Annotated in this window: 203 protein-coding genes and 3 pseudogenes (1 of these 206 only partly in view); 100 read left to right on the top strand and 106 right to left on the bottom strand. The window is 62.0% G+C overall.

All coding sequences use genetic code 11. The annotated features are described in order from the left end of the window. Positions 1-2,883, bottom strand: the 5' portion of a protein-coding gene (gene recC, locus J7302_RS15050; RefSeq protein ID WP_215376251.1) for an exodeoxyribonuclease V subunit gamma. Its footprint begins 363 nt before the window's first position; only the first 2,883 of its 3,246 coding nucleotides appear in the window; it begins with the start codon at positions 2,881-2,883; its stop codon lies off the left edge, out of view. A gap of 83 nt (positions 2,884-2,966) precedes the next feature. Then, positions 2,967-4,169 carry an argininosuccinate synthase gene (locus tag J7302_RS15045; RefSeq protein WP_215376138.1) on the bottom strand — a complete coding sequence of 401 codons (1,203 nt, stop codon included), beginning with the start codon at positions 4,167-4,169 and terminating at the stop codon, positions 2,967-2,969. A gap of 68 nt (positions 4,170-4,237) precedes the next feature. Here J7302_RS15045 and J7302_RS15040 point away from each other — a divergent pair, with 68 nt between their 5' ends. From J7302_RS15040 to J7302_RS15000, 9 genes are all read left to right on the top strand, one after another. Next, positions 4,238-5,482: a diaminopimelate decarboxylase family protein gene (locus tag J7302_RS15040; RefSeq protein ID WP_215376135.1), complete on the top strand. Its 1,245-nt coding sequence runs from the start codon at positions 4,238-4,240 to the stop codon at positions 5,480-5,482. A 60-nt stretch (positions 5,483-5,542) separates the two neighbouring features. After that, positions 5,543-6,478: a methionyl-tRNA formyltransferase gene (locus tag J7302_RS15035; protein WP_215376132.1), complete on the top strand. Its 936-nt coding sequence runs from the start codon at positions 5,543-5,545 to the stop codon at positions 6,476-6,478. A 70-nt stretch (positions 6,479-6,548) separates the two neighbouring features. After that, the gene (gene lodA / locus J7302_RS15030; RefSeq protein ID WP_215376129.1) at positions 6,549-8,555 is read left to right on the top strand and encodes a CTQ-dependent lysine 6-oxidase LodA; all 2,007 of its coding nucleotides are present in this window, start codon (positions 6,549-6,551) and stop codon (positions 8,553-8,555) included. Next, positions 8,545-9,666, top strand: a complete 1,122-nt coding sequence (locus J7302_RS15025; protein WP_215376126.1) for a tryptophan 7-halogenase — start codon at positions 8,545-8,547, stop codon at positions 9,664-9,666. The genes lodA and J7302_RS15025 overlap by 11 nt, the downstream gene beginning before the upstream one ends. A gap of 493 nt (positions 9,667-10,159) precedes the next feature. Further along, entirely contained in the window at positions 10,160-11,848 is a 1,689-nt protein-coding gene (locus tag J7302_RS15020) for a Na/Pi cotransporter family protein (RefSeq protein WP_215376122.1), read from the top strand. 310 nt (positions 11,849-12,158) lie between these two features. Further along, positions 12,159-12,458: a hypothetical protein gene (locus J7302_RS15015; RefSeq protein WP_349814450.1), complete on the top strand. Its 300-nt coding sequence runs from the start codon at positions 12,159-12,161 to the stop codon at positions 12,456-12,458. Between the two features lie 160 nt (positions 12,459-12,618). Beyond that, positions 12,619-14,877 carry a putative bifunctional diguanylate cyclase/phosphodiesterase gene (locus tag J7302_RS15010; protein WP_215376116.1) on the top strand — a complete coding sequence of 753 codons (2,259 nt, stop codon included), beginning with the start codon at positions 12,619-12,621 and terminating at the stop codon, positions 14,875-14,877. Beyond that, the gene (locus J7302_RS15005) at positions 14,874-16,466 is read left to right on the top strand and encodes a methyl-accepting chemotaxis protein (RefSeq protein ID WP_215376113.1); all 1,593 of its coding nucleotides are present in this window, start codon (positions 14,874-14,876) and stop codon (positions 16,464-16,466) included. Before J7302_RS15010 ends, J7302_RS15005 begins: the two co-directional genes overlap by 4 nt. 117 nt (positions 16,467-16,583) lie before the next feature. Beyond that, on the top strand, positions 16,584-17,627 hold the full coding sequence (locus tag J7302_RS15000) for a DUF5924 family protein (RefSeq protein ID WP_215376110.1): 1,044 nt from the start codon (positions 16,584-16,586) through the stop codon (positions 17,625-17,627). 47 nt (positions 17,628-17,674) lie between these two features. Here the strand turns inward: J7302_RS15000 and J7302_RS14995 are convergent, their stop codons facing one another. Beyond that, entirely contained in the window at positions 17,675-18,901 is a 1,227-nt protein-coding gene (locus J7302_RS14995; RefSeq protein WP_215376105.1) for a nucleoside recognition domain-containing protein, read from the bottom strand. 333 nt (positions 18,902-19,234) lie between these two features. On the opposite strand from J7302_RS14995, the pseudogene J7302_RS26540 reads away from it, so the two are divergent. Next, positions 19,235-19,363: pseudogene (locus tag J7302_RS26540) on the top strand (NAD(P)H:quinone oxidoreductase); the annotation flags it as partial. Positions 19,364-19,541: 178 nt separating this feature from the next. On the opposite strand, the gene J7302_RS14990 reads toward J7302_RS26540, so the two are convergent. Next, positions 19,542-19,703, bottom strand: a complete 162-nt coding sequence (locus tag J7302_RS14990) for a DUF1328 domain-containing protein (RefSeq protein ID WP_215376101.1) — start codon at positions 19,701-19,703, stop codon at positions 19,542-19,544. 327 nt (positions 19,704-20,030) lie between these two features. Here J7302_RS14990 and algB point away from each other — a divergent pair, with 327 nt between their 5' ends. Together algB and J7302_RS14980 are read left to right on the top strand one after the other, a co-directional pair. Beyond that, the gene (gene algB, locus J7302_RS14985) at positions 20,031-21,377 is read left to right on the top strand and encodes a sigma-54-dependent response regulator transcription factor AlgB (protein ID WP_215376098.1); all 1,347 of its coding nucleotides are present in this window, start codon (positions 20,031-20,033) and stop codon (positions 21,375-21,377) included. Between the two features lie 8 nt (positions 21,378-21,385). Next, complete coding sequence (locus J7302_RS14980) at positions 21,386-23,161, top strand: KinB sensor domain-containing domain (protein WP_215376095.1); 1,776 nt, start codon at positions 21,386-21,388, stop codon at positions 23,159-23,161. Positions 23,162-23,302: 141 nt separating this feature from the next. On the opposite strand, the gene J7302_RS14975 is transcribed toward J7302_RS14980, so the two are convergent. Together J7302_RS14975 and J7302_RS14970 are read right to left on the bottom strand one after the other, a co-directional pair. Further along, on the bottom strand, positions 23,303-24,082 hold the full coding sequence (locus J7302_RS14975) for an N-acetylmuramoyl-L-alanine amidase (RefSeq protein WP_215376092.1): 780 nt from the start codon (positions 24,080-24,082) through the stop codon (positions 23,303-23,305). Further along, positions 24,079-24,672 carry a MarC family protein gene (locus J7302_RS14970; protein WP_215376089.1) on the bottom strand — a complete coding sequence of 198 codons (594 nt, stop codon included), beginning with the start codon at positions 24,670-24,672 and terminating at the stop codon, positions 24,079-24,081. The genes J7302_RS14975 and J7302_RS14970 overlap by 4 nt, the downstream gene beginning before the upstream one ends. A gap of 288 nt (positions 24,673-24,960) precedes the next feature. Here J7302_RS14970 and J7302_RS14965 point away from each other — a divergent pair, with 288 nt between their 5' ends. Next, positions 24,961-26,382, top strand: a complete 1,422-nt coding sequence (locus J7302_RS14965; protein ID WP_215376086.1) for a DASH family cryptochrome — start codon at positions 24,961-24,963, stop codon at positions 26,380-26,382. Between the two features lie 5 nt (positions 26,383-26,387). Here J7302_RS14965 and J7302_RS14960 read toward each other — a convergent pair whose 3' ends face one another. The 5 genes from J7302_RS14960 to J7302_RS14940 form a co-directional block, all read right to left on the bottom strand. Further along, the gene (locus tag J7302_RS14960; protein WP_215376083.1) at positions 26,388-28,262 is read right to left on the bottom strand and encodes a GGDEF domain-containing protein; all 1,875 of its coding nucleotides are present in this window, start codon (positions 28,260-28,262) and stop codon (positions 26,388-26,390) included. A gap of 20 nt (positions 28,263-28,282) precedes the next feature. Then, positions 28,283-29,137 (bottom strand): endonuclease/exonuclease/phosphatase family protein, encoded by an 855-nt coding sequence (locus tag J7302_RS14955; RefSeq protein ID WP_215376079.1) that lies wholly within the window; start codon positions 29,135-29,137, stop codon positions 28,283-28,285. 15 nt (positions 29,138-29,152) lie between these two features. After that, positions 29,153-29,782 (bottom strand): thiol:disulfide interchange protein DsbA/DsbL, encoded by a 630-nt coding sequence (locus J7302_RS14950; RefSeq protein WP_215376076.1) that lies wholly within the window; start codon positions 29,780-29,782, stop codon positions 29,153-29,155. 143 nt (positions 29,783-29,925) lie between these two features. Then, positions 29,926-30,531, bottom strand: a complete 606-nt coding sequence (locus J7302_RS14945; RefSeq protein WP_215376071.1) for a c-type cytochrome — start codon at positions 30,529-30,531, stop codon at positions 29,926-29,928. A gap of 51 nt (positions 30,532-30,582) precedes the next feature. Next, positions 30,583-30,873 carry a c-type cytochrome gene (locus J7302_RS14940; RefSeq protein ID WP_215376068.1) on the bottom strand — a complete coding sequence of 97 codons (291 nt, stop codon included), beginning with the start codon at positions 30,871-30,873 and terminating at the stop codon, positions 30,583-30,585. Positions 30,874-31,048: 175 nt separating this feature from the next. Here J7302_RS14940 and yihA point away from each other — a divergent pair, with 175 nt between their 5' ends. Continuing rightward, entirely contained in the window at positions 31,049-31,696 is a 648-nt protein-coding gene (gene yihA, locus J7302_RS14935; protein ID WP_215376065.1) for a ribosome biogenesis GTP-binding protein YihA/YsxC, read from the top strand. 251 nt (positions 31,697-31,947) lie between these two features. Here the strand turns inward: yihA and polA are convergent, their stop codons facing one another. Then, positions 31,948-34,695, bottom strand: a complete 2,748-nt coding sequence (polA, locus tag J7302_RS14930) for a DNA polymerase I (protein ID WP_215376061.1) — start codon at positions 34,693-34,695, stop codon at positions 31,948-31,950. Positions 34,696-34,769: 74 nt separating this feature from the next. Between polA and J7302_RS14925 the strand changes: the two genes are divergently transcribed. Then, positions 34,770-35,051 (top strand): DUF2782 domain-containing protein, encoded by a 282-nt coding sequence (locus tag J7302_RS14925; protein WP_215376058.1) that lies wholly within the window; start codon positions 34,770-34,772, stop codon positions 35,049-35,051. 32 nt (positions 35,052-35,083) lie between these two features. Further along, positions 35,084-36,034, top strand: a complete 951-nt coding sequence (locus J7302_RS14920; RefSeq protein ID WP_215376055.1) for a homoserine kinase — start codon at positions 35,084-35,086, stop codon at positions 36,032-36,034. Between the two features lie 296 nt (positions 36,035-36,330). On the opposite strand, the gene J7302_RS14915 is transcribed toward J7302_RS14920, so the two are convergent. From J7302_RS14915 to J7302_RS14905, 3 genes are all read right to left on the bottom strand, one after another. Continuing rightward, entirely contained in the window at positions 36,331-37,017 is a 687-nt protein-coding gene (locus J7302_RS14915) for a TSCPD domain-containing protein (RefSeq protein WP_215376052.1), read from the bottom strand. Between the two features lie 16 nt (positions 37,018-37,033). Beyond that, positions 37,034-39,181: an adenosylcobalamin-dependent ribonucleoside-diphosphate reductase gene (locus J7302_RS14910; RefSeq protein WP_215376049.1), complete on the bottom strand. Its 2,148-nt coding sequence runs from the start codon at positions 39,179-39,181 to the stop codon at positions 37,034-37,036. 200 nt (positions 39,182-39,381) lie between these two features. Continuing rightward, on the bottom strand, positions 39,382-40,296 hold the full coding sequence (locus J7302_RS14905) for a zinc ABC transporter substrate-binding protein (protein ID WP_215376046.1): 915 nt from the start codon (positions 40,294-40,296) through the stop codon (positions 39,382-39,384). Positions 40,297-40,360: 64 nt separating this feature from the next. Here J7302_RS14905 and J7302_RS14900 point away from each other — a divergent pair, with 64 nt between their 5' ends. Genes J7302_RS14900 through znuB form a run of 3 tightly spaced genes read left to right on the top strand, consistent with a single transcriptional unit; the run spans position 40,361 to position 42,445 of the window. Then, positions 40,361-40,861 carry a Fur family transcriptional regulator gene (locus tag J7302_RS14900; RefSeq protein ID WP_215376043.1) on the top strand — a complete coding sequence of 167 codons (501 nt, stop codon included), beginning with the start codon at positions 40,361-40,363 and terminating at the stop codon, positions 40,859-40,861. Then, positions 40,858-41,667 (top strand): zinc ABC transporter ATP-binding protein ZnuC, encoded by an 810-nt coding sequence (znuC, locus tag J7302_RS14895; RefSeq protein ID WP_215376040.1) that lies wholly within the window; start codon positions 40,858-40,860, stop codon positions 41,665-41,667. Before J7302_RS14900 ends, znuC begins: the two co-directional genes overlap by 4 nt. Continuing rightward, positions 41,660-42,445 carry a zinc ABC transporter permease subunit ZnuB gene (gene znuB, locus J7302_RS14890; protein ID WP_215376037.1) on the top strand — a complete coding sequence of 262 codons (786 nt, stop codon included), beginning with the start codon at positions 41,660-41,662 and terminating at the stop codon, positions 42,443-42,445. The genes znuC and znuB overlap by 8 nt, the downstream gene beginning before the upstream one ends. Positions 42,446-42,457: 12 nt before the next feature. Here the strand turns inward: znuB and J7302_RS14885 are convergent, their stop codons facing one another. Next, a complete protein-coding gene (locus tag J7302_RS14885; RefSeq protein ID WP_215376032.1) occupies positions 42,458-44,074 on the bottom strand; it encodes a GMC family oxidoreductase in 1,617 nt (538 codons plus the stop codon). Between the two features lie 227 nt (positions 44,075-44,301). Here J7302_RS14885 and J7302_RS14880 point away from each other — a divergent pair, with 227 nt between their 5' ends. The 8 genes from J7302_RS14880 to J7302_RS14845 all read left to right on the top strand — a co-directional run bounded on the left by J7302_RS14880 (position 44,302) and on the right by J7302_RS14845 (position 51,566). Then, a complete protein-coding gene (locus tag J7302_RS14880; RefSeq protein ID WP_215376028.1) occupies positions 44,302-44,730 on the top strand; it encodes a hypothetical protein in 429 nt (142 codons plus the stop codon). A gap of 165 nt (positions 44,731-44,895) precedes the next feature. Further along, the gene (locus J7302_RS14875; protein ID WP_215376025.1) at positions 44,896-45,903 is read left to right on the top strand and encodes a methionine ABC transporter ATP-binding protein; all 1,008 of its coding nucleotides are present in this window, start codon (positions 44,896-44,898) and stop codon (positions 45,901-45,903) included. Beyond that, entirely contained in the window at positions 45,903-46,568 is a 666-nt protein-coding gene (locus J7302_RS14870) for a methionine ABC transporter permease (RefSeq protein ID WP_215376022.1), read from the top strand. Before J7302_RS14875 ends, J7302_RS14870 begins: the two co-directional genes overlap by 1 nt. 52 nt (positions 46,569-46,620) lie before the next feature. Then, a complete protein-coding gene (locus J7302_RS14865; protein WP_215376019.1) occupies positions 46,621-47,397 on the top strand; it encodes a MetQ/NlpA family ABC transporter substrate-binding protein in 777 nt (258 codons plus the stop codon). 115 nt (positions 47,398-47,512) lie between these two features. Continuing rightward, positions 47,513-48,556: an IS110 family RNA-guided transposase gene (locus J7302_RS14860; RefSeq protein WP_215376016.1), complete on the top strand. Its 1,044-nt coding sequence runs from the start codon at positions 47,513-47,515 to the stop codon at positions 48,554-48,556. An 850-nt stretch (positions 48,557-49,406) separates the two neighbouring features. Beyond that, positions 49,407-50,039 carry a CDP-alcohol phosphatidyltransferase family protein gene (locus J7302_RS14855; RefSeq protein WP_215376248.1) on the top strand — a complete coding sequence of 211 codons (633 nt, stop codon included), beginning with the start codon at positions 49,407-49,409 and terminating at the stop codon, positions 50,037-50,039. Then, a complete protein-coding gene (locus J7302_RS14850; protein ID WP_215376014.1) occupies positions 50,026-50,625 on the top strand; it encodes a lysophospholipid acyltransferase family protein in 600 nt (199 codons plus the stop codon). Before J7302_RS14855 ends, J7302_RS14850 begins: the two co-directional genes overlap by 14 nt. Continuing rightward, positions 50,622-51,566 (top strand): phosphatidate cytidylyltransferase, encoded by a 945-nt coding sequence (locus J7302_RS14845; RefSeq protein ID WP_215376009.1) that lies wholly within the window; start codon positions 50,622-50,624, stop codon positions 51,564-51,566. Before J7302_RS14850 ends, J7302_RS14845 begins: the two co-directional genes overlap by 4 nt. A 78-nt stretch (positions 51,567-51,644) precedes the next feature. Here J7302_RS14845 and J7302_RS14840 read toward each other — a convergent pair whose 3' ends face one another. The 5 genes from J7302_RS14840 to J7302_RS14820 are packed head-to-tail and all read right to left on the bottom strand — an operon-like array spanning position 51,645 to position 55,614. Next, positions 51,645-52,280: an SCO family protein gene (locus J7302_RS14840; RefSeq protein ID WP_215376006.1), complete on the bottom strand. Its 636-nt coding sequence runs from the start codon at positions 52,278-52,280 to the stop codon at positions 51,645-51,647. Continuing rightward, a complete protein-coding gene (cyoE, locus tag J7302_RS14835; RefSeq protein ID WP_215376003.1) occupies positions 52,277-53,182 on the bottom strand; it encodes a heme o synthase in 906 nt (301 codons plus the stop codon). Before cyoE ends, J7302_RS14840 begins: the two co-directional genes overlap by 4 nt. Before the next feature lie 24 nt (positions 53,183-53,206). Next, a complete protein-coding gene (locus J7302_RS14830; RefSeq protein ID WP_215376000.1) occupies positions 53,207-54,292 on the bottom strand; it encodes a COX15/CtaA family protein in 1,086 nt (361 codons plus the stop codon). A 37-nt stretch (positions 54,293-54,329) separates the two neighbouring features. After that, the gene (locus J7302_RS14825; RefSeq protein WP_215375997.1) at positions 54,330-54,911 is read right to left on the bottom strand and encodes a hypothetical protein; all 582 of its coding nucleotides are present in this window, start codon (positions 54,909-54,911) and stop codon (positions 54,330-54,332) included. After that, complete coding sequence (locus J7302_RS14820) at positions 54,886-55,614, bottom strand: SURF1 family protein (RefSeq protein ID WP_215375994.1); 729 nt, start codon at positions 55,612-55,614, stop codon at positions 54,886-54,888. The genes J7302_RS14825 and J7302_RS14820 overlap by 26 nt, the downstream gene beginning before the upstream one ends. 69 nt (positions 55,615-55,683) lie before the next feature. Between J7302_RS14820 and J7302_RS14815 the strand changes: the two genes are divergently transcribed. Then, positions 55,684-55,887, top strand: coding sequence for a twin transmembrane helix small protein (locus J7302_RS14815; protein WP_215375991.1), 204 nt, complete (start codon positions 55,684-55,686; stop codon positions 55,885-55,887). Between the two features lie 51 nt (positions 55,888-55,938). On the opposite strand, the gene J7302_RS14810 is transcribed toward J7302_RS14815, so the two are convergent. Genes J7302_RS14810 through coxB form a run of 4 tightly spaced genes read right to left on the bottom strand, consistent with a single transcriptional unit; the run spans position 55,939 to position 60,151 of the window. After that, complete coding sequence (locus J7302_RS14810; RefSeq protein WP_215375986.1) at positions 55,939-56,826, bottom strand: cytochrome c oxidase subunit 3; 888 nt, start codon at positions 56,824-56,826, stop codon at positions 55,939-55,941. Positions 56,827-56,851: 25 nt separating this feature from the next. Further along, the gene (locus tag J7302_RS14805; RefSeq protein WP_215375981.1) at positions 56,852-57,403 is read right to left on the bottom strand and encodes a cytochrome c oxidase assembly protein; all 552 of its coding nucleotides are present in this window, start codon (positions 57,401-57,403) and stop codon (positions 56,852-56,854) included. Position 57,404: 1 nt separating this feature from the next. Then, entirely contained in the window at positions 57,405-58,994 is a 1,590-nt protein-coding gene (gene ctaD / locus J7302_RS14800; RefSeq protein WP_215375977.1) for a cytochrome c oxidase subunit I, read from the bottom strand. Between the two features lie 29 nt (positions 58,995-59,023). Beyond that, positions 59,024-60,151, bottom strand: coding sequence for a cytochrome c oxidase subunit II (gene coxB / locus J7302_RS14795; RefSeq protein WP_215375973.1), 1,128 nt, complete (start codon positions 60,149-60,151; stop codon positions 59,024-59,026). 374 nt (positions 60,152-60,525) lie between these two features. On the opposite strand from coxB, the gene J7302_RS14790 reads away from it, so the two are divergent. Then, positions 60,526-61,185 carry a hypothetical protein gene (locus tag J7302_RS14790; RefSeq protein ID WP_215375969.1) on the top strand — a complete coding sequence of 220 codons (660 nt, stop codon included), beginning with the start codon at positions 60,526-60,528 and terminating at the stop codon, positions 61,183-61,185. A 280-nt stretch (positions 61,186-61,465) separates the two neighbouring features. On the opposite strand, the gene J7302_RS14785 is transcribed toward J7302_RS14790, so the two are convergent. The 5 genes from J7302_RS14785 to prlC all read right to left on the bottom strand — a co-directional run bounded on the left by J7302_RS14785 (position 61,466) and on the right by prlC (position 66,605). Next, positions 61,466-62,179, bottom strand: a complete 714-nt coding sequence (locus tag J7302_RS14785; RefSeq protein ID WP_215375965.1) for a carbonic anhydrase — start codon at positions 62,177-62,179, stop codon at positions 61,466-61,468. Positions 62,180-62,290: 111 nt separating this feature from the next. Further along, positions 62,291-63,349, bottom strand: a complete 1,059-nt coding sequence (locus J7302_RS14780; protein ID WP_215375962.1) for a PA0069 family radical SAM protein — start codon at positions 63,347-63,349, stop codon at positions 62,291-62,293. Between the two features lie 150 nt (positions 63,350-63,499). Continuing rightward, positions 63,500-64,273, bottom strand: coding sequence for a DUF1835 domain-containing protein (locus tag J7302_RS14775; protein WP_215375959.1), 774 nt, complete (start codon positions 64,271-64,273; stop codon positions 63,500-63,502). Between the two features lie 20 nt (positions 64,274-64,293). Continuing rightward, positions 64,294-64,560, bottom strand: a complete 267-nt coding sequence (locus J7302_RS14770) for a YheV family putative zinc ribbon protein (protein WP_215375955.1) — start codon at positions 64,558-64,560, stop codon at positions 64,294-64,296. Beyond that, positions 64,557-66,605, bottom strand: a complete 2,049-nt coding sequence (gene prlC, locus J7302_RS14765; protein ID WP_215375952.1) for an oligopeptidase A — start codon at positions 66,603-66,605, stop codon at positions 64,557-64,559. The genes J7302_RS14770 and prlC overlap by 4 nt, the downstream gene beginning before the upstream one ends. A gap of 113 nt (positions 66,606-66,718) precedes the next feature. Between prlC and J7302_RS14760 the strand changes: the two genes are divergently transcribed. Together J7302_RS14760 and J7302_RS14755 are read left to right on the top strand one after the other, a co-directional pair. Continuing rightward, positions 66,719-67,273, top strand: a complete 555-nt coding sequence (locus J7302_RS14760; RefSeq protein WP_215375949.1) for a gamma carbonic anhydrase family protein — start codon at positions 66,719-66,721, stop codon at positions 67,271-67,273. Between the two features lie 5 nt (positions 67,274-67,278). Next, positions 67,279-67,923, top strand: a complete 645-nt coding sequence (locus J7302_RS14755) for an HAD family hydrolase (RefSeq protein WP_215376245.1) — start codon at positions 67,279-67,281, stop codon at positions 67,921-67,923. A gap of 300 nt (positions 67,924-68,223) precedes the next feature. On the opposite strand, the gene J7302_RS14750 is transcribed toward J7302_RS14755, so the two are convergent. Both J7302_RS14750 and J7302_RS14745 read right to left on the bottom strand, forming a co-directional pair. Continuing rightward, the gene (locus J7302_RS14750) at positions 68,224-68,457 is read right to left on the bottom strand and encodes a DUF1161 domain-containing protein (RefSeq protein ID WP_215375946.1); all 234 of its coding nucleotides are present in this window, start codon (positions 68,455-68,457) and stop codon (positions 68,224-68,226) included. Positions 68,458-68,515: 58 nt separating this feature from the next. Next, a complete protein-coding gene (locus J7302_RS14745; RefSeq protein WP_215375941.1) occupies positions 68,516-69,592 on the bottom strand; it encodes an aminopeptidase in 1,077 nt (358 codons plus the stop codon). A 51-nt stretch (positions 69,593-69,643) separates the two neighbouring features. Between J7302_RS14745 and J7302_RS14740 the strand changes: the two genes are divergently transcribed. After that, positions 69,644-70,060, top strand: coding sequence for a PA0061/PA0062 family lipoprotein (locus J7302_RS14740; RefSeq protein WP_215375938.1), 417 nt, complete (start codon positions 69,644-69,646; stop codon positions 70,058-70,060). A 52-nt stretch (positions 70,061-70,112) separates the two neighbouring features. Next, positions 70,113-70,535, top strand: coding sequence for a PA0061/PA0062 family lipoprotein (locus tag J7302_RS14735; RefSeq protein WP_215375936.1), 423 nt, complete (start codon positions 70,113-70,115; stop codon positions 70,533-70,535). Positions 70,536-70,537: 2 nt separating this feature from the next. Here the strand turns inward: J7302_RS14735 and J7302_RS14730 are convergent, their stop codons facing one another. The 3 genes from J7302_RS14730 to J7302_RS14720 form a co-directional block, all read right to left on the bottom strand. Next, positions 70,538-71,536, bottom strand: coding sequence for an LLM class flavin-dependent oxidoreductase (locus J7302_RS14730; RefSeq protein ID WP_215375932.1), 999 nt, complete (start codon positions 71,534-71,536; stop codon positions 70,538-70,540). Positions 71,537-71,787: 251 nt separating this feature from the next. Next, positions 71,788-72,003, bottom strand: coding sequence for a dodecin (locus J7302_RS14725; RefSeq protein WP_215375926.1), 216 nt, complete (start codon positions 72,001-72,003; stop codon positions 71,788-71,790). A 216-nt stretch (positions 72,004-72,219) separates the two neighbouring features. Next, positions 72,220-73,110 (bottom strand): LysR family transcriptional regulator, encoded by an 891-nt coding sequence (locus tag J7302_RS14720; RefSeq protein ID WP_215375921.1) that lies wholly within the window; start codon positions 73,108-73,110, stop codon positions 72,220-72,222. Between the two features lie 145 nt (positions 73,111-73,255). Between J7302_RS14720 and trpB the strand changes: the two genes are divergently transcribed. Then, positions 73,256-74,464 (top strand): tryptophan synthase subunit beta, encoded by a 1,209-nt coding sequence (trpB, locus tag J7302_RS14715; protein ID WP_215375916.1) that lies wholly within the window; start codon positions 73,256-73,258, stop codon positions 74,462-74,464. Further along, entirely contained in the window at positions 74,461-75,270 is an 810-nt protein-coding gene (trpA, locus tag J7302_RS14710) for a tryptophan synthase subunit alpha (RefSeq protein WP_215375913.1), read from the top strand. The genes trpB and trpA overlap by 4 nt, the downstream gene beginning before the upstream one ends. 89 nt (positions 75,271-75,359) lie before the next feature. Here trpA and J7302_RS14705 read toward each other — a convergent pair whose 3' ends face one another. Continuing rightward, on the bottom strand, positions 75,360-75,728 hold the full coding sequence (locus tag J7302_RS14705) for a DOPA 4,5-dioxygenase family protein (protein WP_215375909.1): 369 nt from the start codon (positions 75,726-75,728) through the stop codon (positions 75,360-75,362). Further along, entirely contained in the window at positions 75,725-76,678 is a 954-nt protein-coding gene (locus J7302_RS14700) for a choline sulfate utilization transcriptional regulator (RefSeq protein WP_215375905.1), read from the bottom strand. Before J7302_RS14700 ends, J7302_RS14705 begins: the two co-directional genes overlap by 4 nt. 111 nt (positions 76,679-76,789) lie before the next feature. Between J7302_RS14700 and betC the strand changes: the two genes are divergently transcribed. From betC to J7302_RS14685, 3 genes are all read left to right on the top strand, one after another. Beyond that, positions 76,790-78,295 carry a choline-sulfatase gene (gene betC, locus J7302_RS14695; RefSeq protein ID WP_215375900.1) on the top strand — a complete coding sequence of 502 codons (1,506 nt, stop codon included), beginning with the start codon at positions 76,790-76,792 and terminating at the stop codon, positions 78,293-78,295. 114 nt (positions 78,296-78,409) lie between these two features. Further along, on the top strand, positions 78,410-79,336 hold the full coding sequence (gene choX, locus J7302_RS14690; RefSeq protein WP_215375893.1) for a choline ABC transporter substrate-binding protein: 927 nt from the start codon (positions 78,410-78,412) through the stop codon (positions 79,334-79,336). Positions 79,337-79,489: 153 nt separating this feature from the next. Then, positions 79,490-81,049, top strand: a complete 1,560-nt coding sequence (locus J7302_RS14685) for a SulP family inorganic anion transporter (protein WP_215375890.1) — start codon at positions 79,490-79,492, stop codon at positions 81,047-81,049. A 100-nt stretch (positions 81,050-81,149) separates the two neighbouring features. On the opposite strand, the gene aroE is transcribed toward J7302_RS14685, so the two are convergent. Together aroE and hemF are read right to left on the bottom strand one after the other, a co-directional pair. Continuing rightward, positions 81,150-81,974, bottom strand: coding sequence for a shikimate dehydrogenase (gene aroE / locus J7302_RS14680; RefSeq protein WP_215375885.1), 825 nt, complete (start codon positions 81,972-81,974; stop codon positions 81,150-81,152). Then, positions 81,974-82,894: an oxygen-dependent coproporphyrinogen oxidase gene (hemF, locus tag J7302_RS14675; RefSeq protein ID WP_215375882.1), complete on the bottom strand. Its 921-nt coding sequence runs from the start codon at positions 82,892-82,894 to the stop codon at positions 81,974-81,976. The genes aroE and hemF overlap by 1 nt, the downstream gene beginning before the upstream one ends. 133 nt (positions 82,895-83,027) lie before the next feature. On the opposite strand from hemF, the gene J7302_RS14670 reads away from it, so the two are divergent. Next, positions 83,028-84,005: an NADPH:quinone reductase gene (locus J7302_RS14670; RefSeq protein WP_215375879.1), complete on the top strand. Its 978-nt coding sequence runs from the start codon at positions 83,028-83,030 to the stop codon at positions 84,003-84,005. Positions 84,006-84,015: 10 nt separating this feature from the next. Here J7302_RS14670 and J7302_RS14665 read toward each other — a convergent pair whose 3' ends face one another. The 3 genes from J7302_RS14665 to J7302_RS14655 form a co-directional block, all read right to left on the bottom strand. Next, the gene (locus tag J7302_RS14665) at positions 84,016-84,573 is read right to left on the bottom strand and encodes an L-threonylcarbamoyladenylate synthase (protein WP_215375876.1); all 558 of its coding nucleotides are present in this window, start codon (positions 84,571-84,573) and stop codon (positions 84,016-84,018) included. A 40-nt stretch (positions 84,574-84,613) separates the two neighbouring features. Next, positions 84,614-85,708: a DNA-processing protein DprA gene (gene dprA / locus J7302_RS14660; protein WP_215375871.1), complete on the bottom strand. Its 1,095-nt coding sequence runs from the start codon at positions 85,706-85,708 to the stop codon at positions 84,614-84,616. A gap of 85 nt (positions 85,709-85,793) precedes the next feature. Further along, positions 85,794-86,819, bottom strand: a complete 1,026-nt coding sequence (locus J7302_RS14655) for a LysM peptidoglycan-binding domain-containing protein (RefSeq protein ID WP_215375868.1) — start codon at positions 86,817-86,819, stop codon at positions 85,794-85,796. Positions 86,820-86,961: 142 nt separating this feature from the next. On the opposite strand from J7302_RS14655, the gene def reads away from it, so the two are divergent. From def to J7302_RS14630, 5 genes are read left to right on the top strand one after another with little or no spacing between them, the layout of a single operon-like run. Further along, on the top strand, positions 86,962-87,468 hold the full coding sequence (gene def / locus J7302_RS14650) for a peptide deformylase (RefSeq protein ID WP_215375865.1): 507 nt from the start codon (positions 86,962-86,964) through the stop codon (positions 87,466-87,468). Positions 87,469-87,523: 55 nt separating this feature from the next. After that, the gene (fmt, locus tag J7302_RS14645; protein WP_215375862.1) at positions 87,524-88,474 is read left to right on the top strand and encodes a methionyl-tRNA formyltransferase; all 951 of its coding nucleotides are present in this window, start codon (positions 87,524-87,526) and stop codon (positions 88,472-88,474) included. Next, positions 88,471-89,784: a 16S rRNA (cytosine(967)-C(5))-methyltransferase RsmB gene (gene rsmB, locus J7302_RS14640; RefSeq protein ID WP_215375858.1), complete on the top strand. Its 1,314-nt coding sequence runs from the start codon at positions 88,471-88,473 to the stop codon at positions 89,782-89,784. The genes fmt and rsmB overlap by 4 nt, the downstream gene beginning before the upstream one ends. Positions 89,785-89,795: 11 nt before the next feature. Next, positions 89,796-91,169: a Trk system potassium transporter TrkA gene (gene trkA, locus J7302_RS14635; RefSeq protein ID WP_215375855.1), complete on the top strand. Its 1,374-nt coding sequence runs from the start codon at positions 89,796-89,798 to the stop codon at positions 91,167-91,169. 10 nt (positions 91,170-91,179) lie between these two features. Further along, positions 91,180-91,494 carry a tetratricopeptide repeat protein gene (locus J7302_RS14630; protein ID WP_215375852.1) on the top strand — a complete coding sequence of 105 codons (315 nt, stop codon included), beginning with the start codon at positions 91,180-91,182 and terminating at the stop codon, positions 91,492-91,494. A 118-nt stretch (positions 91,495-91,612) separates the two neighbouring features. Here the strand turns inward: J7302_RS14630 and J7302_RS14625 are convergent, their stop codons facing one another. From J7302_RS14625 to J7302_RS14615, 3 genes are all read right to left on the bottom strand, one after another. Further along, positions 91,613-91,882: a PilZ domain-containing protein gene (locus J7302_RS14625; protein ID WP_215375849.1), complete on the bottom strand. Its 270-nt coding sequence runs from the start codon at positions 91,880-91,882 to the stop codon at positions 91,613-91,615. Between the two features lie 231 nt (positions 91,883-92,113). Then, the gene (locus J7302_RS14620) at positions 92,114-93,001 is read right to left on the bottom strand and encodes a lysophospholipid acyltransferase (protein ID WP_215375845.1); all 888 of its coding nucleotides are present in this window, start codon (positions 92,999-93,001) and stop codon (positions 92,114-92,116) included. Between the two features lie 60 nt (positions 93,002-93,061). Then, a complete protein-coding gene (locus J7302_RS14615) occupies positions 93,062-93,613 on the bottom strand; it encodes a DNA-3-methyladenine glycosylase I (RefSeq protein WP_215375841.1) in 552 nt (183 codons plus the stop codon). An 81-nt stretch (positions 93,614-93,694) separates the two neighbouring features. Between J7302_RS14615 and glyQ the strand changes: the two genes are divergently transcribed. From glyQ to J7302_RS14595, 4 genes are all read left to right on the top strand, one after another. Continuing rightward, on the top strand, positions 93,695-94,642 hold the full coding sequence (glyQ, locus tag J7302_RS14610) for a glycine--tRNA ligase subunit alpha (RefSeq protein ID WP_215375837.1): 948 nt from the start codon (positions 93,695-93,697) through the stop codon (positions 94,640-94,642). Further along, positions 94,639-96,684, top strand: a complete 2,046-nt coding sequence (glyS, locus tag J7302_RS14605) for a glycine--tRNA ligase subunit beta (RefSeq protein ID WP_215375833.1) — start codon at positions 94,639-94,641, stop codon at positions 96,682-96,684. Before glyQ ends, glyS begins: the two co-directional genes overlap by 4 nt. 81 nt (positions 96,685-96,765) lie before the next feature. Further along, positions 96,766-97,296, top strand: a complete 531-nt coding sequence (gene gmhB / locus J7302_RS14600; protein WP_394359091.1) for a D-glycero-beta-D-manno-heptose 1,7-bisphosphate 7-phosphatase — start codon at positions 96,766-96,768, stop codon at positions 97,294-97,296. Positions 97,297-97,311: 15 nt separating this feature from the next. Further along, the gene (locus tag J7302_RS14595; RefSeq protein WP_215375830.1) at positions 97,312-98,103 is read left to right on the top strand and encodes a lysophospholipid acyltransferase family protein; all 792 of its coding nucleotides are present in this window, start codon (positions 97,312-97,314) and stop codon (positions 98,101-98,103) included. 116 nt (positions 98,104-98,219) lie between these two features. Here the strand turns inward: J7302_RS14595 and J7302_RS14590 are convergent, their stop codons facing one another. The 5 genes and pseudogenes from J7302_RS14590 to J7302_RS14570 all read right to left on the bottom strand — a co-directional run bounded on the left by J7302_RS14590 (position 98,220) and on the right by J7302_RS14570 (position 105,213). Next, complete coding sequence (locus J7302_RS14590; RefSeq protein ID WP_215375826.1) at positions 98,220-98,411, bottom strand: hypothetical protein; 192 nt, start codon at positions 98,409-98,411, stop codon at positions 98,220-98,222. A gap of 1,352 nt (positions 98,412-99,763) precedes the next feature. After that, positions 99,764-99,973 (bottom strand): annotated as a pseudogene (locus J7302_RS26975) (hypothetical protein); the annotation flags it as partial. 725 nt (positions 99,974-100,698) lie between these two features. After that, on the bottom strand, positions 100,699-101,892 hold the full coding sequence (locus tag J7302_RS14580) for a phospholipase D family protein (protein WP_215375823.1): 1,194 nt from the start codon (positions 101,890-101,892) through the stop codon (positions 100,699-100,701). A 334-nt stretch (positions 101,893-102,226) separates the two neighbouring features. Then, positions 102,227-104,614, bottom strand: a complete 2,388-nt coding sequence (locus tag J7302_RS14575; protein WP_215375819.1) for a TOTE conflict system archaeo-eukaryotic primase domain-containing protein — start codon at positions 104,612-104,614, stop codon at positions 102,227-102,229. Positions 104,615-104,748: 134 nt separating this feature from the next. Next, on the bottom strand, positions 104,749-105,213 hold the full coding sequence (locus J7302_RS14570) for a hypothetical protein (RefSeq protein ID WP_251702078.1): 465 nt from the start codon (positions 105,211-105,213) through the stop codon (positions 104,749-104,751). 210 nt (positions 105,214-105,423) lie between these two features. Between J7302_RS14570 and J7302_RS14565 the strand changes: the two genes are divergently transcribed. The 3 genes from J7302_RS14565 (at position 105,424) to J7302_RS14555 (ending at position 107,388) form a co-directional block, all read left to right on the top strand. Next, a complete protein-coding gene (locus J7302_RS14565; protein ID WP_251702077.1) occupies positions 105,424-106,089 on the top strand; it encodes a hypothetical protein in 666 nt (221 codons plus the stop codon). A gap of 119 nt (positions 106,090-106,208) precedes the next feature. Next, entirely contained in the window at positions 106,209-106,820 is a 612-nt protein-coding gene (locus J7302_RS14560; RefSeq protein ID WP_215375815.1) for a hypothetical protein, read from the top strand. Between the two features lie 115 nt (positions 106,821-106,935). Next, positions 106,936-107,388: a hypothetical protein gene (locus tag J7302_RS14555; protein WP_215375813.1), complete on the top strand. Its 453-nt coding sequence runs from the start codon at positions 106,936-106,938 to the stop codon at positions 107,386-107,388. A gap of 270 nt (positions 107,389-107,658) precedes the next feature. Here J7302_RS14555 and parS read toward each other — a convergent pair whose 3' ends face one another. From parS to J7302_RS14520, 7 genes are all read right to left on the bottom strand, one after another. Further along, a complete protein-coding gene (parS, locus tag J7302_RS14550; protein ID WP_215375810.1) occupies positions 107,659-108,267 on the bottom strand; it encodes a type II RES/Xre toxin-antitoxin system antitoxin in 609 nt (202 codons plus the stop codon). A gap of 506 nt (positions 108,268-108,773) precedes the next feature. Then, complete coding sequence (locus tag J7302_RS14545) at positions 108,774-109,511, bottom strand: metallophosphoesterase (protein WP_215376230.1); 738 nt, start codon at positions 109,509-109,511, stop codon at positions 108,774-108,776. 70 nt (positions 109,512-109,581) lie between these two features. Continuing rightward, positions 109,582-109,980, bottom strand: coding sequence for a DUF6957 family protein (locus tag J7302_RS14540; RefSeq protein ID WP_251702076.1), 399 nt, complete (start codon positions 109,978-109,980; stop codon positions 109,582-109,584). Positions 109,981-110,097: 117 nt separating this feature from the next. Continuing rightward, positions 110,098-111,978, bottom strand: coding sequence for a TniQ family protein (locus tag J7302_RS14535; protein ID WP_215375807.1), 1,881 nt, complete (start codon positions 111,976-111,978; stop codon positions 110,098-110,100). After that, complete coding sequence (locus J7302_RS14530) at positions 111,978-112,970, bottom strand: TniB family NTP-binding protein (protein ID WP_215375804.1); 993 nt, start codon at positions 112,968-112,970, stop codon at positions 111,978-111,980. The genes J7302_RS14535 and J7302_RS14530 overlap by 1 nt, the downstream gene beginning before the upstream one ends. Before the next feature lie 10 nt (positions 112,971-112,980). Beyond that, positions 112,981-114,891, bottom strand: coding sequence for a Mu transposase C-terminal domain-containing protein (locus tag J7302_RS14525; RefSeq protein WP_215375801.1), 1,911 nt, complete (start codon positions 114,889-114,891; stop codon positions 112,981-112,983). Further along, a complete protein-coding gene (locus tag J7302_RS14520; RefSeq protein ID WP_215375798.1) occupies positions 114,888-115,604 on the bottom strand; it encodes a TnsA endonuclease N-terminal domain-containing protein in 717 nt (238 codons plus the stop codon). Before J7302_RS14520 ends, J7302_RS14525 begins: the two co-directional genes overlap by 4 nt. A 123-nt stretch (positions 115,605-115,727) precedes the next feature. Between J7302_RS14520 and J7302_RS14515 the strand changes: the two genes are divergently transcribed. Then, positions 115,728-116,777 (top strand): hypothetical protein, encoded by a 1,050-nt coding sequence (locus J7302_RS14515; protein WP_215375795.1) that lies wholly within the window; start codon positions 115,728-115,730, stop codon positions 116,775-116,777. A gap of 228 nt (positions 116,778-117,005) precedes the next feature. On the opposite strand, the gene J7302_RS14510 is transcribed toward J7302_RS14515, so the two are convergent. The 7 genes from J7302_RS14510 to J7302_RS14480 all read right to left on the bottom strand — a co-directional run bounded on the left by J7302_RS14510 (position 117,006) and on the right by J7302_RS14480 (position 123,596). Then, entirely contained in the window at positions 117,006-118,961 is a 1,956-nt protein-coding gene (locus tag J7302_RS14510) for a tetratricopeptide repeat protein (RefSeq protein ID WP_215375789.1), read from the bottom strand. Positions 118,962-119,039: 78 nt separating this feature from the next. Then, positions 119,040-119,183, bottom strand: a complete 144-nt coding sequence (locus J7302_RS14505) for a hypothetical protein (RefSeq protein WP_215375786.1) — start codon at positions 119,181-119,183, stop codon at positions 119,040-119,042. A gap of 333 nt (positions 119,184-119,516) precedes the next feature. After that, positions 119,517-120,203 carry a hypothetical protein gene (locus tag J7302_RS14500; protein WP_215375782.1) on the bottom strand — a complete coding sequence of 229 codons (687 nt, stop codon included), beginning with the start codon at positions 120,201-120,203 and terminating at the stop codon, positions 119,517-119,519. Between the two features lie 359 nt (positions 120,204-120,562). Then, positions 120,563-120,892: a hypothetical protein gene (locus J7302_RS14495; protein ID WP_215375780.1), complete on the bottom strand. Its 330-nt coding sequence runs from the start codon at positions 120,890-120,892 to the stop codon at positions 120,563-120,565. A gap of 54 nt (positions 120,893-120,946) precedes the next feature. Next, positions 120,947-121,477, bottom strand: coding sequence for a DUF5384 family protein (locus tag J7302_RS14490; protein WP_215375777.1), 531 nt, complete (start codon positions 121,475-121,477; stop codon positions 120,947-120,949). A gap of 11 nt (positions 121,478-121,488) precedes the next feature. After that, the gene (locus J7302_RS14485; RefSeq protein WP_215375774.1) at positions 121,489-121,998 is read right to left on the bottom strand and encodes a hypothetical protein; all 510 of its coding nucleotides are present in this window, start codon (positions 121,996-121,998) and stop codon (positions 121,489-121,491) included. Positions 121,999-122,432: 434 nt separating this feature from the next. Beyond that, positions 122,433-123,596 (bottom strand): hypothetical protein, encoded by a 1,164-nt coding sequence (locus tag J7302_RS14480; RefSeq protein WP_215375771.1) that lies wholly within the window; start codon positions 123,594-123,596, stop codon positions 122,433-122,435. An 880-nt stretch (positions 123,597-124,476) separates the two neighbouring features. Between J7302_RS14480 and J7302_RS14475 the strand changes: the two genes are divergently transcribed. Together J7302_RS14475 and J7302_RS14470 are read left to right on the top strand one after the other, a co-directional pair. After that, entirely contained in the window at positions 124,477-125,520 is a 1,044-nt protein-coding gene (locus J7302_RS14475; protein ID WP_251702075.1) for an HNH endonuclease, read from the top strand. A 241-nt stretch (positions 125,521-125,761) separates the two neighbouring features. Continuing rightward, on the top strand, positions 125,762-125,992 hold the full coding sequence (locus tag J7302_RS14470; RefSeq protein WP_215375768.1) for a hypothetical protein: 231 nt from the start codon (positions 125,762-125,764) through the stop codon (positions 125,990-125,992). 135 nt (positions 125,993-126,127) lie between these two features. On the opposite strand, the gene J7302_RS14465 is transcribed toward J7302_RS14470, so the two are convergent. The 11 genes from J7302_RS14465 to dnaA all read right to left on the bottom strand — a co-directional run bounded on the left by J7302_RS14465 (position 126,128) and on the right by dnaA (position 142,503). Further along, positions 126,128-126,727 (bottom strand): hypothetical protein, encoded by a 600-nt coding sequence (locus J7302_RS14465; RefSeq protein ID WP_215375765.1) that lies wholly within the window; start codon positions 126,725-126,727, stop codon positions 126,128-126,130. Further along, positions 126,724-127,845: an XRE family transcriptional regulator gene (locus J7302_RS14460; protein ID WP_215375762.1), complete on the bottom strand. Its 1,122-nt coding sequence runs from the start codon at positions 127,843-127,845 to the stop codon at positions 126,724-126,726. Before J7302_RS14460 ends, J7302_RS14465 begins: the two co-directional genes overlap by 4 nt. A gap of 69 nt (positions 127,846-127,914) precedes the next feature. Next, positions 127,915-128,625 (bottom strand): YgjP family zinc-dependent metalloprotease, encoded by a 711-nt coding sequence (locus J7302_RS14455; protein WP_215375758.1) that lies wholly within the window; start codon positions 128,623-128,625, stop codon positions 127,915-127,917. 13 nt (positions 128,626-128,638) lie between these two features. Beyond that, positions 128,639-131,920 (bottom strand): type I restriction endonuclease subunit R, encoded by a 3,282-nt coding sequence (locus J7302_RS14450; protein WP_215375755.1) that lies wholly within the window; start codon positions 131,918-131,920, stop codon positions 128,639-128,641. Between the two features lie 3 nt (positions 131,921-131,923). Beyond that, a complete protein-coding gene (locus tag J7302_RS14445; RefSeq protein WP_215375752.1) occupies positions 131,924-132,814 on the bottom strand; it encodes an OST-HTH/LOTUS domain-containing protein in 891 nt (296 codons plus the stop codon). 10 nt (positions 132,815-132,824) lie between these two features. Further along, positions 132,825-134,057 (bottom strand): restriction endonuclease subunit S, encoded by a 1,233-nt coding sequence (locus J7302_RS14440; RefSeq protein WP_215375749.1) that lies wholly within the window; start codon positions 134,055-134,057, stop codon positions 132,825-132,827. Then, positions 134,054-135,664: a type I restriction-modification system subunit M gene (locus J7302_RS14435; RefSeq protein WP_215375746.1), complete on the bottom strand. Its 1,611-nt coding sequence runs from the start codon at positions 135,662-135,664 to the stop codon at positions 134,054-134,056. The genes J7302_RS14440 and J7302_RS14435 overlap by 4 nt, the downstream gene beginning before the upstream one ends. 695 nt (positions 135,665-136,359) lie before the next feature. After that, complete coding sequence (gyrB, locus tag J7302_RS14430) at positions 136,360-138,780, bottom strand: DNA topoisomerase (ATP-hydrolyzing) subunit B (protein ID WP_215375743.1); 2,421 nt, start codon at positions 138,778-138,780, stop codon at positions 136,360-136,362. A 3-nt stretch (positions 138,781-138,783) separates the two neighbouring features. Then, a complete protein-coding gene (gene recF, locus J7302_RS14425; RefSeq protein ID WP_215375740.1) occupies positions 138,784-139,887 on the bottom strand; it encodes a DNA replication/repair protein RecF in 1,104 nt (367 codons plus the stop codon). Positions 139,888-139,894: 7 nt separating this feature from the next. Beyond that, a complete protein-coding gene (gene dnaN / locus J7302_RS14420; protein WP_215375737.1) occupies positions 139,895-140,998 on the bottom strand; it encodes a DNA polymerase III subunit beta in 1,104 nt (367 codons plus the stop codon). Between the two features lie 29 nt (positions 140,999-141,027). Beyond that, a complete protein-coding gene (dnaA, locus tag J7302_RS14415) occupies positions 141,028-142,503 on the bottom strand; it encodes a chromosomal replication initiator protein DnaA (RefSeq protein ID WP_215375733.1) in 1,476 nt (491 codons plus the stop codon). A gap of 527 nt (positions 142,504-143,030) precedes the next feature. On the opposite strand from dnaA, the gene rpmH reads away from it, so the two are divergent. The 21 genes from rpmH to glmS all read left to right on the top strand — a co-directional run bounded on the left by rpmH (position 143,031) and on the right by glmS (position 163,213). Continuing rightward, entirely contained in the window at positions 143,031-143,165 is a 135-nt protein-coding gene (gene rpmH / locus J7302_RS14410; protein WP_003458028.1) for a 50S ribosomal protein L34, read from the top strand. Positions 143,166-143,179: 14 nt separating this feature from the next. Next, positions 143,180-143,584, top strand: coding sequence for a ribonuclease P protein component (gene rnpA, locus J7302_RS14405; protein ID WP_215375728.1), 405 nt, complete (start codon positions 143,180-143,182; stop codon positions 143,582-143,584). Beyond that, on the top strand, positions 143,577-143,822 hold the full coding sequence (gene yidD, locus J7302_RS14400) for a membrane protein insertion efficiency factor YidD (RefSeq protein WP_215375724.1): 246 nt from the start codon (positions 143,577-143,579) through the stop codon (positions 143,820-143,822). The genes rnpA and yidD overlap by 8 nt, the downstream gene beginning before the upstream one ends. A 2-nt stretch (positions 143,823-143,824) precedes the next feature. Further along, complete coding sequence (gene yidC, locus J7302_RS14395; RefSeq protein WP_215375722.1) at positions 143,825-145,501, top strand: membrane protein insertase YidC; 1,677 nt, start codon at positions 143,825-143,827, stop codon at positions 145,499-145,501. An 85-nt stretch (positions 145,502-145,586) separates the two neighbouring features. Then, entirely contained in the window at positions 145,587-146,954 is a 1,368-nt protein-coding gene (gene mnmE, locus J7302_RS14390; RefSeq protein ID WP_215375719.1) for a tRNA uridine-5-carboxymethylaminomethyl(34) synthesis GTPase MnmE, read from the top strand. 522 nt (positions 146,955-147,476) lie between these two features. Continuing rightward, a complete protein-coding gene (gene mnmG / locus J7302_RS14385) occupies positions 147,477-149,369 on the top strand; it encodes a tRNA uridine-5-carboxymethylaminomethyl(34) synthesis enzyme MnmG (protein WP_215375716.1) in 1,893 nt (630 codons plus the stop codon). Continuing rightward, entirely contained in the window at positions 149,369-150,016 is a 648-nt protein-coding gene (rsmG, locus tag J7302_RS14380) for a 16S rRNA (guanine(527)-N(7))-methyltransferase RsmG (protein ID WP_215375712.1), read from the top strand. Before mnmG ends, rsmG begins: the two co-directional genes overlap by 1 nt. A 15-nt stretch (positions 150,017-150,031) precedes the next feature. Then, positions 150,032-150,820: a ParA family protein gene (locus tag J7302_RS14375; protein ID WP_215375709.1), complete on the top strand. Its 789-nt coding sequence runs from the start codon at positions 150,032-150,034 to the stop codon at positions 150,818-150,820. Positions 150,821-150,829: 9 nt separating this feature from the next. Next, positions 150,830-151,702 carry a ParB/RepB/Spo0J family partition protein gene (locus J7302_RS14370; RefSeq protein WP_215375705.1) on the top strand — a complete coding sequence of 291 codons (873 nt, stop codon included), beginning with the start codon at positions 150,830-150,832 and terminating at the stop codon, positions 151,700-151,702. 147 nt (positions 151,703-151,849) lie between these two features. After that, a complete protein-coding gene (locus J7302_RS14365) occupies positions 151,850-152,257 on the top strand; it encodes a F0F1 ATP synthase subunit I (protein ID WP_215375702.1) in 408 nt (135 codons plus the stop codon). A gap of 16 nt (positions 152,258-152,273) precedes the next feature. After that, positions 152,274-153,143 carry a F0F1 ATP synthase subunit A gene (gene atpB, locus J7302_RS14360; RefSeq protein WP_215375697.1) on the top strand — a complete coding sequence of 290 codons (870 nt, stop codon included), beginning with the start codon at positions 152,274-152,276 and terminating at the stop codon, positions 153,141-153,143. A 194-nt stretch (positions 153,144-153,337) separates the two neighbouring features. Further along, positions 153,338-153,595, top strand: a complete 258-nt coding sequence (atpE, locus tag J7302_RS14355) for a F0F1 ATP synthase subunit C (protein ID WP_003457994.1) — start codon at positions 153,338-153,340, stop codon at positions 153,593-153,595. Between the two features lie 49 nt (positions 153,596-153,644). Continuing rightward, complete coding sequence (locus tag J7302_RS14350; RefSeq protein ID WP_215375692.1) at positions 153,645-154,115, top strand: F0F1 ATP synthase subunit B; 471 nt, start codon at positions 153,645-153,647, stop codon at positions 154,113-154,115. Between the two features lie 12 nt (positions 154,116-154,127). Then, a complete protein-coding gene (locus J7302_RS14345; protein ID WP_215375689.1) occupies positions 154,128-154,664 on the top strand; it encodes a F0F1 ATP synthase subunit delta in 537 nt (178 codons plus the stop codon). Between the two features lie 21 nt (positions 154,665-154,685). Next, complete coding sequence (gene atpA / locus J7302_RS14340) at positions 154,686-156,230, top strand: F0F1 ATP synthase subunit alpha (protein ID WP_215375686.1); 1,545 nt, start codon at positions 154,686-154,688, stop codon at positions 156,228-156,230. 50 nt (positions 156,231-156,280) lie between these two features. After that, a complete protein-coding gene (gene atpG, locus J7302_RS14335; RefSeq protein WP_215375683.1) occupies positions 156,281-157,141 on the top strand; it encodes a F0F1 ATP synthase subunit gamma in 861 nt (286 codons plus the stop codon). A 30-nt stretch (positions 157,142-157,171) separates the two neighbouring features. After that, positions 157,172-158,548, top strand: coding sequence for a F0F1 ATP synthase subunit beta (atpD, locus tag J7302_RS14330; RefSeq protein ID WP_215375680.1), 1,377 nt, complete (start codon positions 157,172-157,174; stop codon positions 158,546-158,548). Between the two features lie 43 nt (positions 158,549-158,591). After that, a complete protein-coding gene (locus J7302_RS14325) occupies positions 158,592-159,017 on the top strand; it encodes a F0F1 ATP synthase subunit epsilon (RefSeq protein ID WP_215375676.1) in 426 nt (141 codons plus the stop codon). A gap of 97 nt (positions 159,018-159,114) precedes the next feature. Further along, the gene (gene glmU, locus J7302_RS14320) at positions 159,115-160,479 is read left to right on the top strand and encodes a bifunctional UDP-N-acetylglucosamine diphosphorylase/glucosamine-1-phosphate N-acetyltransferase GlmU (RefSeq protein WP_215375673.1); all 1,365 of its coding nucleotides are present in this window, start codon (positions 159,115-159,117) and stop codon (positions 160,477-160,479) included. Positions 160,480-160,593: 114 nt separating this feature from the next. After that, positions 160,594-161,361: a DeoR/GlpR family DNA-binding transcription regulator gene (locus J7302_RS14315; protein ID WP_215375670.1), complete on the top strand. Its 768-nt coding sequence runs from the start codon at positions 160,594-160,596 to the stop codon at positions 161,359-161,361. A 16-nt stretch (positions 161,362-161,377) separates the two neighbouring features. Further along, entirely contained in the window at positions 161,378-163,213 is a 1,836-nt protein-coding gene (gene glmS / locus J7302_RS14310; RefSeq protein ID WP_215375667.1) for a glutamine--fructose-6-phosphate transaminase (isomerizing), read from the top strand. Between the two features lie 135 nt (positions 163,214-163,348). Here glmS and J7302_RS14305 read toward each other — a convergent pair whose 3' ends face one another. From J7302_RS14305 to J7302_RS14295, 3 genes are all read right to left on the bottom strand, one after another. Then, entirely contained in the window at positions 163,349-164,671 is a 1,323-nt protein-coding gene (locus J7302_RS14305; RefSeq protein ID WP_215375663.1) for an aspartate aminotransferase family protein, read from the bottom strand. After that, positions 164,668-165,735, bottom strand: coding sequence for a phosphotransferase (locus J7302_RS14300; RefSeq protein WP_215375660.1), 1,068 nt, complete (start codon positions 165,733-165,735; stop codon positions 164,668-164,670). The genes J7302_RS14305 and J7302_RS14300 overlap by 4 nt, the downstream gene beginning before the upstream one ends. A 64-nt stretch (positions 165,736-165,799) precedes the next feature. Next, positions 165,800-166,831 (bottom strand): ABC transporter substrate-binding protein, encoded by a 1,032-nt coding sequence (locus J7302_RS14295; RefSeq protein WP_215375657.1) that lies wholly within the window; start codon positions 166,829-166,831, stop codon positions 165,800-165,802. A 312-nt stretch (positions 166,832-167,143) separates the two neighbouring features. Between J7302_RS14295 and J7302_RS14290 the strand changes: the two genes are divergently transcribed. Beyond that, the gene (locus J7302_RS14290) at positions 167,144-167,878 is read left to right on the top strand and encodes an SDR family NAD(P)-dependent oxidoreductase (RefSeq protein ID WP_215375654.1); all 735 of its coding nucleotides are present in this window, start codon (positions 167,144-167,146) and stop codon (positions 167,876-167,878) included. Positions 167,879-167,964: 86 nt separating this feature from the next. Next, positions 167,965-168,642: a GntR family transcriptional regulator gene (locus J7302_RS14285; protein ID WP_215375651.1), complete on the top strand. Its 678-nt coding sequence runs from the start codon at positions 167,965-167,967 to the stop codon at positions 168,640-168,642. A 119-nt stretch (positions 168,643-168,761) separates the two neighbouring features. Here J7302_RS14285 and J7302_RS14280 read toward each other — a convergent pair whose 3' ends face one another. Both J7302_RS14280 and J7302_RS14275 read right to left on the bottom strand, forming a co-directional pair. After that, positions 168,762-169,403 (bottom strand): SCO family protein, encoded by a 642-nt coding sequence (locus tag J7302_RS14280; protein ID WP_215375648.1) that lies wholly within the window; start codon positions 169,401-169,403, stop codon positions 168,762-168,764. Continuing rightward, on the bottom strand, positions 169,400-171,034 hold the full coding sequence (locus J7302_RS14275; protein ID WP_349814449.1) for a multicopper oxidase family protein: 1,635 nt from the start codon (positions 171,032-171,034) through the stop codon (positions 169,400-169,402). Before J7302_RS14275 ends, J7302_RS14280 begins: the two co-directional genes overlap by 4 nt. A 567-nt stretch (positions 171,035-171,601) precedes the next feature. On the opposite strand from J7302_RS14275, the gene cfaB reads away from it, so the two are divergent. Further along, positions 171,602-172,789 carry a C17 cyclopropane fatty acid synthase CfaB gene (cfaB, locus tag J7302_RS14270; protein WP_215375641.1) on the top strand — a complete coding sequence of 396 codons (1,188 nt, stop codon included), beginning with the start codon at positions 171,602-171,604 and terminating at the stop codon, positions 172,787-172,789. Here cfaB and folE2 read toward each other — a convergent pair. Next, on the bottom strand, positions 172,780-173,670 hold the full coding sequence (gene folE2 / locus J7302_RS14265) for a GTP cyclohydrolase FolE2 (protein ID WP_215375638.1): 891 nt from the start codon (positions 173,668-173,670) through the stop codon (positions 172,780-172,782). The two genes, cfaB and folE2, sit on opposite strands and share 10 nt — an antisense overlap. A 70-nt stretch (positions 173,671-173,740) precedes the next feature. Between folE2 and dksA the strand changes: the two genes are divergently transcribed. From dksA to J7302_RS14250, 3 genes are read left to right on the top strand one after another with little or no spacing between them, the layout of a single operon-like run. Beyond that, positions 173,741-174,160 carry an RNA polymerase-binding protein DksA gene (gene dksA / locus J7302_RS14260; protein ID WP_215375635.1) on the top strand — a complete coding sequence of 140 codons (420 nt, stop codon included), beginning with the start codon at positions 173,741-173,743 and terminating at the stop codon, positions 174,158-174,160. Between the two features lie 10 nt (positions 174,161-174,170). Next, entirely contained in the window at positions 174,171-175,376 is a 1,206-nt protein-coding gene (gene zigA / locus J7302_RS14255) for a zinc metallochaperone GTPase ZigA (protein WP_215375632.1), read from the top strand. Then, positions 175,376-176,020: a DUF1826 domain-containing protein gene (locus J7302_RS14250; RefSeq protein ID WP_215375629.1), complete on the top strand. Its 645-nt coding sequence runs from the start codon at positions 175,376-175,378 to the stop codon at positions 176,018-176,020. The genes zigA and J7302_RS14250 overlap by 1 nt, the downstream gene beginning before the upstream one ends. 127 nt (positions 176,021-176,147) lie before the next feature. Here J7302_RS14250 and J7302_RS14245 read toward each other — a convergent pair whose 3' ends face one another. Continuing rightward, complete coding sequence (locus J7302_RS14245; protein ID WP_215375626.1) at positions 176,148-176,492, bottom strand: NADH:ubiquinone oxidoreductase; 345 nt, start codon at positions 176,490-176,492, stop codon at positions 176,148-176,150. A gap of 79 nt (positions 176,493-176,571) precedes the next feature. Here J7302_RS14245 and J7302_RS14240 point away from each other — a divergent pair, with 79 nt between their 5' ends. After that, complete coding sequence (locus J7302_RS14240; RefSeq protein WP_215375623.1) at positions 176,572-177,537, top strand: CobW family GTP-binding protein; 966 nt, start codon at positions 176,572-176,574, stop codon at positions 177,535-177,537. A 202-nt stretch (positions 177,538-177,739) separates the two neighbouring features. On the opposite strand, the gene J7302_RS14235 is transcribed toward J7302_RS14240, so the two are convergent. From J7302_RS14235 to J7302_RS14225, 3 genes are all read right to left on the bottom strand, one after another. Continuing rightward, the gene (locus tag J7302_RS14235; protein WP_215375620.1) at positions 177,740-179,047 is read right to left on the bottom strand and encodes an MFS transporter; all 1,308 of its coding nucleotides are present in this window, start codon (positions 179,045-179,047) and stop codon (positions 177,740-177,742) included. A gap of 399 nt (positions 179,048-179,446) precedes the next feature. Continuing rightward, positions 179,447-180,787 carry a sigma-54-dependent transcriptional regulator gene (locus J7302_RS14230; protein WP_215375617.1) on the bottom strand — a complete coding sequence of 447 codons (1,341 nt, stop codon included), beginning with the start codon at positions 180,785-180,787 and terminating at the stop codon, positions 179,447-179,449. Next, positions 180,772-182,598: a sensor histidine kinase gene (locus J7302_RS14225; RefSeq protein ID WP_215375614.1), complete on the bottom strand. Its 1,827-nt coding sequence runs from the start codon at positions 182,596-182,598 to the stop codon at positions 180,772-180,774. Before J7302_RS14225 ends, J7302_RS14230 begins: the two co-directional genes overlap by 16 nt. A gap of 57 nt (positions 182,599-182,655) precedes the next feature. Here J7302_RS14225 and J7302_RS14220 point away from each other — a divergent pair, with 57 nt between their 5' ends. Then, positions 182,656-183,534, top strand: coding sequence for an alpha/beta fold hydrolase (locus tag J7302_RS14220; protein WP_215375611.1), 879 nt, complete (start codon positions 182,656-182,658; stop codon positions 183,532-183,534). 32 nt (positions 183,535-183,566) lie between these two features. Next, positions 183,567-184,352, top strand: a complete 786-nt coding sequence (gene blaOXA / locus J7302_RS14215; protein ID WP_215375608.1) for a class D beta-lactamase — start codon at positions 183,567-183,569, stop codon at positions 184,350-184,352. Here blaOXA and J7302_RS14210 read toward each other — a convergent pair. Both J7302_RS14210 and J7302_RS26970 read right to left on the bottom strand, forming a co-directional pair. Further along, positions 184,349-184,753: a DUF3301 domain-containing protein gene (locus tag J7302_RS14210; RefSeq protein WP_215375605.1), complete on the bottom strand. Its 405-nt coding sequence runs from the start codon at positions 184,751-184,753 to the stop codon at positions 184,349-184,351. The genes blaOXA and J7302_RS14210 overlap by 4 nt on opposite strands. A gap of 46 nt (positions 184,754-184,799) precedes the next feature. Further along, positions 184,800-186,335 (bottom strand): diguanylate cyclase, encoded by a 1,536-nt coding sequence (locus J7302_RS26970; RefSeq protein WP_215375602.1) that lies wholly within the window; start codon positions 186,333-186,335, stop codon positions 184,800-184,802. Positions 186,336-186,548: 213 nt separating this feature from the next. On the opposite strand from J7302_RS26970, the gene J7302_RS14200 reads away from it, so the two are divergent. From J7302_RS14200 to J7302_RS14190, 3 genes are all read left to right on the top strand, one after another. Continuing rightward, on the top strand, positions 186,549-186,932 hold the full coding sequence (locus tag J7302_RS14200) for a DUF2946 domain-containing protein (RefSeq protein WP_215375599.1): 384 nt from the start codon (positions 186,549-186,551) through the stop codon (positions 186,930-186,932). Between the two features lie 133 nt (positions 186,933-187,065). Continuing rightward, positions 187,066-188,439 carry a PepSY-associated TM helix domain-containing protein gene (locus J7302_RS14195; protein ID WP_215375596.1) on the top strand — a complete coding sequence of 458 codons (1,374 nt, stop codon included), beginning with the start codon at positions 187,066-187,068 and terminating at the stop codon, positions 188,437-188,439. Between the two features lie 69 nt (positions 188,440-188,508). Next, positions 188,509-188,979, top strand: coding sequence for a copper chaperone PCu(A)C (locus J7302_RS14190; RefSeq protein WP_215375592.1), 471 nt, complete (start codon positions 188,509-188,511; stop codon positions 188,977-188,979). A 2,065-nt stretch (positions 188,980-191,044) separates the two neighbouring features. Here the strand turns inward: J7302_RS14190 and J7302_RS14185 are convergent. From J7302_RS14185 to J7302_RS14170, 4 genes are all read right to left on the bottom strand, one after another. Further along, the gene (locus J7302_RS14185; protein ID WP_215375589.1) at positions 191,045-191,527 is read right to left on the bottom strand and encodes an acyl-CoA thioesterase; all 483 of its coding nucleotides are present in this window, start codon (positions 191,525-191,527) and stop codon (positions 191,045-191,047) included. A gap of 130 nt (positions 191,528-191,657) precedes the next feature. Beyond that, complete coding sequence (locus J7302_RS14180; RefSeq protein WP_215375586.1) at positions 191,658-192,458, bottom strand: substrate-binding periplasmic protein; 801 nt, start codon at positions 192,456-192,458, stop codon at positions 191,658-191,660. Between the two features lie 50 nt (positions 192,459-192,508). Continuing rightward, positions 192,509-193,876, bottom strand: coding sequence for a glutamine synthetase family protein (locus J7302_RS14175; RefSeq protein ID WP_215375583.1), 1,368 nt, complete (start codon positions 193,874-193,876; stop codon positions 192,509-192,511). Between the two features lie 109 nt (positions 193,877-193,985). Further along, positions 193,986-195,377 carry an aspartate aminotransferase family protein gene (locus J7302_RS14170; protein WP_215375580.1) on the bottom strand — a complete coding sequence of 464 codons (1,392 nt, stop codon included), beginning with the start codon at positions 195,375-195,377 and terminating at the stop codon, positions 193,986-193,988. Between the two features lie 122 nt (positions 195,378-195,499). On the opposite strand from J7302_RS14170, the gene J7302_RS14165 reads away from it, so the two are divergent. The 3 genes from J7302_RS14165 (at position 195,500) to J7302_RS14155 (ending at position 198,941) form a co-directional block, all read left to right on the top strand. Then, the gene (locus tag J7302_RS14165; RefSeq protein ID WP_215375577.1) at positions 195,500-196,279 is read left to right on the top strand and encodes an SDR family NAD(P)-dependent oxidoreductase; all 780 of its coding nucleotides are present in this window, start codon (positions 195,500-195,502) and stop codon (positions 196,277-196,279) included. A 68-nt stretch (positions 196,280-196,347) separates the two neighbouring features. Further along, positions 196,348-197,013, top strand: coding sequence for a GntR family transcriptional regulator (locus tag J7302_RS14160; RefSeq protein WP_215375574.1), 666 nt, complete (start codon positions 196,348-196,350; stop codon positions 197,011-197,013). A gap of 164 nt (positions 197,014-197,177) precedes the next feature. Then, positions 197,178-198,941, top strand: coding sequence for a cation:proton antiporter (locus J7302_RS14155; RefSeq protein WP_215375571.1), 1,764 nt, complete (start codon positions 197,178-197,180; stop codon positions 198,939-198,941). 18 nt (positions 198,942-198,959) lie between these two features. Here the strand turns inward: J7302_RS14155 and J7302_RS14150 are convergent, their stop codons facing one another. After that, positions 198,960-199,367 (bottom strand): SMI1/KNR4 family protein, encoded by a 408-nt coding sequence (locus J7302_RS14150; RefSeq protein ID WP_215375568.1) that lies wholly within the window; start codon positions 199,365-199,367, stop codon positions 198,960-198,962. Between the two features lie 222 nt (positions 199,368-199,589). On the opposite strand from J7302_RS14150, the gene J7302_RS14145 reads away from it, so the two are divergent. Then, on the top strand, positions 199,590-200,054 hold the full coding sequence (locus J7302_RS14145) for an aminoacyl-tRNA deacylase (protein WP_215375565.1): 465 nt from the start codon (positions 199,590-199,592) through the stop codon (positions 200,052-200,054). 502 nt (positions 200,055-200,556) lie between these two features. Here the strand turns inward: J7302_RS14145 and J7302_RS14140 are convergent. The 3 genes from J7302_RS14140 to uvrD all read right to left on the bottom strand — a co-directional run bounded on the left by J7302_RS14140 (position 200,557) and on the right by uvrD (position 204,467). Then, entirely contained in the window at positions 200,557-201,408 is an 852-nt protein-coding gene (locus J7302_RS14140; protein ID WP_215375562.1) for a Tim44 domain-containing protein, read from the bottom strand. A gap of 112 nt (positions 201,409-201,520) precedes the next feature. After that, positions 201,521-202,096, bottom strand: coding sequence for a TetR/AcrR family transcriptional regulator (locus tag J7302_RS14135; protein ID WP_215375559.1), 576 nt, complete (start codon positions 202,094-202,096; stop codon positions 201,521-201,523). A gap of 190 nt (positions 202,097-202,286) precedes the next feature. Then, positions 202,287-204,467 (bottom strand): DNA helicase II, encoded by a 2,181-nt coding sequence (gene uvrD, locus J7302_RS14130; RefSeq protein ID WP_215375556.1) that lies wholly within the window; start codon positions 204,465-204,467, stop codon positions 202,287-202,289. A 212-nt stretch (positions 204,468-204,679) separates the two neighbouring features. On the opposite strand from uvrD, the gene J7302_RS14125 reads away from it, so the two are divergent. Further along, positions 204,680-207,556: a GGDEF domain-containing phosphodiesterase gene (locus tag J7302_RS14125; RefSeq protein ID WP_251702083.1), complete on the top strand. Its 2,877-nt coding sequence runs from the start codon at positions 204,680-204,682 to the stop codon at positions 207,554-207,556. Positions 207,557-207,661: 105 nt separating this feature from the next. On the opposite strand, the gene trhP is transcribed toward J7302_RS14125, so the two are convergent. Next, positions 207,662-209,011 (bottom strand): prephenate-dependent tRNA uridine(34) hydroxylase TrhP, encoded by a 1,350-nt coding sequence (trhP, locus tag J7302_RS14120; RefSeq protein ID WP_215375550.1) that lies wholly within the window; start codon positions 209,009-209,011, stop codon positions 207,662-207,664. A gap of 324 nt (positions 209,012-209,335) precedes the next feature. Beyond that, the gene (gene zwf / locus J7302_RS14115) at positions 209,336-210,760 is read right to left on the bottom strand and encodes a glucose-6-phosphate dehydrogenase (protein ID WP_251702082.1); all 1,425 of its coding nucleotides are present in this window, start codon (positions 210,758-210,760) and stop codon (positions 209,336-209,338) included. A gap of 175 nt (positions 210,761-210,935) precedes the next feature. Here zwf and hexR point away from each other — a divergent pair, with 175 nt between their 5' ends. Further along, positions 210,936-211,802: a transcriptional regulator HexR gene (hexR, locus tag J7302_RS14110; protein ID WP_215375544.1), complete on the top strand. Its 867-nt coding sequence runs from the start codon at positions 210,936-210,938 to the stop codon at positions 211,800-211,802. A gap of 157 nt (positions 211,803-211,959) precedes the next feature. Next, positions 211,960-212,175: a PA3496 family putative envelope integrity protein gene (locus J7302_RS14105; RefSeq protein ID WP_215375541.1), complete on the top strand. Its 216-nt coding sequence runs from the start codon at positions 211,960-211,962 to the stop codon at positions 212,173-212,175. Here J7302_RS14105 and J7302_RS14100 read toward each other — a convergent pair. Beyond that, positions 212,117-213,079 carry a LysR family transcriptional regulator gene (locus tag J7302_RS14100; RefSeq protein ID WP_394359090.1) on the bottom strand — a complete coding sequence of 321 codons (963 nt, stop codon included), beginning with the start codon at positions 213,077-213,079 and terminating at the stop codon, positions 212,117-212,119. The two genes, J7302_RS14105 and J7302_RS14100, sit on opposite strands and share 59 nt — an antisense overlap. 193 nt (positions 213,080-213,272) lie before the next feature. Here J7302_RS14100 and J7302_RS14095 point away from each other — a divergent pair, with 193 nt between their 5' ends. The 3 genes and pseudogenes from J7302_RS14095 to J7302_RS27125 all read left to right on the top strand — a co-directional run. Continuing rightward, positions 213,273-214,688, top strand: a complete 1,416-nt coding sequence (locus J7302_RS14095) for an acetyl-CoA carboxylase biotin carboxylase subunit (protein ID WP_215375538.1) — start codon at positions 213,273-213,275, stop codon at positions 214,686-214,688. 16 nt (positions 214,689-214,704) lie between these two features. Then, entirely contained in the window at positions 214,705-216,510 is a 1,806-nt protein-coding gene (gene oadA / locus J7302_RS14090; RefSeq protein WP_215375535.1) for a sodium-extruding oxaloacetate decarboxylase subunit alpha, read from the top strand. A gap of 149 nt (positions 216,511-216,659) precedes the next feature. After that, positions 216,660-216,961, top strand: a pseudogene (locus tag J7302_RS27125) (ISL3 family transposase); the annotation flags it as partial. Between the two features lie 404 nt (positions 216,962-217,365). Here the strand turns inward: J7302_RS27125 and J7302_RS14085 are convergent. Both J7302_RS14085 and J7302_RS14080 read right to left on the bottom strand, forming a co-directional pair. Beyond that, positions 217,366-218,349: an asparaginase gene (locus J7302_RS14085; RefSeq protein ID WP_215375531.1), complete on the bottom strand. Its 984-nt coding sequence runs from the start codon at positions 218,347-218,349 to the stop codon at positions 217,366-217,368. Between the two features lie 96 nt (positions 218,350-218,445). After that, complete coding sequence (locus tag J7302_RS14080; protein ID WP_215375528.1) at positions 218,446-219,891, bottom strand: alanine/glycine:cation symporter family protein; 1,446 nt, start codon at positions 219,889-219,891, stop codon at positions 218,446-218,448. Between the two features lie 191 nt (positions 219,892-220,082). On the opposite strand from J7302_RS14080, the gene J7302_RS14075 reads away from it, so the two are divergent. Next, positions 220,083-220,901: a helix-turn-helix domain-containing protein gene (locus J7302_RS14075; protein ID WP_215375523.1), complete on the top strand. Its 819-nt coding sequence runs from the start codon at positions 220,083-220,085 to the stop codon at positions 220,899-220,901. 160 nt (positions 220,902-221,061) lie between these two features. Here the strand turns inward: J7302_RS14075 and J7302_RS14070 are convergent, their stop codons facing one another. From J7302_RS14070 to J7302_RS14060, 3 genes are read right to left on the bottom strand one after another with little or no spacing between them, the layout of a single operon-like run. Further along, entirely contained in the window at positions 221,062-221,736 is a 675-nt protein-coding gene (locus tag J7302_RS14070; protein ID WP_215375520.1) for a GNAT family N-acetyltransferase, read from the bottom strand. A 14-nt stretch (positions 221,737-221,750) separates the two neighbouring features. Continuing rightward, positions 221,751-222,203 carry a GNAT family N-acetyltransferase gene (locus J7302_RS14065; protein WP_215375517.1) on the bottom strand — a complete coding sequence of 151 codons (453 nt, stop codon included), beginning with the start codon at positions 222,201-222,203 and terminating at the stop codon, positions 221,751-221,753. 20 nt (positions 222,204-222,223) lie between these two features. After that, positions 222,224-222,859 carry an FMN-binding negative transcriptional regulator gene (locus tag J7302_RS14060; protein WP_215375514.1) on the bottom strand — a complete coding sequence of 212 codons (636 nt, stop codon included), beginning with the start codon at positions 222,857-222,859 and terminating at the stop codon, positions 222,224-222,226. 99 nt (positions 222,860-222,958) lie between these two features. Between J7302_RS14060 and pdxR the strand changes: the two genes are divergently transcribed. After that, positions 222,959-224,425, top strand: coding sequence for a MocR-like pyridoxine biosynthesis transcription factor PdxR (pdxR, locus tag J7302_RS14055; protein WP_215375510.1), 1,467 nt, complete (start codon positions 222,959-222,961; stop codon positions 224,423-224,425). Positions 224,426-224,579: 154 nt separating this feature from the next. Here the strand turns inward: pdxR and aspA are convergent, their stop codons facing one another. After that, on the bottom strand, positions 224,580-226,004 hold the full coding sequence (gene aspA / locus J7302_RS14050) for an aspartate ammonia-lyase (protein WP_215375506.1): 1,425 nt from the start codon (positions 226,002-226,004) through the stop codon (positions 224,580-224,582). Between the two features lie 178 nt (positions 226,005-226,182). Between aspA and J7302_RS14045 the strand changes: the two genes are divergently transcribed. Beyond that, the gene (locus J7302_RS14045; protein WP_215375503.1) at positions 226,183-227,091 is read left to right on the top strand and encodes a LysR substrate-binding domain-containing protein; all 909 of its coding nucleotides are present in this window, start codon (positions 226,183-226,185) and stop codon (positions 227,089-227,091) included. Position 227,092: 1 nt separating this feature from the next. Here the strand turns inward: J7302_RS14045 and J7302_RS14040 are convergent, their stop codons facing one another. Continuing rightward, positions 227,093-228,076 carry a fimbrial protein gene (locus J7302_RS14040; RefSeq protein ID WP_215375500.1) on the bottom strand — a complete coding sequence of 328 codons (984 nt, stop codon included), beginning with the start codon at positions 228,074-228,076 and terminating at the stop codon, positions 227,093-227,095. A 21-nt stretch (positions 228,077-228,097) separates the two neighbouring features. Continuing rightward, positions 228,098-228,600, bottom strand: a 503-nt coding sequence (locus tag J7302_RS14035; RefSeq protein ID WP_215375496.1) for a fimbrial biogenesis chaperone, incomplete at its 5' end; no start/stop codon positions are given.

The following is a 228,600-nucleotide window of genomic DNA, read 5'->3' as shown; positions in this document are numbered from 1 at the left end:
GAGGCGGCTGTCGCGGGCAATGCCTGGCGTGGCAGCGAGGTTGAGCAACAGGTGGCGCAGCCAGAAGGGCGCCAGCTCCCATTCGCCCAGGCGATTCAGGCGCCAGCCGAACAACCCCTGCGAAGTGACACCATCCAGCCAGCCATGGATGCGCACACCGGCCAGTTCGATATCCACCAGCAGCGGCTGCGGGACTTCCTCGGGCCGTGCCTCGGACAAGCGCGGTGCAAAGGCGCGCACCGGTCCACGCAACTGCCCCCAGAGCGCATAGCCCAGCTCGCCAGTGGGCAGCCAGCCGGCGGCACGGGCGATGCGTCGCTCGTCTGCCTCCGACCAGCCACGCTCGACAGCATCCAGCGCCAACTGGCGCAGGCCGCGCCAGGCCGGGCCTTCAAGGGCGAAGGGCTCGTCGCTGGCCAAGGCCTCCTCAGCTTCGGCCAGACGCAGGCCCAACCGTTGTTCCAGCAGGAAGCGCGCCGGATGGCGGAAGCACTGGATGAGTTGCGAAGGTTCCAGGGTCAGCCAGTCGGCATCCGGCTCCGGCAGTGGCAGGGCGAACGGCGCGGCGGACGCTTGCGGCGGCTCGGCCAGGCGCTGGGCGGCGCGGAACCAGGGGGCGGCGAACCCGGCGTGAGCGGCGCCGGCGAAGTTGCCCGAGGCGAAGGGTTGCAGCGGGTGGGCCAGCAGGATGCGCTCGCTGGCCTTGCCCTCGTCGGCGGTCGCCGTGAGGTCGATGGTTTCCAGCAGTTCGCTGACCAGCACCGAGGGCGGCAGGTGGGCATTGTCGCGCGGGTCACGGCCGACGAAGCTGAGGTAGAGGCCGTCGCGCGCCGACTGCAGGGTTTCCAGCAACAGGTAACGGTCGTCCAGGCGGCGGGCGCGGTCGCCCCGGCGTGGCTTGCGGGCGATCAGGTCGAAGCCGGCAGCCGGTGTACGGCGGGGGAAGGCGCCATCGTCCAGGCCCAGCAGGCAGACGTGACGGAACGGCAGGCTGCGCATGGGCACCATGGTGCAGAAGGTCACCGCGCCGGTGAGGAAGCCCGAGGCACCGCTGCCCGAATCCAGCGCCGCCACCAGATGCTGGCGCACCAGCGCCAGCTCCAGCGGGCGCTCGATGCCGGCGGCTTCGGCCTGCTCACGCAGGGCGCCGCAGGCCTGGGATAGCAGCAGCAGGGTATCGCCGGCCTCGCGCTCGTCGATCAGCTGGTCGAGCAGCCCCTGCAGGGTGTCGGCCCATTCCACTAGCGGCCGTGGCCGCGCCATGTCGTCGGCCAGGCTACCGAGGCGCTGCACGAACCCGGCCAGGCGCCCGAGCAGTTGCGCCCGCGCGCCTTCCAACGCGTCCAACGGCCAGTTATCCCCAAGCAGGGGCGGCGCCTCGCCGGCCAGTTGCGGTGGCGCAGCGAAGCCGAGCAGCAGTCGATCGAGGCCTTGGCGCCAGCTGAAGGCACCTTCCTCCGGCAACCCCAGGCGGGCACGGTGGGCGCCATCTCGGCCCCAGCGCACGCCGGCGTCACGCAGCCAGTCGCGCAGCAACGGCAGGTCTTCCGACTCGATGCCCGCCCGAGCCGCCAGGGCCGGCTGCTCCAGCCAGGCAAGCAGTTCCTCGGCGGCAAAGCGGCTCTGCGGCAGCTCCAGCATGGCGAGAAAGGTTTCCACCAGCGGCAGCTCGGCGCGCAGGCTCCGGTCGGCGAGACTGAAGGGGATGCGCGGCACGCCCTCGCGCGGGGCGAATACGGCTTCGATGTACGGCGCATAGCGTTCGATATCCGGCGTCAGCACCACCACCTGGTCGGGGCTGAGGCTGGGGTCGGCCTTGAATCGGGCGAGCAGTTGGTCGTGCAGCACTTCCACCTCGCGCAGCGGCGAGTGGCAGAGGTGCACCTCCAGCGAGCGATCATCCTCGCGCAGGGCCAGGCGTTCCTCGGAGCGGCGGGTGCGCAGACGCAGGATGTCGTTCTGCACGGCGCGCAGCAGGCTGCTGTCCTGGAGGTCTTCGTCCTCGGCGTAGACGCCAACTTCCTGGCCACCCAGGGTGAACAGCGCATCGAAGAAGTCGCGCCCCTGCTTGCCAAGGCTGGCCAGCAGCGGGTGACCGACGTCCAGGTACCAGTCGTCGATTCCCGGCTCCGGCAGCTTGGCCAATTCGCGGATGTCGCGGATGTCGCCCCAGGCCTCGCGGCAGGGGTTGAGGGCAAAGAGGATGACCTCGCAATGCTGCGCCAGCCCGTCCAGCACGCGCATGTGGTGCGGCGGCAGGCTGCTGATGCCGAATACCACCAGGCGCTCGGGCAGGCAGGCAATGGGTTCGCCGCTGTGCAGCCGGGCCAGCAGATCGCCAAGCAGGCGTGCGCGGTGCGGGTGGCCGTCGGCGGTCAGTTCGCGCCAGAGCAGCGCCTGCCATTCTTCGTCCGGGCCGAGGCCGCAGCTTTCACCGCGCTCCCAGGCATCCAGCCAGTCGTCGCGGTAGAGCAGGTATTGGTCGAAAACGTCAGCGATGCGCGCGGCCAGGGTCAGGCGTCGGCGCTCGTCGCCACCGTCGAGGTATTGCGCCAGGCGCGACGCACGCGCAAGGTTCTCCGGCTCGCACAGCCAGTCGTATAGGCGCCAGCCGAGAGTGACCGGGTTGAAGGCCGACTGCGGCGGCAGCTCGCCCAGCACCCGCCGGGTGACGTCCCAGACGAAGCGTGCCGGCAACTGGATGTCCAGGTGCATGGCAATGCCCTGCTTGCGTGCCAGCTGCAGTGTCAGCCAGCGCCCCATGCCTTGGCTCGGCACCACTACCTGGGCGGGTGCCAGGGGGTCTTGCAGGGGTTGCGCGAGCAGCATGCAGGCTAGCTCGCCGAGGCTTTCCAGGTCGTTGGCGTGGTAGAGATTGAGCATCGGGGACATCGCATCCGGAAGGTCGTCACAGGTTAGCAGCCGCCCCCCCCAGCGGTCGCCCCCGATGCAAGGGCTCGCCCGCTTCAGAGCTCCGAAGCCGGCCCACGGAGCTTGGCACGTATCCGCTGGGGCAGGGACCAGACATACGCGAAACCGATACCCGCCGGATGGTCGAATCGGTCGGCGCCGTCATGGGCCGTCAGGCCATAGTCGAACAGCGCGTCAGCGGTCTCGCGGCCCTCGACCACGATCCCGCCTTTGTACAGGCGCAGTGCGATGCTGCCGTTGACATGCGCCTGGCTGGCTTCCACGAAAGCGTCGAGGGCCTTGCGTAGCGGCGACCACCATTGCCCGCGGTAGACCAGTTCGGAGTATTTCAGCGCCAGCTCGGCCTTGCAGTGCAGGGTGTCGCAGTCGATGGTGAGATCCTCCAGTTCGCGATGGGCGAAGTGCAGGATGGCCCCGGCGGGGCTTTCGTAGAGGGCACGGTTCTTGATGCCCATCAGGCTGTTTTCCACCATGTCGACGCGGCCGACGCCATGCCGGCCGCCCAGATCGGTGAGACGCCGGACCAGTTCCATGGGCGCCAGGCGCTGGCCGTCCAGACTCACCGGCACACCGCGCTCGAAACCGATCGCGACATGCGCAGGCGTGTCGGGCGCTTCTTGCGGGTCAGTGGTCAACTGGTAGGCAGTTCGCGGCAGCCTGGCGCGAAAGTCGTCGATTACTCCACATTCCGTGCTGGTACCCCAGAGGCTGCCATCCATGCTGAACGGGCTGTCGGCGGTGGCGCTTACCGGGATGCCGAAGCGCTGTGCATAAGCCAGCTCCTCGTCGCGGGATTTCAGCTCCCATTCAGCACAGGGCGCCAGCACCCGCAGGGCCGGATCATGGGCGACCACACCGGCATAGAAACGCACCTGGTCGTTGCCCTTGCCCGTGGAGCCGTGCGCCACCGCTTCGGCGCCTTCGGCATGGGCAATGCGCACCAGGTGCCGGGCGATCAATGGGCGTCCCAGGGGGGCGGCCATGGTGTAGCGCCGCTCGTACAGCGCGCCGGCCCGCAATGCTGGGAAGACGTAGTCGCGCAGGTATTCCTCGCGCAGATCCTCGATGATCACCTTGCAGGCACCACTGGCCAGCGCCTTTTCGCGGATCGCCTGGAAGTCCTCGGGCTGGCCGAGATTGGCGCAGAAGGCGATCACCTCCGCGTCATGATTTTCCTTCAGCCAGCGCAGGGCCACCGAAGTGTCGAGACCGCCGGAATACGCCAGAACGATTTTCATGGGTTGCTCCTTCCCTGGATACCGGACTGCCTTCTGCTAAAAACAGTGAAAGCTCATGGACGAACCTCATGCTAGACCATCCCACCGACGCCACCCTGACTGCGGTCGCCGAACGCTTCGGCACCCCGTTGTTCACCTACGATCTGGCGCGCATCCGCCACCAGGCCACCAATTTGCTCAACGCGCTGCCGCCTGGCGCGACGCTGCATTACGCCTTCAAGGCCAACCCCTCGCTGGGCATCTGCCGACTCCTGCGGGAAGCGGGCCTGGGCGCCGACATCAGCTCCGAGGGCGAACTGGTGACTGCCCTGGCGGCCGGTTTCACGCCAGATCAGTTGCTGTTCACCGGCCCCGCCAAGCACCCGGCACTGCTCGAACGCCTCTGCGCGCACCGCCCGGGCCTGATCGTGCTGGAGTCCCTGATCGAGGCGCGTCGGCTCGATGCCATCGCGCTGCACCTGGGCTATTGCCAGGACGTGCTGCTGCGGGTGCATCCGCCAGCCGCCCTGCTGGAGGAGGCAGCGCGCGACGGTATCCAGGTCGCACAGGCGAGCAGCAAGTTCGGCATTGACGACGCGCACTTGGCCGAGGCGTTGCCCAGCCTGCAAGCCATGCCCGGACTGCGCTTGCGTGGCCTGCAATGCTACGTCGCCAGCAATGTGCTGGACCCGACCCAGCTGCTGCGACCGGCCAGCTGGCTGCTGGGACGCCTGGAAACATTGCGCCGCGCCGGCCACCGGGACCTGGACAGCCTGGATATCGGCGGCGGTCTTGGAGTGCCTTATGCGCAAGACGAGCCCGCCCTGGACCTGAAGCGCTTCACCGAAGGTCTGCACCAGCTGCAGGCCAGCGCCGGAATAACACTGCGGCTGGTGCTGGAAGTCGGCCGTTACCTGGTGGCCGAAAGCGGCTGCTACCTCACCCGCGTGCTGGATGTGCGCGAATCCCGTGGGCGAACCTGGGTGATCGTCGACGGCGGCATCCACAACCTGCTCCGGGGTTACAACGGCAAGGCCAACCGGCTGTTACGGCTGGTTGGCGCTACAGGCCGACGCGAACACCAGGTGTGCGTCGCCGGTTGCCTGCCAACACCGCAGGACGTGCTGGTGGAGGACCTAGCACTGCCCATGCCCGAACCGGGCGACCTGTTGGCACTGCCCAATTGCGGCGCCTACGCCTATCACCACAGCCTGCTGAGCTTCGGCCTCCACCCTGCACCGGCAGAGGTGGCGCTGGAGGCCGGCGATGCCTGGCTTCTACGCCAGCGCGGGCATTCAGAGGCGGTGCTGGCCGGCCAGGCACCTTGCCGATGAACGTCATTTGACTTCTGCCTTCGCGAGTCTAGTGTCCACTTCACCAGGGAAGAGCCATGGATGGGCGAATGGATGCGCATCGTATTCTTCGGTTTTCAGCGTTGGGGGACCGAAACCCTCAGAGCCCTGCTCGCCAGCGGTCATGACGTGCCTCTGGTGGTGACCCACCCGCCTAGCCGCAACCCCGCGGACAACCTCTGGTCAGATTCGGTCACCGACCTGGCCACTACCGCGGGCATTCCCGTAGTCGAATGCCGCTATGCCAACGCCCCGGAACTTGCCGAGCTGCTGAAGGCGCAGGACGCCGAGCTGCTGGTGCTTTCCAACTGGCGAACCTGGCTGTCGCCGCAAATCTGCGCACTAGCCCGCCACGGTGGCATCAACCTGCACGACGCGCTGTTGCCGCGTTATGGCGGATTCGCCCCGATCAACTGGGCTATTGCCAACGGCGAAACCCTGACCGGGGTCACCGTGCACCGGGTCGAGGACGAGCTGGACCTGGGCGATATCCTCCTGCAGGAGATCGTCCCCATCCACCCTCAGGAGACCGCCACCGATATCTTTCACCGCACCCTGCCACTGTTTGCCAGCCTGGCGCTGGCCGCGGTGGATGCGCTTGAGCGTGGGACCGCGAGTTTCACCGCTCAGGACAGCCGCCAGGCGACCTTCTTTCACAAGCGCGACGAACGCGACATGCGCATCGACTGGTACCGGCCAGCGCGGGACATCCACAACCTGATCCGCGCCCAGTCGCCGCCCTATCCCGGAGCCTTCAGCCATTTCCGCGGCCAGCGCATCGAGCTGCTCATGGCTGCGCCAGCACCTCGGGACTACCGCGGCACACCCGGCCGTCTGCTCCTCACGGCCGATGGCGCGGTGGTCCTCTGCGGTCCGCCCGGCCCACAGGGGCTGCTGATCGAGACCGTGGCGCCGGAGCAGCGCCCCGCCATGCCCGCCAGCCAGTTCTTCGCCGGCAGCTCCGGCTATTTCGACTAGTCGTACGAGCCCCGCGGCGGGCCCGGCCCGTTGCGGAAATGGAAGACCGCGATACAGAGGAGGAAAGGAGATGGACCAATTCGTCATAGGCCCGAGCATCGGCATCGCGAGGGTCGGCAACAGCCCCGACGCCTTCTACCTGGCGCCGGAGACCATCGGCGGCCGACCGATTGCCTGCGATGCCCAGGGTCAGCAACTGTTCGACCATGGCCAGCCCATCTATGTCGACCAGTACAAGGACCCCGAGGGCCGCATCAAGCGCCAGGCCGCACGCTTCTGCGTGTTCGCGGTGGCCGCCGACGGCTCGACCCGCGAAGTCACCCTCGACGACCCGCAGGTGGCCAGCCTGCAATGGACGGTGCACCTCGCGAACAAGAAGGCCGCCTGGTACAACTTCCAGGAGCTGCAGGGCAACCTGCTGCTAGGCCCGGACAATAGTTACGAGAAAGTCGGCGTGCCGCTGCGCAATGCGAGCGTGACCAACGAACAGCAGCGTCAGCAGCTGATCATCGACCCGGGCCCGCGCACCCTCGATGGCCGAGGCGGCGTCACCGAATTCTCCAAGGACAGCATCCCGCCGGACTACCGCTACGGCTCCTTTCCGCCGGCACCGTCACAAGGCCTGCCGGTGAACACCCTGGGCGAAATGCGCACTGACCAGCAGGGCCGCCTACTGGTGCTCGGCGGCTACGGCCATGCCGGCGGCAACCAGCCGATCACCAGCTTCGCCGGCGCCGACGGCTGGCATGACGACATCTCCGACGGCCCGGTCAGCTGCACCCTGACGTTCAAAAACGGCCAGGTGCTCAACCTCACCGCCTGGTGCATCGTCGGCTCACCCAAGTTCGCTCCGGAACTGGAGAACATCGTCACCCTCGACGACCTGATCTTCGACGTCTCGGTGCGCGATCTCGGCCTGCTGCCGACGCTCTATCAGAACGGTCGCTACAACCCCGACTACGTGGCCAACTACCGCCGCGACATCGAGCCCATCCTCAAACGCCCCGGGGGTTACCGCTGGGTGGCCTCGGTGCCGGCACTCAGCAGCTTCTCGCCGCCACCCTTCGACGCCACCGACGCCAGCCCGCAAGCCGCCGAGTACCGCCAGGCCTACTTCCGCCTGTTCCGCGACCCGGGTGAGAACGGCTTCACCGACGGCCAGCAGGGCCAGCTCTTCGACAGCGACTCGGGCATCCCCCTCATGCCGCTGAACTCGGGCTCCAACTCGGTCAGCAACGCGGTGCTGGCGAAGTTCCTCACGCTTACCCGGACCCAATACTTCCTGCTGGGCCAATGGGCCGCCGGCAAGTTCACCCTGGACCCGCCGGCGCCGCTGCCGAGCGTCACCGCACTGGACCGCGCCAGCGTCGGTAACTGCGTCGGCGGCCCACTCTGCCCGGGCATAGAGGTGACCTGGAGTCTCTATAGCCCCGAGCTCTACGAATCGCCTTTCCGCATCCGCCACCGACATGACGAGGCTTACTACTTCCACTACGGCCTGGACCCACAGGAGAATGAAACCGCACCAAACCCAAGCGTCCAGGGCTGCGAACCAGGTGACCTGACCAAGCGTATGGCCATTCCCTGGCAGGCGGACTTCTTCCAGTGCACGGTGCAGTACGTCAACTTCACTGACCCGGAAGTGAACAAGCAGGACGGCGTGCCCAAGGCGCCGACTTACTATGCCTACTGGTGGCCGCCGCAAAGCCCGTGGAACGTGTTGCCTGGCGACCTCACCGAACAGTCGCAGAACCAGTCGGGCATTCCCTCGGCCCTTCAGTCGATCTACAGCCGTGGGATCAACAGCTTCTCGGAGATGATCCAGGCCTGGCATTACCTGGGCTTCATCACCAACCAGGCGACCGGCCCCTACCGCGACCTGTTCCCCTACTTCGTGGAGACCGAACGCAACAATGAGCGCTTCGTCGCCGCCAGCGTGGCAGTCGCGGGAGCCGGTAACGCGGTGACCGGTGCGGACGCCAACTTCTTCAATACCTGGTACCTGGCGCCCGACCCGCAACGACCGCAGGTCGATACCCGCCGGGCCGTCCCGCTGCGGGGGCACCTTGTACGCTGAGCGCCCGGGAGCCGTAGACGTAGTGATCGCAGGGGGAGGGCCGGCCGCATGCGCGGTCGCCCTCACCCTGCGCCGCTACACCGGCCTCTCGGTGATGCTGGTCGAACAATCGGGCTATGAGCACAGCAAGGTCGGCGAAACACTGTCTCCCGGCGTACTGCCCTTGCTGGACTACCTCGGCGTGGGGGAGGCCTTCCGCGATGCCGGTTTCAGCCCGTCCTATGCCTTCACCGCGGCCTGGGGCGACGACCAGGTGCGTGCGCGCGATTTTCTCTTCACCGGTCGCGGCCATGGCTGGCACCTGGACCGACGTCGCTTCGACGCCGGACTGGCCAACGCAGCCCGATCCTTCGGCGCCCAGTTGCTGCTGAAGGCACGACTCCGGGACATCTGCCGCGAGCAGGAGGGCTGGTGCCTCACGGCCAGCCTGGAGGACGGCGAATTGCCGCTGCGCTGCGGCTACCTGATCGACGCGACCGGACGCAGCGCCTGGCTGGCACGGGCGGTCGGCGCGAAGAAGCTGCGGCATGACCGACTGGTGGGCGTCGCCACCTATCACGCGGCGTCGACGGTGCCGGTGGAGGCCTGCTCGCTGGTCGAATCAGTTCCCCAGGGCTGGTGGTACAGCGCGCCGGTACCGGACGGAAGGGTGGTGTCGGTGCTGATGACCGACTCCGACCTGCTGCAGGAAAACCACGCCAGCCGCTTCGCTTTCTGGCAGGCCGCGCTGGACCGTGCACCGCAGACACGAGCGCGCATCGGCGGGCGCGAAGCGGAAGAACCGCTGCGGATCTGGCCGGCCCACTCGCAATCGCTGGTGCCATGCTGCGGCCCGGGCTGGGCAGCGGCAGGAGATGCGGCAGCGGCCTTCGACCCGTTGTCGTCCATGGGCATTGGCTACGCCCTGAGCACTGGCATCCAGGCCGCCCGCCTGGCCGCTGCGCACTTCGCCGATGGCTCAGGGGAGGCGCTCCAACGCCAAGCCTATGGCGACGACATAGGACGGCACATCGACGAATACCTCACCCTGAAGCGCGGCTACTACCAGGCGGAAGGGCGCTTTGCCGAGGAGCAGTTCTGGGCACGAAGACGAGCAGGCGAAGAATCCTGAAGCGCGGATTCATTGGCTCTGTCCCAGTTAAGTGTTGTCACTGGCTGGCTCCCTTGTAGGAGCCAGCTTGCTGGCGAACGGGCGCATTTCGCGAGCAAGAACTCGGCGTCCCCCTCGCTCCTACAGGGCTCTCAGCCCGACCGTCGATGGCTAGCAACAGCTAACGCCGACAGAGCCGATGCATTCGCGAAACGGCACAGGGTCCAGCGGGTCGACAGGCGATTTCATGGCTGAATTCGCTCCATGAGCATACTGCGAGGGCCACTTGCGGAAACCACCTCAACTTATTTCGCCAACTCCTTGATGAATAACGAGCAGAATCCTCCATTGCGCGCTTTACTTGTCAGCAAGTGCCGTAAAAGTCAGGGACCCGTGGAAATCCTCAGGTCCCCTGAAGGTCAATTAATGACAAACGCGCTACTACTCGCCTGACTGCCGCCGCTGTACTCCGCGGTTGGATACAGCGGCTCTCGAGTTCGCCAGGAGGGCCACCATGCTGACGCTGCTCAATTTGCTTTCCGCCGTCGCGCTGCTCATCTGGGGCACGCACATCGTGCGGAGCGGTATCCTCCGCGTCTACGGCGCCAACCTGCGACGCCTGCTCAGCATCAGCGTGCGCCGCCGACCACTGGCCTTCGCCGCCGGCATCGGCGTCACCGCGCTGGTCCAGAGCAGCAATGCCACCGCGCTGCTGGTCAGTTCCTTCGTCGCCCAGGGCCTGATGCTGCTGGCCCCGGCCCTGGCCATCATGCTTGGCGCCGATGTCGGCACGGCGCTGATGGCGCGGGTGCTGACCCTGGACCTGTCCTGGCTGTCGCCGCTGCTGATCTTCTTCGGCGTCATCCTGTTCCTCTCACGCAAGCAGACGCGCCTGGGCCAGCTCGGCCGGGTCGGCATCGGGCTCGGACTGATCATCCTCGCCCTGCAGCTGATCGTCGCCGCAGCCGAGCCCATCACCACGGCCAAGGGCGTGAAGGTGCTGTTCTCCTCGCTCACCGGCGATGTATTGCTGGATGCGCTGACCGGCGCACTGTTCGCCATGGTGTCCTACTCAAGCCTCGCCGCCGTCCTGCTCACGGCGACGCTGGCCGCGTCCAACGTCATTTCGCTGAAGGTGGCGCTGTGCCTGGTGATTGGCGCCAACCTTGGCAGCGGTGTGCTTGCCCTGCTCAGCAGTAGCCTGCAGAACCCCGCCGGCCGGCGCGTGGCCCTGGGCAGCCTGCTCTTCAAACTGGCCGGCTGCGTGCTGGTGCTGCCGCTGGTGGGCCCACTGGCGAACTGGATGGATAGCTGGCCAATCTCCAACGCCGAGCTGGTGATCGCCTTCCACGTGCTCTACAACAGCGTGCGCTGTGGTCTCTGCCTCCTGTTAATCGTGCCAATGGCGCGCTTCTGCAATTGGCTGCTGCCGGATCGTCCGCAGCCGGACGATGTGGCCAAACCCCGGCACCTCGACGCCACTGCCCTCGAAACCCCCAGCCTGGCACTGGCCAACGCAGTGCGCGAAACCCTGCGCATGGGCGACATCGTCGAGCAGATGCTGAACAACCTGCTACACCTGCTGCGCGGCGGCGACCCGTTGTTGGGCAAGGATATCCACCGGCTCGACGACGACATCGACGCCCTCTACACCGCGATCAAGCTGTACCTGGCACGCATGCCCCGGGAGGATCTGGGCGAGCGCGACAGTCGGCGCTGGGCGGAAATCATCGAGCTGACCATCAACCTCGAGCAGGCCGGCGACATCATCGAGCGCATGCTCGACGACGTGCGCAGCAAGAAGGACGGCCAGCGCCTGGCCTTCTCCGCAGAGGGCCTGGCGGAAATCATCAGCCTGTACGACCAGCTTGTGGATAACCTGCACCTGAGCTTGTCGGTGTTCCTCAATGGCGATCAGGAGAACGCCAAGCGCCTGCGCCGGGCCAAGCGTCGCTTCCGCATGCTCGAGCGGCGCTACGCTCATGCCCATGTCGCGCGACTGCACCAACAGGTGGTGCAGAGCATCGAGACCAGCGCCCTGCACCTGGGGCTGATGGGCGATATGAAACGCCTCAACTCGCTGTTCTGTGCCATCGCCTATGCGGTACTGGATAACCCCGACGCGCCAGATGCCGCCGAAGAGGAGCGAGAAGAATTGGTCGCGCGCCGGTACTTCGAGCCGGAGATCAGCTCACATCGCTGACCAGCTCCCCGGCAGGGTGGCGCAGGATACGCCGGACGCTCCAGAAACAGCCGCAGAGGGGGCGCAGTGCTGGTAACGGGCGGTTTTACCTTCGCCCGAGTCACTGTCGCGCCCCAGGGGGCCAGAAACGCCAAGGGGCAACAATGCGATGTTCTTCGACAGAGCCTCTCTAGAATGGACATTCCAGTCCAGATCGACTGTCCGTAGGCAAGCGCAGAAATTTGACCTGGATCAATATTCATGACCGAGCAGCCACCTAAAGTCGTAGCCCTTTGCCATCAGCCAACGCACTAAAAAAATGAAACATCGCGTGCCCCTTCTCGTGCTGGCCAGCGACGACCAGACGCTCGCTATCCAAGCCGGCTCCCTGGTCGAACGCAGCGAGTTGACCTGTACCCTCCTTACCCGCAGTAGCGACTGCCTACAGATGCCCCTCTGCCGATGGCTCAAGGATGCACCTCTCAACCATGCCGGGCGCATTCAGGCGCTGCTGGGCGAGACCATCGAGACCCTGGAAAGCACCCGTCACGCCTTCAAGTCCCGAGAGCTGGGGCGATTACGCAAGCGCCTGCAGCAGGCTCTGAAGGAGTTGTCGGACCCCTCCAACTGATGTAAAAACTGCCCGGGCAAGGTTCCGCAAAAGCGGAAGCCGGCTTTGCCGGGCAGGACACAGGGGCCTGCAAGACAGAGCGCCGTGATCGTGAGCTTCTTCCGAGGCTTCCGATCACGGCGCTTTTTTTATTCCCGGGAAAACCTCCCGAGGAGGATGCATGGGCTTAGAACAACAATTACAAGCAATGCTCGGACGAATCGGCCTGACGCATGCGGAGGTCCTCCAGCGCTGCCAGTACCTCGACTGGCAGGACACGGATGCCGCACGCCTGGGCCAACACGCTGCGGGCCTGGACAATTGCCACCAGGCCTTCGTCGAGCGTCTGTACGAACACCTTGGACAATACGAGCCGATCGCCGGAATCCTCGATGAACCGGCCACCCTGGCGCGGCTCAAGCACAGCCAGCTGGGTTATTACCAGCAGCTCTGGCGCGGCCCCTACGACCAGAGCTACGTGTTGCACCGGCTGCGCGTGGGGTTGGTGCACCAGCACGTAGGCGTCGAACTCAAATGGTATCTGGGTGCCTACCGCCTCTACCTGGACCACATGCTCACCGAATTGCTGGGCGAGCACGAAGCCAGTGCCACCTATGCGAGCCTGTTGAAGGCAGTGTTCTTCGACATGGCGCTGGCCATCGACACTTACAGCGCCGCCCAGCGGCAGGCCCTGGAGGACAGCGAAGCACGCTTCGCCCGAGCCTTGCGTGGGGCCAACGATGGCCTGTGGGACTGGGACCTGGAGCACGACCGGCTTTACCTCTCCGAGCGCTGGGCGAGCATGCTCGGACTGACCCGTGACAGCCTCGGCGAAGGCAGTGCCAGCTGGTTCGGTCGGGTCCACACCGACGACCTGCCCAGCCTGCGCCAGGCCGTGGATGCGCACCTGCGCGGCGATACGCCCTCGCTGCACCATGAGTACCGTATTCGCCAACGTGACGGTGGCTATCTCTGGGTGCTGGCACGCGGCGTCGCCGAGGGCGGCCGCATGGCCGGTTCGCAAACCGACATCAGCCAGCGCAAGGCCACCGAACAGCAACTCAAGCATGCCGCACGCCACGACCCGCTGACCGGCCTGGCCAACCGCCTGCGGCTCGATGAGCTGATGCAGCAGGCCCTGCAGCGCCGGCAAAAGCCTGGTGCGCGGGAAGCAGCCCTGCTGTTCATCGACCTGGACCGCTTCAAGCTGATCAACGACAGCCTCGGCCATGCCACCGGGGACCGGGTGCTGGTGGAGGTGGCCCAGCGGCTGTCGCGCTGCCTGCGTCCAGGCGACCATCTGTCGCGTTTCGGTGGCGATGAGTTCGTCGTGCTGCTCGACGACCTGGCCTGTCTGGAGGACGCCGAGCAGGTTGCGCGCCGTATGCTCGAAAGCCTGCACAAGCCGCTTCCCCTGGAGGACCGCACGCTATCCGTCAGCGCCAGCATCGGCATCGCCGGGCTGCTTGGCGCAGACCAGGCCGTGGATGCCCTGCAAGCCGCCGATCTAGCCCTGTATCGCGCCAAGGAAGCTGGTAAGGCGCAATTCGCCCGCTACAGCGCCGAGCTGCAGGAAACAGCCCGGCAACGCCTGGACCTGCACAACGCACTGGCCCAGGCGCTGGCTCGCAAAGAGTTCGAACTGCACTACCAGCCCATCTGCCGGATTGACGGCGAGCGGCCCGTGGTCACCGCGGTGGAAGCCCTGCTGCGCTGGCGCCAGGATGGCCAACCGGTATCGCCGCTGCAGTTCATCCCGGCGCTGGAAGAATCCGGCGAAATCATCCCGGTGGGGGAATGGGTGCTACGCGAGGCTTGTCGCCAGACGCGCTGCTGGCAACTGGCGGGGCAATCGTCGCTGAGCTGCTCGGTCAACCTGTCCAGCCGCCAGCTGCTGCAGCCGGGGTTCGCCAGCCAGCTCTCAGGAATCCTGCGGGAAACCGGCCTGGACGCCAGCAGCCTGGTGCTGGAAATCACCGAAAGCCTGTTGATGCAGGACGGCGCAGACACCCTGGCCTGTCTGCGTGAGCTGTCCAGTCTCGGCGTGCGCCTGGCGCTGGACGACTTCGGTACCGGCTACTCCTCGCTCGGCTACCTCAAGCGCTTTCCGCTGCACCTGCTCAAGGTCGACCGCAGCTTCATCGGCGGTGCCCCGCACGACCCGGAGCTGCGCGCCATCTGTCGCGCCATCATCGGGCTGGGCCGGAGCCTGGGCCTGGAAGTGGTGGCCGAAGGGGTGGAGCACCCCGAACACGTGGACTTCCTGCTCAACGAGGACTGCCGCTACGCCCAGGGCTTCTGGTTCAGTCGGCCACAACCCCCGCAGGTATTGGAGCGTCTGTTCAACGGCGAGGGGTATTTCGAGGGGCATGGCTGTCTGCTCGGAGAGACCGGGCCGTTCAACCTGCGCGATGCACTCAACCAAGGAACCAGTCGATGAAGCTCAACCTGCCGGTGACCGGCCGGGCGGTCAAGTTCGACGCCAGCGCCAACATTCTCTCCACGACCGATCTGAAAGGCGTGATCACCCACGTGAACCCGGACTTCCTGAGCATCAGCGGTTTCAATCGCGAGGAGTTGTTCGGCCGCAGCCACAACATCGTGCGGCATCCGGACATGCCCGCCGCCGCTTTCGCCCACCTGTGGGCCACCCTGAAATCCGGGCGCAGCTGGATGGGCCTGGTGAAGAACCGCTGCAAGAACGGCGACCATTACTGGGTCAGCGCCTACGTCACGCCCGTACTGCGCGACGGACAAGTCGTGGAGTACCAGTCGGTACGCACCTGCCCCGAGGCAGGGCAGGCCGATGCCGCCGAACGCCTCTACGCCGAGCTGCGGGCCGGGCGCCAGCCACGCGCATTGCGCCGCCCCCGCCTGGGGCTGCACGGGCGCCTGCTCGCCGGCTGTGGCCTGGCCATTGCCAGCGGCATTGGCCTGGCCAGCCAGTTCGAGGACCTTCTGCCGTTTGCCAGTATTCCAACCATCCTGGCCAGCCTGGGGCTCTGCGGCGCCTGGCTGCACTGGCAGCTACGACCGCTCCAGACCCTGCTGGGCAAGGCCCGAAGCATTGCCAGCAACCCGCTCAGCCAGCATCTCTACTGCGGCCGCAATGACGAGTTCGGCGAGCTGTCCTTCGCCCTGCGCATGCTGGAAATGGAGGCGGGCGCGGTGGTTGGGCGTATCGCCGAATCATCTCGGCAATTGGCCGAGCATGCCGAGCACCTGGCCACATCGGTGACCAGCACCAGCGACGCGACTCGCCAGCAGCAGGCAGAAACCGACCAGGTCGCCAGTGCTGTCGAAGAAATGGCCTACAGCGTTCAGGAAGTCGCGCGCAACGCGCAGCAAAGCGCCACAGCCGCGGACCAGACCGATGCGGCCGCCAATCTCGGCCGCCAGGAGGTGGAAGCAACCCGCCTGCGCATTACCGAACTGGAGGAAGAGGTGCGCTTGGCGACAGGAGTGGTGCAGGACGTGCGCAAGCACAGCGATGCGATCAGTCAGGTGCTGGAAGTGATCCAGGGCGTTGCCGAACAGACCAACCTGCTGGCCCTCAACGCGGCTATCGAGGCGGCACGGGCAGGGGAGGCAGGCCGCGGCTTCGCCGTGGTCGCCGATGAAGTGCGTGCCCTGGCGTCGCGCACGCAAAGCTCCACCGCGCAGATCCACCGCATCATCGACAGCCTGCAGCAGGGCGCCGGACAGGCGGTGACCGCCATGCAGCACAGCAGCGAACGGGCCACCGACAGCCTGCAGCAGGCCCAACGTGCCAGCAGCTCGCTGGAATCGGTGAATCTTCAGATCAACGCCATCAGCAGCATGAGCCTGCAGATTGCCAGCGCAGTCGAGCAGCAAAGTGCTGCCAGCGAGGAAATTCAGCGCAGCCTGACGAACATCCGCATGGCCGCCGACAGCAATACCCTGAGCAGCATCAAGAGCCAGCAGAGCGCGCAAGAGGTCGCCGATCTCGCCGGCGGCCTGCGCTTGCTGGCCCAGCAATTCTGGAGCAGCAGGCGCGGACCGGGTTGACCAGTCCTCGACATCCACGAGCAGCTGCGCCCATCAGGGCGCAGGCCATGCGACTTCTCAGTAGCGCCGGGCGGCAGTATCCTGCGCCACTTAGCAATCACCGCCTGCCCTCGACTGATGCCGCTGTCGACCTACAAGCCCCACGTACTCAAGCTGATCGCATTGATTCAGCGCCATCCCCGGCTGATCGCGCTCTATGGCTTCTGCTCGGGCGTGGCGAGCTTCCTGCTGGTGGATCGCGGGGCGCGGGTGGCCAAGGTGATCGCCATCCTGATGCTGGTGAGCTGGGTCTGGCTGGTGTTGGAGCACTTGTTCCGGCGCAGCATCGAGCGGCTGTTCGGCATCGAGATGCCGCCGCCGCTGATGCGCTTCCTGACCCAGTTGATCCACCAGGAAAGCCTGTTCTTCGTGCTGCCGTTCTTCCTCATCACGACCAGTTGGAACAGCGGCCAAGCGCTGTTTACCGGGCTGCTGGCCGTAGCAGCGCTCTGTTCCATCACCGATCCGGTGTACAACAAGTTCCTCGCGCCACGGCGCTGGTTGTTCCTCGCCTATCACACGCTGACGCTGTTTGCGGTGTTGCTGGCCGCGCTGCCACTGATCCTCCAGCTGACCACCGCGCAAAGCTACCGCTGGGCCCTGGGCAGTGCCGTGGCGCTGTCGTTCGCCAGTCTGTTCGGTGCTATCCGTGTCCAGCGCTGGTGGCGAGGCCTGGCCATGGTCGGGCTGACCCTGGCGATGGGCGGGGTCGGCTGGATGACCCGCACCTGGGTGCCGCCAGCAACACTATGGCTCACCGAAGTGGCCGTGACACCCGAACTGGACAACCACCGCCGCACGCCGGGCGAAGGGGTGAAGGAAGTCACCTCCAGCGAGCTGCGCAGAAAGGGGCTTTACGCCTACACCGCGATCAACGCACCGCGTGGGCTGAACGAGCGGATCTATCACGTCTGGCGCTTCCGCGGCCAGGTCGTGGACCGCATCGCCCTCGACATCAACGGCGGGCGTGAAGCCGGCTACCGCGCCTGGACCCACAAGCAGAACTTCCCGTCCGATCCGGTGGGCCGCTGGCAGGTGCAGGTGATTACCGAAGCCGGGCAGATGATCGGCACCCTGCGCTTTCGCGTAACACCGTCGGAGCTGCCGCCCAAGCCGCGTTAAGGAGGCAGCCCCTTGCCCGGGGCTACTTGGCGAATGAACCGCCGGCCTTAGCCGAAGAACCAGTAGCAGACGCCGATGGAGGCCAGGACCCCGGCCAGGTCCGCGGTCAGAGCACAACCCACGGCATGCCGCGCACGCTGGATGCCCACTGAACCGAAGTACACGGCCAGCACGTAGAAGGTGGTTTCCGTACTGCCTTGCACCGTCGCCGCCACTAGGGCGGGGAAGCTGTCGACGCCCTGGGTCTGCATGGTCTCGATCAGCATGGCGCGGGCCGCACTGCCGGAGAATGGCTTCACCAGCGCTGTGGGCAAGGCATCGACGAAGCGGGTGTCCCAGCCGAACCACTCGACCATCGCGCGAATGCCATCGAGGCCAAAGTCCAGCGCGCCGGAGGCGCGCAGCACGCCTACGGCGCAGAGCATGGCTACCAGGTACGGCAACAGCGTCTTGGCCACGTCGAAGCCCTCTTTCGCCCCTTCGACGAAGCACTCGTACACCGGCACCCGCTTCAGCGCGCCAAGCAGCAGGAACAGCAGGATCAGGCCGAACAGTGTGAGGTTGCCGAGCAAAGAAGACAGCGCCGCCAGCGCCGTGGCGGAGAGCCCGGCAAGCAGCGCCATGAAGCCGCCCAGCAACAGCGCGCCGGGTACCAGGTAGGCGAGCACCACCGGGTCCCAGAGGCGCAGGCGCTGCACCAGTGCCACCGACAGCAGGCCAACCAGGGTAGAGCAGCTGGTTGCGAGGAGAATGGGCAGGAACACCAGGGTCGGATCGTCCGCGCCCTGCTGCGCGCGGTACATGAAGATCGATACCGGCAGCAGGGTCAGCGACGAGGCGTTGAGCACCAGGAAAAGGATCTGCGCATTACTGGCCGTGGTGCTGCTGGGGTTCAGCTCCTGCAGGGCGCGCATGGCTCTGAGGCCGATCGGGGTCGCAGCGTTGTCCAGGCCCAAGCCGTTGGCGGCGAAGTTGAGGGTGATCAGGCCGAGCGCCGGATGCCCCGGCGGGACCTCGGGCATAAGCCGGTGGAACAGCGGCGCCAGGATACGCCCCAGCCACTCCACCAGGCCGGCCTTCTCGGCGATCCGCAGAAAGCCCATCCACAGCGTCAGGGTGCCGAACAGCAGGATCATCACCTCGACCGACAGCTTGGCCATGGCGAACAGGCTTTCCACCATCGCCGCCCATACCGCCGGGTCACCACCGATCCAGCGCCCGAACGCGGCCACCGCCGCTACCACGAAAAAGCCCAGCCACAGGCCGTTCAACATTTGCAGTTCCCCCAATCAGTGACGCGGATGATAGCGGGACGGAAATGGAGGGGCGAATTCATTCGCGAAAGAGGGCGAAGGCTTGCGGCGGAAAAGTTCACGGGTACCCGCTAGTGTCCTGTTGGCTAAGTTCGTTGACTTTAATCCGAGCGAGCAAGCGCTGGTCGCCCCTCTCCCGGAGGGAAAGGGGCGACCAGCGTTCGGGTGAAGGAAGTGCAACCAGCCTACAAAGACCGCGATAGATAACGCATTAACCAGACAGGCCACTAGCCTGGAACTCCGGCCGCTTGTGGTCGCTAGCTTGTGGGTAAGGGGAGAACGGCGATATTGCGGGGCAGCTCACCCTATGGCGCAACTACCGTGGCCGATGGTGATGGCTCGCGCTCATCCACCGAGAAGGAACTGGCCCTGGCCCGATTCCAGGGCGAGCACATCGCCAAGCTGGCCAGCCGTCTGCGGTAGGTGACACATGTGCCGTCCGGGCGCTGGTCTTTGACCAGTACCCGGTTTCGGCCTTTTCCGACCCAGCCCGCCGTGCGGAGGTAACCCCTCTACCCCTAGGTCGCGCCGCCCATAAAACGCGGAGCAACCCGGCCCCATGGTCCATCCCTCGATCCATCGAATCTTGCGATCCCCTCCATCAGCCTCGTCGGCGCCCCATGATGAGAGACACCACGAACAGCACCAGAAAGATCACGAAGAGAATCTTCGCAATACCTGCAGCAGTACCGGCAATGCCTCCAAACCCCAGGGCGGCAGCAATGATGGCAATTACCAGAAATGTCAGAGCCCAGCTCAACATGAGTCTTCTCCTTCCACTTTCGGGTGGTCGTCGATGGGCTCGAGGCCCGTTCAAAACGGCCGCAACCTCCCTGTTCGCGGCGTAACCCGGCGTGTCTGGAAAACGATCCCAAGAGGTTGAAAGACCGCTCCACCAGGCTGGGTAACAAGACTTCGGCAAGGCTTGTGCCAGCCTGAAAGAAAGGATTTTCATCTTTTCAATCAGACACTTAGATCAACCAACGACAACCCGTGCAATTGCAAGCTGCAAGGCTTGTCTGAAAGTGAAGTGCAACTTGCACGATATTTCTCGGACTAAACGTTATGACTCGGACAAGTGGAGCAATGCATGGGACCAGTTACCGAGAACCAAGGACGCATCCTTCTGGTGGATGACGAAGCAGCCATCTTGCGGACCTTCCGCTACTGCCTTGAGGACACGGGCTACAGTGTCGCCACCGCCAATAGCAGCGGCCAGGCAGAAGCTGCGCTGGCGCGTCAGGTCTTCGACCTGTGCTTCCTCGACTTGCGCCTGGGCGACGAGAATGGCCTCGACCTGCTGGCCTATATGCGGGCCAACGCCCCCTGGATGCGTGTCGTGATAGTGACCGCCCACTCGGCGGTCGATACCGCCGTAGACGCCATCCAGGCAGGTGCCGCCGATTACCTGGTCAAACCCTGCAGCCCTGATCAGTTGCGCATGGCAGCGGCCAAGCAACTGGAGGTCGGTCAGCTGACCGCGCGCCTGGAAGTGCTCGAAGGCGAGCGCCAGCGCGCCGGCGACAACCTCGACTCCCAGAGCCCGGCGATGATGGCGGTGCTGGAAACCGCACGCCAGGTCGCGGCCACCGACGCCAACATCCTGATCCTCGGCGAGTCCGGCACGGGCAAGGGCGAACTGGCTCGTGCCATCCACGGCTGGAGCAAGCGGGCGAAGCAGGCCTGCGTGACCATCAGTTGCCCGTCGCTGTCCGCCGACCTGATGGAAAGCGAGCTGTTCGGCCACAACCGCGGCGCCTTCACCGGGGCCAATGAGAGCACGCTGGGCCGGGTCAGCCAGGCCGACGGCGGCACGCTGTTCCTCGATGAGATCGGCGACTTTCCGCTGCCCCTGCAACCCAAGCTACTGCGCTTCATCCAGGACAAGGAATACGAGCGGGTTGGCGACCCAGTGACGCGCCGCGCCGATGTGCGCATCCTGGCCGCCACCAACCTGGTGCTGGAGGAGATGGTGCGCGAGGGGCGCTTTCGCGAAGACCTGCTCTATCGCCTGAACGTCATCACCCTCAACCTGCCACCGCTGCGCGAACGTCATGACGACATCCTTGGGCTGGCCGAACGCTTCCTCGCACGCTTTGTTACCGACTACGGCCGGCCGGCCCGAGGCTTCAGCCAGGAAGCGCTGGAGGCACTGAAGGGCTACCGCTGGCCGGGCAATGTGCGCGAGCTGCGCAACGTGATCGAGCGCGCCAGCATCATCTGCAATCAGGAACTAGTGGATGTGAGCCACTTGGGACTCGGCGAATCGCCGGCGGCCAATACACCTCGGGTTGGCGACCCGATGAGCCTGGAAGAGCTGGAACGCGCGCACATCGCCGGCGTACTGGCCGTCAGTGGGACCCTGGACCAGGCGGCCCGCACGCTTGGCATCGACTCCTCGACCCTCTACCGCAAGCGCAAGCTCTATGGCTTGTGAGCCTGACCATGAAGCTGCGGACGCAACTGTTCCTGAGCATCTCGGCGCTGATCACGGTCGCCTTGCTCGGTCTGTTGCTCGGCCTGATCGGTGTGATGCAGATGTCCCGCTCCCAGGAACAGCTGATCAACGATAACTTCACCACCCTGAACATCAGCCAGCGCCTGTACCAGCACCTGGGCGATCAGATGGTCAACCTGATGGGCGAGCCGATTGATCTGCCAGCCCTGGAGCAATCGCAGCAACAGTTCCTCACCGCCCTCGAAGAAGGTTCGCGCTCCGCCCAGGATGCGCAGGCGCGCGCGGGCTTCGAACGCATCGCCGCAGCCTATCGGGACTTCCTCGAGGTGGTGGCGCAGCCGGCGAGCATGCGCTGGACGCTGCTGGACGACAACGACTTCAGCCAGGCCTTCAACCAGGTGCGCCAGCACATGATGGCGCTGCAGACCCAGGCTCTGGGCAAGGTCCACCAGGCGGAAGGCGCTGCCCGGGAACGCGCGTTGCTGATTGCCGGCCTGCTGGGCCTGCTCGGTGTTTCGGTGTTGCTGATCGGCTACGTGACCGCCCACGGCATTGCCCGGCGGTTCGGCGAGCCGATGGATGCCCTGGCCAAGGCCGCCGACCAGATCGGCCAGGGCGACTTTCAGGTCACCCTGCCGCTCTCCCCGGTCAACGAGATCGCCGCCCTGAGTCGCCGTTTCGGCCTCATGGCCGAAGCCCTGCGCGTGCTCAAGGCAACCAACATCGAAAAGCTGATGGCCGGGCAACAACGTCTCAAGGCCGTCCTTGACAGCATCGACGACGGATTGCTGATCCTGGACCGTCAAGGGTGCATCGAGCACGCCAATCCGGTCGCGCAACGCCAACTGGGATGCGGCGAAAAGCAACGGGGCCAGCCCCTGGGACGGGCGCTGGGGCTACCCGAACTGGACGAGCCGGCCCAGCGTGTGCTGCGCGGCGAATCCCTGGACGAAGTGCCACCCGACCTGAGCGTCCAGGCCAGCGGCGAACTGCGCCTGCTGAGCTGGAGCCTGGCTCCGGTGACGCTGGAGGACGAGCGGATCGTCGCCGGGGTGATGGTGCTGCGTGATGTCACCGAGGACCGCGCCTTCGAGCGCGTGCGCAACGAGTTCGTTCTTCGCGCCTCCCACGAATTGCGCACCCCCGTCACCGGCATGCAAATGGCATTCGGCCTGCTGCATGAACGCATGCATTTCCTCCCCGGGACCCGCGAAGCTGAGCTGGCCTGCACCTTCGATGAAGAAATGCAGCGGCTGGTTCGGCTGATCAACGACCTGCTGGACTTCTCCCGCTACCAGAGCGGCACCCAGACCCTGGAGCGCGAACCCTGTGACCTCGAAGAGCTGCTCGGCGCCCTGCGCCAGCGTTTCAGCGCCCAGGCCAGCGAGCACTCGATCAGCATCGAATTGGAACTGCACCCACCGCTTCCCCGGGTCAAGCTCGATCCCCTGCGCATGGAACAGGTGCTGGACAACCTGATGGGCAACGCCATTCGCCACAGCCCGGACGGCGGGCAGATCCGCTTGCAGGCCAGGCGGCATGGTGAGCAGGTCATTCTCAGCGTCACTGACGAAGGCGAAGGCGTGCCCTACAGTCAGCAGGAGCGCATCTTCGAGCCCTTCATCCAGGTGGGTACACGCAAAGGCGGTGCGGGCTTGGGCCTGGCGCTGTGCAAGGAGATCGTGCAACTCCACGGCGGCCGTATCGGGCTGTATTCACGGCCGGGGCAGGGGGCGCGGTTCTACCTGGCACTGCCGGTGTGAAGTGGGGCAGCTCTGCCGTTCCTACATCAGCAGATGCCCGTGCGGCGGTCCGCGCGCGAGCCGTGCGTCTCTTGTAGGGACGAATTCATTCGCCCCTGCAGAAACGCAGGCCCTGTAACGGGAAGGTGGGTACCCCGCCCTTCAGCGCAGCATCCCGTTGAGGACCAGCAGCAGGGCGGCGGTCTCCGCGTCGGGCTGGCCGTCATAGAGGCGCTGCCGGTATTTCATCTGGAATGCGCTGATGACATTGCGCGTCGCCTCATCCAGCACTCCGGTCTGCGGCGTCGTGTAACCCTGTCGTGCCAGTTGCTGCTGGAACCACGCCACCGTCGGCAGGCTGTAGGCGAAGCGTGCCTGCGCGCGGGCAACCGCGCCGGCTTCCGGCCAGGCCACCAGACCGGCATCGGCCAGGCGTTTCCACGGAAACAGCGGTCCCGGATCGACCTTGCGCTGGGGCGCGATGTCGCTGTGGCCAATGATGCTGCCCAGGGGCAGGCTGTGGCGCGCGACGATGTCCTTGAGCAGCAGGATCAGCGCATCGATCTGCTCATCACTGTAGGGCCGGTAGACCCGGCCGTTCGGCGTGTCCACATAGCCATCGTTGACCAACTCGATGCCCAGGGTGCTGGCGTTCAGCCAGGTGCGACCCTGCCAGTCGCTCTCGCCGGCATGCCAGGCCCGACGACTTTCATCCACCAGCCGGTAGATGGTCGCGGGGTGGTCGCCGATCAGGTAGTGGCTGCTCACGCCATCGCGGGTCAACACACGCAAGGAGGTGGGCAAGTCGGCCGAGGTGTAATGCAGCACGACGTACTGCACCCGGCTGCTCTGGCTGACCGAGGTGTGGCTGGTATCGATGCGCAGACCGCCGGCACAGCCGCCAAGCAGAGCGAGCGCAAGGCTCAGGAAGAGGATTCTCATGGGTTCAGATGAAGGACGCTTTGCAGGTTATCGAGCAGCATGTCGACGCTGAGCATGATCAGCAACATACCGGTCAGGCGTTCCACCGCCATCAGGCCACGCTCGCCGAGGAATCGTTGCAGGAACGCCGCCTGGAGCAGGATCATCGCGGTGGCACTCCAGGCCAGGACGACAGCGGCATAAAGCTCCCAGAGCTCGCCCTGATGGGTGTTGCGCAGGGTCATCAGCACCGCCAGCGCCGAAGGTCCGGCCACGGCTGGCGTCGCCAGGGGCACCAGCATCGGTTCGCCGCCAGGCAGGTCGCCCAGCACGCCCTCTGGCTTCGGGAAGATCAGGCGTAGCGCAATGATGAACAGGATGATGCCGCCGGCGATCGCAATGGCCTCGCGGGACAGGCCAAGGCCGCTAAGGATCTTGTCGCCGAAGGTCAGAAACACCAGTAGCAAACCCAGCGCGAAGAGCAGCTCGCGCAGGGCCACGCGCAAGCGCCGCTCGGGCGCGACCGTCTTCAGGGCAGCGATGAAGATGGCGATATTGCCGAATGGGTCGGTGACCAGAAAGATCAGGACGGCGATGCCTAGGATTTCCATGGAGGGCGCTCCTCAACCAATGGGCAAAGTTTAATGGCCTGCAGCAGCTGCGTCTTTGCGTAAACACGTCGGACCGTTACGCCGTGTCTCGACAGCCTTGGTGCACACGCCCGACGGCAGCCGTACTGCCAAGACCCAGCCGAAAAGGGCGCGGATTATACGCAGCCGATCTCACAGGGCCAGCATTCCGACCGGACACGGGGGCAGACGACGAGGATGAACGGTCGGCTGTTTTCAACCGCGAAGATTAATGTTGAGAGGAGGGATTCGCACCCCGAGGAAGCCATGATGAGCCGTGCGCTGCTGTGGTTGAAACAAGATCTGCGACTTGATGACCACCCGGCGCTACAGGCAGCACTCCTGGCCGAGCGGGTCCTTCCGCTATTTGTTTTCGATCCTGCGCTGCTGCTGCCCTCGCCGCTGGGACCTCGGCGCCTGGGTGTGCACCGCGCACGCTTCCTGCTGGAAAGCCTCACGGCGCTCGACGCCGGCCTTCGCCAGCACGGCTCGCGCCTTTTGGTGCTGCAAGGGCACTCTGACGCGGTCATTCCGGCGCTGGTGACGCAGCTGAAGCTGGATGAAGTGCTGACGCTGGAGGAAGTCGCCCCCTTCGAGCGTACGGAGCTGCAGCGGGTGCGCAAGGCTTTGGGCAGGTGCCCGCTGCGTGAACTGCCGGGCAATGGCTTGCTCAGTGAAGACCAACTGCCGTGCCTGATCGAGGAGCTGCCGTCGGTCTTCAGTCAATTCCGCGCCATGATCGAAGCACGTGCCAATGTGTTCCAGCCACGCTTCGTCCCGAATCTGCTGCCCTCGCTACCGACGGAAGCCCTGCCGCTACTGGAGCCACTGCCGACGCTTTCCCACCTGGGCCTGGGCGATCCGCTGTCGGTTCCAGCCACGGCGTTCCCCTTTGCCGGCGGCGAGCCCGCTGCGCTGGCCCGGCTACGCGATTACCTGTGGGAATCCCAGGGCGTGCGCCAATACCAGGACACCCGCAACGAGATGATCGGCAGCGAGTATTCCTCGAAGCTCTCGCCATGGCTGGCCAACGGCAGCCTGTCGCCCCGCCGCGTCGCCGCCGAACTGCATCGCCATGAAGCGCAGCACGGACGCAACGAGTCGACCCAGCGGCTATGGACCGAGCTGCTCTGGCGCGAGTTTTTCCGCTGGACCTTGCTGCGCCACGGTGGAGCCATGTTCCGCGTCGACGGCCTGAAGGCCACCGCCAGGGCTCCGCGGAATCTCGATGAGCGTTTCCTGCGCTGGTGCCAGGGGCGCACCGGTATGCCGCTGGTGGATGCGAACATGCGCGAACTGGCGATGACTGGCTGGATGTCCAACCGCGGACGGCAAGTGGTGGCCAGCTACCTGGTCAATGACCTGCAGCAGCAGTGGTGCTCAGGCGCCGCCTGGTTCGAGGAACACCTGCTGGACTACGACCCGGCGAGCAACTGGGGCAACTGGGCCTACCTCGCCGGTGCGGCAAGCGATCCTCGCCACAGCAGGGCGTTCAACGCCCTGCGCCAGGCCCACCGCTATGACCCTGAGGCCAGCTACGTCAGCCTCTGGCTACCGGAATTGAGATCGCTGCCCGTGCGGCATCGGCATACGCCATTTCTCCTCAGCGCCGTGCAGTTGGCGGCGCTGGACTACCCGAGGCTCGAGACCATCCCGGAACACTGGAAGCCCTGGTTGCCCAGCGCCGCCTGAGCTGGTCACTCCGCCAGCAGCGCTCCGGAGGCGTCGGGCGCTGGCGCTATTGAGTCAGGCTCGTGGATTTCGACCCGATTCCGGCCGCATTGCTTGGCGCGGTAGAGGGCTCGGTCGGCGCGCTGGAACGTCTCATCGCTGCGTTCGCCGGCAATCTGGGCGGTCAATCCAGCGGAGAAGGTGATCGCAACCCGCTCGCCCTTGAAGTGGAACGGACAAGCTTCTACGGCTGTTCGCAGGTTTTCCAGCAGTTGTTGGCCGCCCTCCAACGGTGTCCCCGGCAGGAGAAGGACGAACTCTTCACCGCCGAAGCGGGCGATGAAGTCGGTCTTGCGCAGGCGCCTGGCCAGCTCTGCGGCGATGAGTTTGAGAACCTTGTCACCGGCCAGATGGCCGAAGCTGTCATTGATCCGCTTGAAGTGGTCGATGTCGATCACTGCCAGCAACAGATCGCCGCCGTAACGTTGCTGGCGAGCCACCTCCAGGTCAAGGCGCTCGTTCCAGGCTGCCCGGTTTGGCAGCCCGGTGAGCGGGTCGCGCAACGCCCTCTGGCGCTGTGCTTCGAGGTTGTCGCGAAAGCCCTGGGCCTCGGCCTCCATGCTGCTCACGTGCGCCATCAAGGCCTGCAGGCGTTCGCCCAATGCCTGCTCATGCGCGGCACGTTGCTGCTGATGATGATCCAGGGTGTCGAGCAGGCCGCCGAGGCGCTGCTCCAGGCTCTGTTTCAGGTGTTCCAGGTCAGCAGCACCCTGCACGCTGGTCTGCAACCCGCTGACCTGCTCGCGCAGCTGGTCATCCAGTGCACGCGCACTGCGCTCCGACTCGGCATGCCCATCCTGGGCAACGCTCAGGTTGTCGAGAAACTGCGCCAGGCGTTGGTTGAGCTGTTTGAGGTAGCCGGCGAATTCGCGCTGGCCATTGTCCGTCACCGCCAGCACCAGCACGCCGAGGTCATCGAGTACCGGGACCAACTCGTACCAGTTGAGCCCGCCCTGCAGACGCTGACGCAAGGCTTCGGCCTGGGGCTGGTGGTATTCGGGCAATTCCAACTCGTCCAACAGCGAGCGAAGGCTGTCGGCGACATGCTGCGCCACAGCGCTGTAGCCGGGCTCGGGCAAGCTGGGCAAGGCGTAGGCGGAGTCGCCTTCGCCGGTCAAGAGCGTGGCGGGCAAAGGCAGGCTGTCGAGGCCTGCAGTGAGGGCCGCCGCAGGCCTGGGCGCGACAGTTACGCCAGGTGCAACGGGAGCTTCGCCACGGTACGGCTGGATAACCCCGCCGGCGACAGGCTCAGAAGCTGCTGGAGGCACCGGTTCCTTCCGGGCATTTTCCGGCGCCTGTTCGCAGGCCGGCGCATCGTCACGGCCGCCGAACAGGCGCTGCAGCAGTCCTGGCCGATCCAGCGCTGGATCCGTCTGCGAGGCCAGCAGAGCCTGGCCCTGGAGCATGCTGAGCTCCGCCAGCAGGGCGGGCATTTCTCGCGGATGGCGGGCGCTTTCATTGATGCGCTTGGCGAATTGCTTGAGGTCCTTGCGCAACTCGCGAGGCAGGTCCAGCTCGAGCAACCGGTTCGCCAGGCTACCCAGGGCAGCAACGCTCTGCTCAATGCCACGCTGGCGGCGGTGCTCGGAATCCAGCACGGTCCTTTCCAGACGCGGGATCAAGGCGGAAAGCCCGGCATCCATCTGGTCACCGCGGACGATCTCGCGCAGCTCCCGCATGCACTGATCCACCGCCTTGTCGCTGCCCTCGGCAGCCAGCGAGCTGCGCACCAGGCCACGACGTAACAGGTCGAGGCGGAAGTCCCAGCGCTTCTCCAGCTTCTCCTGCTGCTCGAGGCTCTGCAGGTACTTGGCCTTCCAGCGTTGGGCGTCATCACTCATGCAGGGGAATCCGCGAAGGGTCAGGCCAGCGCGAGCGGCAGGTCCGCACACAGTTCGTCAGGCAGGCGGATATCCACTGCCACCGGCAGGTGGTCGGAGATCGACTCGCTGAGTACCGACACCCGCTCCAGGGTAAGGCTGGAGCTGAGCAGGATGTGGTCGAGGCAGCGCTGCGGCCGCCAGCTAGGGAAGGTTGCTTCGACCTGAGGCGCCAGCAGTCCGAGGTCGCGCAGAGGCGAGTGCTCGAGCAGGTCATTGGCATGGGTATTCATGTCGCCCATCAGCACCAGATGGCGGAAGCCGGCGACGCGCTCGCGAATATAGGCCAGCTGCCGGGTGCGGGTCCGGGCGCCCAGGGAAAGGTGCATCATCACGACGGCGAGGGCGTTACGTCCCTCGCCGAAACGCATCAGGATCGCCCCGCGTCCCGGTGGGCCGGGAAGGGGATGGTCTTCGATAAGGCTGGGCTGCAGCCGGCTGAGCACGCCATTGCTGTGCTGGGCTAGTCGACCGAGGTTGCGGTTGAGCTGCTGGTACCAGTAGGGGAAGTCACCCAACTGGGCAAGGCGCTCGACCTGGTTGACATAGCCAGTCCGGAGACTACCACCATCGACCTCCTGCAAGGCGACCAGGTCATAGTCGCGTAGCAGGTCGCCAATGCGTTGCAGGTTGGTGGCGCGACCGGTGTGCGGCAGCAGGTGCTGCCAGCCACGAGTCAGGTAATGGTGATAGCGCTCGGTGTTGATGCCGACCTGGATGTTGAAGCTCAGCAGGCGCAGGCGACCGTCGGCCGGCAGCCTGCCCTTATCGCAATTGGGGTTGACCCGTGCATCGCACAGGCTTGCGGTCCGCTCACCCACCCAGCGACGCAGCATCGGGGAATGCGCCGCTTACTTGGCGGCGCGCTCCTTATCGATCAGGTGCTCGGCGACCTTGAGGGTCTGCTCCGGGCCACCCGAGGAACTGATGTCGAAGCGGTACTTGCCGTTCACCACCAGAGTCGGTACGCCAGTGATCTGGTAGGCCATGGCCAGTTTCTTGGCTTTTTCCATCTGGCTCTTCACGCCAAAGGAGTTGTAGGCCTTGAGGAAGGCGTCCTTGTCCACGCCCTGGGTGGCGAGGAACTCGGCCATTTCTTCGGGGGTCGCCAGCTTCTTGCCGTCCTTGTGGATGGCCTCGAACACGGCTTTGTGCACCTGCTGCTCGACCTTCATGCTTTCCAGGGCGATGAACAGCTGGCCATGGACGTTCCACAGGCCGCCGAACATGGCGGGAATACGCACGAAGTTGACATCCTCCGGCAGCTTCTCGGTCCAGGGATTGAGGGTCGGCTCGAACTGGTAGCAGTGCGGGCAACCGTACCAGAACAGCTCCACCACCTCGATCTTGCCAGGCACGGCCACGGGGACGGGGCTGCTCAGCTCGACATACTGCTTGCCGGCCTCGATGTCCTCGGCCTGGGCGCCCAGGCCCAGCAGGCTGGCGCCGGCAAAGACGGCGGAAAGGATCAGGTTACGCATGCTTCACTCCTTGAGATTTAGAGGGCGCCGCGAAGGCCCAGATTTGACCGGTGGCGTTGCGGCTGGTTCCGGCCATTGTAGCGAGCCTGAGAACGAAAAAGGGTGGCCTAGGCCACCCTTGTTCAAGTTCCAGACAACATGCCTCAGTGGAGACCCTGGATGTAACTGGAAACGGCTTCGATGTCCTTGTTGCTCAGCTTGGCAGCAACGGCGCGCATCATCTGGGCATCGCCATCGTTGGTGCGGTTGCCTTCGCGGAAATCGGTCAGCTGCTTGGCCACGTACTGGGCATGCTGGCCGCCCAGGTGCGGGAAGCCGGCAGCGGCGTTGCCGGAGCCATCAGGCGAGTGGCAACCGGTGCAGGCAGGCATGCCCTGGTCGAGCTTGCCGCCGCGGAACAAGGCTTCGCCACGTGCGACCAGCTTCGGATCGGCGGCGCCGACGCTGCCCTTCTGGCTAGAGAAGTAGGCAGCGATGTCGGCCAGGTCCTGGTCGCTCATGTTGTTCAGCAGGCCAGTCATTTCCAGCACCTGGCGGTTGCCGGCCTTGATGTCATTGAGTTGCTTGAGCAGGTAACGCTCGCCCTGGCCAGCCAGTTTCGGGAAGTTCGGGGCAACGCTGTTGCCATCGGGACCATGGCAGGCACCGCACACTGCGGCTTTCGCCTGGCCGGCCTTGGCGTCGCCAGCGGCGTGGGCCAGACCGGTGATGCCCAGGGTCAACAGCAGACTCACGATTACTTTGTTCATCAGCTAATCCAACTACGGCTAAAGGGTAAAGGAGTTAAGCGCCGGGGCAGTTTATTGGCTCATCCACTGGATGACCGCTTTGTAGTCCTCGGCACTGCAGTCCATGCACAGGCCTTTCGGTGGCATGGCGTTGAAACCGTTGGTGACGCTCTGCACCAGAGTATCCATCCCCTTGGCCAGGCGAGGCTCCCACGCAGCCTTGTCGCCTTTTTTCGGCGCCATAGGCAGCTGACCACTGTGACAGGCACCACAGGCGCGGTTGAACACCGCTTCCGGATCCTGAGCTGCTTGCGCGCTGAAAGACAGCGCCGCAAGGCTTGCGACGAGCAGCATTTTCTTCATGATCTGACCTCATTAGAGGGGTTCGCTGGGCATTCTTTCGTGCACCAGTCGGTCCCGTGGACACTAGACCCTGGGGGATAAAGCGCACACTAAATCTGCGGCATTATATACTCACGTCGCCTAAACGGAAACGAAACCGCCTCCTGCGACACCGCGTCGCACCCTTGGACACCGCATGTCATTCAAGAATCCGATCATTGGCCTGTGCCAACAGGCCCGCTTCCTCATCAGTGCCGCCAAGGTCGACCAGTGCCCGCCCGACGAGGGCCTGGAAGTGGCCTTTGCCGGGCGTTCCAACGCTGGCAAGTCGAGCGCGCTGAATACCCTCACCCACGCCAGCCTGGCCCGGACCTCGAAGACACCGGGGCGGACGCAGCTGCTCAACTTCTTCTCCCTCGATGAGCACCGACGCCTGGTGGACCTGCCCGGCTATGGCTACGCCAAGGTGCCCATTCCGCTGAAGCAGCACTGGCAGCATCACCTGGAGGCCTACCTGAGCAGCCGTGAAAGCCTGGCCGGCCTGGTGCTGATGATGGACATCCGCCATCCGCTCACCGACTTCGACCGCCTGATGCTGGACTGGTCAAGTGCAAGCCACATGCCGCTGCACATCCTGCTGACCAAGGCCGACAAGCTGGCCTTTGGCGCGGCGAAGAATGCATTGCTCAAGGTGCGCCAGGACATCCGCAAGGGTTGGGGCGAGGGCGTGACAATCCAGCTGTTCTCGGCACCCAAGCGGCAAGGCATCGAAGAAGCACAAGCTGTATTGGCGCGCTGGCTGCAGTTGGAAGACGAAGCCTCGGGCGAAGACGGCAACGCCTGAATCCCAGGCAAAAAAAACCCCGGACTTCGTATGGGGAGGGGGAAGTTCGGGGTTTAAGTCTGAACCGCTAGGGCGGGGTTCAGATATCTGCCAACACTAAACACAGCAAAAGGAGCTTTGAAGGCTTCACCTGCCGTTCAGCTTTTGTGACTGTCATCCCGCCGCAAAAGTTCAGCCTTTCTCTAAAACGACTTCGTTATCAGTTACTGGCCATTTATGTCCAGATAGCCTAAGCGAGGCGAGGCGGGCGCTTAGTGCGCCTCGTCCCAGTTGTCGCCAACCCCCACTTCCACCACGAGCGGCACATCGAGCTCAGCGGCGCCCCCCATCAGCGGACGGATCTGCTTGCGCACTTGCTCCACCAGGTCCTCACGGACTTCCAGAACCAGTTCGTCGTGCACCTGGAGGATGACCTTGGCGTCCAGCCTGCTTTCCTGCAGCCAATTGTCCACGGCAACCATGGCGCGTTTCATGATGTCTGCGGCCGTGCCCTGCATCGGCGCGTTGATCGCGGTGCGCTCAGCGGCTTTGCGCATGGCCTGGTTCTTCGAATGGATCTCTGGCAGATACAGGCGACGGCCGAACAGGGTTTCCACGAAGCCTTGCTGCGCCGCCTGTTCGCGGGTGCGCTCCATATAGGCGAGCACGCCGGGGTAACGGGCGAAGTAGCGGTCGATGTATGCCTGGGCTTCCTTGCGCTCGACGCCGATCTGCTTGGCCAGGCCGAACGCACTCATGCCATAGATGAGACCAAAGTTGATCGCCTTGGCGCTGCGACGCTGGTCGCTGCTCACGTCTTCCAGCGGCACGCCGAAGACTTCAGCCGCGGTGGCGCGGTGCACGTCGCGGTCATGGCGGAAGGCATCCAGCAGGCCTTCGTCCTTGGCCAGGTGAGCCATGATGCGTAGCTCGATCTGCGAGTAGTCCGCCGCCAGCAATTTGTAGCCCTTGGGCGCGATGAAGGCCTGGCGAATGCGCCGGCCCTCGGCAGTGCGAATCGGGATGTTCTGCAGGTTCGGGTCGGATGACGACAGGCGCCCGGTGGCCGCCACCGCCTGGTGGTAGGAGGTGTGGATGCGCCCGGTGCGTGGGTTGATCTGCTCCGGCAGGCGGTCGGTATAGGTGCTCTTGAGCTTGCTCAGGGAGCGGTACTGCATGATCACCCTGGGCAGCTCGTAATCCTGTTCGGCGAGGTCGGCAAGAACGTTTTCCGCCGTGGAGGGCTGTCCGGTGGCAGTCTTGGCCAGCACTGGCAGGCCGAGCTTCTCGTAGAGGATGGCGCCGAGCTGCTTGGGCGAGCCGAGGTTGAATTCCTGGCCGGCGTGCTCAAAGGCCTGGCGCTCCAGGGCGACCATCTTCTCGCCCAGCTCAAGGCTCTGCTGGCCCAGCAGCCTGGCATCGACATAGGCGCCATTGCGCTCGATGCGGGCGAGCACCGGCACCAGCGGCATCTCGATCTCGCGCAGGACCTTGGCCAGGGAGGGGATGGCCTCCAGCTTCTGCCACAGCGCCTGGTGCAGGCGCAGGGTCACGTCGGCGTCTTCGGCGGCATAGGGGCCAGCCTGTTCCAAGGCGATCTGGTCGAAGGTCAGCTGCTTGGCGCCCTTGCCGGCGATGTCCTCGAATCGGATGGTGCTGTGGCCGAGGTACTTGAGAGCCAGGCTATCCATGTCGTGGCGGGTGGCAGTGGAGTCCAGTACATAGGATTCGAGCATGGTGTCGAAGGCGATACCCTGCACGGCGATGGGGGTGGAAGCATTGGCCAGGACATTCATGTCGTACTTGGCGTGCTGGCCGACCTTGGCTTTGTTCGGATCTTCCAGCAATGGCTTGAGGGCCGTCAGGACGGCATCACGGTCCAGCTGGGCGGGCACGCCCATATAGCTGTGGGCCAGCGGCACGTAGGCGGCATCGAAGGCCTGCACGGCGAACGACACGCCGACCACCTGCGCCTGCTGCGCGTCGAGACTGGTAGTTTCGGTGTCGAAGGCAAACAGCGGCGCATCGTTGAGCTTCTTCAGCCAGGCGTCGAACCGGGCCTGATCCAGGACGGTTTCATAACGGGCCTCCGTTGTCGCCGCCGACTGCTCCGGGGCGGCAAGCTCCTCGCCAGCGGACTTGGCCTGGCGCTGCAGGTCGTCGAGCCAGCTCTTGAATTCCAGGATGCGATAGAGCTCGGCCAGGGCCTCGCGGTCCGGTTCGCCCGGGTGCAGGGCATCGATTTCCACATTCAGCGGCACATCGCACTTGATGGTGGCCAGTTTGTAGGAGAGGTAGGCCATATCCCGGTGCTCTTCGAGCTTGGCCGGCAGGCTTTTGGCACCACGGATCGGCAACTCCGGCACTTTGTCGAGGCTGGCGTAGAGCATATCCAGGCCGCCACCGATGCCCACCAACAACCCGAGGGCGGTCTTCTCGCCCACACCGGGAACCCCGGGGATGTTGTCGACCTTGTCACCCATCAGCGCCAGGTAGTCGATGATGAGTTCAGGACCGACACCGAATTTCTCCTTCACGCCATCCACGTCTAGCGTGCTACCAGTCATGGTATTGACCAGCGTAATGTGCCCGTCGACCAGCTGCGCCATATCCTTGTCGCCGGTGGAAATCACCACCGGACGACCGACCGCAGCGCTTTGCCGGGCCAGGGTGCCGATCACGTCGTCGGCCTCCACCCCCTCCACGCAAAGCAACGGCAAGCCCAAGGCCCGCACGCTGGCGTGCAACGGTTCGACCTGGACCCGCAACTCGTCCGGCATCGATGGCCGGTTGGCCTTGTACTCGGCGAACATCTCGTCGCGGAAGGTACCGCCCTTGGCATCGAAGACCACCGCGAAGGGACTGTCCGGGTACTGCCGGCGCAAGCTCTTGAGCATGTTCAGCACACCCTTCACCGCGCCCGTGGGCAGGCCGGCTGAAGTGGTCAGCGGCGGCAGGGCATGGAAGGCGCGATACAGGTAGGAAGATCCGTCCACCAGGACGAGAGGGGCTTGGCTCATGCGTGAAATCAACCTTTATTCACCGGACCCGAAGTAGAATGGACCGATCATTGACGAGAAGGGACAAGGTTACCATGCGCGCACTGAACCGCCTGTTGCTGGCCAGCTTGCTGGCATTCGCCCCGGTCGCCACGTTCGCCGCCGACGAGCCATCTGCGGAGCCGGACATCACCATCCGCCAGGAAGGCGACAAGACCATCCAGGAATACCGGGTCAACGGGTTCCTCTACGCTATCAAGGTCACCCCGAAGAACGGCAAGCCGTATTTCCTGGTGCGTGCCGATGGCGACAGTAACTACATCCGCTCCGATAACCCCGACATGCTGATCCCAGCCTGGGAAATCTTCAGCTGGTAGTGCAAACCGAATCACCGTAGCAAGGTAGTCCTATGTCCGTATTCACTCCACTCGAACGCCCGGAACTGGAAGCCTTCCTCGCCCCTTACGGGCTAGGACGGCTGAAGGATTTCCAAGGCATTGCCGAAGGCTCCGAGAACAGCAACTTCTTCGTCAGCCTCGAGCAGGGTGAATACGTGTTGACCCTGGTGGAGCGCGGCCCTAGCCATGACCTGCCGTACTTCATCGAGCTGCTCGACGTGCTCCACGAGGCCGGCCTGCCGGTGCCCTATGCCCTGCGCACGGAAAGCGGCGAGGCCCTGCGCGAGCTGGCCGAAAAGCCGGCGCTGCTGCAGCCGCGCCTGCCGGGTAAGCACGTGCGCGAGCCCAATGCGCACCACTGCGCCGAAGTCGGCGCGCTGCTGGCGCACCTGCACCTGGCGACTCGCGATCATGTACTGGAGCGCAAAAGCGACCGTGGACTGGACTGGATGCTTACCGAAGGCCCTTCGCTGGCGCTGCAACTGGATGAACAGGCGCTGCCGTTGATGCGCAATGCACTGAAGGAGATCGCCGAGACCAAGGCGCGCTTCCTCGCCTTACCGCGCGCCAACCTGCACGCGGACCTGTTCCGCGACAACGTGCTGTTCGACGGCACCCATCTGGCCGGCGTGATCGACTTCTACAACGCCTGCTCGGGCCCCATGCTCTATGACCTGGCCATCTGCCTGAACGATTGGTGCTCGGATGAGGAAGGCCGCCTGGACGTGCACCTCGCCCGCGCCCTGCTAGGCGCCTATGCAGCGTTGCGCCCCTTCACCGCCGCCGAGGCCGAGCTCTGGCCGACGGCACTGCGCATCGCCTGCGTGCGTTTCTGGCTATCGCGCCTGATCGCCGCCAATACCTTTGCCGGGCAGGACGTGCTGATCCACGATCCGGGAGTGTTCGAGATCAGGCTGGCGCAGCGGCAACAGGTGGCTGTGGCGCTACCATTTGCCCTCTAGGCCCGACCACTACGCTCCTGCGGGAGCGAATTCATTCGCGAATGGGCTGCGAAGCCGCCCCTCTCAGTATCTGGGGCAGGCCTTCGGCCTGCTTGGTGAATGAATTCGCTCTGTCTGCGTTAGCTGTTGCTAACAATCAACGGCCGGGCTGAGAGCCTCGTAGGAGCGGGGGCACGCCTAGTCCTTAATCGCGAAGCGGCCCCTTTCGCGAGCAAGCTCGCTCCTACAAGGAATGCCGCCACTTGCAACACTTAACGCAGACAGAGCCAATCAATTCACCCCCACATCGTCCGGGCTCACCCACACTTCGAGTGACCGCAGTTGAGGCAGGTGGCGCAGCCGTCCATCTGTACGACGGCCTGGGTGCTGCACTTGCCGCAGAGTTGCGCGCCAGCGGGGAACCCTTCGCCGGGCTCTGCCTTGGAGGTACCCAGGCTGGCCTCGTAGGCAGCGCGCTTTTCCGCCAGGTAGAGTTTGTGCTCCTCGTCGAGCTGCTGGCCTTCCATCAGGCCAATCGCCACCAGGTGACGCTCCAGTACAGCGCCGATTTCGGCCACCAGTGAAGGCATGTAGACGCCGCCGCGCTTGAGGTAGCCGCCGCGCGGATCGAACACGGCCTTCAGTTCCTCCACGAGGAAAGTGCAGTCACCGCCCTTGCGAAACACCGCCGACATGATGCGCGTGAGCGCGACGATCCACTGGAAGTGTTCCATGCCCTTGGAGTTGATGAATATCTCGAAGGGCCGCCGCTGCTCGAAGGCGGTGCCGGCATTGAGCACGATGTCGTTGATGGTCACGTACAGCGCGTGCTCGAACAGCGGCGACTTGATCTTGTAGGTGGCGCCCACCAGGGTTTCCGGACGCTGCAGCGTTTCGTCCATCTGCACAACGGACGCAGCTTCCTCGGCGGCCTTGCGAGCCTTTTCCTGGTCCAGGTCGACCAGGCTGAAGCCCTTGATCTTTTTCTCGATCTTCACGCTCATGGGCGTCTCCCACGGCTCAGTATTTGCCGTAATAACCTTCCTTCAAGGCATCGAACAGGTTGGCGGCGGTGTGCACTTCGCCGTCGTACTCCACTTCCTCATTACCACGCAGCTCGACCACGCTGCCGTCCTCCAGCTCGAAGCGGTAGACGGTCTTTTCCAGGTCCGCGTCCTTGACCAGCACGCCCTGGAAAGCTGCCGGATTGAAGCGGAAAGTCGTGCAGCCCTTGAGGCCCTGGCGCCAGGCGTAGAGGTAGATGTCCTTGAAGGCCTCGAAGGGGAAGTCGGTGGGCACGTTGGCCGTCTTGGAAATCGACGAGTCGATCCACTTCTGCGCGGCCGCCTGCATGTCCACATGCTCGGCGGGGGTGATGTCGTCGGCGCTGACAAAGTAGTCCGGCAGGCGCTGCGCGGGGTGATCGGCCTCAGGCCGTGCCTGGCTGTTGACCAGCGCACGATAGGCCAGCAGCTCGTAGCTGCACACCTCGATCTTCTCCTTGGTTTTGCGGCCAGGGCGGATCAGGTTGCGCGAATACTGATGGGCGTAGCTCGGCTCGATGCCATTGGAGGCGTTGTTGGCCAGACTCAGGCTGATGGTTCCGGTCGGCGCGATGGAGCTGTGGTGGGTGAATCGGGCGCCGACTTCGGCCAGCTCGGCCACCAGTTCCGGCGCATGCTCGGCGATGCGCTGCATGTAACGCGAATAGCGAGCGTGGAGAATGCGTCCAGGAACACGGTCGCCCACCTTGTAACCGTCGTCGAGCATCTCCGGGCGCTTGCGCAGCATGGCAGCCGTCACCTCGAAGTCCTGGGTCAGGAGCGGCGCGGGGCCTTTCTCGCGGGCCAACTCCAGCGCCATCTGCCAACCTGCCAGAGCCATTTCCCGCGCCACCTCTTCGGTGAATACGCACGCCTCCGAGCTGCCGTAACGCATCCCGAGCAGGGCCAGAGCCGAACCCAAGCCAAGGAAGCCCATGCCATGCCGGCGCTTGCCGAGAATCTCGTCACGCTGGCGCGGCAATGGCAGGCCATTGATCTCCACCACATTGTCGAGCATGCGGGTGAACACCCGCACCACGGCGCGGAAGCGCTCCCAGTCGAAGTGCGCGTCGGCGCTGAACGGAGACTCGACGAAGGCGGTCAGGTTGATCGAACCGAGCAAGCAGGAACCATAAGGCGGCAAAGGCTGTTCGCCGCACGGGTTGGTCGCACGGATGGTTTCGCACCACCAGTTGTTGTTCAGCTCGTTGACCCGGTCGATGAGGATGAATCCCGGCTCGGCGAAGTCGTAGGTGGAGACCATGATCATGTCCCACAGGTGCCGAGCCTTGACCCAGCCGTAGACCCGGCAGGCCACCAGGCCGTCCTCGCGCACGGTGTAGCCCTCGTGGATCGGCCAATCGCGCCAAAGCACCTGGGTCGGATCATGGAAGTCGAGTTCGTCGAGCTCCTTGGCGTGCGCCGGGAACAGCAGCGGCCACTCGGTATCGTTCTCCACCGCGTGCATGAAGGCGTCACTGACCAGCAGGCTCAGGTTGAACTGACGCAGCCGGCCGTCTTCGCGCTTGGCGCGGATGAACTCGCGCACGTCTGGATGGCAGACATCGAAGGTGCCCATCTGCGCGCCACGCCGCCCGCCGGCGGAGCTGACGGTGAAGCACATCTTGTCGTAGACGTCCATGAACGACAGCGGCCCGCTGGTTTGCGCACCCGCCCCGGAGACGAAGGCGCCGCGAGGGCGCAGGGTACTGAATTCATAACCAATGCCGCAGCCGGCCTTGAGCGTCAGTCCCGCCTCGTGGAGTTTGCCGAGAATGTCGTCCATGGAGTCCAGGATGGTGCCGGACACGGTGCAATTGATGGTGGAGGTGGCCGGCTTGAGATCCTGGGCACCAGCGTTGGAGAGGATCCTGCCGGCGGGGATGGCACCATTGCGCAATGCCCAGAGGAAGCGTTCGTACCAATGCTCGCGGGTTGAGGTGTCGGACTCGACATCGGCCAGTGCGCGCGCAATGCGCTGCCAGGTCCCGTCGGGGGTGAGGTCAACAGGCGTCCCGTCCTTGAGCTTGAGACGGTACTTGCTGTCCCAGATATCTTCGGACGCCGCCTGCAGGGCAATCCCGTGATGGCCCTGGACCTGTGCCGAAACGCCTGTCTTGGCCATCCTCCACCCTCCGTCGATGAAGAGTCCAGACTAGTCTGACCTTGGAGGCCGGCCGCTGATTCACATCAACACGGCCCTCGCTCCCTCTTTCACCTTAGCAGGCGCCTCTTTCCCCCGGCCCCCCGCCCCGCGCGTCGGCGCCTGCTCAACGCTGAAGGAGCGGATTCATTCGCGAATGGGGCAGCAACGCAACCCCGGGGTCAGAGAGTTTCCAGGCATCCGGCCAGGTCGCTGGCCAGCTTTTCGATCAGTTTCTCGTAGCCACCGGCATCGACAGCCTGGTCAACGCCAAGTGCGTCAAGCTCGGCCAAGCGCACCGGCAGGCCGGCGCTCAGGGTCTCGGCAAGGCGCGGACGCAGCGGTGGCTCGCTGAACACACAACTCGGCCCGGCCTTCTGCAAGCGCTCCCGCATCGCCGCCACATGGCGCGCGCCGGGCTGCACTTCGCTGCCGGCACTGAACACGCCTGCATGGCGCAAACCATAGGCTGCCTCGAAATAGTCGAAGGCCTCATGGAAGACGAAGAAAGGTTTGCTGGCCACACCCGCCAGGCGTGCCTTGATGCGCGTGTCGAGCTGGTCAAGGCGCCCTTCGAAAGCCCTGAGGTTGGCCTGGTAACGCGCAGCATTGGCCGGATCGGCTGCTACAAGGTCAGTCACCATGCGCCTGGCGATCACCCGCGCGTTGGCCGGCAGCAGCCAGAGATGGGCGTCCAGCGAACCAGGGCGGTGTGCGTGGTCGTGCTCGTCGACGTCGCCGTCTTCTTCATGCTCGTCGTGGGCGGTCGCGAAGTGGCGCAGCTGCAGGCCGGGAAGGTCCTGGAGGGCCAGGCTCGGCTTGTCGCGTCCTTCCAGCACCCGAGGCAGAAAACCTTCCAGGTCGGGACCGACCCAGTAGAAGAGGTCTGCTTCACGCACCCGCCGCACGTCGGACGGGCGCAGCGCGTACTGGTGCGGCGAGGCGCCGGGGGGTAGCAGGACATCCGGCTGGCCATGGCCGTCCTGCACGGCAGCGGCGATCAGTTGCAGCGGCTTGATGCTGGTCAGCAGGCGGACTTCGGCCTGCGCCGAGAGCGCACAGGCGCTCAGGAGGAGGGTAGCGAGTAGACGGAACACGGCGAAGACTCTACGAGAAAAGAGTTATAGAATAACGTCTCTTTAATCGGACGTCGCCGCTGCCATGCTCAAGCCACTTTCCGCCAAGGCCCCCCTGGCCTGCCGACCTCACGACCACTCCCATTGCGTGGCCAATGCCCTGGCCGAAGCCGATGCCTTGTGCAGCCGCGATGGGCTGCGCCTGACGGTCCTGAGAAAGCGCGTGCTGGAGCTGGTCTGGCAGAGCCATAAGCCCCTGGGTGCCTACGACATCCTCGGCGTGCTCACTGAAGAAGACGGCCGCCGCGCGGCACCACCGACTGTCTATCGCGCCCTCGACTTCCTGCTGGAGAACGGACTGGTCCATCGCATCGCCTCGCTCAATGCCTTCGTCGGCTGCAACCATCCGGGCGTCGTGCACCAGGGCCAGTTCCTCATCTGCCGCAATTGCCAGACCGCCATCGAACTGGAGCAGCAGGCCATCAGCCAGGCCATCGTCGAAAGCGCCAGGGCCGTCGGCTTCAGTGTGGAAGGGCAAACAGTGGAGATCGTCGGCCTGTGCGCCAGCTGCCAGGTGGCCGCATGAGCGATGCACTGATCCGCCTTGAAGGCGTAGGCGTTACCTTCGCCGGCCAGCCGGTGCTGCAGGACGTCCAGCTGACGGTGAAGCCCGGCGAAATCGTCACGCTGATCGGCCCCAATGGTGCGGGCAAGACCACACTCGTGCGCACCGTGCTCGGCCTGCTCAAGCCTCACCGGGGCACCGTATGGCGCAAGCCGCGCCTGTGCATCGGCTACATGCCGCAGAAGCTCCAGGTGGATGCGACCTTGCCGCTGAACGTGGTGCGTTTCCTGCGCCTGGTGCCCGGTGTGGACCGCACGACAGCGCTTTCCGCCCTCGATGAGGTGGGCGCAACACACGTGATCGACAGCCCGCTGCAGACCATCTCCGGCGGCGAGTTGCAGCGTGTCCTGCTCGCCCGCGCCCTGCTGCGCGAGCCCGAGTTGCTTGTTCTGGATGAGCCGGTGCAAGGCGTCGACGTCGCCGGGCAGGCCGAGCTCTACCGGCTGATCACCCGCCTGCGCGACCGCCACGGTTGCGGCGTGCTGATGGTGTCCCACGACCTTCACCTGGTGATGAGTACTACCGACCAGGTCGTTTGCCTGAACCGGCATGTCTGCTGCTCCGGGCACCCGGAGCAAGTCAGCGGCGATCCTGCCTTCGTCGAGCTGTTCGGCCAGGACGCCAAGAGCCTGGCTGTCTACCACCACCATCATGATCATGCCCACGACCTGCATGGCGAGGTGGTGAAGGATTCACAAGGCTCCTTCCCCAGCGGAACCCGTTTCACTCCCGTCCACAAGCACGGCCCCGACTGCAACCATGGCTGATTTCCTACTCAACGCTCTGCTCGCCGGCCTCGCCCTGGCGCTGGTCGCTGGCCCGCTCGGCTCCTTCGTGGTATGGCGGCGCATGGCCTATTTCGGCGACACCCTGTCCCACGCGGCGCTGCTCGGCGTCGCCCTCGGGCTGATGCTGGACGTCAGCCCGACCCTGGCGGTAACCGTCGGCTGCGTGCTGCTCGCGGTGCTGCTGGTGACCTTGCAACAGCGCCAGCCGCTGGCCTCGGACACACTGCTCGGCATCCTCGCCCACAGCACGCTGTCCCTTGGGCTTGTCGTGCTGAGCTTCATGAGCGAGGTGCGCATCGACCTGATGGGCTACCTGTTCGGCGACCTGCTCGCCGTCAGCGGCACGGACCTGGCCTGGATCCTTGGCGGCAGCGCGCTGGTGCTGCTGGCGCTGATACTGATGTGGCGCCCCTTGCTGGCGATCACCGTGCATGAGGAGCTGGCGCGCGTCGAAGGTCTGCCGGTTGCCGCCATCCGCCTTGGCCTGATGCTGCTGATTGCGGTGGTGATCGCCGTGGCGATGAAGATCGTCGGCGTACTGCTGATCACTTCCCTGCTGATCATCCCGGCGGCAGCAGCCCAGCGCCACGCCCGTAGTCCGGAGCAGATGGCTCTGGGCGCCAGCTTGCTCGGGCTGCTGGCGGTCTGCGCCGGACTCTCGCTGTCCTGGCTCAAGGACACCCCGGCCGGCCCCTCGATCGTGGTCTCTGCGGCCACGTTGTTCCTCTTCAGCTTCGCCCTGCCACGCCGCGCCTGAATGGCGCGGCTGTCACACAGGACGCCCCAGGCCGTCGAGGATCAGGTCGGCGGCCTTCTCCGCAATCATCAGCGTCGGTGAGCAGGTATTGCCGGAAACGATCTCCGGCATGACCGAGGCATCGGCGATCCGCAGCCCCGGAACCCCGTGCACACGCAGCTCGGCATCCACCACCGCCGCCGCGCCCTGGCCCATGCGGCAGGTGCCGACCGGGTGGAAGATGGTGGTGCCGATCCTTCCGGCCGCCTCCTGCAGTTCGTCTTCAGACTGCAGCGCCGAACCGGGCAAATGCTCTGCTGGCCGATACCGCGCAAGGGCCGGCGCGGCGGCGATGCGTCGGGTCAGGCGGATTGCGTCGACGGCCACCCTCAGGTCTTCGGCATGGCTCAAGTAGTTGGGCTGGATCAGCGGCGGAGCGGCCGTGTCGACGGAACGGATCTCAACCCGCCCACGACTCAGCGGCCGCAGGTTGCACACGGACGCGGTGAACGCCGGGAACGAATGCAGGGGCTCGCCGAAACGCTCCAGCGACAGCGGCTGCACGTGGTATTCCAGATTCGCCCGCGCCTGCTCGGGCCCCGAACGGACGAAAGCGCCCAGTTGACTTGGTGCCATGGCCAGCGGGCCGCTGCGATTGACGAGATAGCGCAGGCCCATGCCCAGGCGGCCCCGGAGGCTACCGGCCAGCTGGTTCAGGGTCTTCACGCCGCTGACCTTGTAGACCAGGCGTAGCTGCAGGTGGTCCTGCAGGTTGCCGCCTACGCCGGGCAGTTCATGGCGAACACCAATCCCAAGGCGCTCGAGCAATGCACGCGGGCCTATCCCTGAGCGCTGCAGCAGCATCGGCGAACCCACCGCGCCGGCGCAGAGGATGACCTCGCGCCGCGCACGAAACTCGTGCTGCAAGCCCTGCCAACGCCCCGTCAGGCCAACCGCACGACCGTTCTCCAACAGCAGCCGGTGCACCTCGACGCCGGTGCGTAACGTCAGATTGGGCCGCTGCAAGGCTGGACGGAGAAATGCCTTGGACGCGTTCCAGCGCACTCCGGAACGCTGGTTGACCTGGAAGTAGCCGCAGCCCTGGTTATCACCGGTGTTGAAGTCCTCCACCGGGGCGATTCCGCATTCGCCAGCCGCCGCCCGGAAGGCATCGAGGATTTCCCAGGACAGGCGCTGTCGCTCTACCCGCCATTCGCCTCGGCCGCCATGGAAGCTGGATTCACCGGCAAAGTGGTTTTCGCTGCGCAGGAACAGCGGCAGCACCTCTTTCCAGCTCCAGCCCGGATTGCCCAGCTCGACCCAGCGGTCATAGTCGGCCGCCTGACCGCGCATGTAGATCATCCCGTTGATCGAGGAGCTGCCACCCAGGACCTTGCCTCGGGGGTAGCTCAGGCTGCGCCCGTGCAGGCCTGGCTCCGCCTCGGTACGAAAGCACCAGTCAGTGCGCGGGTTGCCGATGCAATATAGGTAGCCGACGGGGATGTGGATCCAGGGATAGCTGTCCTGCCCGCCGGCCTCCAGAAGCAGGACGCGCAGTCGCGGGTTGGCCGAGAGCCGGTTGGCCAGCAGGCAGCCGGCAGGCCCTGCGCCGACGATGACATAGTCGAAATCCTGAATGTCTGGATACATGGCTTCACCTGCCTTTTCTTCTTGTTGTCAGGCGCCTTCCCGGGCGCATCCACCGCCTACCACTCTAACGAAGCACTTGGCAGGAAACAGCCTGGAAGCGCCAATGATCACTTCGAAACAAGATGACAGAATCGCCAATCCAACGGCCGGAATGCCCCTACTTTTTGTCCTGACCGGTTCAGCCATGTACAATCGCGCGTTTTTTGAGCAATCAGAGGCCTGTCGGAATGAAGTTGTTCGCCACTCGTTGCCTGCCCGTTGTCGCGTTTTCCCTGTTGCTGGCCGCCTGCCAGACAGCACAGCAGGAAGCCGCCTCGCCAACGGACGAACTGCGCAGCAGCTTCCGGCAGCTCGACCAGACTCTCGCCGCCGGCCAACTGGCTGACGCCGAAAACCAGCTCAACGCTCTGGAAGGCCGCGCCGCTGCCGATGCCCGCTTCGGACAGTACCAGCGGCAGTTGGCCGACGCCTGGCTGAAGCGCAGCCAGGTTGCCCTCCAGCAGGGCGACCTGAATGGCGCTGCCACAGCCCTCAGCCATGCTCGCAGCCTGATGCCCAAGGCGCCAGCCCTGACCCGAGGCTTGGGGGGTGCTATCGATAAGGCCCGCCAGACCGACAGCGAAACACCTCTCCCGGAACCGGCCCCACAGTCCTGAAGCCCGTTCCCGGCGGGCAGCTAGACTGGTCAGAGTCCATCTGTCGCTTATTCCATGACGCTATAGCCATAGGTCCAGAAAGATTTTCTGCGCCTATGCGGCAGCAGGTAAAATTGCCGGTTTTTAGCCGATCCGGCTGAACGACGAACCCACAAGGTTTCTGCAGTGATCGAATTCCATAACGTCCACAAGGCGTACCGTGTCGCGGGCCGGGAGATCCCGGCCTTGCAGCCGACTGACCTCGCCATCCAGAGCGGCGAAGTCTTTGGCCTGATCGGCCACTCGGGGGCCGGCAAGAGCACCCTGCTGCGACTGATCAACCGCCTCGAGGAGCCCACCGGCGGGCGCATCGTCATCGAAGGCGAGGACGTCACCGCCCTTGACAGCGAAGGCCTGCGCCGCTTCCGCCAGCGCGTCGGGATGATCTTCCAGCACTTCAACTTGCTGTCGTCCAAGACCGTCGCCGACAACGTCGCCCTGCCGCTGAAGCTGGCCGGCGAACTGTCGCGCAGTGAGATCGACCGCCGTGTCGCTGAACTGCTGGCCCGCGTCGGCCTCAGTGACCATACCAGGAAGTACCCGGCGCAACTCTCCGGCGGCCAGAAGCAGCGCGTCGGAATCGCCCGTGCCCTGGCCACCCAGCCGAAGATCCTGCTCTGCGACGAGGCCACCAGCGCCCTCGATCCGCAGACCACCGCGCAAGTCCTGCAGCTGCTGGCCGAGATCAACCGCGAGCTGAACCTGACCATCGTGCTCATTACCCACGAGATGGACGTGATCCGCCGCGTCTGCGACCGCGTCGCCGTTATGGATGGTGGCGTCATCGTCGAGCAGGGGCCGGTGGCCGATGTGTTCCTGCACCCGCAGCATCCGACCACCCAGCGCTTCGTGCTGGAGGATGAACAGGTCGACGAAGGCGAACAGCATGACGACTTCGCCCATGTGACCGGTCGCATCCTGCGCCTGACCTTCCGCGGCGAAGCCACCTATGCACCGCTGCTGGGCACAGTGGCGCGCCAGACCGGCGTGGACTACAGCATCCTGGCTGGGCGCATCGACCGCATCAAGGACACCCCCTACGGCCAGCTGACCCTGGCCCTGACCGGCGGCGACATTGACGCCGCGCTGATCTGCTTCCGCGAGGCGGACGTACACCTGGAGGTCCTCCGCTGATGGACGCCCTGCTCGCCAATATCGACTGGTACGAAATCTGGCTCGCCACCCTCGACACCCTGCTGATGCTGGGCGGCTCGCTGCTGTTCACCATCCTCCTGGGCCTGCCGCTGGGCGTGCTGCTGTTCCTCACCGGGCCGCGCCAGCTGTTCGAGCAGAAGGCCGTCTACGGCCTGCTGTCGTTGCTGGTCAACGTGCTGCGCTCGCTGCCCTTCATCATCCTGCTGATCGTGATGATCCCGTTCACCGTGCTCGTCACCGGTACCTCACTGGGTGTCGCCGGCGCCATCCCGCCGCTGGTAGTGGGGGCCACGCCGTTCTTCGCGCGCCTGGTAGAAACCGCCCTGCGCGAGGTCGACCGCGGCATCCTTGAAGCCACCCAGGCGATGGGCGCCACCACCCGGCAGATCATCGTCAACGCGCTGCTGCCGGAAGCGCGGCCGGGCATCTTCGCCGCCATCACCGTCACTGCCATCACCCTGGTGTCCTACACCGCGATGGCTGGCGTGGTAGGTGCAGGCGGCCTAGGCGACCTGGCGATCCGCTTCGGCTACCAGCGCTTCCAGACTGACGTGATGGTGGTCACCGTGATCCTGCTGCTGGTGCTCGTACAGATTCTGCAAACCGTCGGCGACAAGCTGGTGGTGCACTTCTCTCGTAAATGACCACAAGCCGGCGCCAACTGCGCCGCTGAATGACTTCCCACAGGAGCCGAACATGAAAAAACTGCTGGTGGCCTTCGCCGCTCTGACCGCCCTCTCCGCCCAGGCCGACACCCTGAAAGTCGCCGCTACGCCGGTACCGCACGCGGAGATCCTTGAGTTCATCAAGCCGCAGCTGGCCAAAGAAGGCGTTGACCTGCAGGTGAAGGTCTTCACCGACTACGTGCAGCCAAACGTCCAGGTCGCCGAAGGCCGCCTCGACGCCAACTTCTTCCAGCACCAGCCCTATCTCGACGAGTTCAACAAGGCTCGCCAGACCAAGGTCAAGCTGGAAACCGTGACCGGCGTACACATCGAGCCCTTCGGTGCCTACTCCAGCAAGATCAAGAACCTGGCCGACCTGCCCGAGGGCGCCCAGGTGGTCATCCCCAACGACGCCACCAACGGCGGCCGCGCCCTGCTGCTGCTGGACAAGGCTGGCGTGATCAAGCTGAAGGACAACACAAGCATCACCGCGACCCCGAAGGACATCGCCGAGAATCCGAAGGGGATCAAGATTCGTGAGCTGGAAGCTGCCACCCTGCCGCGTGTCCTGAACCAGGTGGACCTGGCGCTGATCAACACCAACTACGCCCTGGAAGCCAAGCTGAACCCGACCCAGGACGCCCTGGCCATCGAAGGCAGTGACTCGCCCTACGTGAACATCCTGGTGGCCCGCGAAGACAACAAGGCCAGCGCCGACATGCAGAAGCTGGCCAAGGCCCTGCACAGCCCCGAGGTGAAGAAGTTCATCCAGGAGAAGTACAAAGGCGCGGTCGTGCCGGCGTTCTGATCCTTCCAGTCTGAATGAAAAAGCCCGCTCATCGAGCGGGCTAATGAGATGGTCACCCCCGACACCCTGCGAAGGCTACCTTTCGCAGGGTGTTTTTATTCCGGAGGCCATCGCCATGAAGTCAGCAGCATTGATCGGTATCGATCTTGGTAAACATAGTTTCCATTTGCATGCCCAGGATAGTTGCGGTCGTGAGGTATTTCGCAAGAAGGCCACTCGCCAGCAACTGATGCGTCTGCTCGTTAATCAGCCTGCTTGCACAGTGGTGATGGAAGCCTGTGCGGGTTCGCACTGCCTGGCGCGGGAGATTGCGGCGCTGGGGCATGAGGCCAAGTTGATCTCTCCGCAATTCGTGCGGCCCTTTGTGCAGGGCAACAAGAATGACTTCATCGACGCGCAGGCCATCTGCGAAGCGGCTTCCAGGCCGTCGATGCGCTTCGTGACACCAAAGAACGAAGCTCAGCAAACCCTCTCGGTGCTGCATCGTCTACGCGAGTCGCTGATTCGTGATCGCACCAAAGCCATTAACCAGCTGCATGGCTTTCTGCTGGAGTTCGGCATCAGCCTGCCAGTGGGTAAAGCGGTCATTCGGCGCTTGCCCAGCGTACTGGCTGAGCATGCGCTGCCCGTGCGTTTGTCTGCGTTACTGCAGCGACTGCAGCGACTGCAGCGACTGCATGAGCATTTCACCTATCTGGATGAGCAGATCAAGGCGCTGGACAAGGAAGTCGCCGGTCAGCTGGATGAGGATGACGTGGGCAGCCGATTGCTGACGATCCCCGGCGTAGGGCCGATCACAGCCAGTGTGCTGGCAGCGGAAATGGGCGATGGCAAGCAGTACGCCAGCAGCCGAGATTTTGCCGCTTCTGTCGGCTTGGTGCCGAGGCAGTACAGCACGGGTGGGCGGGCCAATCTGCGGGGTATCAGCAAGCGTGGTGACAAGAATTTGCGTCGACTGCTGGTGCAATGCGCGCGGGCCTACATGCTGCGCTTAGAGCATCAGCGCGGCGCGTTGGCCGATTGGGTGCGCAGCCTGCTCTGTCGGCGCCACTCGAATGTGGTGGCCTGTGCGCTAGCAAATAAGTTGGCACGTATCGCCTGGGCTATCACCACACAGCACAGTCGTTATGAAACAGGGTCAGGCGACTGCACCGCCTGACCCTGCTGATGTTGCAGTACTACGAAGCACCCTTTCAGGTTTTGCGATAGCTGAACAACAGATAACGTGAACGGCCTACCGGCCTGGTGAAGAACCTGACACAAAAATCGGCTTATGAAGCCGCCGGGCTTTTCAGGATCACCAGGTGCGACGCTCATCGTGGCGCGGGGCATGCCCCATACGGACGCCGGATAGATTTAAGCAAGCCAAACACCCATCGCTGATCAATTGCAAAAAAGAGGGTGACCATAGATTTTGTGGGTGATTGGGAGTCCGTGCACGGTCAAACTTCCCTCTCCCCCGACCCCTCTCCCGGTGGGAGAGAGGTGACACAGACCCCACCACCTGCGCGGACTGCTCCTCTCCCTTTGGGGCGAACCAGACACGCTTTTGGAAGCACAGCTTCCGGTGCCTGTGAGCGCCAGAACGCGAAGCGTTCTGGCCGGGGCGCAGGGCGGGGTTGGGGTGAGGGCAGCGGGATATTGCAGGGAGTCGAATGAACCGCTTAGCCCTTCGGCGCCACCAGTCCCGGCAACTGCTCCTTGAGCTTCTGGTTGTTCAACGGCGCGCGGATGACGGTGCACGAGTGACTTTCCTCCTATCTCGCGGGAACAACCAGCACAGCACAAACGGAAAAAGCACTCCCCCGATTAAGAAGCTTCCGATAGTTCCAGCGAGCAATGCCATGCCAGCCTATCAAGCCTTGGTATGGGAGCTATCGAGCTGGTTTCGGAGCACTCCCAACTGTCCAAAAAACCAGAAGACCCACTCTCATCGGGCGCGTTGGTACCCGATGAGACGCAAAGACAGCTTCCCCGGCATAGCGCTGCTGGAAAAAGGAGATTGGCTAATGGAAAGCAGTAGGAGACCTATAAAGACGCGCTCCGCAAATTGGGCGAAGCAAATTGCTGGAGTCCTTGCAGGTACCGGCATTTCCCCTAATCGAATTTCTATTGCGAGCGTAGCCTTTGCGTTCGCAGGCGCCGCCGCCCTCAACATTGATAGCGGTGTCATTGGATCAATCTGCTGCGCCGTCGGCATCCAAATGCGCCTGCTGTGCAATTTACTGGATGGGATGGTGGCGATGGAGGGTGGAAAATCATCCCCTATCGGCAACCTCTACAACGAATTTCCGGATCGAATTGCCGATGGCCTGCTGATCGTTGGGCTGGGGTATGCCATTGGACACATCGAACTCGGGTGGTTTGCTGCGTTGGTCGCTGCGCTTACCGCCTATGTCAGGGTGTTTGGAGGTTCTATTGCTCTCAAACAGAACTTCAGTGGTCCCATGGCCAAGCAGCATCGGATGGCGGTAATGACAATGGGGCTGATGGCGAATGTCGTCGAAACAAGCGTATTTGGCACTCACCAAGCCCTGTTGATATCACTGGTTGTCATTGCCGTTGGATCAGCCGTTACCTGTATCACGCGAACTCTGGCGATCTCCAAACAATTGAAGGGGACGCCCAATGTGGATCAGTAACGCGCTGATTTCTGTACTTCGATTCCTCATCGGCGCCACGGCCAAGTGGGAGAGTCCGCCGGACCTCTCGCGTCAGCGAATCTACTTCGCTAATCACACCAGTCATATGGACACCCTCGCTATTGTTGCGGCGCTGCCGCCTGCGGCGAGGATGAATGTGAAACCGGTCGCCGCTGCTGATTACTGGGGAAAGAACCGCTTTTTGTCGTTCCTGGCCCAGAAAGGGCTGAATGCCGTACTGATTGAACGTAGCCCCACCCCTGGCAAAAACGCACTTGAACCCATTCTGGATGCAGTGCAGGCAGGCCATTCGATCATCATTTTTCCCGAAGGCACACGATCAAGCCAAGCGCTTCCGGGAATGTTCAAGTCGGGCCTGTATCGACTGGGAGAGTCCTTCCCTGAGGTCGAACTCGTGCCCATTTACTTGGAGAACCTGCATCGCTCCATGCCAAAGGGTAAGCACATCCCGCTGCCTATTACCTGCACGATCCGCATTGGCAACCCAATGAAACGAATTGCGGGCGAAGACAAGCAGTCGTTCCTGGAGCGGGCGCGGAGTGAAATCGTGAGGCTTTCGAAATGAGTCTGGATGCGAAGTTCTATTGGTTCTTCTGCGCAATCGCCGGCTTGCTGGCGATTGCTTCCTGCACTGGATGGCTGCTGGGCGACCGAGCAAAAACCGAAGCCGCGATCCTTACCATTCAAAACCTGAAACAGAGAGTCAATGCCTGGTGGGGGATGGTGATTATCTTCTTCGTGTCCTACCTACTGGGTAGTAACGCGACGATTGTGCTCTTCGGCTTCATCTCACTATTTGCACTCAGGGAATTCATCACGCTCACACCCACGGCACGAGGTGACCATAACGCCTTGTTTTCAGCTTTCTTCATCCTGATCCCGCTGCAATACATCCTGATAAGTACGCACTGGTATTCAATGTTCACAGTGCTAATTCCAGTGTATGCCTTCTTGCTGCTACCGGCGATCGCGGTGCTTAGCCAGGACACTGAAGCCTTCTTGGAAAGGACAGCCAAGATCCAGTGGGGTGTAATGATCTGCATCTATTGCATCAGTCACGCGCCAGCGCTGTTGCTACTCGATCTAGCAGGATTCAAGAACCAGAACGCGTTCTTGCTGTTTTACCTGGTATTCGTCGTTCAGATGAGCGATGTGTTGCAGTACGTTTTCGGAAAGCTCTTCGGCAAGCACAAACTGGCGCCGCTGGTGAGCCCATCCAAGACGTTGGAAGGCCTGGTGGGTGGCGGTATCTCCGCGGCACTGATTGGCGGGTGCATGTTCTGGATGACGCCCTTCAGTTTTTTGCAGGCATTGTTGATGTCGATCGTCATCGTAGTGATGGGAGTCCTGGGCGGGCTGGTCATGTCAGCGATCAAACGCAGCCTTAGCGCCAAGGACTGGGGAACCATGATCAGCGGTCACGGCGGGATGCTGGATCGAATGGACTCGGTGTGCTTCGCTGCGCCAATCTTCTTTCACCTTACCCGATACTTCTTCTCCGCTTAGTTCGGCGCAAAGTAACTCGAAACCAGAAGACGAAATCCATGGCTTCATTGTGCTGACATCGGCACGACACACTGGCTTTCAACCCTTCGGCGCCACCAGTCCCGGCAACTGCTCCTTGAGCTTCTGGTTGTTCAACGGCGCGCGGATGAAGCCGCGCTGGGTGCCGTCCGGCCCCAGCACCACCAGGTTGCCGCTGTGGTCGACGGTGTAGTTCTCCTTGCTGGTATCGGCCGGAATGAAGGGAATGCTCACGGCGTTGGCAAACTTCTGCAGGGTCGGCACGTCGGCGGTGATACCGACGAACTCCGGATCGAAATAGCCCAGGTACTGCTTGATCTGCTGCGGCGTATCGCGGTGCGGGTCGACGCTGACGAAGATGAAGCGCACGTTGTTCCGCGCCTCCAGTGGCAGCAGCCCCTTCAGCTCACGCATCTGCGCCAGGGTGGTGGGGCAGATGTCCGGGCAGAAGGTGTAGCCGAAGAACACTAGGCTCCACTTGTCCTTGAACTGGTCTACCGCCACCGTCGCGCCGTTCTGGTCGGTCATGCTCAGCGCCGGTAGGCTGCGGCTCTGCGGCAGCAGCACGATACCGGCATCGAGCAGCTTGGTGGGGTCCGCCTGGCCTTGGTTGTTCAGCACCTTGTGCACGGTAAGGCCGAGCACCACGGCAACGAGGGCGACGAGGACGAAGACTGTTTTCTGGATACGGGTCATAAGGTCAACAACAGGTAGTGGTCCACCAGTAAGGCGATGAACAGCAGGAAGAGGTAGGCGATAGAGTACTTGAAGGTCTTGATCGCCGCGTGCGGTTTGGCGTCACGGTACAGCACCCAGGCCCAGTGCAGGAACCGCGCGCCCAGCCCGACGGCGCACAGCAGGTAGAGCAGGCCGCTCATGTGAATGGCGTAGGGCAGCAGGCTGACTGCGAACATCACCAGGGTGTAGAGGAGGATATGCACCTTGGTGTAATGCTCGCCATGGGTCACCGGCAGCATGGGGATGTCGGCCTTGGCGTATTCCTCCTTGCGGTGGATGGCCAGTGCCCAGAAGTGCGGCGGAGTCCAGGCGAAGATGATCAGCACCAGCAACAGCGGCTCGGCCGAGAGATGGCCCGTGACCGCGACCCAGCCAAGCAGCGGCGGCGCGGCGCCGGCGAGGCCGCCAATGACGATGTTCTGCGGCGTGGCGCGCTTGAGAAAGCCAGTGTATAGCACCGCGTAGCCCACCAAGGACGCCAGGGTAAGCCAGGCGGTCAGTTCGTTGGTGAAGGTCAGCAGCAGGGCCTGCCCGGCCACCGCGAGAACGAAGGCGAAGGCCAGGGCTGCTGCCGGTGAAACGCGCCCGTTCACCACCGGGCGCTTGAGCGTGCGCGCCATGATCGAGTCGATGCGTCGGTCCACCACATGGTTGACCGCCGCCGCCGCACCGGCGCACAGGCCGATGCCGAGGTTGCCGAACAACAGCACCGTCCAGGGCACACCAGCGCGGGTGGCGAGGAACATGCCGACCAGCGAGGTGATCAACATCAGCACCACCACCTTGGGCTTGGTCAGCTCCAGGTAGTCGCGCCAGCTGGCGTGGGCCTGGCTTTGACCTTGGCTGAGCAGAGTGGCCATGGCGTCTTCTCCTTAGCGATCCGATTACTTGCCGTGTGAGGTCAACGCCGCAGGAGCGAGCTCTGCTCGCGAAGCCTCGGTGTTCCCTCTTTCGCGAGCAGAGCTCGCTCCTACAAAAAGAACGGGGCTGCGTACCCGGTAGTTCACTGAAACCAGCACCAGCAGCAACAGGGCACCGCCACCGTTATGTGCGACAGCGACCGGCAGCGGCAGGTGGAAGAGCACATTGCTGACACCCAGGCTGACCTGCAGCAGCAGGGTGGCCAGCAGCAATCCCGCCAGCCTGTTCAGGCCCGCGCGGTAGAGCTGCCAGGCCAAGCCCAGCAGGGCGAGGGTCACCACCAGGGCGCCGAGGCGATGAGTCATGTGGATGGCGGTGCGCGCATCGCTGTCCAGCTGGCCGCCCAGGTAATTGGGCCCGATGTGCTGGGTGAGGTGGAAGCCGTTGGCGAAATCCATCGACGGCCACCATTGGCCGTGGCAGGTGGGCAGGTCGACGCAGGCCACGGCCGCGTAGTTGGAGCTGACCCAGCCGCCGAGGGCGATCTGTGCGATCACCAGCACCAGGGCAACGGCCGCCCAGCCTCGCAGGCGTGCGGGCAACTGCCGGGCCGGGAAGGCATTGGACAGGCGCAGGCTGAGCAGCAGCAGCAACGCCAGTGTGGTGAAGCCGCCGAGCAGGTGAGCGGTGACCACCTGCGGCCAGAGCTTGAGCGTCACCGTCCACATGCCAAAGGCAGCTTGGGCGATCACCACGCCGAGCAGCAGCAACGGCAGTTTCAGCGGCCGGCCATCACACCTGCGCTGGCGCAACGCATGCACCGCCAGGCCGAGGATCAGCAGGCCCAGGGTGCCGGCGAAATAGCGATGGACCATTTCGTTCCAACCTTTCTCCGCCTCGACCGGGGCATGGGGGAAAGTGGCCTCGGCGTGGGCCAGTTGCGCTTCGCTTTGCGGCACGCCGATGAAACCGTAGCAGCCCGGCCAGTCGGGGCAACCGAGGCCGGCGTGGGTCAGGCGGGTGTAGGCGCCCAGCAGCACGACGACCAACGCCAGCAGGGTGGCGATCAGGGCGAGGTGGAATCCGGGCCGGTTCTTGTATTTGTCCACAGCAGCCGCTCCTCACCTTTCCGAGGAAAGGGGTCGTTCAACCTATGTTGGAAAGCTTCAGCAGGTGGCGCAGGTCGTTGAGGATCTGCTTGCCGTTGGCGGTGGCGTCGTAACGCAGCACCAGGTTGCCGTGCGGGTCGACGATCCACAGCTGGACGCCATCCAGGCCCTGGGTGGCTTTGCCGTAGGCATCGGGGTCCAGGCCGTAGCGACGCAATTGCGGGTATTCCCGCTCGAGCTTGGCCGCGTAGCCCTCGGGCAAGGCGGCAGAGGCCAGGGCATGGTTGGCACGTCCGGCTTCGCGGCCGAGGCCGATGTGGATCTGCCTGGCCACATAAACCATCTGCTGGCATTCCTCGCCGCACTCAGCCGGTACGGTGACCAGCAGTTGCCAGATCGCTTCCTGCTGCGTGCCCTGTACGCCCAGGTCGGCCAGGCCCTGGCCGTTACCCAACAAGGCGCCGTGGTAGCTGCGGCCCTCAGGCACCCAGAAGCTCCAGTGGTACATGGCCGAGGCGAGGAGCATCGGGCCGATGACCACCATCAGGATCAGTAGCAGCTGCAGGCGCCCACGTCGGCGCGGCGGTGCGGCATCAGGCATGACGAGGCTCTGAGTCATTGTTGTTCTCCCGTGCTTTGCGCAATCCCAGAAAAATGAAAAGGCCGAGCAGGGCGATCGCCAGGGCGAACCACTGCACGGCGTAACCGATGTGCTTCTCCGGCCCCATGGCCACCACCGGCCAGTCGACCCGGTAGGCGGCGGGGCCGCTCTCCAGACGCAGCTCCAGGGACAGGCCTTCGCGGTCAAGGCGTTGCCAGAGCGCCGCGGCGTCGACCTGATTGACCAACTGCGGCCAAGCGTTATCCGCCGTGTGTTTGAGTTCGAAGCCGGTGCCGGGCGGTACGTAGGTCCAGGCACTCAGGACCTGCTCGCCGTCGGGAGTGGTGAAGGCCGGCGCCTCGCGCCGATCTGGCCAGGGCAGCCAGCCACGATTGACCAGCAGCCAGAGGCCGCTGGCACCGTCCAGGAAAGGTTGCAGCAGCTCGACACCAGCCTTGCCGTCGCGGATACGGCTATCGAGCAGGACGCTATGCCGGGCATCGAAATGGCCGCGGAGCTGCACGCGCAGGAAAGCAGGTTCGGGATGCTCACGCAGGGTTTCGACGCTGACCGGCACTGCCAGCTGCTTGGCTTCGGCGGCAGCGAGCAACTGGCGTTTCTCCTCGCCGCGCGCCAGCTGCCAGAAGCCCAGCCCCACCAGCACAGGCAGGAGTGCCAACACCACGAGGGTCGGCACCAGGCCCGGGCGAAAGGCGCTCATCGCTGCCGTCCGCGACGCAGAACAGGGCTGGCTATACTGCACAACATCCCCCTTCCCCCGGAGTCACGCATGCTCAAAGCTGCGATCGTCCTGTTGCTTCTGACCACAGTGGTCAGCCTGTTCAGCGGCCTGTTCTTCCTGGTCAAGGACGAGGGCCGCGGCTCCCGCGTGGTCAATGCGCTCACTGTTCGGGTGACCCTGACCGCGCTGACCGTGGCGCTCATCGCCTGGGGTCTCTACACGGGCCAGCTGGCCTCCCACGTTACCTGGTGAACCCCGGCTGCAAGCCCCCGCTTCCAGCCGGCTGCTTTGGGCGTCCCGTGCTCAGAGCACGTACACGAAGGTAAACAGCCCGATCCACACTACGTCGACGAAGTGCCAATACCAGGCCGCCGCCTCGAAGCCGAAGTGGTGATCACCATCGAAATGCCCGCGCAGGATGCGCACCAACATCACCGTCAGGATGATGGCGCCCAGGGTCACATGGGCGCCGTGGAAACCGGTAAGCATGAAGAAGGTGGCACCGTAGATGCCCGAGCCCAGGGTCAGGCCCAGCTCCTGATAGGCATGGACGTATTCTTCCGCCTGGAAGCCAATGAAGGTCACGCCGAGCAGGATTGTCAGCGCCAGCCAGGCCTTCAGCGGGCCACGCTTGTTCTTCTTCAGCGCGTGGTGGGCGAAGGTAACGGTGAAGCTTGAACTCACCAGGAGGATGGTGTTGATCAGCGGCAGGTGCCAGGGGTCAATCACTTCCTTGGGCGGCGGGAACAGCTTGGCATCCGGGTTGCTCAGCGCCGGCCAGGCGAACTCGAAGGCTGGCCAGAGCATGTTGGCGATGCCCTTGTCGCCCTCGCCACCCAGCCAGGGACCGGCAAAGTTGCGGACATAGAACAGGGCGCCGAAGAAGGCGGCGAAGAACATCACCTCGGAGAAGATGAACCAGCTCATGCCCCAGCGAAAGGAGCGGTCCATCTGGGCGCTATAGAGGCCCGAGCGGCTTTCGCGAATCACGGTGCCGAACCAGCCGAACAGCATGTAGGCGAGGAATAGCCCGCCGACGAAGAAGATGATCGGCCCGTTGGAGTCGGCGCGACCGGCCTTCATGTCGTTGAACCAGGTGCCGACCCCATAGACCGTGATCAGCAGGCCGAGGGAGGCGATGATCGGCCATTTGCTCTGGGCCGGTACGTAATAGTGCTCGTGACTTGCCATTGTTGTTGTTCTCCTTATCGGCCCGTCAGCCGTCGTTCCTGGCGACTGGAGGCTTGCGGGCGGTGATATCGAACAGCGTGTAAGCGAGTGTCAGGTGATGCACATCGGCCGGCAGGTCGCGGTCGACGATGAAGCGTACCGGCATCTCGATGCGCTCGCCGGGCTGCAGGACCTGCTGGGTGAAGCAAAAGCATTCGGTCTTGTGGAAAAAAGCCGCCGCCTTGGACGGTGCCACGCTGGGGATGGCCTGGGCAGTCATCGGTTTGTCGGTCGGGTTGAAGGCAACGAACAGCATCTCGTTGCTCGCCCCCGGGTGCACCACCAGGTCATCGGCCGTGGGACGAAACTCCCAGGACATCCCCGCCGCGTTGGTAGCGAGGAACTGCACGCGCACCTGGCGCTGCTCGTCCCGGGTCTGTGCACCTTCGTAGGCCGAGGCGGTGGTCTTGCCATTGATGCCGAACGCCTGGCACATCACGTCGTAGATCGGCACCAGGGCAAATCCGAAGCCGAACATCGCCACCACCAGCACCAGCAGGCGAACGATGAGGCGACGGTTGCCCAGTTCCTGGCTCATCTCACTTCACTTCCGGCGGGGTGGCAAAGGTGTGGTAGGGCGCCGGAGAAGGCACCGTCCACTCCAGCCCCTCGGCCCCGTCCCAAGGCTTGGCCGGGGCCTTGGCGCCGCCGCGAATGCATTTGATGACGATGAACAAGAAGAGGAACTGGGTGGCTCCGAAGGTGAAGGCGCCGATCGACGAGATCATGTTGAAGTCGGCGAACTGCAGGTTGTAGTCCGGAATCCGTCGTGGCATGCCCGCCAACCCCACGAAGTGCATGGGGAAGAACGCCATGTTCATGCCGATGAAGCTCATCCAGAAGTGCAGCTTGCCGAGGGTCTCGTCGTACATGTGGCCGGTCCACTTCGGCAGCCAGTAGTAGGCCGAGGCGAAGATCCCGAAAATCGCCCCCGGCACTAGCACATAGTGGAAGTGCGCCACCACGAAGTAGGTGTCGTGGTACTGGAAGTCCGCCGGGGCGATGGCCAACATCAATCCGGAGAAGCCGCCAATGGTGAACAGGATGACGAAGGCCACGGCGAACAGCATCGGCGTCTCGAAGGTCATCGAGCCTTCCCACATGGTGCTCACCCAGTTGAACACCTTCACCCCGGTGGGCACTGCGATCAGCATGGTGGCATACATGAAAAACAGTTCGCCGGTCAGCGGGATACCGACGGTGAACATGTGGTGCGCCCAGACGATGAACGAGAGGAAGGCGATCGACGCGGTGGCGTAGACCATCGAGGTGTAGCCGAACAGCGGCTTACGCGCGAAGGCAGGAATGATTGCACTGACCGCGCCGAAGGCGGGCAGGATCATGATGTACACCTCGGGGTGGCCGAAGAACCAGAACACGTGCTGGAACAGCACCGGGTCACCACCGCCAGCCGCGCTGAAGAAGCTGGTGCCGAAGTGGATGTCCATCAGCATCATGGTTACGCAGCCAGCCAGTACCGGCATCACCGCGATCAGCAGGAAGGCGGTGATCAGCCAGGTCCAGACGAACAGCGGCATCTTCATCAACGTCATGCCGGGGGCACGCAGGTTGAGAATGGTGGCGATCACGTTGATCGCTCCCATGATCGAACTGATGCCCATCAGGTGGACCGCGAAGATGAAAAAGGTGACGCTCTCCGGCGCGTAGGTGGTGGACAGCGGTGCGTAGAAGGTCCAGCCGAAGTTGGGCGCGCCGCTGGCGCTGAACAAGGTGCTCACCAGCAGGCCGAAGGCCGCCGGCAGCAGCCAGAAGCTGAAGTTGTTCATCCTCGGCAAGGCCATGTCCGGCGCGCCGATCATCAGCGGGATCATCCAGTTGGCCAGGCCGACGAAAGCCGGCATGACCGCACCGAAGACCATGATCAGGCCGTGCATGGTGGTCATCTGGTTGAAGAGCTCTGGCTGCACGATCTGCAGGCCGGGCTGGAACAGCTCGGCGCGGATCACCATCGCCATGGACCCGCCCAGCAGGAACATGGCGAAGCTGAACCAGAGATAGAGCGTTCCGATGTCCTTGTGGTTGGTAGTCAGCACCCATCGCATCAGGCCCTTGGCCGGACCGTGGTGGTGATCATGCCCGGCATGATCGTGGTCGATCACTGCACTCATGTCAGTCTCCATATAGGCCGGTGTCTTTTTCATTGGCTTTCGGCCTGTTTCAGGGCCAGTACTTCCTTGGGCGTCACCATGTCGCCGGTGTTGTTACCCCAGGCGTTGCGCTCGTAGGTGATGACGGCCGCGATGTCCACTTCCGAGAGTTGTTTGCCGAAAGCGGCCATGGAAGTGCCCGGCTTGCCGTGGAAGACGATGTTGAGGTGATCGGCCTTGGGTCCGGTGGCGATCTTCGAGCCCTTGAGCGCCGGGAACATCGGCGGCATGCCCTGGCCTTCAGGCTGGTGACAGGCTGCGCAGGTGGTGTGGTAGACCTTGTCGCCACGCTCCACCAGCTCCTGCAGCGTCCACTCCTTGTCGGTCAGCTCCTTGAGCTTGGCGGTCTCTTCCTTGCGCGCGGCCATCCACTTGGTGAAGTCTTCCTTGGACTTGGCCTCGACCACGATCGGCATGAAGCCATGGTCCTTGCCGCACAGCTCGGTGCACTGCCCGCGATAGATGCCGGGCTTCTCGATGCGCGTCCAGGACTCGTTGACGAAGCCGGGAATGGCGTCCTTCTTCACCGCCAGCGCCGGTACCCACCAGGAGTGGATGACGTCAGCGGCGGTGATCAGGAAGCGCACCTTGGTTCCGACCGGCACCACCAACGGTTGGTCGACCTCCAACAGGTAGTGCTCGTCCTTCTCGGCGTGGTTGTGGATCTGCTCGCCGGGCGTGGCCAGGTTGCTGAAGAACTCCACATCCTGGCCCAGGTACTTGTAGTGCCACTTCCATTGGTAACCGGTCACCTGGACGTCCAGCTCCGACTCGGCGGAGTCGTAGATGTCGATCAGGGTCTTGGTCGCCGGTACGGCCATCAGCACCAGGATGATGAAGGGCACGACGGTCCAGAGAATCTCGACCGTGGTGCTCTCATGGAAGTGCGCGGGCTGTTGGCCGGTGGAGCGGCGGTGGATGATCATCGACCAGAACATGGCACCGAAGACCACGACGCCAATGACGACGCAGATCCAGAAGATGGTCATGTGCAAATCGAAAACGGTACGGCTGACCTCGGTGGCCCCGGGCGTCATGTTGACGGTCCAGGCAGCCTCAGCCTGGCTGAGAATCGACCACAGCAGGAGTCCCATCCAGACTCGTGGATGTCGCATCATTGCGGGTTCCCCTTCTCGTTCTTGTTATCCCGCCGGCTGGGCCAACGGCTTGGGGACGGCTGTCCATATACCAACTCGGACCGCCGGCCTCGGCACGCAGGTGCACAGTCGGGTTCCATCAGGTACTGCCTTTCGAGTCGGAGTATAGACAGGGACTTCGGGCGCGCAACGCGAGCTGAAAATTGTCTGAATCGCCGCAGGCCCTGTCCTAAAGCCCACGGCTGGCAAGCGCCTGATCTAGATGGCAAAGTGCAGTTATAACAGGGACGAATAACCGTTAAGGAATTATGACAATCCGGTCTTAGCGGTTTGAAATGGCGAGCTAAGGTCTTTTCTTCACCTCCACTCACCCCATGTCCTATCCAGGAGCAGTCATGAACACCGCAGCACTGCGCGAACTGATCCAGCGCGCCCTCCAGCACGAAGCCGCCTCCGCCCAACTCGCCCAAATCCTCGGCGCCCAGGTCGCCAGCCTGCATCCCGCCATTCGCCTGCCCAGTGAAGACGCTGAGGGCGTCCTGGCCAGATTCATCGCCGCCTATGTCGAACAAGTACCGGACGTGCTGGATGCCGCCGCCAATGTCGCCCTCGAGGCAGGGATCGAACAGCAAATCAAGCCAGTGCTCCAGGTAGCCGAGCAGTTCTTCCTGCAACCGCCGTCACTGATGACCGGCCACAATGGCCTCGAAGGTTTGCTGGACGAGGCTTACCTGGCCCATCGCCTGGTGGAGGAAGTGAACGACCGCTACATCACCCACTTCGGCCAGCCCCTGATTCCACTCGACACCACGGTGGCGAACCTGATCGCGCACCACCTGATCGGAGAGCCCTTCGCCAATGAACTGGACGAGGTGGTACACCAGGCGGTCGATGGCCTGGCCGACGAGGAGGTGTTTGCCCGCCCCTCAGCCCAGGCCTACCGCCAGCGACTCAACGATCCCAAGGTGGAAGCCGCCTGGAAACGCTGGCCCTGCATGTCGCAGCAACTCGGTGTGGAGCTGCAGCTGAACCAGCGGGAGCACGCCTCTGCCTGAACAGCAGCCCGCGCAGCGTGCGTCATGTGCACCGCGGACTGATGTCCAGCCACATACAATCGCCGCGCTCCGGTGGGTGCGAATTGATTGGCTCTGTCTGCATTAGCTGTTGCTAGCAGTCAAGGGCCGAGCTGAGAGCATTGTTGGACCGAGCTTGCTCGCGAAAGGGTCCGGTTCGCGAGCAAGCTCGCTCCTACAAGGAATGCAGCCACTTGCAACACTTAGCGCAGACAGAGCGAATTCATTCACAATGGGCCGCAACGCGCGCCCTGCGAATCACCTACTCCGGCAAATAGCGCGCTCGCGGTGTCGCCATGGGCAGCGGGCCCTCACCTATGGGGCGGAAGCGGCCCTGCTCGGCGTCATAGGCCTTGATGCCACAGGTCTCGATGTCATAAACCCAGCCATGGATGAACAACTGGCCGCTGGCCAGGCGCGCCGCCACCGAGGGATGGGTGCGCAGGTGGTCGAGCTGGGCGACGACGTTCTCCTCCGTCAGCACATCGAGGGTTTCGTGGTTAGCACAGCCGCAGTTCTCCTGCACGACGATCTTGGCGACCTCAGCGTGGCGCAGCCAGGCCTTTACCGTCGGCATGCGCTCCAGGGTCTGCGGGTCGAGCACCGCTTTCATCGCGCCGCAATCGGAATGGCCGCAGATGATGATGTGATGCACGCCAAGGGCCATCACCGCGAATTCGATGGCGGTGGACACGCCTCCGTTCATTTGGCCGTAGGGCGGCACCACATTGCCGACGTTGCGAGTGACGAACAGATCGCCCGGCGAGCTCTGTGTAATCAGCTCCGGGACGATGCGCGAGTCGGCGCAGGTGATGAACATGGCGCGGGGTTTCTGCTCGTGGGCAAGCTTCTTGAACAGCGCCTCCTGCTGCGGAAATACCTCATCACGAAAGCGCTGAAAGCCCTCGACGATGTTTCGCAGCGCCAATTCCGCGCTTTCAGCCGCCTCAGACTGGTGGTCGTACTCGTTGCTCATGCTGTCAACCTCGGTCGTCGTAAGAATTCGTGCCTCTGCCGCTCATTATCCCACTGAGCGATTATGTAGGAGTTCCTACAGGACTATCGTTACAGGCCGACAAGTCACACTTCAAAGCAACGACATCTGACCTCCAGGCGGGCAGAAGCGCGAGCAGTCCAGCTCATAACCGCCCCGACGGTTCAGACCAAGCTTGCGGATCGCCACGGCAAAGCGCTGTGCCAGCAGCTCGGCGAACGGGCCTTCCCCCTTGAAGCGGTGGCCGAAACGGCTGTCGTAGATCTCCCCGCCCCGGCACTGGCGAATGATGCTCATGACGTGCGCAGCGCGCCGCGGGTAATGCGCCTGCAGCCACTCCTCGAACAGCGGCCCGACTTCACGCGGCAGGCGCAGCAGCATGTAGGACGCGTTCCGCGCACCGGCATCGCGCGCCGCCTCCAGCAGGGTCTCCAGCTCCATGTCGTTGATCATCGGGATCATTGGCGAACAGAGCACGCCCACCGGCACGCGGTTCTCGCGCAGCACGCGGATGGCGCGCAGGCGTGCGGACGGCGCAGCCGCTCGCGGCTCCAGGGTACGCTTGAGCTCGTCGTCCAGCGTGGTAAGGCTGATCATCACCGCCACCAGGTTCTGCTCGGCCAGTTGCACGAGCAGGTCGAGGTCACGCAGTACCAGCGAGCCCTTGGTGACGATGGTCACCGGATGCCTGTAGCGCAGCAGCACCTCGAGGGTTTGCCGGGTCAGCCGGTGTTCGCGCTCGATCGGCTGGTAGGGGTCAGTGTTGGAACCCAGGTTGATGGGCGCGCAGACGTATCCCGGCTTGGACAGTTGCTGCTCCAGCAGGGCGGTCGCGTTACTCTTGGCGATCAGTCGCGTCTCGAAATCCAGCCCGGGTGACATGTCCCAATAGGCATGGCTCGGCCTCGCGTAGCAGTAGATGCAGCCATGCTCGCAGCCACGGTAGGGGTTCACCGAACAGTCGAATGGCAGGTCCGGCGACTGGTTACGGGTGATGATGCTCTTGGCCGTCTCCAGCCGCACTTCGGTGGCGCGGCTCGGCGGCACCTCCTGGAACCAGCCATCGTCGAACGCCTCCGACCTGGTCGGCGCGTAGCGATTGAACGGATTGCTGGCAGTGCCGCGACCACGCGGCGCAAGAGGGGCAGCCATGGGACGATCTCCACAAATACTGGATATAAACACAGTATATGCAGCGCTTTCCTGCGCCAAGACTGTTTCAGCCGGACGGCAGGCCACGAACCTATGAGAGCGAATTCATTCGCGACTGAATTCGCTCTCACGGCAATGACAGGCGACGCCTCAGGCGCTGCGGATATTGAGAGCGATATAGCCCTGCTCGCCCGGCGCGCCGTCCAGTTCCACCAGACCGCGTGCGGCCAGCTCGCGAGCGCGCCAGAAGGCAAAGTAATCAGTGACGAAGAAACCATCGGTAGTGGCCATCACCTCGGCCATGACCCGTGCCAACGGCCGCCATTGGGGGGTGCAGGCGGACAGAAGCATGGCGTCCAGCGCCTGATGGTCCTCACCCGCGAACTCACCGTCGCGCCAGCGACGGATATCGGCACTGGCCGTCACTGCAGCGTGCCACTGGTCGGCGAGCCGGGCCTTGCGTCCGGACTCGACCAGGCACGGCTGGTAGTAGGTTTCAAGGGCCTCGGGCGCAATCATGCCCACCGCTCGCTGGGTGCTGACGCGGCTGTCGCCCGTACCGCAGGGGACTTCCCAGAGGGGAACTTCGCTACGGACCAGGGCGGCAGCGACGCGGGACAGCAGCAGCTGCTCGGAGCAACTGTCAGCGTGCCAGACGGTGACAGCATGGGGTTGCCCGGCCAACTCGGCAATCCAGAGGGCATCGGCACTGAGCGCTGGACCGAAGTCCGGACGGGACGCCACCGCCTCGGGCCAAACGCCCAGCCAGAATGCCGCGCGACCGCTGCAGGGCGGCTGGTCAATATCCGCCAGCGGCCCCACCGCCAAGTCATCCCGCAGCACCCGCAAGCCGTGGGCCGCTTCCTCGCCAATGGCCCGGCTGACACCGGCTACCGCCACATCACCACAGACCAGATGCCACATGAGCCCTCCCTGGCTTCATGTCACTCGCTGGGTTTCTTCAGTTTCGGATTGGGGAAGAACTGCACGCCCTGCACTTTGGGATCGGCTGCCTTCGGCTTGGCCTGGTTGACCCGCGTTCCCAGTTCCTTGGGCACCGACTGGCCCTGGGCGTTGAGGGTGTCGGCATAGCCGCAGGCCACGCACTGGCGGTGCGGCACGCCGTCTTCATCCCACATCTGGATTTTGTCCATTTCGCTGCATGCCGGGCATACCGCCCCGGCGATGAAGCGTTTCTTGGTAACGGTCATGCTGCGTCCTCCGCCAGGCCGCTATGGCGCAGCAAGGCATCGATCGAGGGCTCACGGCCACGGAAGTCGACGAACAGCACCATCGGCTCCTGGGAGCCGCCGCGGGCAAGGATGGCTTCGCGGAAGGCACGACCGGTGGCCGGGTTGAGCACGCCGTCCTCTTCGAAGCGGGAGAAGGCGTCGGCGGACAACACTTCGGCCCACTTGTAGCTGTAGTAACCCGCGGCGTAACCGCCGGCGAAGATATGCGCGAAGCTGTTGGCGAAGCGATTGAAGGCCGGCGGACGCATGACCGACACCTCGGTGCGGATCGCTTCCAGCACGTCGAGCACGCTGCGGCCGTCGCCGTGGGTGGCATGCAGTTCGAAGTCGAACAGGGAGAACTCCAGCTGGCGCACCATCATCAGGCCCGACTGGAAGTTCTTCGCCGCCAGCATCTTGTCCAGCAGATCCTGGGGCAGGGGTTCGCCGCTCTGGTAGTGGCCGGAGATCAGCGCCAGGCCCTCAGGCTCCCAGCACCAGTTCTCCATGAACTGGCTGGGCAGCTCCACCGCATCCCAGGCCACGCCATTGATGCCGGACGCGCCGGCATGCTCGACGCGGGTCAGCAGGTGGTGCAGGCCGTGACCGAACTCGTGGAAGAGGGTGGTGACTTCGTCGTGGGTCAACAGTGCCGGCTTGTCGCCGACCGCCGGCGTGAAGTTGCAGACGAGGTTGGCCACCGGGCTGACCAGATTGCCTGCTGCGTTGCGGCGCTTGTCGCGGGCGCCATCCATCCAGGCACCGCCGCGCTTGTTGGCGCGGGCGTAGAGGTCGAAGAAGAAGCGGCCGACGTGCTGGCCGTTCTCGCTGATCTCGAACAGGCGCACATCCGGGTGCCACGTGTCGAAGCCGGAAAGCTCCTTGATTTCGATGCCGTAGAGCTTCTGCACGATGGCAAACAACCCGCCCAGGACCTTGTCGATGGGGAAGTAGGCGCGCAGGGTTTCCTGGGAAATGCTGTAACGCTGCTCACGCAGCTTCTCGCTGAAGTAGCCGACGTCCCAGCTCTGCAGGTCGGCGACGCCACGCTCGGCGGCGAAGGCCTTGAGTTCTTCCAGATCCTTGGCGGCGAAGGGCTTGCTGCGCTTGGCCAGGTCGCGGAGGAAGCCCAGCACCTGTTCGGTGGACTCGGCCATCTTGGTGGCCAGGCTAAGTTCGGCGAAGTGGGCGAAGCCCAGCAGGTGGGCCAATTTCTGGCGCAGGTCGAGGATCTCGGCCATCACCGGGCCGTTATCGTTCTGCCCGGCATTGGGGCCCTGGTCGGAGGCGCGGGTGCTGTAGGCGGTGTAGACCTCCTCGCGCAGGGCCCGGTCGTCGGCGTAGGTCATGACCGCGTAGTAGCTGGGGAATTCCAGGGTGATCAGCCAACCGTCCAGTCCCTTGGCCTCGGCAGCCTGCTTCATCTGCGCCTTGGCCGAATCGGTGAGGCCAGCCAGGGCGGCTTCGTCGGTGAGGTGCTTGGTCCAGGCCTGGGTGGCGTCGAGCAACTGGTTGGAAAAACGGCTGCCCAGCTCGGAGAGCTTCATCTGGATTTCGCCATAGCGCTGTTGCTTGTCCGCCGGCAGGTCGATACCGGACAGGCGGAAGTCACGCAGCGCGTGCTCAAGGATAGTCTTCTGTGCCACTTCGAAACCTGCCGCGTCCGGGCTATCGGACAAGGCCTCATAGGCCTGGAACAGCGCACGATTCTGGCCCAGCTCGGTCCAGTATTCGGACAGTTTGGGCAGGCAGGCCTCGTAGGCGGCGCGCAGCTCGGCACTGTTGCACACGGCATTGAGGTGGCTGACCGGGCTCCAGGCGCGGCCCAGGCGCTCGCCCAGTTCGTCCAGCGCCAGCACCAGGCCCTGCCAGGTCGGGGTGCCGTCCTGGCGTTCCAGCAGCTCGGCGATGGCCGCCCGGTTGTCGGCGAGGATCTGGTCGACTGCCGGCTCCACATGCTCCGGGCGGATGCTGGAGTAGGGCGGCAGGTCGAAGTCTTGCAGGAGGGGATTGCTCAGGGTCACGGCATTCACCTGTATTCGGAAGAGAGCGAGGAGAGCTGGCCGGGAAAGGTGCACAGCGCGAATGACGGCCATCTTAATTACAATCGGCGCTGGACGCAGCCTCAGGAATTGCTATGAAAGCCATCAGAACTTATCAGGACATGACCCCGCAGCTTGGCGAGCGGGTCTTCGTCGACGCCTCCGCCGTGGTCATCGGCGACGTATGGCTGGGCGACGACAGCTCGGTCTGGCCGCTGGTGACCATCCGTGGCGACATGCACCACATCCGCATCGGCGCACGCACCAGCGTGCAGGACGGCAGCGTGCTGCATATCACCCACGCCAGCGCCTTCAACCCGGGCGGCTATCCGCTGGAAATCGGCGACGACGTGACTATCGGCCACAAGGCGCTGCTGCATGGCTGCAAGGTCGGCAGCCGAGTGCTGATCGGCATGGGTAGTATCGTGATGGACGGTGCGGTGATAGAGGACGACGTGGTGCTCGGCGCCGGCAGCCTGGTGCCGCCCGGCAAGCGCCTGGAAAGCGGCTTTCTGTACGTCGGCAGCCCGGTGAAGCAGGCTAGGGCGCTGACCGAGAAGGAAAGGGCCTTCTTCACCTACAGCGCCGCGAACTACGTGAAGCTGAAAGATTTGCATATCGCCGAGGGGTACGGCGCCCAGGGCGAATGATGACCATGCACTACCAGAACCTGCTCTTCGACCTCGACGGCACCCTCACCGACCCGCGCGAGGGGATCACCCGCTCGGTGCAGTACGCCCTGGCCAAGCTGGATATCCATGAGCCAGAGCTGGCGCGGCTGGAGCACTTCATCGGCCCGCCGCTGCTGCAATGCTTCATGCAGACCTACGACCTGGAGGAGGCCCGCGCCTGGGAAGCGGTGAACCATTACCGCGATCGTTTCAAGGTCACCGGGCTATACGAGAACCGCGTCTTCGACGGCATCGACACCCTGCTTGGCCGGCTGCGCGACCAGCGACGAACCCTCTTCATCGCCACCAGCAAGCCGACGGTGTTCGCCCGCGAGATCGCCCGGCACTTCGGCTTCGACCGGCACTTTACGCATATCTACGGCAGCGAACTGGATGGCACCCGCACCGACAAGGTGGAGCTGATCCGCCACTTGCTGGACGAGGAAGGGCTCGACCCGGCCGACACCCTGATGATCGGCGACCGCAAGCACGACCTGATCGGCGCCCGGCGTAATGGCCTGCATGGGGCCGGTGTGGGCTACGGTTTCGGCAGCCGAGAGGAATTGCTGGGGGAGGAGCCGGCTTATTACTTCGCCAGCCTGGATGAGCTGAGCAGGGCGTTCGATTGAGGGGACAGCCCAGTGGGGACGATTTCATTCGCCATGTCTGCGTTAGCTGTTGCTAGCAATCGATAGCCGAGCTGAGATCCTTGTAGGAGCGAGCTTGCTCGCGAAAAGGTCCGGTTCGCGAGCAAGAAATCGGCGTCCCCCCGCTCCTTCAAGGAATGCAGCCACTTGCAGCACTAAACGCGGACAGCGCCATTTCATTCGCCCCCCCACGAGGCTCACAGTCCCGCAGGATGGGTGGGGAGGCGCTCCGCTGGGCGTAGCGATACCTAACTGTGCCTTCCGCCCTTACCCAAGTGAAGGTCAGCCGCCGTTGCGCTGGTAAATGATCTTCTTGGTGCCGAACTCGCACGAGCCGACCACCATGCTCTGGTCCTTCACCTCGTCGTTCGGCACGATTTCCAAGGTGTAGCTGGTGACGCCAGCGGCCTGGATCTTCACCTCGATTTCCTTCTTCAGCTCCTCGCATGGCTTGGGCGCGGCCCAGGCGGTGCTGGCCAGCATACCCAGCAATATGACGATCCCGATTTTCTTCATTGCCGACTCCTTTTCCTTGGGAACCTGACCATTCGACTGACGGCCAAGTCTCCAAGTTCTAGCGTTTTGCTATCAGGCTTTCCAGTGCCTTTGAACGTTCTGCGGTCGACAACCGCCCCAGGAGCCCCGCCCGCTCGTAGAACGCGGACCAGTCGCCTTCCACTTCGCGGAACAGCACCGTAAAGGCCGGCACCCACTGGTCATAAAGTCCGAATGGCAGCAGCTTGGCGTTGTTCATCGGGCCCTCGACCCAGCTGTCGTAAGGGCCGACACCGCCCCACTCAGCATTGCGCAGGGCGCGATAGTCGCGGCGCAGACGTTCGAATTCGGCCTGTTTGGCCTGGCGCATGGCCTCGACGGGCAGCTCGCGGGCATAGAGCTGTTCCAGCCGCACACGGGAAGCCATTACCAACTCGGTGAAAGCTTCGCCACGTTGCCACCGCAGGTCATCCTTGGGCGGCAAGCCGCGGCTGGCACGCCACTGGCGCAGGCCCTCGCGTTCCACGAAGCTGGCGAAGGATTCGTTGAACGCGGTGTCGTCCGGCACATAAAGGCGCTGGTGGGCCAACTCATGGAAGATCAGCGCGGCCAGGCGATCGTCATCCCAGCGCAGCATGCTGCTGAGGATCGGATCGTCGAACCAGCCGAGCGTGGAATACGCCTCGACACCACCGACCCAGGTATCCAGCCCCTCCTGCTTGAGCAGCGCAGCGGCGCCCCGTGCTCGCCCCAGCTCGTAGAAGCCGCGATACGCCACGCACCCGGCGATCGGGAAGCAGTGGCTTTGCGGCTCCAGGGAGAACTCCGGTGTGGCGAACAGGTTCCAGACCACATAAGGTCTGTGGATATCCGCGTATACGCGGTAACTGCCATTGTCTGGCAGGGCCAGTTGCGCACTGGCGAAGCTCCGCGCCACCTGCGCCAGAGCCAGGCGACGCTGGAGTGTGGGATCCTGGGCCGGATCGGCAAGCAGTTCGTTCACCGGCTGGCGCGCGCGCAACAGTTCGAGTTGCCCCCGGGCCAGGTGGCCATAGTAGTCGAGGCTCGAACAGCCGCTCAGCAGCCAGGACGCCAGCAAGGGAACCCAGGGACGGCGTATGCGGTCGAGAAGGACGATAAGAAGAGAGGGCAGCATGCCGAGACACTAGCGCATAAGCCCAATAACCCGCCATTACCGGAGTCCACCATGCGCCGCCTACTCATCTGCCTGTCTCTGCTGAACCTGGGCGCCTGCTCGCTGATCATGCCGAGCCCCGATCCAAACCAGGCCTGGGTTGCACTCGCGTATCAGGATGACCAGACGCTGAAGGCCAACCGCGTGGACGAAAAACCGCTGGAAGACGACCGTTACTTTCAGGTCATGCCAGGGCGACACGAATTGGAGGTCCGTCTCAAGTTCCCCGTCGGGGGCCAGGACATCGGTCCGGATCACCAGGGCTATCTCCGCACCTGTCTGCTGAAGCTGTCCTACGGGGACTTCGCCGCGGGCGAGCGCTATCAATTGGAAGCAGGCGCCATCGGCTTCCGCCCCTGGGCCAGGCTCTACGATGAGCAACACAACGAGGTTGCGCGGGCTCGGGAAAGCCGCTGCGGCGATGTCTGAAACCTCCGCCATGGGTTTATGCTGAGAGCATCGATCCTTGGAGGACTCCGCCATGCGCACGCTGTTGGCCCTCATGCTGCTGGCCAGCCTGACCGCCTGCGCCAGCCAGTTGCCCGAGCCTGACCCGCGAATGGCTTGGGTAGAAGTGACCCCCGAACCCGGCGACACGCTGATGGCCCACCGCCTGGATGGCAAACGCTGGAATGACGGCCGCTACTTCCAGGTCCTGCCAGGCAAGCACGAGTTGGAAGTCCGCTACCAGTTCGAGGTCGGCGGCGGGGGCGGAATGCTTTCCGCCTCCGAGCCTTTCCAGATCACCTGCTACCTGGAATTCCGTTACGACGGCTTCAGTGCTGGCCAGCGCTACCGCCTGGAGGCCCGCAACGCTGCCAACCAGCCAATGGCCTGGCTGTACGGCGAAAACCGCCAGGTCCTGGCCCGCAACGAACGAATGCCACGCTGCGGACCCTTCTGAGGTCAGCCGCGCAAACCCGCGAGGATGTCGAACGCGCGCAGACGATGCTCGTGCTGGTAGAGATCGCAGGTGAAGATCAGCTCGTCGGCGTCGGTCTGGTCGAGCAATACCTGCAGTCGTGCCCGGATCTTCTCCGGCCCACCCACCATGGCCAACGCCAGGAAACTGCCCACCGCCTCTTTCTCATGGGGTAGCCAGCGCCCTGCCATGCTCTCCACCGGAGGACGCAACACCAGGCTTTCGCCACGGATCAGCGCCAGCACCCGCTGATAGACAGTGGTGGCGAGGAATTCCGCCTCTTCGTCGGTCGGCGCCGCCACCAGCGGGACGCCGAGCATTACGTAGGGCTTGTCGAGCACCGCCGAGGGACGGAAATGATTGCGGTAGACGCGAATCGCCTCGTACATGTAGCGCGGTGCGAAGTGCGAGGCGAAGGCATAGGGCAGGCCTTTTTGCCCGGCGAGCTGGGCGCTGAACAGGCTCGAGCCGAGCAGCCAGATCGGCACACGGGTATCCGTGCCCGGCATGGCGATGACCTTCTGCCCAGGCTGGCGCGGGCCGAGCAGCATTTCCAGTTCCTCGACGTCCTGCGGGAAATCATCCGCATCACCCAAGCGATCACGACGCAAGGCGCGGGCGGTGAGGTGGTCGGCACCGGGCGCGCGGCCCAGACCCAGTTCGATACGCCCCGGATAGAGGCTGGCGAGGGTGCCGAACTGTTCGGCGATCACCAGCGGCGCATGGTTGGGCAGCATGATCCCGCCGGAGCCCAGGCGCAGGGTCGAGGTTCCGCTGGCCAGGTAGCCGAGCAATACGGCAGTGGCCGAGCTGGCGATGCCGTCCATGTTGTGGTGCTCGGCGACCCAGAAACGCGAGAAACCCAGCCTTTCGACGTGCTGCGCCAACGCCAGGGAGTTGTGCAGCGCCTGCGTAGCACCGCCGTGGTCGCGGATCGGTGCCAAGTCAAGGACGGAAAGGGGCAGTTTGGAAAGGGCAGTCATGTCAGTAAGACCCGTTTCAGGGGACAGGCGCACACGCATATCCGAGTGAATTGCTGGGTCTTACTCTAGGGAATGCCGATCGTGCCGGCTAGACGGCAGGTTTCGAAAACCAGGAAACCGCCTGGCAAGGATTGGCCTGCCAGAGACACGTAGCCCAGACTTCAGCGCGGGAAGGGTGCGGCTCCCCAGATTGAGGTCCGGGCTACGGCTGACCAATCAGCCCGTAGGCTGCACGTGCCTTGGAGCGGCTGCTAGCTATCGCTGACCTTGAAACCGATCTTCAGCGTGACCTGATAGTGGCCAACGCGACCGTTCTCGATATGCCCGCGGGTATCCACCACTTCGAACCATTCCATGTTGCGGACCGACTTGGAGGCCTCGGCCAAGGCATTGTTGATCGCCTCATCGGTGCTGTTGCGCGACGACCCGATGATCTCGATCTTCTTGTACGTGTGGTGATCAGACATGGCGCATCTCCTTCGGTAGGCGCGGGTAACAAACCGTTGAAAAGCGTAGGCGAGGCAGGCAAGACAAGCCAAAAACGGCCGAAAAACGCAGTTCACGTGCTGTAAATGAGCATTTTGAGACGCCGTGTCCCGGGCCGGTTGAGCGCAGTATTGCCAACGCAGGTAGTTTTTCAACGGCCTGGTAGGTGTCCTCACCAAGGCTAGACAAGAATGCGGCTATCGGCCTGCCAACTCATTGCGCAACCACTGGGCAAGTCGTTCGGCGCGACGATCGAGCTGGCGTGCCGGCACCCAGAGCGCCAGGCGAGCCGGCGTCTCGACGAAGCCCCAGGGTGCCACCAAGCGTCCCGAGGCCAGTTCGTCGGCAACCAATTGCTGCGGCGCAATGGCCACCCCGAGGCCTGCGACCGCGGCCTCAAGCAGGTAATAGAGATGCTCGAAACCTTGCCCCAGACGAAGCTGCTCTGCCATCAGGCCCTGGGCTCGCGCCCATTGCGGCCAAGCCTGGGGCCGCGACACCGTGTGCAGCAGGGCGTCATCCAGCAATGCTGCCGCCTGGGCGTTGGCTAGCGCATCGTGGCGGGCATAGCGCGGGCTGAGGACCGGGCCGATGCGCTCGATCGCCAGCTCGAACACCCGCATGTCCGCTGGCCAGGGTGGTTCGGCGAAGCAGAGGGTGGCATCGACGCCAGGACGGCGCGGGTCCAGCTCGCCTTCGCTGGCCGAAAGCTGCAGGCGCAGTTCCGGCAGCTCGCGGTTGAGGCGATCCAGGCGCGGGATGAACCAGCGCGCCAACAAGCTGCCGGGGCAACCGAGCACGAAAGGGGCATCCTCGCTGCGCCGCTGCAGGTCGGCGCACACATCGCGCAGGCGGTCGAAGGCTTCGCCCGAAGCATCCCGCAGACGCTGGCCGGCATCCGTGAGTTTTACGCCACGCCCTTCCTTGCTGAACAGCGCCACGCCGAGCTGTTCTTCCAGCAGGCGCACCTGGCGGCTTACGGCGCCATGGGTCACATGTAGTTCATCCGCAGCGCGGCTGATGCTCTGCAGGCGTGCGGCGGCCTCGAAGGCGCGCAGGGCATTCAGCGGAGGCAGGTCTCGGCTCATGCTAATCCGTGAGTTTTATTGACAGGTCCAGGCAATCTAATCGCTTTTCCGGCGCCCTGCCAGGGGTAGAATGGCCCCATCACCCACTTCCGCCTCCCCCCCGGCCCCTCTCGGCGGGAGAGGGGAGCAAGAGCAGGAGCACACCATGACTTCATTGCGCACCGGCCCGGACAACAAGGGCCTGTTCGGCGCCTTCGGCGGACAGTACGTCGCCGAAACCCTGATGCCGCTGATCCACGACCTGGCCCGCGAGTACGAAAAGGCCAAGATTGACCCGGAATTCCAGAAAGAGCTGGCCTACTTCCAGCGCGATTACGTCGGCCGCCCGAGCCCGCTGTACTTCGCCGAACGCCTGACCGAGCACTGCGGCGGCGCGAAGATCTACCTCAAGCGCGAAGAGCTGAACCACACCGGCGCGCACAAGATCAACAACTGCATCGGCCAGATCCTCCTGGCCCGGCGCATGGGCAAGAAGCGCATCATCGCCGAGACCGGTGCCGGCATGCACGGCGTGGCCACCGCCACCGTGGCTGCCCGCTTCGGCCTGCAATGCGTGATCTACATGGGCACCACCGACATTGACCGCCAGCAGGCCAACGTCTTCCGCATGAAGCTGCTCGGTGCCGAAGTGATTCCGGTCACCGCCGGCACCGGTACCCTGAAGGACGCGATGAACGAAGCCCTGCGTGACTGGGTGACCAACGTCGACACCACGTTCTACCTGATTGGCACCGTTGCCGGTCCGCACCCCTATCCGGCCATGGTCCGCGACTTCCAGGCCGTGATCGGCAAGGAAACCCGCGAGCAACTCGCCGAGAAAGAAGGCCGCCTGCCCGACTCGCTGGTCGCTTGCATCGGCGGTGGCTCCAACGCCATGGGCCTGTTCCACCCCTTCCTCGATGACCAGAGCGTGAAGATCATCGGCGTCGAAGCGGCCGGCCACGGCATCGAAACCGGCAAGCACGCAGCCAGCCTGAATGGCGGTGTACCCGGCGTACTGCACGGTAACCGCACATTCCTGCTGCAGGACGAAGACGGCCAGATCATCGACGCCCACTCGATTTCGGCCGGCCTCGACTACCCAGGCATCGGCCCGGAACACGCCTGGTTGCACGATATCGGCCGCGTCGAATACACCTCGATCACCGACCACGAAGCACTCGAAGCCTTCCACCTGTGCTGCCGCCTGGAAGGCATCATCCCGGCGCTGGAAAGCTCCCACGCCCTGGCCGAAGTGTTCAAGCGCGCGCCGAACCTGCCAAAGGACCACATCATGGTGGTCAACCTCTCCGGCCGCGGTGACAAGGACATGCAGACCGTAATGCACCACATGCAACAGGAGCACAAGGCATGAGCCGCCTGCAGACTCGCTTTGCCCAGCTGAAAGAGCAGAACCGCGCGGCGCTGGTGACCTTCGTCACCGCCGGCGACCCGAGCTACGACGCCTCCCTGGCCATCCTCAAGGGCCTGCCGGGCGCTGGCGCCGACGTCATCGAACTGGGCATGCCCTTCACCGACCCGATGGCTGACGGCCCGTCGATCCAGTTGGCCAACATCCGCGCCCTGGCCGGCAAGCAGAACCTGGCCAAGACGCTGCAGATGGTCCGCGAATTCCGCGAAGGCAACCAGGACACTCCGCTGGTGCTGATGGGCTACTTCAACCCAATCCACTACTACGGCGTGGGGCGCTTCATCAGTGACGCCAAGGAAGCCGGCGTGGACGGTCTGATCGTGGTCGACCTGCCGCCGGAGCACAACGAAGACCTTTGCCAACCGGCCCAGGCCGCCGGCATCGACTTCATCCGCCTGACCACCCCGACCACTGACGATAACCGCCTGCCCACCGTGCTCGCGGGCAGCTCTGGCTTCGTCTACTACGTTTCGGTGGCCGGTGTGACCGGCGCAGGCTCGGCGACCCTGGAGCACGTCCAGGAAGCCGTCACCCGCCTGCGCCGCCACACCCAGCTGCCAGTGTGCATCGGCTTCGGCATCCGCACCGCCGAACACGCGGCCAGCGTCGCGCGTCTGGCCGATGGCGTGGTGGTGGGTTCGGCGCTGGTGGACCAGATCGCCAAGGCCGATAGCCCGGAGCAGGCCGTCGACGGCGTGCTCAGCCTCTGCAAAACCCTCGCTGAAGGCGTCCGCGGCGCTCGCGCCTGACGTCATCCCGAACCGTAGGAGCGAGCTTGCTCGCAAAGGCTTGCACAGGCCATTCGCGAGCAGGCTCGCTCCTACGGTGTTTTTCTCGCCTACAAATCGTATTCCACCGCCCCATCCGACAAATCGGACAGGTCCAGCGGCCGCACGGCGCCCATCCATAGGGGATAGTCGCGATGGTCGCGCAGGTCGCTGCCGGTGATGGGGTGCACCAGCACCACCAGGCCATTGCGGTGCAGTGCCAGCCAGGGGATCACCTCGCCAAAAAGCTCCGGCTTGAAGGCCAGCTGACAGCTCCAGTCGGGGTGTGGGCCAACCGGCTTCTCGTGCACGCGGCCCATCTTCAGCGGGAACAGACGCGCTGCTTCTTCGCACAGGGTGCGGGCCTGCTCAAGGGTCTCGGCGGTGAAGTAGACATGGGCGTGATAGCCCTTGATGCGGGGAGCGGGAGCCTGACTCATATTGCGATGCCTTCCGATTGCGTGATCAGCTGCCCCTGCCGGGCTTCATCGCCCAGCTCCCGTTGCAGCCAGTCGACGAACGAATCCACCAGCCGTACGCGCCGCTTGCGCGCTGGCTGGACCACGTAATAGCCAAATTCCGAGGCGACGCTGCCGTCGATCAGCCGCGTCAGCAGGCCTTGCTCGATCAACTCGTCCACCAGGTAGCGCCAACCGATGGCCACACCCTGACCGGCGATCGCAGCCTGGATCAGCAGAGTGTAATTGTCGAAGCGCAGCAGCCCCGACGCGGGCGGCTGGGCAATGCCCAGGGCACGGAACAGCGCGTTCCAGTCAAACCAGCGGGTGCGTACCTCAGGCTTCAGGTGCAACAGTGGCAGGTCCGCTAACGCGCTCACTGACAGTGGCGCCTCGCGCCCTACCAACAGGCGCGGGCTGCAGATCGGGAAGACCTCCTCGCGAAACAGCAAGAATGCGTCGCCGTGCTTGAAGCGGCCGTCGCCGAAGGCGATGGCGACATCGATCTCCGAACGCAGCATGTTCATCGTGCGGTCGCTGGTCACCAGGCTCACGTCGATGTCCGGGTTCGCCTCATGGAAGCGGTGCAGCCGTGGCATCAGCCAGTAGGCGGCGAAGGCGAAGTCGGTGGCGACCTGCAGCACCTCGTGCTGTGGGCGCGAACCGATGGCTTCGAGGCCGGTACTGATCGCCAGCAAGCCCTCCTGCACGTGGCCGAACAGCAGACGACCGCTGTCGGTCAGCTCGATGCCGCGGTAGACGCGGTCGAATAGGCGCGTCGCCAGCTGCTTCTCCAGACGCTGGATCTGCTGGCTGACCGCCGGCTGCGTGGTGCCAAGTTCCACCGCAGCGGCGGTGAAGCTGAGGTGGCGCGCAGCGGATTCGAAGACCCGCAGCAGGTCGAGGGACAGCTCAGGATTCAGTTCTGCCATAACGCTTGCTTATCCGAGTCATGTTTCACCGTGCGGTTTACCCAGAAACAACTGAGCAGGATGATCGCTCCCAGCACTTTCGCATAATTCGACCGAATGGATAAGCGAACGATGAAACGCCCGAACATCCTCTTCATCATGGCCGACCAGATGGCCGCGCCAATGCTGCCCTTCTACTCCCGATCGCCGATCAAGATGCCGCACCTGAGCGGTCTGGCGGCCGAGGGCGTGGTCTTCGAATCGGCCTACTGCAACAGCCCGCTCTGCGCGCCCTCGCGCTTCACCCTGGTGAGCGGCCAGCTACCGTCGAAGATCGGCGCATTTGACAACGCCGCCGACTTCCCTGCCGATGTGCCGACCTACGCCCATTATCTGCGGCGCCTGGGCTATCGCACTGCGCTGTCCGGCAAGATGCACTTCTGTGGCCCGGACCAGCTGCACGGCTACGAGGAGCGCCTGACCAGCGATATCTACCCGGCCGACTATGGCTGGGCGGTGAACTGGGACGAGCCGGACGTACGCCCGACCTGGTACCACAACATGTCTTCGGTGCTGCAGGCCGGCCCCTGCGTGCGCACCAACCAACTGGATTTCGACGAGGAAGTGGTGTTCAAAGCGCGGCAGTATCTCTACGACCACGTCCGCGAGCAGGACGGGCAACCCTTCTGCCTGACCGTGTCGCTGACCCACCCGCACGACCCGTACACCATCCCCGAGGAATACTGGAACCGTTACCGTGAGGAAGACATCGAGCTGCCGCGCGTGCAGTTCGCCGATGCCGAACAGGACCCGCACTCCCAACGCCTGCTAAAGGTCATCGACCTGTGGGGCAAGCCGCTGCCCCAGCACAAGATCCGCGATGCCCGACGCGCCTATTTCGGCGCCTGCAGCTACGTCGACGATCAGGTCGGCGCGTTGCTCAAGACGCTCAAGGATTGCGCCCTGGCCGAGGACACCGTAATCGTGTTCTCCGGCGACCATGGCGACATGCTTGGCGAGCGCGGCCTCTGGTACAAAATGCACTGGTTCGAGATGGCTGCGCGAGTGCCGCTGCTGGTCCATGCGCCTGCTCGCTTCAAGGCCGCTCGGGTGAGCCAGTCGGTCTCCACCCTCGACCTCTTACCGACCCTGGTGGAATTGGCCGGTGGCACGCTGGAGCCGAGCCTGTCGCTGGATGGCCGCTCGCTGCTGCCGCACCTGCAAGGCGAGGGCGGACACGACGAGGTGCTGGGCGAATACATGGCCGAGGGTACGACCAGCCCGCTGATGATGATTCGTCGTGGCCCTTACAAATTCATCTACTCGGAGCAGGACCCCTGTCTGTTGTTCGACCTGGAGAACGACCCGCAGGAACTGGAAAACCTGGCTGGATCGCAGGACCACCAGGCGCTGCTGGCGGCGTTCGTCGAAGAGGCCCGCACACGCTGGGACATCCCGGCAATTCACCAGGCTACCCTGGCCAGCCAGCGCCGCCGCCGCTTCGTTGCCGATGCCTTGCAACGCGGCAAGCTGAAAAGCTGGGACCACCAACCCTGGGTCGATGCCAGTCAGCAGTACATGCGCAACCACATCGACCTCGACGACCTGGAGCGTCGAGCGCGTTATCCACAGCCCTAAAGAGCTTGTAGGAGCCATGGGCACGCCGAGTTCTTGCTGGCGAAGCGGCTATGTCCCTTCGCGAGCAAGCCCGCTCCTACGGAAGAACAGCCAGAAATAGCGAGGAACGAAGGCATGAAGACGATCAATGCGGTGCTTGCCGGCAGCCTGTTGCTGTCGGGCGTGGTGTTCAATGCCCAGGCCGAGGACGCCAGTTGCGCGACGGTAAAACTGGGCGATCCGGGCTGGAGCGATATCGCCGTAACCAATGGCGTGGCGCGCATCCTGCTCGACGGGCTGGGCTACCGGACCGAGACACCGACCCTGGCGGTGCCAATCATCTTCGCCGGCCTGCACAAGGGTCAGATCGATGCCTTCCTCGGCAACTGGATGCCGGCCCAGCAAAGCAACTACGACAAGTTCGTCGCCGCCGGGAGCGTGGACAAGCTGGCGCAGAACCTCAGCGGCACTGAGTACACCCTCGCCGTACCAACCTATGCCTATGAAGCCGGGGTGAAGACTTTCGCCGACCTGCAGAAATTCGCTGAGAAGTTCGACAAGAAGCTCTACGGCATTGGCTCCGGTGCGCCCGCCAACGAGTCGATCCGCAAGATGATCGAGACCAACGAGTTCGGCCTGGGTGGCTGGAAGCTGGTGGAGTCGAGCGAACAGGCGATGTTGGTGCAGGTGGGCCGGGCGGTGAAGCGCGAGCAGTTCGTGGTTTTCCTTGGCTGGACCCCGCATCCGATGAACGTGCAATACGACATGAAGTACCTCAAGGGCGGCGAGAAGTACTTCGGTGAAAGCGGCAGCGTGAACACCCTGGCGCGCAAGGGCTACGCCCAGCAGTGCCCGAACGTCGGCAAGCTGTTGGCCAACCTGCAGTTCACCCAGGACATGGAGAACGCCATCATGAACCAGGTGCTGAACGAAAACGCCAACAACGAAGCGGCGATCAAGGCCTGGCTCAAGGCAAATCCAGCGGTGGTCGAAGGCTGGCTTCAAGGCGTCACGACCCGTGAAGGCGGTGATGCCCGCGCTGCAGTCCTGGCTAAGCTCTGACCCTGGTCAGTTGCACAAACCCTGTTGGGGCGAATTCATTCGCTAAGGGCTGCGATGCAGCCCCCATGGGTGTCCAATGGCAGGCCTGCGGCCTGCACCGCGAATGAATTCACCCCCCCACAAGAACACCCCGGCAGCCACTCCGAGTCGCCCATGCGTCCATCCGATCTCTTCCCCTTCCTGCGCTGGCTACCGAGCACTACGTATCGCAGCCTCGGCTGCGATGCGCTGGTGGGGCTGACCGGCGCCATCCTCGCGTTGCCACAATCCATCGCCTACGCGCTGATCGCCGGATTGCCGGCAGAGTACGGTTTGTACGCGGCGGTGGTGCCGGTGATCGTCGCCTGCCTCTGGGGCTCGTCCCGGCACTTGATCGGCGGCCCCACGGCGGCCATTTCGGTGGTGCTATTCGCCAGTGTCAGCCCGCTAGCCTTGCCTGGCAGCGGTGACTACATCGGCCTGGTGCTACTGCTGACCTTCCTTGCCGGCGCCTTCCAATGGCTGCTCGGTGCGCTGCGTTTCGGCAGCCTGGCCAACTTCGTCTCACAATCGGTCGTACTTGGTTTCACCCTCGGCGCAGCCTTGGTGATTGCCCTCGGTCAGGTGCCCAACTTACTCGGCCTGGCCAACCTGGAAGGGCGCGCCACCGCGCTGCAAAGCACTCAGCAACTCGCCGGGCATCTGGGTGAGATGCATTGGCCATCGCTGCTGGTGGCTGCCGTGACCCTGGCAGTCGCGGTGCTGGTGCGCAGCCTTTGGCCACGACTGCCGGCGCTGTTGATCGCCATTGCCGGCGCCAGCCTGCTGGTCGTCCTGCTGCCCGGTACCTTTGGCAGGGTCGCGCTGGTGCCGCCCTTCATCGGCAGCCTGCCACCCCTGGCGAACCTGCAGCTGGACTTCGAAGACCTGCTGCGGCTATTGCCCTCGGCCGTGGCCTGCGGCCTACTCGGCCTGGTTACCAGTCTGTCGATTGCCCGCGCCCTGGCCAGGCAGTCCGGACAGGCGCTCGACGCCAATCTGGAAACTCGCGGCCAAGGGCTGTCGAACCTGATCGGCGCCTGGTTCTCCGGCTACCTCTCGGCGGGCTCCTTCACCCGCTCGGCGCTGAACCTGCAAGCCGGCGCCACCTCACCGCTCGCCGGTGTGTTCTCCGCGATCTGGGTGGCCCTGTTCGCACTGCTGGGCGCGCACCTGATCGCACACATTCCGCTGCCGGCGATGGCCGCGAGCATCCTGCTGATCTGCTGGGGCCTGGTGGATATCCGCGGTATTCGACAGCTCTGGCGGGTCAGCCGATCGGAGTTCGTGGTGATGACACTGACCTGCGCCGCGACCCTGCTGCTGGAGCTGCAAACGGCCATCTACGCCGGCGTGCTGGCCTCGCTGTTCTTCTACCTCAAGCGCACTTCGCAACCCCGCGTGATGCAGGCGCGGGAAGGTGAAGACGAGGTGCTGCGCATCGAGGGTTCGATCTTCTTCGGCGCCTGCCCGTACCTGCAGCGGCTGATCCAGCGCAGCCAGGCCGCGCGCCTGGTGCTGGATGCCCACCATGTGAACTTCATCGACTACGCAGGGGTGAGCCTGCTGCATGACGAAGCGCGCCGGCTCGGTGGGGAAGGGCGCTGCCTGGTGCTGCGCCGAGCCAGGCCGCAGGTAGAACGGGAGCTGCGCAAACTGGAAGACTCGCGCAGCGGCCTGGTGATCGAGGGGTAGGGCGGCGCCAAGGCCTGCACGTTGGGCTGAGTTCGACGACGCCCAACCCTTGGGTTTCGCAGGCTCAGACCTGCGCGGCCCGCACCAACCTACAAGAGACTCAGCCCTGTGCTAGCTGCCGGCGCAGCTCGGCCAAGACCGGCGCACTGTCCGGCAGCACGCCGCGCCACAGCAGGAACGCTTCAGCGGCCTGCTCCACCAGCATGCCCAGACCGTCCAGGGTGCGCGCGGCGCCGTGCTCGGTGGCCCAGCGATTGAAGGCGGTGAGGTCCTTGCCGTACATCATGTCGTAGCAGACCGTGTGGCCCGGCTGGATCAGGCTCGGGGAGATGGGTGGCAGCTCGCCGGAAAGGCTGGCGGAGGTGCCGTTGATGATCAGGTCCACCGGCTCCTCCAGCCAGTCGAAACCGCTGGCGGAAACCGGGCCCAGGTCGGCGAAGAGTTGCGCCAGGGTTTCGGCCTTTTCCACGGTGCGGTTAGCGATCACCAAGGCCGCCGGCTTTTCGGCCAGCAGCGGCTCCAGCACGCCGCGCACGGCGCCACCGGCGCCCAGCAGCAGGATGCGCTTGCCGGCGAGCGATACACCGGCATTGCGCTTCAGGTCACCCACCAGGCCGGCGCCATCGGTGTTGTCGCCGAGCAGGCTGCCGTCGTCGAGTTTCTTCAGGGTGTTCACCGCGCCGGCGCGTTGTGCGCGCGCGCTGAGGCTGTCGGCCAACTGGTAGGCCTGCTCCTTGAACGGCACGGTGACGTTGCCGCCCTTACCGGTCTGGAAGAACTGGCGGGCGCAGCCAGTGAAATCATCCAGTGGCGCAAGCACGGTTTCGTAGGTGAGCTGTTGACCAGTCTGCTCGGCGAACAAGCGGTGGATCAGCGGGGATTTGCTGTGGCCGATGGGGTTGCCGAAAACACAGTAGCGGTCCATCAGAGCCCTGCCTCCCCGAGCCAGTCGCGATCCTTGAGGAAGTATTCGGTGAGCCGCGCCTCTTCGCTGCCCGGTTCGGGCTTCCAGTCATATCCCCACCGCACCATCGGCGGCAGTGACATGAGGATGGACTCGGTACGTCCGCCCGATTGCAGGCCGAACAAGGTGCCGCGGTCAAAGACCAGGTTGAACTCCACGTAACGGCCACGGCGGTAGGCCTGGAATTCACGTTGCTGCTCGGTGAAGGGCTGGTTCTTGCGCTTCTGCAGGATCGGCAGGTAAGCCTCCAGGTAGGCATCTCCGATGGCCCGCGTGAACGCGAAGCTGGTGTCGAAATCCCACTGGTTGAGGTCGTCGAAGAAAAGGCCGCCGATGCCGCGCGGTTCGTTGCGGTGCTTGAGGTGGAAGTAGCGGTCGCACCATTCCTTGTAACGCGGATACACGTCAGCGCCGAAGGGGGCACAGGCGTCACGGGCCACCTTGTGCCAATACACGCAGTCTTCTTCATTGGCGTAGTAGGGGGTCAGGTCGAAGCCACCACCAAACCACCAGACCGGCTCTTCGCCTTCCTTCTCGGCGCAGAAGAAGCGCACGTTGGCGTGGGAGGTGGGCACGTGGGGGCTTTCCGGGTGGATTACCAGGGACACACCGAGCGCCTGGAAGCCACGTCCGGCCAGCTCGGGGCGATGGGCGCTGGCCGACGGCGGCAGGTTGGCGCCGAAGACATGGGAGAAGTTGACCCCGCCTTTTTCGATCACGGCGCCCTGCTCGATCACCCGCGTACGGCCGCCGCCGCCCGCCGGGCGGGTCCAGGCGTCCTCGATGAATCCGGCGCTGCCATCCTCGGCCGCCAGGGCGTTGCAGATACGGTCTTGCAGATCGAGCAGGTAGGCCTTTACGGCCTCGATACGGTCAGTCACGGCGTCAACCCTGGAGCGGTGCGGGGGCAGAAAATGAGCGGGCAAGCATACCACTGCCGGGACCTGCGGGTGACTTGACGGGAGTCAAGGCGAAGCGTTGGATGGGAGCTTTTCAGACCAGGAGTCACCCGCGATGGCCAAGCGCATCCAATTCTCCGCCTATGGCGGTCCAGAAGTCCTCGAATATGCGGACTACGCACCCGCCGAACCCGGGCCGCAAGAAGTGCGCGTGCGAAACCGCGCCATCGGCCTGAACTTCATCGACACCTACTACCGCAGCGGCCTCTATCCCGCGCCCCATTTCCCCACCAGCCTGGGCACCGAAGGCGCCGGAGAAGTGGATGCGGTGGGCAGCGAGGTGACCCAGTTCAAGGTCGGCGACCGCGTCGCCTACGCGACCGGGCCGCTGGGCGCCTACAGCGAACTGCATGTGCTGCCAGCGGACAAGCTGGTGCGGCTGCCGGATAGCATCAGCTTCGAGCAGGCCGCAGCCGTCATGCTCAAGGGCCTGACGGTGCAATACCTGCTGCGCCAGACCTTCCCGCTGCAAGGCGGCGAGACCATTCTGTTCCACGCCGCGGCGGGCGGGGTTGGCCAGATCGCCTGCCAGTGGGCAAAGGCGCTGGGCGTGAAGCTGATCGGCACCGTCAGCTCGGAGGAGAAGGCCGAGCAAGCGAAAGCCAAGGGTGCCTGGGCGACCATCGATTACAGCCGTGAAAACGTGGTGCAGCGGGTACTGGAGCTTACCAACGGAGCGAAATGCCCGGTGGTCTACGACTCGGTCGGCAAGGACACCTGGGAAACATCACTGGATTGCGTCGCGCCGCGAGGGCTGCTGGTGAGCTTCGGCAATGCCTCCGGGCCCGTCGCCGGGGTCAACCTGGGCATCCTTGCGCAGAAGGGCTCACTGTTCGTCACCCGCCCGACGCTGTTCGGCTACGCCAGCACACCCGAACGCCTGCAAGCCATGGCCGATGAGCTGTTCAGCCTGATCGCCGATGGCCGCATCAAGGTGGAAGTCAGCCAGCGCTTCGCCCTGGCCGATGCGGCCAAGGCCCACGCCGCCCTGGCGAGTCGCCAGACCACCGGCTCGACCGTGCTGATCCCGTAAGCGTTGATGATCAGCTGGCGCGAATGACCTTGCCGCTGACCAGGTCGCGAATCGTGCTCGGATTACGGCGCCCGCCAAGGGCGCCGCCGAGCACGGCGTCGAGTTGGTCACCGAAGTACTGCTGGACACGCAAGCGCGAATAGGCCGCCGGCCGACCCGCCGGGTTGGCCGACGTGGAGACCAGCGGACCGGTGAGGGCGCAAAGGTCTCGCACCACCGGGTGGCCGCTGACCCGCAGGGCAACACTGTCGTGCTGCCCGGTAATCCACTCCGGCAGGAGGTTCTGGTGTGGCACCAGCCAGGTGTTAGGGCCGGGCCAGGTGCTTGCCAGGCGGTCCAGCCAGGTTTCGGGCAGGTCTTCGAGAAGAAAGTCGAACTGACGGACGTTGTCCGCCACCAGGATCAGTCCCTTCTCCACCGGACGCTCCTTGAGCGCCAGGAGGCGATACACCGCGTCCTCGTTCCAAGGGTCGCAGCCAAGGCCCCAGACCGCCTCAGTGGGATAGGCAATCACACCGCCCTCACGTACCACTCGTGCCACCTGTTGAACTCGCCAGTTACTGACCATCGTCGACTCCAGAACACCCGATGGGCGGAGTTTACAGGTCTCAGCCGGCTCGATGCACCCAGAGCCCGGCTTCCCGTGCCACGCGTCCTTGCAGCTCCAGTTCGGTGAGTTCGGCAAGCACCTGTGGCAACGACCAGCCACTGACCACCGCAAGACCTTCACTGCTGTAAGGCGCTGCGCAGAGCAAGGCGAGTAGAGGATGGTCGACCCGTTGCACCGCCGGACTGGAGGTCACCGGCGCGATCGCCTGCCAACCGCGCAGGGCTTCGAGAATGTCTTCAACCTGCTGCACCAGCGTGGCCCCTTCGCGGATCAGTTCATGGCAGCCCCGCGCGCCAGGATGATGGATCGAGCCGGGAATCGCGTAGACCTCGCGCCCTTGTTCGACGGCCAGGCGGGCGGTGATCAATGAGCCACTGGACGGGCTGGCCTCCACCACCAGCACACCCAGGGACAATCCGCTGATGATGCGATTGCGTCTGGGAAAGTTGCTCGCCTGGGGCGCGCAGTCCAGCGGCAACTCTGACACCAGAGCACCGCCCTCGGCGACGATGCGCGCGGCCAATCCCTTGTGCCGATGCGGATAGACACGCTCAAGGCCTGTGCCGAGCACCGCCACGGTCCGCCCCTCCACATCCAGGGCGCCCTGATGTGCTGCGCCGTCGATGCCCAAGGCCAGGCCACTGGTGACCACGAACCCACCACCGGCCAGGCTCTTGGCAAACGACCGGGCCGTATCCAACCCGGCAGCCGAGGCTCGACGGCTGCCGACCATGGCCAATTGCGGCTGCTCCAGCAGCGCAGGGTCACCGGCGACGAAGAGCAGCGGCGGTGCGTTGACCAATTCGGCGAGCAGGGCGGGGTAGGCGGGGTCGCCCCAGCACAGCAGGTGATGCCCGCGCACCTTTAACCAGGCCAGGGCCGCAGCTGCACGCTCACGGATTTCCGGGCTGCGGCGCGATTCGGCGCAGGCACTGGGCAAATCCAGGGAACGCCAGGCTGCAGCCGGCGCGCTCAGGGCTGCCGAGGCGCTACCGAAGGCTTCAAGGAGGTGGTGGAAACGGCGTGGGCCGAGTTCGGGAAGGCTGTGCAAACGCAGGCGAGCTTCCAGCTCGGCGGGCGAGAGAGATGGCATGTCGATCGGTCCTTGATCGCACCGCGCAACGCGGCAGGACCGCCATCAATACAACAAGCCCCCGCAAAGCGGGGGCTTGGAGGTGTTACGGGTTGTGTACCTTGTCCATCACTTCGAGAGGGCGGGTGGCCTGCAGCATCAGACCGTAACTGAGCTTGTCGTAGGTGCGGAATACCATCAGCAGGCCGGCGCGCTCATCGGGGATCTTGATGTTTTCGCCGGTGATCCGGTCGCGCACCGTCTCGCCAGTCTTGAAGACAGCCAGGACGTTGCCTTCGGCCAAGCCATCGCGCTTACCCTTGTTGATGGTCACCACGTCAAACTGGCCAACCTGGGTCACACCACGCGGTACGTCGAGGATCAGGCCGTCGATCTCGCTGGCCGGCTCGCTGGGCATGAAGGTGGAGTTCACCGCACGCTCTTCGCTGGGAAACAGGCGGTCGCCCAGGCGCACTTCCTGGGTCGAGCGGGTCAGTTCCATGGTGGCGATGTCGCCTTCTTCGGCCACCACTTCACCGCCGCCGATATCATCGGCGTTGATGCCAAGGAACTCCTGCGTATTCGGGTCTAGGTAGGTCTTGCCCTGGCGGAAGATGCCGTAAGCCGGCTGTTCCTCGGAGAAGGCGCCACGGGCATAGACACGGTCGCCAGCTCCGCTGACCACGCGCTCGGCATTGCCGGCGACGATATAGGGCGCGCTGTCGAACTGCGCGGGGTCGTCGATGATGCGGTTGCTCAGCAGGAAGCTGTTGATGGCCTCCAGCGGAATGGTTGGGATCGCCTCGGCCATCGGCGTGCTGCGCACCGTCGGCGACAGCTTGATGGTGCCGCGGGACGCGCCTCGATTGAGCATCAGGCGCGGCTGGCCGTCGACGTAGACCAGGGTCAGCACATCGCCAGGATAGATCAGGTGCGGGTTTTCAATTTGCGGATTGGCGTGCCAAATTTCCGGCCACTTCCAGGGTTGGCGCAGGAACTTGCCGGAGATGTCCCAGAGCGTGTCGCCACGCACAACGGTATAGCGCTCGGGGTGGCCGTCCTTGAGTTCCACCGCAGCTTGGGCCAAACCACTGGCTGCCAGCAGCAGCAGGGCGAGTAAAGATTTCCTCATGCGGTGAATCCCTTTATTATGTTGATTCACATGAAAAGCCCTGAAAGCCGCCCCAACTGGGCTCTACAGCCGCTTTTTCGATGCTGCTCATCATCTTAGCAGCGGATTTTTACTTTATTCTACAAGTGCATCACAAACGCATATGGCGATTCTGAACATTCTCGAATTCCCCGATCCGCGATTGCGCACCATCGCCAAACCGGTGGACGTGGTCGACGATTCCGTGCGCAAGCTGATCGACGACATGTTCGAAACCATGTACGCCGCACCGGGCATCGGCCTCGCCGCAACCCAGGTCAATGTGCATAAGCGTGTCGTGGTGATGGACCTTTCCGAGGACAAATCCGAGCCGCGGGTGTTCATCAATCCCGAGTTCGAATCCCTCACCGAGGAGATGGACCAGTACCAGGAAGGCTGCCTCTCGGTACCGGGCTTCTACGAAAACGTCGACCGCCCACAAAAGGTCAGGATCAAAGCCATCGACCGCGATGGCCAGCCTTTTGAGCTGATCGCCGAGGGCCTGCTCGCCGTGTGCATCCAGCACGAGTGCGACCACCTCAACGGCAAACTGTTCGTCGACTATCTGTCGTCGCTCAAGCGCGACCGAATCAAGAAGAAGCTGGAAAAGCAGCACCGCCTCCAGGCTTGATTCCCCCGATTCCAAAGGCTTGCCCCGGCAAGCCTTTTCTTTTAGTGAGCCCCGCATGAGCCAAGCATTGCGCCTCGTCTTCGCCGGCACCCCGGAGTTCGCCGCCGAACACCTCAAAGCCCTGTTGGATTCCCCCCACCAGATCGTTGCCGTCTACACCCAGCCGGACCGCCCGGCAGGCCGTGGGCAGAAGCTGATGCCGAGCCCGGTCAAGCAACTCGCACTGGAACACGGTATCCCGGTCCTGCAACCCCCGACGCTGCGTGACCCGGCCGCCCAGGCTGAGCTGAAGGCGCTAGGTGCCGATCTGATGGTGGTGGTGGCCTACGGCCTGATCCTGCCTCAGGTGGTGCTGGACATGCCGCGCCTGGGCTGCATCAACAGCCATGCCTCTCTGCTGCCGCGCTGGCGCGGTGCGGCGCCGATCCAGCGCGCAGTACAAGCGGGTGATGCGGAGAGTGGCGTCACCGTGATGCAGATGGAAGCAGGGCTGGATACTGGCCCGATGCTGCTCAAGGTCACTACTCCGATCTCAGCCTCCGACACCGGCGGTAGCCTCCACGACCGCCTGGCCCAGCTGGGCCCGCAGGCCGTGCTGCAGGCCATCGACGGCCTGGCCGCCGGCACGCTCAAAGGGGAAGCCCAGGACGATACCCTGGCAACCTATGCACACAAGCTGAACAAGGACGAAGCCCGACTCGACTGGACTCGTCCGGCCAACGAGCTGGAACGCCTGGTGCGCGCCTTCAATCCCTGGCCGATCTGCCACAGCACGCTGAACGGCGAACCACTCAAAGTGCTGGCTGCCGCCCTGGGCGAGGGCAATGGCCAGCCGGGGAAAATCCTCGCAACAAACAAGGACGGCCTGACCGTGGCCTGCGGCGACGGTGCCCTGCGCTTGACCCGACTGCAGCTGCCGGGTGGTAAGCCGTTGAACTTCGCGGACCTCTATAACAGCCGCCGCGAACAGTTCGCTGTGGGCACCGTGCTGGGCGCCTCGGCATGAACCCACGACTCGCCGCCGCCCGCGCCCTGGCCGCAGTCCTCAATGGCAAGGCCTCGCTGGGCGGCAGCCTGCCGCCACAGCTGGACAAGGTCGAGCCCCGTGACCGCGCCCTGGCGCAAGACCTCGCTTTTGGCGCCGCACGCTGGCAGCCACGCCTTGCCGCGTTGGCCGAGCGTCTGTTGCAGAAGCCGTTCAAAGCTACCGACAAGGATGTGGAGGCCCTCCTCCTCATCGGCCTTTATCAGCTGTTCTACACCCGCATTCCGGCCCATGCTGCAATCGGTGAAACCGTCGGCTGTGTCGACAAGCTGAAGAAACCCTGGGCCAAGGGCCTGCTCAATGCAGTGCTGCGCAACGCCCAGCGCCAGGGTGAAACGATCTTCGCGGAACTGGAGCGCGACCCGGCCGCCCGTACTGCACACCCTCGCTGGCTGCAGAAGGCGCTCAAGGCCAGCTGGCCGGAGCACTGGGAAGCGGTCTGCGCAGCGAACAACGCACATCCGCCGTTGATCTTGCGGGTCAATCGCCGTCACGGCAGCCGCGACGCATATCTTGCCGAACTGCAGCAGGTCGGCATCGCCGCCGAATCTTGCGCGTTCAGCCGCGACGGCATCCGCCTGCTGGAAGCGCAGGACGTGAAGACCCTACCCGGCTTCGCCGAAGGCCGGGTCAGCGTGCAGGACGAGGCCGCGCAATTGGCCGCCGACCTCCTGGAACTCGCCCCCGGCCAACGCGTGCTGGACGCCTGCTGCGCCCCCGGGGGCAAGACCTGTCACCTGCTGGAGGCCGAACCCCGCCTCGCCGAAGTGGTGGCTGTCGATCTGGAAGAAACCCGCCTTGCGCGCGTGCGCGAGAACTTGGCGCGGTTGCAGCTACAGGCCACCCTGATCGCCGCCGATGGCCGCAATACCGGCGCCTGGTGGGACGGCAAGCCGTTCCAGCGCATCCTGCTCGATGCCCCCTGTTCGGCCACCGGCGTGATCCGCCGGCATCCGGACATCAAGCTGACCCGCAAGGCCGAGGACATCCCCGCACTCGCACAATTGCAGAGCGAGCTTCTCGATGCACTCTGGCCGACCCTAGATGTGGGTGGTGTGCTGGTCTATGCGACCTGCTCGACGTTGCCGCAGGAGAACAGCGACAACATCGCCGCCTTCCTCGCCCGCACCCCCGGCGCCCGCGAGCTCGACGTCCACGGTCCCTACGGATTGAAACAACCCCATGGCCGCCAACTGCTGGCGCAGGAAAACGGTCATGACGGTTTCTACTATGCCAAGCTGATCAAGATCGCCGCCTCCCCCCGCGGCTAACGGAGCACGCTGTGAAGATCATCATTCTCGGAGCTGGCCAGGTAGGCGGCACGCTGGCAGAACACCTCTCGGGCGAGGCCAACGACATCACCGTCGTCGACACCGACAGCGACCGCCTGCGCGACCTCGGCGATCGCCTGGACATCCGTACGGTCCAGGGCAAAGGATCGTTCCCGACTGTGCTACGCCAGGCAGGCGCCGATGACGCCGACATGCTGGTGGCGGTGACCAACAGCGACGAAGTGAACATGGTCGCCTGCCAGGTGGCCTACACCCTGTTCCACACCCCGACGCGAATTGCTCGCGTGCGTGAGGCTGCCTACCTGACCCGCGCCGGCCTCTTTGACAACGACGCGATTCCGGTGGATGTACTGATTAGCCCGGAGCAGGTGGTCACCAACTACATCAAGCGCCTGATCGAATACCCCGGCGCCCTGCAGGTGATCGACTTCGCCGAGGGCAAGGCCCAGTTGGTGGGCGTCAAGGCCTATTACGGCGGCCCGCTAGTGGGTCAGGAGCTACGCCAGATCCGCGAGCACATGCCGAACGTGGACACCCGCGTGGCAGCTATCTTCCGTCGCAACCGGCCGATCCTGCCCAAGGGCGATACCGTGATCGAGGCCGATGACGAGGTATTCTTCATCGCCGCCAAGGCTCACATCCGTGCGGTGATGAGCGAACTGCGCCGCCTGGAAGACAGCTACAAGCGCGTGGTCATCGCCGGCGGTGGCCATATCGGCGAACGCCTGGCCGAGGCTATCGAAAGCCGCTACCAGGTGAAGATAATCGAGATGAACCCGGTGCGCTGCCGGCACCTCTCGGAGACCCTGGACAGCACCGTCGTCCTTCAGGGTAGCGCCTCCGACCGCGACCTGCTGGTGGAGGAGAACATCAATGACGCGGACATCTTCCTCGCCCTGACCAACGACGACGAGGCCAACATCATGTCCTCGCTGCTGGCCAAGCGCCTGGGCGCGCGCAAGGTGATGACCATCATCAACAACCCGGCCTATGTGGACCTGGTGCAGGGCGGCGACATCGACATCGCCATCAGCCCGCAGCTGGCCACCATCGGCACCCTGCTGACCCACGTGCGCCGCGGCGACATCGTCAGTGTCCACTCCCTGCGCCGCGGTGCGGCCGAGGCCATCGAAGCCATCGCTCACGGTGACGCGAAGTCGAGCAAGGTGGTGGGCAAGATGATCGAGGACATCGCCCTGCCGCCGGGCACCACCATCGGCGCCATCATCCGCGACGAGGAAGTGCTGATCGCCCACGACGATACGGTGATCGAGTCCGGCGACCACGTGATCCTGTTCCTTGTGGACAAGAAGTACATCCGCGATGCTGAGCGCCTGTTCCAGGTCGGCCTGACCTTCTTCTGAGGCAACGAGCATGCTCGAAGGACTGGAAAAGATGCTGGCCAAGGGCGTGGACAATGCCCTCTTGCGTTTCGGCCTCGGCAAGGGGTACCTCGACCAGGGCAACGCCGCCCTGGCCGTGGAGCATCTGCGCCGCTGCGTGGAGCAGGACCCGAAGTACTCCGCTGCGTGGAAACTGCTCGGCAAGGCCCTGGAAATCCAGGGTGAACATGACTCCGCCCGCGAGGCATGGACGCAGGGCCTGGAGGCCGCCCGCGCCCACGGCGACAAGCAGGCGGAGAAGGAGATGACGGTGTTCCTCAAGCGGCTGGACCGCCAACAGCACTGAATGGCATTGCATCTCCCTGTAGGAGCCAGCTTGCTGGCGAAGAGCTGGGCACGGCTCACATCCGACGAGCAAGCTCGCTCCTACGACTCCAGCTCGCAGGAGCTGACAGCAAACCGAGCTAGGCGCTGTGCTCCAGAAAGCGCAGGCCTGCGCCTTCGGCATCAACTCGCGTGACTTCCATCTGCAATACCGGTGCTTCGATGGGCAGGTCCTGCACTTGACCGCTGACAATGGATCCGACCGGCAGTTTGGCCAGGTCTGGATGCCGCACATAAACTCCGCCATCCGACAGATCGCGGGTCTGGGCCAGCAGCTCACCGAAGCTCGGATGGCTGATCTTGATCCTGCATTTCATCGGAGTTCGGGGAAATTGTCGCTGGTTCGCCATGGGATCGCGCCATCCTGAGCTGATTCGGTGCTGCGTTAATACGGCTTATCGTCGAATCGCACAAGGGCGGCTCGCCCCTCTCCCACCGGGAGAGGGGTTGGGGTGAGGGATGCCCAAACTCCCCAGGACCTCCCAGGGCAGACCGTTGACCTGCTTTTCGAATGAATTCGAAGCGACAAAGTCTCCAACCCAACTTTCAAACATGAAAAAGGCGCCTTCCGGCGCCTTCGTTCAGTACCACTTCTTCTCGCCCTCGGGGCGTTTCTTGAAGCGTTTCATGCTCCACATGTACTGGGTCGGGTAAGCCCGCACGTACTTCTCGACCACCCCGCTCATGGCCGCCACCGCTTCTTCGATGTCTTCGCTGTACATGGCTTCCGGCGCCGCTTCCAGGATCACCTTGAAGCCCGAACCATCGGGCAGACGCAGGGCATGTAGGAAGACACCACGAGCTTTGCCCCCGGCGAGCATGCCCGGCACGAACTTGCTGGTCAGCGCGCGGGTACCGAGGAAAGGTACGAACAGGCCCGCAGAAAGGCTCGGCTCCGGGTCGGCCGGGATACCCACCGCGCCGCCCTTACGCACTTCCTTTATGACGCTGAGGATGCCTTCCTTGGTCGACGGCGCCACACGGTTGCCCAACTGAACACGCTGCTTCTGCAGCAGCTCGTCCACCGCCTTCAGCTTTGGCGGGCGGTAGAAGATGATGGGTTTGCACTGGGCGCAGTAGAAGTGATTGAGCACCTCCCAATTACCCAGGTGGCTGGTGATGCCGACCACGCCCTTGCCACTGGCGAGCGCCTCGTGCAGCACCTCCAGGCCTTCAACTTCGTGGACCAGGCCGATGGACTTCTCCGCCGGCCAGATCCAGGCGCAGGCGCTTTCGGTGAGGGTCTTGCCAATATCCTTGAGGCTCTGCCCCACACGCTGCTCCAGCTCGGCCGGCGACAGTTCGGGGAAGCATTTGGACAGATTGATCCGTACCACGTCGCGGGAACGATTCGGCAGTTTCCACATCAGCCAGCCAATCGCCGCCCCCACCGCTTGCACGGCCCGCCACGGCAGGAGGGCAAAGAGGCGCAGGAAGCCAACCACTAGCGCGCCTTTCAGCTTTTCCACAGGCAACTCCAGGAGATCAGAAAGTGCGCATTCTAGCGTCCCAGCCAAGGGAATGCCGCCTCAATGGGCCAGTTCGCGGTAGCGGTCGCAATCTGTGGTGTGGTCCATCACCATGCCGGACGCCTGCATGAAGGCGTAACAGATGGTCGGGCCGACGAAGGTGAAGCCGGCCTTTTTCAGTGTACGGCTCATGGCCTCGGCTTCCGGGGTCACTGCCGGCACCTCGCCGCGGCCCTGGAAGTGGTTGACCCTGGGTCGCCCGCCGACGAATGACCAGAGCAGCGCCACCGGATCGTCCAGGCGCAACCAGGCCTGAGCATTCTGCCGTGCGGCCTTGAGCTTGAGGCGGTTGCGGATGATGCCGGGGTCCTGCATCAGCATTTCGATTTCCTCGTCCGCCAGAGCAGCCAGGCGCTGGACATCGAAGCCGAACATGACTTCACGATAACGCTCGCGTTTCTTCAGCACGGTGATCCAAGAAAGCCCGGCCTGGAAACCCTCCAGCAGGAGCAGCTCGAAAAGCGCCGCCGGCTCACACAGCGGCACCCCCCACTCGGTGTCGTGGTAGTCGATGTAGAGGGGGTCGTCATTGCACCAGAAGCAGCGTGGCATAAGGCTTTCCATGCGGTTGCGGCCGGGTGGATCGGGTATACTCCCGCCTTTTCAGTTGAAGACCCAGCACAGGTGAATTTCGTGAGCCAGACTACGCCCGCCGTGCGCACCTTCCAAGACCTGATCCTCGCCCTGCAGCAGTACTGGGCCGAGCAGGGCTGTGTGGTGCTCCAGCCCTACGACATGGAAGTGGGCGCCGGTACTTTCCACACCGCCACCTTCCTCCGCGCCATCGGCCCGGAAACCTGGAACGCTGCCTACGTGCAGCCCTCCCGCCGTCCGACCGACGGCCGCTACGGCGAGAACCCCAACCGCCTGCAGCATTACTACCAGTTCCAGGTAGTCCTGAAGCCGAACCCGGAAAACTTCCAGGAGCTTTACCTCGGCTCGCTGAAGGCCATCGGCATCGACCCGCTGGTGCATGACATCCGCTTCGTCGAAGACAACTGGGAATCACCGACCCTCGGCGCCTGGGGCCTGGGCTGGGAAATCTGGCTGAACGGCATGGAAGTGACTCAGTTCACCTACTTCCAGCAGGTTGGCGGCATCGAGTGCTACCCGGTCACCGGCGAGATCACCTACGGCCTGGAGCGCCTGGCCATGTACCTGCAAGGCGTTGACTCGGTCTACGACCTGATCTGGACCGACGGCCCCTTCGGCACCGTCACCTACGGCGACGTGTTCCACCAGAACGAAGTGGAGCAGTCCACCTTCAACTTCGAGCACGCCAATGTGCCGAAGCTGTTCGAGCTCTTCGACTTCTACGAGAGCGAGGCCAACCGCCTGATCGAACTGCAGCTGCCGCTGCCGACCTACGAGATGGTCCTCAAGGCCTCCCATACCTTCAACCTGCTGGATGCTCGCCGAGCCATTTCGGTGACCGAACGCCAGCGTTACATCCTGCGCGTACGCACCTTGGCCCGCGCCGTGGCGCAGAGCTATCTGCAGGCGCGCGCGCGCCTCGGCTTCCCCATGGCCACCCCCGAACTGCGTGACGAAGTACTGGCCAAGCTGGAGGCGGCAGAATGAGTGCACAAGATTTTCTGGTAGAGCTGGGCACCGAAGAGCTGCCACCAAAGGCCCTCAAATCCCTCGGTGACGCCTTCCTGGCCGGCATCGAGCAAGGCCTGAAAAGCGCCGGCCTGGGCTATACCAAGGCCCAGGTGTATGCCGCGCCGCGCCGCCTCGCGGTGCTCATTGAGCAGCTGGCCACCCAGCAGCCCGACCGCAGCGTCAACCTCGATGGCCCGCCGGTGCAAGCCGCCTTCGATGCCGAAGGCAAGCCGACCCAGGCCGCCCTCGGCTTCGCCCGCAAGTGCGGCGTGGACCTGGAGCTGATCGACAAGAGCGGTCCGAAGCTGAAGTTCAGCCAGAGCATTCCAGGCCAGCCGGCCGCTGGCCTGCTGCCCGGCATCGTCGAATCCTCCCTCGCGGCCCTGCCGATTCCGAAGCGCATGCGCTGGGCAGCCCGCCGCGAAGAATTCGTGCGTCCAACCCAGTGGCTGGTGATGCTGTTCGGCGAAGAAGTCGTCGACTGCGTAATCCTTGCCCAGAAGGCCGGTCGCGAATCCCGTGGTCACCGTTTCCACAACCCGGACAACATCCGTATCAGCAAGCCCTCAACCTACCTGGAAGACCTCCGCGCAGCCCATGTGCTGGCCGACTTCGCCGAGCGTCGCGAGATCATCGCCAAGCGTGTGGCCGAACTCGCTGCCGAGCAAAAAGGCACTGCCGTGGTTCCGGCCGACCTGCTGGACGAAGTAACCGCGCTGGTCGAATGGCCGGTTCCGCTGGTGTGCTCGTTCGAGGAGCGTTTCCTCGCCGTGCCGCAAGAAGCGCTGATCTCCACCATGCAGGACAACCAGAAATACTTCTGCCTGCTGGATGCCCAGGGCAAGCTGCTGCCGCGCTTCATCACCGTGGCCAACGTGGAAAGCAAGGACTCGATGCAGATTATCTCGGGTAACGAGAAGGTCGTGCGCCCGCGCCTGACCGACGCCGAATTCTTCTTCAAACAGGACAAGAAGCAGAAGCTGGAAAGCTTCAACGAGCGTCTGAAGAATGTGGTATTCCAGGCCCAGCTCGGCACTGTCTATGAAAAGGCCGAGCGCGTATCCCGCCTCGCCGGTTTCGTCGCCGAGCAGATCGGCGCCGATCCGATCCGCGCCGCACGCGCCGGTCTCCTCGCCAAGTGCGACCTGGCCACCGAAATGGTCGGTGAGTTCCCCGAGATGCAGGGCATCGCCGGCTACTACTACGCCCTCAACGACGGTGAGCCGGAAGACGTCGCCCACGCGCTGAACGAGCAGTACATGCCTCGCGGCGCCGGCGCCGAACTGCCGCAAACTCTCACCGGTGCTGCAGTGGCCGTGGCTGACAAGCTGGACACCCTGGTGGGCATCTTCGGCATCGGCATGCTGCCGACCGGCAGCAAGGACCCGTTTGCCCTGCGTCGTCAGGCTCTTGGCGTTCTGCGCATCCTGATCGAGAAGCAACTGGGCCTCGACTTGGCGGCTGCCGTCGCCTTTGCCGTCGACCTCTACGGGGCGAAAGTGAAAGCCGAAGGCTTGGCCGACCAGGTGCTGGAATTCGTCTTCGACCGCCTGCGCGCGCGTTACGAAGACGAAGGTGTCGATGTGGCCGTTTACCTGGCCGTCCGCGCGGTGCAGCCGGTTTCGGCACTCGACTTCGACCAACGCGTCCAGGCCGTTCAAGCCTTCCGCGCGCTGGCTGAAGCCGCTGCCCTGGCCGCTGCCAACAAGCGTGTCTCGAATCTGCTGAGCAAGGCCGATGGCAGCGTACCGGCAGCCGTCGATAGCGCCCTGCTGCAGGAACCAGCCGAGCAGGCCTTGGCCAAGGCTGTCGCCGAGGCCGAACAGGCCCTCGCCGTCGCCGGCAGCTATCGCGAAACCCTGGAGCGGCTGGCCAGCCTGCGTGAGCCAGTGGATAGCTTCTTCGAAGCGGTGCTGGTCAATGCCGAAGACGCAGCTGTGCGTAGCAACCGCTATGCGCTGCTGGCCAAGCTGCGCGGGTTGTTCCTCGGCGTAGCAGACATTTCGGTACTGGGCTAAACAGCAAGCCGGAAGCAGGAGCCTTGAAGCCAGGATCAACCTGGGCTTCAGGTTCCCAGCTTCGTGCTTCAGGCGTTGTTCATGAAACTTGTGATTCTCGACCGCGACGGCGTCATCAACCTTGACTCCGACGCGTACATAAAATCGCTCGAGGAGTGGATCCCGATTCCCTCCTCGATCGACGCCATCGCTCGCCTCAGCAAGGCAGGCTGGACCGTGGCCGTGGCCACCAATCAGTCAGGCCTGGCGCGCGGCTATTACGACCTGTCGACGCTGGAAACCATGCATGTACGCCTGCGCGAGCTGGTGGCGGAGCAGGGCGGCGACGTCGGCTTGATCGTACATTGCCCGCACGGGCCTGATGATGGCTGCGATTGCCGAAAACCCAGGCCTGGCATGTTGCTGCGCATCGCCGAGCACTACGGCGTGGACCTTGCTGGCATCTGGTTCGTCGGCGACAGCAGTGGTGACCTGGAAGCCGCCCAAGCCGTCGATTGTCAGCCCGTGCTGGTAAAGACCGGCAAGGGTGAACGCACGCTGGCCAAGGCCCTGCCGGCCGGCACCCTGGTATTCGACGATCTGGCGGCCGTCGCCGCGCATCTTCTTCAATAAGGTCAATTAGCTCCCATGACGACTGTGCAGACCATCAGAACCGTTCTCTTTTATCTGCTGCTGTCGTTGAGCGCCTGCATTTGGGGCACGCTGAGCTTGTTCATCGCGCCATTCCTGCCGTTCCACGCGCGCTACCGCTTCATCGTCTGGCGCTGGTGCCGCTCTGCAGTCTGGCTGGCCAAGGTTGTGGTCGGTATCCGCTATGAGGTGAAGGGCCTGGAGAACATCCCAGAGCGCCCGTGCGTGATCCTCGCTAAGCATCAGAGCACTTGGGAGACCTTCTATCTCTCTGGAGCCTTCGAACCGCTTAGCCAGGTCGTCAAACGCGAGCTTCTGCGCGTGCCGTTCTTCGGCTGGGCGATGGCGCTGATGAAGCCCATTGCCATTGACCGCAGCAACCCCAAAGCCGCACTCAAGCAATTGGCTAGCCAGGGCGACGAACGCCTGAAGCAGGGCGCGTGGGTGCTGATATTCCCCGAAGGCACCCGCGTGCCCGCCGGCCAGATGGGCAAATTCTCCCGTGGCGGCGCAGCACTCGCGGCTAATGCCAACCTTCCCGTATTGCCCGTGGCGCACAACGCTGGAACTTATTGGCCGAAGGAAGGCTGGGCCAAGTACCCTGGAACCATCCAGGTTGTCATCGGCCCGCCAATGTACGCCGAAGGAGAAGGCCCTCGGTCCATCGCCGAACTCAACGACCGGGCGTATGCCTGGGTTGAGCAGACCCAGAAACAGATCGAAGGCTTCGCGGATCTACCTGGCTCGAGCAATCCAAGCGTTCCGCGTGATTCTGTGGATAAGCTGTGAACAAAAAATTGGCGTGAGTGCCATTCAGCATTACATTCTATTGATTTTATTGAATAAATTTAAAAGGCACGGGTTTGACGGAAAAGTGCATAAAACTTTTCCGCAGGCCCATGACGTCATCCCTTCAGGTAGGTCGAATCCAGGGCGTTGAAGCACTGGATGATTCGCTCCCTGCTCACCTCGGGGAAAGCCTTCTCGGTCAGGACGACCATAACCGCAGGCTTGACTCTGCCTGACCGCAACTGCCGCAGCATGAAGGCGCTAATCTCCTCGTCGGTCACAGCACCTGACTTAGGCTGTTCGTCCATCCTCATCTCCTCCACCCGTCACAAGAAAGCAGCTTAAGGCATGCAGGGAGCACCAGGGCACTTTGCACGTCTTCGGTCGACCACTTTTCGGATACCAGAGCAATCCCTCTCCCGATCGCTCACGCATGCATAACGGACTCATGGACGACGTTAAAAGCTTCCAACATAGTGGCCATCCATATTGGGGTATCCACAAATGGGGCTTGGAACGACGAGGTAGGTCAGGCAAAGCTTGGAAGTCGGTAAGCGGTAAATCCACCTGGACAACTGCCGCGTCCGGTGAACCCGGCTTTGGAACCAGAGAGAAAGGGAAGGAAGTCAGAATCCCGGAAAGCACTGAGGGGAGCCTGGGCTCCCCTCAAATTTTTTTTTGGTGCTTTGTTCTTCTTCTTGATCGACTTGTTGTTGTTGTTAGCGATCTTTATTTCAAACTAGCAGTTGTCGGATCCCATAATGGATCCAGGGCAAACATATTTTTTTGGACGCCGATCTTGCAACTGTCACGCTGTGAGCCGACTGATACCTGAGCTACTTTCAAGTAGTCTTATTCTGTGGACCAGTTCGCCGGGGAGAGCCCGGAGCCGAACACCTTCTCCAAAAAGATCTGTTTGCTTCTCCTCTGCCCTGTTGTTTTTGTTGTGTCAGAGTCGAGATATCTTCTTTTTTGCAGCTTTCTTGTTTTTGTTGTGCCAGCAATAAAGCATTTGCCATGCCAATTATATAAAAACCTTACAAATCAATAGCTTATAAAAATTCAGATCGAACACCACCCCCTCAGTAGCCCATTATTGTTCCCTTTCAACCCGGACTCACATCCTGATACACATGACCGGTAACACTCCTCCCTGCCCACAAGGCCACACTTCGTTACCTTTTTAGAGGCCTTCCCTAGCTCGCGGCAAAGCGTGTATCGCAGGCAAAGGTTAATCGCTTGGTGCGACGCCCTCGCGGCACGGCCTCAAGCCAACACAGCGCTTCAGGAATGGCGCAGACATCCAGGACAAGTCCTACTCCGGGCGGCGCTCCGCAGAAGGTAAGACGCACTGTCGAGTGCCCACCGGTCCAGATCCGTGTGATAGCTCAGATGGGATTGGCCTGGCCGCGGGTGACCCACGCATTCTGAAGGCGCTCATGCCTGCAGTCGACTGCAGGCACTCATTGAACCCGTAGAACACTCCGTTGCCAGGGATCTCACTCTATGCGCCCCTAGGTTCAGGCGCTTGGTTGCCAGGACAGCGTATTCGACGGGTCAGGGCCAAAGGAGAAATTTGGGGGGCAGCGAGCCCAAGGCAGAACCATCGGATCAAGAGCATCCACCTTTAGTATCTCGGCAATCTGCAGCCAGCCCCTGATCAGGTGGCGCAGGGCGTTATGTGGATTGAATCACCAGCCGCTTTGTGTTTGTGCAACTGTACGAAACAGGCCGAAGAACAGGAAGGTATCCCCCGACTGTACGCAACGCTGCCGAAGTGAAACCCGCCAGCCAGCCATTCCCCGACATGCCTGGTTCGGCGAATCATCGCTTTGCAGATGGAAAGGTTGTGGCCAAAAGGATCGGGCGCAAAGCCAGTGTCCTAGGTCAACTTGCAGCTCAACAGTTTCAAGACGAGCGTATCCTGCGGACTGCATGCACCAGGCGAGTACCCAACAGAATAACGAACGGCAAAACACGGCTCGATCATGCAGAGCGACACAATGAAAGCATTCCCGAATATGCGCTGGGGGACGAGCGGGGCAGCGGTCAATCCCGACTCAACGCCCATCGACACCTGCCTACCTGCCTACCTGCCTACCTGCCTACCTGCCTACCTGCCTACCTGCCTACCTGCCTACCTGCCTACTGAGCATGGCGTCACTTCCGATGAACCCGCAACGATGTTCAAACGCTCCGCCCATCGGCCCTGCGAGCCAACCTGACAGTGGATTCGACGCCCCTAGATCGAACGGGCAGGGCAGCACGGCGGCTTGCTGATCCAAAAGAAAAACCCCGGCACAGAGGCCGGGGCTTGGAGCTGGATCGCGACATTAATTCCGCTCAAACGCGACAATTAATATGCCCGTTCACACATCATGTCGACGGGCGATAAACGTGTCATTCACCGCTCTATAAATATCAATGACTTACGGGCGAAATGGGCACGATTACTGGCATGATTGAGCCACATAAAGTGGCATTTTCCGCCGAAATGACCGCAATTAATGGCATTTTCCGCACAGCCCACAAATCAGGTACTACAGGCCGGACATGTCGCTACCTTCAGGTCACGCTGAGCCAGACAGATTGGCTCTATCCGTTTGCCCTGGCGTCTTCCGCATACCAAAGCAGAGCATCTAGTTCGGCTAAATTTTTAGCAGGGTAGCCCTTGGTTCGCCTGAGAGCCGTGCGGAGGTGCCTAGCTGCATAGATGTACTTGTCTCCCTCGGAAAGCCCCCTAGGACGTACAAGGCCGCTTGCCCTCAACCAGCCTTTGATGGGGCTGTTTGCCACATGGTAAACACTCGGGAAGAACTGGCAGAGCATCTCAGTAAACAAAGATCCTCGAGTCTCGAGGACGATATCACTCATCCTGTTGATCTCTCGAACAACCACCAAGTCCCGTTCTACTCCTGGAGCATCCAAAACACGAACTAGGCTCCTGGAAAGCTCCCTGTGATCGCCGTGCTTGCCCTTGATCTCCCATCCCTTAGCCTGGAAGCGACTTCCCCCATCCATCGACCAGAGTTCGCGGAGGCTGTCGTAGAAGGCCAGATTTTTGTTCGGGCTCCACCTTGCAGCACCAGCAGCATCCCTAAATAGCTTCTCCAGATCGTCCCTATTCGCCTTGAAGGCTCTCATAGCAGTTCGACGAGCACGAAGGATGCTATCCAGCATCTCCAGGTCGGTCGGGAGCGGGAGGACATATTCGACGGCATAGCTACCGCCATCATCATTCTCACCTGCTGCTCCGTTCGTACCCTTCTTGCTTGGCTTGGGTTGGCGAGCGGCCTCTACATAGCCTTCTAGCCACTTGGTATCAACAACGGCCGACTGCGGCGGCTCCAACCCCAGAACCCAAGCTTTGGCCTGCTGGAAAGACTCCTCCGAAATGGCGGTGAAGCCATTGATTTCGTGGTTGTCGGAAAAGGCAGCCACCGAGAGATTGGAAGAACCGATCAAGGCGTAGCACTTGCCGTCAGTCTCTCTCCAGAACATCGCCTTGGGATGGAATCCCTGAATACCCTCTGCGGCGAAGAGCTGCGTTTTGTACCGAATGGGGAGCCACTTCAGGACGCTTTCGCAAGCGGCCTTACGAGTAAGGCCAAAGTCCTCACCCACCACCATCATGAACTCTTCACAATGGGTTCCGAGTTTTTCCTCGATATCCCAGTTCGTCAGGTATGCGCTGACGATGTACAGCTCCTTGGATTCGGCGATGGCTCGATGGTAGTAGCTTTTCAGGCTTTTTTGATCGGCCTGGTGGGGCAGAAAAATAAGCTCCATCAGAAATCCTTTTCCGGATTGAGGCGCCAGAGAAAAGCCGGCGTTAGCCGGCTCATGGAAGCACTAATATGCCTATAGGGTTCGCTTTTCCGCTAGCCTGCTCAAACCATCAATCAGAACCTCGTGGTCGTACTGCCTCCACCGACCTGGATGATTAGCTTCGAAAGCCGCACAGCCAAGGCCGGACAGGGTTTCAGTTCATTCCCGCCTGATTTCAGGTCTATAGGGGATTATAGAGTGACTATAGAGCGATTATAGGCAAGTCGCGGCACCCCTCCCTACAGCCTGCCTGTACGAGACTCCCACGATTGCGGGGCAGGTAGCCCAACCTTGGCTACTGGCACGGCTCAAGTAACTCCATTGAACTCGACGGATCCGCGAGGCGATAGCCCATTGCCCGGTAGCCGGCCTGACGCTTGTTCCACATCCGCAACAACGCCGGATGTCCGGCATCGACGAAGTCGACAATGCGTACGTCGGTTTTGCTCGCATGCTCGCGGTGCAGTCGCCCGGCATACTGCTGAAGGTTGCCCTTCCAGGAAATCGGCATGGCCAGGATCAAGGTATCCAACGGCGGATGGTCGAAACCTTCACCGACCAGCTTGCCGGTAGCCAGGAGTACCCGTGGGGTCTCGGGTGGTAACGCTTCCAGCTCAGCAATCAGCGCAGTCCGCTGCTTCTTGGATAGCCGGCTATGCAGCGCAAACACATTTTCCACCCGCCCAACCAGCCGTTCTTCGATAGCGCTCAGGTGGTCGGTGCGCTCCGTCAACACCAGGATTTTTCGAGCTTGCCTGAATGCCGCTTCGACCGCCGCAATGATTCTGTCTGTTCGCTCGTTATCGTCAGCGACCTGTCGAAAGACTTCCTGAATGCCAGCGTTCTCGGCCACCACTATCGGCTGACGCAACCACTGCGGCGTGACCACCAGATCAACCGGCGCACCGGCCGGCCTCGAGGCCGTGTGCCGAATGGGCCCGCATTGCATGAAGATGATCGGTTGCTGGCCATCCCGGCGCATCGGCGTAGCGGTCAGTCCGAGCACATACTTGGCGGCGGAGCTCTTCAGGATGGCTTCGAACGAAATGGCCGACAGGTGATGGCACTCATCGACGATGATCTGTCCGTACTGTTTCACCTGCTCACTGACTTCACCCTGGCGCGACAACGACTGCATCACCGCGACATCGATGAGCCCGCTCGGTTTGGCTTTACCTCCCCCGATGGTGCCAATCATTCCTTTCTCAACACTCAGGAAAGTCTGCAAGCGCTCCTTCCATTGCTGAAGCAGCTCAGTGCGATGCACCAGCACCAGCGTATTCACGCCTCGCCTGGCAATCAGCGCAGCGGCCGTCACGGTCTTACCAAAGGCCGTCGGCGCACACAGGATTCCGGTGTCATGCTCCAGCACGGCCTCAAGGGCAGTCTCCTGATCCGGCCGCAACGTACCCGCAAAGCGGATATTGATGGGCTCACCCCGGCAACGCTCATCGTGCAGCACCAGGGCAATACCGTTTTCCTGGAGCAATTCCTGGGCGGCCTCCAGGCAGCCACGCGGCAGTGCAATGTGCTGAGGAAAATTCTCGGCACAACCAATCACGCGTGGCTTGTTCCACACCGGTAGGCGCATGGCCTGAGCCTTGTAGAACTCCGGATTTTGAAACGCCGCCAAGCGGATGAGCTGATTGGCCAACGGCTGGGGCAGTTCGGACTTGTTGAAATAGAGCTGATTGGCCAAGGTCACATTCAACGCGGCGGGCAGCGGACAGGTCAGCTTCCGTGACTTGGGCGCCTGCTGCTCCCAGGGCTGTCGCTCTTCAGTATCGTCACCGATCACATCCAGGGGATGGCGGTGCCCAATGGCCCTGACTATCGCGGGCTCGATGTCGTCGCGGTGCATCGGCCGAACGCTCGCGAGGAACGCCCACTGGTCGGGATAAGGAACCAGCTCCTCGTCGACAAACACGCTGGCATTTCGCGCACGCGCTTGCTTCTGCAATGGCAAGGCAATCAGATTTCCGAAGCCGCCTTTCGGCAGGCTGTCCTGATTCGGGAAAAGCCGATCATAGGAGGTCAGGGCCAGCTGCCGGGTGCGCTCGCAGGTGTGGCTGATGATCGCGGTACCCAGGCGTCTCGCATCGGCTGCGGGTACATAGCTCGCGAAGAAAATCCAAGCATGTGCCCCATGACCGGAGCGCGAAATTTCCACCGCAACCGGCACCTCCAACTCTCGGCATGACTGTGCAAAGGCTCGGACATCGTCCCGCCAGTCGGCCTCGTCGAAGTCCACAGCTAGGAAGTGGCAGGTGTCATCCGGCATGAGTGGATAGACGCCAATGACGATCTCACCGGCCAGATGCCGGTACAACACCTGGTCACTCAGGGGTATCAACTGACGATGGGGGCACTCGCCGCATTTGATCCGGGGCTTCTCGCAAACGCCAACACGCCACTCGTTGGCGCAGGCCGGGGAGTACCCCGATTTGCCCGTCTTGCTTTCCCAGCGCAGCGGAAAGACATCGGCTCGCCCCTGGAACAGGCGCCTAAAGAGCTCCAGCTTTGCATCGGTAGCCAGCCTTAGCGCTACGGGTTCGATTACCGGGCGCGAAGCCTGCTTGGCAGCGACGACAGGGACACGCCACTCGATACCGTTGGACTCCAGCAGCGCAATCAACCGGGCGTTTTCGGCCTGGAGTTGCGCCAGCAGATCAGCGTCGCTCATAGGTCAACCAGTAACAGTCTGTGTGCCATGCAAGCTTGTTCACCCTGCCGGCGCAATCATCAATGTCCATGAACACATGTGGCGTAACGCTAGGGTGGGCAGGCCATGACTCATTATTGTTGCCAGCTGCTAGGTCAAAGGTTCTTGGACTTGGATGCGATTCGACAGATCAGCCGCGCGTCAAGAAGCGCATGGTGAGGTGCATCCTCTACGTCTGAATCGTCTTCAACGGCAGTCAACTCGACCTCCCGGCAGCCCACGACATTATCAGGTAGGCCGGGCGAACCCAGCAGTTCAAGAAGCAACGGCCAATCCCATTTCAACGCATCCCCTACCACCTCGACTGGCCCCTGTTGAACCAAAAACGCCTGCAACATTCCTGATGCATTTTCACGCGTGGCCCCGTATCTCTCGAGATCCAGCTGGGGTAACACTGTCGCCCGCGTGAACTCACTGCATTCGGCCTCAGACCAGCCATCTAGCAGCTCAACATAAAACTCGGCACCGTCCTCTGCCACCAGCGCTAGCGAAATCAGACAACGGTCGAGGGTTAGGCTTGTGAATTCGGTGTCCAGATACAACGTACGCATCGCCATCATGAGTCACTCCTGTTTGCAGGCAATGCTCGAGAATGCAGCCTCCTTCGGCCAGATCCCAAGGTTTGGGTTGAAGCCAGTATGCCTAACCGCCTCACTAGGTGCATTCAACAACGGCCACAAAAACATGGCCAATTGCCACCAATGCGAATAGCCTTTATCTTTGGTTATTGGGTTCGAGCAATGGATGCTCGAATAGATCGTGAGGCCTCCGTGACAAAAATTGCTTATATCGAAGACCATGTCGTCCCACAATTATTCACGACGGCCATTGAGGCATATGAATTTACGCACCAGAGCACTGCAAATGCCAAAGGCTACACAAAACTGGAAACCTTCGGATTGCTTTGGGGCTACTCTATTCCGGCAAAAGGTGAAGGGCCTGCGCGCGTAATTGCGACTATGGCCACCACTGAAACTTCGGCAGTTCGACATACGGACTGGGTCAAGCCAAACTTCAACTCAATAAAAGCCAAAAAAGAGTTCTTCGAGCGCTATTGGCCAAACATCGAATTGGTTGGAACATTTCACTCACACCCATATGACAGCATAGCTGAAATTAATAAGATCAAAGGCTGGCAAGCGTCCCCAGGTGATGAAAAATTCTGGCCGCATTTCCATAAAGAGATCGCGCCCGATCAGCCAACTCTGTGCCATCTGATTGTGTCTATCACCAAACTGCAAAAACGGGGCTGGGCCTTCCCAGACCGTCTCGCCAATAGCGAAAGTAACAAGGGATATGTGCTATCAGCCGACTATAGAAAGCTGTGGCTCCGCGTGTACTCCAGCAACATGGTCATGACGAGAGATGAAAATCAGTGTATCTACAGTGACGATATGACACTTGAAATCCCCGCTCTGCAAAAGCGTTTTCAGTAGCACCCTTGATAAACCATCAAATAATATCTATAAACAGATGACCACTGCACCAATCATGCATACGCGAAGGTAACCCCCTTCTCAATCAACGATAAATACAAACCTTAAAAGGACTTAAAATGATAAGAGGCATTGCGTTACCAATCGCGTTCTACCGTTCCCACGGAAAGAAACTGATACACAAAGAAATTCAAATCTATTTCTCCTTTGAACCAATACCTCCTGAGAACAAAGAGTTCCTTCATAACGGGGACTTGGATAAGCGCCTGCTTAGCGAGCTGATCAACAAGAGCTACCCCAGGGGCTTTGACTTTTTGGTGCCATACAAAATCACCAAAGGACTTTCATACGAAGTTACCTATGGCGTTAGACACAAAATAGCCATCCTAGATCTAAACCCCACGACTGCAACACTCAGAAACCACATTGGACTGATGCCATGCTCGCACAATAACTTGCAGCCGTTGCTCGAAGCATTTGGCCATCCCGACTTCTACCTAGAAAGCGATACTGACTCAATTAAGTTACATGTCAAGAGTGGAAACCGATACTTCTCAATACCCTCCCAGAGTTATTCACCAAATTGCTGGGCCGAATTTGCACACCCCTCTATTATATTGGAAGGTCGTGGCCAGCCGGTGGAGTATGAAGAAATAAACTGGAACCAAGTAATTAGTGATATAACAATGTATTCTCACGAAATCCGATATCTGGCCTCAAGCCCTACCTAACACCATAATTTCATTTTATCCCTTGCCAACATCTGATCGGCGCAGGGCGAGCCTCGTCAATCAAAGGACATGAAGGCAATGGGTGAGAGTAAAAGATACGGATAAGGAAATATCTGTGGGTCAATCCAGCCAACGTTACGTGAACTTTATTGCCAACCTGATGCCACTGTATCAGCACGAAGAAGTGAACAACCTGTGGTGCGCCCGCTCACTGCGCGATGGAACGATACTGTTACCGCAGCACGATATCGATGACAGCCTGGACGACGACTGGATCACTGTGTGGTGGCAGGGCAATCCTGAGCGCGCTTGTGAGGTTGACGGTACGCAACTAGCGAGCATTGCCCTGGTGGACTACGTGCAGTTCCACAGTGCCGGCAAAGCGCCCCAACACGTGACCGACCTGCTGGAGCACTTGAGTCAGCATTTCACCTTCAAGACTGGCGGACACCTGCACCTTCCATACGCCGAGGAGGAATTGCAGGCCTTCGGGAAAGTGCTGGAGGCGGTCAAACGCTATGGGCCAGACTTGGCGTGGGAAGGATTGAAGAAAAGCCTTGGGCTGTAGCTGGAACCTCGCCCTCTCCCCACCGAACGGCACTCGCACTACACCTCCAAGCCCAGTGAACTGGCGACTCACGCGCGGACAAAATTCCTTACCTATCGTTGGGCTCAGCCTGCTTTGGCTGCCGAATCTCCTCCTCCTGACGAGCCCGAATAACAGGTTCCAAGTCTTTGATATGGCGCCGGGTGAGCTGGCCAGGCAGAGAAAATGACAGCAGCATGGCCAGGCACGCCAGGAACAGCAAGAAGCCCTCGACGCCGAGCCGTTTGCGCCTCAAGGCATCACGCCGTGCTCAATACGCCCGAGCAAATCACATACCGCCTCGGCGCCAACCTCAGTCGAAAGTAGCTCCACTGGGCGACGCCCACCCAGGCCCCATTGAGGCTCCTGGAGCCACATCCTCGCCGCCTCCCAGTTGCCCTCAAACAATGTCTGGGCTGCCGCGAGAACACGCGCGACGCGGTACAACTGATGACTATGCGCCATCGAGAACCTTCCCCGTTTGCGACTTTGGCGCAACGCGTAACGGGACAGCCCCACCATTGCGGCCAGCTTATACTGTGGAACGCCCGAAACCGCCGCCAAGCGTTTCAAGACCACAAAGGCAAACCCTGCTTGCAAGTGCTCAAGCAATGCTGCACCTGGCTCGGGAATACCCAATTGCGCCCAATACCCAGGCAACGCGCTGAGGGGAGAGGAGTGTGCTCTCGACATCTCCATCATGGTCTGTCTCCGAATTTTCAGACTGGAACCTGAATGCTCGGGAATGGGATTTGGTGCTGCCACCATCCAGATGACCCGCTTGTTGAGCTCACCGTCCATGCGCGGGTGCACGCCGTTGCGAATAGCATTACCAAACCCGTCGCCACTCTGGATCTGCAATCGTTCGGATCGTGTGTACTGGTAACGTGGCCAGCAGCAGCTTGGCCCGGTCGCGCTCTTCACGCATCGCGATGCCTCCTCCGGCCGGTTGGATTACATAGCCCTCGTATGGATTCGACTCGAAAGGCAGAGACTACTGAACACGCCAGGGCGTCAGGTGCACGCCTTGGGCGCGAAGTTTGAGAAACGTCTGAAGCGATTGCCTACCACCACGCGGGTGGAAGCTGACGATTACGTAAAAGCTCCCGCTGAGCGTGCGCAATATCCAAAATGATCCCCGCTGCTCAGCATGGAGAATGTCAGACGTTCTCACTCGGTGGCCGTCCTGAAACCGCCCCAAAGAATCAGCTTTAACATGTCGATGCACCACGCCGATGCCGCAGCAAGAAACTATCGTGGCGCTGGTGAGGTATGCGGTTACCGGCTCACCGAATGGGTAGTTAAAAGCTTGCGCCAGGCGGCCTGCCGCGTACTGAGAGAGTGTGTTCATGACAAGCCCCTGGTGACTAAAGCGTAAGTATCAAGGTTGCGTTGAAGCCCGTTTCTTCGCCGGGATACCCTCGCGGATTGCACACGACCCGTGTACCGGCCACGTCATAGTCGACCGCCACATGCGAATGGCCATGCACCCACAGGGCCACCCGATCATTACCCATAAGGTCTTCCCACCGATTCGCATAAGCGGCATCCAGATGGGTGCCGGCGTGCGGATTGCCCTGAAGTGAGCGCAACGTGGGGGCGTGGTGGGTAATCACCACCGTCTGGCCATCAAAAGGGGCCGCTAACCTGTCACGCAGCCAGTCTTTCGTTTTTACCGACTGCTCCACCAGGTCTGTGGGCCGGATGCGCCGATAGTTTTCCGTACGAATTTGACGAAAATCATTCATCGCATTTTGAGCACTGAGGAATGCCATGGGCGGATTACCCGTTGCGGCAAAATCTGTCCACATCGTCGCGCCCAGAAATCGCACGCCACTAATGATGACTTCATCGCGATCCAACAGCCGCACTCGCTCATCACCCGCTAGGCGCATCTTCTCCAAACTGTGATAGAGGTGCCCACCGTAGTACTCGTGATTACCTGGCACATACAGCACCGGACAGGGAAAAGCCTGCTTAGCCCAAGCCACACCACGTGCTTTGCGGTCGATATCACCAGCCAAAATGACTACATCGGCATCGGCCACTTCAGGTACGAAAGGGCTGAATTCATTGTGCAAATCTGACAGCAGGTGAAGACGCATCATCGTGTCCTCGGGAGTGGCTTAGGCACTCGGGTTTGCTTTGCGCGGGGCGGACTAGAACAGCACTCCGCTAGAAAATCCGCAGCCCGGTCGACAGTTGCGCGGATTTACGCACGCCCCGCCCCAGCAGCAGGTAGCGGGTATTCACCGTCTCAAAAAAGCAGCCCTGGCGGAACGCGACCAGCGGCGTGCTGCGGATCCAATCCCCGGGCCGGCACCGGTCGAGGCTGTCAAAAACCACTTGGTGCGCATACAACATCACCGGCTGACGTCCCGTCCGCTGCAACTCCGCCAGTACCGACTCGGGCATTTCCAAGTCAATCCAGATCCACCGCCGCACCACACAGAACGACATCACGGGCTGGCATGCCCGTGCCCGCGCGATAGCCTCCTCGTCAGCCAGTTCCGGCCCCAGCATCGGAATCCCGCCTTCGTCGAGCAGCTCCATTACGGCTTGGAGAATGTCCATAGGCTGTTCCTTGCTAAGGTCGGCGGACGCAGCTGCGCACCAGCAGCCCACGAGCGGCACCACCTGCCGCCAGTTCGGGGTAGTCCTCCAGCAACTTGGCTGTCTTGTGAAGACTCTTCATGCGCACGCCCCTAGCTGCTCTGCAAGCTCGCGGATTGTCGGTTTCCGGAGCTGAGCGGCCCGCGCCAGATCGGCATTTCGGACGAGCAAGCCTCGCTGCCCACCACTCGTGTCTTGCGGCGGTGTCAGGATCTCGATCTGGGCAGGACGCCAGGACTGAATCAGGTACTGGGTTTTCGTGTTCAGTTGACTGGAGAGCTCGGCAGTCGGGGTGTAGGTCAGCAGAAACTTGATCAGGGCTGATAGCTGCACGACGTCGCGCTTGGCTTTCCCATGGCGCTCTTCAACCGCTCGGAGGAAACCTCCTTGGATCCATTTTTTGATCACACCTGCTTTCCAGCCGGACACCTTCGCCAAATCGTCAACACTGAACGAAGCATCTGGGTCGCTGTCCCGGATGCACGTCTCGATATCGGCCTTGTCGAACTGAAGCCCAGCCAGCCCAGACAGCTCTGTCACATGGGCAACGGGACAGATCGTCCCGTGCAGAATGTCTTGCAGCACCGATATGATCTTGGCGTTAGAAATTCCGTGCTTGGCCGAGATGTCTTCAAGCCCGATCAACCGGGATGGCCGAGGCTTCTTGCGGACGCGTCCCACTAGTTGGTTGATCACCTTGTCGACGTCCTCGACCCGGAATTCGCCGGCTACCAGCAGTGGACGCTCATCGCGCTTGTAGCGACGCAGCCCACCGGCTTGGGTAAAGCGCTCGAAACACGTCTTTGAAATGTTCAGCCGACGTCGCGCATCGGTGGCGGAAAGATAGCCACCACGGTGTTCCTTAATCTGGTCAATCGTCTCGCGGTGAATTGCAACGAAACGGTTACTGCCCTCTTGGTGCACTCGCCCGGGAACCTTCTGCTTGACCACTAGGTTGGTCAGGATATCGGGAGCGATGCCAAGCAATCGCGCCGCCTCAGCGGCTGAAAACCATTGCAAAGCATCGGCGTTTTCCGATCTGAGCAACATTCCCCTATGTCTAAGAGCAAAGCTCCCATCAAAGCGTTCATGCAAAACACGCTCGACCACTTCAGCAAAAAAGCCATAGACCTTCGGATCAAACTGCCGCTGAAATATCGCCAGCCAACGCCCTACGCGCTGATGCACGGAACGACCCTCGCCTTCGCGAATGCGTGCTTCAATGAATGCCTCAACGCCTGTCGGCCACGGCGTGAGCGCTGACCAAGCACGCCTCAACACACCGCGAGACTCCTGGATCGTTTTAGGACGCGGCTCCTTGCCAGCTCGAACAGGTATCGAGTTGGCCGGTTGAATATGGGTCGCGAGGTAGGCCAGGAAAGCCGCGATGTCCGGAGGCGGGCTGCCGGACTGCAAAGCCATGGGGAGCAGTGCTCTAGCCGGATGCGCTGCTCCAGCAATCAACGCAGAAAGGGCCAGGTCGTAGCTCTCAGCTGACTCCGCAACGGTTTCGGAGAAGGAGCGGTTGCAATGCTGGCAATGGGTGATCGACTCACGCTCGCGCGTAATGGGCTCGCTACAGCCTGGACATACATCCATCAGGAGCACGCCATGCAGCGGGCACGCCGTGATCAGCTCGTGATCCCACAGGGCTCGAATATAAGGAGCCTCACGTACGCAGCAGGGGCAAATCGGACTGCCGGCTGAGCGCTGATGCTTCAGGTTCAGAATCGGCGTGCTGGACTCGGGTGTCGGGTTCATCGCCACCAGTACATCGACGCTCAGTCTGAACTCCTCGGCAAACAACCCGAGCTGTTGTGCGTCATAAGCAAGACGAGGCTTCAGGCTCACCGCTTTCAGCAGCTGTTTGCTGTTCTGAAGACCGTAGCCTTGCGCCAGGCGGAGCAGGTAGCTATGCAGCGCTTCACCAGCAAAGGGATTCAGATGAATCTGCATCATCACTGGCTCCCCCCATCAGCGTGGGCAGCCATCCCCGGTGCGCTTTTCTGACCTCGTTTTGGGCGCGCCGCCCGCAATCCAGCTTCATTCAACACGGCAACATAACGCTGTACCAGAACGCTGTCGCTGAGCTCAGCATCAGACGCAAATGGATTCCTCGTATCTCCATCGGCAGCAATACTCGCTTGATATGCATCGTGCAGGGTGTTTCGGGTAATGATCTTGGACTTCGCTTTCTTAGCCAGATGCCTGGCCTCCTCGAACAGCTTGATCACCATGCCGTAACGCCCATCGGTAGCCGCATAGCAGCGTCGGACAACGTCAAGGTCAGTCATGTTGGGTAGCTCGTACCCCTGCTTGGAGAGCAACTGAGATACGGAAAGAAGGCAGCGGCAAAACTCCGCGATGTCGCCCGGCTGGTTCCAGTTGTAGGGATAAATAATGTGAGCTGGTCTGACACGAGTCCGCAGTTGATCGTTCTCCGAAAAAATTTCACGGGCTTTCGGCAAACCGATCAACAGCAGTGACAAATTGAGCTTATCTGACAAGACCTTGAGCCAGTCGGCAATCTCGTACCAACTCTTGGAGGTATTGCGCTCGACCACATGCTGGATTTCATCGAAGAGCAGGATACGTACCTGGGCTCTCTCCAACAGAAACATAGCCCGTGCAGTGGCCTGATCAGCGCTGAACCGGCCATAACGACGCGAGTCCAGCGTGTCGATGATGGCCTCCGCCATGGATTTTTTAGTCGGACTGGTCGGCGTTACGACACGAATGATGGGAATCGATTGCTGACCGTGTACTGATTGCGCTGGAAAGTCCTCCAACAACAAGTCGCTGACCAGAGATTTCCCCAGCCGGGGGATGCCCAGCAGAAGAGCAATCAGACGCTCACCGTCGATAGACCTTGCGACGATGCCTCGCGCAAAGTCATACGCCATTTGGAACTGCTGGTGCATCACGCGCTCTGTAGAGAGTGGCTGAAACATCCGGATCACCTCACTTGCGCGTCGGTACAGGCGTGAGCGCCTGCAAGTCTAGGGTTGCAGGCGCGTCAGCCTCGGCCTTATGGACTGGCTTGGTCGCCTGAAGCGCTTTCGTTTGGAGCTGCTTGTCCGACGCCCTGGCCGCCCGCTTGCGCTTGGCGACCGTGGCCGCTTTGTTCAGTGCATGGATGTCTCGATAGAGTTCCACGGCAGCTTGGTGATAATCCTCCTCGGTCAACTCGGCATCTGACTTGTAGAGCTTGCGGCGAATCTGCTTCGCCTCACCAAAGCTCATCGGCGGCAGATTACGCAGCTTGTTCGGCACCGTGATCATGACCTTCTGATCCAGTGGCGACACGACCGAAATGGCGCTGACATCCAGGGGATGCCAACGAATCTCGACCTTAGATTTTCGCGGCGCCGCCAGGAACAGCTCATAGAGCTCCTGGCTGTTGTAGTGGAACGTGTCGAACACGACGCCCTTGCTGGTCAGGGAAACTTTCTTGCTGCGATATTGCAGGCAGGCCTCCCGAAACTCTTCGGGGGTTGGCGGGGGTACCAACGGGTAAATTTTCGTCAGCGCATCCATGGCTTGTCGGGGAGAGCAGCGGTACCCAAAGCGATATGTCAGACGCGCCAGGGGCCTGTTCATATAAACATCACAGATCCACCGTGCCACCAACTTTTCCAATTGCGGCAACGTCAATGCAGCTTCGCGCAGAGCACGCCCTTCAGGGTCTTTCTCCAGAACTTCTTCCGACAAATTGGCCCCGCACAGTTTTTTGATCAGGCCGGTCTTACTGGAGCCGTGCGTGCGCTCTACATAGGGATGTTTCTGCGGTTTACCCGCCTGCGAAAACTCATTAGCCACCCCGAGATACCACAATGCGTGATACATGCCTTGCCCGTGATGGGCCGCGCTGTTATCACCACCCATCTTGTGCCATAGCGCCGGCGCCGGGAGGGCATGCTTGACGCCGTAGCGCTGCAAGAAACCGTCGTCTCTCGGCATAAACGCCATTTCAAGCAAGCGCAGAAATGCTTCCTCGGATTCCGCTTGAATGGTCAGATAGAACGCAATGATGGCGCCGGTGGCACAGTCAATCAGCAGGTAAAGCGTAGGTTTACCGATGACCTCACCCTGGTCGTTAACCAGATGCACGTTCAAAACTGTCGAGTCATACTCGACGCGCTCGTAGGGCGCCTCGATAAGCAACAGCTCTAGCGCCGCATGCAAAGTTTGATTGGCCGCTCTTGTCCCCAAGCGGCCTTGCACCGACTCCAAATTACCAATTTTGTAAATTGCTCGCGTAACCGAACGCCTGGAAATGCCAGTAAAGGGCAGTTTCAGCTCCGCGCAGATATCTTTGGCTCTGGCGTTCGCCAGTTCTGTGATCGACTGAATGCTGAAGCGTTCGGTGCCTTTGTAAAACTCAAGCAGGGCCTCTTGAAGCGCTTGCTCCGACACCTCCGACAGCTTTGAGCCGCGATTCCCCCGCGCTGAATAGAGCGGCGCAACATGCTGCTTATTAACGACGCGTTCATACTTCGCATACCAGCGCTGAATTGTTCGGATATTCGGTATCTGTTTCCCCAGCATGGGCCCGATGTCTTGCCAGGGCACACCGTTCTCGCGCAGGCTTTTGACTTTAGAAAGCACGTCCAAACGAACTTTGAGCGCGGCCTCCTCGGTCAGAGAAAGTTCCCTGGTCGGCGCTTCCTCATTCGCAGCCCGTCGCGAAAAGATCGGCTTGGTAACACCCTGCGCGATACGGTTGTTGAACTCACCCACACCGTAGAACACGAGATTCCCTGCACGCCCTTCCAGCAAGACCTGGTCGGTCTGCAAGCGAATGTCGTGGACATTGAACAGCTGGCCGTTGTCTTCAACCAGGTCGCCCTTCTGGATCAGCCGGTTGTTCATACAAACCCCACCTCTAGATGAGTAAGGTTTCCATGTGCAGGAGTGATTTCCCCTCGCCCCGCCAGCAGATCGGCATTTAGATCTGCTTGAAAGACACCATTTGCGATACCGACAAACACGCCAAAGCCGCCGTACGGCGCTTTATCCGCCAGTTCCGAGAACTTCCACTGCGGCTTCTGGTGCGACAGTTCCACCAACTGCTCAAGCGTTGCAGGTAGGTGCTTCTTGAAGTACTCAGCCGAGGTTCTCGTCAGATATTCACAGTTTCGGACAAGTACATCCGTGATCTGGCCACCCTCCAGCACCCTGAACTCAAAACCGTGCTGCTGACACTGGCGCTGCGCCAGCGTGTACTTGTCGGTGAGCTCAGAAGAAGGGGAGGACTTCTTCACTTCGATAATCAGAATGCGGCCATCAGCTAGCCGCACCGTGAAATCCGGCGTGTAGAACACACGATCAGCCGACGTTGGTTTGAAATGCTCACGAGACGGCTGAATCTCGCCGCTGAGCACCTCCATCGTCCAGGGTTGCTCGCCGAACCGCACAACCCGTGGGTCAATCTCGAACAACAACGCGCGCCTCAGCTCTTCATAGCTCTCCAGCGAGATCAGTCCGCCCGCCTTGGCAGACATGAACACGTAACACGCCTTGCCACGACGGGTGCGCTTCGAGACGTTGCGTGCCACAGGAACAGGCTGAAGACCGCGATGCATTTGCGCTCCAATATCGTTAACCGGCTACGTTATTGACGGTAAGTAATAGCCAGCCTTTCCTTGCCCGTCAACCTTTTCCCGTAATAGGCTACGAATAAATTGACAAGCCTTACCGGGAGCCTCATGGCGCGCACGGTCGACAGCCGCTGGTTTGAGACGTATCGCAACGCGAAGAATGCCTTCGAGCAGCAGGGGCAAAGCGCCACGCTGGCGAGCGTCGCCCAGGCCTTGGGGATGAATCAGAAGACCCTCAATCGCATGGTCGCAGCCGGGCGCTACCTGGAGCGCTGTTTGCCGGCGATTGAGCAGCCGCAGGTACGGTGCAGCTACGTGCACATAGAGTTGCTCGACAAGATTTCGCGCATTTCCGCACCCCTGGCGGATGAACTACTGCCTCCGGCCTTGGTGAATCAGATCAGCATTGCCGAGCTGTCGCAGCGGCTCGACGCGCTGCGCAGCCAGAGCCCCTTTCTCGCCCACGCTATTAATGCGCGTGCCGATAAGCGCCGCACGGCCAAAGGCTTGGTCAGAGACTTGTTCAGCTTCCTGACGCACACGCCGCTGGAGTTCTTCGAGGCGCCAGGCGGAACCGTGCTGAAAGCCGCCACCACCAGCCTGTTTCAAGCACCCACCGCCGCCTTGCTCGACAAGCAGGGCAGCCCGCAAGTCGTGCTCTTCTGTAAAGTCGGCGGCGACTCGCGCCCCGCCAGTGGGGTCGCGATGGATCTCTACGAACTGGCCATGGCACGACGGCACATGGCCCGCAGGGTCTGGATGGTCTTCCCAGAACGCAGCGATGTGTTCCTGCACTTGGCCGAGCTGTCACTCTGGCTCGGCGGCAGTCCGCTGCACGAAGACACCGGCTGGCTGCGCCTGGCCTATTTTCACGACTTCCAAGAACGACTGGTGCTCAATGTGTTCTTCGAAGATGCCTGCTCGGAGCTGCTCGCGGAGGTTTCGGCGGGGAACCGACGTTTTGAACCGGATCAACTGACCTGGGCCGGCGCTCCACCCGGTAAACCTGGCGAATTGACTGCCTTAGGGATTGGCTACACCCCCAAGCTTCCTCGCGCCGGATCGAGCCGCAGCTATACCGAATACCTCATTGCATCCGCCGATGAACTCACTCCGTACCTGACAAGGTTGAAGGTGGAAGCTGACCTCGAGCTCTGAGGTGACGCAGCAGGGCTTGGCTGCATGTAATGGGGCGTTATAGTCAATGGCCTGAGCGTATGACTACCGGGATGCTAATGCCCGTCCACCATACCCAGGGCGCTGGTGGGCCAGAACGATCTCTGCCAGTTCGCGCCAGCTACCCCGTCCTGGCTGATCGGGAAGCGGCACAGCAAAACTTCGAGTTATCGCACGGCCAGGGACGATGCCGAGGTCAGCGAGCAGCGGTCAGTCAGTGGCCTTACAATAGACGTCCGGACTCCACCCGCTACTGTTCTCTTCTACCAACGACGTCAACTGCGCCATCAGCTCCCGCGCGCGCGACTTCGTCTCCGGGTCGGCATATACACCAGCACTGAGTAGCGCTTCCACCGCCTGCAACCACTGGCCGCTGGTGAGTATCGACTCGCCGTAAGGCGCGACGTAGCAGTCCTCGCCAAACTCAATATCCATGACCTCCTGAATCAGGTAGGCCCCCTCGTCGGCAAAATAGCGCGCCGGTTGCGCCACTGACAGCAGCGCTTGCTGGGCTTCAACCGATTCAGGAGCGATCTCGATGGCCGCCCGCAGCTCCAGGTATTTCCAGTGCTTCAGACTGAGGGTATTGCTTTGGCTTTCATCCATACCCAACTCTGGCGGCGCGAAGCCTGACGCCTGTTCCAGGAAGGTCTGGGCCTCCCGCGCCACACTCAGGCACCTTGAAAATTCGGCCCGAGCAAAGGCCTGGTGGTAAGCGCGACGCAGCAGGTTGCCTTTCAGCAATGAAAACTTTCCTTGCTGCTCCTTGGCCACCGCGTCAACCAAGCCCCTGAAATAGCTCATCAGCTCATCCAGTCCCGAGGCGGCAGCGTGCCAAGTCAACGCATGGAAGAGGGCCGGCTGGTGCAGGATCACCGACAATAGATCCCATCCCGCTACTTCGCGCAAATCCGTGAGAAAGCTCTGTCGCGCTGCCTCATAGCCAGGCAGCCCGAGCACAGAGCGGACATGCAGCAGCTTGAGCTTGGTGAAATGATTGTTCGATTTCCACCAACCTTGCTGGAAGAAGTAATAATCCGGAGAGCTGTTGGGGTACTGAGCTGCCCACTCATCCATTTCTGCGCAGATCCGCATGGCCACTTGGGTTTCCACGTCTGAAAGGCAACGGACGCTGCCAGCCTCTCCCACCCATCGGTCATAATGCTTCTGCGGGTTTTCCTTCCAGGAACATGGCGAGATTCGGCCTTGTGCCTCAGCGGCACGCAGCCAGTCCACGCCGGTCGACAGACACCGGGTTTCCGGTTGAGTCAGGACAAATAACCAGTCAATGCATGAATTACGGATCTGCTCGTAGTTCTCGCGATACCGATAGCGTCGATGCGGGTTTTCGTGGTCTCGAGGCCAGTAGAGCAGCGCCGGGAACACCACCGCGCGATGTTCAGTCAGAGCCTTGGCGCGCCGGTCTTCCGCCATATCCCGCATTTCCTCGGCCCAACGCTCCTGGCCAGACATCGGGTCGGCCTCTTCGCGCTGGAATTCGTAGCGAGCCACCTCTTGATCGGCAGAGCGCTTCTCGTTGATGCAGTGAATCGCCAGCAGCATCCAGGCTTCTGAATGCTCGGGATCCGCCTCGACGGCTTGTTGAGCCGCCGCCATTGCCTGGTCGGACAGCCCCAACCGATAAAGCGCCCAGGCTTTCTCGGTGAGCTGATCCGGGCTGAGCAGCGAACTCCGGCCCTGCTCCTCAACCCGTTCCAGCAACTGGACGGCCCGCAGCGCATAGGGAGTGCCCTTGCCCGCAGTGCTGCCCTGGCCATCCACCGACAGCCGGTCTTCCAGGGCAAAGTCCTCCAGCGACGGCTGCTCACTGAGTACCGCCTCTAGCGAGTTCAACCGGTCGACCCAATAGCCATAGGCATACAGCTTCTGCTCAAGACGCGCCCTGGCGCGTTCGATCTCCTGATGCAGCACCACTGCCGATACCTGGCCCTCGGCCAGATCACAGACCAGATCCTGACTGTTGAACACGGCATCCAGCGCCAGCAGGTTCTTGATCAGGTTGTCACACGCCGTCGAGCGCTTGAAGACATTCGAGCCCTTGTCCGGGTCGAGCCGATGCTTCTTGAGCGGCGTTCTGCCAGCGAGCTTGGCTAGCAAGCTGCGATCATCGTCATGCCCAAACAGGCGTAGCAGGGTTTCTTTCACACCATTCGATTCAGGCTTTCTCGCCATGTCTCTCTCCTTGGAGGCCGGGGAATGGTTCCCCCGACCTTGGCCGTCCGGTTACTTGCCTTTTTTCCCACCCTGACGACTGCTGTGGTACGCCGGGCTGTTCGGGTTCAGCTGGCTGGCCCGATTGTTCTGACCAGCCTGGTGGGCCGGATTATTCGGATTGGACTGGTTGGCGCGATGGTCTTGCTGGCTCATGGTGGAGCTCCTTTGGGTGTTTGGAGACTCCAGCGTAAAAATGCACCGCGTGCAGAAAAGCTTTTTTGCGTCGAAGCTGCAAAAACACCTGCACGTGGAGACAATCTCATGCGCCAGCCCATCGATCAGGGCACCCTGCCGGCGTTGGTGGGAACCGGAGTAACCAGAGAGTGTCGCGCGTTGCGCCATGGTGATCGATGGCGCCTGGAATTCCGCCTCGCCACTCACTGGCTGCCGATTCGCTCGCGACCGGAGCCAGTACGGTATTGGCGCTTGCTCACCGCTATCGGACGGTATTACTTCACTCAGGGCATCAAACTGCTAACCGTCAAGCTATCGCTCCACAGCGACGTCGTCCTTCTGCCGGTAAAGCCGGTAGCTCTTCAACACTTGCTCGTACAGGGCTCTGCGCACCACGGTACAGGCGGGATGAAAGGCATTGATGAAGGGCACTCCGTCTAGCAGATGCACACGGGAAGATGCTTTCTCCAGCTCGGGAAAAACAAACGCCTTGATGATGTCGTACGTCCCACCCATGACCAAGACATCCGGCGCTATCGCGGCAATCTGCTCCCGCAAGAAGAGATGGTGCTGCTGCGCGAACGCTCTCACCTTGTCCGTCGCGCGGCGGCCCCCCGTGGTTTTCTTGAGATTGATAAACGCAGACGAGAGCAGGGCAGACTTTCGGTTGCGGTGCGCGACCTCGTACTCGGGGACGTTCTCCGCGAAGTGCTGCAAGCCATACGCCCAGCGACCAACATTGTGGAAAGTCGGGCGTCGCCAGAGCTTACTCTTGGGCCGGCTCACTATCGCATCATGGATCAGACCGGCCAGATTTGAACCCGAGTAATCATTCGTCTCTTTGAGGACGAACAGCACCTTGACCTGACAGGAGTGCCAGTCTTCGGGCGAGATGATGCCATCCTCGATGTAGGTGGCGTTCGGCTCATCCTGGAGCAAAGCCTGGCGGAAGGCCTCATGATCAAATTCCAAGCAGGTCGGGCTGGTCATCCTGTCCATGTGCCAATCTCCCAAATTGTTCTATTCGGCAGGCCATCCGCCCTGGGCAACTGTCCTGGGATGGACACGACAACCACGCCTTGCACAACGTTTCTGCCTGGCTGAGCACCAGTTGCGCCGCTTCGTCGAGGGTGCAGCACAGGGTGAAAGCCTTGCTCATCGCCAGCGCGAGGTCGGTCAAGCGCTACTTACCATCCCCCAGCCCAGCACAGGTTGGCGGCGCCGGCCAGCAGCTTGTGGCCACCGGTGAAACAATCGCCGTCGTCGAAGCCGTGCAGCAGGCGGCGCAGGATAGTCGACCTGAGCTGGCCCCAACCCGGTTACCCCCGCTGCCATACGATCCAAGACCTGACTTGCTGTCACAGTCCGTTGGGCAGGAACTTGGTGGCGCCACTCACATCATCGATTTTCTTGATGCGGAAGGCTTTCAGGCAGGTTTCGTTGCGCGTGTTGGTATCCGGGCAGTACTGCTTGATGAAGTCGGCAAAGGCCATGTCCTGACCATTCACATTGAGGACACGCTTGTAGTAATCGCCCTGGATACCTTGGGCCTGGCGGCTGTCAGTCATGGCCTGGTCAACCACCAGGCGCCCGTGCAGGTCGACCGTGGGAAACTGGGCTTGGGGATCTTCCTTGGAGCAGGCGCTGAGCAACAGCCCGGCTGCTAGCAGCGTAGAACGACGCAGCATGGTGAATTCTCTCAGAGAAGATCAGCCCCAACACGGGGCTGATCGAAGGGCGGACTACTCGCCGAACAGGCTGTTGGAGCGATTTACCTCGGCCTTGCCGGCATCTTCCAGCAGCGACTTGGTGCCGGAAGTCACGTTGCGTGCGGAGTCAGCTTGGGACTGAATTACATCAGTGCGGGCGGCGCTATCGCGCAGCTCTGCATCAATGTAGTCATTAGCACGGGACACCTTCGCCCGTTTGGCTTGCAGTGCTAGGCGGCGCTCTTCCAGTTCGAGTGCGCGCAATTCGTCCTCGTAGTTCTCCTCACGGCTGCGCACACGCTTCTGCTCCGCAGCTTGGGCTTGGCGCTGAGCGTCAGCACGCTGAGCAGCAGCCCTTTGGGTAGCAGCGCGCTCCTTGCGGGCAGCTGCCTCGCGCGCCTCCGCGCGCTCTTGCGCAATGGCGGCCTGCCGGGCGCGCTCAGCGTCGGCAGTCGCCTCCGCCTGCTTGGTTTGCTGCTCGATCTGGTACAGCTGGTCAAACTGACCGGCCAGTAACGGGAGGGTCATCAGGGCGAGCGCCGAACCCAGAACGATTCGTTTCATGTCCTAGGGCCTCAGCCTTTCTTGGGTTCCGGGCAAGCAGCGTTCGGCTGGATGCGCGTTTCGTTGGAAACGGTCATGACCATCAGGGAGATTTCGCCGACTTGGAATTCGCACGGACGACCGACTTGGGCGGAGGTGAAGATCTTGCCGTTTTCGGAGTAGCCGATCAGCACACCGGGCACCAGGGACGTGTCGTTGACCAGAGAACCTGCGGCCGCGCCGGCAGCGCCACCCGCGACCCCACCGACTATGGCGGTATCGCGATTGTGCTGGTTGCCCAGTGCCGCACCGCCGATGGCGCCGAGCACCCCGCCGACCATCATGGCGGCTTTCTTGTTCTTCTCGTTGCTAACTTTGATCTTGGTGGGCGAAACCGTGATGATCTTGACGGTCTTGGCCTCTTGTTGCGTGTTCACCTGACTGGCGTCAAACACATCGGCTTGGTACTGCTCACCGGTAGCCTGGCAGCCAACGAGAACGGCGGCCACGGAGAGGGCCAGACAGTGTTTCAGCATCATCATTTCTAACGTCCCTGGTGTGTGGAAAAGCATGCAGAGCAGTCCTTGGCGACGTGCATCATTTTGCCATCATTCTAAACACACTGATCCGCAGGGGTAAAGCCAACAGAAATTGAAAGGACTCTATCTAGATCATTCAGAAATAAGTGATGCGCGACCGATGCGGTGAACGGCAGCGAACCCGCAGGTAACTCCGCGAATGCCGTCCTCGCGTGCAGTCGCGGAGGACGGCTATGCGTAAGAGACGTTAGGGTCAATCAGGCTCCACACCGGGCCGGGCCCTGGCGCACCTGCATCGCAGGCCTGGACGCCGATTCGCGCGCCTGCGCCATACCAGAAGTATGCGGTTAAGGCAGTAGACCTTGATGGCATCAGTGATGTCATTACCCCGATTCTGGTGCAGCAGACGACACCATCAGCGCCGGGTCATGGGTCGCTCACCACGAATATCGACTCGGTACCTCGATCACCTTGTCCAGCCATTCATCAGCAGCCTCAGTAAAGGGGTCGACCCAGTCGGCTTTTGCCCGCCCCCAGCTCAGGTGATCCAGCTGATCTGGGGTCAGTTGACCGTGCCGACGCCAGGTCTGCTCAACCTCATCAAGGTACCGACGTAGCAAACAGGCCCGCTCCCATTGCCGGGCCTGTTTCAAAAGGCCAAGCAGTCGTTTGCGCTCAGCCTCCTGCATCGCCTTCTGAGCCAATGCAGCGTCGCGCCTGCGTTGGCGCTCAGCCTCGGCGATGGCTTGCTGTTCGCGACTCACTAAGAAATGCACGGCCCGGCGAGCGACGTCACAGATCACCTGATTGAGTTGTTCCTCAACAGTTGCTTTGGTGGAGTCAGTGACCTTTCCTCCATATCCCTCGTCGACCAGCACCTGGAGCAGCCCAGTCGGGTGGTACTGCCAATCGGGGATTCGCACCCATTCGTCGCGCGCCAGTTTCTTCAGCTGCTGCTCGGTCGGCTGGTACTTGGAACGTCGCGCGGACTCAAAAAACGTCAGCTGGATCTGAATACCTAGGATGCCGACATGGGTAGCCTTCCTTTCGACCGTGATTGGATAGCCCCGGTTTTCAAGCGCCTTGATCAAAGTGTCCGCGACGCGGAGCGCTCGGGGTTGCATCGCCTTGGAAACCCGAAGATCCAAGGCCTCGCCATGGGGCCTGGGAAAGTCGCGTTGATCCAGGTATGGATCAGCCAAGGCCTTTTGCGTCTTAACCACTAGGACATGGGGATTTCGCAGGCTTTGGGGTACTACGATTCGATGATCAGGATGTTGCTCGTACTCGAGAATTGCTTGAAGACGGGGAACCTCAGGCGCGCTGCTTTGAATTGAGCGGCCTAATGTAGCCGGCTGCGGCTCTTTCGGCTTGAGCAGGTGGATTGGCAGGCCCGTGTAGTCCCTCAAGGTTGGAGTACCGGCGACTCGCTTTCCAGCCCTGAGTTTTGCCCAATGGCCGCGCAAAGGGGTTGGAATCTGCAACCTGGAACACAGCTTTTTAAGGCCCACGTCAGATAGGCCGTATCGAGTGGCAACCACGCTCAAAGGCTCAGACCAAACTTCCTTGAGTAATAGAGCTCGGTCGTACTGGTCTTGCATACGGGCAGCACTCCGCAGAAAGCAGGGGCAGCAGAAAGCACAGAGGGGAGCCGTAGCTCCCCTCCCAAGATCATTGCGTGTGTTGTTGTTCTTCTATCGATCTGTTGTTGTTTTTAGCGACCGGGCGCATTGCGCCAGTCTTAGCCGACCCGACGTTGGGTCGAAGGCAAACAGATTTTTTTGGACGCTGGCCTTGCCATTGTCATGTACTGAACCAACCAGTGCAGGCGCTACCTTCAGGTAGTTTTATTCTGTTGCGCTGGTCGCCGGGGCCGGAAACGGCACACCCTCTCCAAAAAAATCGGTTTGCTTCCGCTCTGTCGTCTTGTTCTTGTTGTGCCAGAGTCGAAGTGTTTTTGTGGCTATTGTTTTTGTTGTGCAACCGATTAAGCACAGTTCATGCCAAAAATAAAAAATACATATTTTTCAAACCTTAACAAAATTCAACGTCGACACTACAAGCCACGCACGCTGGTTTTTGTTCCCATCCGACCCGAGCTGCTACGGAAAAGTAGACGCCCCGTAACACCGGCGGCGAAACGACCATCGCAACGGGTGGGCTTCCGGATTGGATCACCCGCCGTCGCTCCCAGGCGGGAGCTCAATCTGCTGAATCAGCAATTCATCCGGCGTCTTGAGCAGGGGATCCAGCCAATCTACCTTTGCTTGGGCCCATGCCGGCTAGCGCGACGCCCACGGAGAAGGGCAAGGTGTTGGCAGACGATTTGGGGCTGGGAGCGAGTCGTGCTACTCCATTCGTACCTTTGGACGCCCAACCAGCCACCAAGTTGATCCACGCCAGCGCGAACATAACCCGGCTGAGCCGCCGACAGATCGGCGCCGTGCCAGAAAGTGGTGACCACACTGCCATGGAGTCCTGATGAGTCCCGATGAGCAATTGCGCGCCCTCAAGCCGTCACAATGCCGACGCATTTACGACGTCGTGGCGGAGGCCGGGCTCGATGTCAGTCCCTGGCACGTCAACGAGGACGGTGAGCCTGTCGAAGACTTCCGAACGAATCCCCACTATCGCTCCCGCTGGGCGTTCATCGACGCTCAGAGCGGGGCCAGCCTGCTCTGTCTGTGGTACGACCAGATGCGTGTCGAAGGTTCGCTGATTGTTTATGCGGGCAATGCTCAGGCCGAAGCGCTGGCGTATGAGCGCATGGGCGAGGACTACCGGCAGCTCCGAGGAGACGCGAAGAAACGCGCCCGGAGTGACTACCAGCGGGGCCGCACCTGGGCCCGGCACGCGCGCGAGATGAATCGCGCCATTGTCCAGTGTTACGGCAGACGGGCCTCATTGGCCGTTGCGATTGTCGACCGTGCGGCGCCCAAGGAGCAGGAGCGGGAACGCGCCGACCGGCGCGAGTTGGATCACGAACTGTGGCACGTCCACAGCTACGACCGCGACAGCGGGGCGTACGTCCTCGTTCGGAGCCCAGCCTCCGCCACCCTGGACGCCGTCGCAATGGTGTCCGCCGCCGAGCCTGCCCCGAACGCCCCTCCAGCACCGCGCCAAGTGCCCATGGAAGCCCTACCACCGGCCATCACCACCGACTCCTACGGCATCGATCTGGACGACCAATTCATCGTTGACGACCGCGTGCAAGCGGAAGAACGCACCACCTCGGTGTATCCCCGCAACCCCGCGCACCGCCAGACGGTGCTCCTGCGCTCGCACGGCTGCTGCGAATACTGCCTCTCGCACGGTTTCCTCAAAGCCAACGGCAAGCGCTACCTGGAAACCCACCATATCCGGCCGTTGGCGGACGGAGGCCCTGACCACCCCCTCAACATGATCGCCCTGTGCGCCAACGATCATCGGGCCGCCCACCACGGGGCCAACCGGGCCGAACTACAGGCCGCCTTTACACAGATCGCCAAGCGCCAGGAGGCTGCTCGATCCGTAGCGAATAGCTGAGCCAACCGGGCGAGCAATCATGCGACCAGAGCCACGCCTCGGCCTCCACGTGGGCCGGCAAGCTATCCGCGCAGCGACTACCGCGCCGGGCGCTGCGCCTAATGGGGCGTTATGGTCAATCGCTCCCCACACCTAGCCAGGTGCCGGTTTCCACTTGGCCAATGGCGGCATCCGGTCATTTCCCCTGCGCTATACCAGAACCCGGGTGACTGGTTCGACGCGAGAGTAGGGGGGGGCATACATGAGAAAAGCCGTTGAGCAAGAGACCTTGCAGGCGCTGGTGGAGACCGGGGCGGCGCGGGAGTTTCGCGCACTGCGCGACGGGGAGGGGTGGCGCCTGGAACTGCGCCTGGGCGCCAAGTGGTGGCCGGTGCGCTCGCGACGCGAACCGGTGAGGGTCTGGCGCTCGCTGACGGCAGTGGGGCGCTTCTGCGAAGGGATGGGGATCAAGGTGCTGACGGTCGAGCTGTGAATCCAGTGTTGCTACCGCCACTCCATTGCACCAAGCACCGCCGGGCTGCTGCCCTTGCTGTCAGCACCATATGCCTCGGTGGGGGCTGATAGGTACACGTGCGTCGGCCACTACACGCGCTACAGACGCGCTCTTTTAAGCCTTACCAAAGAGCTTTGAAAAGGTTGAATGTTTCGCTTCGCGCCAGGTTTCCGTCAAATCGCCATTGAGCTCCAGGGCTTCGAAAATGCTCTTCACCTGCTCGTTGGTGATCAATTTTGCCGTGAGCATCTTCTTCAGTAACTCATGACCATGCCAAACCGTAATGCCAAAGTCCGTGGCCAACTGATGCATCCCCAAATCATCGGTGACCACAATGGCATTTCTGATCTGACCGAATGCGAGCACTCGACAGTCTGTTGAGGACGGAGGAGAGCGCTTACGCGTGGTATAGGCAACTGGGTTCATCAAGACCCATCCGTGCAGCACGCTTTGTGCTGCATCCAGCTGAGCTTTTTCTTCTGCCTTGAGGCGTACCTGCTTCGCCCCCCGTTCAGCGGCCACATCCTCGCCGTCGAACCAGGGATACTTGAACTTCAGTGCACCGTTGCGATGCACTTCCGTCTCGACGTCTTTCAGAATGGTCAGCACATAGTTTTTTTGACCAAACGCGACCCCAAGCATTGGTCTTATACGCTTGGCGAGGCGGAGATAGGCATTCGTATCCAGCAGCACCAGCGTATGCGCAGAACTCAACTCGCCAGTTCCTCATGGATCCCCATCGCATCCACCAGTGAAATGTCCATAATTTGCTGAACATACGAAGGGCCCGTGCCATGTTCACGAATCATGCACTTCAGCGCATGGAAAAACGCCGACTGGAAGACATTTTCTGCGGCTGCCATGTACTGCGCAGGCTTCGGCGGGACAGGGTCAAACAAGACCGCACTCACCCATTGAGGGTCTGAGCTGTTCCGAACCGCGTGAATGGTCTTGTCTGCCACACGCAGCGGCGGAAGTTGATGCTCCAATGCGTAGGCCTGAACCTGCTGATACACCGTATTCAGCGAGATCTCATGGTGTGTAGCGCATTTTTGCAGGACAGCAATCTCTCCAGCAGCACCTGGCGCACCCGCCGCTTCGGCATATGCTAGTTGAGCGCTGGCCTCAGGAAACAGTAGGGCACCGGCAAAGGCATCCGCAAAATCTTCCCCTTCATTACTGCCGGCAAGCTCGGGGGTATAGACATGCGCTAGCTCATGGGCCATCCAAAACTTGAAGTCTTCCAGCTTGGTGTCCAGGTTAACGAACACGAAGGTGACGTCTGAAGACGGCAACAAAATGTGCAAAGCATTCTTGTGCTGCTGCTTCTGTCCCCAGAGCACCGGCACAAGCACCGCGCCACACGCCTTGAACTCGGCAATCAACGCTTGATAACCAAGAACGCTACGTTCGCCTATTCCTAGCTTACTGCGCACCTGCAACGCATCACTTTGCAGCCGCGCATAGGACGTAGAAGGGGAAGAAATCTGGGTACGTAGCGTCGGCAGTTTTGGCAGAAAGTCCACAAGGGGCTTGAGCAGGCCACCGATGCCGATTGCTTTAGCAATGTGCGCGTCAGTGGTCTTGGTGCCGGCTCGCTTACGGAAAGCCACGATGGGCTGATCCTTAGGCGGCTCGACCAACTGAGCAAAAGTCAGGTGCAGGGTTGTCGCCAGCTTGAGCAGCTTGTCCGGCCGTGGGAAGTCCTTGCCTTTGAACCAGTTGGTCACGGACTGCGCCGAAACCCCCAACTGATCCGCCAGGTCTTTTTGTGTCCAGCCACGCTCGGCTAGAGCCGCACGGAGCGACTCGACTTGAAGGGTATTTTGCATAGCTGGCCAGTGTAATAGCGAGCCACAAAAAATCAAGTTTAATCAAGTTTTGCTAGGCCCATGGCACCATCACACTGCATCCCCAAAAGCAGCTTGTTCCAGCACCTGATGCTGCCGCTGCCAACCCGGCATATGGCTAGCCACCAGCGCCCAGAAGGCCTTGGTATGGTTCTTTTCCACCGTATGGCACAGCTCATGGACGATGACGTAGTCCTGCACGCTGGCCGGCAGCTCCATCACCCGAGGATGAAACTCCAGGATATGGTTCGCATCGCAGCTCGCCCAACGGCTTTGGAAGTGACGTATACGCATACCCGCAGCCAGTAGACCGGTTTCGCGCTGCCAGTGGCGAACACGCAGCGGGAGCTTCTCCTGAGCGCGTTCCCGATAGAACCGCTCCAACAAGGGCATCAGCGCGTCGGGGTGAATACTCAAACCATCAGGGTTATCAACGATGAAGCGTGACGCAGTGAAGGCCAATCGCGGCTTGAGGGCGTCCGGCACATGACGAACTTCGGTGTAATAGGTGCGCCCGGCGTAGCGCAGGCGACTGCCCGTCACGATGGGCTCGCTGGCTTGGGGCTGATTCACCTGTGCCAGCTTTTCACGAATCCAGCGTGCACGACGCAGCACCAAAGCCTCTTGCTCAGGTTCATCCACCTGCGGCCCGCGCAATAGAACGGGCCGCCCCCGTTCTACCGTCACGTAATGGCGCTTGAGTTTGCTATCGAGCTGGAAGTACCACTCGATAGCCGTTTGGCCGTAATTCAATACTGGCATGGGTGGCGCTGCGTCAGTTTTTCAGCAGGATATCGAAGATTCGCTTAGCGTGATCACGCGCCACTGAACGCTCCCAGCCCGCCAGAGGCATCAATACCCCGCGCAGGTGGTCTCTAAAATCAGGGTGCGTATCCGGCATTTTCTTCCAGTTTTCAGTCGCCAGCGCACGACTCAGCATTTCATCTTCGAACAGCTTGGTCGTAGCCACTCTGGCCGTGTCCTCAGCCAGTAGGGCAGCAAGATAGTGGTACACCGCTGAGTGCGCTGGCTTATTAAACCCGGTGTTGTCCTTGTCCTGAATCCGCTGGCTGAACAGCTCCAGTTGCTCCAGGAACTTGGCTTGGGTAATGCGACCCGCCTTTTCCTCTTCCAGCAGCTTTTCCAGCTCCTCGGCTATCTTGTCGAAGAATGCCGGATCCTTGTCCTTGCCGGTGACGATGGTCTGCTTCAGCTGGTTTTTCATCACCAGGGCGCGACTACCTGGGCTCGCCAGCTTCTTTAAACGCTCCATATCACTGGCATCCAGAATCGATACCTCGTGGCCCAGCAGGCTCTTGGCCGGACTGGCAGCGATGTACTCATCCAGCAGCTGTTGCAGCAGCGCGGACTCCAGTTTGGTGATGCGTTCCTTGTAGGCACTGCCCGGAAGCTTGTCGCGCAGCATCAGGCGAATCTCACCTAGCAGGGTGAAAAAGGGCTTGAAAGGTACTCCACGGACATCCGGCAGGATGATGTCCACCGAGCGGTTGAACTGCTTCACCAGGTCGAGGAATTCTTCGACCATGTCCAACCGGGTGGCGGGGTCAAGGAAACGCTCGGCGTCGTCTTTGTAGGCCTCGCGCTGCGCCACCGGGTCATGCTTTTTCGGCAGCAGCTTGAGGATGCGGTCGAGTGTGGCTTGCAGTTTGGGCAGTTCGGTTTCAACACCTTCCCAGACCTGGGAAGGCTTCACGTCGCCGCCATAAATCTTCAGCGCATGGTCAAGGTGCTCAACCACCCCGTGGTAATCCACGATGTAACCGGCATTCTTGCCGGGCAGGGTACGGTTCACCCGCGCGATGGCCTGCAACAGGGTGTGTTCCTTAAGCGGCTTGTCGAGGTACATGGTGCCGACAATCGGGGCATCCCACCCGGTCAGCAGCATGTCGGAAACGATGATCAGCCCGACGTTGTTCGCCTGCGGCTTACCATCGAGCCCCTTACTTTCTTCCCCGTAGGGCAGGGGAAACAGCTTGCTGACAAAGTTGCCGATCTGCTCGGATGGCATGGCCACCGGGATCTTTCCGGCTTTCACCTCGGCCTTCACCCGCTCCTCGATGCTGCGGATCTTGTCGGCCTCGATCTCGTACTCTGCCGCCTCTTCCATGGCAGAAGCCCCGGTACGGGAAGAGGTGATGCTGGCCAGGGAAATAACTACCTGGCTGTCAAAGGTTGGCAGCCCTGTTTGCGCCCGCTCGACCATGATCGCATCGAGCAGATCCTTGTAGCGTACCGCCATGTCGCGGCCATCGCACACCAGCATGGCCTTCAAGCCCTTGGCTTTTACGTTACTGAGGAAATGCTCGACTAGATGTTCCGCGACCTGTTCCATGCGGTCACCGGCCTGACGCCAGCGGCGCAGCAGTTCACGCTTTAACTCGTGCTGGCGAACCTCACTCTGGTCGGCGAACTGCTCTTGGAACGCGGCATCCAACTCAGCATTGGCCGACAGCGCCACCCAGGCATCGTGGTATTTGATCGGTAGGGTGGCACCATCCGCCACCGCTTCATGCAGGCGGTATTCGTCGATGTACTCGCCACCACCAAACTCGCCCAGCGTGTGTTTGTCTTCTTGCAGCAGCGGCGTACCGGTGAAGGCGATGAACTTGGCGTTGGGCAAACTGGCGCGCATAAAGGCTGCGAGGAAGTCGTACTGGCTGCGGTGAGCTTCGTCGACCAGCACATAGAAATTGGGCTTGGTACTCAGCACGCGGAAGTGCACCTTCTCCCGGCTGATCTCTTCCCACTGGGCCTTCACCGGCGCACCGTTCTCATCCACCGCCAGGTGGCGAACGTTGCGCTCATGCACGATGAAGAAGTCCTTGTCCTCACGAACACGCCGATGGCGAGTCGCTTGCAGGTCATCTTCTTCGTCAGGTGTCTCGGCGGCCTGTTCACCGGGCTGATCGTTCTCCTGAAACTTCTGCACCGTGCTGGTAAATACGCTGCCGTAGTCGTTGGACAACATCTTCACCAAGCCATCAACCGACACAGCCTGAATGGCATGGATGCCCACCGCATGGAAGGTATCGAAGATCTGCTTATCGAGGTCTTTGCGGTCGGTCAGTACCAGCACGGTAGGGTTGTTCAGCCCCGTGCTATCGGCACGCAGCATGCGCGCGAGCAGGGCCATGGTCAGTGATTTGCCGCTACCCTGGGTATGCCAGACAACACCGCCCATGGGCTTCGGCGCGCACAGGCGACCCACCGTTTTGCGCACGGCCCGCCATTGTTGATAGCGCGGCAGCTTCTTCACCGTCTTGCCGTCGCGGGTTTCGAACAGCACAAAATGAGTGATCAGTTGCAGGAAGCGGTTCGGCTCGAACAGGGCCCACAGCAGGCTCTCCTGCTCACTCGGCGCCTCGCCTAATAGGGCAGCAACAGCAGCAGTCTCCTGTCCCTGCAACCGATAGCGGGCGTAATACGCTGGCTTGGTCAGTATCGCGCCATATAGTCCTTCACGCCGATTCAGCCCAACACAGACCTGGTTGAAGACAAACTGGGTTGGGAAGGTGCTTTGGTAGCCATCCAATTGCCCCAGGGCTTCATCCAGGCGGTGATGGCTGGCTTTGCATTCGATGATGGCCAGCGGCAAGCCATTCACAAACAGCAGCAGGTCAGGGCGGAAAACATCCCCATCCGCATTGCGCCCCACGTACTGATCGACCACATGGAAGTCATTGTTGCTGGCATCGCTGGCGTCGAAGAAGCGCACACTGCGCGGCTTGCCTTCGACATCCTTCACCTGGATATCCGAACGGTGAACCACCTGTTCCCAGAACGCCTTGTTGGCGGGCAACAGCTCATCGTTGACGCGCTTGCGTAGCTCGATCAGTGCGGCACTGATGCCACCGGGTGCAGTCTTCAGCCATGGGTTGAGGGTCAGCAACCGAGCCTGCAATACATCATCCAGTACCGGTGCCAGGTGACGATGCTCAACCTGCACCTGGTTACCGGGCAGATGGGTGTAGCCCAACTTGATCAGCCAATTGATGGCGGGCAGCTCGACCCCGACCTTCTCCGGTGACTGGCTCATTGCTTACTCCTGTTCCTTGGAGGTTTCCCTCGGCCGACTGCGATACCAAACCACCGTAGCGCCATTATCGGCTTGGCTTTGCTTACGAATTTCAAACTGCTGCGACTCATGGATGACATGACGCCAACTGCCACAGCCATAGCGTTTGGGCGTCTGCTCGGGGTAGGTCTTGGCAATCCAGTGAATGGCCTCGAACAGAGGTGTCCACCCCGCCTGAGCGAGCTTGGTTTCCGCTTCACGCAAGCAGGCCGTTATCCCGCTGCTGGGCCAGTGTACGGTGCCATCGACCCAGATGCCGTTCAAAACAGCATCCTCGTACTCTTTGGTTTGCATGAACGAAACCATTAGCTGTCGAGCCTCATCCATGGATTTGGCCCAGTCGCGTAACGTCAGGTAGTGGCCGTGGATGGTTTCGTAACTCTCATCGAGATATGTCTCGGCGGCTACACAGCCATCCACGGCCCAAAGGTCGAAGCGCTGAAGGAAGTGGTGCACCAACTCATTGCGCAGGTCGACCAACTCCTTGAGCGCAGCCTTGGTCTCGACGTAGCGCTCTTCGGGTAACTCCATTTGATACCGAAAGCTAAACCACATCCGGTCGCCATTATCGGCTTCGGGTTGATCCTGCGTATCAGGCAAGTCCGGCAGCTTCAGATAGCTCTCGGTCAGCATCCCGACCAAAGTGCCCAGGGTTTTCTTATGGGCACAGGCGACCTTCTCGTCACGGAGTTCCTGAAGTCGTTCCGCTGGGCCGCTTAGCTCGCTATGGGCCACCATGGCCTTGAGCAGCCGCTCGTACTGCTGCAACTGCAACATGCAGCGCCCAAGCTTGCGCTGCACGGTACGCTGAAGGTCAGGTACCGGTTCCGAGGGCAGGGGGGTGATTTCGTCCATGAAGAAAGACTCAGGCTGTACCGGTAGGGCTATCGAGCTTGACCCGCCATTCGCCGGTTAACAGTTTTTTCATCAGGCCTCGCTTGAGGGTTTGGTAGTGGGCCTTTTTCGTGCTCAGTATTTCAATGCGAGCATTGGCGGCAGCCACAATATCGGCAATCCGTACTTGCTCATCCAGAGGTGGCAAAAGCACCGGAAAGGCCTTTAACTGGGATGAGTTGATGCTAGCTAGATTCGTAGTACGCTTAGCGCACGAGAGAAAATACTGGCGGCCATAATCACTTGCGGCTAACGCCGCAAGGTAATAGGAATTCAGTTTGGAGGGAGCTGGTCGTACAGCAAAGACGTGATTCTGATGAAGACAAGGGGATATCTGTCCCTCCCAAACATCCCCACGGCCTAGCTTGTCGAAATCCCCACCTTCGGTCATCAGTACATCACCAGACTGAAGCGCATACCGCCCAACTTGGGCCGCTTCCACCGTAATGGTCTTTACCTCAGTGAGGTCGATATGCCCATCCTGCACATTGGCAACCCGCAGGTACGGCAGTTCGATAGGTTCCTTCAGCCCCTTTTTGCCTTTCGCAACACCAGTACGAACTTCCGCAACCTCCTGTAACGAAACCGAGGGCCAATTAGCAACGCCCTGGCTGAACAGGGTTTGCATCAGACCCTGCTTGAGGGCCTGGGTGGCTTCAATCTGGCGGGCAATCACGTCCAGCTTGCCGTCAACAGCTGTGAGAACGGCGGCGATTTTTTGCTGTTCGGGAAGCGGGGGAATTGCTGCGGTTAGGTTCTGTAAGTCCTTGGTGGACAGGTGCTTAACCGTTGTCGCCGAAATACCGTCCTGTATCTTTCCTATAACACTGGCAACGAGGAAAAAAAGGAAACCTACATCTGAATGCCCTGGCTTCTCTGAAATCTTTAAAACTCGCTGATTCAAGAGTGCCGGTGAGCCTTTCCATCGCACAACATGGAATTCGCCGTCCATGCCGACCAATACGTCCCCAGCATTTACGAGGTATCGGTCGTCGTATTCGCCTACATAACCTGTTTCGCTGAAGCCTCGCAGCAAATCACGGATACGAATTAGCGGAATGCCCCCATCCGATGAGAAAAGCTCAGACTTGAATGGTGCGCCGGTCAGAAGGGTTAGGTAGCCTCCCAGTTGTTCACATCTCCAGTCTTCTGGCACCCAACCGACAGCCGTTTCTTTGTATCCGTGCTTACCAACTAAACTCATGCCTCGGCCTCCAGCAACCCCAACTCAACCAGATAGCCACTGAGTCGTACATCTATCTGAGCTTCTTCCTCATCCAGTTCTGCTAGTTGTGCCAAGGTTGCAGCTACATCGATGGACTCTTCTGTTTCACCATTGTCGATATAGCGAGCGATGTTGAGGTTACCGTCGTTGCTACGGATTTCGTCCAGCGTCACGACCCGGCAATAGCTCTCGACCTCGACTTGCTGCTCAAATGCGGCCTTGTGGGTACTAACGATGCGGGTGATATCTTCAACGCGAAGGCTGTTTTGCGCCTTGCCTTCCAAGTAGTCACGGCTGGCATCGATGATGATGACCTTGCCCTTCAGAGCAGCAGGTTTCTGCTTATTGAGTATCAACACACAGGCCGGGATACCGGTGTTGTAGAACAGAGCAGAGGGCAGGCCGACAATGGCTTCAATCAGATCACCAGGCTGGTTGCCGCTAGCAGCGTCAGTACCGAACAGCAGCCCCTCACGAATCTTGCCCTCCTCGCCGCTACGGAACAGTACACCGTGCGGCAGGATAACCCCCATGCGACCATCTGCCTTAAGGCTGGCCAGCATATGCTGAGCAAAGGCGAGGTCGGCATAGCCCCGTGGCGGGATGCCATAGACCAGTCGACCGTAAGGGTCACTGACCTGCTTGTAGTTGGGCGCTTTAGCCTTCTTGCCATTCTCCTGCTCGTTCTCGTTGCTTAACTCCAGCGGAGTCCACCAGGACTTGGCCGAGAATGGTGGGTTGGCGATCACCCGGTCGAAGGTCTTCAGATAGTCGCCGTCGAGGTGCTTAGGCTCCACCAGGGTGTCGCCGCGCTCAATGGCAGCGTGCATGTTGTGCAGGTAAAGATTGAGCTTGGCGATAGCCCAGGTGCCCAAGTTCTTTTCCTGCCCGTACAACAGCACATTGGGTTTACCCATCAAGGTGCCATTGGGCAGACCAGATACATGGTGAGCGCTCTCCACCAGCATGCCACCACTGCCACAGGTGGGGTCATACACGCTATGGCCGGGCTGCGGGTCGATTAACTCAACCACCAGTTGTACCACAGCCTTGGGCGTATAGAACTCGCCGCCTTTCTTACCGGCGTCGTCGGCAAACTGCTTGATCAGATACTCGTACGCATCGCCCAGCATGTCGGCCTTGTAAAGGTCGTCATTGCCCAGCTTGTACTGGTTGAAGTGACGCAGCAGACGCTGCAAGGTGGCGTCCGCCAGCACCCGCTTGTCGCCGTACTGAGTAGCCGTCAGTACATGTTGCAGCTCAGGATTGTTGGCCTCGATGGTCGCGAACGCCTTGTCCAGGGCTTCGCCAATGTTCTCGGTGCGTGAGATCAGATCGAACCAGCGGGCACTGATAGGGAATTTGCCCCATTTGTCCTCGACTTCTTCCTGAGCATCGCCATAGCTCAGGCTTTCGTCGTTCATCAGCTTAGCGACACGCTCATCGAACACGTCGTTGTAACGTTTGAGGAAGAGCAGGCCGAAGATGTAGTTCTTGAAGTCAGAGGAGTCGATGGAACCGCGCAGAATGTTCGCGGATTCCCAGAGCCAGGACTCCAGCGTTTCGAGTGACAGCTTGTCAGCCATGGGTAAATCAATCCCTATAAAAATACGGCGCCCAGCACCCGGCGATTGCTGCCATTGCGCGTAGGCACATCAGAAAAAGTGGGTCTGATTGTACAAGTCGACGTCACTTGGAGCCCGAAAAATCAATCCCCATAAAATAACAAAACCCCGGTAGACCTTTCGGTCAACAGGGGTTTGTTGACAGGGCAGTGGGCTATTAGCTTCGTCCTAAACGCTTAACTCTGGCCGAAACGGCAAATAACTTTGCCCGCCTCCAGCAGGGTGGCAGGGTGGCAGGGTGGCAGGGTGGCAGGGTGGCAGGGTGGCAGGGTGGCAGGGTGGCAGGGTGGCAGGGTGGCAGGGTGGCAGGGTGGCTCAGCATGCGGTTCGGTTAAATGAATCCGCAAGCGGGTCGCACTGGCCCACCCATCAGCGGTGATTCTAAGCAGCTGATGGGTGATGCTGCTTCGATTGACCCAATTTACCCGCCAGCATCTCCCTCTCAAACCTCCTAAGTTTTCACCTCCCAAAAAACGAGATTATCCGGGCCTTCCGTGTAGGTTCACTACAGAACGAGCTCCTGCTGTAATGCACAGCGATCCCTAAAGCATTGGCCCATAAAGAAAAACCCCGGCGCTAGGCCGGGGTAGTGACGCTTTTTGTCATGACAATAACTTGCACGAACATGACAATTAATATGCCCGTCGACACATCAATCAAACATCGAGGTTCGAAACCGCCAGCGCGTTGCTCTCAATGAAGTCGCGACGCGGCTCTACGGCATCGCCCATCAAGGTGTTGAAGATCTGATCGGCTGCAATCGCATCCTCGATGGTCACTTTGAGCATCCGGCGCACGTTCGGGTCCATAGTGGTTTCCCAGAGCTGCTCCGGGTTCATCTCACCGAGACCTTTGTATCGCTGAATCGTGTGACGCTTGGTGCTCTCAGTCATCAACCAGGCCAGGGCTTCCTTGAAGCTGGTCACAGGCTTCTTCCTTTCGCCACGCTGCACGTAAGCACCTTCCTCGAGCAGGTTATTGAGCTGGTTACCCAGTTCAGTCACTTGCTTGTAGTCGTTGCTAGCGAAGAAGTCGCGATTGAAGGTGATGTAGTGCGCCAGGCCATGGGCGGTCTGTTCCACTTCTGGCAGCCACAGGTGACGCTCGCGGTCTTCACGCAGGCTGGCGGTGTAAGTAAGACCCGACTTCTCGGCACCTTTCAGGCGCTCCTTGAAACCGTCAAGCCAAGTCTGCATGGCAGCTTGGTCGGAGAGCTGTTCAACGCTGACACGCGGTAGGTAGACCATGTGCTCGGTCAGCTCCAGCGGGTACAGACGGGACAAGCGCTTGAGCGTACGCATCACACCGCGATAGTCATTCACCAGCTTCTCGAGCGCCTCGCCGGATAGGCCAGGAGCGTTCTCGTTGACGTGCACGCTGGCGTCTTCCAGGGCCGATTGGGTCATGTATTCGTCCATGGCCTCATCGTCCTTGATGTACTGCTCCTGTTTGCCTTTCTTGACCTTGTAGAGTGGCGGCTGAGCGATGTAGACGTAACCACGCTCGATCAATTCAGGCATCTGGCGGAAGAAGAAGGTCAGCAGTAGGGTACGAATGTGCGAACCGTCAACGTCGGCGTCGGTCATGATAATGATGTTGTGATAACGCAGCTTCTCGATGTTGTACTCCTCCCGACCAATACCGCAGCCGAGTGCGGTAATCAGGGTCCCAACTTCCTGGGAGGACAGCATCTTGTCGAAGCGAGCTTTCTCAACGTTGAGGATCTTACCCTTGAGGGGCAGGATAGCCTGCGTCTTGCGGTTACGACCCTGCTTGGCAGAACCGCCCGCGGAGTCACCCTCCACGATGTACAGTTCGGAGAGGGCAGGGTCCTTCTCCTGGCAGTCCGCCAGCTTGCCGGGCAGGCCGGCGATGTCGAGGGCACCCTTGCGGCGGGTCATCTCACGGGCCTTGCGAGCGGCTTCACGAGCCCGAGCAGCATCGATCATCTTGCCAACGACTGCTTTGGCTTCGTTCGGGTTCTCCAGGAGAAAGTCGGAGAAGTACTTGCCCATCTCCTGTTCGACCGCTGTCTTCACCTCGCTGGATACCAGCTTGTCCTTGGTCTGCGAGCTGAACTTGGGATCCGGTACCTTGACCGATATGATCGCGGTCAGGCCTTCGCGGGCGTCATCGCCCGTGGTAGCGATCTTGTACTTCTTCGCCAGGCCTTCCTGCTCGATGTAGTTGTTCAGGTGACGGGTCAGGGCAGAGCGGAAGCCAGCCAGGTGGGTACCGCCGTCGCGCTGCGGAATATTGTTGGTGAAGCAGAGGATGTTCTCGTTGAAGCTGTCGTTCCACTGGAGCGCTACTTCTACACCAACGCCATCTTCCTCACGTTGGATATTGAAGTGGAAGACCTCGTTGACGATGGTCTTGTTGGTGTTCAGGTATTCGACGAATGCCTTCAGACCACCCTCGTACTTGAACAACTCCTCCTTTCCACTGCGCTCGTCACGCAGGACAATGCCTACCCCAGAGTTGAGGAAGGAAAGCTCGCGCAGACGCTTGGCCAGGATGTCCCAGCTGAAATGGATGTTGGTAAAGGTCGCAGCAGAAGCCTTGAAGTGAACTTCTGTGCCGGTGCCGTCAGTCTCGCCCACTGGGCGCAGCGGGAACTGCGGCACACCATGGTGGTAAATCTGCTCCCACACTTGGCCCGCGCGGCGGATGGTCAGGCGCAGCTCTTCGGACAGGGCGTTCACTACGGACACCCCTACACCGTGCAGACCGCCGGAAACCTTGTAGGTGTTGTCGTCGAACTTACCGCCAGCGTGCAGCACGGTCATGATGACCTCTGCCGCGGAAACCCCTTCTTCTTTGTGGATATCGACCGGAATGCCGCGGCCGTTGTCGCGGACGGTGATGGATTCATCGGTATGGATGGTGATGCTGATCTCGGAGCAGTATCCGGCCAGGGCTTCGTCGATGGAGTTATCGACAACTTCGAACACCATGTGGTGCAGACCGGTTCCATCATCGGTGTCGCCGATGTACATGCCGGGGCGCTTGCGTACGGCATCCAGCCCCTTCAGCACTTTAATGCTGGAAGAGTCGTACGTGTTGTTCTCGCTCATGCTTCACTCCCGATGATCAAAGGTCTGGGTAATACAGCCATGTTCCACGTGGAACATGCTAACCGGCGTGTCCATGCGCCAGCCGTCCCTCAGAAATTCATGGTCAACGCAGGTGATGAACACCTGGCAATCCAATTCTTCCAGCAATCGGCACAATGCCTTTCTATGCTGGTCGTCCAATTCAGACGGTAAGTCGTCAACTAGGTAGATACACTGGCCACGCTTGGCTTGATTAACCAGATGCCCTTGAGCGATGCGCAATGCACAAACCACCAGCTTCTGTTGACCCCGTGAAAGTATGTCGGCCGCGCTATGTACACCAGAGCGCAGCCGCAAGTCAGCTCGTTGAGGTCCAGCCTGGGTATGCCCGATCTGTTGGTCGCGGGGTAGGGAAGTGACCAGCACTTCAGAAAGCTCCCGATCCTTATCCCAGCCGCGGTAATAGCTGAGGGTAAGGCTGTCGAGCTCAACAAGATCAGCAAGCGTCCTTTCGAAGACGGGCTTCAATGCCTGGATATAAGCTCTTCGATATCGATCAATCTCGTCGCTGGCAAGGCACAATTCACGGTCCCAAGCCGCCTGCGAAGCAGGGTCAAGTGTACCATGCCGGAGCCACGAGTTCCGCTGCCGCAGGGCCTTCTGGAGCCGCTGCCAGGCCGATAGGAACCTAGGTTCCACGTGGAACACTCCCCAATCCAGGAACTGCCGGCGTATCTTCGGTGCCCCTTCCAACAGCCGAAAGCTGTCTGGATTGATCAACTGCAGCGGCAATGCTTCAGCCAACTGTGCAGTACTACGCGCATTCTGCCCATCTATTCGAATCTGAAACTCACCCTGGCGATCACGTGATATCCCGAGGCTGCATTGACCGCCTTCAGCCAGCGCTACTTGTCCGAAGACTGTGCAGGCAGGTTGCTCATACTGGATGACGGGTTGCAGACGATTGCTGCGAAAGGACCGGGCAAGTCCAAGCAAGTGGATGGCTTCAAGCAGGCTGGTTTTACCGCTGCCGTTGGCGCCGTAGAGGATATTGATTCGGGGGGAGGGGGAGAGGGTCACCGGCTGCAGGTTACGCACACCGGTGACCGTGATACGACTGAGGGACATCGAGTGATTACAGACGCATCGGCATCACGACATAAGAAGAATCGTCGTTACCGGCTTCCTGGACCAACGCACTGCTGTTAGCGTCGGACAGGATCAAGCGAACCTGTTCAGTAGACATAACGCCCAGCACATCGAGCAGGTAGCTGACGTTGAAGCCAATTTCCAGATTGCTGCCATTGTAATCGACTGCCACTTCCTCCTCGGCTTCCTCCTGCTCAGGGTTGTTGGCCTGGATCTTCAGCAGGCCGGAGGCCAAGGTCAGACGAATGCCGCGGTACTTCTCGTTGGACAGAATTGCAGTACGACTGAACGCCTCGCGCAGGGCCTGGCGATCGCCAACAACCAACTTGTCACCGCCGCGCGGCAGCACGCGCTCATAGTCCGGGAACTTCCCGTCGACCAGCTTCGAAGTGAAAGTGAATTCCCCGGTGGTCGCGCGAATATGGTGTTGGCCCAACACGATACGAACCTCACCGTCCTGCTCAGTCAGGAGGCGAGCAAGCTCCAGGATGCCTTTGCGAGGCACGATGACCTGGTGACGGTCCACACCCTCGATCCCGGCTTCCATCGCGCACATTGCGAGACGGTGACCATCGGTTGCGACCGCTCGCAGGATGCCTGCATTGACTTCCAGGAGCATGCCATTCAAGTAGTAACGGACGTCTTGTTGCGCCATTGCAAAGCTGGTTCGCTCAATCAGACGACGCAGCTTGCTCTGCACCAGGCTGAACGAGAGTGAACCCGGGCCTTCTTCAACAGTGGGGAAATCGTTGGCAGGCAGCGTCGACAGGGTAAAACGGCTGCGCCCTGCCTTGATCAGAAGCTTCTGCTCATCCACACGGATATCGATCAACGCGTCGCTCGGCAGGCTCTTGCAAATATCCATGAGCTTGCGAGCCGGTACAGTGATCTCACCCGGTTCAGCCGGCTCTTCCAGGGCCACGCGCCCAACCAGTTCGACCTCTAGGTCGGTACCGGTCAGGGATAACTGCTGGCCTTCAACCACCAGTAAGACGTTGGAAAGTACCGGCAAGGTCTGGCGGCGCTCGACGACGCCGGCGACCAGTTGCAGGGGTTTCAACAGGGCTTCGCGTTGAATGGTGAAATGCATGGTCTAGTCCCTTGCCTCGTGGGCTGCGATCAGGTGGTCAATGTACGCAGCAGATTCTTGTAATCCTCGCGGATATCCGCATCGGATTCCCTAAGTTCCGCAATCTTACGACAGCCGTGCAGAACAGTGGTGTGGTCCCGTCCGCCAAACGCATCGCCGATCTCTGGCAGGCTATGATTGGTCAGTTCCTTGGACAGGGCCATTGCGACCTGCCTTGGCCGGGCCACCGAACGTGACCGTCGTTTGGACAGCATGTCGGACATCTTGATCTTGTAGTACTCGACTACGGTGCGCTGGATGTTGTCGATGCTGACCAACTTGTCCTGCAGCGCCAGAAGATCCTTCAGCGATTCGCGAATCAGATCGATCGTGATATCACGCCCCATGAAGTGTGCATGGGCAATGACCCGCTTCAATGCGCCTTCCAGCTCACGCACGTTGGAACGAATGCGCTGAGCAATGAAAAAGGCTGCGTCGTGCGGCAAATCGACTTTCGCCTGTTCCGCCTTCTTCATAAGGATGGCGACCCGCGTCTCCAGTTCAGGAGGCTCTACAGCTACTGTCAGCCCCCAGCCAAAACGCGATTTCAGGCGCTCTTCAAGACCTTCGATCTCTTTCGGGTAGCGGTCGCTGGTCAGGATGACTTGCTGCCCACCTTCAAGCAGTGCGTTAAAGGTGTGGAAAAACTCTTCCTGAGAACGCTCCTTACGGGCGAAGAACTGAATATCGTCGATCAGCAACGCATCTACCGACCGATAGAAGCGCTTGAACTCGTTGATTGCGTTCAGCTGCAACGCCTTCACCATGTCGGCGACGAAGCGCTCCGAATGCAGGTAAACGACCTTGGCATTCGGGTTCTTCTTGAGCAGGTGGTTGCCGACGGCATGCATCAGGTGCGTCTTACCCAGGCCTACGCCACCATAAAGGAACAGCGGGTTGTAGCCATGCTTGGGATTGTCCGCCACCTGCCAGGCTGCGGCCCGTGCCAACTGGTTCGACTTCCCTTCAACGAAATTCTCGAAGGTGAAGGTGCGATTCAGATAGCTGGTGTGCTTGAGGGCGCCCTCGACCTGAACTGAACGCTCAGTGCGCAGGGCAGGCATCGGCGAACCAACGGCGGCCAACGGGTCCAGATTGTCACGCGACTCATCCACAGCCTCGATGCGCATCTGGCGTGGAGCAGGAGCGGCCGGTGGTGCGACGATGGGTTGAGGCGGCGGTGGTGGCGGTGGTGGCGGCGCTTTACGCGGAGCGGGACTACGTTTGCTGCCAATCAGCAGCGAAAGCGCAGGGGCCAATCCATTTCCACGCTCACCGAGCAGTTCAAGCAGACGGCCCATGTACTTTTCGTTGACCCAATCGAGCACGAACCGGTTGGGTGCATAGACCCTCAGTTCGTCTCCATCAGCCTCAACCTGTAGCGGGCGGATCCAGGTGTTGAATTGTTGGGCAGGCAGTTCATCGCGGAGAAGCTCCACGCACTGCTGCCAAAGTTCCACTGACACGGATATCCCCCAGGGTCGGAAAGGTGTCTAACCTAAAAATCAGCCGACATTGTAGCTTCCAGAGGAAAAGTTATCCACACGAAGAAGCGCAAATGGGCAAGTAAAATCAACGTGTTATTCACTTCCAACAGAAGCTGTTGCACTTGGCATGATTCTTGTGGATAACCACCTGATAAACCCTATTGGCTGCTTGGGGAAAAGGCGCTGGATAACCAGCCTGTGCATAAATCAGCGATCACTCCCCAGCTTCCTCCCAAGCGCCACACAGCCTGATCACTGCTTGTCGACAAACTTATCAGCCTGGCTCCGACCGCGAGGTTCGCTGGCCCCAGCGTTTTATCCACAGAAAAAAAGGCGCTAATACATAAAAAACACAGTCAAGCTTTTCTTAATTTCCTTTCCTTCTATATCCTTCTACGCAAAGCACACTGGTTGGAAATTGACCTGACCGTGCCGTTTCTCTAGAATTGCCGGTCTCTTTAAACGGGGGCCACTTCCGGCCCGTAGTGACCACCAGGTAAAGCATCATGAAACGCACTTTCCAACCCAGCACCCTCAAGCGCGCTCGCACCCACGGTTTCCGTGCCCGTATGGCCACCAAGAACGGCCGCCAAGTCCTGTCGCGTCGTCGCGCCAAGGGCCGCAAGCGCCTGACCGTCTGATTTATCCGGAACGGGTGGTGAGTCAGGGCTTCGGTCGGGAAAAGCGTCTGCTGGTTCCCCGACAATTCAAGTCAGTCTTCGACTCACCTACCGGGAAGGTTCCCGGCAAGCACGTCCTGCTCCTAGCGCGCGACAACGGTCTCGATCATCCCCGTCTGGGTTTGGTGATCGGCAAAAAGGCCGTGAAGCTCTCCGTCGAACGCAACCGTCTCAAACGCCAGATTCGAGAATCCTTCCGCCATAACCTTGAGTCGTTGGCAGGTTGGGATATCGTGATCGTGGCCAAAAGAGGCATTGGCGACCTGGAGAATCCTGAATTGAGACATCAGTTCGCTAAGCTCTGGAAGCGCCTCGCTCGCAGCCGGACCCGCCCTGAACCCCAGACCGGATCAGGGGTGTCCGACAGTCCCCATGCGTAAACTGGCCCTCGCTCCGATCCAGTTCTATCGCTACGCCATCAGCCCCCTGATGGCCAGTCACTGTCGTTTCTATCCCAGTTGTTCCTGCTACGCGCAGGAAGCCATCGAACAGCATGGCGTCCTGCGCGGTGGCTGGCTGACCCTGAGTCGGCTCGGCCGCTGTCATCCGTGGAATCCGGGCGGCTATGACCCGGTGCCACCTGCCAAAACTTCCCAATCCTCTTCGATGGCCGAGTAATCATGGATATTCAACGCTCGATCCTGATCGTCGCCCTGGCAATCGTGTCCTATCTGATGGTTCTCCAATGGAACCAGGACTACGGCCAGGCTGCATTGCCGACGACTGGCAACATTGCCAGCAGTCAGCAGGCGACACTGCCGGACACCACGGCAGCCGCCAAGACCAGTGATGACGTCCCCACTGCAAGCAGCGAACGCAACGAGCCGGTGGCAACCCCAGTCGCTACCAGTAGCGAACTGATCCGCGTTGAAACCGACGTGTTGAATCTGGCCATTGATCCACGTGGTGGCGACATCGTCCAACTGACCCTGCCTCAGTACCCGCGTCGCCAGGACCACCCGGATGTGCCGTTCCAACTGTTCGACAACGGCAACGAGCGCACCTACCTGGCACAAAGCGGCCTGACCGGCGCCAATGGCCCTGACGCCCGCGCCAGTGGTCGCCCCCTCTACTCCGCTGCGCAAAAGGCCTACAAACTGGCCGATGGTCAGGACACATTGGTCGTCGAACTGACTTTCAGCGAAGCCGGGGTGAACTACACCAAGCGCTTCACCTTCAAGCGCGGCCAATACGATCTGGGCGTCGCCTACAAGATCGACAACCAGAGCGGCCAGGCATGGAGCGGAAACTTCTTCGCCCAGCTCAAGCGCGATGGCAGCAGCGACCCGTCCTCCAGCACCGCAACCGGCGTTTCCACTTACCTCGGTGCCGCCCTGTGGACTCCGGATGAGCCGTACAAGAAAGTGTCGATGGGCGACATGGACAAGCAGGCCTTCAAGGAGAATGTGCAGAGTGGCTGGGTAGCCTGGCTGCAGCACTATTTCGTGACCGCCTGGGTGTCCGACAAGGACGAAGCAAACCTGGTCCAGACCCGCAAGGATGCACAAGGCAACTACATCGTCGGCTTCACTGGTGCTTCGCTGAACGTTCCGGCTGGCTCTCAGGCCGAAGCAGGTGCGACCCTTTATGCCGGTCCGAAGATGCAGGACAAGCTGAAGGAGCTGTCGCCAGGCCTCGAGCTGACTGTCGACTACGGCTTCCTCTGGTTTATCGCCCAACCGATCTTCTGGCTGCTGCAACATATCCACAGCCTGCTGGGTAACTGGGGCTGGGCGATCATCTGCTTGACCATCCTGATCAAACTCGCGTTTTTCCCGCTCTCCGCTGCCAGCTACAAGTCGATGGCACGCATGCGTGCGGTATCGCCGAAGCTGCAGGCACTGAAGGAACAGCACGGCGACGATCGTCAGAAGATGTCCCAGGCGATGATGGAGCTGTACAAAAAGGAGAAGATCAACCCATTGGGCGGCTGTCTGCCGATCCTGGTCCAGATGCCAGTATTCCTTGCCCTCTACTGGGTGCTGCTGGAAAGCGTCGAGATGCGCCAGGCTCCCTGGATGTTCTGGATCACCGACCTGTCGATCAAGGATCCATTCTTCATCCTGCCGATCATCATGGGCGCCACGATGTTCATCCAGCAGCAACTTAACCCGACGCCGCCCGACCCCATGCAGGCCAAGGTGCTGAAGCTGATGCCAATCATCTTCACCTTCTTCTTCCTCTGGTTCCCGGCAGGTCTGGTGCTGTACTGGGTCGTCAACAACGTCCTGTCGATTGCCCAGCAGTGGTACATTACACGGCAGATCGAGGCAGCCAGCAAGAAAGCCGCCGCCTGATAACCGCGCTAACCTAGCTTGAACAAGACGCCCCCATCGAGGGGCGTCTTGCTATCCGCAGCCCGAATCCTGGGGATATCCACAGATGAATCCTGCACGTGAAACCATTGCTGCCGTTGCTACCGCCCAAGGGCGTGGTGGCGTCGGTATCGTCCGTGTCTCCGGGCCCCATGCCATGCGAATCGCCGAAGATATCTGCGGTCGCGTGCCCACGCCCCGATACGCCCACTACGGCCCGTTCCTCGATAGCGCCGGACAAACCCTGGACCAAGGGCTTGCGCTGTACTTCCCCGGCCCACACTCCTTTACGGGCGAAGACGTCCTCGAACTCCAGGGCCACGGCGGGCCTGTGGTGATGGATCTGCTGCTTCACCGCTGCCTGGAATTGGGCGCACGCCAGGCTCGACCAGGCGAATTCAGCGAGCGAGCCTTCCTCAATGACAAGCTCGACCTCGCCCAGGCCGAGGCCATTGCCGACCTGATCGAAGCCAGTTCCGAACAAGCCGCACGCAATGCCCTTCGCTCGCTTCAAGGCGAGTTCTCACGCCGGGTAAATGGCCTCACCGAGAGGCTCATCGAACTTCGTATCTACGTTGAAGCTGCCATCGACTTCCCTGAGGAAGAGATCGATTTCCTTGCTGACGGCCATGTGCTGAGCTTGCTGGATGGCGTTAGGGATAACTTATCCACAGTGCTGCGAGAAGCCGGACAAGGCGCGTTACTGCGTGACGGGATGACCGTGGTGATCGCCGGACGCCCCAATGCTGGTAAATCCAGTTTGTTGAATGCGTTGGCCGGCCGTGAAGCCGCCATCGTCACTGACGTCGCCGGCACGACACGTGATGTGCTGCGGGAACATATCCACATCGATGGCATGCCCCTGCACGTTGTGGATACCGCCGGTCTGCGTGATACCGACGACCATGTGGAAAAGATTGGTGTGGAACGTGCCCTGAAGGCCATCAGTGAAGCCGACCGTGTGCTGTTGGTGGTCGATGCCACCGCTCCGGAAGCTGCCGACCCCTTTGCCCTATGGCCAGAATTCCTCGACCAGACGCCGGATCCGGCCAAGGTCACGCTGATCCGCAACAAGGCGGACCTCAGCCAGGATCCGGTTGGACTTGAGGTCAGTGCTGATGGCCATGTGACCCTCAGCCTTTCGGCTAGGTCCGGCGACGGTCTGGACCTGCTTCGTGAACACCTCAAGGCTTGCATGGGTTACGAGCAGACCGCCGAGAGCAGCTTCAGTGCCCGCCGCCGGCACCTGGAGGCCCTGCGCCAGGCAGCCACCTACCTCGACCATGGCCGTAGCCAATTGACCCTTGCAGGCGCTGGCGAGCTCCTGGCAGAAGACTTGCGCCAAGCTCAGCAAGTACTAGGCGAAATCACTGGCGCCTTCAGCTCAGACGATTTGCTCGGACGCATCTTCTCCAGCTTCTGCATCGGCAAGTAACGCTTTCTCGAACTTACTCACATGACAAAAAGCCGCCTCCGGGCGGTTTTTTCGTATCTGCGCGTCCATCCACAGGTTGACCTAAGCTCTGTTGATAAGTTGCGTTTAACTCAGTCCGGAAGCCTGTTGAAAACGGAAGGTATAATCCTCCTGTGGATAACCACGCATTCCGCCCACAGCTTACCTACGGCATACACAGACGCTTCCCGCAGGATCAGCACAGTCTTATCCTGCCCTGTAACTACCGGTTTAGAGGCTCTCATAGCAGTTATCAACAGAAAATAGCTTCCCTAAGGTATAAACATAAGAACAAGCTTTTTTAAAAATTCTTCTCTTCTATTTTTCTAATGGCTTGTCCACATCAGCCCAAGGGAAAGGACACGATCGACAAAAGAAAGCTCAAAGCAGAGCAGGAGAAGGAGCTGGCTATTTTTTGTGCAGAAGGCTTCATTCAACGAGTCGAAGTCCCTATACTTGCCGCCTTTCCCTATTCCCCATCTATGAACAGGCACGAGGTGCGTGGTGGATTTCCCTTCCCGTTTTGACGTGATCGTGATCGGCGGCGGTCATGCCGGTACCGAGGCTGCATTGGCAGCCGCACGCATGGGCGTGAAGACGCTGCTGCTGACCCACAATGTGGAAACCCTCGGCCAGATGAGCTGCAACCCAGCCATTGGTGGCATCGGCAAGAGCCACCTGGTCAAGGAAATCGACGCGCTGGGCGGCGCCATGGCAACTGCAACCGACCTTGGTGGAATCCAGTTCCGTGTGCTGAATAGCCGCAAGGGACCTGCCGTTCGCGCTACCCGTGCTCAAGCGGACCGTGTTCTGTACAAGGCAGCTATTCGGGAGATTCTGGAGAACCAGCCGAACCTGTGGATATTCCAGCAGGCTTGTGATGACCTGATTGTGGAAAACGATCAGGTCAAAGGCGTTGTCACCCAAATGGGGCTGAGGTTCCACGCTGAATCCGTCGTTCTGACCACAGGCACCTTCCTCGGTGGACTTATCCACATCGGTCTGCAGAACTATTCCGGTGGCCGTGCAGGGGACCCGCCATCCATCGCCCTGGCCCAACGCCTGCGCGATTTACCGCTGCGCGTCGGTCGCCTGAAAACCGGTACGCCACCGCGCATCGACGGTCGCTCGGTCGATTTCTCTGTGATGACAGAACAACCTGGCGATACACCGATTCCAGTCATGTCATTCCTCGGCTCGAAAGAGCAGCACCCGCGCCAGGTCAGTTGCTGGATTACCCACACCAACGCGCGCACCCACGAGATCATCGCGAGCAACCTCGATCGTTCACCGATGTATTCCGGTGTCATCGAAGGCATCGGTCCGCGCTACTGCCCATCGATCGAAGACAAGATCCATCGCTTCGCCGACAAGGACAGCCACCAGGTCTTCCTCGAACCGGAGGGCCTGACTACCCATGAGCTTTACCCGAACGGGATCTCCACCTCGCTGCCGTTCGACGTGCAACTGCAGATCGTCCGCTCGATCCGCGGCATGGAAAACGCCCACATCGTGCGCCCCGGCTATGCCATCGAATACGACTACTTCGACCCCCGCGACCTGAAGTACAGCCTGGAGACCAAGGTCATCGGCGGCCTGTTCTTCGCCGGCCAGATCAACGGCACCACCGGTTACGAAGAGGCCGGTGCCCAGGGGCTGCTCGCTGGTGCCAACGCCGCACTCCGCGCCCAGGGCAAAGAAGCCTGGTGCCCGCGTCGAGACGAAGCCTACATCGGCGTACTCGTCGACGATCTGATCACTCTGGGTACCCAGGAGCCTTACCGAATGTTCACCTCGCGCGCCGAGTACCGGCTGATCCTGCGCGAAGACAACGCTGACCTGCGCCTAACCGAGAAAGGGCGTGAACTGGGTCTGGTTGACGACCGCCGCTGGGCCACCTTCGAGGCCAAGCGCGAAGGCATCGTGCTCGAAGAGCAACGCCTGAAGAGCACCTGGGTACGCCCTGGCACGGCTGAAGGCGACGCGATCGCCCAACGCTTCGGCACTCCACTGGCCCACGAATACAACCTGCTCAACCTGTTGAGCCGCCCCGAGATCGATTACGCCGGGCTGGTCGACGTGACCGGAGGTGGCGCCGAGGACCCGCAGGTCGCGGAACAGGTGGAGATCAAGACCAAGTACGCTGGATACATCGACCGCCAGCAGGACGAAATCGCACGTCTGCGCGCAAGCGAAGACACCCGCCTGCCTGCGGACCTGGACTACGCGACCATTTCTGGTTTGTCCAAGGAGATCCAGCACAAGCTCGGACAGACTCGTCCCGAGACGCTCGGACAGGCTTCGCGCATCCCCGGCGTCACCCCGGCAGCCATCTCCCTGCTGCTGATCCACCTGAAGAAGCGCGGCGCAGGCCGCCAGCTGGAGCAAAGCGCCTGATGTCCCTGGTCACCCAACGCCATGCAGACGAACTGTCCCTAGGCGCGCAACAACTCGCTGTTGAACTTACCCCGGTCCAGCAGGAGCACCTGCTGGCCTACCTGGCGCTGCTGATCAAGTGGAACAAGGCATACAACCTGACCGCAGTGCGCGATCCGGATGAAATGGTCTCGCGCCACCTGCTGGACAGCCTGAGCGTCCTGCCGCATGTGGCTGCACTTGGGGATAACTGGCTGGATGTCGGCAGTGGTGGGGGCATGCCTGGTATTCCGCTGGCCATCATGTTTCCCGAACGCCGTTTCACCCTGCTCGACTCCAACGGCAAGAAGACCCGTTTTCTGACCCAGGTGAAGCTGGAGCTGAAACTTGCCAACCTCGAAGTTGTCCACAGCCGCGTCGAAGCGTTCACACCTGAACGTCCGTTCGACGGGATCGTCTCCCGCGCCTTCAGTTCGCTGGAAGACTTCAGCAACTGGACGCGTCATCTGGGGGACGGTGAGACCCGCTGGTTGGCCATGAAAGGCCTGCATCCGGACGAGGAACTGCAAGCTTTGCCGGAGGACTTCCGTGTGGAGTCCGAACACGCCCTGGTCGTTCCAGGTTGCCAAGGCCAGCGGCATCTGCTGATACTGCGCCGCACGCTATAAGGGGATAGGGCTGCCATGGCCAAGGTATTCGCAATCGCCAATCAGAAAGGCGGGGTCGGCAAGACCACCACCTGTGTCAACCTGGCTGCCTCGCTGGTCGCCACCAAGCGCCGCGTGCTGTTGATCGACCTCGACCCTCAAGGCAACGCCACCATGGGCAGCGGCGTCGACAAGCTCGCGCTGGACCACTCCGTCTATGACGTCCTGACCGGCGAGTGCGACCTGGCGACCGCCATGCAATTCTCTGAGCACGGGGGCTATCAGCTGCTGCCTGCCAACCGCGACCTCACCGCGGCGGAAGTGGCTTTGCTCGAAATGCCGAACAAGGAACATCGGTTGCGCGAGGCCCTCGCACCGATTCGCGAGAACTACGACTACATCCTCATCGACTGCCCGCCTTCGCTGTCGATGCTGACGATCAACGCCCTGGTTGCCTCTGATGGCGTGATCATCCCCATGCAGTGCGAGTACTACGCACTCGAAGGCTTGTCCGACCTGGTCAACAGCATCCAGCGCATTGGCAAGTTGCTGAATCCGAGCCTGAGGATCGAAGGCCTCTTGCGCACCATGTACGACCCGCGCATCAGCCTGACCAACGAAGTGTCGGCGCAGCTCAAGACGCACTTCGGCGACAAGCTCTACGATTCTGTCATTCCGCGTAACGTGCGCCTGGCCGAAGCTCCGAGCTATGGCATGCCGGCACTGGTCTACGACAAGCAATCCCGTGGCGCCATCGCCTACTTGGCGCTGGCAGGCGAGCTGGTCCGTCGCCAGCGCGCGAACGCCAAAACCGCTACCGCATAAGGAATCCGCATGGCCGCGAAAAAACGAGGTCTGGGCCGTGGCTTGGACGCCCTGCTGGGTGGCAGTTCCGTCACAAAGCTGGAAGAAGAAGCCGTTCAGGTCGATAGCCGTGAACTGCAATACGTGCCGCTGGACCTGATCCAGCGCGGTAAGTACCAGCCTCGCCGCGACATGGACCCGACCGCCCTCGAAGAGCTGGCCCAGTCGATCAAGGCACAGGGCGTCATGCAGCCCATCGTCGTGCGTCCGATCGGCGGCGGCCGTTTCGAGATCATCGCCGGCGAACGCCGCTGGCGTGCCAGCCACCAGGCTGGACTGGACAAGATTCCGGCCATGGTCCGCGAAGTCCCTGATGAAGCCGCCATCGCCATGGCGCTGATCGAAAACATCCAGCGCGAAGACCTCAACCCGATCGAGGAAGCCATTGCCCTGCAACGCCTCCAGCAGGAGTTCCAGCTCACGCAGCAGCAGGTCGCGGAAGCAGTCGGCAAATCACGCGTCACCATCACCAACCTGCTGCGCCTGATCGGCCTGCCGGAGGAGATCAAGACCCTCCTCTCCCACGGTGACCTCGAGATGGGGCATGCACGGGCGCTTCTCGGTCTGCCCCTTGAGCGGCAGGTAGAAGGGGCGCGACATGTTGTCGCACGTGGCCTGACCGTGCGCCAGACCGAAGCACTGGTCCGGCACTGGTTGACCAGCAAGGAGAAAGCTGTCGAACCGGTCAAATCGGATCCGGACATCAGCCGCCTTGAACAGCGCCTGGCTGAGCGGTTGGGCGCTCCCGTGCAGATCAAGCATGGCCAGAAAGGCAAAGGCCAACTGGTCATTCGCTACAACTCCCTCGACGAATTACAGGGCGTCCTGGCCCACATCCGCTGAAACAATTGGTGCTGTAGCGACAGTCGGAATTCACTACCCGACAGTTGAACGGGGGGATTCCCCCCCCTATACTCTGCGCGCAATTTTGTCGGCACAAACTATGCCAAGTTATTGATTCAAGGCGCCGACGCCAGAGGATTCGCCGCGATGGATACCCGCACGCCAAACCGCCTGCCCTTCCATCGTTTGCCGGTTTTTCCGGTGCTGCTGGCCCAGTTGGTCGTGTTGTTGATTGCCGCCGTCGTTCTCTGGCAGTGGCGAGGCACGGTCGCTGGATACTCTGGGTTGTGTGGTGGCCTGATCTGTTGGCTGCCGAACCTGTATTTCGCCCACAAGGCTTTCCGCTTTAGCGGAGCCCGGGCAGCCCAAGCGATAGTCCGGTCTTTTTATGCCGGTGAGATGGGCAAGCTGATTCTGACGGCAGTGCTGTTTGCGCTGACGTTCGCAGGAGTGAAACCCCTGGAGGCGCTGGCGGTATTCGGCGTCTTCCTGCTGACCCAGGCGGTCAGCTGGTTCGCGCCCCTGCTGATGAGAACAAGATATTCGAAACCTTAGGGCGTTTGAGGCAAACATGGCAGAGCAAACCGCTTCGGGCTATATCCAGCATCACCTGCAGAACCTGACCTTCGGTCAACTGCCTTCGGGCGAGTGGGGCTTTGCCCACACCGCTGAGCAAGCCAAGGAAATGGGCTTCTGGGCCTTCCATGTGGACACCCTGGGGTGGTCCGTGGCCATGGGTCTGATCTTTGTCCTGCTGTTCCGTATGGCGGCCAAGAAGGCCACCTCCGGCCAGCCGGGCGCCCTGCAGAACCTCGTCGAAGTGATGATCAGCTTCGTCGACAGCAGCGTGAAAGACACCTTCCACGGCCGTAACCCGCTGATTGCTCCTCTGGCGCTGACCATCTTCGTCTGGATCTTCCTGATGAACGCCATCGACCTGGTGCCGGTGGATTGGATTCCGGTCCTCGCTGCCAAAATCACTGGTAACGAGCACCTGTTCTTCCGCGCTGTGCCGACCACCGACCCGAACGCCACCCTGGGCATGGCCCTCTCGGTATTTGGCCTGATCATTTTCTACAGCATCAAGGTGAAGGGTATCGGCGGTTTCCTCGGCGAACTGACCCTGCACCCATTCAGCAGCAAGAACATCCTGGTTCAGATCATTCTGATCCCGGTCAACTTCCTGCTCGAGTTCGTAACCCTGGTGGCCAAGCCGATCTCCCTGGCCCTGCGTCTGTTCGGCAACATGTACGCCGGCGAGCTGGTGTTCATCCTGATCGCTGTGATGTTCGGCGCGGGCATTCTGCTGCTGAGCGGCCTGGGCATTGCACTGCAGTGGGCGTGGGCTGTGTTCCACATCCTGATCATCACCCTGCAGGCCTTCATCTTCATGATGCTGACCATCGTCTACCTGTCGATGGCGCATGAGGACAACCATTAAGAACGTGAAGCGCACCTGACGACCTTCTCCCTTCCGGGAGGAGGCGCCCGAAGGGCGCAAGAGGGTGTCTTCAAGTTCGAGATGGTCCCACGCCAACCAGCGTGGGAAAGCCCGAAAGGGCAGTGGGAATAAACGATTTCGCTTTACCGCTTCACTTAACCCTTAACCAACACGACATAAAGTCGGGAGGAAAAATGGAAACTGTAGTAGGTCTGACCGCGATCGCCGTAGCTCTGCTGATTGGCCTGGGTGCCCTGGGTACTGCCATTGGCTTCGGTCTGCTGGGTGGCAAGTTCCTGGAAGGCGCTGCGCGTCAGCCGGAAATGGTTCCGATGCTGCAAGTCAAAATGTTCATCGTTGCCGGTCTGCTCGACGCCGTAACCATGATCGGCGTTGGTATCGCTCTGTTCTTCACCTTCGCTAACCCGTTCATTGCTCAGGTAGCCCAGTAATCCTCGTTGATCGAGGATTCGACTGACAACGAACGAGCGAGGTGTTGGCGTGAACATTAATGCAACCCTGATCGGCCAGTCCGTTGCTTTCTTCATCTTCGTACTGTTCTGCATGAAGTTCGTGTGGCCTCCGGTCATCACTGCTCTGCGGGACCGTCAGAAGAAGATTGCCGATGGCCTGGACGCTGCCAACCGTGCGGCTCGTGACTTGGAGCTGGCCCATGAGAAAGTGGGTCAGCAACTGCGCGAAGCCAAGACTCAGGCAGCTGAAATCATCGAGCAAGCCAAAAAGCGCGGTACCCAGATCGTCGACGAAGCTCGCGATCAGGCACGTGCCGAAGGCGAGCGCCTGAAGGCGCAGGCTCAGGCCGAGATCGAGCAGGAACTGAACAGTGTCAAAGACGCGCTGCGCGCCCAACTGGGTAGCCTGGCCGTTAATGGTGCCGAGAAGATCCTGGGTGCCACTATCGATCAAAACGCGCATGCGGAGCTGGTTAACAAACTGGCAGCCGAAATTTAAGCGAGGGCGATCATGGCAGAACTGACCACGCTGGCCCGACCTTACGCCAAGGCTGCTTTCGAGTACGCCCAGGCCCATCAGCAGCTGGCCGCTTGGTCGGCCATGCTAGGCCTGGCCGCTGCGGTGTCGCAGGACGACACCATGCAGCAAGTGCTCAAAGCCCCGCGACTGACGAGCGCAGAGAAAGCCAACACCTTTGTCGAGGTAGTTGGTGACAAGTTTGATGCCCAGGTAGGCAATTTCATCCACGTCCTTTCCGAGAATGGCCGCCTCGTGCTGCTGCCGGAAATCGTCGAACTGTTCGAGCTTTACAAGGCCGAGCAGGAGAAGTCGGTAGACGTGGAGGTCACCAGTGCCTTCGCATTGAGCGATGAACAGCAAGACAAACTCGCCAAGGTTCTCAGCGCACGGCTCAGCCGAGAAGTGCGTCTGCACGCCGCGGAGGATGCCAGCCTGATAGGCGGCGTCGTCATCCGCGCCGGCGACCTGGTTATCGATGGCTCGGTTCGCGGCAAGCTCGCGAAACTGGCCGAAGCGTTGAAATCTTGAGTTTGAAGGGGCAGCAGAGCAATGCAGCAACTCAATCCTTCCGAAATTAGTGAAATCATCAAGGGACGTATCGAGAAACTCGACGTCTCTTCGCAAGCCCGCAACGAAGGCACCATCGTTAGCGTGTCCGACGGTATCGTGCGCATCCACGGCCTGGCCGACGTGATGTACGGCGAGATGATCGAGTTCCCTGGTGGCGTCTATGGTATGGCGCTGAACCTGGAACAAGACTCCGTCGGTGCCGTGGTCCTCGGTAGCTATCTGACCCTCGCTGAAGGCATGAGCGCCAAGTGCACCGGCCGCATCCTCGAGGTACCGGTTGGTCCGGAACTGCTGGGCCGCGTAGTCGATGCCCTGGGCAACCCGATCGATGGCAAAGGCCCTCTGAACAACGTCGCCACCGACGCTGTAGAGAAGGTCGCGCCGGGTGTGATCTGGCGTAAGTCGGTCGACCAGCCGGTACAGACCGGCTACAAGTCGGTCGATGCCATGATTCCGGTAGGCCGTGGCCAGCGCGAGCTGATCATCGGTGACCGTCAGATCGGCAAGACCGCACTGGCAGTCGACGCCATCATCAACCAGAAGAACAGCGGCATCCGCTGCGTCTACGTTGCCATCGGTCAGAAGCAATCGACCATCGCCAACGTGGTACGCAAGCTGGAAGAAAACGGCGCCCTGGCCAACACCATCGTGGTGGCTGCCAGTGCTTCCGAATCCGCTGCGCTGCAGTTCATCGCACCGTACGCCGGCTGCACCATGGGCGAGTACTTCCGCGACCGCGGCGAAGACGCGCTGATCGTGTATGACGATCTGTCCAAGCAAGCCGTTGCCTACCGTCAGATCTCCCTGCTGCTGCGCCGTCCGCCGGGCCGCGAAGCCTACCCGGGCGACGTGTTCTATCTCCACAGTCGTCTGCTGGAGCGCGCTTCCCGCGTTTCCGAAGAGTACGTCGAGAAGTTCACCAATGGCGCCGTGACTGGCAAGACTGGTTCCCTGACTGCTCTGCCGATCATCGAAACCCAGGCTGGCGACGTTTCCGCGTTCGTTCCGACCAACGTGATCTCCATCACCGACGGTCAGATCTTCCTGGAATCGGCCATGTTCAACTCGGGTATCCGTCCGGCCGTAAACGCCGGTATCTCGGTATCCCGTGTTGGTGGTGCGGCCCAGACCAAGATCATCAAGAAGCTCTCCGGCGGTATCCGTACCGCTCTGGCGCAGTACCGCGAACTGGCGGCTTTCGCCCAGTTTGCTTCTGATCTGGACGAGGCTACCCGCAAGCAGCTTGAGCATGGTCAGCGCGTCACCGAGCTGATGAAGCAGAAGCAGTATGCGCCCATGTCGATTGCCGACATGTCGCTGAGCCTGTATGCCGCCGAGCGTGGTTTCCTGCAGGACATCGAAGTCGCCAAGATCGGCGCTTTCGAGCAGGCCCTGATTGCTTACTTCAACCGGGATCACGCCGCTCTGCTGGCGAAGATCAACGAGAAGGGTGACTTCAATGACGAAATCGACGCAGGCCTGAAAGCCGGTATCGAGAAGTTCAAAGCCACCCAAACCTGGTAAGCCGCAGCGGGGGTCGCAAGACCCCCGCCTGCTAACCTGATAGGTGTCAAATGGCAGGCGCAAAAGAGATTCGCAGCAAGATTGCGAGCATCAAAAGCACGCAGAAGATCACCAGCGCCATGGAAAAGGTGGCGGTCAGCAAGATGCGCAGAGCTCAAATGCGCATGGCTGCCAGCCGTCCCTACGCGGAGCGCATCCGCCAGGTGATCGGTCATCTGGCCAACGCCAACCCGGAGTACCGCCATCCGTTCATGATCGAGCGCGAAGTGAAGCGCGTCGGTTATGTCGTGGTGAGCAGTGACCGTGGCTTGTGCGGCGGCTTGAACACCAACCTGTTCAAGGCCCTGGTCAAGGACATGGCGGGTTATCGCGAGCAAGGCGTAGAGGTCGACCTCTGCGTGATTGGTAGCAAGGGTGCGGCCTTCTTCCGCAACTTCGGCGGTAACGTCGTTGCAGCTATCAGCCATATCGGCGAAGAGCCGTCGATCAACGATCTGATCGGCAGCGTCAAGGTGATGCTCGATGCATACCTGGAAGGCCGTGTCGATCGCCTGTTCGTGGTCTCCAACAAGTTCGTCAATACAATGACGCAGAAGCCGACCGTGGACCAACTGGTTCCGCTGGTGGCCGATCCGGATCAAGAGCTCAAGCATCACTGGGACTACCTCTACGAACCCGACGCCAAGGAGCTCCTCGAAGGGCTGCTGGTGCGCTACGTGGAATCCCAGGTGTATCAGGCGGTCGTCGAGAACAACGCAGCCGAGCAAGCGGCGCGGATGATCGCGATGAAGAACGCCACTGACAACGCCGGTGACCTGATCAGCGAACTTCAGCTGGTCTACAACAAGGCCCGTCAGGCTGCGATCACCCAAGAGATCTCGGAAATCGTCGGCGGCGCTGCTGCGGTTTAAGAACGGTTCAAATATTCAGAGGAACCAGATATGAGTAGCGGACGTATCGTTCAAATCATCGGCGCCGTTATCGACGTGGAATTTCCGCGTGACCAGGTGCCGAACGTCTATGAGGCGCTGAAAGTACAAGGCGCTGAAACCACCCTGGAAGTCCAGCAGCAGCTGGGCGACGGCGTGGTCCGTACCATTGCGATGGGTTCGACCGAAGGCCTGAAACGCGGCCTGGACGTCAACAGCACTGGCAAAGCCATTTCCGTACCGGTGGGCAAAGCGACCCTGGGCCGGATCATGGACGTGCTGGGCAACCCGATCGACGAAGCTGGCCCGATCGGTGAAGAAGAGCAGTGGGAAATCCACCGCCCTGCACCCACCTATGCCGAACAAGCTGGCTCCAATGAGCTGCTGGAAACCGGTATCAAGGTTATCGACCTGGTCTGCCCGTTCGCCAAGGGCGGTAAAGTCGGTCTGTTCGGTGGCGCCGGTGTCGGCAAGACCGTGAACATGATGGAACTGATCCGTAACATCGCCATCGAGCACAGCGGTTATTCCGTGTTCGCGGGTGTGGGTGAGCGTACTCGTGAGGGTAACGACTTCTACCACGAGATGAAGGACTCCAACGTTCTGGACAAAGTGGCCCTGGTATACGGCCAGATGAACGAGCCGCCGGGCAACCGTCTGCGCGTTGCACTGACCGGCCTGACCATGGCCGAGAAGTTCCGTGACGAGGGTCGTGACGTTCTGCTGTTCGTCGACAACATCTACCGCTACACCCTGGCCGGTACCGAAGTGTCCGCGCTGCTGGGTCGTATGCCGTCCGCTGTGGGTTACCAGCCGACCCTGGCCGAGGAAATGGGCGTTCTGCAAGAGCGCATCACCTCCACCAAGACCGGTTCGATCACCTCCATCCAGGCCGTATACGTTCCTGCGGACGACCTGACCGACCCGAGCCCGGCGACCACCTTCGCCCACCTCGACGCCACCGTCGTACTGTCCCGTGACATCGCCTCCCTGGGTATCTACCCAGCTGTCGACCCACTGGACTCGACCTCCCGTCAGCTGGACCCGCTGGTGATCGGTCAGGATCACTACGACACCGCTCGCGGCGTACAGTATGTTCTGCAGCGTTACAAGGAGCTGAAGGACATCATCGCGATCCTGGGTATGGACGAACTGTCCGAAGCGGACAAGCAGTTGGTATCCCGTGCTCGTAAGATCCAGCGCTTCCTGTCGCAGCCGTTCTTCGTGGCAGAAGTCTTCACTGGTTCGCCGGGTAAGTACGTGTCCCTGAAGGACACCATCGCTGGCTTCAAAGGCATCCTTAACGGTGACTACGACCACCTGCCCGAGCAGGCGTTCTACATGGTCGGCGGCATCGAAGAAGCCATCGAGAAAGCGAAGAAACTGTAACCCCCTGAGCGCCCGGCAACGGGCGCTTACGTGAGGCAAGCGTATGGCTATTACTGTCCATTGCGATATCGTCAGCGCCGAAGCGGAGATCTTCTCCGGTCTGGTAGAGATGGTGATTGCGCACGGCAACCTGGGCGATCTGGGTATCGCTCCGGGCCACGCCCCGCTGATCACTGACCTCAAGCCGGGTCCCATCCGCCTGGTCAAGCAGGGTGGTGGGGAAGAGGTGTATTACATCTCCGGTGGTTTCCTCGAGGTCCAGCCGAACATGGTGAAGGTCCTGGCCGACACCGTGCTGCGTGCCAGCGATCTGGACGAAGCTGCTGCTCAGGAGTCCCTCAAGGCTGCTGAAAAGGCCCTGCACGAGAAAGGCGCGGAGTTCGATTACTCCAACGCATCTGCTCGTCTGGCCGAGGCTGCAGCCCAGCTGCGAACCGTCCAGCAGATCCGCAAGAAGTTCGGCGGCTAATCCCGCAGGCTTCATTGCAATCGAGTTAAAGGGTAGCCTTGGCTACCCTTTTTCTTTTCCGCTTGTTTGTTAACAGCCTGACTCGGTGATTCACGTCATGTCCCTCGATATCGTCATCCTCGCGGCCGGCCAAGGCACGCGTATGCGTTCCGCGCTGCCCAAAGTCCTGCATCCGGTGGCCGGCAAAGCCATGCTGGGTCACGTCATAGACACTGCTCGCAAGCTGCAGCCGCAAGGCATCCATGTGGTGATCGGCCACGGCGCCGAGACCGTGCGTGAGCGCTTGGCAGCAGACGACCTGAGCTTCGTCCTGCAAACCGAGCAGCTGGGAACCGGCCATGCCGTCGCCCAGGCGTTGCAGCAATTGAGTGCCGAGCGTGTGCTGATCCTCTACGGTGATGTGCCGCTGATCGAAGTGGAAACCCTGGAGCGCCTGCTGCAGAAAGTCAGCGAGGATCAACTTGCCTTGCTCACCGTGGAGCTGGATGACCCCACCGGTTATGGCCGCATCGTCCGCGACGTGGCTGGCGTAGTGAAGGCCATCGTCGAACACAAAGATGCCTCGCCGGAGCAGCGCGCCATTCGCGAGGGCAACACCGGCATCCTGGCGGTACCGGGTAAGCGTTTGGCTGACTGGCTGGGACGATTGTCAAATGACAATGCCCAGGGCGAGTACTACCTGACCGACGTCATCGCCATGGCTGTTTCCGATGGGCTGGTGGTGGCCACCGAGCATCCTCACGACACGATGGAAGTGCAGGGTGCCAACGACCGCATCCAACTCGCAGAGCTCGAGCGGCACTACCAGAAGCGTGCAGGCCGCCGCTTGATGGCCCAGGGGGTGACCCTGCTCGACCCGGCACGCTTCGACCTGCGCGGTGAAGTTACTGTGGGCCGGGACGTGCAGATCGACATCAACGTGATCCTCGAAGGCAAGGTGGTGATCGAAGATGGAGTGCTGATCGGTCCCAACTGCGTGATCAAGGACAGCACCCTGCGCCGCGGAGCCGTGGTCAAGGCCAACAGTCACCTGGAAGGTGCCGAGCTGGGTGAAGGCGCAGATTGCGGTCCGTTCGCCCGCCTGCGTCCTGGCGCGGTATTGGGTGCAAAGGCTCATGTGGGTAACTTCGTCGAACTGAAGAACGCCGTGATGGGCGAGGGCGCCAAAGCTGGCCACCTGAGCTACTTGGGTGACGCCGAGATTGGCGCACGGACCAACATTGGCGCCGGCACCATCACGTGCAATTACGATGGTGCGAACAAGTTTCGGACCGTCATGGGCGAAGACGTCTTCATTGGTTCCAACAGCGCCCTCGTCGCTCCGGTGACCCTGGGTGACGGTGTGACTACAGGGGCGGGCTCCACCATTACCCAGGACGTGCCGGCCAACACCCTGGCGGTTGGCCGCGCCAAGCAGCGCAATATCGAAGGCTGGAAGCGCCCGGAAAAGATCCAGAAGTAAGGCTTATCTCTAACAAGAGGCGGCTCAGGCCGCCTTTTGTCGTTTCCAGGGTTGACGTATCCGTGCTGTTAGGTTTTGATTTGCTCTATTATCTTTCGAATCGAAACTTAGCTAATGACGAAACGGAACACTCCCCAGCGTCGCCATGCAATCCTCGCGCTACTCAATGAGCAGGGCGAAGTGAGCGTCGATGAACTGGCCAGAGCTTTTTCCACGTCGGAAGTGACGATCCGAAAGGACCTCACTGCGCTGGAGAAGAACGGCCTGCTGCTGCGGCGGTACGGTGGGGCTGTACCCATGCCGCAGGAGCTGATTGGTGAGGGTAGCCATCCCGTTTCCTCATACAAGCTGGCCATCGCCCGCGCGGCTGTAGGCTGCATACGCGAGCATGCACGGATCATCATCGACAGTGGCAGCACCACCGCGGCGATGATTCCGGAGCTGGGCCGCAAGCCCGGACTTGTGGTCATGACCAACTCCCTGAGCGTGGCCAATGCCCTGCGCGAACTGGAGCACGAACCTGTGCTGTTGATGACCGGTGGAACCTGGGACCCGCATTCGGAGTCATTCCAGGGGCAGGTTGCCGAGCAGGTCCTGCGGTCGTATGACTTTGACCAGCTGTTCGTCGGTGCCGACGGCATCGATCTGCAGCGCGGCACCACCACTTTCAACGAGCTGCTGGGCTTGTCCCGCGTCATGGCCGAAGTTGCCCGCGAAGTCATCGTGATGGCGGAAGCGGACAAGGTCGGGCGGCGGATGCCCAACCTCGAGCTGCCCTGGAACAGCATCACCACCCTGATTACCGATGAGCGCCTTTCGCAGGAAGCGCGCGACCAGATCACTGCGCGCGGGGTCAAGTTGATCTGCGCGAGTGTCGATTGAAATAGGAGAAACAAGCATGTGTGGCATCGTTGGCGCCATCGCTGAGCGCAACATCACCGCAATCCTCATCGAGGGCCTGAAGCGCCTTGAGTACCGTGGGTACGACAGCGCTGGCGTTGCACTCTTCAATGGCGAGGGCACGCTGGTGCGCCGTCGTCGCGCCGGCAAGGTGGCCGAGCTGGAACAAGCCCTGGCCGCAGAACCAGCCGCAGGTCGACTGGGCATTGCCCATACTCGCTGGGCAACCCATGGGGCCCCTTGCGAGCGTAATGCTCACCCGCACTTCTCCGGTGACGAATTGGCGGTGGTGCACAACGGCATCATCGAAAACCATGAGGCCCTGCGCGAGCAGCTCAAGGGGCTCGGCTATGTATTCAGCTCCGACACCGACACCGAAGTCATCGTCCACCTGCTGCACCACAAGCTAGCCGAGCTGGGCGACCTGACCGTCGCGCTCAAGGCTGCCGTTGCCGAACTGCACGGTGCCTACGGTCTGGCGGTGATCAGCGCGAAGCAACCTGATCGCCTGCTGGCTGCTCGTAGCGGCAGCCCGCTAGTCATCGGCCTGGGGATCGGCGAGAACTTCCTGGCTTCGGACCAGCTGGCTCTGCGTCAGGTCACTGACCGCTTCATCTACCTGGAAGAAGGCGATATCGCCGAGATCCGTCGAGACAGCGTGCAGATCTGGGACCAGGCCGGCCATCCGGTGCAGCGTGAGCAGGTCCAGTACCACGAAGGTGCCGAGGCCGCTGACAAAGGCGAATACCGCCACTTCATGCTCAAGGAAATCCACGAACAGCCCAAAGTGGTCCAGCGCACCCTGGAAGGCCGCCTGGGCACTGACCATGTGCTGGTAAATGCCTTCGGCCCGCGCGCTACCGAGCTGTTCGCCAAGGTGCGCAATGTGCAGATCGTCGCCTGCGGCACCAGTTATCACGCTGGCATGGTTGCACGTTACTGGCTTGAAGAGCTGGCCGGTATTCCCTGCCAGATTGAAGTGGCCAGCGAGTTCCGCTACCGCAAGGTGGTGGTGCAACCGGACACCCTGTTCGTCACCATTTCCCAGTCGGGCGAAACCGCCGATACCCTGGCCGCCCTACGCAATGCCAAGGCACTGGGCTACCTGAGCAGCCTGGCCATTTGTAACGTCGGCACCAGCTCCCTCGTTCGCGAATCGGACCTGACCCTGCTGACCCAGGCAGGTCCGGAAATCGGCGTGGCCTCGACCAAGGCCTTCACCACCCAGCTCGTGGGGCTGATGCTGCTGACCCTATCACTGGGCCAAGTACATGGCACCCTGGAGCAGGGCGTGGAAGCCGGTCTGGTGGAGGAATTGCGTCGCCTGCCGACCCGCCTGGGTGAAGCCCTGGCGATGGACAAGACGGTGGAGAAGGTCGCCGAACTGTTCGCCGAGAAGAACCATACCCTGTTCCTCGGCCGCGGCGCCCAGTACCCGGTGGCAATGGAGGGTTCCCTCAAGCTCAAGGAGATCTCCTACATCCACGCCGAGGCCTACCCGGCTGGCGAACTCAAGCACGGCCCGCTGGCCCTGGTGGATAGCGACATGCCAGTGGTTACGGTTGCGCCTAACAACGAGCTGGTTGAGAAGCTCAAGTCGAACCTGCAGGAAGTCCGCGCGCGGGGCGGCGAGCTGATCGTTTTCGCTGATCGTGAGGCCGGAATCGACAACGGCGAAGGCACCCACGTGGTCAACATGCCGCATATCGACGATGCCCTGGCGCCGATTCTCTACACCATCCCGCTGCAGCTGCTGTCTTACTACGTCGCTGTACTCAAGGGGACGGACGTCGACCAGCCGCGCAACCTCGCCAAGTCGGTGACGGTCGAGTAAAGCGGTCACTGCCGCGTCGAAGCGTCCATCAGCAACAGAAGCAGAAGCCGGTATAGGTTTGCGCCTCCACCGGCTTCTGCAGTTTCAGCTGAATTCGGGTGAATGTGGCGAAGCCACAAACCAGCCGATCCACTCTCAATTCATGCTCATACCGAGTGCTTGATCCAGAGCGTCAAGCATCAGGTCGGCATGCTCCTTCTTGAAAGCGAGAAGCGGACGAATCTTGAGGATGTTCTCCCGAGGGCCTGCGGCACTGATCAGCACGCCGCGCTCGCGCAGGTCGTTGACGATGCGTCGGGTAACCAGTGCTGCCGGCTCTTTTGTCTCCCGATTGCTGACCAGTTCGATACCGAAAAACATTCCTGCTCCGCGCACGTCGCCAATCAGCTCGTGGCGTTCGGCGAGGCGGCGGAAACCTTGTAACAAGTAGCCGCCGATCTCCGCTGAGCGCTGCTGCAGGCCTTCTTCCTGGATGACGTCCAGCACCGCCTTGGCGGCAGCACAGGAAACCGGATTCCCACCGAAGGTATTGAAGTAGCGCACGCTGCGGCCGAAGCGTTCGATCACCTCTGCGCGGGCCACCACTCCGGCGATGGGCTGACCGTTCCCCATGGGCTTGCCCAGGGTGACGATGTCCGGCTGCACGGCGTGCCTCTGGAAACCCCACATAGTCGCGCCGGTACGAGCAAATCCGGACTGGACTTCATCGGCGATGTAGAGCAGTCCCTCGGAGCGAGCAACCGCTACCGCTTCGGCGAGGAAACCAGCGGGGTCGGCGAATACGCCGTCGCTGGCGAAGATGCCGTCCAGGAGCAGCGCAGCAGGCTTGATGCCATTGGCGCGCAGGTCGGCAATCGCCGCGCGCACATCGGCGGCGAACGTTGCTGCGACGTTCTCGGCGCCTAGCCTATAGGCGTCCGGCGCGCGTACGGTGCGAGCGTGCGCAGGCAGGGTGATGCCCGCACCGAGGGACGGCGAAAGCTCCGAAATGTCCCCGGTGACACCGTGATAGGCGAATCGGGTAATGATCACCCCTTCGCCGCCGGTGAAGTGACGGGCGATACGCAGGGCCAGGTCGTTGGCCTCGCTGCCGGTGCAGGTGAACATCACCCGGTCCAGGCCGTCGGGAAACGTCGCCAGCAACTGTTCGGCGTAATCGAGGATGCCTTCCTGCAGGTAGCGGGTGTGGGTGTTGAGGCGGGCGGCCTGGGCGCAGATTGCTTCGACCACACGTGGGTGGCAATGGCCCACCGAGGCCACATTGTTGTAGGCGTCCAGGTAGCGCCGACCCTGCTCGTCAAAGAGCCAGACCCCTTCGCCGCGTACCGTGTGCAGCGGGCGCTCGTAGAACAGTCGGTAGGCCGGGCCCAGCAGGCGTTCGCGGCGCTCGATCAGGCGCCTTTCCTGTTCGTCCAGGCGCTCGGCGTCGGTCGGGCTGAATCCGTTGATCATGCTCATGCGTGCGATTCCTCTTGGCAGGCCTTGGCAAGCTGCGCCTGGGCCTGGGTACGGGATAAGCGGGCCAGCCCCTGCAGGCTCTGCCAGGCGTGATGGGTATTGCGCAGGATGTACTCGCGGTTTTCAGGGTGCAGGCTGGCGCGCCAGGCTGTTATGCACAGGGTCATCACCAGGCGCGTGGCAATCAGGTCCGCGAGGATTGCTTGCTCGTCCGGCAGCAGCGGGTTGCGGCGATGATAGGCCGCGACGAACTCGGCTGCTGGTGACAGGGGGTCGTCGAGGCCACCCAGTTGGTAGGCCGCAGCGACTGCCAGGTCATTGAGCAGCGGCGCATACACCATGTCGCCGAAGTCGAGGATGTTGAGAATTCGCTCGGGATGCTGTTCATCGACGATGACGTTGTGCGGATTGAGGTCGTTGTGGATCACCTGCGCTCGCAGTTTCGAAAAGTGCGGCAGGGCCTGTTGCTCGAAATTGTCGAGGAAGCGTTCTACCAGGGCCCGCTTGTCCAACTCGTCGATGTGTGGCAGCAGGCGACGAAGGCGTGAGGCATGCTTCATGTCCCAGAGCAATTCATGGCCGGAGGCAGGGTGGTTGAAGTCCTGCAGTGCACGATCGAGGCGGCCCAGGGCGTCACCCAGGTTCCGTCGGAGGGTCGGGCTGCGCTCAGCGACGCGATGCAAGGGTAGCCCGTCGACGAACGACATCATCCGGGCAAGCATGGGTTGACCGTCAACCTCGACAACGAACTGGTACGCCCCGTCCAGCGCCGGGTAGACACGTTGCACCGGAAGGTCTGGGTCGGCGCGCTGGATATGCAGCAAGGCGCTGTTCTGGAAATCCACGACCTGCGGATCTTCCAGCGGGTGGGACAATTTGAGCAAACGCGTCACGCCGTCCGTGCTGGAGATACGGAAGTTCAGGTCGCGTTCGCCGGCGAGACGATGTGCGGCACCATGAAGGCCGAAACGTTCGGCGGCGATCGCGACAGCCTGCTCGAGGCTGACGTGGGCTGGCGCGACTTCCAGCAGGTGGTCATGGACGGCAGCGGTATTCAGGGACACTGCGGATACTCCATTGGATCATGCATGAACAGCCCACCCGGCAGTGCCGGGCGGGCTTGCCGGGTTACTTGCTGGCCCAGGCGTTGAAGCGTTGTTCCAGTTCCTCGCCATGGTCGATCCAGAACTCCGTATCCATGGCCCGCGCATACTCGAGGTTTTCGGGTGCAGTGGGGAGTTTGGAACGGATCGCCGGATCGATCAGGCCGAGCGTATGCACGTTGGTCGGACCATAGGGAATTGCCTCGGCAAAGACCTTCTGGTTCTCAGGCTTGTTGGCCAGCGCGATGAATTGCTCGGCCAGCGCTTTATTCTTGCTGCCCTTGACGATGGCCCAGTGGTCGACGTCGTACAAACTGCCGTTCCATTGCATAGCGAACGGCAGACCTTCCTTTTGCGCGGTGGTGACGCGGCCGTTGTACGCCGAGGTCATCACCACATCGCCGGCGGCCAGCCATTGAAGCGGTTGCGCACCGGCCTCCCACCACTGGATGTCGGACTTGATCCGGTCGAGCTTGCGGAATGCCCGGTCCACGCCTTCCTTCGTGCCGAGCACCTTGTACAGATCTTCCAGCTTCACGCCATCGGCGAGCAAAGCGAACTCCAGGGTGAACTTGGCGCCACGACGCAGGCCGCGCTTGCCAGGAAAGCGCTCGGTGTCCCAGAAGTCTGCCCAGCTCGTGGGCGCCTGGGCCAGCTTCTTGGCGTCATAGGTGAGCAAGGTGGACCAGATGAAGATTCCTACGCCGCAGTCGCTCACCGCCGCATCGAGAAAGTCCTCGCGCTTACCCAGCCTGGACCAGTCCAGTTGCTCGAACAGCCCTTCGCTGCAACCTCGGATCAGCTCAGGTGACTCGACCTCGACAACATCCCAGGTGGCGTGGCCGGTATTGGCCATCACCTTGATCTTGGCCATCTCGCCGTTGTACTCGGTGGCCTGGACGGTGACTTTGTTCTGCGTCGAAAAGGGTTGGTAGAAGGCTTTTTCCTGGGCCTGTTTGTTATCACCGCCGAACGACACCACGGTAAGGGTGTCGGCTGCGTGGACCTGGACGGCAGCGCCGGCCAGCAACATCAATGCTGCGACTTTCTTGAACATGCGAATGCTCCTTGGGGAACCAGGGTGGTCCGAAGTACAGGGGGCAGCTTGAAGAGTGGGAGGTGTCGACTCGGCCTGGGGAGTCGGACCTTTCCCATGGGTCATGGGGACGAGCCCGATGAATAACGACGCATCGAGGGATTGGGCTTGTGCATGCGATGTCCTCCGTTTCCTTGTTCTTGTCATCGGTAGGCGAGGTGATTAAATCATCATTCAAAACATGATGCATCATGTTTTATTTTGGAGGATATTGAGACATGATTCGTTCGGCATTCATTCACGACCTAGCCACTGCAGAGGAAGGAATCGATCATGAGCGGTCCCAAGACATTGCTACTCACTGGCGCTAGCCGCGGTATCGGCCATGCGACGGTGAAGCACTTCAATGCTGCCGGCTGGCGGGTGTTCACCGCTTCGCGCCAGGACTGGGGGGCCGAATGCCCCTGGGCGGAGGGGCAGCAGAATCACATTCACCTGGATCTGGAAGATATCGACAGCGTCGAGCGCAGCCTTCCACTGATTCGGGAGAAGCTCGGCGGTCCACTGCACGCGTTGGTGAACAATGCGGGCATCTCGCCCAAGTCAGCGGGCGGGGGACGGTTGGGCGTGCTGGAGAGCGACTACGCGACCTGGCTGCGGGTGTTCAACGTCAATCTGTTTTCCACCGCGTTGCTCGCCCGGGGACTGTTCGAGGAGCTGAAGGCGGCGCAGGGCACCATCATCAACGTCACCTCAATCGCCGGGTCACGGGTACATCCTTTCGCCGGCGTTGCCTATGCCTCGTCCAAGGCCGCGCTGGCAGCGTTGACCCGGGAAATGGCCTACGACTTCGGCCGCCACGGCGTGCGCGTCAACGCCATCGCGCCGGGGGAGATCGACACCGCGATCCTCTCTTCAGGCACCGAGCTGATCGTCGAACGAGACATCCCGATGCACCGCCTGGGCAAGCCGGAGGAGGTCGCCTCGCTGATTCATTTCCTCTGCACCAACGGCGCGTCCTACGTGAACGGCGCGGAGATCCATATCAACGGAGGTCAGCACGTTTAGCGCTCTGGCAATCGCGCCTGGCAACAACGATCATTTGCGAATGACGATTGCCGGGCGCCGCTGCGCCAGTACCTGACGAGATGCGCATGAACTACCCAATCGAAGGCCTCAACCATTCCTACCTGGGCAGCAGTGTTTACGCATTGTTGCGCGAGGCGCTGATCACCGGCCGCTTCAAGCCCGACGACAAGCTGCGCATTCGCGATCTGGCGCAGCAGCTAGGTACCAGCGTCACGCCGGTCCGCGATGCCATTCTGCAACTCGCCAAGGAGCAGGCGCTGGTGCTGAAGACACCCAAGGACATCCGCGTGCCGGTGCTTGGCAAAGAGCAGTATCTGGAGATTCGAAGCATCCGCCTCGCGCTGGAAGGACTGGCAGCAGAAACTGCGGCGACGCGTGCGACGGCACAAGAGTTGGCCCTGCTGGAGGACAACATCAATGCCAATTTGCGGGCGATAAAGAGTGGCGACTTCGTCGAGGCGCTCAAGCTCAACCAGGCCTTCCACTTTGCACTTGCCGATATCGCCGCCATGCCTTTGTTACGGAGCTTCCTCGACAGTCTATGGATGCGCACCGGGCCGCTGATTGCCCAGGCTTACCATAACTTCTCCGAGCAGATCGCCATCGAGCACCACTGGGAGGTCCTTGGCGCTTTGAAGAAGGGAGACGGCGTTGCGTCGAGGGCGGCGATATGTGCTGACATCCTGGACGGGAATGAACATCTGCTCGCCTTCATCGAGCGCAATGACCTCCCAGAAAAATGAAATGAAGTCAGGCTCCTGGCCTTCCCTTCATGTTTCGAGGTGCCCACCGCGCCACGTGACCGAGCTTGGCTGCAGCCACGATCGGGTCCAGCTTTCGGGTGGCTTGTGCCCTGGCCCAGCTACCCAGTGGCTTCCAGTTGCCTGTAACGCGTAACGACCATCGACGTGTCTACATGGTTGATGGTGGCGATGATGCGCGGCGCTTCGCAGAGGGCCGGAGCCATGGTCCAGCGCTGGGCGCGGTCGTTCCCGATACGAAGCATTCCGGTGTGGGTCGAGAGGTCGTCATCCACCTCCGGAACTGGATCAAAGAAGCCAAGGCTGTAGCGCAGTCGCCTGACGTCTTCGGGCTCACCGGTGAGGAACAACCAGCCAGGCTTGACCCCGTGTTTCTCGGCATAAGCCTTGAGCACTTGTGGGGTGTCCAAGTGTGGCTGCAGGGTAATGGAATACATGAAGATGTCCCTGCCCAGACGGCTGCCGAGGAGTTCCTGAACCTTGCGCAGATTGGCGGTCATGGTTGGGCAGATGCCGTCGCAGTGAACGTACATCATGTTGATGGCGACGACTTTTCCGCGAACCAGATCGTCGTAGAAGTGCACTTCTACTCCATCCTGGGTGTAGAGCGCGACGTTGGCGAACGGCGGCCGGGAAACTTTGCGAGGTTTCGAGCCGCCAACTACCTCAGGCACTCCATACCAGATCGCGCCGCCCAATGCGGCAAGACTCATCCCGGCCAGCAGGTTGCGGCGAGTGTTCATGACAGGCCTCCTGTTGTCGTGGTGCGGCTTTCACCGCTCATTGAGGGGCTGCTGGCATCGCTCTCGATATCGAACCGCACCATCATGGCGTGGTCCTCGTGGATCAGGTTGTGGCAGTGCATGGGGTATTTGCCGAGGAAATCGCGGAAGCGAATGAACACGCGGATGGTCATGTTCTCGCCTAGCACGTAGACGTCCTTGCGGCCCTGCTCATGGGAAGGGATAGGCACGTTCTGGCCATTGACCGTCTTGCTGAGGATTCGGCCTTCCTCGAAGTGGATATGGATCGGGTGGTCCCATCCGTCTTCGGGGTTGACCAGTTCCCAGACCTCCGCGCTGCCCTGACGGATGCGCGCACTGATGAAGGCCGGGTCGAAGAACTGCTCGTTCACGGCCCACAGGCCATTACGGCGATCGAAGACCCAGCGCCGGACCGGAGCCGAGGCTATCTCTGCAGGATCCAGCGGGCGAAGTGGACGTAGCACGGGCGGCACTTGGCTGACGTCCTGCTCGGCCGGGAAGCGATCGACGATGATCTTCAGGACCCGCACGCCCGGCTCCCGCACGTCCTTGGGCTGGCGAGTATCTTCCGGTCGATGGGTGAGGCGGTTCACCAGATACAGCTCTGTACCAACCGGGTAGCGCGAAAAGTCGACCACGATGTCGGCCCGCTCGGCAACGCCGAGACGTACCTTGGTCTGGTCGAGCAGGGGCGCCGGCAGCAGGTTGCCGTCATTGGCGATGTAGGTGAAGGTCTGCTCCCTCTCCTGTGGTGACACCAGGTAGAGCTCGTAGAAGCGGCTCGGGCCGGCGTTGAGCAGGCGGAAGCGGTATTTGCGAGCAGCGACCTGCAACACCGGTTCGATGTAGCCGTTGACGCAGACCTTGTCGCCCAACACGCCTTCAGGATTTACCTGATCCCAGTACAGGATGCCGTTGGGATCGAAGCGCTTGTCACTGAAGCTCAGCGGATAGTCGAAGGGGTGGCTGGGCAGGCGCAGGGCGCTGGGGCTCGGGTCTCGCTCGTTGCCGGAGTCGATGTCGTCGAACAGGAAGAAGAATCCGAACAGACCGCGGTACAGGTTCGGCGCTGTGAAGTCGAACGTATGGTCGTGGTAGAAGAGGGTGCCCAGTGCCTCACGCGGGTCGCCTACAGCGTTCTGGAATTCGTCCACACCTGCGTAGATGTTGCCGTAGTGGTGGTCCTGGAACTCGCCTGGCGAGGCCAGTGTCGGTCCGGCCTTGGTGGCGCTGTAGAAGTCGCCAGGGAAACCGTCGCTCTCCGAGCCGACGTGGGCGTTATGCAGGTGAGTGGCGATTTCCGGCGAGCCGAATCCGACATGGTCCTGGGGTAGCTCGTTGTGAATACGCAGCACCATCGGCTGCCCGTAGTGGGCAAAGATAGTCGGGCCGGGTGTGGTGGCGCCTGCAACGTTGCCTTCATAGCCCCAGATTCGTTGCAGGGGATATGCCGGGTTGAACAGCCAGTCTGGCCGCTCCTTAGCCCGCAGTTCACAAGCTACCGCGACGCCCAGTTCGCTGAAGCGCTGATGGGGCGCCCTGCCCGCCTCACCTGCTGCGGTATTCGCGGCTTCGGTCGGGGTGGGATCCAGCACCACAGGTTGGAGCACGGTGATCTCGTCGGGTAGCCGGATCGCCCAAGGAATGGTGGGTGGGCTGGGGGGGATGACGAAATTGCTGCGCTCATCGTCATCCTCATCATCATCTCGCCTGCCTCTCCCTTCGACCAAGAAGGATTGGGTGATTGCGGGTATAGCCAGCACGGCCGCTGTAGCCTTGAGAAATATCCGTCGTCCTGGAGGGGGCGCGTGATCTCCCTGGCTGCGGCGTGTTGGCGATTTCATGGGGACTCCTTCCCCCCAAGCTATGGCTTCTAGTGTTTCTCGAGGCGGTTAGGTATTGATGAATCAAAAGGAGTATTCCAAACCCGCCGAAAGTCACTAATTTGACATTTGTCAAATCTACTTGCTATGAAATGAATTTTAGTCAAATTAATGGCTAACTGATGCCGAAGGTGAGCTCGTCCCGACACGCGGGCTGCCTTTCAGGTGGGCCTTGACCTTCTAAGAGCCAGTCGTCGCCATCGGGCGGGATAGAGTTGAACTATCAATTCGATAGCCTGACAACTGAAAAAGGTGGTCTACCTTTCAAGTGTCTTTGGCTAAGGAGGGATTCACATGCTGGCGCACCTTCCTCCGGTCCTTCGGGAACTGCAATTGCCGCTTCGCCTGCGCTTGTGGGATGGCAAGGAGGTTCAGTTCGGGCCGGATCCAACAGTCACGATGGTGGTCAAGGATCCCGGCCTGGTGTCGCTGTTGGTCAATCCCAGCCTGGACACGCTGGGGGCCGCTTACGTGGAGGGACGGCTGGAGCTTGAAGGGCCGATTCTCGAAGTGATCCGGGTCGGCGATGCGCTGACCGAAGCGCTGATAAGCAGCGAAGACAACGGGGCACCGCCCGAGTACGCAGCCCACGACAAGGATACCGACGCCAAGGCCATTTCCTATCATTACGACCTGTCCAACGACTTCTACCAGCTCTGGCTAGACCGCGAGATGGTCTATTCCTGCGCCTATTTCCCCACGGGAAGCGAAGACCTGGATACCGCCCAAGCGGCCAAGTTGCACCTTCTCTGCCGCAAGCTTCGGCTCAAGGCTGGTGAATACTTGCTGGATGTAGGCTGCGGTTGGGGTGGCTTGGCGCGCTTTGCAGCGCGTGAGTACGGTGTGCGGGTGTTTGGTATCACCCTGAGCCGTGAGCAGCTGGCGCTGGGACGTGAGCGGGTCAAGGCTGAGGGACTGGAAAGACAGGTGGAGCTGGAGCTGCTGGACTACCGCGACTTGCCTCAGGACGGCCGCTTCGACAAGGCGGTCAGCGTTGGTATGTTCGAGCATGTTGGCCACGCCAACCTACTCGGGTACTGCCAGCGGTTGTTTGGTGCAGTGCGTGACGGCGGCTTGATCATGAATCACGGCATCACTGCCCGGCATCCGGATGGGCGCCCGGTGCCTCGTGGCGCCGGCGAATTCATCGATCGCTATGTCTTTCCCCATGGCGAGTTGCCGCACCTGTCCACGATGGTGGCGCAGCTCAGTCTGGCGGGGCTGGAGGTGGTTGATGTCGAAAGCCTGCGCCTGCACTACGCGCGTACCCTGGAGCTCTGGAGCGGCAACCTGGAGGCCAGGTTGGAACAGGCGGCACAGCTGGTTCCGGAGCAGGCGCTGCGGATCTGGCGTCTCTATCTCGCCGGATGTTCCCATGCCTTTCAGAAGGGCTGGATCAACCTGCACCAGATCCTTGCGCTGAAGCCCCATCCAGACGGCTCCCATGAGCTGCCGTGGAGTCGTGCGGATATCTACGCATAGTGGGTCCAGCGGCTTTCGGCGACGGCGTCGTGTGCGTGGAGGCTCTCCGCGTGCACGACCCTGAGGTGGAAACCATCCAGCCAGCTTTCCCCGCGTAGCGCCTGATCCAGGCGGCGCGCCGCGTCCTCGCAGAACATCAGGTTCTGTCCATTGGCCAGGGCGAATGCCTGTTCGTCCGCCCGCTTGACTGCCGTCTGCACCGCCGTGCCCAGGGCCTGCTCGGCGAGGTCGATCAGACGTTGCAGAGGTAGCTCGTTTATGGCGGTCAGGCGGACCTGGATCTGCGCGCAACTGCGTTGGCTGTGCGGCGTGGCGACTATCCCCTGGCTGCTGCCGAGCCATTCGAGGACCGCCTCAGGGTCCAGCGGCTTACCGGCGAAGTCCTCCTTGAAACGGTGCTGGATGAGTTGGCGGGCGAGAGCCGCAGAGCATGGGCAGGTGGAGGAGTAGGCCACCTGTAGTCGTAGTTCCACGTGAAACCCCCATGAGTCCTGGCGTGCATCGATCTCGAAGGGGTAAGCCTTCCACCCGGACAGCGGGCTGACCAGAGCAGGGCGACTCAACAGAGCCTCCCCACGCAGGCGAAGGTAAGCGTTGCTGGAAAGGCCCTGGTGGCTGTCGAGGAACTGCCTTAGCAGCCCTTGCAGCACGTCCGGCGTCAGTCTTTGGTGTTGCAGAGCACCCAGTGCCAGGTACAGACGCGACATGTGAATGCCTCGTGCGCCGGGGTCATCAAGGCTCACGCCGGCGTCGGCACGCGCGTTGATGCGCTGATCTTCCAGCAACAGCGGCACGGCGATGTCGCACATGCCGACCCAATCCAGCGAGGCTGGTTCGGTGGTGGATTGGGCTGCGATGTCCGGAAGGGTGAGGGCGTTCATCGAGAACCTCGGCTTGGAATGAATTCAACATGTTATGTTATAACACTTAAAACACCAAGCGAACGTGACCATGTCCGATACCCAGTTCAGCCAGGAAGACCTGCTCGCCCAACCTGCCGATGCCTACATGAATGAGGCCCAGCAGGCGTACTTCCGAACCTTGCTGCATGGCCAGCGCGAGGAGTTGCAGCAGCGCATCGAGGATGAGTTTGGTGAGTTGCGGAATGTCGAGCCGGCAAGTGATGAGGCCGACCTCGCCTGCCGTGAAGAACGACGCCAGTGGCAACTGCGTCTCCTCGAGCGCGAGAAGAAGCTGTTGGACAAGATCGACCTGGCGTTGGAGCGCCTGGCCCGCGGCGAATACGGCTGGTGCGCCGAAACCGGTGAACCGATCGGCCTGCAGCGCCTGCTGTTACGCCCCACCGCAACCCTGTGCATCGAAGCCAAAGAGCGCCAGGAACAAAGAGAGCGCCACCAGCGCCATACCTGAGGAGACCCCCATGCCATCCCGACTTCCCGTAACCGTGCTGTCAGGCTTCCTCGGAGCCGGCAAGAGCACGCTGCTCAACCATGTGCTGAAGAACCGCGACCAACTGCGCGTGGCGGTCATCGTCAATGACATGAGCGAGATCAACATCGACGGTAGCGAAGTGCAACGCGACGTCAGTCTGAACCGTGCTGACGAGAAACTCGTCGAGATGAGTAACGGCTGCATCTGCTGCACCCTGCGCGAAGATTTGCTGGAGGAGGTCAGCCGCCTGGCCCGCGAGGGGCGTTTCGACTACCTGCTGATCGAGTCCACCGGCATCTCCGAGCCGCTTCCGGTAGCTGAGACCTTCACCTTTTGTGACGAACAGGGCCGCAGCCTGTCCGATCTGGCGCGGTTGGACACCTTGGTCACCGTGGTCGACGGGGTCAATTTCCTTGCCGACTACCAGGCGGCTGACAGCCTTGCCAGCCGCGGCGAGACCTTGGGTGATGAGGATGAGCGATCCGTCAGCGACCTGCTGATCGAGCAGGTGGAGTTCGCCGACGTCATCCTGATCAGCAAGGTCGACCTGATTTCCAGCGCTGAACGCGAGGAGCTGACGGCGATCCTGCAACGTCTCAATCCCGGTGCTCGAGTCCTGCCGATGATCATGGGCCAGGTCGATCTGAAGCAGATTCTCGATACTGGCCATTTCGACTTCGAGCGCGCGGCCCAAGCGCCCGGATGGCTCAAGGAACTGCGCGGCGAGCATGTGCCGGAAACCGAGGAATACGGCATCGCCTCCGCCGGCTACCGCGCACGCCGGCCGTTCCATCCACAGCGTTTCTTCGCTTTCCTGAATCGGGAGTGGACCAATGGCCGCCTGCTGCGCTCGAAGGGCTTCTTCTGGTTGGCCAGCAAACCGGAAGAGGCAGGCAATTGGTCCCAGGCCGGTGGGTTGATGCGTCACGGGTACGCGGGGCGCTGGTGGCGCTTTGTGCCCCAGGCACATTGGCCGCAGGATGGAGATGGGCTCCAGCAGGTCATGAAGAACTGGATACCCGATGTTGGAGACTGCCGTCAGGAGCTGGTGTTCATCGGCCAGGGCATCGACTTTGCTCGCCTTAGCGCCGAGCTTGATGCCTGCTTGCTGGACGATGGTGAGATGGCCCTGGGTCGTGAAGCCTGGGTGCTGTTCGCTGACCCATTCGGCCCCTGGCATGAGGAGCCCGCCTGATGCTGGCGTGGCAGCGGGAAGCTGCGCCGCGACAGGTGCTGGGTGATAGTCCGGATGTACTCAGCGAAGTTCTGCGAGACGGGACTAACCTGGCCGTCTGGCAACGCCGCCTGCCGTTGCACGTCGCCGGGTTCGCCAGCGCCTTGGTAGCGCTTGGCGAACCGCTCAGCGAGTCCATGACGATCGAGCTGCAAACGTCGGACAGTGAGCCTTCGCTTGACGGGCTGGCGACCGGCTTTGCCCACCTGGACGGCTACGCAGGTTTCGTTGCGGACGTCGCCTGGCTGGTGCGTGGATTTGCCTGCCTGGTGGACGCCCGACATATAGGCTTACGGCTGCGCCGATTGGACAAGGCCATGTGCCCACGCTTTCACGTCGACCACGTGCCGCTGCGCTTGATCACCACCTACGCCGGTTGCGCAAGCCAATGGTTGCGCGAGGATGACCTTCCGCGAGCCCGCCTTGCTGACTCGCCAGCCGAACCCGTCCAGGTTGTGGATAACCAGCAGTTGGCTGCAGGCGACGTGGCGCTGTTCAAGGGGGAAAAGTGGCTGGGGAATGAGGGGAGGGGAATTATCCACAGGTCTCCGCAGCAGGCGCCTGGGGAAAGCCGCCTGCTGCTTACCCTGGACTGGCTGGGCTGAACGGACGGTGGGTCGACGCGGAGCCAAAGATGACGCGCCGCGAGGATACCAAGGCTGACCATCGAACTGTGGCTACGGCACAGCCCTTGGCGAATGAATTCGGCCCCACAAGGTCGCGATGCCAGTGCTACTCCCACGTTCCTTGGCTCTGCCCTTCGCAGAACGGCTTGAGGTAACGGGCATCGCTGGCTACACCGTAGTAGTGGATATCCTGGCGGTACGGCTGGTTGCTCACCTGGGCATTGCGGCAGATACCGAAGGCGCCGGAGGGGCAGTGCGGGGCGAAGCTGACCTCGACTTTCTGCCCCTGTATTTGCGGTTGGCAGAAGCCTTCCCGGAAGAGTGTCGGAGGAATACTGCGGTTTTCCTGGCAAAGCTTCACTTCCAGCCGCTCGGCTTGGGTATGAACGACGCAGGCTTCGGCGTGCACCTCGGCGGACAGGGCCAGCAACATCAGCAACCACACACGCATTGGGATCGCTCCTGAACTGAATGGCGGCGACTCTAACACGCAGCTTTCCTCGAGGGCTGTGACGCAGCACCATGGAGCCATGCTTACACATATCCCCACCCATCTCATTGCCGGCCCTCTGGGGGCTGGCAAGACCAGTCTGATCCGTCAGTTGCTGGCACAACGTCCTGCCCACGAACGCTGGGCAGTGCTAATCAACGAATTCGGCCAGATCGGTCTGGATGCCGCCCTGCTCAGCAGCGATGACGACGGCATCAGTCTTGCGGAGGTGGCAGGCGGTTGCGTCTGCTGCGTCAATGGCGCGCCATTCCAGGTTGGCCTTGCGCGCCTGCTACGCAAGGCAAGGCCGGACCGGCTACTGATAGAACCCTCCGGACTCGGCCATCCCCTCGAGATTCAGCGTCAGCTACGCGAACCCCCCTGGGAAGGGGTACTGGCGCTTCAACCCAGCGTCATGGTGCTGGACGCAGCGGCCTTAGCTACAGGCCAAGCCCTACCGGACAGCCAGCGGGAGGCCCTACCGAATGCTGGCCTATTGATATTAAACAAGTCGGAAAACCTGGACTCATCCACATGTGGAAAACTTCTCAAGCAATTGCCCCCTATCAAGGTGCTGTGGGCAAGTTGGGGAAGGCTCGATATCTCGGAGCTACCGGGTATCCATGCACAAAGTGGAAAAACTGTAGATATCAACCAGTTACCAACAGCTGTGGGTGAAACTCCGACTTTGTGGACAAACCCGGCACAACCGATCTGCCAGATCCAGTCCCAAAACGAGGGTTGGAGCATTGGTTGGCGCTGGCATCCGAGCCAGTATTTCGAGTTGATGCGGGTCCAGATATGGCTTTCCAGACTGCCGTGGCGACGGGCCAAGCTGGTGCTGCACACCAATGCCGGCTGGCTCTCTGGCAATGCGCTGGAGGGGGCGGTGATCCATTGGCAGGCCAGTGAATGGCGCAAGGATTCGCGGCTGGAGCTGATCTTTGCCGAGGCTCAGGACGAGGCGGCATTGAAGGCCGCGTTCGAGGCCTGTCGCCTCGTATAGCTGTAGGGAATCACGATTGTTGCCGGCCCTAGGCCAGTGAATTTGCCCCCACACCGAGGAGGTCGCGCTTTGTTGGGGCGAAATCATTCCCCTGGCGGCCTATAGGCCACCTTCTGGCCCCAAAACGAAAACGGGCCCCGAAGGGCCCGTTGATGGCGATAAAAAGGCCCCTGGAGATGGGGCATGAGCCTTCAGGGCTCCTTCATTCCTGGTTCATCCGGGAGTGGGTGCGGGTGTCCTTCATGAAGACGTACACCAGCAGAGAGCAGGCGATGCACGCGGTGACGTACCAGTAGAAGCCGCTTTCCATGCCGATGCTCTTGAACCACAGCGCCACGTATTCAGCGGTGCCGCCGAAGATCGACACGGTCAGCGCATAGGGCAGGCCTACGCCCAAGGCGCGGATCTCGGTGGGAAACAGCTCGGCCTTCACCACGGCGTTGATCGAGGTGTAGCCACTGACGATGATCAGCGCCGCCATGATCAGGAAGAACGCGCCCCACCAGGTTTCGATGGTGTGCAGGGTGCTCAGGATCGGGTAGGTGAACAGAGTACCGAGGACGCCGAAGGCAATCAGGATCGGGCGACGGCCGATCTTGTCGGAGAGCCCACCCACGATGGGCTGCAACAGCATGAAGAGGAACAGCGTGGCGGCCGAGATCATGGTCGAGTCGCCCTTGCTCATGCCCACGGTGTTCACCAGGTACTTCTGCATGTAGGTGGTGTAGGTGTAGAAGGCCAGGGTACCGCCCATGGTCAGTCCGACTACGGTGAGCAGCTCCTTCGGATGGCGCATCAGGGTGCGCATCAGGCTTTCCTTCGACTTCTCCTTCTTCTTGGTGAAGGAGTCGGTTTCTTCCATGCCGCGACGCAGGAACATGGCCACCACCGCGCAAAGGGCGCCGATCAGGAAGGGTACGCGCCAGCCCCAGCTTTCCAGCTGTTCGGTGCTCAGGGACTGCTGCAACACGATCAGCACCGCCAGCGCGATGAGCTGGCCGGAGATCAGCGTCACGTATTGGAAACTGGAGAAGAAGCCGCGTTGCTCGTGGGTCGCCATTTCTGACAGGTAGGTGGCAGAAGTACCGTACTCACCGCCTACCGACAGGCCCTGCAGCAGGCGTGCGACCACTAGCAGGATGGGCGCGGCAATGCCGATGGATTCATAGCTGGGGGTCAGCGCGATGATCAGCGAGCCAAAGCACATCAGCAGAACAGAGGCCAGCAGCGCAGCCTTGCGGCCCTTGCGATCGGCGTAGATGCCCATCAGCCAGCCACCGATGGGCCGCATCAGGAAGCCCACGGCGAAGATCGCGGCAGTGTTGAGCAACTGGGCGGTCAAGTCGCCCTGGGGGAAGAACGCCTTGGCGAAGTACAGCGAGAAGGCGGCGTAGACGTACCAGTCGTACCACTCGACCAGGTTGCCGACCGAACCGCTGAAAATGGACTTGATGCGTTGCGATGTGGTGCGGTGTACAGCTGAGGCAGTCAGGGTGCTGGAGTTATCCATCATCTTTCCTCGAGTCATCGTTGTTGTTGTGGGCACAGCGCTGGGCGGTGCATGAGCGATGAGCACTTAGCAGGACCTGTGCCAGGGGAGGAAAGGCCCGGAATAGAGGGGTTTTAGCGGCTTCTTCCAAGGGGTATGCGCGGAATATTGCCGATGCCTACAAGCCGATGAGCAAGATTCCGCCGATCAGGCAGTGATGTGATGGCCGTGCTCGCTTGTAGGTGCGAATTCATTCGCAAAGCAGGCCGATGACCAGCCCTACAGAGTCGCCAGGACCAGCAGACTATTACGCTGCGTAGGTTGGCGCTGAGTCTGCAAAACCAACATTGCGCGGTCCCTATCTGGGTTGTTGGCTTCGCTTCGCTCAGTACCCATCTACATCAGCAGTTTTCCACAGGGTCAGTCATCCTCGCCGCGCAGGAACTCGCTGCGCGCCAGGCCGTGGCGCACCATCTTCTCGTTGAGGGTGCGGCGGGGCAGTTGCAGCAGGCTCATGACCGCCTTGATATCACCTTGTGAGCGAGCCAGCGCCTGGCGCAGGCACTGGGCTTCGTAGGATTCCATCAGTTCAGCCAGGGACGGTTCGACCTCGGCACCCTGCGTGCTCCTTGTGGATAACCCCAGCACATGGCGTTCAGCGGCGTTCGCCAGTTCGCGCACGTTGCCCGGCCAGTCATGAGCCAGCAAATGTGCCAGCTCAGCCGGTGTCAGCGTTGGGGAGGGGCGGCCGAGTCGCTCGCTGGCGACGTGGGCGAAGTGCTCGAACAACAGCAGGATGTCTTCGCGGCGGTCGCGCAGGGCTGGCAACTGCAGCTCGGCGACGTTGAGACGGTAGAGCAGGTCCTCACGGAATCGCCCCGCGCGGACTTCGTCGCGCAGGTCTGGCTTGGTGGCGGCAATCACGCGGATATCCACAGCGATGCTCTGATTCGAACCCAGCCGCTCCAGGCGCTGTTCCTGCAGCACCCGTAGCAGCTTGACCTGCTGTGCAAGAGGCATGCTCTCGATCTCGTCGAGGAACAAGGTGCCGCCGTGGGCATGCTCGATCTTGCCGATGCGTTTGCCCTGGGCACCGGTGAAGGCGCCGCTCTCGTGGCCGAACAGTTCGCTCTCGAAGAGGTTCTCCGGGATGGCGGCGCAGTTCAGTGCGACGAAAGGCTTGCCGGCCCGCGGTCCGAAGTCGTGCAGGCAGCGGGCTACCATTTCCTTGCCGCTGCCGGTTTCGCCGCGCAGCAGGACGTTGACCGGCGTCTGCGCCAGATCCAGCACCTGCCGACGCAGGTGGACCATGGGACGGGATATCCCCAGCAGGCGACCATCGAGCTGATCCTTGAGGTCGACCTGCAGGCGCAGATGACGGTTTTCCTGCACCAGCCGGCGTTTCTCCAGGGCACGGCGCAGGCTTTCCAGCAGACGCTCGGCCGTGAAAGGCTTCTCGATGAAGTCGTAGGCACCCAAACGCATGGCCTCGACCGCCTGGGGTACGTCCCCATGGCCGGTGACCATCAGTACCGGCAGCTCCCGGTCCCGTGCCTGGATGGCTTGCAGAAGGGCCATGCCGTCCATGCCGGGCATGCGCAGGTCGCTGATCACCACTCCGGGGAAGTCGGCGTCCAGGTGCTTCAGGCACTCCTCGGCGCTGGCTTCGGTGCGTACCAGGTAGCCGGACAGCTCCAACCATTCACGTACGGCGTCGCGGATGGCCGCTTCGTCATCGACGAAAATCACCTGGACGGGCATAGGGGGTCCTCTCGGGTTTTATCCACAGGCAGGCGCAGTCTGAACACGGCGCCTTCGCCCTGGTTGGCGGCGCTCAGGGTGCCTCCCAGCTCATGGACGATGGCGAAGGATACCGCCAGTCCGATGCCCAAACCGGCACCCGCCGGCTTGGTAGTGAAGAAGGGGTCGAATATCTGCGGCAAGTCGGCGTCGGCTATCCCGCCGCCATTGTCTGCGACGCTGAGCAACCAGGAGTCTTCCTCGCGGCACAGGGTTATCCACAATTGTGGGTGGGGCTTGTCCGCGACGGCGTCCAGGGAGTTTCGCAACAGGTTGACCATGACTTGCTCAAGGCGGATGGCGTCGCCGGAAATCCAGGCCGGCACGTTCAGCTCCTGGTGGATCTCCACCTGGGCATCGCGGAGGTTGGGTGCCAACAGTTGCAGGGACTTATCCACAACGCTGCCCAGTTCCAGGCATTCGCGTAGCCCGCCGGGTGTCTTGCGGGCGTAGGTTTTCAAGTGACTGGTGAGTGCCGCCATGCGCTGCAACAGCTCCTCATGCCTGGGCAGGGCCTTGCGCGCCTGTTCCAGCTGATTGTTATCGAGCATCAGACGCAGGCTGGCCAGGTGCATCTGCAGGGCAGTGAGTGGTTGGTTGATCTCATGGGCCAGGGCTGTGGACATCTGCCCGAGCGCCGCGAGTTTGGCTGCCTGCACCAGACCGTCCTGTGCTGTCCGAAGAGCGGCTGTGCGCTGTTCAACCAGGCGCTCCAGTTCCTCACGGCTGCGCTGGCGCAGACGCGCCATGCGCCAGCGCTGGTGCAGGAAGAGGCCGAGGAAGAACAGCGCGAGCCAGGCACCACCCGCCGCCAGCGCCGCACTGCGGCCGCTGCTGGCAACGCTTTGCGGGTTGCGCAGCAGGTGCAGCGTCCAGCCTTCGCTGGGCAAGGGCAGACTTTCCCACAGGTAGTCGGCGCTTCCGCCCGGTCCGTCAACGCGTGCCATCCGGCTGCCTTCGCCCAGCGTCTGCAGAGTGCGATGGGTCAGCGGCGCCAGGGGCTGCTTGTCATACTGCCGGGTCGTGGCCAGCTCCGCACGGCTTTGCGCGGAGAGTGGCTGCAACTCGCGGTAACGCCAGCCCGACTGGTTGGCGATGAACGCTACACCCTTGGCATCGCTGACAAGGATGATATCCGGGCGCTGGCTCCATTCCTGCTCGAGTTCCGGAAACTCCAGCTTGACCACCACGGCCCCGAGGAATTCGTCCTGCTCGTTGCGCACAGCCTGGGAGAGAAAATAGCCAGGGATGCCGCTGGTCACGCCCACCGCATAAAAACGTCCACTGCCCTGTGTGCGGGTCTGCTGGAAGTAGGGACGAAAGCCGTAGTTGTGCCCAACGAAACTGGTGGCCAGGCGCCAGTTGCTGGCTGCGACCGCGAGGCCGGTCCGGTCCAACAGTTCAAGGGTGGTGGAGCCAGCAGCCTCGTTGGTGCGCTCCAGCTTCAGGTTGAGCTGGCGCTGCAAGAGGTTATCCACAGGGCCATCGAGCGCAGTGCTCAACTCCGGGTCCAGGGCCAGCACGGCGGGCAGGGCGCGATAACGGTCGATCAGCGTCTGCAGCGTGCCGGCATAGAGCGCCAGTTGTTCACGGGCCAGCTTGCCTTCCTCATGCAATGCTTGCTGCTCGGCGTGGCGTCCGGCGAGGTGCATCACCGTGAACAGGCCAGCGAGCAGCAGCAGGATGAGCAGTGCGATGCGCAGGGGGCGGGTCAGCAAGGCCGGCAGTCCTTGGGTTTGGGGCTGAAACGATACCACGGGTGCTCTCTCCATCTGCCTTCAACGCGGCACTATGGCTAAACTGCGCGCTGTCATTTCGAGGCCTGTTCGATGCAATTGATCCCCTGGTCCCATTCGAGTTCGGCAGGATTCACCCTGCGTGGCTGGCACAGCCCGGTGTCCGGCAAGCCGCTGCTGCACTTTCTGCACGGCAATGGTTTCTGCGGCCGCATCTACGCGCCCATGCTGCAGCTGCTGGCGCAGGACTTCGACCTCTGGCTCTGCGATATCCAGGGTCATGGCGACAGCGACCACGGTGGCCGCTTCCTTGGCTGGAATCGCAATGCCGAGTTGGCCGTGGAAGCCTTCGAGGCAGGGCGCGCCCGTTTTGGCGAGGTGCCGCGCTTCGCTGCCGGGCATAGCTTCGGCGGGGTTCTGAGCAGCCTGATCCTGGCTCGCCACCCCGACCTGTTCGGGCGTGCAGTGCTGCTCGACCCGGTGTTTTTCACTACGGCGATGATTGGCGCCATGGCCTTCTCCGAGGTGCTAGGGCTGCACCGTCGCACCACCATGGCCAGCCGCGCCAGGGCCCGTCGCCACCATTGGGCGGATCGCCAGGCGGCCTGGGCCAACTTGCATGGACGCGGCATCTTCAAGGGCTGGGCGGAGGAGGCCTTCCAGGGTTACATCGACCATGCGCTCAAGGAGGTGGATGGCGGTGTCGAGCTCAAATGCCGACCAAGCCGCGAGGCCGAGATCTTCAGCTCGTTTCCCAAGCGTCTTTGGCCTTCGTTGGGCAGGATCGTTACGCCGACGCTGGTGCTCCACGGGCAGAACAGCTATCCATTCGTGGCTAAGTCGGTGGCGCGCCTGACCGCGCAGAATGGCCATGTCAGCGCCCTGGTGGTGGACGGTGGACATTGCTTCATGCAGGAGTTTCCCGCATCCAGTGCGGAACGCACTGCGGCGTTCCTGCTCCGGCCTGCATGATCGATCTCACCTATCCAGAAGGGAACTCGACGATGAAAAAGTTATTCACAGGGCTGCTGGTCCTGTTTGCCAGCCACGCCTTGGCTGCGCCCATCTGGCAGGAGAGCCCGGCAGTGGCGCAGCTGTTCAGCGCGGCGAAGCTACGCGGGACCTTCGTGGTCTACGACGTCGCCGCCGATCGCTACACCGGCCATGATCGGGCGCGGGCCGAAACGCGCTTCGCGCCGGCTTCTACCTTCAAGATCCCCAACAGCCTGATTGGTTTATCCACAGGCGCCGTGAAGAGTGTCGACGAGGTGTTGCCCTATGGCGGGAAGCCGCAATGGATGAAAGCGTGGGAGCGCGACATGGACCTGCGCGAGGCTATTCGGATCTCCAACGTGGCGATTTACCAGGAGCTGGCGCGTAGGGTGGGGCTGGAACGAATGCAGGCGAGCGTCCGTCAGCTCGGCTATGGCAATGGCGAGATTGGTCAGGTTGTGGACAGATTCTGGCTGGATGGCCCCCTGGCGATCAGCGCCATGGAACAGACCGGCGTCCTCGCCCGTCTGGCCCAGGGGCAGCTTCCGTTCCCGGAGGAGGCCCAGGCCGCGGTCCGCCAGATCACCCTGTTGGAGCAGGGCCCGGGCTGGGAGCTGCACGGCAAGACCGGTTGGGCTGACAGCAGCACACCGGCGATCGGCTGGTGGGTGGGCTGGGTGAAGCAGGACGACAAGGTTTACGCCTTCGCCCTCAACATCGACATGTCCCAGCTTAGCGATGCGCCAAAGCGTATCGAGTTGGGCAAGGCAAGCCTGAAGACGCTGGGGCTGCTCTAATCGACCCGGCGCTGCTCATCCGCCTTGGGGTGGGTGCGGCGCCACTCGGTCATCTGGATGACCTTGCTGTCATGCTGCGCCTGGGCCTGGAAAGGGTGGGCCTGAAGCTCGATGCGCCCGAGCTGCTGGCCGAACATCTGGATGCTGCCGGTCAGGCGCTGTTCGCCTGTGACGGTGAACTCGAAGTCATAGAGGCGGGCAAGGCGTCGGGTGCCCTTGGCGTCGCGGACCATGGCCAGGCGGCGAAAAGCGACGTTACCGTCGAGCAATTCCACATCCAGGCGAGCGCAATGTTGCTTGGCCAACTGCAGTGCGCGTTCACGCACGCCATGGCTGCGCCACAACCAGGCCGCGCCTGCGGCGAACAGCATGAAGAGGAAGACGTCGGCGAGGCTTAGCATGATGACTCCAGGAACCTACGCAAAAGCTTAACTCATCCAGGGGAATTCAGCGGACCAGTTCGACGCGGTTTCGTCCCCGCTCCTTGGCCTGATAAAGGGCCGCATCGGCAGCTGCCTGCAAGCCCAGCAGGTCCTGGTCCTCGGTGAGGGCGGCCAGGCCGATGCTGACGCTGACCCGCAGCGGGCCGTCGGGGCTTTGCAGTTCCAGGCACTCCAGGGTCTGGCGGATGCGCTCCAGCAGGTGCGTGGCCGATTCCGCCGCCGTGTCCGGGAGCACGAGGATGAACTCTTCGCCCCCGTAGCGGGCGAACAGGTCAGTACGTCGGGCCTGTTGTTGACAGAGATGGCTGAACTGGCGAAGTACCTCATCACCGGTTTGGTGGCCATGCCGATCGTTGATGCGTTTGAAATGGTCAAGGTCGAGCAGGGCCAGGCACAGCGCCGTGCGCTGCCGCCGGGCGCGCTGCAGCTCCTGTTCGGCGCGCTCCTCGAATGCCCGGCGATTCAGAGCACCGGTCAGGGGATCGGTGGTCGCGAGGCGCAGCAGTTTGTTCTCCAGGGCCTTGCGATGACTGACGTCGCGAATCTCCACCAGCCGTTGGCAGCTATCGTCCAGTGCTGCGACGGCCAGTTCGGCGGGAAAGCCTGCACCATCGCCACGCAAAGCTTCTACGTCATGCGGGCGACCATCGGCCCGATTCAGCAGGTCATGCACCAGAGGCGCCTGGCCGGTGCTGAAGAGCAGGCTGAGCGGTTGGCCGAGCAGCGCATCACGGCGAAGCGCAACCAGCCGTTCAAGCATGGGGTTGGCGTCCTGGATACGGCCTTCCTCCACCACCAGCATTCCTGCGTTGGCCACGTTCATCAGACGCTCGAACCGGCGTGCACTGGCTTCGGCCTGGCGCGCGTTGCGTTGGCTGTCGCTAAGGATCCGGCGCATCGTTAGCAGGGCCAGGCCCACCAGGGCGATAACCCAGAGCGGGATGCCGAAGTTGTAGGGCAGCAGGTAGCTTACCGAGCGGGTGACGTCGGCATGCTCGATATGTTGCAGCCAGTCGTGCACACCGATGGCACCGCGCAGAAGGGTCACCAGCGCATAGCCAGAGAGTGTGATGGCGACGAACAGACGGGCACTGCGCAACTCGGCTTCGCTGCGTTCGATGAACAGTGCCCAGCAGGCCTGCAAGGGCAGAATACCGGCGATACCGGCGTAGATGGCGATCAGCAGCTCCGAATTAAGTGGGCTGAACCAGTGCCAGGTGTTTACGGCAGCCATCAGACCGGCGCTGAACGGCACCGTCCAGTACGGGAGGCGGCGTCCGAGAAAGCGGAAGACACCCAGCAGCAGGATCGCTTCTCCAGCCAGTTGGGTGGCATTGCCCAGCACGTTGAGCGTTCGGCTGCCGCTGGCCATGAAGCCCATGAAGAAGAGGATGCCGAGGATGAGCGTCCAGGTGCCGGCCATCCAGAATCCAGGCCCCTGGTAAGGCCTCGAAAAGTACCAGAGGCCCGTGCAGGCTACCGCGCTGGCCAGCATCAGGTTCAGCCCCAGCAGCATCGGCGAGAAGTAAAGGTTTTCCACGGGGCACACCTCCTTGGTGCTCCAGCAAAAGCCAGCGATTCTCGCATTGCGCACTCCAGCTGTCTTGGGGCTCCCGCCGTGAAGCACGCTGCCGGTCGGTGCGGATTTCTTAATGTACGGCCTGCGGCCATCTGCCCCAGCGGCTAGGCTTTCTCCCAGCGAGGCGCTTGGCTAGCATAAGCGCCCTTCCGACGGACCGGCCCGGGAACTCCTGTGACCTACGGCAGACGACATCAGCGTGGTGCCTGGCTTGGCCTTCTGGCCATGCTGCTGGTGTTCGCCGGTCCCTTATTGTCCCAGTCACTGACGCCCGCTCGACAGGCCGTACCCGCGTGGATGGGCGAACTGGCCTGTGCCACGGATCATCAGCTCTCGACCGAGCAGCCGGCGCAGCCCGGGCACGAGACCGCCTGGGCCAAATGTGGCTACTGCACCCTGTTGTTCAATTCGCCGGCCCTGAGCCCGGCACTGTTGCTGGTCGGTTTTCTGACGAATCCTGTCAGCCCCCGGACCTTTGCGGCCGTCCACCGCGGCCATGCCGCTTCTGCGGTGTTCCCCAATGCGCTGACCCGCGCTCCCCCTGCCGTACTTGCCTGAATAGAACCAATCCGCCCCGCAGCTGGACATGAGCAGCCTGGTCCTGGCGCTGCCGTGGGCTGCACCGCGTACCTGCGTGGCCGCTCATGAGCCACGGGCAGGCGGAGGCACATCCTTATCCGGGAGTACGACAATGGCCAACAACAGGGTCTCCTTCTATAACCTGGCGTGGCGCTGGCATTTCTATGCCGGGCTCTTCGTCATTCCGTTCATGATCATGCTGTCCGTGACCGGCGGCATCTATCTGTTCAAACCGCAGCTGGACAATCTGCTCTACAGCGACCTGATGAGTGTCCAGCCGGGTTCCCAGGCGCTCAGCGCCGATCAGCAACTGGAGCGGCTGCGGCAGGCTTACCCTCACGCTGCCGTCAGCCAGTACCTGCCACCGACGGACGTCGACCGCAGCGCGCAGTTCGTGGCCACGCTGGACGGCCGCAAACAGAATGTCTTCGTCGACCCCTACAGCGGCAAGATCCTGGGTGTTCAGGATGCGGAGAACAACCTCCAGGCCATCTCGCGTTCGTTACACGGCACTTTGCTGATCGGCACCCTGGGTGACCGACTGATCGAGCTGGCGGCGGGTTGGGCGATAGTACTGGTGGTTTCCGGACTTTACCTCTGGTGGCCGCGTGGGCAAGCCGTGCGCGGGGTGTTCTGGCCACGCCTGGCCAGCCGCGGTCGGCTGTTCTGGCGCGATCTGCATGCGGTGACCGGCTTCTGGGGCTCATTGCTGCTGCTGTTCATGCTGCTGACCGGCATGACCTGGACGGGTTACTGGGGCGAGTCCTTCGCCGCCGTCTGGAACCGCTTCCCGGCGGCGATGTGGAACGAGGTGCCGAAGTCCGGCCTGCAGGCTCGCACCCTCAACAGCGCTACCGACCAGACGGTGGCCTGGGCGGTGGAAAACACTCCGCTGCCGGTCTCCGACCCTCATGCCGCGCACAAGGGGCATGTGACCCAGGAAGATGCTCCGTCTGCCAGTCAGGTCAGCCTGCGGCAAGTGGTCGACACCGCTCGCGAGCGCGGCGTGCTGCCTGGCTACAGCATCACCTGGCCAGCCGATGCTACAGGTGTGTTTACCATTGCCGTGTTCGCCAATGATCCGCGCAACGACGCGACCCTGCATATCGACCAGTACAGCGGCCGGGTCCTGGCCGATATCCGCTGGAAGGACTACGGCATTGTGGCCAGAAGCGTGGAAATGGGCGTGGTGCTGCACGAAGGCAAGTTCTTCGGGCTGGCTAACCAGCTGCTGATGTTTGGCGTGTGCCTGCTGATTCTGCTCAGTGCCGCGAGCGGACTGGTGATGTGGTGGAAGCGCCGTCCACAGGGGAGCCTGGGCGTGCCGCCGCTGCGCCATGATCTGCCGTTGTGGAAAACCGCAGTGATGATCATGATCGGCCTCGGCATTGTCTTTCCGCTGGTAGGCATGTCCCTGCTGGCGGTCTGGGCGCTGGACTGGCTGGTGCTGTCGCGCATCGGCGCGAGCAAGGCGATCGCGAGGTAGCTCGTGAATGGAAAGCAGTTGGCGCCCGCTGGGGTCGGCGCCAGTCAATCGAACGAATGGAGTTCCAACATGCGTAAGACATTGCTGGCCCTGGGGGCCTTGCTGAGCTGTTCCGCCACCCTGGCCGCCCATGACTACAACTTTGGCTCGCTGCATATCGAGCATCCCTGGGCCCTGGCGGTACCCGCAGTTTCACCCAACGGCGCTGCCTACCTGGTTATCCACAACAAGGGCGAGCAGGTCGACAAGCTGCTCGGTGCCGATACCGCTCGCGCCGGCAAGACGGAGATCCACGAGCACCTGCACAGGGACGGCATGATGAAGATGCGGCAGGTCCAGGGCGGTGTAGAGATTCCCCCGAGTGGTGAAGTGCGCCTGGAGCAGGGCGGTTACCACCTGATGATGTTCGGCCTCAAGCAGCCGCTGAACGACGGTGACAAGTTCCCCCTGACTCTGCACTTCCAGAAGGCCGGTGACGTGGAAGTGGAAATCCATGTGCAGAAGGAAGCGCCGGCTGCTGCGGCCGAGCACCAGCACTGACGTTATGCCCAGCGCGCGGGCCGAGCGTTTCTGGCCGGACCATTCCTTCTCCTTCTCCTTCTCCCTCCGCTGACGGAGGGAGGAGGTTATCCACAATGGCCGTTCGGTGGCTTGATCTACCAGTAATTACCGCCCCCTCCTAGCTTCCATCCATTGCAAGGAGCACCCGCCGGCGCGGGTATGGCAGAACCGGGGTAGCTGGAACGGCAATTGGCAGATGACCGAGACGGGCAGCATCTAGGTTTTCGGCTGTTTCGGGGGATAACGGTGAGGGCGGAGAGCATGATCAGAAAATGAACAGATTTATGGAGGCCACGCCACATCGGGCTTCCAGCAATGCCCGCACAGCTTGTCCACAGGCGGCTGCACAGATTCTGTGTGCAGCCACTTCGCTATCTTGTTGAAATTGCTCGAAAAACATTCAAAAGCTCGCAGCCCATGGCAGCTGTGGGCCCTAGAGTTCCATGGACAACTTACCCACAGTTCCTTCCACGGAATTTGGGTAGAAAACGGGGAAAGTACCCGGTTGCCTGTGAATAGATCGACGCTCGCTGCATCGCTTGCAGGTTGCGTTTCATTTTGCGATGAGCAACGACGGGTAAATTCTGGACTTGATGGCCACAGGAAATATCAGGCTGCACTGAAGCACAGCACCAAGTTGGCGGGTTATTCACAGTCTTGGCCGCGTATCGCTCCTTTGCTCGAAAAATGATCAGCCGGCTTAAAGCCCCGTACGACAAGGGGGCTAGGCATTCCCTCACAGATTATCCACAGATGGCCTAACAGTTATTGTGCGCAATGTTTGGGCTAACTAGTTGAAATGGAACGAAAAATGATCAAAGTGGTGCAAGCCAAGGCTGGCTTCGGTCGCAGCGATCGAACTACAGCTTATCCACAGTTGCATCCACGGGATTTGGGCAAAACATGAAAAACTTCTCCGTCTTCTGTGAACAGTTCGCCGCTTGCCGCGGGAACTCCAGGTTTGGTTGACCTTTGCGAAGGCCAACAAAGGGCAAAGCCTGGATTTCATGGGCCACAGGAAATGTCAGGCTTCGCTGCCGAACAGCGCATCCTGGCGGCTTATGCACAGTCTTGGCAGCGCATGGTTGGTTTGCTCAAATAATCATCAGTCGGCTTAAGGCCAAGTACGACAAGGGATCTAGGCATTCCCTCACAGATTATCCACAGATACCCCAACAGTTTTTGTGCGCAATGTTTGGGTTAACTACTTGAGCTAGAACGAAAAATGCACAAAGTCCTGCAGGTCACGGCTGGCCTCGATGCCAAGGATTGAACTACAGCTTATCCACAGTTGCATCCACGGGATTTGGGCAAAAGATGGAGAATTTTTCCCTCTCCTGTGAACCGTTCACCGCTGGCCGCATGATTCATAGCTTGGGCTCAGCTTTGCGAGACCCGATAGCCGGTGCCAAGCAGATTCACGGATCATTCGGATTCGTTGAGCCTTGCCCCGACTGCGTGGATATGCACACTCAGGGGCGAGGGCGGCGCAGCTGATCAAAAAACACTCGGATCGCTGAGCGCCATAGACAACAAGGCTTACAGCAATGCCCTCACAGTATATCCACAGCTGCCTGCACAGATTCTGTGCGCAAGGCAGGAGTTATCCCTATGATTTTGTTCGAAAAATGCCCATTCAGTGGAAAGCACCGGCTGGAGTGGCTCCTGGGCATCCATGGACAACTTATCCACAATGCTATCCACGGAATTTGGGGGAGGAGGCGTCGCTACGGCGCTGTTGCTGGGCTGGAGGCTTGGCTTGTTGGTTTTTCCTGCGCTTGGGCCCAATCCGCGGAACACCACTGATCAAAAGATAAGCATGCATTTGGACGTCAGGAATGACGCGGGCTGGAGACCTGGCCTCACAGGTTGTCCACAGGCTGGCGCACAGTATCTGTGCGTAGTGCATCACCCAACTTATTGAAAACGTACAAAAAATAGTCGAGTTCCCAGAGAGCGCGCAGCCTCTGGGCTACAGCGCTTGCTCTACAAGTTACCCACAGCACCATCCACGGGTTTTGGGTACAAGGCGGGAAGTGAGGGCTCAGCTGCCCTCACGCATTTCCTGGTAGCGCTTTTCCAGCTCCTGACGGATCTGGCGGCGCTGCTGGGCCTGGGCGTAGCGGCGTTTCTCGTCGGCGGTAAGTGGCTGCAGGGGCGGCACCTGGGCTGGGCGACGCTCGTCGTCGAGGGCCACCATGGTGAAGAAGCAGCTGTTGGTATGGCGCACCGAGCGTTCGCGGATGTTTTCGGTGACCACCTTGATGCCGATCTCCATCGAGGTATTGCCGGTGTAGTTCACCGATGCGAGAAAGGTGACCAGTTCGCCGACGTGGATCGGCTCGCGAAAGATCACCTGGTCAACCGAAAGTGTCACCACGTAGCGGCCGGCGTAGCGGCTTGCGCAGGCGTAGGCCACTTCATCAAGGTACTTGAGCAGCGTGCCGCCGTGGACATTGCCTGAAAAGTTGGCCATGTCCGGGGTCATTAGCACGGTCATCGACAGCTGGGCGGTTCCGGGTTCCATGATGGCCTCATCAGTCTGGTGGCGGGAACAAGTAGACGCGGCCTGTGCGCTTGGCGCCACAGATGCCGATTCCGCGCAATTCCCTGACCAAATCGCCCGGCGAGGCAGTCGCTGTGGATAACCCTTTGCGTCAGGGTGTTCCTGCCGCCGCGGGGGCGGTGCACGCCGGGCTGTCCTCAGTGAGGTCGCTGGGACTGCAGGCCAAGCCATGGGTACGGCGTAGCTGCGCCAGTTCATCGGCATGCTCGGCGAGGAAGCGGTCGAAAGCTTCCAGGAGCTCCGGGTGTTTCAGGCTGCTGGCATGGAAGGCGGTGCGCGCCAGGGGCAGGTCCGGGTCGAGCACCAGGCGGTCACCGCCCAGGTCGGTCTGCTGCTTGAGGTAATGGCGCAGCACTTCGGGGTTGGCATACAGCGCGTCGATGCGCAGGCGCAGGATCATCCGCACCAGGCTGCCAATATCACTGGCTTCCACCAACTGCACCTGACCATTCTGCAGGCGTTCACGCCAGGCCTCCGGGGTGAAGCCGCGCACGGTACCCAGACGGCGAACGCTGTCGATGCCACGGCCGAGGTGCTCGCGCAGCACCAGGCTGCCGTCGATGATGCGAATGGCCGGGCGGCTGTACTGCATGTGCTGGCTACCCTTGAGCTGGCGCGACCAGTCGGGGTTGTCGGGGAACACCAGCATCAGCCGGTCGGTGGTTTGCAGGTTGCGGTGCAGGCGATTGATCGGCAGCGCTTCGAGTTCCAGTGTCATGCCCTGGCTGCTGGCGAAGCGCTGCAGCAGGGCGATGGCGTAGCCCTCGGCGGGGCGCCCGGGCAGGGCGCGGTAATAGGGCAAGTAATCCTGGCTTTCCAGACCCACGCGCAGTGGCTCGGCCTCACAGGTGCCGAGGATCAACAACAGCAATGCGAGGGTACGCGCCTTCATCGAGCAGGCCTGGATGAGGTTTGAAGTCAGCCTAGCCGATTTCCTCCTGCTTAGGCATGGGTCAGGTACCAGCGCCAGTCCTGCTCACCGACCTCGCCCATGAACTGGCGGTATTCCTCTTGCTTGATGGCCAGGAACACTTTGAGGAAATCCTCGCCCAGGGCTTCTTTTGCCCATTCGGATGACGCCAGCGCACGCAGCGCGGTGAGCCAGTCGGTGGGGAGGAATTCCTTGGCCTGTGCATAACCATTGCCTGTGATGGCTTCCCCTGGGTCCAGTTGCTCGCGGATACCGCGGTGGATGCCGGCGAGGATCGCCGCAGCGGCCAGATAGGGGTTGGCGTCGGCGCCGCAGATGCGGTGTTCGATGTGCCGGCTCTTGGCAGGTCCGCCCGGAACGCGGAACGACACGGTGCGGTTGTTTACGCCCCAGCTCTTGGCCAGCGGAGCATAGCTGTTGGCCTGGAAGCGGCGGAAGGAGTTGGCATTGGGGCAGAAGATCGCCAGCGAGTCGAGCAGGCTGGCCATCATGCCGCCGATCGAGTGGCGCAGCAGTGGTGTTCCGTACGGATCTTCGCTGGCGTAGAGGTTGTTACCCTCAGCATCAGCCAGGCTGACGTGCATGTGTAGACCGCTGCCCGCGAGGTCGCCGAAGGGTTTGGCCATGAAGCAGGCCTGCAGCCCATGCTTGTTGGCTACGCCCTTGACCAGGCGCTTGTAGCGCACGCCCTCGTCGACTGCTTGCAAGGCGTCGAAGCGGTGCTCCAGGGTCAGTTCGAGCTGGCCGGGGGCGTACTCGGAAATTGCGGTGCGCACGGGCAGTCCCTGCACTTCGCACGCGGCATAGAGGTCGTCGAGGAAGGGCTGCAGTTGTTCCAGCTCATACACGCCGTAGACCTGTGGTGCGGCCGGGCGCACGCCGTTCATCTGCACGGCGGGTTGTGGCTGACCGTTGGCGTCACGGTTCTTGTCCAGCAGGTAGAACTCCAGCTCCACGGCCATCACCGGGTGGTAGCCGTCGGCCTTGAGGCGGTCGATGGCTCGCACCAGAACGTGGCGCGGATCGGCCGGGGAGGCCGGCAGACCCTGGGTCGGATGCATGCTGACCTGCAGTTGCCCGGTCGGTGTTGCCCGCCAGGATTGCAGGGTCAGGCTGCCGGGCAGGGGATAAGTCCAGCAGTCGGCGTCGGCCACTTCCCAGACCAGGCCGGTGTCTTCCACGTCTTCGCCACGAATGGTCAGGGCGAGGATGGAGCTGGGCAATGGGCGGCCGTTCTCGTAAATGGCCAGCAGTTCGTCGCGGTGCAGCAGTTTGCCGCGCGGTACGCCGTTGGCGTCGATCAGGATCAGCTCGAAGCTGCGCACTTCGGGGTGTTGGTCGAGGAAGTCGCGGGCTTCCTGGATATTGGCGAATTGCATGGTGATGTCCTTGGTTTTCCCTCTCCCCCTGGGAGAGGGGCGGGGTGAGGGAAGCCGGGCTCCCCTCATCCGCTCTTCGGGCACCTTCTCCCAGAGGGAGAAGGCAGGTTCAAAGTCGGGCGCCGGGGATGGCCAGCAACTCGCTCAGCGCTTCGTCGAGGGTGGTGATCAGCTTGTCCACGTCGGACTCAAGGGTGTCCGGGCAGCACAGGGTCATGTTGTGGAACGGTGTGATCAGGATGCCGCGGTTGATCAGGTAGAGGTGCAGGGCCATCTGCAGTTCGTCATGGAAGGCGGCCTCGGCCTCGGCACCGGTGCGCGGTGATATGGGGCAGAACTGGAATTCGCTGCGCGCGCCCAGTTCGGTCACGGACCATTTCAGGTCGTGCTTGGCAATCAGTCGACGGAAGCCCTCGGCCAGGCGCTTGGCCATTGGCAGCATGTGGTCGTAGGCCGCCTGGGTCATCACCTGCTCGAGGTTGGCGCGCATGCAGTGCATGGCCAGGGCATTGGCCGAAAGGGTGGTGCCCATGCCGCTGTGGCCGTGGCCATGGCTGTCTTCCTGGGCCTTCCTGCGCGAGGCGAGCATCTGCTCAGCCATCTCCGCGCTGCAGCCGAAGATGCCGCAGGGCACACCGCCGGCAATGGGCTTGCCCACCACGAAGAAGTCCGGGTCGAGGTTCCACAGTTTGGTACAGCCGCCGATGTTGGTGGAGATGGTGTGGGTCTCATCGATGATCAGCAGACTGCCGTACTTGCGGGTGAGTTCGCGGCACTTCTGCATGAAGCCCTGATCGGGCAGCACCATGCCGATGTTGGTCATGGCCGGCTCGCAGAGCAGGGCACAGACGTCACCTTGGGCCAACGCGGCTTCCAGCGCCTCGACGTCGTTGAAGGGGATCGAGCGGCTGTACTGGGTCAGGTCATAGGCCTGGCCGACCAGGCCCGAGCGCTGCACGGTCTGGCCGTCGCGGTAGCGCACCATCACGTCGTCCACGGTGCCGTGGTAGCAGCCGTCGAACACCAGCAGGGTCTTGCGCCCGGTGATGGCGCGGGCCCAGCGCAGCACGTAGCGGTTGGAGTCGGTGGCGGTGGCGGTCACCTGCCAATACGGCAGGCCGAAGCGCTCGGCAAGCAACTCACCGCAGACCACGGCGTCCTCGCCCGGCAGCATGGTGGTCAGGCCGTTGTTGGCCTGCTCGGCAATGGCGCGGGCTACGGGGTCCGGCGAGTGGCCGAACATGGTACCGGTGTCGCCCAGGCAGAAGTCGATGTACTCGTGGCCGTCAACGTCATAGAAGCGGGCGCCTTTGGCGCGCTCTACGAACAGCGGGCAAGGGGTGGACCAGTCGGCCATCCAGTGCATCGGTACGCCGGCGTAGAGGGATTTTCGCGCACGTTCGGCGAGGGCGACGGATTTCGGGTTGCGCTCGAGGAAACGGGCGCGCTCGCGGGCGGCGAACGTTTCTACGCTGGATTGGCTGATTCCACTGGCAGTCATGTTGAACACCTCGTTCGAATTTTTGCACATCCTGCATTTGTGATCACAATCATGTCAAGAATTGGCGTAATCACTCAGATCAGTTAGCCTGAGCTCATATTTGTGATCACAAAGAGGTCGAGATGACACAAGCAGTATGGCAGGGCCAGGTGGCCCTGGTGAGCGGAGCGGGCAGTGCGTCGGGGATCGGCATGGCCATTGCCCGGCGCCTGGGTCAGGCTGGTGCGCGGCTCCTGATCACCGCAAGCAGCGCACGGATCGCCGAGCGCGTGGCTGAACTGCGTGCTGAAGGCTTCGAGGTCGAAGGGCGTCCGGCGGACCTGACCGACGAGCAGCAGGTAGGTGAGCTGGTTACCTGGGCCGAATCCGTCTGGGGCCGCGTGGATATCCTGGTGAACAATGCCGGCATGGCCATGCAGGGCAGCCCGGAACCCTTCGCCGAACTCGCCGACATGGATTTCGCGACCTGGAACCTGTCGCTGGCGCGCAACCTCTCCACCGCTTTCCTGCTGACCCGCGCCGTGCTGCCGGGCATGCGTGCGCGTGGTTACGGCCGCATCGTCAACATCAGCTCCACCACCGGCACCCGTGGCAGCAATATCGGCGAGGCTGCGTACAGCGCGGCCAAGGCTGGCATGCTGGGCATGAGTATGGGCCTGGCGCTGGAGGTGGCGCGCCAGGGCATCACTGTGAACAGCGTGGCGCCGGGCTGGATCGGCACAGCTTCCAGTACGGAAGAAGAAATCGAGGCCGCGCGATACACTCCGCTCGGCCGCGCCGGCCGCCCTGAAGAAGTGGCCGCCGCCGTGGCGTTCCTCGCCTCCCCCGAAGCCAGCTACATCACCGGTGAAATGCTGGTAGTGGACGGTGGCAATTGTCTGATCGAAAACAAGGCCCCCTGATATGCGCAACTGCAGCCTGACCCTGAACCAACTGCCGGCACCACCGGCCCTTGCACGGTGATATGCCCATGGCCGAGAACCTGCAGGAACAGCTTTACCAACGACTACGCGAAGGCCTGCTGGCAGGCCAGTTCAAACCCGGCGAACGCTTGAAGATCCGTGATCTCGCGGCCGCCTGGGGGACCAGCCCGATGCCGGTGCGCGCCGCCTTGCAGCGCCTTGTGGCAGAAGGCGCCCTGGAGGGCGAGCCGCAGCGCTCGGTGCGCGTCCCGCCCATGACCCGCGAGCGCTTCACGCAGATATTCCAGGTGCGCATGGCCGTGGAAGGCCTGGCCGTGGAAGCTGCCGCAGCGCGCTTGTCCGCGGCCGAGCTGGAAACGCTGCAGGGCTGCATGAGGCGCATGGACATTGCCATCGAAGGCCGCGATGTACAGGGCTACTTGAATGACAACAGCCTATTCCACATGACTCTTTACCGCGCCTGCGCCAATCCCATCCTGCTGCGCACCATTGAGACGCTGTGGTTGCAGGTCGGGCCCTTCTTCAATCGTCTGTTCACCGAAGCGGACCTGTCGCTGCGCCTGAACGACTTCCACGAGGATGCCTTCAAGGCGCTCCAGGCCGGTGACGGCAAGGCCGCCCGGGCAGCCATCGAGCAGGACCTGAGCTACTTCGGCCAGTTCCTGCTCAACCTTCTCGAACTGGACAATATCCAGGCGCGCAGAAACGGTTGAACTGTATCGGCATATTGCGCCGCCCTGGCGCAGTATCCGCCGATGGTACTCTCCGAAAATTCTTCAGCAGAACATCCATATTTCTGACAAGGGTCCCACTGGAACCAAGCGAGTACTTCGCCTGGGCCTGCTGTGCTGCGTATTGATTCAAGGAGGTCGTTGCCATGCATGCCATCAGTTTCATTCAGGATCTTGCCGTGATCATGCTGGTCGCGGGCATGGTGACCATCCTCTTTCACCGCTTCAAACAACCGGTTGTGCTGGGCTACATCGTCGCTGGGTTCATCATCGGCCCGCACACCCCGCCCTTCGAGCTGATTCATGACGAGGATACGATCAAGATCCTCGCTGAACTCGGGGTGATCTTCCTGATGTTCTGCTTAGGCCTCGAGTTCAGCCTGGGCAAGCTGTTCCAGGTCGGCGCCACGGCGTTCATCGCCGCATTCCTGGAGATCGTCCTGATGATCTGGATTGGTTACCAGATCGGCAGCCATTTCGGTTGGGGCGCCATGGATTGTCTGTTCCTCGGTGCGATCTTGGCGATTTCCTCCACCACCATCATCGTCAAGGCCCTCAGCGACCTGAAGATGAAGAACGAACGCTTCGCGCAACTGATCTTTGGCGTCCTCATCGTTGAAGACATCCTCGGCATCGGCATCATCGCCCTGCTTTCCGGCATCGCCGTCAGTGGCTCCGTGGAGCCGGGGCAGGTCTTTGCCACAGTGGGCAAGCTGAGCCTGTTCATGATCGTCGCGCTGGTCGTTGGCATCCTGCTGGTGCCGCGCCTGCTGGCCTATGTGGCGAAGTTCGAGAGCAACGAGGTGCTGCTGGTGACGGTGCTCGGCCTTTGCTTTGGATTTTGCCTGCTGGTGGTGAAGCTGGAGTACAGCATGGTTCTGGGCGCGTTCCTGATCGGCGCGATCATGGCGGAGTCGCGCCAATTGGCGCAGATAGAGCGGCTGGTGGAGCCGGTGCGCGACATGTTCAGCGCGATCTTCTTCGTGGCCATCGGCCTGCTCATCGACCCCAAGGTCCTGTTGGATTACGCCTGGCCGATCGCCGTGATCACCCTCGCAGTGGTCCTGGGCAAGATGCTCTCGTGCGGGCTGGGCGCCTTCATCGCCGGTAATGATGGACGTACGTCGCTGCGGGTCGGCATGGGGTTGTCACAGATCGGCGAGTTCTCCTTCATCATCGCCGCGCTGGGCATCAGCCTGCAGGTCACCAGTGACTTCCTTTACCCGGTGGCGGTTGCGGTCTCGGCGATCACCACGCTGCTGACACCTTACCTGATTCGGGCGGCGGACCCTCTATCGGTGCGGCTCGCGAATGTGATGCCGCAGCGCCTCGCTCGCGTATTCGGCATGTATGGCGAGTGGTTGCGCAGTATCCAGCCGCAGGGGCAGAGCGCCGTCCTGGCCGGGATGATCCGCAAGATCCTGCTGCAGGTCGGGGTGAACCTGGCTCTGGTGGTGGCGATTTTCCTGGGTGGCGCTTACTTCGCCGATCCCCTTGCCAGTCGGCTGAGCGATTGGGTGGCTTCACCGAACCAGCAGAAGGCTTTGATCTGGGGCTGTGCGCTGCTGTTGTCGCTGCCCTTCCTCATTGCGGCCTATCGCAAGCTGAAGGCGCTCTCGATGCTCCTGGCGGAAATGGGCGTGACGCCGGACAAGGCCGGTCGCCATACCGAGCGGGTGCGCAAGGTGATCGCCGAGGTGATTCCGCTGTTGTCCCTGCTGGGCATCTTGCTGCTGCTGATGGCATTGTCGGCGAGCATCCTGCCGACGCTGGAGCTGCTGGTGATGATTGCGCTGCTGGCTGCGGGTGTCAGTGCCTTGCTCTGGCGCTGGCTGATCCGCGTGCACTCGCGTATGCAGGTCGCTCTGATGGAGACCCTGGAGCAGAGCCAGGATAACCACCATCGGTAAAGGCCAGGCGGGCGGGGCTCAGCTCGTCAGCCAGACGTCGCGAGCCCAGTGCCAGACCGAGTCCCAGCTTTCGTCGGTGAGTTCGCCTTTTTCTCCGGACCAGAGCAGCACTTCGCCTTCGCCGTCGACCACATAGTAATCGCGGCCATCCTGACAGAGCGGCACCAGGTCGCGGGGTACACCCAGATCCCAGGCAACGGCCGCGACCTCGGGCAGATAGGTATGGGACTGCGGATCGGTGGCGGTCACCGGCTCCAGACGACCGTAGACCACATCGCTGACCTTGAGCAGGAACTCGCGCAGCTCGAAGGGCAGGTTGATCAGCAGCTGCTCCTCGATCTCCACCAGCAGTTCCTCGTCCGGCAGCTCCAGGGGAACGGGCACCGTCTCATTGAGTTCGCGCAGCTGTTCGATGACTTCTTCCACGGCAACAGGCCCTCATGGTTTGGGATGCGCTTTATACAGTAGCCGGCGTTCGGGGTGAAACGCACATCGGCACTGCGCAGGCTTAGGCCAGGAGCTGCGGTTGGCGCGCTTTTTCAGCACCAAGCGCTCCAGCCTGGCCTGTTCCTGCTGTCTAAACTTTGAGCACTGAAACAACGTTGCTCAATCAAGCCCGAAAATCTGCTTATCCACAGGAGGTGCATCATGCGAATGGCCGCTACATTGCAGCGCAGCCTGGAGCGTGCGCATTGTCAGTTCGATCTGGTCCCGCACCCGCACTCGGCCACCAGCCTTGAGTCGGCGCGGGTCGCCAACATTCCCGCAGAACGTTTGGCCAAATCGGTCATCCTCGATGACCGCCATGGCCACTTCCTGATGGCAGTAGTGCCTGCCAGCCGCCATCTTGATGTCGGCAAGGTGCGCAAGGACGCCAGGCAATGGCAACTCACCAATGAGGCAACCCTGAGTGGCCTGTTCAAGGACTGCGAACTGGGCGCCGTACCGGCGGTGGGCGAGCCTTATGGGATGAACATGCTGGTGGACCCGACACTGACCCGGCAGAAAGACATCTACATGGAGTCCGGGGATCACGAAAACCTGGTGCACATGCGCATGGACGAGTTCCTCAAGCTGGTGCCCGATGCCGAAGTCTGCGAGCTCTGCCATTAAGGGTGTGAAGCCGCCGCCCGTGCCGGCGCGCTTCTACTTCCGCCGGTCGATTGCCTGCCGCCATTGGCGGCGCGGAAAGCGCATGGCCTCGTAGGGCGAGCCGGACGGCACTCCGCTCTTCAGCGCACTGTCGGGGCCGCCGTTGGGCTAAACGTGGGCTGCGTGTGGGATGGAGATAGCCATAGAAAACCCCCGGGCAAGCCCGTAATGCTGTTCACTTAGGCATTGGCGGCAGCGCATATGAGGAGGGGCGTGATCGGCCTTCGGAGCAGTCTGCCACCTCGTAGCCCGGATGAATCCGGGTGCAGCGGCTGGACTTTTCCCGGATTTCATCCGGGCTACCAATCTGAAGGCCCCGTAGGAGAGATAACTGCCCAACAGAAACAACTTCGTGATGATGTAAAGCCAAAAACGCCGCCCTCCTGCTGAAGGAAAAGCGGCGTTTTTTCTTATGTGAACAGCACTACGGGCAAGCCCGGGGTTTTCGTGAACCGCTGCGCAATCAGTTCTGGCGGATGCCGGCCAGCAGCCAGGGCTGGTTGTCGCCGTGCACACGCTCCATGCGCCAGCTTTCGCTGAAGCCTTCACCCTGGTCGAAGCGGGAAGACTTGGATACGCCGTTGAAGGTCAGGGTGGCGACGGTCTTGTCGCCCAGTTCGTCGATGCCGTCCAGCTGGACCTGCAGGTTGTCGATGTAGGTGGACTGGTAGGCATCACCCAGGCTGGCGCGCTCTTCCTTGAGGAAGCTGAGCATCTGCGGAGTGACGAATTCGGAGATCTTGTCCATCTCGGCCGCATCCCAGTGTTGTTGCAGGGCCATGAAGTGCTCGCGACCGGCTTCGATGAAACGCTGCTCGTTGAACCAGCTCGGGGCATTGAAGGCTGGCGCCGGTTGGGCCGTCGGGGCGGTGCTGCCGAAGATAGGCGCCTGCTGCTGCGGCATTTCACGCTGGAATGGCGCATGACCCGCAACGGCCGGGTGACCTTGCTGCTGGCGCTTGCGAGCGGCGAGGAAGCGGAAAAGCAGGAAGGCGATCAAACCGATGATCAGGAAGTCGAAGATCTGCATGCCTTCGAAGCCGTCGCCCATGAACATGGACGCCAGCAGGCCGCCTGCGGCGATGCCGGCTAGCGGACCGAGCCAACGCGAAGCACCGCTGGCAGCGGCGGGCTGACGGCCAGCGGCCGGCGCGGTGGCGGCATTCGGGGCCTGGGCGGGTTGTGCCTGGCGGGTCTGGTGAGTCGGCGCGGAGCCGAAGGACTTGCCACCGCCCATACGCTTGGCGGCGTTGATATCCAGGCTGAGCGTCAGGCCGACGCAAAGGGCCAGGGCAATACTGAGAAATCGGCGCATCACAGGGCTTCTCTTGGTTATGAATCTACGCGCGCCATGCTGCACAGTCGCGCTGACGATGGCTAGTGGCAGAGTGTTTCGGGATTTTGTCGGACAGGCCCGACGCGGATGTTCATTCGCGCAACAGCAAGGCCAGCGGCCCACAGCGCAGTTGACGGCGGAGCAAGGCGCGCAGGTCGGCATCATCCTCCTGCGGATGGCGCAGCCAGTGAATGAAGGTGCGCAGATAGGCGGTGGTCAGCAGCCCTTCTTCGATGATTCGGCTGAGGTGCAGGGTTTCCCGCCGCGCCGCCTCCCGCCACCACTGCACGGTACGGCTGATACGCAGCACGCCGAGCACCTGCAGGTGGATATGCCCGGGTTCCAGCTTGTAGAGCAGCATCTGCCCGGTCACGGCACGGTGCCCGCCGAGGCTCTTCAGCCAGGCGATAAGCAGTTCCTCCAGGCGTTTCTCCGGGCTCAGGGCCGCCAGGTCACTGGCTTCGCCGCGTACGAGCAGGGCTTTGTCGGCACGGTCGAACCACGCCTCCACCAGGTCGTCCTTTTGCGCGAAGTGCTTGGCGATGGCGTCCAGGCCGACACCGAGATCGTTGGCGACGTCGAACAGGTGCAAGCGTTCCCAACCGCACGTGTCGGCGAGACGCAGGGCGCTGTCGAGTATCTGTTGGGCGCTGGGCGCGCGAGCCATGGCGTTACCTCCGCACCTCAGTATGGCCAAGGTGCGGGAGGTGGCAGGTGCACCTGACGGGCGGCCATGGCGCCTGTCAGGCAAGGTTGTCGGGTATTGCGCTTGATCGGTCCACCAGTGGCATGCGACCAGGCCGTCGCTCGTGAATGTGAAAAGCGACATCCTCCCGACGTGGCTACGAGTTACCGGATCAGAGCGGCTGCAGCTTGGCGTAGGCCAGCATCAGCCACTTGCTGCCTTCGCTTTCGAACTTCACCTGTACGCGGGCCTGGGCGCCGGCGCCCTCGAAATTGAGGATGGTGCCCTCGCCGAACAGCGCGTGCTGCACACGCTGGCCCAGCGAGAACGGCGTTTCCGGAACTTCCGCGCCGGCGAAGATCGAGCCGCTGCGACCGCCCGAACCCATCGGCCGGCTGATGCTGTTGTTCAGGCGCACTTCGCGGATGAACTGCGGCGGCACTTCGCGGACGAAGCGCGAGACCTTGTTGTAGGTCTCGCTGCCATAGAGGCGGCGGGTCTCGGCGTAGGTCATCACCAGGCGCTGCATGGCGCGGGTGACGCCGACATAGGCGAGGCGGCGCTCCTCTTCAAGGCGGCCGGGCTCTTCCAGGCTCATCTTGTGCGGGAACAGGCCCTCTTCCATGCCTACCAGGAACACCAGGGGGAATTCCAGGCCCTTGGCGCTGTGCAGGGTCATCAGCTGCACGCTGTCCTCGAACGCGTCGGCCTGGGTTTCACCAGCTTCCAGCGAGGCGTGGCTGAGGAAGGCCTGCAGCGGGCTGAGCTCTTCGTCGTCTTCGTTGTTCTCGAAGGCACGGGCGGCGCTGACCAGTTCCTCCAGGTTCTCGACCCGGGCCTGGCCTTTCTCGCCTTTCTCGTCCTTGTGGTAGGCGATCAGGCCGCTCTGCTCGATGACGGTCTGGGCCATCAGGTGCAGCGGCATCGAGAGGACTTTGGCGGCGAGGTTCTCGATCAGCTCCATGAAGGCCGCCAGGGCGCTGGAGGCGCGACCGGGCAGGGCCTTGTTGGCGATCATCAGGCGCATCGCTTCCCACATCGAGACTTCATTGACGCGGGCAAACTCGCGGATGCTCTCGACCGTCTTCTCGCCGATACCGCGCGCCGGCACGTTGATCACCCGCTCCAGCGCCGCATCGTTGCCGCGACCGTCGAGCAGGCGCAGGTAGGCCATGGCGTTCTTGATCTCGGCACGCTCGAAGAAACGCTGGCCGCCGTAGATGCGGTAGGGGATCTTTTCCCGCAGCAGCGCTTCCTCCAGCACCCGCGACTGGGCGTTGGAGCGATAGAGAATGGCAATTTCGCTGCGCGCCAGGCCGTCTTTCAGCGCCCTTTCGATGCTTTCCACCACATAGCGCGCTTCATCGTGCTCGTTGAAGGCGGCATAGAGGCCGATCGGCTCGCCGTCTTCGCCTTCGGTCCAGAGCTCCTTGCCGAGGCGGCCCTGGTTGTTGGCGATCAGGGCGTTGGCAGCCTTGAGGATGCTCGCGGTGGAGCGGTAGTTCTGCTCCAGGCGGATGACCTCGGCATCGGCGAAGTCGCTGGAGAACTGCTGGATGTTTTCGATCCGCGCGCCGCGCCAGCCGTAGATGGACTGGTCGTCGTCGCCCACCACCATCAGGCTTTCGCCATTGCGGGCGAGCAGTCGCAGCCAGGCGTACTGCACGGCGTTGGTGTCCTGGAACTCGTCCACCAGCACATGGCGGAAGCGCCGCTGATAGTGCTCCAGCAGGCTCGGACGGTCGCGCCACAGGTCCAGGGCGCGCAGCAGCAGCTCGGAGAAGTCGATCACGCCGGCGCGGGCGCAGGCGGCCTCGTAGGCCTCGTAGATTTTCAGCATGGTGCCGAGGAACAGGTCACCGCCGGCCTGGATGTGTTGCGGGCGGATGCCCTCGTCCTTCTGCCCGTTGATGAACCACTGGGCCTGGCGTGCAGGCCAGCGCTGTTCGTCGAGGCCCAGTTCGCGGATCACCCGTTTCACCAGGCGTTGCTGGTCGTCGCCATCGAGGATCTGGAAGTTTTCGGCCAGCCCGGCTTCCTGCCAATGGGCGCGCAACAAGCGGTGTGCCAGGCCGTGGAAGGTACCGACCCACATGCCAGCCGGGTTGATGCCCAGCAGTTGCTCGATGCGCTGGCGCATTTCCGCGGCAGCCTTGTTGGTGAAGGTCACCGACAAGATCGAGTGCGGCGAGGCCTGCTCCACCTGGATCAGCCAGGCGATGCGGTGCACCAGCACGCGGGTTTTGCCGGAACCGGCGCCGGCAAGCACCAGTTGACGTCCAAGCGGGGCCGCTACGGCCTGGCGTTGGGCATCGTTGAGGGAGTTCAGGAGTAGGGAGAGATCGTCGCGCATCGCGGCATTTTAGGGACAGGGGGTGCGGGAGGGCAAACCGACGACTGGACGGTCAGCCGGACGGTCGCAGATTAGAGCAGCCGAGACTCGCCGAAAGTTGGACAGCAACCGAGCCAAACCTCGCACATAAAGCTTTGGCTGACCGATTCGCTCGGGTAAGCTCCGGGCCTCGCTTAGGCAGATCCAATACAAAAAAAGCGCCTATGACCGTTATGCCAATGCTGTCCAATCCGCTCCCTGCGTACGCCGACACTCGTGACATCCGTCAGCAGTTCGCCACGGACATCGCTGCCGAACGCACACGCCTGCTTTACCAGGGTTCGCAGGTGCCGACCCTGTTCATGCTGCTCAACGGCCTGGTCTGTGCCTATCTCCTGTGGCAGCCCGGTAACCGCCTGCTGCTGGGCGGTTGGCTCGCCTGGCTGGTGTTGCTGGCGGTGCTGCGCCTGACCCAGGTGGCGGCGTTCAAGGACGCATTGCCGTCGCTGCAGGCCGGCCCTTACTGGCGACGCACCTTCCTGCTGGGGGCCGGTGCTTCCGGCCTGACCCTGGCCTTTGCTGCCGTCGCCCTGGTGCCGCCCGATGCCTTCCTGCAGCAGGCGGTGGTCTATGGGCTGATCGCCGCCGCCATCCTCTCCGCCAGTGTCGCCTATGCCGTCAGCCTCTCGGCCTTCCTGACCTTTGCCCTGCCATGCCTGGTGCCTTCAATCGGCTACCTGCTGCTCAGCGATGCGCCACTGCAGCAGGGCTGGGGCCTGCTCGGGCTGATCCTGCTTATTGCCCTGATGGTGGTGGCTCTCCAGGTCAATCGGCTGGTGCTGCGCAGCCTGCTGCAGCGTTTTCAGAACCAGGCGCTGATTCTCAACCTGGAGCATGCCAAGACCCGCGCCGAAGGCCTGAACGAAGAGCTGGCGCGGGAAGTGGAGCAACGCCGCCGGGTTGAACGCGAGTTGCGTAGCACCCAGGCCGAGCTGGAGATGCGGGTTGCGCAGCGCACCCTGGAGCTGGCCGATACCAGCCATGCCCTGAGCAAGAGCGAGGCGCGCCTGGCGCTTGCCCTGGAAGCCAGCGAACTGGGCCTGTGGGACTGGAACCTGGAAACCGACGAGGTGCACCACTCGCAACTGCAGGAGATCTTCGGTATTCAGCAGGAGGACGTTACCCGGGTCCTCAGCGACCTCAAGCCGCGTCTGCATCCCGACGATCTGCCGCTATTGCGCCGGGCCTTGGTCGAGCACCTCAAAGGCCGTACCGACGGCTACTCCATCGATTACCGGGTGCGCCACAGCGACGGCCGCTGGGTGTGGCTCGAGGACCGCGGGCGGGGGGTCGAGCGCGACGCCGAGGGTCGCGTGCTGCGCATGCTCGGCACCCGCCGTGACATCACTGCGCGCAAGGCGCGCGAAGAAGAGCAGCGCCTGGCTGCCACGGTATTCGAGGCGGCCAGCGAAGGCATCGTCATTCTCGATCCGGAGTACCGGTTGATTCAGGTGAACCAGGCCTTCAGCGAGCTCACTGGATATTGTCAGGATGAAGTGCAGGGCCAGAGCGTGGCCAGGCTGATTGGCAGCCGCGAGGCTCGTCGCCAGTATCTGCAGGTTCGCCAGGAACTGGAGGAGACCGGCAGCTGGCGCGGCGAGCTGATGGACGCCCGCAAGAACGGCGAACTTTACCCTCAATGGCTGCAGCTGAATGTGGTGCGAGATTCGCGGGGCAACGTCAGCCATATCGTGGGCTTCTTCGCCGATCTGACCGCACGCCGCGAGGCGGAAGAACGCCTGCGCTACCTCTCCAGCTATGACGAGCTGACCGGGCTCGCCAACCGCACCCTGTTCAAGGATCGCCTGCTGGAAGCCAGCCAGCGTTCACGCCAGAGCGGGCGCAGCCTGGCCCTGCTGCACATCGACCTTGACCGTTTCAAGGTGCTCAACGACAGCCTCGGCCATGATGTGGCCGACCAGTTGCTGCGCCAGGTCAGCCGCCGCCTGACCCAAGCGGTGCCCGAAGCCGACACCATTGCGCGGATATCCGGTGACGAGTTCGCCGTGCTGCTGGATGCCTATGGCAGCCTCTCCAGCCTGGCGCGGCAAGCCAGTCGCTTGCTTGGCAAGCTGCGCATGCCGATGACCGTGGGTGGCCATGAGTTGGTGATCAGCGGCTCGCTGGGCATCAGCCTGCTGCCGGACAATGCCCGCGACATTTCCGCCCTGATCAGCCAAGCCAACATGGCCATGCAACATGCCAAGCACCTGGGCGGCAATACCTTCCAGTTCTTCACCGACAACCTCCAGGCCTGCACCCTGGAGCGCCTGCAACTGGAAAACCAGCTGCGCAAGGCCATCGAGGAAGGTCAGTTGGAGGTCTTCTACCAACCCAAGCTGAACCTCGCTGACAACGGCCTGAACGCCGCCGAGGCGCTGGTGCGCTGGCGTCATCCACAACAGGGTCTGGTGCCGCCGGGGGACTTCATCGGCCTGGCCGAGGAAACCGGGCTGATCGCCCCCATCGGCGAGTTCGTGCTGCGCCAGGCTTGTCAGCAGGCACGCGAGTGGCAGCGCCAGGGGCTGGCGGACATCCGCGTCTCGGTGAACCTGTCGATGCACCAACTGCGCCAGGGCAACCTCACCAGCCTGGTGCGCGAGGTGCTGGAGGAGAACGGCCTGCCGGCGCGTCTGCTGGAACTAGAGCTGACCGAAAGCCACCTGCTGGAGAATGTGGAAAACGTCATCGCCACCTTCCACCAGCTACGCCAGTTGGGGGTGAAGCTGGCCATCGATGATTTCGGCACCGGCTACTCGTCACTCAGCTACCTCAAGCGCTTCCCGGTGGACTACGTGAAGATCGACCAGACCTTCATCCGCGACCTCTCTGTGGGCAGCGAGGACGCGGCGATCACCCGCGCCATCATCGCCATGGCCCATAGCCTTGACCTCAAGGTGGTGGCCGAGGGTGTCGAGAGCCAGGAACAGCTCAACTTCCTCAGGAGCCAGAGTTGCGACGAGATCCAGGGGTACCTGATCAGCCCTCCGGTGGAGGCACCGCAATTTGCGCGACTGGTCAGGGAGCAGGCCACGGCCCCCTGGCGCTGAGGGCCCGCAGATGCACGGGCCCAGCGTAGGGAGGATGGCGCTTTTCACATCCAGCAGCGGCGCTCGGCCGGGCAACCGTGGTGGCTCGATCAAGCGTGACCGGCCCTACCGGGCCACCTGTGGCGTGCGGCTGTTGCCACTGCCGAAGTAGCGCAGCAGCAAGCCATGATCCAGGTCCATACCGACCGGTTGCGGCAGGTAGAGGGTATGGCCGTCTCCCGGTGCGACCACCTGGCGTTCGCCAAAGCGGTTTTCCAGGGCGTCCAGGCGGAAGTCCAGGTTGCCGGCCGGGGTCATCAGCTGCAGCCGGTCGCCGACCGCAAATCGGTTTTTCACCCGCACTTCTGCCAAGCCGTGGCGGGATGCCCCAGTGAGCTCACCAACGAACTGCTGGCGTTCCGACAGGGAATAGCCGTGCTCGTAGTTCTGGTATTCGTCGTGCACGTGGCGGCGCAGGAATCCTTCGGTGTAGCCACGGTTGGCCAGGGACTCGAGGTCTTCCATGAGGCTTCGGTCGAACGGGCGACCCGCGACGGCATCGTCGATGGCCTTGCGGTAGGCCTGGGCCGTGCGCGCGACATAGAAATGCGACTTGGTACGGCCTTCGATTTTCAGCGAGTGCACACCCATGCGCATCAGCCGTTCGACGTGGTGCACGGCACGCAGGTCCTTGGAGTTCATGATGTAAGTGCCGTGCTCGTCTTCCCAGGCGGCCATCAGCTCGCCGGGTCGGTTGGCTTCCTCCAGCAGGAACAGGCGCTCGCTGGGCGTGCCGCAGCCCAGGGTCGGCTGTGTGGTGGGAACCAGTTCGCCGTGCTCGTCCTGCACGGCCGGCTGCGCGCTGTACTGCCAGCGGCAGGCATTGGTGCAAGTGCCTTGATTGGGGTCGCGATGGTTGAGGTAGCCGGACAGCAGGCAGCGTCCGGAGTAGGCCATGCACAGCGCGCCATGGACGAACACCTCCAACTCCATGCCGGGGACCTGCTGGCGGATTTCGCCGATTTCATCCAGCGACAGCTCACGAGAGAGGATCACCCGCGTCAGGCCCTGGCGACGCCAGAACTCGACGCTGGCCCAGTTGACTGCGTTGGCCTGCACTGAAAGGTGGACCGGCATCTGCGGGAAGTGCTCGCGAACCAGCATGATCAGGCCCGGATCAGACATGATCAGCGCATCCGGCCCCATCGCCACCACCGGCTCCAGATCCTTGAGGAAGGTGCGCAGCTTGGCGTTGTGCGGTGCGATGTTCACTACCACGTAGAAGCGCTTGCCCTGCGCGTGGGCCTCGGCGATGCCCAAGGCCAGGTTGGCATGGTCGAACTCGTTGTTGCGAACCCGCAGGCTGTAACGCGGCTGGCCCGCATACACGGCGTCGGCGCCATAGGCGAAGGCGTAGCGCATGGCTTTCAGGGAGCCGGCGGGGGAGAGCAGTTCGGGGGCTTGGAGGCTGTGCATGGCGGGGCTCGGCGGAACGCAAAGCCGCGGATTCTAGGGAGAACCGCTCGGGCCGTTATTGCTCCAGAGCAATTCCAGGTGAGCTTCGCCTGTAGGAGCGGGCTTGCTCGCGAAGGGGGGATTCGCTTTCGCGAGCAAGCTCGCTCCTACAACATCCAGGTCTCGGTCTCTGCTACGTCCGCTCAACCGATTCTGCGATCCAGATTGGCCGTGCGAGGGCGGTATTGAACCGGCGCAATGCCCGTAGGAGCCAGCTGGCCGGCGAAGGGGGGCGTCAGGCTTTCACGAGCAAGCTCGCTCCTACGTCAATCCGCTGTTGCCTGTTCAGTCATGCCACTGCCGTCCATGCAGTTCCAGCAGGCTGTGGGCCTGCTCCGGCCCCGCTGTGCCGGCCGCGTAGGGGCGGGGGCTCTGGTAATACTCGTGCCAGCCCTCGAGGATCGGGTCCACCCAGCGCCAGGCGGCTTCCACTTCGTCGCGGCGCATGAACAGGGTCGAGTCGCCCTCTATCACATCCAGCAGCAGGCGTTCGTAGGCGTCCCAGCGGCGTTGCCGACTGAAGGCCTGGGCCAGGTTGAGGTCCAGCTCGACAGGCTCCAGGCGCATGCCCTTGCCCGGTGTCTTGGCCATCAGTTGCAGGCTGATACGTTCTTCGGGTTGCAGGCGGATCAGCAGGCAATTGGCCTCACCATCGGCGAACAGTCGGTGCGGCACGGGCTTGAACTGGATGACGATCTCCGAATACTTGCGCGCCAGGCGCTTGCCGGTGCGCAGGTAGAACGGCACGCCGGCCCAGCGCCAGTTGTCGATCTCTGCCTTGATGGCGACGAAGGTCTCGGTATCGCTGTCGTTGTCGACGTTTTTCTCGAAGTAATACGCCGGCACTTCCTGCCCGCCGATCTTGCCGGCGCTGTACTGGCCGCGCACCGTCTTGTCGCGCACGTCGAGCCCGGAGATGGGTTGCAGCGCCTCGAGGATCTTCACTTTCTCGTTGCGCACCGCCTCGGCATCGAAGCGCACCGGCGCTTCCATGGCCACCAGGCAGAGCAACTGCAGCAGGTGGTTCTGCACCATGTCGCGCATGGCTCCGGAGCGGTCGTAGTAGGCGCCGCGGTTCTCAACACCCAGGGTTTCGCAAACACTGATCTGCACGTGGTCGATGTGCCCGGCTCGCCAGATCGGCTCGAACAGCGCGTTGGCAAAGCGCAGAGCCATGAGGTTCTGCACCGTTTCCTTGCCCAGGTAGTGGTCGATGCGGAAGACTTGGGACTCGTCGAACACCTTGCCGATGGCGGCGTTGATCGCCCGGGCCGACTCCAGCGAGTGGCCGATGGGTTTTTCCAGCACGATGCGTGACTGCGGGCCGGCCAGCCCAGCGATGGCCAGGTGCGCGGCGATGTCCTCGAAGAGATGGGGTGCGGTCGCGAGGTAGTGCACGCGACCGCAGCCCTGGTCCGGCCCCAGGTAGCGGGCCAGGCGGCCGAAGTCGGCGCTTTGCGAAACGTCCATGGCGAAATAGTCGAGGCGTTCGGAGAAACTGCGCCAGGCCTCGCTGGAGAAATCGGCACGGGCCACCTGGGCGCGGCAGTGACGTTCGGCCAGGGCGAGATAACGTTGGCGGTCGAGTGCGTTGCGGGCCAGGGCCAGGATGCGCATCTTCGGGTGCAGGCGCCCGTCACGATGCAGGTGGAAGAGGGCTGGCAGCAGTTTGTGCAAGGCCAGATCACCGGTGCCGCCGAAGACGAGCATGTCACAAAGGGTAGTCAAATCGCTCTCCGTGCACGGTTCAAGTGGGCGGGAAAGCGGCTCATGTAGTATAACTACAAGCACGCTACAGCCCGATGTCCGCCGATCATAACCGAGTTGCGGCTCGAAACAGGATCGGAGCAGACGGCAAACCCTCTTTCCAGACAGAGCCTGCCCTGTGAATCTGCTGCAACATATCGCCCAGTCGCGCCACCTGCTGCGCAAGTCGGAACTGAAAGTCGCCGATCACGTCCTGCTCGATCCCGCTGCGGTGATGCACAGCTCCATGGCTGACCTGGCCCAGGGTGTCGGGGTCAGCGAGCCGACCATCGTGCGCTTCTGTCGCGCCATTGGCTGCGGCGGCTTTCAGGACCTCAAGCTGAAACTGGCGCAGAGCCTGGCTGCCGGTGCCAGCTTTGGCCAGTTCGCCATCCATGAAGACGATTCGGTCGCCGACTTCAGCCTGAAGATCTTCGACACTACGCTGCACACCCTGATGGAGGTGCGCGAGAAACTTGACCCGGAAGCCCTGCAGCGCGCCATCGCTGCCTGCGCCCAAGCCCAACGGGTGGAGTTCTACGGCTTCGGCGCGTCCGGCGCGGTGGCGGCGGATGCCCAGCACAAGTTCTTCCGCCTGCTGCTTACCGCGGCGGCCTATTCCGACCCGCACATGCAGGCGATGTCGGCAGTCACGCTGAAGCCTTCCGATGTGGCCATCTGCATCTCCCAGTCGGGTCGTTCGAAAGACTTGCTGATCACCGCCAACCTGGTTCGTGAGGCCGGTGCGACGCTGATCACCCTGTGCCCGAGCCAAACCCCGCTGGCTGACCTGGCCACGGTGAACCTGGCCATCGACGTCCAGGAAGATACCGAGATCTACACGCCGCTGACCTCGCGTATTGCCCACCTGGTTGTGATCGACGTGCTGGCCATGGGCGTTGCCATGGCGCGTGGCCCAACCCTGGTCAACCACCTCAAGAGCGTGAAGCGCAGCCTGCGTAGCCTGCGCCTGTCGCCCAAGTCGGTGAAAGCCGCCGAGGATTGAGTGTGACGGCACGACCGGACGCCAGAAGCCGCGCGCAGTCGAGGTATCGGTCGATCGCCTGAAACCTTGCCTTCACCACAGGTTCATTGAGCTGCCGCGAAAGCGTAACCAGCCCGGGGGATGCTGCCCTTACCGCATCGACCCAGGGAGTAACGCCATGAACCGTGCTCACGACGACCTCATCCACCTGGACAGCAAGGCCCGACGCAAGTTGGAAGACCAGCGACGCATGCAGTTTCGTCGCGCCATCGAGGACCACTGCGAACAGCGGCGCCTACGGATGGAGCTGTCGGATTACCCCGAGCTCATCGCTGCTAACTACCTGTTGTCGTCAAAGGCAGTGCGCCGGAAAACCGGTGGGAAAGCGCGCTGATCTGGGCGCGTTCTTCGCGGATAAAGGCTAGAAATGCCTGGGCAACCGGCGACAGCCGCTTGCCCTTGGCGTGCACTGCACACCAGCTGCGGTAGAGTGGCAACTCCTCTACCGGCAGCTCGCGCAGCAAGCCGGTGGCCAGCTCCAGGCTGACGGCGTGGCGAGGCAGCAGGGCGATCCCCAGGTCTGCAACCACGCACTCCTTTTGCGCATCCAGTGAGGCCACTTCCATCGTCTGGGCGAAGTGCGCGCGTTTCTGCTGGAAGTATTCCTCGCAGGCCTTGCGTGTGCCGGAACCGGCCTCGCGCACCAGCAGCGTATAAGGCTCCAGGTCCTTGAGCGCCAGCTTGGCAGCACTGCTCAGCGGATGCGTGGGCGGCGCTACGGCGACGATGGGGTTGTTCAGGAAGGGCAGGAACTCCAGGGCCATGTCCTGCGGGACCAGGGACATGATCACCAGATCATCGCGATTGTCCGAGAGGCGTTTGATCACCTGGGCGCGGTTCACCACTACCAGGCTCAGGCTGACATCAGGATGCTGCTCCTTGAACGCAGCAAACAGGTGTGGCGCGAAGTACTTGGCGCTGGATTCCACCGCCAGGTTGAGCTGCCCCTGCAGCGAGCCCTGGAGGTCGGAAAGCTGCATGTCAAGGCTGGCCAGGCGCTGGAAAATATCGCTGCTGGCGCGCATCAATGCTTCGGCGGCATCGGTCACGTAGAGCTTCTTGCCAACGTATTCGAACAGCGGTTGGCCCACCAGCTCCTCGAGCTGGCGGATCTGCAGGCTGACGGCCGGTTGAGTCAGGGCCATCTCCTCCGCCGCACGGCTGTAGGAGCGGCTCTCGAACACGGCACGGAAAACCTGTAGCTGGCGCAGGGTCATTCGCAGCAAAGTCTTGCGCATTCGCATGGGTCTGGGGCCTCTGTGAATGGGGCGTGGCGGCAACTATAAGCCAATCCTAATGGATACCCCAATAATTATTGATTTGGGGTAATCACGTCTGCGGCGTAGGGTAATGACGCGACCGCTACACGATCTGCGGTCACCCGCCGACCGGCCTTGCCGTTCGCCTGTTCACTTGGTCGAGGGAAAGCTCGTGATCAAGAAAATCCTGATCGCCAACCGTGGTGAGATTGCCGTCCGCATCGTGCGCGCTTGCGCCGAGATGGGTATCCGCTCGGTGGCCATCTACTCCGATGCCGACCGGCACGCCCTGCACGTCAAGCGTGCCGACGAAGCCCACAGCATCGGTGCCGACCCGCTGGCCGGCTACCTGAATCCGCGCAAACTGGTGAACCTGGCGGTCGAGACGGGCTGCGATGCCCTCCACCCGGGTTATGGCTTCCTCTCGGAGAACGCTGAACTGGCGGAGATCTGCGCCGAGCGTGGGATCAAGTTCATCGGACCAAGCGCGGAAGTGATCCGCCGCATGGGTGACAAGACCGAAGCCCGACGCAGCATGATCAAGGCCGGCGTGCCGGTCACTCCCGGCACCGAAGGCAACGTCGCGGACCTCGAAGAGGCCCTGAGCGAGGGCGAGCGCATCGGTTACCCGGTCATGCTCAAAGCCACCTCCGGTGGTGGTGGCCGCGGTATCCGTCGCTGCAACAGCCGTGAGGAACTGGAACAGGCCTACCCACGGGTGATCTCCGAGGCCACCAAGGCCTTTGGCTCGGCCGAAGTGTTCCTCGAGAAGTGCATCGTCAACCCGAAGCACATCGAGGCGCAGGTGCTGGCCGACAGCTTCGGCAACACCGTGCACCTGTTCGAGCGCGACTGCTCGATCCAGCGCCGCAACCAGAAGCTCATCGAAATCGCACCGAGCCCGCAGCTCACCCCCGAGCAGCGCGCCTACATCGGCGACCTCTCCGTGCGTGCGGCCAAGGCCGTGGGTTACGAGAACGCCGGTACCGTGGAGTTCCTCCTTGCCGAAGGCGAGGTGTACTTCATGGAGATGAACACTCGCGTGCAGGTGGAACACACCATCACCGAGGAAATAACCGGCATCGACATCGTCCGCGAGCAGATCCGCATTGCCTCGGGCCTGGAATTGTCGGTCAAGCAGGAAGACATCATCCACCGCGGCTTTGCGTTGCAGTTCCGCATCAACGCCGAGGACCCGAAGAACAACTTCCTGCCATCCTTCGGCAAGATCACCCGCTACTATGCCCCTGGCGGCCCAGGTGTGCGGACCGATACGGCGATCTACACCGGCTACACCATCCCGCCGTACTACGACTCCATGTGCCTGAAGCTGATCGTCTGGGCACTGACCTGGGAAGAGGCTCTGGACCGTGGCCTGCGCGCGCTCGACGACATGCGCGTACAGGGCGTGAAGACCACTGCGCCTTATTACCAGGAAATTCTCCGCGACCCCGAGTTCCGCAGCGCCGAGTTCAACACCAGCTTCGTCGAGAGCCATCCGGAGCTGACCCAGTACTCGATCAAGCGCAACCCGTCGCACCTGGCCATCGCCATCGCCACCGCCATTGCCGCCCACGCCGGCCTGTAGGGGAAGGATTCAGACCATGAGCAAGAAGATCACCGTTACCGATACCATCCTGCGCGACGCGCACCAGTCCCTGCTGGCCACCCGCATGCGCCTGGAAGACATGCTGCCGATCTGCGACAAGCTCGACCAAGTCGGCTACTGGTCCCTGGAAGTCTGGGGCGGCGCCACCTTCGACTCTTGCGTGCGCTTCCTCAAGGAAGACCCGTGGGAGCGCCTGCGCCAACTCAAGGCTGCCCTGCCCAACACTCGCCTGCAGATGCTCCTGCGCGGGCAGAACTTGCTCGGATACCGTCACTACAGCGACGACGTAGTGCGTGCCTTCGTGGCCAAGGCCGCGGTCAACGGCATCGACGTCTTCCGCATCTTCGATGCGATGAACGACGTGCGTAACCTGCGTGTGTCCATCGAGGCGGTGAAGGCTGCCGGCAAACATGCCCAGGGCACTATCTGCTACACCACCAGCCCGGTGCACACCATCGATGCCTTCGTCAGCCAGGCCAAGGCCATGGCTGCCATGGGCGTCGACTCCATCGCCATCAAGGACATGGCCGGTCTGCTGACCCCGTACGCCACTGGCGAGCTGGTCAAGGCACTGAAGGCCGAATTGAGCCTGCCGGTGTTCATCCACTCCCATGACACCGCTGGCGTGGCCAGCATGTGCCAGCTGAAGGCCATCGAGAACGGCGCCGACAACATCGATACCGCCATCTCCAGCCTGGCCTGGGGCACCAGCCACCCGGGCACCGAATCGATGGTCGCGGCCCTGCGTGGCACCCCGTACGACACCGGCCTGGACCTGGAACTGATCCAGGAGATCGGCCTGTACTTCTACGCCGTGCGCAAGAAGTACCACCAGTTCGAGAGCGACTTCACCGGCGTCGACACCCGCGTGCAGGTCAACCAGGTGCCGGGCGGGATGATTTCCAACCTGGCCAACCAGCTCAAGGAGCAGGGCGCACTCAACCGCATGAACGAAGTGCTGGAAGAGATCCCGCGCGTGCGTGCCGATCTCGGCTACCCACCGCTGGTGACCCCGACCTCGCAGATCGTCGGCACCCAGGCGTTCTTCAACGTGCTGGCCGGCGAGCGTTACAAGACCATCACCAACGAAGTGAAGCTCTACCTGCAAGGTCGCTACGGCAAGGCGGCCGGTGAGATCAACGAAGAGCTGCGCCGCCAGGCAATCGGCAACGAAGAAGTCATCGACGTGCGTCCGGCCGACCTGATCAAGCCGGAACTGGACAAGTTGCGCGGCGAGATCGGCAGCCTGGCAAAGTCCGAAGAAGACGTACTGACCTACGCCATGTTCCCGGACATCGGCCGCAAGTTCCTCGAGGAGCGTGCTGCCGGCACCCTGACCCCGGAAGTGCTGCTGCCGATCCCTGAAGCCGGTGGCGTGAAGACCGCTCCAGGCGAGGGCGTGCCGACCGAGTTCGTCGTCGACGTGCACGGCGAAAGCTACCGGGTCGATATCACCGGCGTCGGCGTGAAGACCGATGGAAAGCGCCACTTCTACCTGTCCATCGACGGCATGCCGGAAGAGGTGGTGTTCGAGCCGCTCAACGAGTTCGTCGCCGGTGCAGGCAACAAGCGCAAGAGCGCCAGCGCACCGGGTGACGTCAGCACCACCATGCCGGGCAACATCGTCGAAGTGCTGGTGTTGGAAGGCGATAAGGTCAAGGCAGGCCAGGCCGTGCTGATCACCGAAGCGATGAAGATGGAAACCGAGGTCCAGGCGCCCATCGCCGGTACCGTCAAGGCCATCCATGTCGCCAAGGGCGACCGGGTGAACCCGGGCGAAGTCCTGGTGGAAATCGTCTGACCCGCGAAAGAGCAAGTCCCTGGGGGAGCCGTGAGGCTCCCCTTTTTTGTGGTTCTTCGCGGAATCTGGGGGCAGAGCGAGTTGACAGTCAGGGAAGTGGGTAGATTGGCAGTCGCCAAACACACCAACCCCTACGCCCAGCTGTCGCCGTGCATCCTATTGATCTTGCTGCTTTCTGGCCAGGCTACGAGGTCGTCGCCTGTCGCCAATCCACTCACGACACCCTGCTGATCGGTCTTGAGCCCCATGCGAGCGCTTGCCGATTTGCAGCCGGTGGGCCAAACCCAACCCGTTGATCCACGAGCAGCACATCCGCCAGGTGTGGGGTCGTGACCCGCTGGATCAGCGCGTCCTGCTGCAACTGCCGGTGCGTCGTGTCGACTGCCTGTACTGCGGACGCGTATCCGAACGGATCGGCTGGCTGGCGCCGGCATCCCGCCTTCCCCGGAAAGCAGCCTGCAACACCTCCTTGGCGGTCTTGTCGGGCGGAGTGACACATCGAAGGCGCGCGAAACCTTGTAGGAGCCAGCTTGCTGGCGAATCGCGAATGGCACATGTTCGCCAGCAAGCTGGCTCCTACAGAGAGAGTACCGGCTATCCGGCTGTCAACTCGCATCTCCCCCAGATTCCGCGATGAGCCTTTTTTGTTTGTGGGGAACAGGTGCGGAGCCCACACCCCTCACCCCAACCCTCTCCCAGGGGGAGAGGGGGCAGTCCGAGCAGAATTGGCAGTAGTACTCGGCGCGAGTCACCTCTCTCCCTCCGGGGCGAAGAGGCACGCTTTCGAAAGCACTGCCTTCGGCGCCGATGAGCGCCTGAGCGCGGATCGAACAGGCCGGGGCGGGCGAGTTCTCTTTACTCCACCCGCTCCCCGCAAAGGTCCAGCCCGAACCAGCGCTCCACCTCCGCCTGGTCAAGGCCGGCCCCGAGCAGGGCGAACAGCTTGCCCAGCGCCGCTTCGCGGGTCATGCCGCCCGCCGAAACCAAACCGGCTGCGGCCAACTGGCTGCCGGCGGCATAGATGCCGAACGCCACATGGCCCTGCGGGCACTGGCTGATGGCGGCCAGCACCACCCCGCGAGCATGGGCCTCCTTCAGCACGGTCAGCAGCTCGGCGTCGTCCGAAGGCCCGGTTCCGCTGCCGTAGCACTCCAGCAGCAGTCCGCGCACGCCGCTGTCCAGCAGCGCCCGCACATGACTGGCCTGAATACCCGGAAACATTGGCAATACGGCGAGGTTCACCGTCTCGCGCTGCTGGCGGTAGTCGAGGCGGGCGGGAATGTTTTCAACGCGCTCGCCCTGACGCTGGCGTGGCAGCACGGTAAAGGCATCGAAGGCGTCGGAGCGCAGCTTGCTGACCCTCGCTCCATGCAGCAGCCCGCCATTGAAGTAGAGGTGTACGCCCGGCTGCACGCCCTGTTGCAAAGCAGCGATGGCGCCGTTGAGGTTGGGCCAGGCATCACTGCCCTCGGCCCCGGCGGGCAGCATGGCGCCGGTCAATAGCACTGGCACAGGCAGGCCGAGCAGCAGAAAACTCAAGGCGGCGGCGCTGTAGGCCAGGGTGTCGGTGCCGTGCAGCAGCAGCACGCCGTCATGACCGCGCGCCACGGCGTCGACTATGGCGTCGCGCATGGCCAGCCAGTTGGCCTGGCGCATGTTGGCGCTATCGATCAGCGGCAGCAGTTCCTGGAATTGCCAATTCAGCACCGTACCCTGGCTGTCCAGCTGCTCGCGCATGCGTGCCTCGAAGCCGCTGGCGGGGGCCAGGCCTTCAGGAGTCTGCAGCATGCCGATGGTGCCGCCGGTGTAGAGCACGAAAAGGTTCTTCACAGCATTCATGGGTGTGGATAACTCAGGAAGTGGAGATGCAGAAACGACAGTGCCGCTCCCCGCGCCAAGCGGGGAGCGGCACCTAAGTATTGCAGGAACGCGCGCTTAGCGGTGGCTTTGCGCCAGGCCGGCGACGGGTTCGGCTACCGGGGTCGGTGCAGCCGGGTTGGTCGGCCAGGCAGCGCGGTCAAGGTCGAGATCAGCGAATTTGGCGGCGTCGAATACCGGGGACTCGATACCGGCCTTCACCTGTGCGTCATAGTCGTGCATCAGGCGCTTGCCCACCTTGAACAGCAGCGTCAGGGCCACCAGGTTGACCAACGCCAGCAGGCCCATGGTGACGTCGGCGAAACCGAACACGGTGGAAAGGTCCTGCATCGAGCCCCACAGCACCAGAGCCATGACCAGGACGCGGTAGACGATCAGCAGCGGGCGCTTGGTGCTGAAGAAGCTCAGCGCGTTTTCACCGAGGTAGTAGTTGTAGACCAGGGTGGTGAAGACGAAGAGCAGGAGTGCCATGCTCACGAACACACGACCCCACTCGCCGACCTCGGCCGCCAGTGCGGTCTGGGTCAGGACCACGCCTGCCATTTCACTGCCCGGCTGGTAGACGCCGGAGAGCAGGATGATCAGCGCGGTGCTGGTGCAGACCAGCAGGGTGTCGATGAATACGCTGAGGGACTGAACGATGCCCTGGGCTGCCGGGTGCTTGACCTCGGCAACCGCGGCGACGTTGGGCGCACTACCCAGGCCCGCTTCGTTGGAGAACAGGCCGCGCTTGACGCCCATCAGGATCGCTGCGCCGATGCCGCCGGCGAAGGCCGGTTCCAGGCCGAAGGCACTCTTGACGATCAGCGCCAGGGTCGCCGGCACTTCGCTGATGTTGCTGCCCAGCACGAACAGGGCCATGGCGATGTAGCTGCCTGCCATGATCGGCACCAGCACGTCGGCCATGCTGGCGATGCGCTTGATGCCGCCGAACACGATCAGGCCGATCACGCCCACCAGGGCGACCCCGCTGATCCAGGTCGGCAGGCCGAAGGTGTCATGCAAGGAGGTCGCGACGGTGAAAGACTGCACGGCGTTGAAGCCGAAGCCGAAGGTCACCAGCAGCAGAATCGAGAAAACCACCGCCAGCCAGCGCAGGCCCAGACCGTGGAGGATGTAGAAAGCCGGGCCGCCTCGGTAGGTGCCGTCGGCTTCACGACGTTTGTAGAGCTGGGCCAGGGAGCATTCGAAGTAGCTGGTCGCCATACCGAGCAGCGCCACCACCCACATCCAGAACACCGCGCCGGGGCCGCCGAGCATGATGGCGACGGCGACGCCCGCGATGTTGCCCGCGCCGACACGGCCGGCAACCGACAGCATCAGTGCCTGAAAGCTGCTCAGTTGGCCTTCCTTGCGCTGCAGTGCCTGGCCGAAGATGCGGAACATGTCGCTGAAGTAGCGGAACTGCACGAAGCGCGAGCTGATGGAGAAGAACAGGCCGAGACCGACGAGGACGACGATCAGCAGCTTGCCCCAGAGGAAATCGTTGAGGATATCGAGCATGACGATTCACCTGATCCAGTTTGAATTGTTGTTGGGACCGGCAGCGAGACAAGCCAGGCGCGATGGCGCGAATCGCTGGAAGGGAGGCGAATGGTTGTGCATATGCAGGTTGAGAACAATTTCGCGGGTTGCACCGAGTTTGCGCGAGTTGACGCTATAATCGCGCCATTCGCATCAGGCGGGACGGTGGTATGGCGGAGTATCTCGGCAACAATCTCAAGCTTCTTTGCAGCCATTACCGCTCAATCGCGGAAGTCTGTCGCAAACTCGGAATCAACCGTGCCCAATTCAACAAGTACCTGAACGGGCAAAGCCGGCCGACCACCTACAACCTCAAGCGCATCTGTGATTTCTTCGGCGTCGAGGACTACGAACTGGCGCTGCCGCCGGAGCCGTTCGCCCGCCTGCTGGGAACGCGCGCTCCGGGCCAGGATTCCTCCAGCCGGAGCGACCCGCTGCTGGAGCTGCTCGCCCCGCTGCGCGAACAATCCGGCGACCTGTCGCGCTACTGCGGCTTCTACTTCGAATACTCCAACTGCATGTCGGTGCCCGGCACCGTCCTGCTGTCGCTGGTGCGCCTGTGGGAAGACGACGGCAACTTCCTCTTCGAGCGCCAGGAGCGGCAAGAGCGATCCAGCAGCACCAACGTGGAGGCCGCGGATTGGGTGCGCTGCTGCTACCGGGGCGCGGCCTTCCAGTTGCAGGACCGGCTGTTCCTGGTGGACTACGAGTCGCTCACGCTCAATGAGATGAGCCAGACCATCCTCATTCCCAGCTACAAGAGCCGCATCACCCGCCTCAACGGCTTGAAGACCGGCGTCTCCAGCGGTGACCGGCGCAACCCGGCCTGCACCCGCGTGGTTTGGGAGTTCCTCGGTCCGGAGATCAACCGCGTCGCCGCCTACCGTCAGGTAAAGCTCTACCGCCCCGACGACCCGCGCATCGACGACGACGTGCGCCAGCGCCTTAATGTTGCGCCGCTGAAGAACGGTCTGTTCGAGATCGAGTAAGCAGGCGGCGGGAACGATATAGGAGCGAGCTTGCTCGCGAATGGGTAGGCAGGGTGCCTTTTCGCGAGCACGCTCGCTGCTACGGGGAAGGCTCGCTGTTGGGCTTGGCTCCGTACAATCGGATCATTCGCCAAGGACCGTGCAGCGGTCCCGGAAGGGCTCAGCCCCGCAACTCCTCCAGCCGCCGCTTCTGCCGGCCCTCGGCATCGAAGTTATCCACAGCCAGCCAGCGCTCGAAGGCCTCGCGCCGCGCCGGCCATTCCCCATCGATGAGGGCGAACCAGGCCGTGTCGCGGTTGTGCCCCTTGATCACCATGTGCTGGCGAAACAGGCCCTCGTAGGTAAAGCCCAGGCGTTCGGCGGCGCGCATGGAGCGAGCATTCTCGGCATTGCACTTCCACTCCAGTCGTCGATAGCCGAGGTCGTCGAAAGCGTGCCGGGCCAGCAGCCAGACCGCCTCGGTAGAGCCTGGCGTTCGCTGCATGGCCTTGCCAAAGGCAATGTGTCCGATCTCGATGCAGCCGTCCTTCGGCGCGATGCGCAGGTAGCTGAGCACGCCCAGCGCACGACTACTGGCGCGGTCGATCACGGTGAAGAACAGCGGGTCGGCGCTGGCTGCGTTGCCGGCCAGCCAGGCATCGAAGGGTTCGCGGTTGGCGAAGGGACCGTAGCCCAGATAGTCCCAGAGCGCCGGGTCAGGGCCTTGCAGCGCCAGCCACAGGTCGTCGCCATGTTTGGCAGGGTCGAGAGGCTCCAGGCGCACGAAGCGGCCCTCCAGTGGTTCGCGCACCGGGGAAGGGCGGGGCTGCCAGTCGGGCAGGGCTTGCGAGTTCATGGCATCACTCCTGTTCAAAGCAATTTGCGGTACTGGAGAAAGCCCGAGCGATCGGCGATGTGGTTATAGAGCTGCATGGCGTCGGCATTGGTTTCGTGGGTCAGCCAATGCACGCGCGAAGCACCTGCCGCGTGAGCCTGGGCGTAGACGTGCTCGATCAGCTGGCGGCCAATGCCTTCACCGCGCAGGCCCTCTGCCACATACAGATCCTGCAGGTAACAGTAGTCGCCGACCGTCCAGCAGGAGCGGTGGAAGATCCAGTGCACCAGACCCACTGCGCGGCCATCCCTCCAGGCCAGCGCGGCGTGCATCGGCTCGGCCGGATCGAGGAAACGCTGCCAGGTCACGGCGCTGGTTTCCTCCGCGATGGCGGTCTTGTAGAACTGCTGGTAGCCCTGCCAAAGCGGCAGCCAGGCGGCGTGGTTGGCTCCACTGACGGGGCGGATTTCGAGCGGCGTGGAGGACATGGTCGTTCCTTCTGGTGGGTTCAGTCGTTGGCTTCAGCCATGCGCGCCGCCAGTTCGTGGTCGCGGACCTTGGCCGAGGCGCCGAGGCCTTCGCGCACGCCGGCCTGGTCGGCGGCGGAGCGGTTCTGGCTGAGCTTCCATTTGCCTTCCAGGCGACGGATCGGCAGGACGAAGCCGACGATAGCGCGGAGCATGCTGTCCAGGTAATCGCGCGGGGCTTCCTCGACCGACCAGGGCTGCGGCCGCCCAGCTTCGTGGTGGTCGCTGAGGCGGCTGACCAGCTGCAGCAAGCGCTCGGGTTCGTCGAATACTTCCGCTTGGCCCCAGGCATGCACGCTGATGTAGTTCCAGGTCGGCACCACCTTGCCGTGCTCGGCCTTGGCCGGGTACCAGGACGGGCTGACGTAGGCGTCCGGACCGGGGAACACCACGAGTACTTCGGCGCCTGCGGCCAGGTCGCGCCACTGCGGATTGGCCCGGGCGAAGTGGCCGTAGAGGGTGCCGAATTCGCCTTCGCCGGCCTCCAGCAGCAGCGGCAGGTGACTGGCTTGCAGGCCCTGGCTACCCGTGCTGGTGAGGATTGCCAGGGGCGTCTGGCGGATTTGTGCGTGCAGTTGGGCCAGGTCGTTCTGGCGGAAGGTGGCGGGCAGGTACATGGCGGATCTCCTGGCGATATGGGTCCATGCTAGGCAGGATATTGGTCTGTTGTAAGATCCAATTTCAGCCAGATAGAGAGTGCCAATTAGAGGCCCGTCATGCCCGCCACGCCGCCCCTTCCCATCGACCTGTCAGGTATCCGGCTCGACCCGAGCCAGGGCCTCGCCCGCCAGCTCTATCAGGCCCTGCGCGAGCGCATCCTCGATGGTCGCCTGCGCAGCCGCTCACGCTTGCCCGCAAGCCGTGACCTGGCGACGCTGCTCGGCGTGTCGCGGAATACGGTGACCCGTGCCTTCGACCAACTCTACGCTGAGGGGTACATCGACGGCCGCGTGGGTGATGGCACCTATGTCGCCGAACTCGCCGGTGGCCAACGCCCGCCCGCGCCGGAAGCCAGCGGCCCTGCGCCGGGCACGGCGTTGCAGCGTCTGCAACGGCACCATCTGCCCGCACCCGTGGCGGGCCCGCCCCGTGCCTTCCGTGTAGGCGTGCCAGCCTTCGACCTGTTTCCCTTCGAAACCTGGGCGCGGTTGCAGGCGCGCTTCTGGCGCAAACCTTCTGCGGCCCGACTGGGCTATGGCGACCCGGCTGGCGACCCGGTGCTGCGCGAACTGGTCGCTGCCTACCTGCGCAATACCCGTGGACTGGACTGTGATCCGACCCAGGTGGTGATCACCTGCGGCGCGCAACAGGCTATCAGCCTGTGTGCCCAGCTGCTGGTCGAACCCGGCGATCGCGTGGCCGTCGAAAACCCCGGCTACCGGGCCGCCGGTCATGCCTTTGCCGTGGCGGGCGCTCAGCTCTGCGGCGTCTCTGTGGATGACGATGGATTGGACACTGCCGAACTGGCGCGGCTGGGCGATTGCCGGCTGGCCTACGTAACGCCCTCGCACCAATACCCCACCGGCGTCACCCTGTCCCTGGCGCGGCGCCTGGAGTTGCTGGAGTGGGCCGAGCGTTGCGATGGTTGGATAGTCGAGGACGACTACGACGGCGAGTACCGCTACAGCGGCACGCCGCTGGCGCCCCTGGCCGCTCTCGACCGTCTGGGGCGGGTGCTCTATGTCGGCACCTTCTGCAAGATTGCCTTCCCCGCCCTGCGCCTTGGCTACCTGGTGCTGCCCAAGCGCCTTGCCGGGGCTTTCGCCCAGCGACGGGCGCTGGATATGCGCCATTCCGAGATCGGTACCCAGGCGGTGATGGCCGAGTTCATCGCCGCCGGTCACTTCCAGCGCCATATTCGTCGCATGCGCAAGGCCGCCCGCGCCCGCCGCGACGCGCTGTTGCGGGACTGGCCCGTGGCGATTCCCGGTTGTGCCCCAATGCCGCCGGTTGAGGCGGGGCTGCACCTGTGCGTGCGCGTCGACAGCTTGGCCCGTGAGCGCGAACTGATTGCGGCTGCGCAGAAGGTTGGTGTGGAGCTGAACGGCCTCAGTGATTACTGGCTGGAAGAGTCGGAAGTCCCTGTGGATAACCGTGCCGGACTGGTGCTGGGCTTCGCCGCCGTACCGGAGGCGCAGATCGCTGAGGCGATTCGCACCCTCAGGACGGCCTGGCTCTTGTAGGAGCGAGCTGGCCCGCGAAGCTTTCTGGCCAAGCTCATTCGCGAGCAGAGCTCGCTCCTACGGCTAGGTTTTCCACAGGCAAAAAAAAGGATGGCCGGTGGCCATCCTCGAAGGATGAAGGGGCGAGGCCCCTCCTGGTGAGTTCGTTGGCTGATCAGGCCTTCAGCGGCACGAGGCGCGGGGCGATCATGTTTTCCGGGCGCAGGATGTCGGCCAGCATGGATTCGTCCAGCAGCCTTTCCTCACGAACCAGTTCCAGCACGCCGCGGCCGCTTTCCAGCGCGTCCTTGGCAATGCGGGTGGCGTTCTCGTAACCGATGTAAGGGTTCAGCGCGGTGATCAGGCCGATGGAATTCTCCATCAGGTGGCGGCAATGCGCCTCGTTGGCGGTAATGCCGTTGATGCAATGCTCGCGCAGCATGTCCATGGCGCGTTGCAGCAGGCGAATCGAGTCGAAGATCTTGTAGGCGATCAGCGGCTCCATCACGTTCAGTTGCAGCTGACCGCCTTCGGCTGCCAGGGTCAGGGCCAAGTCGTTGCCGATGACTTCGAAGGCCACCTGGTTGACCGCTTCCGGGATCACCGGGTTGACCTTGCCCGGCATGATCGAGCTGCCCGGCTGGCGCGGCGGCAGGTTGATCTCGTTGATGCCGGTACGCGGGCCGCTGGAGAGCAGGCGCAGGTCGTTGCAGATCTTCGACAGCTTCACCGCGGTACGCTTTAGCATGCCGGAGAACAATACGAAGGCGCCCATGTCGGAGGTGGCTTCGATCAGGTCGGCTGCCGGAACCACCGGCTGGCCGCTGATGGCGGCAAGGCGCTGGACGGCCAGGTGCTGATAGCCGGGGTCGGCGTTGATGCCGGTGCCGATGGCGGTACCGCCCAGGTTCACTTCGGTCAGCAGCTCGGGTGCCAGACGCTTGAGGCGGTCGAGGTCTTCACCCAGGGTGGTGGCGAAGGCGCGGAATTCCTGGCCCAGGGTCATGGGCACGGCGTCCTGCAGCTGGGTACGGCCCATCTTCAGCACGTGGGCGAACTCTTCACCCTTGGCAGCGAAGGACTGGATCAGGCTGTCGAGGCTGGCCAGCAGAGCGTCGTGGCCGAGGAGCAGGCCCAGGCGGATGGCAGTCGGATAGGCGTCGTTGGTCGACTGCGCCATGTTCACGTCGTTGTTCGGGTGCAGATACTTGTACTCACCCTTCTGCTTGCCCATGGCCTCCAGGGCGATGTTGGCGATCACCTCGTTGGCGTTCATGTTGGTCGAGGTGCCGGCGCCACCCTGGATCATGTCCACCACGAACTGGTCGTGGAAGTCGCCACGGATCAGGCGTGCGCAGGCTTCGCTGATAGCGGCGTGCTTCTCGGTGCTGAGGTGGCCGAGCTGCTTGTTGGCATCGGCGGCGGCCTGCTTGACCATGGCCAGGGCGATGACCAGTTTCGGGTAGTGCGACAGCGGTACGCCGGACAGGCGGAAGTTGTTGACTGCGCGCAGGGTCTGGATGCCGTAGTAGGCCTCGGCAGGTACTTCAAGGGTGCCGAGAAGGTCTTTTTCGATGCGGAAGGATGCAGCAGCGGACATGATGCAATTCATCTCTGAAGGAGCACGGCTAGCGCCGCGATGCCCAATAATCTAGGCCTGTAGCCGTTTGGCGGCCAATGCTGTTATTCGCTGGGGTATGCAAAATCGGCATAATGTCCGTGTGACGCGGATTGCCCCGCAAACGTGCGCACCAAAACAGAGCACCCCGGAATTCACCATGAACCTGGAAACTAAATGGCTGGAAGATTTCGTCGCCCTGGCCAGTACCCGCAGCTTTTCCCAGGCCGCCGAGCGGCGTTTCGTCACCCAGCCGGCCTTCAGTCGGCGTATTCGCAGCCTGGAGTCGGCGCTGGGCCTGACCCTGGTCAACCGCGCACGTACGCCGGTGGAACTCACCGAGTCCGGCCAACTGTTCCTGGTGACGGCGCGCAACATGGTCGAGCAATTGGGCGAGGTGGTGCGTCACCTGCACCACCTGGAAGGCCAGCAGGGCGAGGTGCTGCAGTTCGCCGCCGCCCACTCCCTGGCCCTGGGCTTTTTCCCGCAGTGGATCGCACGCCTGCGGGCCGACGGCCTGAACATTGCCAGCCGGCTGATCGCTACCAACGTCGGTGAGGCGGTGCACTCGCTGCGCGAGGGCGGCTGTGACCTGATCCTGGCCTTCTACGACCCGGATGCGGCCCTGCAGATGGACCCGGAAATCTTTCCGTCGATGCACCTGGGCCGCACCGAGATGCTGCCCGTCTGCGCCGTGGGCCCGGATGGCAAGCCGCTCTACGAACTGGACAGCGGACAGAGCGTGCCGCTGCTGGCCTACAGCGCCGGCGCCTTCCTCGGCCGGTCGGTGAACCTCCTGCTGCGCCAACGCGCCCTACGCTCTACCACCGTCTACGAGACGGCCATGGCCGACAGCCTGAAGAGCATGGCCCTGCAAGGCCTGGGGGTGGCCTGGGTGCCGCGCTTCAGCGCCCAGGCCGAGTTGGCGCGCGGTGACCTGGTGGTATGCGGCGGCAGCCAGTGGCATGTGCCGCTGGAAATCCGCATGTACCGCTGCGCCCTGGTACGCAAGGCGGCGGTGCGCTTGCTCTGGCGCAAGCTGGAGGCGGGTCTGGGCAGCGAGGACTGAGTTAGCGGTAAAACACTTCGAGCACTGCACCCGCGTTGAATTCGCCCAGCTTGGGCGTGCTGGTGCGCCATTTCAGGCTGGCTTCGAATTCGCGGACATTACCGGTGGTATCCACGCGCGGGGTGATCGTGAACTGGCGCTTGAAAGGAATCGGGTTCTGGCTTTCCTGATCGAAGATGGAAATGCCCACCGAGCTATTGTCGTTTGGCACCAACGTGCCCTGGTTATCCGCCAGGGTGGCATTGCTCGTCGGCGTCAGCATGCCATTGAGGCCATAAATGGTCGGACTGGTGCAGGTTCGCTGCTCGGCGATGCGAAAGGTTCTTCGAGCGATTTCTTGTCCCGCCGTTGCGTTGGACGAGCTGACGTTACCGAAATCGATCGTCGTAGGGCTGATGCTGACCGTGGATTGGCAAGGGATGACGCTTGTGTCCAGGTTTTTGAGTTCCACAGAAAGCGAGGTGTACAACGAGCCGCCTTGTTTTCCGATCCGATACAGAGTGAGGTTGCTGAGCGGGACCGTGGTGTTTTTTTCCGGCAGGCCGGCCGGCGATTTCTTCACCAGATACAAGGACAGGGTGTAGTACCTGAAATCGTTGGCATTAATCTGGCCTCCAACGCCATGGTGGCTGGGAAGATAGTGTCCATCCACTTCTTGGCCAATGGAGAGGAGGTGATCCTTGCCATCGATGGTGACGCCCAGGCCGACGTCGGGGCCAAAGATTATTCTGTCTGGATTGAGTTTGAATTTTGTTGTGAACCCGGAGGGGCCAAGCCAGCACTTGTAAGCGAGGTGTTGTTCAGCTGAACGCCAGAAGATGGTGCCAGCCGGAACGGAGTTCGGCACGGTGACCGTTTCATTGATACCTAGGTAATAGTGTGAACTGTGACCTAGGGTGGTGGTGCAGGTGTATTGGTCTGCATGGCCTTCAGGGGTGTACGAGCATGCAAACAATGCGGCGATGGCAAATAAATTGAGTCTCATTGGAAGCGGCCTCGGCAGATGTCAGCGCGTACTGATGTGGGCGCGGTGCGGGTGGGCAACGTTGCCGTCGTCGATGGTGCCGTAGGTCAGCGTGGTCACTGGCTTCATGCAATCGGCAACGGACAGGTCGAAGGTGGAGATCGGGGCGACCATCAGGTGTTCTGTCTGGGTTCCGCAGGCGTTGCCCTGTTCGTCTTGCAGGCCGATTTCGGTCAGGGTCACGTAGTAGGGTGAATCATTGCGGACCTTCAGCTGTGCCGGGCCGACAGCGCTTGCGCGGGTCCAGCGCAGCGACTCCGCTGCCGCCAACGGCGTGCCGGGCAACTTTGGGCGATACAACAACTTCAGATTGTGTTTCAGGGCGATCTGGATGACGTTTTTTGCCGATGCTTGTTTGGGGACCTCCAGCACACTGAGCAAGAAGTAAGACTCCCGGTCAACAGGGAGCCCCTGACCCTGGTAGAGGATGTCCACCGAGGCTTTGCCATGGGCGGGGATCTTCAGCAGTGGCCGTGAGATGGCCA

Source organism: Metapseudomonas boanensis, from assembly GCF_018704125.1.
GTDB classification, from domain to species: domain Bacteria; phylum Pseudomonadota; class Gammaproteobacteria; order Pseudomonadales; family Pseudomonadaceae; genus Metapseudomonas; species Metapseudomonas boanensis.
Note: the sequence above shows the minus strand (reverse complement) of the source record. Positions and strands in the feature narration are given on the sequence as shown.

Bases quoted from the DNA above. Each gene is read 5' to 3' on its own strand.
- J7302_RS14175 (WP_215375583.1), bottom strand. From the start codon at position 193,876: ATGCAATTCGCCAATATCCAGGAAGCCCGCGACTTCCTCGACCAACAC.
- J7302_RS14945 (WP_215376071.1), bottom strand. From the start codon at position 30,531: ATGAACAAAGTAATCGTGAGTCTGCTGTTGACCCTGGGCATCACCGGT.
- coxB (WP_215375973.1), bottom strand. From the start codon at position 60,151: ATGATGCGACATCCACGAGTCTGGATGGGACTCCTGCTGTGGTCGATT.
- J7302_RS15035 (WP_215376132.1), top strand. From the start codon at position 5,543: ATGGGCGAATGGATGCGCATCGTATTCTTCGGTTTTCAGCGTTGGGGG.
- J7302_RS14485 (WP_215375774.1), bottom strand. From the start codon at position 121,998: ATGATGATGCTGAAACACTGTCTGGCCCTCTCCGTGGCCGCCGTTCTC.
- J7302_RS14060 (WP_215375514.1), bottom strand. From the start codon at position 222,859: ATGTACCTGCCCGCCACCTTCCGCCAGAACGACCTGGCCCAACTGCAC.
- J7302_RS14590 (WP_215375826.1), bottom strand. From the start codon at position 98,411: ATGGACGAACAGCCTAAGTCAGGTGCTGTGACCGACGAGGAGATTAGC.
- betC (WP_215375900.1), top strand. From the start codon at position 76,790: ATGAAACGCCCGAACATCCTCTTCATCATGGCCGACCAGATGGCCGCG.
- J7302_RS14325 (WP_215375676.1), top strand. From the start codon at position 158,592: ATGGCTATTACTGTCCATTGCGATATCGTCAGCGCCGAAGCGGAGATC.
- J7302_RS14225 (WP_215375614.1), bottom strand. From the start codon at position 182,598: ATGGAGAGAGCACCCGTGGTATCGTTTCAGCCCCAAACCCAAGGACTG.
- J7302_RS14105 (WP_215375541.1), top strand. From the start codon at position 211,960: ATGAACCGTGCTCACGACGACCTCATCCACCTGGACAGCAAGGCCCGA.
- J7302_RS14475 (WP_251702075.1), top strand. From the start codon at position 124,477: ATGAGTCCCGATGAGCAATTGCGCGCCCTCAAGCCGTCACAATGCCGA.
- J7302_RS14910 (WP_215376049.1), bottom strand. From the start codon at position 39,181: ATGGCCAAGACAGGCGTTTCGGCACAGGTCCAGGGCCATCACGGGATT.
- J7302_RS14815 (WP_215375991.1), top strand. From the start codon at position 55,684: ATGCTCAAAGCTGCGATCGTCCTGTTGCTTCTGACCACAGTGGTCAGC.
- J7302_RS14240 (WP_215375623.1), top strand. From the start codon at position 176,572: ATGCTTACACATATCCCCACCCATCTCATTGCCGGCCCTCTGGGGGCT.
- J7302_RS14980 (WP_215376095.1), top strand. From the start codon at position 21,386: ATGAAGCTGCGGACGCAACTGTTCCTGAGCATCTCGGCGCTGATCACG.
- J7302_RS14135 (WP_215375559.1), bottom strand. From the start codon at position 202,096: ATGGCTCGCGCGCCCAGCGCCCAACAGATACTCGACAGCGCCCTGCGT.
- J7302_RS14760 (WP_215375949.1), top strand. From the start codon at position 66,719: ATGAAAGCCATCAGAACTTATCAGGACATGACCCCGCAGCTTGGCGAG.
- ctaD (WP_215375977.1), bottom strand. From the start codon at position 58,994: ATGAGTGCAGTGATCGACCACGATCATGCCGGGCATGATCACCACCAC.
- J7302_RS14085 (WP_215375531.1), bottom strand. From the start codon at position 218,349: ATGAATGCTGTGAAGAACCTTTTCGTGCTCTACACCGGCGGCACCATC.
- rsmG (WP_215375712.1), top strand. From the start codon at position 149,369: ATGTCCCTGGTCACCCAACGCCATGCAGACGAACTGTCCCTAGGCGCG.
- J7302_RS14045 (WP_215375503.1), top strand. From the start codon at position 226,183: ATGAACCTGGAAACTAAATGGCTGGAAGATTTCGTCGCCCTGGCCAGT.
- J7302_RS14665 (WP_215375876.1), bottom strand. From the start codon at position 84,573: ATGGTCAGTAACTGGCGAGTTCAACAGGTGGCACGAGTGGTACGTGAG.
- cyoE (WP_215376003.1), bottom strand. From the start codon at position 53,182: ATGGCCACTCTGCTCAGCCAAGGTCAAAGCCAGGCCCACGCCAGCTGG.
- zigA (WP_215375632.1), top strand. From the start codon at position 174,171: ATGCCATCCCGACTTCCCGTAACCGTGCTGTCAGGCTTCCTCGGAGCC.
- J7302_RS14190 (WP_215375592.1), top strand. From the start codon at position 188,509: ATGCGTAAGACATTGCTGGCCCTGGGGGCCTTGCTGAGCTGTTCCGCC.
- J7302_RS14435 (WP_215375746.1), bottom strand. From the start codon at position 135,664: ATGGCTGACAAGCTGTCACTCGAAACGCTGGAGTCCTGGCTCTGGGAA.
- glyS (WP_215375833.1), top strand. From the start codon at position 94,639: ATGAGTGCACAAGATTTTCTGGTAGAGCTGGGCACCGAAGAGCTGCCA.
- J7302_RS14280 (WP_215375648.1), bottom strand. From the start codon at position 169,403: ATGAACACTCGCCGCAACCTGCTGGCCGGGATGAGTCTTGCCGCATTG.
- J7302_RS14515 (WP_215375795.1), top strand. From the start codon at position 115,728: ATGGCGCGCACGGTCGACAGCCGCTGGTTTGAGACGTATCGCAACGCG.
- J7302_RS14915 (WP_215376052.1), bottom strand. From the start codon at position 37,017: ATGAGCGTGAAGATCGAGAAAAAGATCAAGGGCTTCAGCCTGGTCGAC.
- gmhB (WP_394359091.1), top strand. From the start codon at position 96,766: ATGAAACTTGTGATTCTCGACCGCGACGGCGTCATCAACCTTGACTCC.
- J7302_RS14155 (WP_215375571.1), top strand. From the start codon at position 197,178: ATGCATGCCATCAGTTTCATTCAGGATCTTGCCGTGATCATGCTGGTC.
- mnmE (WP_215375719.1), top strand. From the start codon at position 145,587: ATGAATCCTGCACGTGAAACCATTGCTGCCGTTGCTACCGCCCAAGGG.
- J7302_RS14075 (WP_215375523.1), top strand. From the start codon at position 220,083: ATGGCGGAGTATCTCGGCAACAATCTCAAGCTTCTTTGCAGCCATTAC.
- J7302_RS14375 (WP_215375709.1), top strand. From the start codon at position 150,032: ATGGCCAAGGTATTCGCAATCGCCAATCAGAAAGGCGGGGTCGGCAAG.
- trpB (WP_215375916.1), top strand. From the start codon at position 73,256: ATGACTTCATTGCGCACCGGCCCGGACAACAAGGGCCTGTTCGGCGCC.
- J7302_RS14990 (WP_215376101.1), bottom strand. From the start codon at position 19,703: ATGTTGAGCTGGGCTCTGACATTTCTGGTAATTGCCATCATTGCTGCC.
- atpB (WP_215375697.1), top strand. From the start codon at position 152,274: ATGGCAGAGCAAACCGCTTCGGGCTATATCCAGCATCACCTGCAGAAC.
- J7302_RS15045 (WP_215376138.1), bottom strand. From the start codon at position 4,169: ATGAAAATCGTTCTGGCGTATTCCGGCGGTCTCGACACTTCGGTGGCC.
- rsmB (WP_215375858.1), top strand. From the start codon at position 88,471: ATGAACCCACGACTCGCCGCCGCCCGCGCCCTGGCCGCAGTCCTCAAT.
- J7302_RS14165 (WP_215375577.1), top strand. From the start codon at position 195,500: ATGACACAAGCAGTATGGCAGGGCCAGGTGGCCCTGGTGAGCGGAGCG.
- J7302_RS14740 (WP_215375938.1), top strand. From the start codon at position 69,644: ATGCGCCGCCTACTCATCTGCCTGTCTCTGCTGAACCTGGGCGCCTGC.
- J7302_RS14505 (WP_215375786.1), bottom strand. From the start codon at position 119,183: ATGAGCCAGCAAGACCATCGCGCCAACCAGTCCAATCCGAATAATCCG.
- J7302_RS14245 (WP_215375626.1), bottom strand. From the start codon at position 176,492: ATGCGTGTGTGGTTGCTGATGTTGCTGGCCCTGTCCGCCGAGGTGCAC.
- J7302_RS14785 (WP_215375965.1), bottom strand. From the start codon at position 62,179: ATGAGCAACGAGTACGACCACCAGTCTGAGGCGGCTGAAAGCGCGGAA.
- J7302_RS14940 (WP_215376068.1), bottom strand. From the start codon at position 30,873: ATGAAGAAAATGCTGCTCGTCGCAAGCCTTGCGGCGCTGTCTTTCAGC.
- glmS (WP_215375667.1), top strand. From the start codon at position 161,378: ATGTGTGGCATCGTTGGCGCCATCGCTGAGCGCAACATCACCGCAATC.
- cfaB (WP_215375641.1), top strand. From the start codon at position 171,602: ATGCTGGCGCACCTTCCTCCGGTCCTTCGGGAACTGCAATTGCCGCTT.
- J7302_RS14290 (WP_215375654.1), top strand. From the start codon at position 167,144: ATGAGCGGTCCCAAGACATTGCTACTCACTGGCGCTAGCCGCGGTATC.
- J7302_RS14955 (WP_215376079.1), bottom strand. From the start codon at position 29,137: ATGCTGCGTCGCTGGGTGGGTGAGCGGACCGCAAGCCTGTGCGATGCA.
- J7302_RS14880 (WP_215376028.1), top strand. From the start codon at position 44,302: ATGAAGTTGTTCGCCACTCGTTGCCTGCCCGTTGTCGCGTTTTCCCTG.
- yihA (WP_215376065.1), top strand. From the start codon at position 31,049: ATGTCATTCAAGAATCCGATCATTGGCCTGTGCCAACAGGCCCGCTTC.
- J7302_RS14780 (WP_215375962.1), bottom strand. From the start codon at position 63,349: ATGGCTGCCCCTCTTGCGCCGCGTGGTCGCGGCACTGCCAGCAATCCG.
- znuC (WP_215376040.1), top strand. From the start codon at position 40,858: ATGAGCGATGCACTGATCCGCCTTGAAGGCGTAGGCGTTACCTTCGCC.
- gyrB (WP_215375743.1), bottom strand. From the start codon at position 138,780: ATGAGCGAGAACAACACGTACGACTCTTCCAGCATTAAAGTGCTGAAG.
- J7302_RS14720 (WP_215375921.1), bottom strand. From the start codon at position 73,110: ATGAGCCGAGACCTGCCTCCGCTGAATGCCCTGCGCGCCTTCGAGGCC.
- J7302_RS14995 (WP_215376105.1), bottom strand. From the start codon at position 18,901: ATGTTGAACGGCCTGTGGCTGGGCTTTTTCGTGGTAGCGGCGGTGGCC.
- atpG (WP_215375683.1), top strand. From the start codon at position 156,281: ATGGCAGGCGCAAAAGAGATTCGCAGCAAGATTGCGAGCATCAAAAGC.
- J7302_RS14070 (WP_215375520.1), bottom strand. From the start codon at position 221,736: ATGAACTCGCAAGCCCTGCCCGACTGGCAGCCCCGCCCTTCCCCGGTG.
- fmt (WP_215375862.1), top strand. From the start codon at position 87,524: ATGAGCCAAGCATTGCGCCTCGTCTTCGCCGGCACCCCGGAGTTCGCC.
- J7302_RS14700 (WP_215375905.1), bottom strand. From the start codon at position 76,678: ATGGCAGAACTGAATCCTGAGCTGTCCCTCGACCTGCTGCGGGTCTTC.
- J7302_RS14575 (WP_215375819.1), bottom strand. From the start codon at position 104,614: ATGAGCGACGCTGATCTGCTGGCGCAACTCCAGGCCGAAAACGCCCGG.
- J7302_RS14725 (WP_215375926.1), bottom strand. From the start codon at position 72,003: ATGTCTGATCACCACACGTACAAGAAGATCGAGATCATCGGGTCGTCG.
- J7302_RS14450 (WP_215375755.1), bottom strand. From the start codon at position 131,920: ATGAGCCAGTCACCGGAGAAGGTCGGGGTCGAGCTGCCCGCCATCAAT.
- J7302_RS14535 (WP_215375807.1), bottom strand. From the start codon at position 111,978: ATGATGCAGATTCATCTGAATCCCTTTGCTGGTGAAGCGCTGCATAGC.
- J7302_RS14530 (WP_215375804.1), bottom strand. From the start codon at position 112,970: ATGTTTCAGCCACTCTCTACAGAGCGCGTGATGCACCAGCAGTTCCAA.
- J7302_RS14480 (WP_215375771.1), bottom strand. From the start codon at position 123,596: ATGCAAGACCAGTACGACCGAGCTCTATTACTCAAGGAAGTTTGGTCT.
- J7302_RS14885 (WP_215376032.1), bottom strand. From the start codon at position 44,074: ATGTATCCAGACATTCAGGATTTCGACTATGTCATCGTCGGCGCAGGG.
- J7302_RS14100 (WP_394359090.1), bottom strand. From the start codon at position 213,079: ATGCGCAAGACTTTGCTGCGAATGACCCTGCGCCAGCTACAGGTTTTC.
- atpE (WP_003457994.1), top strand. From the start codon at position 153,338: ATGGAAACTGTAGTAGGTCTGACCGCGATCGCCGTAGCTCTGCTGATT.
- J7302_RS14670 (WP_215375879.1), top strand. From the start codon at position 83,028: ATGGCCAAGCGCATCCAATTCTCCGCCTATGGCGGTCCAGAAGTCCTC.
- J7302_RS14965 (WP_215376086.1), top strand. From the start codon at position 24,961: ATGAGCCGTGCGCTGCTGTGGTTGAAACAAGATCTGCGACTTGATGAC.
- J7302_RS14495 (WP_215375780.1), bottom strand. From the start codon at position 120,892: ATGCTGCGTCGTTCTACGCTGCTAGCAGCCGGGCTGTTGCTCAGCGCC.
- J7302_RS15010 (WP_215376116.1), top strand. From the start codon at position 12,619: ATGGGCTTAGAACAACAATTACAAGCAATGCTCGGACGAATCGGCCTG.
- J7302_RS14745 (WP_215375941.1), bottom strand. From the start codon at position 69,592: ATGCTGCCCTCTCTTCTTATCGTCCTTCTCGACCGCATACGCCGTCCC.
- J7302_RS14900 (WP_215376043.1), top strand. From the start codon at position 40,361: ATGCTCAAGCCACTTTCCGCCAAGGCCCCCCTGGCCTGCCGACCTCAC.
- J7302_RS14790 (WP_215375969.1), top strand. From the start codon at position 60,526: ATGAACACCGCAGCACTGCGCGAACTGATCCAGCGCGCCCTCCAGCAC.
- oadA (WP_215375535.1), top strand. From the start codon at position 214,705: ATGAGCAAGAAGATCACCGTTACCGATACCATCCTGCGCGACGCGCAC.
- J7302_RS14220 (WP_215375611.1), top strand. From the start codon at position 182,656: ATGCAATTGATCCCCTGGTCCCATTCGAGTTCGGCAGGATTCACCCTG.
- J7302_RS14490 (WP_215375777.1), bottom strand. From the start codon at position 121,477: ATGAAACGAATCGTTCTGGGTTCGGCGCTCGCCCTGATGACCCTCCCG.
- J7302_RS14775 (WP_215375959.1), bottom strand. From the start codon at position 64,273: ATGTGGCATCTGGTCTGTGGTGATGTGGCGGTAGCCGGTGTCAGCCGG.
- J7302_RS14810 (WP_215375986.1), bottom strand. From the start codon at position 56,826: ATGGCAAGTCACGAGCACTATTACGTACCGGCCCAGAGCAAATGGCCG.
- glmU (WP_215375673.1), top strand. From the start codon at position 159,115: ATGTCCCTCGATATCGTCATCCTCGCGGCCGGCCAAGGCACGCGTATG.
- J7302_RS14840 (WP_215376006.1), bottom strand. From the start codon at position 52,280: ATGACCCGTATCCAGAAAACAGTCTTCGTCCTCGTCGCCCTCGTTGCC.
- J7302_RS14655 (WP_215375868.1), bottom strand. From the start codon at position 86,819: ATGAGGAAATCTTTACTCGCCCTGCTGCTGCTGGCAGCCAGTGGTTTG.
- J7302_RS14870 (WP_215376022.1), top strand. From the start codon at position 45,903: ATGGACGCCCTGCTCGCCAATATCGACTGGTACGAAATCTGGCTCGCC.
- def (WP_215375865.1), top strand. From the start codon at position 86,962: ATGGCGATTCTGAACATTCTCGAATTCCCCGATCCGCGATTGCGCACC.
- J7302_RS14845 (WP_215376009.1), top strand. From the start codon at position 50,622: ATGAGTCTGGATGCGAAGTTCTATTGGTTCTTCTGCGCAATCGCCGGC.
- J7302_RS14500 (WP_215375782.1), bottom strand. From the start codon at position 120,203: ATGGACAGGATGACCAGCCCGACCTGCTTGGAATTTGATCATGAGGCC.
- J7302_RS14580 (WP_215375823.1), bottom strand. From the start codon at position 101,892: ATGGAGCTTATTTTTCTGCCCCACCAGGCCGATCAAAAAAGCCTGAAA.
- rpmH (WP_003458028.1), top strand. From the start codon at position 143,031: ATGAAACGCACTTTCCAACCCAGCACCCTCAAGCGCGCTCGCACCCAC.
- dnaN (WP_215375737.1), bottom strand. From the start codon at position 140,998: ATGCATTTCACCATTCAACGCGAAGCCCTGTTGAAACCCCTGCAACTG.
- J7302_RS14170 (WP_215375580.1), bottom strand. From the start codon at position 195,377: ATGACTGCCAGTGGAATCAGCCAATCCAGCGTAGAAACGTTCGCCGCC.
- atpD (WP_215375680.1), top strand. From the start codon at position 157,172: ATGAGTAGCGGACGTATCGTTCAAATCATCGGCGCCGTTATCGACGTG.
- J7302_RS14920 (WP_215376055.1), top strand. From the start codon at position 35,084: ATGTCCGTATTCACTCCACTCGAACGCCCGGAACTGGAAGCCTTCCTC.
- dprA (WP_215375871.1), bottom strand. From the start codon at position 85,708: ATGCCATCTCTCTCGCCCGCCGAGCTGGAAGCTCGCCTGCGTTTGCAC.
- J7302_RS14345 (WP_215375689.1), top strand. From the start codon at position 154,128: ATGGCAGAACTGACCACGCTGGCCCGACCTTACGCCAAGGCTGCTTTC.
- J7302_RS14370 (WP_215375705.1), top strand. From the start codon at position 150,830: ATGGCCGCGAAAAAACGAGGTCTGGGCCGTGGCTTGGACGCCCTGCTG.
- J7302_RS14950 (WP_215376076.1), bottom strand. From the start codon at position 29,782: ATGCGTAACCTGATCCTTTCCGCCGTCTTTGCCGGCGCCAGCCTGCTG.
- recF (WP_215375740.1), bottom strand. From the start codon at position 139,887: ATGTCCCTCAGTCGTATCACGGTCACCGGTGTGCGTAACCTGCAGCCG.
- J7302_RS14460 (WP_215375762.1), bottom strand. From the start codon at position 127,845: ATGCAAAATACCCTTCAAGTCGAGTCGCTCCGTGCGGCTCTAGCCGAG.
- J7302_RS14970 (WP_215376089.1), bottom strand. From the start codon at position 24,672: ATGGAAATCCTAGGCATCGCCGTCCTGATCTTTCTGGTCACCGACCCA.
- J7302_RS14445 (WP_215375752.1), bottom strand. From the start codon at position 132,814: ATGGACGAAATCACCCCCCTGCCCTCGGAACCGGTACCTGACCTTCAG.
- J7302_RS14540 (WP_251702076.1), bottom strand. From the start codon at position 109,980: ATGGACATTCTCCAAGCCGTAATGGAGCTGCTCGACGAAGGCGGGATT.
- J7302_RS14140 (WP_215375562.1), bottom strand. From the start codon at position 201,408: ATGCGCCGATTTCTCAGTATTGCCCTGGCCCTTTGCGTCGGCCTGACG.
- J7302_RS14560 (WP_215375815.1), top strand. From the start codon at position 106,209: ATGATAAGAGGCATTGCGTTACCAATCGCGTTCTACCGTTCCCACGGA.
- J7302_RS14440 (WP_215375749.1), bottom strand. From the start codon at position 134,057: ATGAGTTTAGTTGGTAAGCACGGATACAAAGAAACGGCTGTCGGTTGG.
- znuB (WP_215376037.1), top strand. From the start codon at position 41,660: ATGGCTGATTTCCTACTCAACGCTCTGCTCGCCGGCCTCGCCCTGGCG.
- J7302_RS14065 (WP_215375517.1), bottom strand. From the start codon at position 222,203: ATGTCCTCCACGCCGCTCGAAATCCGCCCCGTCAGTGGAGCCAACCAC.
- J7302_RS14825 (WP_215375997.1), bottom strand. From the start codon at position 54,911: ATGACTCAGAGCCTCGTCATGCCTGATGCCGCACCGCCGCGCCGACGT.
- choX (WP_215375893.1), top strand. From the start codon at position 78,410: ATGAAGACGATCAATGCGGTGCTTGCCGGCAGCCTGTTGCTGTCGGGC.
- J7302_RS14185 (WP_215375589.1), bottom strand. From the start codon at position 191,527: ATGGAACCCGGAACCGCCCAGCTGTCGATGACCGTGCTAATGACCCCG.
- J7302_RS14615 (WP_215375841.1), bottom strand. From the start codon at position 93,613: ATGCCACGCTGCTTCTGGTGCAATGACGACCCCCTCTACATCGACTAC.
- J7302_RS14520 (WP_215375798.1), bottom strand. From the start codon at position 115,604: ATGCATCGCGGTCTTCAGCCTGTTCCTGTGGCACGCAACGTCTCGAAG.
- J7302_RS14705 (WP_215375909.1), bottom strand. From the start codon at position 75,728: ATGAGTCAGGCTCCCGCTCCCCGCATCAAGGGCTATCACGCCCATGTC.
- J7302_RS14315 (WP_215375670.1), top strand. From the start codon at position 160,594: ATGACGAAACGGAACACTCCCCAGCGTCGCCATGCAATCCTCGCGCTA.
- J7302_RS14570 (WP_251702078.1), bottom strand. From the start codon at position 105,213: ATGATGGCGATGCGTACGTTGTATCTGGACACCGAATTCACAAGCCTA.
- J7302_RS14925 (WP_215376058.1), top strand. From the start codon at position 34,770: ATGCGCGCACTGAACCGCCTGTTGCTGGCCAGCTTGCTGGCATTCGCC.
- blaOXA (WP_215375608.1), top strand. From the start codon at position 183,567: ATGAAAAAGTTATTCACAGGGCTGCTGGTCCTGTTTGCCAGCCACGCC.
- J7302_RS14865 (WP_215376019.1), top strand. From the start codon at position 46,621: ATGAAAAAACTGCTGGTGGCCTTCGCCGCTCTGACCGCCCTCTCCGCC.
- J7302_RS14305 (WP_215375663.1), bottom strand. From the start codon at position 164,671: ATGAGCATGATCAACGGATTCAGCCCGACCGACGCCGAGCGCCTGGAC.
- J7302_RS14525 (WP_215375801.1), bottom strand. From the start codon at position 114,891: ATGAACAACCGGCTGATCCAGAAGGGCGACCTGGTTGAAGACAACGGC.
- J7302_RS14125 (WP_251702083.1), top strand. From the start codon at position 204,680: ATGCCAATGCTGTCCAATCCGCTCCCTGCGTACGCCGACACTCGTGAC.
- yidC (WP_215375722.1), top strand. From the start codon at position 143,825: ATGGATATTCAACGCTCGATCCTGATCGTCGCCCTGGCAATCGTGTCC.
- pdxR (WP_215375510.1), top strand. From the start codon at position 222,959: ATGCCCGCCACGCCGCCCCTTCCCATCGACCTGTCAGGTATCCGGCTC.
- J7302_RS14850 (WP_215376014.1), top strand. From the start codon at position 50,026: ATGTGGATCAGTAACGCGCTGATTTCTGTACTTCGATTCCTCATCGGC.
- J7302_RS14180 (WP_215375586.1), bottom strand. From the start codon at position 192,458: ATGAAGGCGCGTACCCTCGCATTGCTGTTGTTGATCCTCGGCACCTGT.
- J7302_RS14960 (WP_215376083.1), bottom strand. From the start codon at position 28,262: ATGAGTGATGACGCCCAACGCTGGAAGGCCAAGTACCTGCAGAGCCTC.
- J7302_RS14210 (WP_215375605.1), bottom strand. From the start codon at position 184,753: ATGCTAAGCCTCGCCGACGTCTTCCTCTTCATGCTGTTCGCCGCAGGC.
- aroE (WP_215375885.1), bottom strand. From the start codon at position 81,974: ATGGACCGCTACTGTGTTTTCGGCAACCCCATCGGCCACAGCAAATCC.
- trpA (WP_215375913.1), top strand. From the start codon at position 74,461: ATGAGCCGCCTGCAGACTCGCTTTGCCCAGCTGAAAGAGCAGAACCGC.
- J7302_RS14625 (WP_215375849.1), bottom strand. From the start codon at position 91,882: ATGGCGAACCAGCGACAATTTCCCCGAACTCCGATGAAATGCAGGATC.
- J7302_RS14595 (WP_215375830.1), top strand. From the start codon at position 97,312: ATGACGACTGTGCAGACCATCAGAACCGTTCTCTTTTATCTGCTGCTG.
- J7302_RS14860 (WP_215376016.1), top strand. From the start codon at position 47,513: ATGAAGTCAGCAGCATTGATCGGTATCGATCTTGGTAAACATAGTTTC.
- J7302_RS14685 (WP_215375890.1), top strand. From the start codon at position 79,490: ATGCGTCCATCCGATCTCTTCCCCTTCCTGCGCTGGCTACCGAGCACT.
- J7302_RS14250 (WP_215375629.1), top strand. From the start codon at position 175,376: ATGCTGGCGTGGCAGCGGGAAGCTGCGCCGCGACAGGTGCTGGGTGAT.
- J7302_RS14080 (WP_215375528.1), bottom strand. From the start codon at position 219,891: ATGCTCGATATCCTCAACGATTTCCTCTGGGGCAAGCTGCTGATCGTC.
- J7302_RS14630 (WP_215375852.1), top strand. From the start codon at position 91,180: ATGCTCGAAGGACTGGAAAAGATGCTGGCCAAGGGCGTGGACAATGCC.
- J7302_RS14230 (WP_215375617.1), bottom strand. From the start codon at position 180,787: ATGCCCGTCCAGGTGATTTTCGTCGATGACGAAGCGGCCATCCGCGAC.
- J7302_RS14755 (WP_215376245.1), top strand. From the start codon at position 67,279: ATGCACTACCAGAACCTGCTCTTCGACCTCGACGGCACCCTCACCGAC.
- J7302_RS14455 (WP_215375758.1), bottom strand. From the start codon at position 128,625: ATGCCAGTATTGAATTACGGCCAAACGGCTATCGAGTGGTACTTCCAG.
- J7302_RS14040 (WP_215375500.1), bottom strand. From the start codon at position 228,076: ATGAGACTCAATTTATTTGCCATCGCCGCATTGTTTGCATGCTCGTAC.
- J7302_RS14295 (WP_215375657.1), bottom strand. From the start codon at position 166,831: ATGTTCAAGAAAGTCGCAGCATTGATGTTGCTGGCCGGCGCTGCCGTC.
- J7302_RS14160 (WP_215375574.1), top strand. From the start codon at position 196,348: ATGGCCGAGAACCTGCAGGAACAGCTTTACCAACGACTACGCGAAGGC.
- J7302_RS14730 (WP_215375932.1), bottom strand. From the start codon at position 71,536: ATGACTGCCCTTTCCAAACTGCCCCTTTCCGTCCTTGACTTGGCACCG.
- J7302_RS15040 (WP_215376135.1), top strand. From the start codon at position 4,238: ATGCTAGACCATCCCACCGACGCCACCCTGACTGCGGTCGCCGAACGC.
- J7302_RS14855 (WP_215376248.1), top strand. From the start codon at position 49,407: ATGGAAAGCAGTAGGAGACCTATAAAGACGCGCTCCGCAAATTGGGCG.
- J7302_RS14470 (WP_215375768.1), top strand. From the start codon at position 125,762: ATGAGAAAAGCCGTTGAGCAAGAGACCTTGCAGGCGCTGGTGGAGACC.
- J7302_RS14285 (WP_215375651.1), top strand. From the start codon at position 167,965: ATGAACTACCCAATCGAAGGCCTCAACCATTCCTACCTGGGCAGCAGT.
- J7302_RS15020 (WP_215376122.1), top strand. From the start codon at position 10,160: ATGCTGACGCTGCTCAATTTGCTTTCCGCCGTCGCGCTGCTCATCTGG.
- J7302_RS14975 (WP_215376092.1), bottom strand. From the start codon at position 24,082: ATGAGAATCCTCTTCCTGAGCCTTGCGCTCGCTCTGCTTGGCGGCTGT.
- J7302_RS14195 (WP_215375596.1), top strand. From the start codon at position 187,066: ATGGCCAACAACAGGGTCTCCTTCTATAACCTGGCGTGGCGCTGGCAT.
- uvrD (WP_215375556.1), bottom strand. From the start codon at position 204,467: ATGCGCGACGATCTCTCCCTACTCCTGAACTCCCTCAACGATGCCCAA.
- dksA (WP_215375635.1), top strand. From the start codon at position 173,741: ATGTCCGATACCCAGTTCAGCCAGGAAGACCTGCTCGCCCAACCTGCC.
- J7302_RS14365 (WP_215375702.1), top strand. From the start codon at position 151,850: ATGGATACCCGCACGCCAAACCGCCTGCCCTTCCATCGTTTGCCGGTT.
- algB (WP_215376098.1), top strand. From the start codon at position 20,031: ATGGGACCAGTTACCGAGAACCAAGGACGCATCCTTCTGGTGGATGAC.
- J7302_RS14820 (WP_215375994.1), bottom strand. From the start codon at position 55,614: ATGAGCGCCTTTCGCCCGGGCCTGGTGCCGACCCTCGTGGTGTTGGCA.
- polA (WP_215376061.1), bottom strand. From the start codon at position 34,695: ATGAGCCAAGCCCCTCTCGTCCTGGTGGACGGATCTTCCTACCTGTAT.
- J7302_RS15005 (WP_215376113.1), top strand. From the start codon at position 14,874: ATGAAGCTCAACCTGCCGGTGACCGGCCGGGCGGTCAAGTTCGACGCC.
- J7302_RS14750 (WP_215375946.1), bottom strand. From the start codon at position 68,457: ATGAAGAAAATCGGGATCGTCATATTGCTGGGTATGCTGGCCAGCACC.
- J7302_RS15000 (WP_215376110.1), top strand. From the start codon at position 16,584: ATGCCGCTGTCGACCTACAAGCCCCACGTACTCAAGCTGATCGCATTG.
- J7302_RS14235 (WP_215375620.1), bottom strand. From the start codon at position 179,047: ATGGATAACTCCAGCACCCTGACTGCCTCAGCTGTACACCGCACCACA.
- folE2 (WP_215375638.1), bottom strand. From the start codon at position 173,670: ATGAACGCCCTCACCCTTCCGGACATCGCAGCCCAATCCACCACCGAA.
- lodA (WP_215376129.1), top strand. From the start codon at position 6,549: ATGGACCAATTCGTCATAGGCCCGAGCATCGGCATCGCGAGGGTCGGC.
- yidD (WP_215375724.1), top strand. From the start codon at position 143,577: ATGCGTAAACTGGCCCTCGCTCCGATCCAGTTCTATCGCTACGCCATC.
- aspA (WP_215375506.1), bottom strand. From the start codon at position 226,004: ATGTCCGCTGCTGCATCCTTCCGCATCGAAAAAGACCTTCTCGGCACC.
- J7302_RS14805 (WP_215375981.1), bottom strand. From the start codon at position 57,403: ATGAGCCAGGAACTGGGCAACCGTCGCCTCATCGTTCGCCTGCTGGTG.
- zwf (WP_251702082.1), bottom strand. From the start codon at position 210,760: ATGCTCGTCTTCGGCGGCACCGGTGATCTGGCCTTGCACAAACTGCTG.
- J7302_RS14770 (WP_215375955.1), bottom strand. From the start codon at position 64,560: ATGACCGTTACCAAGAAACGCTTCATCGCCGGGGCGGTATGCCCGGCA.
- atpA (WP_215375686.1), top strand. From the start codon at position 154,686: ATGCAGCAACTCAATCCTTCCGAAATTAGTGAAATCATCAAGGGACGT.
- trhP (WP_215375550.1), bottom strand. From the start codon at position 209,011: ATGCACAGCCTCCAAGCCCCCGAACTGCTCTCCCCCGCCGGCTCCCTG.
- J7302_RS14735 (WP_215375936.1), top strand. From the start codon at position 70,113: ATGCGCACGCTGTTGGCCCTCATGCTGCTGGCCAGCCTGACCGCCTGC.
- J7302_RS14145 (WP_215375565.1), top strand. From the start codon at position 199,590: ATGCGAATGGCCGCTACATTGCAGCGCAGCCTGGAGCGTGCGCATTGT.
- J7302_RS14545 (WP_215376230.1), bottom strand. From the start codon at position 109,511: ATGCGTCTTCACCTGCTGTCAGATTTGCACAATGAATTCAGCCCTTTC.